This is a genomic window from Citrobacter sp. LUTT5, from assembly GCF_009905315.1.
GTDB classification, from domain to species: Bacteria; Pseudomonadota; Gammaproteobacteria; order Enterobacterales; family Enterobacteriaceae; genus Citrobacter; species Citrobacter freundii.
The window spans coordinates 976494-1207179 of record NZ_CP047606.1 but is presented as its reverse complement, the minus strand read 5'-3'; the positions used below and the strand labels follow the sequence as shown (position 1 = coordinate 1207179).

Below are 230686 nucleotides of genomic sequence, written 5' to 3'. Positions count from 1 at the left end.
TTATATAGAAAAATATTTCCTAACTCTAGTACGAATTCACATTCATCCACAATTATTAATCAACAATTCCTACAGGAATTATTAGCACTATGGGACGAAATTAACTTAAATATCTCAAATCATAACATGGAATATCAAAACTACAGTAAGAGTAAATTTAATTATAAATTTGAAACACTAGCAGAGAAAATCAACAAAATAGAATTATCTCTTATTCCAATATGTGAAAAACTATCTATTTCTGGTTATCACCACTCAAAGTTCGCAATTTACAATTACGGTGAAAGTAAGGAAAATGAATATTCATATATTATTTTGAAAAGTTCATTTTTTGATCATAATGATATGTGTAAAACAATAGAACATATTGAAGAAATAAACTTACAATTTTTAGAAATAATAAATCCGACTAATATAATAAAAAATAACCTTCCTATAAATAAACTGTTGAATGAGCAAGAATGGTTAAGTTTTAAGAACTCCGATACACTTGATTCATGTAGAGTAGATATCGATGTCTCATATACAACGCCAATATTTCAACCGTAATTAATGGCGACAAATTGGCGGCAGAGCATTAAAAACGCGTAAAACGGAGAAACACAAAATAATACTAACATTCTGTTTTTAAAGGCAACCTACTGTTTTTCTTATAGTAAAAATGGTATGTAGGAATTTCGGACGCGGGTTCAACTCCCGCCAGCTCCACCAAAATTCTCCATCGGTGATTACCAGAGTCATCCGATGAAGTCCTAAGAGCCCGCACGGCGCAAGCCCTGCGGGCTTTTTTGTGCCTTCAATTTGTCCCGCGAAGTCTGATGCCAACTAATTAAATCCGAACCTTTTAGGCACCTTGTTAGGCACCTCATAAAGCTATATTGTTTTTGAGGTGCCTAAAACTATGGAAACCCGGCAATGGCAAGACAAACCAAACCTCTATCCGTTAAGGAAATCGAATCTGCTAAACCCAAAGAAGCGGACTACGTTCTCTATGATGGCGATGGCCTTGAGCTACTCATCAAATCCAGCGGAAGTAAAATCTGGCAGTTTCGCTACATTCGCCCTGTCACCAAAAAACGTGCGAAGAAGAGCATAGGCCCCTACCCGTCAGTTACGCTTGCCGATGCAAGAAACTATCGCGCAGAGTCTCGTTCTCTTCTGGCGAAACAAATCGATCCTCAGGAGCATCAGCAAGAACAACTGCGCAGTTCGCTTGAAGCCAAAACAAATACTTTCCAGCTCGTAGCTGAACGATGGTGGAATGTGAAGAAAGCCAGCGTGACAGAGGACTATGCCGACAATATCTGGCGCTCGCTTGAGAGAGATGTTTTTCCTGCGATTGGCGACGTCAGCGTTACAGATATTAAAGCTCATACCCTGGTTCAGGCCGTGCAACCAGTCCAGGCCAGAGGAGCACTGGAAACTGTTCGTCGCCTGTGCCAGCGCATTAATGAGGTCATGATCTATGCCCAAAATACAGGTCTGATTGATGCGGTGCCCAGTATCAACATTGGCAAAGCCTTTGAGAAGCCGCAGAAGAAGAACATGCCCAGCATTCGACCAGATCAGCTACCACAACTGATGCAGACAATGCGAACAGCCAGCATTAGCCTTTCCACACGCTGCCTGTTCATGTGGCAACTTCTTACTATCACCCGCCCTGCCGAAGCGGCTGAAGCTCGCTGGGAAGAGGTAGACATAGAAGCGCGAGAGTGGAAGATTCCTGCAGCACGCATGAAAATGAACCGCGACCATACTGTTCCATTGTCAGATGAAGCAATTGCGATATTGGAAATGATGAAGCCGTTAAGCGGCAACCGGGAATTTATCTTCCCTAGCCGTATCAGGCCCAACCAGCCAATGAATAGCCAGACGGTTAACGCTTCGCTAAAACGCGCAGGTTTTGGTGGGGTGCTTGTTTCACACGGACTGCGATCTATTGCTAGTACGGCCCTTAATGAGCAGGATTTTCCACCTGATGTTATTGAGGCAGCGCTGGCCCATGTGGATAAGAATGAGGTACGACGGGCATACAATCGGAGCGACTATCTTGAGCAGCGCCGTCCGATGATGCAATGGTGGGCTGACTTTGTTATCTCAGCAGATCGTGGAACTATTATTGGAGACGGTATTCGAGGCATAAGGCTTGTCGGTTAACATTTATATAAGCGCCTCAAAGAGGCGTTTATATCTTTCATTCAAATCTGTAACTCCGGTTAATAGATGATTATTTTTTATGCCTATATTCGCATCAAAAGCTTGCTTAACACTTTCAACATCTCGTAACCAACGTTTTATGATAGCTCCAGCCAAAATGCAAATAGCCCTGTTTTGCCTGGATACATACCCCCTCACCTGAAGTGAGCTGCAACTTCTTCAAATCAATCTATTTTTAAAACGAGACTGTAAGCTAACTCAATTTTTTTCGTAACATGAATAACTTTACTACTAACACCCACATGTATAAGGCCAAAGTCAGCGAAAGAAGTGATACAAAGCAATAGGCAGTTTTTACAGCATTATACCTTTTAATCGCTCCGCCCCCCAATTCATAGAGTGTATTTAGAGACTCTCCAATTAAATTAATTGTATCAGGTAAAAATATCGCAGCTATTATGAGAGCCATTAATGCAACGGGAAGTGCTTTTGATAACAAAACACCAGAAACCGTAGCACGTGCAGCAACGTTATCCTCTTTATACCGCTTTGGGATTATGTCGAGAGCTTTCGTAATCTCAGAATACCAAAGACTAAAAAGAATAGCAGCAATTGCCATGAGTAAACTTGAAGCGGAAAGTAGATCACTCATTATATTTATGGATTCGCTGGAATTTGAAACTTTGCACAAAGCTGATTGTAAGATGAAGGTGGTATTTCAAATGTCGATACACTACCCTTTTTCTTTATTACTGCTGAAAGACTGCCATCAATGTCAGCTAAAACTTTATTCAATTCATTCACAACATTTTGGCTATTTATGACAACGGTATAATCCTGGGTATTGTTCTGACGTGCAGCTCGCCCGAGAGTTGCTTTAAGAGTATTGTCAATATGTGGACGTAATTGATATTGAAATTTCGAAATTACAGATTTAATCAGTGAACGACTTTCAGTCAAAGTCGTTTGGAACAGACTACTGACTGTCCGTTCATCTGGAATTTCGCCGTTAAATGTGTGTTCAATCAATAATAGTAATCTATACTCGAGCATGTCACTTCCACGTTTGAAGACTTTTTGCCCTCTAAACATAGTAAGATATTCTTTGAGTGATGCTGTTGCGCAAGTGTTTAGCTGATTATTTAGATCTGCAATGTTGCATCCAAGTATAGCTGCGATCTCTGCTTCTTCAGCAGTTGTAAAATTAAGAGTGACTGTAATTTGCAAAATTACCTTCCTGTCCAAGTTTGCCATTTTCGTTAAAAATTAAATTTAAATATTTCATATGGTTAGACAAAAATCTGTGTTCGTCATCTCAAAATTGAAATAAGTTTTCTTAATCCCAAGGGGGGATTTTCAGTACATAGGACATCCAACCTACTATATTTGGTGGGCAGTTTCCCCTGTTCACGCATTACATCTGCGATCATTACTTTGATTAAACTGGCACAGTCTTAATGAGATATGACTATCTCAATCTTACTAAGGGGTTAAGAGTATAGATGGCGCTCGATGATAACGATCTCATTCTGAGTGGCGCGTTTGCTTTAATATTCGAACTCGAAGACCACATAACTGCTTTACAAGTCATCTGGCATTTTCAGCCGACTTTGCCAAGTTAGCCTAGCCATCCAGAAGAGTGATGAAAAGATCATGAAGGGCGCTATCGTCAAACGTGTCTTGCTCAGACTCTTTCAACGACGAATAGCCAGGAGCGCACTCGCAACTACTTTGTTCTTCAATCTCACTAATGCGTTCCTCAATCGCTGAGATAGCACGATTCAACACGTCTTCAGAAACATCAAAACGTGTTGCTAATTTTTTGAGAGTATCTATTCGGTCTGACAGAGAAAACTCACTATTATCCTCGCAAATGCGGCTGGTGTTTTCCTCGAAGTCTTCAAGAACAGCTGCCTGCAAGGCGTAGATAACGCTGTCGGGTAGCCCCTCAGTTGCATCTACTGCGTCAACAAACGTGGGGAGCATGTCACTTGGACTCCACCGTATCGCCTCAGTAAGTTCTTTTTCAAGTAGTTCTAATAATTCAGTTTCGTAAATAAATGGTCTCCCAGAGCCACGTTCACCTCTCCTGGAAAAGAAATCGATCAGAGTCTCTCCATCCGACCATGCGCTGAAACCCTGCGGTGGATTACGGGCGATCGCCATAAGACTATCGGCAAATTTCCGTTCGTTCGTAAGTTGCCACCAATCCATAAGTATTCGAAGCCGTCTCGAGTTTGCGGCATCATTATATTCGAGTATTCGGGCATCATCGATTTTCGGACGCCAATGTGGACGAGTTTCGAACATATCTAATATGCTAACACAGGCTTTGGCTATCCTCACTCGATCAGTCTCGCGTAGCCCACGTGGATGTACGAAGTTCCACAACCGTGATATCCAGTCAATAGATGCTGTTGCGGGAATAAGGCGAATCAGGAGGTCTGTGTCCAATAAATAGGCTGACAGATAGTCCTTAAGGGAAGGGTTAATATAAGTGACTATTGGACCGTTGATATTGGTGATATTGATAAAGCTACCTTCCAGAATACAAAGGGCTTCTTCGAAATCCTTAGGCCCGCATGCTAGGCCATAGGCTACACTCATCTCGTTATGCAATTTATCAAATGACGATCGAAGGGTAGAGAGAGAAACCCCATATTCCGTAAGGAAAAACCTTGCTATCAGTAGATGCCTGCACCGATGATCAATATGTATACGGAATGCTTTATCCCAAATCTGACTTGGATTATTCAGTGCACTGATAAAGGTTGTAGGATAGGAAACCGGCTCAATATTACAGATGCGCAGTGCATCAGTCATCGCCTCGATTACGCGTGGATTATAATTCTTGTGATCTACGATTTCCGCAAGTTGATTACTCTCCAACAACGCCCTTATATACAATCGAGGCGTATCCGAAACTAGCAAATGATTGTAGAGAATCCGAGCTTTTATCCTGCGGGTATAGACACCAACATCGAGAACATATTTTGTAACATCGAGCAACTCATCACCAAGATGCTCTGAGACTCTCCTAGCTTCCTCAAAAATATAACCTCTAGTTGTTAGTATAAAACGGGCATTTGGCGAACGACGCACACGATTCATGAATCGCGCCAGATAAGAATCTTTATGCGCCAATGTTTGATGATCTAGGGCAACTTTTCCTAGAAAATCGTCAAAAAGAAATATCTGTTTTTTGCTGTCGCTTATAGCTGAAAAACCGTCCTCTAAACTATGGATCGGAACTAGCTCCCACTGCTCGCTCAAAAAAGTATAACAAAGCATTTCAGCCAACGTCGTTTTTCCGATACCCGGTGGTCCAGAGATGATAAGAAGTCGATGTTTATCTAATTTAGTAAATGCCTCATCAAAGCTGGGATTTGAGACGTAAACACGAACCTTATGCTCGATCTCTTCCTGCGTAACTGCCCTAAAAGCATACGCCGCCGCGCGTACGACCTGGTCCAAAATACCAGTGCCCGATAACCACACTTTGATATGCGACCTGAGGATATCTGGATATTTCCGAAGAAGGCCATTTATATCTTCTGGCCCCCAAATATCAGCCTCAGACCTCAAACTCGGCCCTATGAGCGGAACAAGTTTGCCCTTTCCAGCCGGAGTGAGCTTAGAGGAAGTCGCTAGAATATAGCGAGTGGGAGCTAACTTATCGATCGACAAGCGCTCACGTCTCATTGTGGCCATCAGTTTACTGAATGGCGAACCCTCATAATGCTTCGCTTGTAGAATGATGCGACTGTCAGCGTGTGCATGGCGGCCGTCAATACCATTATCAGGTCCAGCACAGAATGCCTCGAAGCGAAGCCCCTCTTCTTTTCCAATAAGGTCCCTAACAAGATCCTCAAAGTCTGCGGATGAAAGATTTCTGAAGTCGTAACTCATATAGAGACTCCGTTCGCAATATTTGGGTTATTAGCACTCGAAGCTATCTGATAGACATGAATGTGCTTGTGTAGTGGTCAACTAAAACTGGCCACGGCTTTAGAGTTTTTCCAGTATCGGTTTTCCGATTCGTTTGGGGGCAACCCACCGTTATAGTCATGCGGCCTTAGCGAGCTGTAATACCCGACGATATAGTCTGTGATCGCATGAGCAGCATCGCTAAAGTTTATATAACCTGTCACTGGCACCCACTCGTTTTTCAGACTACGGAAGAAGCGTTCCATCGGGCTGTTGTCCCAACAGTTTCCACATCGGCTCATACTCTGCCTGATCTGGCAACGCCACAGTAACTGCCGGAACTGCCTGCTTGTATAGTGGCTACCCTGGTCACTGTGGAACATCACTCCGGCTGGTTTACCGCGAGCTTCCCACGCCATTTCCAGCGCTCTGATGGTCAGCTTGCTATCCGGCGAGAATGACATTGCCCAGTCCACTGGTTTCCTTGCGAACAGATCGAGAACAACTGCAAGGTAAGCCCAACGCTTGCCTGTCCAGATGTACGTCACATCGCCGCACCACACCTGGTTAGGTTCTGTCACTGCGAACTGTCGCTCAAGGCGATTCGGGATAGCGATGTGTTCATGACCAACACGTTTATACCGGTGGGTAGGCTGCTGACAACTCACCAGCCCCAGTTCTTTCATGAGCCTGCCAGCAAGCCAGCGTCCCATTCTGAAGCCTCTCAGGGTTGCCATAATGGCGATACTTCTTGCGCCAGCAGAGCCATGGCTGATGTTATGCAGCTCCCGAACCTGGCTGCGTAACACAGCTCGCCAGCCGTCTGGCTTTTCGGCGCTTTTCTCCCAGTATTTGTAGCTACTGCGATGAACCCCGAACACGTGGCAGAGTGTGACCACAGGATACTGCGCTCTGAGTTTCCCGATTAACGAGAATTGTTCAGGGAGTCTAACATCAAGAGCGCGGTAGCCTTTTTTAATATGTCGTTTTCCATTTCAATGCGTTGTAGCTTTTTCTTCAGCTCACGTATTTCAATCTGTTCCGGGGTTATAGGGGAGGCTTTAGGTATTTTGCCCTGTCGTTCATCCCGCAACTGCTTTACCCATCGCGTCATGGTAGAAAGACCCACATCCATAGCACTGGCCGCAGCTGCAACGGTGTAGTTCTGATCAAGGACCAGTTGAGCGGATTCACGTTTAAACTCTGCGCTGAAATTTCTTTTTTTCATTGAGGCACCTGTAATGTTCTGAGGTGAGCATATCACCTCTGTTCAGGTGGCCAAATTCAGTAAACCACTACAGGTCAAATCTGATGACCATCAGGAAGCTAACGGAACGCGTATCGAGATGAATGGTAACGGTAATATTCAAACCCGTCTTGGAGCCAGAGCCTATCTGAAAAGCTTTAATAAAATGGATGAGGACAAAGGCCGCGAATTCCAGCCATTTATTGAAGCTAACTGGCTCCATAATACACGCAGTTTTAGCACAAAAATGGACGACGTTAGCGTCAGCCAGGAAGGTGCACGCAATCTGGGAGAGATTAAACTGGGTGTTGAAGGCAAGATTACGCCAGATTTAAATCTGTGGGGTAATGTGGGCGTCCAGATGGGAGACAACGGTTACAACAACAGCGCGGCAACGTTAGGACTGAAATATCATTTCTAATCAGCCCGCAACAAAAGATAGCCGGGGTGTTTTCGACAGCACCCTGGCTACTGCCATAATCCCAAATATATCGACGCTTGCATTATTCTCATAGCAAGGCGAGCTATGAGAATAATGAGCACTTAAATAGTACCAACCGTCATCCCATCCCTCCCATTTTACTGATCAAAAGGAGGGGAAAAAACGACTCGCTTTTAACAAAGCCATTCATAACCTTACTTATCAACTGGATACTCGCGATTAATCCACGCATGTTCATCTTCCCAGGTAAACATCCATTTGCGAACCGGCCCCGCCATCACGTTAAGGTAGTAGCTGTCATATCCTGCCAGGGTTGCCACCGGGTGATACCCTTTTGGCACCATCACCACATCGCGGTTATAGACTGCCATACACTCGTCAAGCGATCGGTCGTCGGTGTATACCCGTTGCAGACAGAATCCCTGCGGCGGGTTGAGGCGATGGTAGTAAGTCTCTTCCAGATAGGTCTCCTGCGGCGGATTGTCGGTATCATGCTTGTGACTTGGCCAGGAACTGGTACAGCCTTCGTTGGTCCACACTTCCACCACCAGCAGGCTATCAGCAGGTTTATCTTCCGGTAAAATGTTATGCACATAACGCTGGTTGTGACCTTTGCCGCGCGCTTCCCCGTCGATATCCTTAGGTGCAATCAGCCGTGTTGGGTGTGTGCCTTTCCCCGGCGCAGCGCAGACCGCCAGCTCCAGTCTGGTCACCGCCTGAACCTGTATGGTTTCACCAGCGGTGACATAGACCGCCCACGGTTTGATCCGTTCGAACGGGCTCATCCGCTCGCCGATATCAGTAAAGGTTGCACCCGGCGTGGTGACGGTCGCGCGTCCGGCGACCAATACCAGACAACGTTCTTCGCTGACGGCGGGCAGCGTAAGCTGCTGCCCCTCTTCCAGTTCATACGCTTTAAAGCCAACATATTCCCAACCGGCGCTTTCCGGCGTCACTGACTGCGTACGCCCCTGCGCGTCCGGCTGCTGCCAACGTGATAATAAACGTGACATATCACCTCCTCAGATAAGACCAGCGTCACGCGCCAGACGGCTAAGGTTGTTATAGCCCAGACGCGCATACGTCAGCGGATGCGCGATGGCCGGATCTTGCTCCGCCTCCACGACTAACCACCCCTGATACTGGTTCGCCTTCAGCAAGGCCATGATCGGCGGATAGTCAACGCAGCCATCGCCCGGCACGGTAAAGACCCCACTCAGTACCGCATCGAGAAAGCTGGTTTTGCGATTTTTGACATCCGCCAGCACGTCGGCACGCACGTCTTTACAGTGAACATGGTTGATACGCGATGCCCAGCGCTGCGCCACCGCCAGCGGATCGGCTCCGGCGAAGGTCAAGTGTCCCGTGTCGAGCAGCAATCCAACTTCATCACCGGTATTCGTCATCAGATTACCCACATCTTCAGCAGATTCAATCACCGTTCCCATGTGGTGGTGATAGGCAATCTGTACCCCCTGCTGTTGGGTGTAGCGCGCAAACTCGGTAAGCTTTTCACCGTATTCTTGCCAGCGCTCTTGCGGGAAGCGCGGACGCAGATGTACCGGCGTCTGCTGCTCGCCGTGAATGCAGCCACTGACTTCGGCAAAGACCAGCACCTTGGCCCCCAACTCGCGCAGTAACGTCAGATGTGACTGCACGGCGGCAATCTCCTCCTCCACGCTGCGTTCCAGCAGACGTCCAGAGTACCAGCCGGAAACCAGTTGCAGGTCGTGACGCTGCAAAATGGGGCCGAGCAGACGCGCCTCGCGCGGGAATTTATTACCCAGTTCGAAACCAGCAAATCCGGCCTCTTTACCCTCGCTCAGACAAGTATCAAGCGACGTCTCAGCGCCCAGTGAAGGAAGATCATCATTCGTCCATGTCAGTGGATTAATACCTAATTGTACCGTCATTATCTTCTCCTGAATTATGCTTGTCCGCGCTCGCGCCACCAGGCGATAAGCTGCAGGTAGTTATCTTTAATGCGCGCCACCAGTTGCGCATCGTCAATATCGTGTTTCAACCACGCGCGGGAAGCGTCGCCAAACAGCGTGCGTCCCACGGCAAATCCTTTCACCACCGCATGACCCGCAGCCGCTTTGAAATCAGCGCGCAGTTGCTCTGCCGGTGCGTCCAGACCAAGGATCACCACGCCACGGCAGTGCGGATCGCGCCGTTCGATAATGTCACTCAACGCCGTCCAGCCAGCAGAAGTCAGCGGTGGGAGTTTCCACCAGTCGGGGTAAATCCCTAAGTTGTAGAAGCGGGAAATAGCGCGCAAATACAGTTCATCACTGCGCGGCATACTGGCCGGCAAAATCACCTCCAGCAGCAGCTCATGACCAGACTGGCAACAGGCGCGGTACACCTCGGCGATTTTCTGTTCTTGCTCCAGACGCAACGCGTGGGCATCTTCCGGATGGAAAAAAACCAGACACTTCACCACATGTTCCTGCGGCCAACTGATGAGCTGCGAGCCAATATTGCCGTGTTCCATCTCCAGCGGGCGAGATCCCGGCAGTTCGATAGGGCGACCTATCCACCAGCCCTCTCCGGTTATCGAATTCAGTGCATCCTGACCAAACGTACCGTCGCAAAGCAGCCCGGCCTTGCCCTCCAGCCCGGCGCTGTTGGCCGCTTCACGGCTGGCCTGCAAAATAAGCTGTTTCAATGCCGGAATACGCTTCAAAGACGCGCCGCACTGTAGCGCCATCTCTTCAAGCTGACTGCGGTGATCGAAAGCCATCACACACAGTTCCGACCATGTGCGACGGCGAGTCGTCACGCGATGCAAATGGTTGAGATGCGGATCGAGATCCGGACGCGGAACCTCCGCAGCGCGAGAAAGATAATCATCAAGCTCAACTTTGCTCGGCATCGCCGGCGCACAGCCGTGACGCGATACCACCAGCGCACCACAGGCATTAGCATAGCGGCACGCCTGCTCCCAGCCCTCATCGTTGAGGTAGCCGCGCAGCAGGCCGGACATAAACGCATCCCCCGCCCCCAACACGTTCAGCACCTCCACGCGTACGCCGGTCACCGTCAGACCATCGTCCAGCCGGGCCGGGATCGCGTCGGTATACACCGAGCTACCGAGCGCACCGCGCTTGCAGACCAGCGTCGCGTTACTCACGCCGCGAACCTGCGACAGCGCCTGCAGCGTATCGGTACTGCCGCCCGCGATATGAAACTCCTCCTCGGTGCCGACAATCACATCAAAAAGATGCAACACCTCCTGCAATTGACGGGTGACCTGATCGGCGGCGATAAAACGCGTTTCGCCGTCGCCTAAGGATGTAAGCCCCCACAACACCGGGCGATAGTCGATATCCAGCGCCGTACGCACGCCGTGACGCCGGGCGTAAGCCAGCGCCGTCAACACCGCTTCGCGGGTTTGCGGATGAGAAAGATGCGTCCCGGTGATGGCCAGACAACGGGCAGACGCGATGAACTGTTCATCAACATCGCTGGCGGTAATCGCCATATCCGCGCAGTTATCACGGTAAAAAATCAGAGGAAAGGTGTCCCGGTCTTTAATGCCGAGTAGCACCAGCGCTGTCAGGCGGTCTTTATCGGTAATCAGATGGCTGGTATCGCAGCCTACCTGATTTAATTCTTCACGCAGGAAACGCCCCATATGTTCGTCACCAACCCGCGCCAGCATTGATGAACGCAGTCCCTGCCGCGCCGTTCCGTAGGCCACGTTGCCGGACGATCCGCCAAGATATTTGGCAAAGCTCGACACATCTTCCAGGCGTGCGCCAATCTGCTGACTGTAGAGGTCAACCGCCACGCGGCCCATGCATATCACATCAAACTGCTTTTCCACGTTGATACCTCTTCAGACAATATCGTTCACATTCAGCCAGCGGCCTTCCAGGTGCGAGAGTGCGATAGCGTCAAGCACACGCGACACCTTCCAGCCCTCTTCGAAGTCCGGCCACATCGGCGCATCGGCGGCAATGCCGTCCACCAGGTCGCGCACTTCCACAGTTTTCTGGTCGTTAAAACCGATACCATGCCCGGCTCCCATGCAAAACGCGCCGTAGTCCGGATGCGAAGGACCAACCAGTAAAGTGCGAAACCCCTGGCGGTTGACCGGATCGTCATGCAAATAGAGCTTCAGCTCAGCCATGCGCTCCTGGGTAAAACTGATGGTTCCTTTGGTCCCGGTAATCACATACGACAACCCCATCTTGCGGCCACAGGCGACGCGGGAGGTTTCAATCACCCCTTGCGCACCGCCTGCAAAGCGCACCATCGCGTGGGCCTGATCTTCGTTCTCTACCGTCACCATTTGCGAGGAACCGACTTGCGCCGGACGCTGTGGCACCACGATCTTCAAGTCGCCGCAGACCTGATGAATATCGCCAACCAGGTACTGCGCCATATTGACGATATGCGCCGCCAGATCGCCAAGTGCCCCCAGACCCGCCGTTTCTTTAAAACAGTGCCAGTGGATCGGCGCAAGCAGATCGGCCATGTAGTCTTCGTTGTGGGTGCCGTAGAAATGGATCACCTCGCCAATTTCGCCGCGCTCAATGATCTCTTTCGCCAGCTGCGCCGTTGGGTTCTTCATATAGTTGAACCCCACCAGGGTTTTCACTCCTGCCCGCTGTGCGGCCTCAACCATTTCACGCGCGTCGTGGGCGTTCAGCGCCAACGGTTTTTCCGAGTACACATGCTTGCCATGGCGAATCGCTTCCAGCGCCATCTCTTTATGCAGATGGTTGGGAGAGCAAATATCCACGACATCAATGGCCGGGTCGGCCACCAGCGCCCGCCAGTCTCCGGTTGAGCGATTGAAGCCAAACGCCTGCGCCCGCTCTGCCGCCAGTTCCGGCGTGACTTCCGCCACCATCTCGCGCACCAGTTTGCCGCGCAGGTTAAACACCGTCGGGGCCTGGGCATAGGCGATAGCATGCGCCTTGCCGATATACCCGGTGCCAATCAATCCAATACGAACTTCTTTCATCATGATCCTCACAGTGCGCCGCGACGGCTCTTGGCGTAGGTATCGAACGCCACCGCCAGAACGATAATTAAGCCGGTAATAATTTGTTGGTAGTAAGCCGAGACGTTCATCAGCACCAGACCGTTAATCAGGATGCCCATGATGATCGAGCCGATAATGGTGCCGCCGATGCGTCCGTAGCCCCCCATCAGCGACGTGCCGCCAATGACCACCGAAGCGATGACGCGCAGCTCAAAGGAGATCCCGGCGACCGCTTCCGCACTACCTAAACGCGCACTGAGGATGAAGCCCGCCAGCCCCGCCAGACAGCCAATCAGCACGTAGACGCTCACCAGCACGCGCTTCACATTGACCCCTGCCAGACGCGCCGCCTCTGGGTTGCCGCCGATGGCGTATACGAAGCGCCCCCAGCGGGTTTTATGCAGTGCCAGGTAACCGCCAATAGCGACCAGAGCAAAGATCCAGATTGGAATCGAAATGCCGAGCAGTTCGCCGCGTCCCCACCAGCGGTATCCCGCGTCGAAACCGGCAATCGGCGCGCCGTCGTTGATCACCAGCGTCAGGCCGCGCCAGATGGTCATCCCGCCGAGGGTGACGATAAACGGCGGCAGACGCAGGCGGGTCACGCCGAGGCCATGCAGAAAACCAATCGCGGTGCCCATCGCCATACAGATACCAAGACCAATCAGCCAGCTCATGCCGCCCCAGGCGTTCGGATCGACTGTGGTGAAGTTGTCGCCCTTGATCACATACGCGGCGGTCATAGCGCAGACCGCCAGGATAGAGCCCACCGACAGATCGATGCCGGCAGTCAGAATGACAAACGTCATCCCCACCGCCATGATCCCGTAGATGGAGACTTCGGTCAGAATGTTGAAAATGTTGCGTTCAGAAAGAAAATTGCTGTTCTGCAACTGAAAGAAAATCAGCAGCAGGATCATAAAAATCAGCACCCCAAAGCGCTCAAAAAAGGCAATGGGATCAAGACGTCCACCGCGTTTGGCTGGAACCTGCGTTTTAGAAATAATCTGCGTCATGAGTCACTCCGTTATGCCGCATTCAGGGCGTTATGGTTGATGGCCATCATCGTCATTAGCCGCTCTTCGTTGGCGTCATCGCCGTGGATCTCGCCAGTCACCCGACCTTCACTCAACGTGATGATCCGATCGGAAACCGCCATGACTTCCGGCAGATCGGAGGAGATCACAATCACCGCCACGCCCTTTTTCGCCATATCAAACAGCACCTGATGGACTTCTGATTTGGTGCCAACATCGATGCCGCGCGTCGGTTCATCCACAATCAACACCCGAGGGTTAAGCGCCATGCAGCGCGCGAGGATCACTTTTTGCTGGTTTCCGCCGGAGAGCTTGCGCACCTCCTGCGCACTGTTGACCATTTTGATCTGCAGCGCCTGGCGGTAAGACTCAATCAGGGCATCTTCTTTGCGGGTATTCACAAACCAGCGCCAGTGCAGCAGTGACGACAGGCTGGAGAGCGACAGGTTGTCGCGGATCGACAGTCCCAACACTGCACCCTCTTTTTTACGATCTTCCGGTACCAGCGCCAGCCCCTGATCCAGCGCAAACAGCGGATCGCGCGGCTGATACGGCACGCCATCAAGTTCAAAGCTGCCGGAGGTAAAACCGTCGGCGCCAAACAGGCAGCGGGCCACTTCGGTGCGCCCGGCACCCACCAGTCCGGCAATACCTAATACTTCGCCAGCATGCACGTGGAAGCTAATGTCGTGCAGCGCGATGCCATGCGGATCCAGCGGCGGTTTTTCGCGGCTAAGCCCCTTCACCGCCAGACGCACAGGTTTATCTTCATGGTGAGTTTCGCTGGCCGGGCGGCGATTAAAGGCCACATCGCGCCCCACCATCAGACGGATCAGCTGTTCTACGGTGGTCTGTGCAACCGCACCATTACCGGTGAATCGCCCATCCTGGAAAACGGTGAACTGGTCGCAGAGCTGAAAAACTTCATGCAGGCGATGGGTGACGTAGATAATGCTCACACCACGCCCTTTAAGTTCCCGCACCACCCGGTGCAGACTTTCTACTTCGCTATCGCTCAACGCGGCGGAAGGTTCGTCCATGATGATCAGCTTCGCGTTCAACGTCAGCGCCCGCGCAATTTCCACCATTTGCTGCTGCGCCACGCTCAGTCGGGCCACGGCTGTGGTTGGCGCAACGTTCAGTTGCAGGTAATCCAGAATGACCTGCGCCTCCTGATTTACCGCCTTTTCGTCCACAATCAGATTGCGTTTACGCGGTTCGCGTCCGAGGAACATATTCTCGGCGACGGTCATATTGGGCAGCAGATTAAATTCCTGATAAATCGTGATAATGCCCTTGTTCTGCCGCTCAACCGGAGAGTCTTCTATCGGCAATGTTTCGCCGTTGAACCAAATATCCCCGCGTGTTTGCGGCTGTGCGCCCGCCAGCGCTTTCAGCAGGGTCGATTTTCCGGCACCGTTCTCACCTAACAGCGCATGAATCTCGCCTGCTCCGACAGTCAGTTGTGCGCTGCTCAGCGCCCAAACACCGGAAAAGCTTTTCGCCAGGTCGGTCACTTTCAGTAAGGGTTGCGACATCGGTCTGCTCCTCCTCATAGAGAGCCGCCACTTGCGCGGCGGCTGCGGACATATCAGTTACCGGCCTCACTAATACGCTCGGCCTGCTGCAGGTTCTCTTTGGTGATAAGCGTTGGCGGGTAGTCAGCCCCGGTGATCGCAGTCTTCTCACGGACGTTATTCACCAACTGGCTCATGGCCGTTTTCACCGCAAAGCCAGGACGTTGATCCGCCGTCACTGCCAGCCAACCGTCGCGCACACGCGCCAGTGCTTCCGGCACGGCATCGAAGCCCGTGACCAGAACTTCACCCGGCTTCAGTCCTTGTCCCTGTAACGCTTCAATCGCGCCCAGCGCCATATCGTCGTTAGCGGAGAGGATCACCTGCGGGCGTTTCGGCAGCGAAGGCAGCACGCTTTCAACAATGCGCATCCCTTCAGAACGCATCCAGTTACCCGTCTGGTCGGCAACGATCTTGTACTTTTCACCGCCCGCCTTCAGGCTGTCGCGAATACCTTTAGTACGTTCAATGTTGGAGGAGGAGCCTGGCTGGCCGGTCAGCAGAATAATGTCTGCCCCGTCTGGGAATTTGGTTTTGACAAAGTCGCCAATCGCCTGGCCGCCTTTGTAGTTGTTCGCGCCGAAGTGCGGCACTTTTTTCTGGCTGTCAACGGAGCGGTCGAGCGTGACCACGGGCAGTTTCGCATCCTGAATTTCATCTACCGCGCTGGATACCGCGTTGACATCGTTCGGCGAAACAATAAAGCCCTGTGCGCCACGAGTTATGGCGTTTTCCAGGTCAGCGACCTGTTTTGGCGAGCTACCCTGCCCGTCCAGGACCTGTAAATTCACGCCCATCTCTTTTGCGGCTTTCACCGCCGTGCGCTGCATGTGAACTTCAAATGGCATCGCCAGGTTTGGCGTACTGAAAACAATTTGCTCATTTTCAGCAATGGCTGCCCCGGATGTCATGGCGATGAGGACAGCTAAGATCAATTTTTTCATTATTATGTCTCTCTGTGTAGGGTAGGTTGTGGTGACAATCAGAGGAGAACTTCACGCTGGCTATGCAGTGACTCCAGCGCTTTATCCGCCAGATACAGCGCACGCTCGCCATCGTCCCCGCTGCAATCAGGGACCGCTTCGCCGCGCAGTACCGCAACAAAGTGTTCCCATTCCGCGGCATAGGCCGATTTATAACGCTGCAGGAAGAAGTGTTCAGGTAACGCGCTGGTGCAGCCCTGTTTGCCGTAATGCTGCACCTGGTTTTCGAGAATATTGCCCGCGCACAGCAGCCCTTCAGAGCCGTGCAGCTCAAGGCGCTGATCGTATCCGTAAGAAGAACGGCGGCTGTTGACGATGGTCGCCATCGCGCCGGAGGCATATTTCAGTACGATGAACGCGGTGTCGATATCGCCCGCTTCGCCAATCGCCGGATCCACCAGATTGCTGCCCTGGGCATACACCGAAACCGGCTCTTCGCCCATGATAAAGCGCGCCATATCAAAATCGTGGATGGTCATATCGCGGAACATACCGCCGGATACACGCACATATTCCGCAGGCGGCGGCGACGGATCGCGGGAGATGATCAGCAGCGATTCCGGCTTACCGATACGCCCGGCCAGTGCGTCAGTTTTCACTCGGCGAAATTGCGGATCGAAGCGGCGGTTGAAACCGATAAACAACGGTACGTCGTACTCTTTGACCACTTTCAGACAGTCGCGTACACGGGCCAGATCCAGGTGGACCGGCTTTTCACAGAAGATGGCTTTGCCGTGGCGTGCGGCCATTTCAATCAGATCCGCGTGGGTATCGGTCGCGGAGGCAATCAGCACGGCGTGAACGTTAGGGTCCGTCATCGCCTCATCCAGGCTTTGCAAACGAGCCTGGTACTGTGTGGCAAGACGAGTGGCAAATTCCTGATTCGGGTCGACGACCGACCAGAGGGTAGTAGCACTGTGACTGGCAATGTTAGCTGCATGTACCTGGCCAATTCGGCCAGCGCCCAGTAAAGCAATGTTAAACATAACGGCTCCCGGTGTTGGTGAATGCGATGAACTAACGACCCTTTAAATAAAACATTTATTTCATTTTTATAAATAGTGAAAATTATATTTTTGGGTGCAAGTTAACACTTTTGAGATGATCGAGATAAAATTTGTTATCAATATCACAACATAAAGACAGGAAAGATGAAGGAATTGGCCCCCTTCCGTTCAGGAAGGAGGTGATGGATGAAGAGAAAGGAAAAATGAAATGAAAATTTCGTTGTCGCAGGTTGCCGGATGACGACGCTAACGCCTTATCCGGCCAGGAGATAGAATCCGCTGTAGGCCGGATAAGCGCAGCACCATCCGGCATTAATCGCTTTTAGTACTGGCGTGCGTTTTTCACCTGCTCAAACGTCTGCTCAGCCGCTTTTCGCACCGACGGAGAGTCTGCCACCTGCGCATCGCCAGTGCGCCACCAGGAGGCATAGTCGTGGGTCATGGTTTTCGGCAGAACTTTGATATCCAGCAGCACAGGCCCTGAATGCACACGGGAGGCTTCCAGCGCCGCCAGCAGACTTTGCTCGTCATGTACGCGCCATGCCCGACAGCCGTAGCTTTCCGCGTTTTTGGCAAAATCGACCTTCACCAACGGTCCATCTAACCGTCCGGTTTGCGGGTTGCGGTGGCGGTTTTCCGTACCGAAACTCCCCATCCCATGCCCCATCTGCAGGTTGTTAATGCACCCGAAGCTGGCGTTATCAAACAACAGGATAGTGACTTTTATCCCCTCCTGAACGGCGGTTTGTAGCTCGGAATGCAGCATCATGTATGAGCCATCCCCCACCATGGCATAAACCGGCTGCTGTGGCTTCGCCAGCCTGGCCCCAATAGCAGCCGCAATTTCATAGCCCATACAGGAGTAGCCGTATTCCAGGTGATAGCTGTCCGGGGTTTTGACCTGCCAGATACGCTGTAAATCGCCTGGCAGCGATCCAGCGGCCCCCACGACGATAGCGTTATCTTCAATGTGCTGATTGATAAGTCCCAGCACCTTCGTCTGGGTCAACCGGGTGTTTAGCGTGTCGCCATATTCCGCCAACTGAGCGTCAAGATGCCCTGCCACTTCGGGTTCGTCGTCGGGACGCCAGTCGCGATCCCATAAACGTTGGCACTCATTGCGCCAGGCCGCCTGCGCCTGCGTGACCTCCTTCCCCCAATCGCTGCGGTAGTCTTTCAGCGTTTCAGTTAACGCCGTAAGCCCGGTACGGGCGTCGGCGATAAGCGCGGTGGCATCAAGCTTCAGCGCGTCAAACTCCGCCACATTCAGCAGCAGGAACTCAACCTCCGGATGAGAAAACAGCGCTTTCGAACCGGTGGTAAAGTCGGTGAGGCGCGTACCGATGCCGATCACCAGATCGGCTTGCGGTGCGAGCTGATTCGCTGCCATCCCTCCAGTTACTCCAATGCCTCCGAGGTTAAGTGGGTGGTCACTAACCAGTGCGCCTTTTCCGGCCTGAGTTTCGGCAAACGGCAGTTGCAGCGTTTCAACAAACGTACGAAACGCCTCATACGCGCCGGAATATCGTACCCCGCCGCCACATACCACCAGCGGACGGCGTTTGCGGGCAATCAGCGCCCGCGCCATCGCCAGACGCTGTGGGTCGGGCGGTCGACGTTCAATCAGATGAACGCGGCGCGCAAAGGAACTCTGTGGATAGTCCCAGGCTTCTCCCTGTACATCCTGTGGCAGGCAGATGGTCACGGCACCAGTATCTGCGGGGTCAGTAAGCGTTCGCATCGCGTTTAGCATCGCGCTCATTAACTGCTCCGGGCGGTTAATCCGGTCCCAGTAACGCGAGACCGGGCGGAAGCAGTCGTTGGTGCTGATGCCAAGGTCATGGTATTGCTCAATTTGCTGCAATACCGGGTCCGGCTGACGGCTGGCGTATACATCCCCGGGCAACAGCAACAGCGGAATACGGTTCGCCGTTGCGGTCGCCGCGGCAGTCACCATATTCGCCGCTCCCGGCCCAACCGATGACGTCACGGCAAAAATACGCTGGCGCCGATGCTGTTTGGCGAATCCGGTCGCCATGTGCGCAATTCCCTGCTCATTACATCCCTGCATCACCTGCAAATGACCGGGATCCTGCTCCAGCGCCTGGCCAATGCCAAGCACATTACCGTGACCAAAGATGGTGGCGACACCCTCGACAAAGGGCGTTTCCACGCCATCGACACAGATATATTGTTGATTAAGGAATTTGACCAGCGCCTGAGCCATGGTCATACGTTCGGTTTGCATAACCCCTCCTGTCAGCCCAGCGTTGGCATGGAGAACGCTGCCCCTGTGTCCTGCAGCATCTCCGGCCAGCGTGCGGTGACGGTTTTCATCCGGGTATAGAAGCGCACGCCATCATTGCCGTGAACATTGAGCGCACCAAAAATGGACCGCTTCCAGCCGCCAAAACTGTGGAACGCCATCGGCACCGGAATAGGCACGTTAACGCCCACCATGCCCGCCTGCACCTCTTCGCAGAAACGACGCGCACAGCCGCCATCACGTGTGAAAATTGCCGTGCCGTTACCATATTCATGACGATTAATCAGTTCCACCGCGCTGCTGTAATCTGCTACGCGCACCACAGAAAGCACCGGTCCAAAAATCTCTTCTTTATAAATGGTCATCTCCGGCGTGACGTTATCAAACAGGGTCGGCCCAACAAAATAGCCCTGCTCATGACCTTTGACGCTAAAATGCCGACCATCCACACGCAGGCTGGCCCCCTGCGATTCCCCACTGTCGATATACCCGAGCACTTTATTCCGATGCACCGAGGAGATAAGCGGTCCCATTTCGTTTTCCGGTGTCTGATCAAGCCCCGGCCCGACACGCAGCGCCGCAATCTGTTTTTCCAGTCTCGAGCACAGCTCATCTGCCGTTTTATCACCCACCGCCAGCACGACAGAAAGCGCCATGCAGCGTTCACCCGCCGCGCCGTAAGCGGCACCCATAATGGCGTTGGTCGCCATATCCATGTCGGCATCCGGCATTAAAATGCAGTGATTTTTAGCACCACCTAACGCCTGGCAACGCTTACCGTGGGCTGACGCTGTCTGATAAATGTATTCCGCAATCGGCGTAGAGCCGACAAAGCTCACGGCTTGCACGCGCGGGTCAGTCAGCAGCACGTCGACGGACTCTTTATCTCCCTGTACGACGTTGAACACGCCGTCCGGCAGGCCCGCCTCTTGCAGCAGTTTCGCCAGAGCCAGGGCGAGAGAAGGATCTTTTTCCGAGGGTTTCAGCACAAAGGTATTCCCGGTTGCCAGCGCGATGGGGAACATCCACATCGGTACCATTGCCGGAAAGTTAAACGGCGTGATCCCGACGCAAACCCCGAGAGGTTGCATCAGCGAATGGCTATCGACGCCGGTGCCTACGTTGGCTGAGTGTTCGCCCTTTTGCAGATGTGGGATGCCGCAGGCAAACTCCACCACTTCCAGGCCGCGGGTCAGCTCACCAACTGCGTCAGAGAACACCTTGCCATGCTCTTCGCTGATGATGCGAGCCAGCCTCTCCATGTTTTCTTCCAACAGCGCCTTAAAGCGGAACATCACTCGCGCACGTTTTAACGGAGAATGGCGCGCCCACCCGGGGAATGCGTCGTGCGCTGCCGCAATGGCCTGCTCGGTTTCCTGTATCGTACTCATCACCACCTGGCGGATCTGCTCGCCGGTGGCCGGGTTGAAGATTGCCTGAACGCGCTGGCCTGAACCGGTGACACATTCGCCGTGGATAAAATTCGCTACTGTCTCCATCCTTAACCTCTCGCTGTTGATACGTGACTGTTACCTGAACACTGTTATCTGTGTACTATATATGAAACAAACATTCCATTTTAAGTTGAAATAAAATAAATAATGATTAATGTGATCAAGGATGGGTTTTTATGTTAACAAGCGGAATCGCATGATTAGCGTGCACTGGCAGAACGTTTCAGCGAACGGCAAACCTGAAGCTTTTGTTTCGTTTTTACAGCCAGATGAATGAGTGACATTTCAAAGACGCGGTTTTGCGTTTAGAATCATAAAACTATGTACCAGGAGGTAAAATGACAACAGCAACCAGCCTGAACGAGCTGCAGCAGCAAATCCGCGATCGCTACGATAGCCTGAGTAAGAGGCTGCAGCAGGTGTCCCGCTATGTGCTGGATAATACCAATAGCGTGGCCTTTGATACGGTTGCCGTCATTGCTGAACGTGCCGGAGTGCCACCCTCAACGCTGATCCGCTTCGCCAATGCCTTTGACTTCACCGGCTTCAACGAAATGAAACAGCTGTTTCGTATGAACCTGGTGGAGGAAACCGCCAGCTACAGCGACCGCGCGCGCATGTTCCGTGAGATGGAAAGCGAAGCCGTGCCGGAAACCCCGCTCGATATCCTGCAGGAGTTCGCCCGTTCGAATACTCAAGCGCTCCAGCAGCTGGCAGCCCGTGCCGAACCTGAAATGCTGGAACGCGCCGTACAATTGCTGGCAGAAGCCGACACCATTTACATCGCCGGTCTACGTCGTTCGTTTAGCGTCGCCGCCTATCTCACCTACGCCCTGAGCCATCTTGAGTGTCGCCCTATTTTGCTCGACGGAATGGGCGGAATGCTGCGCGAGCAGATTAACCGCATTAAAGCGCGCGATATCGTGGTGTCGATAAGCTTCTCGCCTTATGCGGAAGAAACGGTGATGGTCAGCGAAACTGCAGCCAATGCCGGCGCGCGCCAGATCGTGATTACCGACAGCCAGATAAGCCCGCTGGCAACGTTCAGCGATCTCTGCTTTGTGGTGAAAGAGGCGCAGGTCGACGCGTTTCGCTCCCAGTCAGCGACGCTGTGCCTGGTACAGTCACTGGTCGTGGCGCTGGCTTACCGGCTAGGTGACGGGAGTAATGAACGCGGTCATTCTGTCGGTTGATGAGCGACGCGAAAATTGATGATCCGCTTTATTACATTCCCGCCAGCGTGACGTGAAATCGTGATGTCTGCAGTTACTTTTATGGTCGTTGAAAATATCACCATCATTCAGCGACCGGATAAAATACAATCCGTTATTACCATGAGCTACAATTATATTAATTTTAGATAATCAACAATGCGTGTGCTGACAATAATACGCAAAGGTTTACTATAGCCCTGTCTTTTTTAAGCAGGAAAGTAAAATGAAAAATACAAAAGGGTTGATGATTATTGCCCTTGCTTTCACCCTGGCATCATGTGCCGCCATTCCTGAGAATATCAAAGGTAATAATCAACCCGATATCCAAAAAAACTTTATCTCCGTGCATAACCAGCCTGGTTTATATACCGGTCAGCAGGCCCGCTTTGGCGGTAAAGTCATCAATGTGATTAACACCAAAAAAGATACGTTGCTGGAAATCGCCGTTTTGCCACTGAACGACTCTGCTAAGCCACAAATTGACGCGAGCTATCAGGGACGTATTCTTGCCCAGCAGAAAGGTTTCCTCGATCCGGTAAACTACAGAAACCATTTCGTGACTATTTTGGGAACAATTCAAGGAGATGAGTCAGGTTTCATCAACAAAGTCCCGTACAACTTTGTTAAAGTTGATTTACAAGGTATCCAGGTTTGGCATTTAACTGAGTCTGTCAACACCACTTATAATATGTGGGATTATGGTTACGGTGCGTTCTGGCCAGAGCCGATGTGGGGAGCGCCTTACTACGCTAATACAGTAACTCAGGTAACTCCGGAGCTAGTGAAATAATCCCAGAGGTAAGATGGCGCGACTATATTCCGGAGTCAGGTGTTGGCAAACAACCCTTCTCATTACCCCGCGTTTATCTTATTGCGCCATCCTGCTTCAGGAGATCCTTCGCTTAACATGCATTCTTCCTGTTACATATAATTTTTAACCGCTAATTCTTTAGCGAAGAAATGGGCTTTACCCTTCTCATGCCTGACCATCTTTTGTTATTTACCGACAACTCCCCCACCCTGCATGCAATAAAAGAACATTTGTGTTTACACATTATTCAGGGATTACTATGAACAGAAAATGCTTACTGTTGATACCATTATTCTTTAGTAGCGTCATCATCACCGCCTGCGATAATAAACCTGCAGTAAAAACCACCATGGAGCCCGAGGTCGGCGTTGTTACCTTAGCCCCCTCCTCAGTAAATATTAAAAGTGAACTTCCGGGTCGCGCGCTTGCGTTCGAGATCGCCGAAATCCGCCCTCAGGTTGGTGGGATCATCATAAAACGCAACTTTGTTGAAGGTGATAAAGTCAGCAAAGGAGAATCACTGTATCAAATTGATCCAGCCCCACTGCAGGCACGACTGGACTCAGCCAAAGGCGCGTTGGCAAAGGCACAGGCTACCGCCAATAATGTTCGTCTGACACTAAATCGGCAGTCAGCATTAATAAAATCTAATTACGTCAGCCGCCAGGACTATGACACCACGCGTTCACAGCTTAATGAAGCGCAAGCCAATGTTGCCGTCGCTAAAGCGGATCTTGAACAAGCCACTATCAATCTTCGATATGCCAATGTTACCTCGCCCATTGATGGCATTAGCGGCAAATCTTCCGTGACCGTGGGTGCCCTGGTTACTGCCAATCAGGAAAACTCGCTGGTCACCGTTCAGAGATTAGATCCGATCTATGTTGATTTAACGCAGTCAGTACAGGACTTCTTACGCCTGAAAGAAGAGAAAGCTAACGGCAAAATTGCCCAGCAACAAGGCAAAATTCCGGTTGAGCTGATGCTGGAAAACGGCAAACCCTATCGCCATACCGGTACGCTTGAGTTTTCCGATCCCGCTGTTGATGAGACCACCGGTTCGGTAACCCTGCGCGCCGTATTTCCCAATCCTGAAGGTGAAATTTTACCCGGCATGTATGTCACTGCGTTGCTGGACGAAGGCAGTCAACAAAACGTGTTGATGGTCCCCCAGCAAGGAATTACGCACAACGAACAAGGAAAAGCCACCGCGCTGATCCTTGACCAGGAAAACGTAGTGCAACTGCGTGAAATAAACGCAGTGAAGGCCGTTGGTAATCAATGGTTAGTGACCGCGGGATTACGCCCCGGCGATCGGGTCATTGTGTCCGGATTACAAAGAATTCGTCCGGGAAGCAAAGCCCGGGTCCTCCCTTCAAAACTGAACACACCTGACACGGTAGCTGAACAGTAATATTTCAGGTATTAAGGACACTTTCTTTATGGCCAACTTTTTTATTGAGCGCCCGGTTTTCGCCTGGGTGCTCGCTATTATCATGATGTTTACGGGCGGTATCGCGATAATGAACCTGCCAGTCGCCCAATATCCACAAATTGCGCCCCCAACCATTACCATCAGCGCGGCCTACCCCGGGGCAGATGCAAAGACCGTTGAAGACTCCGTCACCCAGGTGATTGAACAGAATATGAATGGTCTTGATGGCCTGATGTATATGTCATCCACCAGTGATGCGGCAGGTAATGCCTCGATTATCCTGACCTTCAAAACGGGTACGTCACCCGATATTGCGCAGGTTCAGGTACAGAATAAACTGCAGCTGGCGATGCCTTCCTTGCCACAGGAAGTACAACAGCAAGGGATCAGCGTTGATAAATCCAGCAGCAATATCTTAATGGTCGCCGGTTTTATCTCTGATAATAACAGCCTGAGCCAATATGATATTGCCGACTATGTGGCCTCGAACATTAAAGATCCGCTAAGCCGCACTGCCGGGGTGGGGAGCGTGCAGTTATTCGGTTCGCAATACGCCATGCGCATCTGGTTGGATCCGCAAAAGCTCGACAAGTATAACCTCACTCCCGAGGACGTCATTACCCAGCTCAAAGTACAGAATAATCAGATATCTGGCGGGCAACTGGGGGGCATGCCTCAGTCAGCCGATCAGCAATTAAATGCGTCGATAATTGTCCAGACGCGTCTGCAAACAACCGATGAATTTGGCAAGATCTTCCTTAAAGTTCAGCAAGATGGTTCTCAGGTTCTGCTGCGCGATGTCGCACGCATTGAGCTGGGTGCGGAAAATTATGCCACGGTTGCACGTTACAACGGCAAACCCGCCGCCGGGATTGCGATTAAACTTGCCGCAGGCGCCAATGCCCTTGAAACGTCCCAGGCTGTTAAACAAGAGCTGAACAGATTATCAGCCTGGTTTCCGGCCAGCATGAAAACCGTTTATCCCTATGACACCACGCCGTTTATCGAAATTTCGATTCAGGGTGTTTTTCATACTTTGATCGAGGCAATCATTCTGGTATTCCTCGTCATGTACCTGTTTTTGCAAAGTTTTCGTGCGACGCTTATCCCCACTATCGCCGTTCCGGTGGTTATCCTCGGCACCTTTGCCATTCTCGACGTCGCCGGTTTTTCGATTAATACGCTCACGATGTTTGGCATGGTGCTGGCGATAGGGTTGTTAGTCGATGATGCTATCGTGGTGGTTGAGAACGTAGAACGTATTATTGCTGAAGAGCACTTGTCTCCAAAAGCGGCAACACATAAAGCAATGGGCCAGCTCCAGAGGGCGCTGGTTGGTATTGCCGTGGTGTTATCCGCCGTATTTATGCCGATGGCATTTATGAGCGGCGCGACAGGAGAAATTTTCCGTCAGTTTTCCATCACCTTGATCTCCTCCATGCTGCTGTCGGTGTTTGTGGCGATGAGCCTGACGCCAGCACTCTGCGCCATGCTGTTAAAAGCACATGATGACGAGCAGGCAAATACGCATTTTCTGTTTACCCAATTCAATCATTTCATGGAGAAATGCACTCAGCACTACACGGACAGCACCCGAAAACTGTTACGTTGCACGGGCCGTTACATGGTCGTTTACTTAGTCATTGGCGCGGGCATGATGGTGCTGTTTTTACGTACACCGACCTCCTTTTTGCCTGAAGAAGACCAGGGGGTATTCATGACCACGGCGCAATTGCCCTCAGGTTCAACGATGGTGAACACCAGCAAAGTGCTCGGGGAAATAACGGACTACTACCTGACGAAAGAACAGAAAAACGTTGCTTCTGTTTTCACCGTCGGCGGATTTGGTTTCAGCGGTCAGGGACAAAATAATGGCCTAGCGTTTATCAGCCTGAAGCCGTGGTCAGAACGCGTTGGCGAAGAAAACTCGGTTACCGCCATTATTCGACGGGCAATGATGGCCTTAAGTACCATCAATAATGCCGTCGTTTATCCGTTCAATTTACCCGCGGTCGCGGAATTGGGCACCGCATCAGGGTTTGATATGGAGTTGCTGGATAACGGTAATCTTGGGCATGAAAAAATGATGCAGGCCCGAAACGAGCTTTTGGCTCTGGCCAATCAGTCCTCAGGTGAGGTCGACGGGGTGCGCCCAAACGGCCTAGAAGATACGCCGATGTTCCGCATTCACGTCGACGCCAAAAAGGCTGAAGCTATGGGCGTTGCGTTATCGGATATTAATCAGACCATCTCCACCGCGTTCGGTAGTCGCTACGTCAATGATTTCCTGAACCAGGGGCGCGTAAAAAAAGTGTATGTCCAGGCCGATACGCCGTTCCGTATGTTGCCTGATAATATTAATCACTGGTATGTACGTAATGCCTCTGGCGCGATGACCCCGCTTTCCGCCTACTCATCAACCGAGTGGACCTACGGCTCTCCACGCCTTGAACGCTACAATGGTCAGCCAGCAATGGAAATTCTGGGTCAGCCGGTAGAAGGGAAAAGCAGCGGTGATGCGATGAAATTTATGGCATCGCTGATTAATAAACTGCCCGCAGGCGTCGGTTATGCCTGGACCGGTCTGTCTTATCAGGAGGCGCTATCCACAAACCAGGCACCAATGCTGTACGGCATTTCGCTGATCGTCGTATTTCTGGCGCTGGCGGCGCTGTATGAAAGCTGGTCGATCCCGTTCTCGGTGATGCTGGTTGTGCCAATCGGGGTGGTCGGCGCGTTGCTGGCCACCGATCTGCGCGGCCTGAGCAATGATGTTTATTTCCAGGTCGGCCTACTCACCACGATGGGGCTATCGGCTAAAAATGCTATTTTGATCGTCGAGTTTGCCGTCGAGATTATGCAGAAAGAAGGGAAAACGCCGCTTGAAGCCGCGGTGGAAGCCGCGCAAATGCGCTTACGTCCTATTCTGATGACCTCACTGGCCTTCATCCTGGGGGTAATTCCACTAGCAATAAGCAACGGCGCGGGCTCTGGCGCGCAAAATGCCGTCGGTACGGGGGTTATCGGTGGGATGCTGGCCGCGACGGTACTGGCGATCTATTTTGTTCCAGTATTCTTTGTACTCGTTGAAAATACGTTAGCGCGATTTAAAGCCCGACGTTGATCCCCTACCCTATCCCTGGGTTTAGATTATTAAATCCAGGGATGGGACTTCATTTGTCAGGTCTACAGTTATTAGCGGGCACGGCTATCCAGCGAGTTTCTCGTGGATAGCAGGGTAAGCATTACGCGGACTTTTCTTGTAGGGGAACAACTGGGGCAGGTACAGAGGTTGTCAATTCTAACTAAAGCCAGGCTATCAAAACGGTTAATCAATAGTGCAGACCGGAACCTTTCAGATTTACAGCCAGTTCACCCAGTTTTGTATTCGGATGCTGATGACACATTTTAACCATTTTCGGTACAGCTTCCGTTTCCACCTCATGCAGGGGAACATAATCATCGCCTTTAAAGTCCGAATTTTTATTAACAATCACAAAGGCAATTGCCGTCTTGTATTGCTGACTCATATCAACGAATTCTTTACAGGTCATATCTTGTGGCGCAGCTTCCGTTGCCTGAGTAGCAAAAGCACGGGTCATTGGCGCCATAACAGAGGTCACAAGAATAGCTGCAGAAACCATCATTTTAATATTCACTATGCGCTCCAGAGGTAGCATTAATTTTTATCGGCGAGCTTATCAGTTTTTACCAGCGTCGCATTTCTACGCAGACTGATAAAAGCTAAAGAACTAAAGATCATCTCGACACCAATAAAAATTGAGGTAAATACATACGATCTGTCGGGATCCATATTCAGCCAGACGCCGGCAATAAGCAGGTCAAAAATACCAATAAAAATGTTCCATCCATAACCTGGGCTGTGGAACAGTTTGACCCCAGATGCGATACGAAAAATACCACCCAGAATAAACAGGCAGCAAAATACCATTGCCAATGAATTCATGCCTATCACAGGATTCACCAGGAAACAGTAACCCAGCAGTAACCACGCGATAGCAAAAAAGGCATAGGTAAATTTGGCTTTCAATTGCTTTTTACTTGAGCTAAACAGGCTATAAATAGAATAAAAACCACATACCAGGAACATAAAGCCAGTTGCATAGCTTAAATAAACACCTGCAGCAATCGGATAAATCAAGCAGCAGATGCCACAAATCAACATCAACACCGCCATAATCGTCGCATGCTTTTTATAATGAACGAGTGTTTTTTCATTAAACGCTCTCAGGCTACGCTGATTAAAAACAAACATACATCCTCCGTTATACATAAACGCAATGTAACCTGTTGACACAAGAATTATTACTCACTCAACATATGTTACTTACAATGGAATGATAAGACTTCCGCTAAGGAAGCGTATATAAGAACAAGAGAATGTCGCTATGCGTATATTCCTACACATGTCAGACATCTGACACTTGTAAGATTAAACGGTCATTATTCTATCGTGGTTCTGATTTCGCTCTTTAACATTATTTAATATGCTTATTGCGTTTGGTGACATATACCAAATTTATTCAGGAGAAAGTAATGAAAAAGATTATTCTTGCGGGTGTGCTTGCAACCATGATGGGTTCAGCACCAGTGATGGCTGCTACTGCTACCACAACTACTCCGGCGCAAGCTACTACCGCAAATGTACAAAAAGAAGCTGCCGATATTATGCAGGTCGCAGTGCAAGGCGCAAATGCGATGCGTGATATTCAGCTTGCTCGTTTGGCCCTGTTTCATGGACAGCCTGACAGCGCTAAAAAATTAACCGATGACGCCGCTTCCCTGCTGGCAGGCGACAGCAAAGATTGGGCGAAATTTGTAAAAACTGCGCCTAAAGCCAAGATGATTGACGATCAGTACGTGGTTATTAACGCTACGATCGCGCTGTCAGAAGACTATATTGCCACTCCAGCCAAAGAATCCGCTATCAAAACAGCGAATGGCAAAATGGCCAAAGGCGACTGGAAAGGTGCAGTGGATACCCTGCAACTGGCTGGTATCAGCGTGCTTCAGACCCAATACCTGATGCCCCTAAATCAGACTCGTAAAGCCGTTGCCAGCGCGCAAAAACTGCTGTCTTCCGGTAAATATTATGAAGCAAACCTTGTGCTTAAAGGTGCTGAAGAAGGTATTGTGATCGATAGTGAGATGATCGGCGCAGGCCAGTAATACTCAGCACTACGGAGTGTTGAACCAGGACTTTCTCTCCTGATCGGGCAGCTACGGCCACCCGATCAGGGGGATTAATGGCTAATCAGACTGTCTATCTCAATCTCAATTTCCCGCATAACAGCAATAATCTTCTGCAATGCCTCCTGGCGTACTGCCAGAGGAAGATCGTCATGCCGTCTGGATTCGAAAGGTTCGCACAGGTTTTGTAGCGCAGTGATGCCCAGAATTTGCGCCGAGCCATGCAACCGGTGAAGAGCGCGCAAAAACAGCTGAGGTTCATCTTGCAGAACAGCTTTCTCAGCCGCTTGTATATCATTCAGCGTTGCCTCGCGAAATGTCTCGAGAATCTCGTTCATTAGTGCGCGATCGCCGCCGGTATTCTCCGTCAACACATTGAATTTCAAATGCCGGATTGAACAAGGAGACGAATAACCGGTTTCGATTTTACTCAACTCATGTGTCAGTGTCTGAATCGACACAGGCTTGAACAGGCACAAATTCATACCATTTTGCAGGCATCGATCGCGTGACTGTGGAAGTGCGCTGGCCGTCAGTCCCCATATTTGTAAATTCGGCTGTTGACGACGTAGCGAAGCCGCGAGATCAAACCCGTCTTTTTTCGGCATATTTACATCGGTAATCAGCAGATCGTACGATTTTTTCGCCAGTTTGGCTTCTGCCTCCTCCCCATCACACGCTTCATCCACGTTGTAGCCAATGGCATTCAACTGTCGCTTGAGCAGCAGGCGATTGGTTGGGTTATCGTCTGCAATCAAAATAGACAGACACGGAAGCGGTAACAGAGTACCAGGCGCATCGCCATCCGGTACAATCGACTGTCGAGCCGTTTCAACCGGCAGCGTTATGGTAAACGTGGTTCCTTGCAACGGGACGCTCATCAACTCCAGCGTCCCGCCCATCAACGTCACCAGTTCTTTACAGATAAATAACCCCAGACCGGAACCGGTTTGTTGACGCCCGCAACGCCCCTGAGCGTAACGATGAAACAGCCCCGCCTGCTCCTCTTCACTAATCCCGCAACCGGTGTCGCTAATGGCAATGGTCAGGGTACCGTGATTCTCCCCGTCAGGCGTCAAACGGGCCGTCACATGAATACTGCCCTGCTCGGTAAACTTCAACGCATTACCTACCAGGTTGGTGAGAATTTGCCGCAAAGCCTGCTGATCGACAAATACCCGTTCGTTTGCCGGCAACTGGCTAACGCAAGCCAGCGTAATTCCTTTCTGTCTGGCTAAAGCATCGAAAGAGTGGCACTGCAATTCAATGAGCTGCGAGAGATCCGTCCATTGAGGAACAACCTGGTATTTACCAGACTCAATCTTATCCAGATCCAGAATCTTACCGATCAGCCCAAGCAATGACTGGGCTGTCGCCCCGGTAAGGGCAATCGCCTCTTTTCGCTGTGCCGGGCTGAGTTCTGAACTCGACAGTAATTCCACAAAGCCAACAATCGAACTTACCGGGGTACGTAATTCATGGCTCATACTCGCCAGAAAGCGACTTTTGGCCTTGGTTGCTTCAATCGCTTTATTCTTTTCGTTTTCCAGTTCTTGAGATAATGCCTCTTTGAGATGAAGCTGCTCTTCCAGTAGCCGCTGAGATAGTTTCCTTTTCTTTACCTCACGGGAGAGTGAGATCCCCCAGATCAGGCTAATCGCTATCAGCAGCAGCGCGAATATCCCCAGTTGATAGAACTGTTTGCTATATCGACTCCATAAATCAACCTGCGTATTGGAAATTTTCGACCACTTCTCCGTCATCTGCAAAATCTCACGTGGCGGTATGGCCTGTAGCGCTTTATCCATAACAGACTTCAACATAGGCTCGTGAGAAGAAATCGCAAAACTTACAGAGGCACCAGGCATATCTGGAAGCCTAAAAAAGTGCATATTTTTCTGATAGTAATGATCGACCATAAACCTTGCTGACAATTCGGTAGCAATTGCCGCATCAGCGCTGCCCTCCTTGACCATGACCATCGCAACACTGCCAGTATCAGCATTAACCCAGGTGGCCTGCGGATAGCGTTGCTTCAGCTCGCTTTCCAGTACATGCCCGGCAGGTAGCGCAATACGAATCGGCTTCTCCAGTAGCGAGTCGGCGGTTTCCTCACGGGAAGTGATCATCACAAATGCCACATTCATCAGAGGATCGCTAAAGGTCGAATTGTACGGGTTTTGATGAGTGAGCGTGATAGTGGGATACATATCCCACTGTTCGCCGCTTATTTGCTTTGTCTGCTCACTTTTAGAGTTAGCTAAAATGGGTTCAAAATCGAGCCCCGTTTGCAGATGAATAATATTCAGTAAATCGCCAAGAATACCGCGTAATTCACCGCTGCGATCGACCAGCGTATAGGGCGGGTAATCTGGGTTGATTAAAATGCGGATGACATGCTTTTTCTTCAACCACGCTTTTTCCTGAGCGGTGAAAGGTATAGGTGCATTCAGATAGGCCAGGTTGCCGCGGTTCAGCCAGTTCTGCATGACTTGCATATGAATTTCATTACTGATTGACGTAATGAAACCATCAAGAATATTTCTTAATACCGGCTGATCTTCGTTAACGACAAAATAATTATATTGTTCTTGCTTATCAAAGTAGTGCGTAATAACCAGTGATTGTGAGAAGTATCGAGAGATGCAATGGCTGCTGGTGATATTGTTACCAATATAATATTGGTTATCACCATTCACTACCGAGGCCATGGCCTGATACTCGTCGTCATAAAATGAGACTTTAGCCTCAGGAAAGGCCCCCTGGATAACATCGAGAAAAGGGCAATCCCGCACACACGCGACGCTAACCTGATGGTTCGTGGTCAGCGGCAGCATAGTGTTTTTTAGCGATGTTACAAGCGTCGGCCACGTCGTCAGCAATACCGAAGTACGCAACAAATTTCCGCCAACATCCTGGCGTCGGGACAGTTGAGTAATCAGTGTATCAACATCGTTACTGGCGAGCGCGGCCAGCGCCTCTTGCTCATTATCATACTGCTTTATAATGATTTTTAGATTGAGGTTCTTTTGCATTAACGCGAGGTAATCTGCGTTGACTCCCCGATAATATTCGCCGCTATTTTGATAAACAATGGGGGAGACTTCAGGTAACCAGGTACCAACAACCAAGGTTTTTTTATGCGCTAACCAGTTTGTTTCTTCCCTGTTCAAGCTGATATTTTGTACTGAAGTATTATAGTTACTTTTTAGCTCAACTTGCCGAGCTGAGCTTACACCCGTAGACAACCCGATGGTAAATATGACCATCAAAAAAATAAACAAGCGTTCCAGCATTACTCTATCCTATTTTATTTCTCTGCGCATAATCATAAATTTCCATTAATGATGAACAATCTAATTTTTCCATCAACCGGCTTTTATAGGTACTCACTGTTTTATTACTGATATTCATTTTGCTGGCAATTGAGCTGTAATCCATGCCATTAAGGATATAACGCAATACTCTCATTTCCTGATTCGACAACGTATCAAGCTTATCCTGCTCGCTGACGGATGAACCAGTAAAATGCTCAAGGGAAAAGGGAAAATAGCTATAGCCATTTTTTGCTGCTTCGATTGCGGCAAGAATATTATTCATACCTTCTTTTTTACTCACAAATCCGTTGGCACCGTATTCGGCGCTACGTTTGCCGTAAAAAAATTCATTTTTGGCTGAAATGATAATGATTACACCAGCATAGTGCCGCTTTCTCAGCTGCTCCAGCACTTCGATGCCACTGATACCGGGAATATCTACATCGATAATCAATAGCTCCGGCTTAGTTTTTTCAACGGTTTGAACCACTTGATCTCCGCTGTCGAGTTCGGTGGTCACAGCGATACCATTAGTATCGAGTAAGTTGCGGATGGCAATGCGTGCCAATGGGTGATCGTCAACGATTATCGCGTTCATTGCGTATAAGAATCCCGATAAATAAAGAGAGGCGATGGCTGTAGAGCAGGCGAGCCTTCAACATTATAGTTTCTGAAAATAAGGCTTTATCAGGTAAATCCTAACATAATCACGCGTATATTTTATTCATTTTTTATAAAAATGCAGAACAAAGTATAAACGCAACACTGTAATTTACAAATTTTAAACCTTGAGCCTATCTAAATATCAAACCATTAACACAACATAAAAGGAATATTCCTACACGCGTAGGACAAATCTCTCATTTATTATGATTTATTCTTAATGATTTGGGACATATAACCGGCATATTGTTCATCAGAACTGCAAGGGGGGATATGCGAATAGCTATCTAAAAATAAATTTCATACCAGGTCAAATATGGAGAACAAGAGTACAAACCTGCTGAATTTAGAGAGAAACTCCCCGCAGCTCTGGAGCAGCAGTGCCACAGGGAGGCAGCGATTAATCAGGCTTTACTGGGCAATGCCTCTACTGCATGCGAGCTTTTCACAGTCAGTGTAACGACGGCAGAACACAACAGTGCGGCGATCATAAAGATAAAGGCGCTGTTATAGCTTCCGCCGCTGCTTTGGATCAACCAGCCGATGATGGGCGCTGATACAACCCCTGCCATCTGGCCGCCAAAGTTAACAATACCGGATGCCCGCCCCATGATGTTGCTGGGAATGGTATCCATCAGAATACCCCAGAACGTTGCCATAGCGAAGAACATGAACAAGGCTGAAATACACTGATAAACCACCGCCATATCTGCACTGCTCACGCTGAAGGTCAGATACAGGAAACCCGCGGCAATAACAGAGGTTACGACATACAGCGTTTTACGCTGGGGTTTGAATTTATCTGAGCAATAACCGCCTAATAATGTTCCACCGGCCCCGAACAGGAAGGGAATGGCCGCCATGACACCGGTCTTTGCCAGAGAAAACTCTCGTACGGTAATCAGGTAGCTTGGCAGCCAGGTTGAAAAACCCCAGAAGGTGATATCAAACAAAAACCAGATACTAGCCATTTGCCAGAGCACCGGCATTTTGAGTACGTCTTTAAACGCGATAGCACTGGTGTTTTGCAGGCTCCCTTGGTCGTCAGCAGCCAGCTCCGCCAGGTCTTGTTGCGTAATGGCAGGGTGATCTTTCGGGTTGTCACGCGTAAATAAGTAGATACCTGCGGCGATAAACAGACCGGGAATACCCAGCACGATAAAAACCATGTGCCAGCCAAATGCCCCGATGATGCTTGCCGCCACGACTACCGCCAGCGCTGGGCCTAAGGTGTTTACCGTTGACTGAATCGCCGTGGCGCGGCCACGTTCTTTCGACGGGAAATAGGTTGATATCATCTTCCATGAGGCCGACGGGAAACATCCCTCACCGATACCAAAGAAGAAACGTACTGCTAACATCAGCGGCAGCGTTAGCACAGCGCCGGTTAAGCTGGTGAACACAGACCACCATGCAATACCAATGGCCATGATTTTTCGCGAGCCAAACTTATCCGCCAGTAATCCTCCGGGAATTTGAAACGCGGCATAACCAATAAAAAAGGCGCTAATAATTAAACCTTGTTGAGTCGTATCAAGATTTAAATCTTTGCCAATATAAGGGAGTGAAACGCTCATCACCATTCTGTCGAGAAAAGAGAGCAGCCACGCCAGCCAGATCAGTGTCAGGACGGTATATCTTGCTTTCCAGGTCTTGGGTTTACCTGAAGGTAAAGACGTTTGTAGGTTCATTGTGATGTCCTTAGGGTGTAGTGATCTACCGCGGCCATAAATAGTCGCGATAGATCCATGCGTGTTTAGCGTTATTTATTAATATTGTTTTCTAATAACCGTACCGCTACAGGCATAACTTTCCGTGCCATTGATTAAGGCAATGCGCCCATTAACCATGACAATTTCAATCCCTTCCGGGTACTGATTGGGTTCAACAAAAGTGCCTTTATCCGCAATGGTGTTCGGATCGAACATCACGATATCCGCTGCATAACCGACCTTCAGCAGTCCGCGATCCTGCAAACCCAATACTTCAGCAGGTTTCCCCGTCATCTTGCGGATTGCCGCTTCCCAGCTCAAACATCCCTCTTCACGGACATATTTACCGAGCACGCGAGGGAATGCGCCAAACACGCGCGGGTGCGGTTTGCCAGCCCCCATCAAGCCATCGGTACAGACGTTTTGTTCAGGTCGACAGAGAAACTTAATCACGTGCTCTTCGGTACCGTAGAAGTCGACCATCCCCACGGCGTTTTCCTCTTCAAAGAGCAGATCGAAGGTGGCGTTGTACGGATCTTTTCCACGCAGCTCGCCCAACTGGACGAGGTTCAAACCGACAGCATCCTGATTTTTTGCCGTTTTCACGCTGGTGACAAAAATCTGGTCCAAACCGGCAAAATCGATAAAGTTATCCCAGCCAGGAATACCCTGCTGAATATCGTCAATCATTTTGGCACGCAGTTCGGGCGAGGCGAGACGCTCAAGTAATTTGTCCGTACCGCCGGAGTGAACCCAGGGCGGCAGGATCACGCCGAGCATCGTGCTGCCCGCCACATACGGATACTGGTCGAAAGAGATACGAATCCCCTCTTTCTGCGCCTGTTCCAGCATGCCCAGCATTTGGTCGATCAGCCCCCAGTTTTTCTTGCCGCAAACCTTCATATGCGAAATATGCAGCCAGACGCCGGTGGCTGTGGCTATATCAATCAGTTCCTGGGTTGAGTTGATAATATCGTCAGCTTCACTGCGCTGATGCACCACAAAAATCCCGTCATATTTCGCCGTGACCTTACACAGTTCAATCATTTCGGCAGTATCACCAAAGGCGCAAGGCATATAGATAAGACCAGTGGAAAGTCCAAATGCCCCGGCTTTTAACTCCCGCTCAAGGACCTCACACATCTTCGCTACGTCTTCACGGGTCGAAGGACGCCCATCCAGGCCCATCGCTTCCATGCGCACGTTGCCATGAGGAACTAAATACGCGAGGTTTGTCGCCGGATGACGCGATGCCAGCAGATTGAGATAACCGTCTGTATTTTTATATTTCCAGTCAATTTTGTCGGTGTCACCGTCCAGTCCGGCGATATTTTTACGCCAGGCTGGAATATATTCTTCTGGTAGCGGCGCTAAGGCGACGCCATCCTGGCCCAACAGTTCGGTGGTGATACCCTGACGAATTTTTGCCGACAGCGCGGGGTTAATAATGGCTGACAGGTCAGAGTGCGTATGGGTATCAATAAAGCCAGGGCAAATTATTTTTCCGGTTGCATCAATAACCTGCTCATTGACGCCAACCTCAATTTGGCCGATTGCGACAATACGTCCTTCATCAACCATCACATCGGCAATTCTGCCTTCACTGCCCGTCCCATCGATTACATTTCCGTTTTTGAAAATGGTTTTCATCGTTATTCTCCATGGCGGTGCTGCTGAGCTACACCGCCTGTAAGGTAAGAGGTGGTTATCTTTATTTTTATTGGCGATAGAGTGTCTGGATAATGCTGTAATAGCCGCTGGCCGAGCCGGTTAATTGCTCGATCTCGATATACTCATCAATGGTGTGTGCCAGGTTTTCTCGTGAAGGACCAAAGCCGATGGTTTTGATCCCCGCTTCGCCCGCATAGTGGCTGCCGTTGGTACAAAATGAGTACTGCGTAATGGTTGGATTAAAGCCAGCCTCGCGAACGCCCGCCAACGCTGCCTGCACGAATTCGTCGGACTCGTCGAACACCCAGCCTGGGAAAAAACGCTCTCCCTCAATCGTGGCGCCGGTATAGCAAGACTCCTGACCCACCGCGTAGGACACTCGGGCCTTAAACTGCGGATCCTGAGCAATAAGTTCCGCAAGCGCATTTTCCAGCGGAGCAATCACGCTTTCTTTGGTTTCACCCACCAGCAAACGGCGATCGTAGGTTGCGCGACAGTAATCCGGTACCACCGAGGCCCCCGGGTACGGCGAAGATTTAATGTCGGTCAGTTCCAGAATGCCTGGCCCCAGAACCGGATGCGTTGGCGGCGTGATAGTGCGAATTTTGTCGATCAATTGCGCCATTTTGTACACTGCGTTAATCCCCGCCTGCGGGTTAGCGGAGTGCGCGGGTTTACCAAATGTTTCGACCACAATTTCAGCGCGGCCACGCTGACCAATTTTCAGGTTTAACTCGGAAGCTTCACCGATGATCACGTAGTCTGGCTTATAGCGCTCGCTGACCAGGCGAGCGGCAATACCTTCAAAACACTCTTCATGCACGATGCACGCAACGTAGATTTTCCCGGCAAAATTTCGCTGATTGTCCTGACCGAAAAAGCCCACGGCGGAGATCATCGCCGCCACGGCACCTTTCATGTCAGTTGTGCCGCGACCATAAATTTTGCCATCTTCAATATCGCCGCCGTATGGGTTGCGGGACCACTTCTCTTCGTTCACCGGCACGGTATCGATATGACCATCGAGAACCAACGTTTTCCCTGGCTGGTTGCCGACAATACCGCCAACAATGTTGCCGTACTTATCAACGTGGATGTCATCGAATTGGTAATGCTGCATCATTGTTTTTATGGCATTAACCACTTCCCCTTCCTGACCGGAATAACTTTTTTGTTGGATCAGCGCCTGACAGTTTTTAATGACTTCTTCAATGCGGTTTGCAGATAACATGGGTTTCTCCGTTATATCTCTTAATCAGGGAATTATTTGTTGATGCCCGGGTACTGTCCGCCCCAGACAATATCCAGATATTGTTGCGGGTCGGTATCCCCTTCGGTGCTGACTAACAGCACACGAGAGTGCGCATCCAGCCCCAGTTGCTCACGCGTTTGCGCCAGTTCAGGTGAGGTCATCAACAGCGCCAGCAGACCGGTAGTAACCGCACCTGACTCACCCGAAATAATCTGTGGATCGCCTGCCAGCGGGTTGCCCAACATGCGCATGCCTAACGCTGCAACTTCATCAGGGCAGGAAGCAAATGCGTTGGCATAGTCGCGCAGCAGTTTCCAGCCGATACTGTTCGCCTCACCGCAGGCGAGACCGGCCATCACGGTTTGTAAATCACCGCCCACCGCAATGGCATCCCCCTCTTTCGAACGGGCTGAGCGGTAGAGGCAATCGGCAATTAACGCTTCGGCGACGATTACTTTCGGGCGATTCTCCCCCCAGGCTGCCGTCACCATTCCCTGAACCATGCCGGCAAACGAGCCGACGCCTGCCTGCACAAAAATGTGAGTCGGCGCAACCTGATGCAGCTGATCTATCGCCTCGAGCATCAGCGTGCCGTAGCCCTGCATAATCCACTGCGGGATCTTTTCGTATCCTTCCCAGGCGGTATCCTGCACGACAATCCAGCCATACTTTTCGGCCTGCTCCGCGGTCATACGAACCGCATCGTCATAGTTCATATCGACGATCTCAGCGGTAGCGCCTTCGTTACGGATAGAGGCCAGACGTTGCTGCGAAGAGCCCTTTGGCATATAAACCACGGCGTTTTGCTTCAGTTGGCGCGCCATCCATGCCACGCCGCGACCGTGGTTGCCATCAGTGGTGGTAGCAAACGTGACAGTTTGCAGATCGTGATGAACCTCTTCGCTGGTCATCACGTCAAACGGCAGTTCACTGATATCCTTACCAACCAATTCAGCGATATGGCACGCCATCGCATAGGAGCCACCCAGCGCTTTGAAGGCTTTCAGGCCAAAACGCTGAGATTCATCTTTGAGGTAGATATTTTTTACGCCCAGTTTTTGTGCAAGCGCCGGTAGCGTATACAGCGGCGTCGGCGCGTAGCCCGGAATAGACCGATGAAAATTCAACGCTTTTACCAGTTCCTGGCGGCTAAACGGTGCCAGCGGCGCGTTCGGATGTTCGGTAAACGGTGTCTGGTTGATAAAAAATGATAAGTTTTCCTGCATCATAAAACCTCATTGTCCTGGTATTTCATTCCCTGTAATCGGTGCAATACAGAGATATTTCCGTTATCGGTATTGGCAATAGAGCAAAATACTTACCAGCTTTTTATGAATTGAGTAAATTCTTATAAATATTTTAATAAAGGCTTTAATTTCAATAAATTAAATGAAATTTGAAATTGACAACCGAAAATATCAATGCCTCAGTTTATCGCCTCGTTTTGATAAATTCTCATCATTGATAAATAGTGTGATCGCGGAAGATAAAATAAGAAAAACATTCAAAAACAGCGTGGTAGATTGATTTTTCGCAAATCATTTTTGCATTGTTTCGCCTATTTATCATTTTCCTTGAGAAATGTGACACACCGCCGGAGAAGTACCATGATTTCAGTACTCAGCAATATTCAGGATGATATATGCAATTACGCCGATGCTATTTCTGGCATAACGGGCACGGACGTTGAAATCATTGATGAATCTTTAATGCGCATCGCGGGTACCGGGAAATACCGGCATATGCTCAATGAGAACGTGGCCAAAAATGGCTACATTTATCATCACGTATTGCAGGTGCGAGAAACGGTACTGATCAAAAACCCCGGCGAGCATCCGCTGTGTCAGTTATGTGAAAAACACCACTACTGTTCTGAAATGCTGGATTTGAACGCACCTATTTTTCTCAATAATCGCGTGATTGGCGTGATCGGGATTATTTGCTCAACCCAGGCACAGCGTGACACGTTACTGAGCCAGATTGATAAATTTGTCACCTTTATTGAGCAAATCGCCGTAATGATCTCCAGTAAGGTCTTTGAATGCCTGGAACGTTTACGCGCACAGGAAACGCTTGGCGCATTTCGGCGTCTGATCGATGCCATGGACCGCGGCGTGGTAGCGATTGATGGCAAGGGTCTTATCTGGCATGCCAATCATTCAGCCGATCGCATCCTCAACCGTGAGGTTCAGGGATTACCTCTGACCATTGAAACAACCGGGGACAGCCTGTATGGCGATGAAGAAGCGTGGCTGACGCTTGAAGGTCAGAAACATCATGTACTGTGCAAACAAATTTCGCTCTCCTCACAGGATAACGATCGCTTAACCATGGTTATCTTTCGTGATGCACACGACTACCTGAGTAACCTTACTCCATCCCCTTATGAGTCCGACATACAGGTACGACTAATTGGTCACTCTCCCTCAATGGAACAGCTCAGAAGTACCATAGGTAAAATCGCCAACAGTTACGCCAGCGTGCTCATCACCGGGGAAAGTGGCTCGGGGAAAGAGGTCGTGGCATTTGCCATTCACCAGAGCAGTCCCCGTAAAGCCGCGCCTTTCGTAACAATCAACTGCGCGGCTATCCCAGAACAACTGCTGGAAAGCGAACTGTTTGGTTATGTTCGCGGCGCATTCAGCGGGGCCGATCCTAAAGGGCGAATGGGGAAATTTGAACTGGCCAACGGCGGCAGCCTGTTTCTGGATGAGATTGGCGATATGCCACTACACCTGCAGGCCAAGCTGCTCAGAGTATTGCAGGAAAAGGCGATCACCCGCGTTGGCTCTAATAACACCATCAATATTGATGTGCGCATTATTGCCGCAACTAACAAAAACATTAACGCGATGGTGGAAAATAATCAGTTTCGTGAAGATCTTTTCTATCGCCTGAACGTGGTCCCTCTGGTACTTCCTTCCCTGCGTGAACGCCGGGCTGATATTGCGGTCCTCGCACAGTATTTTGCCGATGAGTTTTCGGTCAGTTACCAGCGACCACCGCAAAAGCTGCCTGATGACGTTATTAATCGCCTTTATGCCTGGCACTGGCCGGGCAACATTCGTGAATTACGCAACGTGATCGAATACATTTTTGTGATGCGCGGAGAAGCCGCTGGGATCAACGCCAGCCATCTTCCCCCTTACCTGCTTACCGCCGCTGACGGTAGAAAAACGACGATGACCACGCAACCCCGACAGCTTGCCAGCAAAGGAAAACAGGCGGAAAGGGAGGCTATCGAAAACGTCATCCAGCGATTCGGCTCAAGCGTTGAGGGAAAAAAGCAAGCCGCGACAGAACTGGGGATCAGCATTGCCACGCTCTATAGAAAAATAAAACTGTACGGACTGTAAGCTTTCCTTATTAACTGAGAAGACCGCACAACGCGGGCTTCTCATCGGTAGAACAGAGCACATTAAGCCCGAAAATACTTAATCAAACACACCATTAATTACCGCGGTGACAATCGCCGTACTCAGTGCAATCAACACCAGATTGTCGCCCACAACCTGCCATTCATAACCTGGATAATACGGCAATTGGTTCAGCATAGAGGATGGAACACTTTTCTTAGCGATCCCCGGAGGAAGCGGCTTTCCTCGCGCCAGATTTTTGGCGATACCCGGAGGCAGTGACTTATAGCCCGTCAAACCATATCTGACGGCATACTGTCTGGCCACGTTATAGCTGATGTCACTATCAACATGGTCCGGCTTACCATAATTTTTACGTTGTTCTGCCTGCGAATTGCCTTTCTGGCTATTGCCCTTATTCCCGCTATTACCATGATTGCTACTATTTCCATGGTTGCCACTATTACCATGGTTGCCACTATTACCATTGCCGTTGCCATTACCGGGGTTGGCCAATACTGGGGTGGCGCACATCGTCATCGCGGCAACGGCGACTAAAGCTGTTGCTAAAGCACGAAGTCTGGACATGATGATTCCTTAAAATGTGGATACATATAAAAATGTACGGTATCGCGTGAATACTGGCTATCGCTACAACTCCGATTTATTGGCAAAAAAGGGAAAGCACATAGCACACATCACGCTATTCGCCTCACCGCGGTGGAGAAAAGTTAGCCAAAGATGTTGCAGAACTGCTATAAAGTCTTTCTCTTCTGTCGGCTGGTGTTAAACTGGAAAGTGTGATCTTCATCATAACCTGCTTAAACAGAGAAAAGAGACACTGCTATGCAACATATCATTGAGGGCTTCCTCAACTTCCAAAAAGAGATTTTCCCTCAACGTAAGGAACTCTTTCGCAGCCTGGCATCCAGCCAAAATCCTAAAGCGCTTTTCATCTCCTGTTCCGATAGCCGCCTGGTGCCAGAACTCGTTACTCAGCAAGACCCCGGACAGCTTTTCGTTATCCGCAACGCCGGTAATATCGTCCCCTCTTTCGGCCCGGAACCGGGTGGCGTATCCGCGACTATTGAATACGCGGTTGTGGCACTTGGCGTGACGGATATCGTCATCTGCGGACACTCCAACTGCGGCGCGATGAAAGCCATCGCCGATAGCCAGCCTCTGGATCCGATGCCTGCTGTGGCTCACTGGCTGCACTATGCCGATGCCGCGAAAGCCGTGGTCGAGAAAAAAACCTGGGCTAACCCAATCGATAAAGTTAACGCCATGGTGGAAGAGAACGTTATCGCGCAGCTCAACAACATTAAAACGCATCCTTGTGTCGCGGTTGGACTGAGAAATAATGCTCTTCGTCTGCACGGCTGGGTATATGACATCGAAAGCGGTGAAATCCGTACCCTGGATAAAAACAGCAAAACCTACGTTTCCCTTGCTGAAAACCCGCAGGTGCATTTCGAGTAATTCCTCCACTGGAGCAAGGATGCTCTGGATAATTTTTACCTACTTTGGTGCTATGGACAAAAAACATCCTTGTCACTAACATTAAAATAACCGCAGGTGTTACCACGCGGTTTTCGCACATTCATACAACATTGCGACATTGCGACAAGTCTCATGAGCTGCCCCGCAAGTAGCTGTTCATACATGGTGCAAGCGATAAAAAGGAGCAGGTACGAATGCAAGCGAAAATAAAAAGAATAATAAACATGTTATTCTATCATGAGTCGTGGGATATCATGATTATTAAGGATCATGGTACACACTTATTTCCTGATAACACGCTGGAAATATTGAATAAATCTGCTGCGCAGCAGTTAAAAAAGAAATATACGTTTCAGGCCGATCCTTTTCTTATTGAAAAAGACGACAAACTGTATGTTTTTTATGAAGCTTTTAGCTTCCGCAACTCGAAAGGCACGCTCCGCTGCCGCATTCTTGATCGTGAACTAACTGAAATTGATGATGTGAAACTTGAAGGATTTGACGACCTGAGGTGTCATTTGTCATTTCCTTTTCTGATTAATATCAACAATCAACTCTTCATGATCCCGGAATCATCAGAAAGAAAAGAAGTGCTCCTGTTCCAGTCGGTAGAGTTTCCTGCGCGCTGGAAGAAAATTAAAGTTCTACTCTCTGACACCGAAGTCACAGATAACATTTTTCTTTCAATAAATGAGACTTGCTATCTTTTGTCGACCACCATGGATAATAAAATAATTATTCATTCCGCAGAGCATCTTCACGGTCAGTGGCAGCGGATCACCCCTACATTAAAGGTGAGTAATCATCATCATCGAGGAGCTGGTACCCCTTATCTTGTCGATAATAAAATGTACTTCCTCACCCAGGAATGCACGCCCGAAACTTATGGAAAATCTATCTATATCAAAGAACTAGTTACACTTAACGATATTAACTTTGATGAGAATCTGATCGAACAAATCAATTCATCGATCAACCACAGTGACGGTGTTCATACGCTGAATTTCTCAAATAATTACATTGCTTATGATACAAAAATCAATAAGTTCAGTCTGTTGGCTATCTTAAAAAAACTATCATATAAATTTATGGTAAAATACAGAAACATCTACCTTTCCCGGCAACACAACTGATTCACTGGATTCTCAGGTGACATTGGTAGAAAATTGTTCGGGTTTCTAGCATTTTTCTGGAGTCTGTATGGCAATTCTTGTCACAGGTGGTGCAGGTTATATTGGTTCACATACTGTTTTATCACTACTGGAAAGAGACGATGATGTCGTTGTCATCGATAATCTGGCAAATGCGAGTCGGATATCGCTGGACAGGGTCGCGGACCTTACCGGAAAGGAACCCATTGTCTATATCGCCGATGTTCTCGACAGACAGGCCTTAAAAAACATTTTTACCAACCATCACATCACCGATGTCATTCATTTTGCAGGGCTCAAATCGGTTTCAGAGTCGATAAAAGAGCCCCTCGCCTACTATGAAAACAACGTCACAGGAACGCTGGTTTTACTGGATGAGATGCTGGCCGCAGGCGTTAACCGATTCATTTTTAGCTCATCAGCTACGGTATACGGTAATCCGGAAAGCGTGCCGTTGAGCGAGCAATCACGCACGGGCGGTACCACCAATCCCTACGGCACCTCTAAATTAATGGTCGAACAGATTCTGGCCGATTTCTCACGTGCGCAACCTGATTTCCGCATTACCTGCCTGCGCTATTTCAACCCGGTCGGCGCTCATCCATCGGGTCGCATTGGTGAAGATCCTAACGGTATCCCAAACAACCTGGTGCCATACATCTCCCAGGTCGCAATTGGTAAGCTTAAAACCGTATCGGTGTATGGTAATGACTATCCAACCCCTGACGGAACCGGCGTGCGTGATTATATCCACGTCATGGATCTGGCGACTGGTCATTTAGCCGCGCTTGATTGCCAGAACAAAGGCGCTGCCTACAAGGTGATTAATCTCGGTACCGGGGTCGGTTATTCCGTGATTGATCTGATTAAGGCGTTTGAGAAAGCGGCCCAGACCAAAATTCATTATCAGTTTGTCGCCAGAAGACCAGGAGACATTGCCGAATGTTGGTCTGACCCATCGCTGGCATATAAGGAGTTAGGCTGGAAGGCCATCTACAGCCTTGATGAAATGATGCGTGACACCTGGAACTGGCAAAAAAACAACCCGAATGGGTATCAAATTTAATGTTCACAGCAGCGAGCCTGACCGTCAGGCTCGCTGCTGCGTCTGACTATTGTACTGTTATTGTTGATACCCGGTACCAGCCGCTGCTCTGCTTCCCTTCATTGGCAAAGTTAATTCTCGCCGCACCCGACTTATCCAACATCGCAACCTCAATCGCGTACTGCCCTTTTGCCAGTCGGCCTGGCATAGATAACGCATAACTGACCTGATACTTTCCGGGGAGCCAGCGGCGAATATCCTCCGCGGAATTCCCCTGTGCCACCACCTTATTAGCATTGTCCACAACACGGAATGCCAACATATAAGGCAGATAAATCGGAGCGATACCCTCATTGTACCAGGTACTGTTCAATGTCAGCGTTTGTCCGCTGTCCCACACGGACTCATGGCTCAGGGACGCCAGGCGAAATCGATAGCCTAATTTGGTCAGCGCATCGTCGACAATCGGTCGATAGTCGCTGGGTATCGCTCTCGATTTCAGGTTAATGGTACTGGCGTGCTGTTTGACCGCCCAGTCAAAAATACCCTGCACTTCGGCACGCGTATAATGAAAAGTATTCTTCCAGTCTTGCATATATGAACAGATTTCCAGACTGACCGGCGCACGTTTCCAGGCGTCGTTGAACCCTGAATAACTCTGCTGCGCAGCCAGCAATCGCTGCGGGTAATCATCAGTCATATGGTTCCAGGAGTCCGAAAATACGCGCAGGTCCCCCCAACAGTCCGCACGCCATCCTGCCCCACGCTCCACCGCATTCGCCAGACTTTGTCCGCCGCTTATCAGCATGGTTTTTGGCGTCACCGGAAAAGCAGAAAAGTGCATCGCGACGTAGCGATCCAGTTGCGCCGTGGTGTATCGCTCCAGTAATGGCTTCAGGTTCGGGAAGTTGCTGTTATGCCATTCTCCCCATGATCCCACCATGCCAATATCAACAAACGCGAGATTCTCATTACCATCGTAGCGCTTACCAAATGCGTTCAACAGACGCTGGCTGTATTGAATGAACAGAGGATCGTCTAAATCCGGGGCAAATGTCTTTTTATCCGCCGTCCAGGTACCTTTCACGCCTTTTTTAATCAGCCAGTCAGGAATTTGCGAGCCGCTTTCCGGCTCTGCCAGTACCATAAATCGTAGCCCGACATTCATCGCTGGACGATGTGCCGCCGCGTATTTGAAGGCATCATCCACCAACGCAAAATTGTACTGGCCTTCGACTGGCTCCAGGTCCCGCCAGTAAAAACGGTCGTATTCAAATCCGGTATTGGGATAGTCCGCCAGCCCCAGCGTTTCACCGTATCCCTGATGAAAACTTGCCACGCCAATCCCCGGATTGGTCAGCGGGCCAGTTAATGCTTTGGGGGTTACGGTCGTTAATGCGGAGATGACCGTTAACGGAAAGGACATTAACAACAGCGCAGAAACCCATTTACACTTCATCGCAGTAATGCCTCCACAGGTTTGTTAACGCTAGTGGTTTTTCAGACTTAACCACCAATCCCAGATACCTACGTGAAAATTTTGGAACACATCAATACCTAACGCGGATTTGATCATATACAGCGTCAACAATACGCAGCAGGTGACGAACAGCACGGCAATCAGCAGCAAAAAAGTGAGCAACATTCTCGACAGGGTCGATTCCTGGCGGTGCTGGCGGCGTAAATCTCTGCCAAACAAAAAAACCAGATAATAACGCTTACTGAAAAAGGGAAAGCTTCTGCGAATATCGATCTGATGCCGCGAAGCCAGCGTCGAGGCCAGGATCGCATTTTCCACCCCTTCTTTTTGTTCAGGGGTCAACCCCTGCGCAATCGTCTCATCAAGATGAGTATAAAATCGTTCGATGACGGGGGGACGATTTTGAGGACTGGTCAAAATTAACCTATATCTTTATCAATTGAGTGATAGACGTTAACCGTCTTTTTGGCGATTTCATGCCAATTGTAGTTTTGCAAATATACACGATAGTCCACGCTATTTGCTGTTACCCCTTGGCCTAATTTTTCGGCCAGACCGGTTACATCTCCCACCTTAAAATAGGTCTCGGCAGGCAGTTGAACTTCAAGGTTAGCAGGAATATCACTGACGACGGCCGGAAGAGAAAATGACATTGCCTCCAGCAGCGCAATGGGCAATCCTTCATGGTATGAAGGCATCACAAATAGCCTGGCCTGCGAAAACACCGCCTGCAGCTCATCACCACGTAAGAAACCGGTCATCACGACACCAGGCGTGTCGGCGGCAAGCTTTTTGAGGCGAATGCTGTATTCGGTTGGATGATCCGCATCACCAATTAACACTAACGGCATGGTCAAACCACTGTGTTGATAGGCGGCAATGGCATCATGCATCCCTTTTTCTTCCACAAACCGCCCAACCACAACGAGATAATTTTTCGGCTGCAGCCCAAAGCGGGAGAGTGTATTGTCGATGGTGAGCTCTGATAACAACCGCGGCTCATTTACGCCATTGTGAATTAAATGCGCATCATAGCGACCATGTTTTTTCTGGATCAGTTGATTAATAACTTCAGAAATCACAATCACCTCGTTGGCATATCTCACCGCCCAACGTTCGCCCAGCAGCAATATTTTTTTTGCAACGAAACCCCATTTCTGACGATCGTAATCAGGTCCGTGGTGGGTGAAAACCACCTTCTTACCCATCACGCGTAAGAGTGGGATCACAAGGCCAGGGCCGATAGCATGGACATGCACAATATCCGAATGGTCGATACGTGTCCTAAACGCCGCTAAAACGGAATGGACAATAGCTTCCAGCGAGCGCTTTTTGGGTGCCCACAGCGCGTAGGTTTCGACTTTTTTATAGACCGATCGTTTGTAATTTACATATGGCGAGCGAGCAATCACGCAAATATCCGCGTCGAACTGCTGCTTAATGGCAGGATAAAGATTCTGACAGTGTGTCTCCACACCGCCCAATACATCGGGAATACCACGCGTTCCAAAAACCGTTATTTTTTTACTCATACTATGGCCTGCTCAGCAGTTCTTTATACAGCGCCTGTAAGGTATCCATATGTTTACTGAGCGCATATTTTTCACTCAACCGCGCACGGCCATGTAAGCCCATATTCCGCGCCTTCTCTTGCGAGTCAGTCAGGGCGTCCATCGCATTTGCCAACTCCTGCGCATTGCCTGGTTCGAATAAAATCCCTTCGATACCGTCACGAATTTGTTCCGGGATGCCGCCAATGCGCGACCCAATAACCGGCTTGCCTAAAGACATCGCTTCCAATATCGCCATAGAACAGTTTTCATAGCATTCAGAAGGAAGGATCACCGCTCGCGCATGCTTAATAAGCTTGTCGAGGGCTTCTCCTTGTTGCACATAACCTAAAAATTCAACATCAGGGTATTTGGCGGCTAATTCATCATGCAACGGACCGTGCCCCACAACTTTCAGCGGCGCGCTGTTCTGCATTTTTTTATGCGCTTCCAACAACGTTGCCACGCCCTTTTCACGGCTCAGACGGCCAAAGTACAGCATATAGCCCTCATCGCTTACTTCGGCCAGGGGACGACTGTCATCAACGCCATTGACGATGACATCAATGCGCGAATTTGGCAGCGTACGCAGCAGGATACCTCGTAAAAAAACACTCGGTGAAATAATCACATCCAGCGCCTGATAGTTTTGTGCAATATACTGCCAGGTTGCCTCCAGGGAGAGCAGTAAGCTTTTTGAGGCTGAACCTTCCTGGCAACGATACCTGAAGGCATTGAAAACCGTCCCGGTAATACAGGAATCGCACACTTTGCCGTCGCGCAGCATGGAATACGAGGGGCACACAATCTTATAGTCATGCGCAGTCAGCACCGTTTTGCAGCCAAAATTACGCGCAACTTTAATCAACGCCGGTGTTAACTGATGGTAGATGTTGTGAAAGTGGACAATATCCGGACGCTCTTTTTCTAATAGCGCCAGCATTTTTTTGCAGGCCTGCGAATTATGAATAAAGTTAACCGCCGTTTTGATACCGCCCAGCAGATTGCTCTCTTTGTGGTAGTCCACATTGCTGACGAAATAATCCGCATAGTCCGAGGGGAGATTATTATCATGATGCATAGAGAAATCAATAACCTGCACTCCGGCCTGTTTCAGCATATCGCGCTCTTGAAAATAAACCGTTTCCGCGCCGCCTTTAATGAAAAAAAACTTGTTAACTAATAATACTTTCATGGCGCCTGCCCCGGTTATTCATGAATGATTTTACTGTTGGGTGGAGTCAACGGATCGCGTACTGGTTTAGTCAACCCTTTAACCAGCCCGGCAGAAAGCACGGCCAGGTTCATTACGCTTTGCAGGCCGTTTAATAACGATCGATTCTGTACGGTTTTCAGGACAATAAATGCAAGTAAGGGCAGAAATGCAATGTCGAAAAGTTCAAGATTGAAGGTCACCGCCGCAATGAACAAGCCAATCAAGTAAACAGAAAAAATCGCCTCGTTCCTGACCATTTTTAACGCTTTGCCGAAATAAGGTTTTCCCCAGGCACAACGTAAAAGCTCGCCAGGGGCCTGATAGTATCCGCTTTTCCAACGGTGCTTGAGCATCTGAAAGGTCGGCATGGTATGCGAAGTATGAATAAAATAAGGAATATCCAGACGCCGCAGTTTATAGCCCGTTTCGATTAAACGCAGACCCAGCTCAGCCTCTTCATACGCGTGCAAATTACGATTAGTCAGATAACCAACTTTCTCAATCGCAGAGCGACGATATAATCCACCACCGCCTAAATGGTCGCTATCCCCGAGCGGATAGATTTTATTAATGCGTTGCTTACGAGACTTAAATTCATAGTTAACGGCATCATCCATTTCAACGGTTCCCGCAACGCCTGCATATTCTGGTTCAGCCTGCAAAAAGGCGACTGCCTGATCCACAAATCCTTCTTCCAGCTCCATGTCGCCGTCCATCAACAACAGATATTCCCCTTCACTATACAGATAACCTAACTGGTGCCCGACGCCACAGCAGCGATCGCCAGGGTCAGTTAAGGACACTACGGTCACCCCTTTATCGATCGCAAGCTGTTGGGTGTTATCCGTTGAGAGACTATCTGCCACAATAATTTTATGTGGATAGTCAATAAGCTGCTTACGGATGCTGTCAATCGTCTTCTCAATACATTCAGATTCATTGAGTGTTTTAATACTCACTGAAATAAACGGTTTATTGTCCATACAATTACCCTACGCAGCGAAGGACGGTTCGACGAATCACTAAACTTGCACCTAGTGATAAATAGAACAGGAATTGTAACATCGGTGTAATCATCAGTATCTGGCTGTAAGGTAAGCTAATTAAGCAACTGATAGCAAAAGCATTAAACGCCGGTGCAAAACTCAGCAACTGGAGATCCTGCTGGTCCAGTTGTTCAAGTCTCAGTAATGGCTTTGGCTGACAAACTTTCAGGATATAAATGAATAAGCTAACAAAGAGTAATGTACCAATCGCCCCCACTTCCCACAGCAGCATACTCAGGGAAGTCGAGTCGAGAATTAAGTTGTAGATAATATTCAAAAATCCCGGCGACACCGTACTACCACTGTTAGTGGCGTTGAGTCCGTAGCCAAATAACGTTCCTGAAAGCCCCCACAGATCGTTATTTTTCAACCAGAACAGGAACGTCGTAAAGCGTCCTAATTCACCGGTAGACATAATGTAGTTTGGATCAAAGATATAGCTTAAGGAGTCGATAAAAATACTTAACGAGCTTTTCGATGGATCGCCACCGAACGCCGTAGAATAATAGTACGCGAGGATCACAATCGACAGGCTAATGAGCAACAGCATTCCCGCCACAATAACCAATAACGTCTTCAGATTAACCTTACTAACGTCTTTGACGTAGCTCGGTGAGAGCCACACCCACGCCAGGAATATTGGCGATAGCAGGATGACAAACTTCACTTCACCAATTATGCATAACCCGATACCGAGAACAATATGCAGCGCCATGGATTTGAACGTGGTGAGCCCATGCTTATATTCGGAGACTTTTAACAACATAATTAACAGGCAAAACAGCCCCATTGCGGCAGTATTCCCGCCCCCCATGGGGTCACCGCCAAACGTGCCAACCACGGAGTCCCATTTCTCATCTTCGCCGCGCACCGCGACGCGCTGGGGAACGACCAGTAAAACCTGATAAATCATTACCGGGATCTGCGCGTAAAAAACCCAGTACAGATAGCGTGTTACACGATAAATCTGCGACTCCCGGCAAAACCCTAGCAGCAAACAGATCATCACCAGCGACAATGCAATTTCGTTTTTAAATGCCACAATCGCGACGGTGATCCCGCCCTGAATCAACGTCGATGTCCCAGCCAGTACCAGGAACGAGAAATACAACGCCAGAACAATCGTCTCCTGCGCATCCAGTTGCAGCGAGCCATCACGCGTCTGCATCACCAATAATCCCACCATCAATAAGGTGAGGAAAAAAGGTATCCACAGCACTGACTGCATACCGGTAAAGTATTGCACCAAGCCACACAGGATCAGCGTGACAAAAGTATAAACCTGTAAATAGTATCCGGTATTCAGTGTCATATTATCACCGGCTTGTCTTTCAGGAGATTGGCTCGCTTATTCATTTTCAGATAAATGAAGGCGTAGCGAATAAATGTCAGTGAAGAAAACAAGATGACCGACGTTGCATAATCTTTATAAAAATAGGGCGTCACGACAAAAGCGAATAGTACAATCGCCAGCTGTTCCAGTTGGATACGCAGAAAATAGCGATGAGAACCAAAAATAAGTTCTACCACCGTCAGAGGGCTTATCGCCAGCGCAGGGAATAAATAGGGCAACATGTAGCGCGACGTCTCAATGGAGTTAATCCAGTCTTCGCTAAAACCGAGGCGCATCACAATCGGATAGAAAATAAAAACCCCAAGGGTACAGATAACCCCTAGTACCAGCAATAGCATACGTACCTTGGTATATTCCTGATAGTTAAAGGTATTATTTCTGAAGTCGATAGACCACTTGGAGAAAATAGTATTGCGTACCGCGTTGCCGATGATCACCACCGGTGCCAGGCAAAAGCGGCTAACCACGGAAAAATAACCCGCCGTCAGCGCCGAGAACCAAAAGTTAATCAGCATAATCGGCAAATTGCTGCTGGCCATCGCCAGCACTTCCGCACTGCCCACTTTGGTAATGTGATGAATATTCTGTTTGAAAAAATGCCAATTACTGGCGGGTCGCAGATGTCTGGCTGCCACCGAACGAATATCAAACGAATGCAAAATACAGCTTATGGTCAGCGCCATCGTCGCGCAGGCCCACGACCAATAAAACAGCTGTACATAATGCGTAATCAGAACCGAAAGTAATACCACCACTGAAACAGAAATACGCTGGAAAATCAGAAAACGAAAGTTGGCCGTGCGTAGCGACAGGTTTTCCGAGATCAAAACCCACGCCGTTGCCAACGTCAGCAAATAGAGAAACAGGATGTTCTGGTGAAACAGCCACGCGGTGAGCACGGCGTAAGGTAAGGCAATGATCGTGCTTTGGATCAGGCAAAACACAACATTCTGTACCAGTTCGTCATCCTGCTGTTTAGGAATTAACAGCTGTGATGCAAAGGTACACACCTGAGCGCCCACCACGGCGATACTGTAGTTGAGTGCATAAAGCCCCACCTCAGCCATATCGTACTTGTGTGAAATCAACCAAATAGACAGTGCACCAATCAACTGCGAGATGACTGATGAACCGGCTATTGTGGAAGCGCTCTTCAGTAGACTCATACGCGGCCTGGCGTGGTCATCAGTTGATCGGTACTGAAGTTCAGTGAACGCAGACCTTCTTGCGTCTCAAGATCTTTTTCTTCAACCGCATTGAGTACCGCGCCAATTACCACGCCGTTATTCTCTTCCAGCTTATCCAGCGCGTTGGCGATTTGCCCGGCGGACCCCGTCCCGGCTTTCACGATGAAAATCACCCCATCAACGGCGCGTTTAATCAGTTGAACATCCTGACTCTGATTCACAGCAGCGACATCAATAATAATGCGCTGATAGTGCGATTTCAGTTCGCGCATTAAGGGCTCAACGTGCCCCGACGACAGCATCAGTAAAGAAGAGATGGTTGTCTTGCCGTGCGGAATAAAATCGAGATGATCACTGAGCGTAATCCGCGCCTTTTCAAGCTGAATCTCCCCGCGCAACAGTTCTGCCAAACCTGCGGATGTTGCCGACGCCAGTTCAGAAGAGAGCCCATCAGTGTTAAAGAAATCCGCATCAATAAGCAGTGTTTTCTGGTCGAAACTAAAAGAGTTAGCTAACAGATTCGCCAACAAAGAACGCCCATCGCCGTGCTCCGTCGACGCCACCGCAAGCGTCTGTAAAGGTCGATTATCCAGCATAATCCGGGTACGGATACCGTGCACAATATCGGCATTCAGCGGGTTCTTCATGATCATGTCCCGCACCTGCGCGCGCCCTGAGGTTCCGCTAAAACGACGGATTTCACCCAGCGGAGCAACATTGAGCCGTTTTTTCATGCGACTGAGAGTACCGATTGAGTTATCCATTGCCGCTTTAACAATGAAATACATGATACTGAACACCACCACCAGCATGACCACCATCAGCAACAGCAAAGATTTATTCGGTTTCGCCGGTTTTAAGGCGGGTACCGCAGGGTCGTATAACACCGCATCAGCATTCACGCCGGACAGAGACAGCTCTTGAGTACGTTGATAAAGCGATTTATACAGGTCTTCCATTTTATCTAACGACAGCTTTTGACTGTTCCAGGCATCCCGTTTTGACGCCATTTTCTGGAAGATCTCTTTCTGCTCAGTCACCTGCTGTTGATAGTTTTTTTCGTCCGCCAGCGCCGCCAGATATTGCTGGCGTAAACCGACTTTCAGCTCACCCAACACTCGTCCAGTCTGGTTTTGGATCGACTGAACATCGGCCTCTGCTTTTAAAATGGCGGGATTTTTTGGCCCGTAGACTTTACGCTGTTCGGACAACGTTCGTTGCGCCTGAATCAACGCAATGCGCAAATCCTGGATCTGAGCATGATTAGAGACCGAAGGCAGCGAGATAACGCTCTCAATGGACTTACCTCCCCCGTTCACCTCGTTATAGACGGATTCAGCGGCAACCCGACGCTGAGTTGCATCGGCCAGGCGATTGGTTACGATACTTAACTGCTCGGTTTCAAAACCATCGATTCCACGGAAGGTCAGCAGCCCGGCATTTTTCAGATAGTTGTCCATCTCGTCTTTTTGCTTAGCTATCGATTTCTGAATCTCTTCCATTTTTTCAAAATTCAGTTCGCGAGCTTTCTCCACCTTCAGACGCTTCTGCTCCACCGTGTAGTTGATGAAAGCCTGCGCGACGCCATTCGCAATGTCAGCCGCAACCTGTGGGGACGTTGATTCATAGGTAATAGACGCCAGGTTCGTCGTACGAATACCAATGACATTCAGATTTTTCGCCAGCGTTTTCAGCGCTTGTTCCATTCTCAGTTGCCGACTTTCATTGCTATCAGCCCCCCGAGCACCGGCTTTTTCCCCGGTAAACTCCGGGTTTTCATCCAGCTTCATATCACGTATGGCTTTCTCCAGCACAATACGTGAATGCATCAACGCATATTGTGTTTCGTAGTAACCACTACGCGTTGAATCGAAACCATCAACCTGTGGAAACGGAGAAACGTTATCAGCTTGCGCCTTAATCAGCACCGTCGCCGTTGAAACATACTTTGAGGACATCATGCTGATTAATGGATACGCGACGACCCCGGCAACGATACCGGCCAGTGCGATTTTCCAGGCGTTCTTTTTCAACTCTTTGGCAAAGCGGGAGAATTCGACACTGCTTTCTCGTTTTTTGCCGTTTTCCACTATAGATAGTTTCATCGTTAGAAGAACCCCATGCCAATAATCACGACATCCCCTGGATGAACAGAGTGCGTTAAATCGACATTCTCAAGCAGCTGATTGCTACCCGACAGACGAATGTTGATATCTTGACGGTCCGCACGGTCTGTAAACCCACCCGCCTGCGCAATAGATTTCTCGACGGTAAGCCCTGGCTCATAGGCGAAGCCATTTGGACTTTTCACCTCGCCTGAAACATAGTATTTGCGGAACTCGGCAATGCTCACCGTCACCATCGGAGTGGTAAAATAATCTCCAGTCAGGCGTTGAGTTAATTCTTTTGTCACTTGATCAACGGTTTTATCTTGTAATTTAAGAGCACCAACAAACGGGAAATTAATTTCCCCACTCTTATCCAAAATAAACCGCATCGTCATATCGGGTTGACCATGAACAGCGATATTGACCGTATCCCCCGCCCCAAGTCGGTAATCCTGCTGAACAGTAGCAGGATCGTCCATTAATCGCGGGCTGGACGTTGTGCATCCGACCAACAGGATACTGAAAAGCAAAACCGCGCACAGTTCTATTATTTTCATTTTAGATCTGAACCTTAGCTTTAAGCATAATCATAGAATTATCATAACCCAACGTTCTAATAACTTCCTGATTGTCGTTGGGACCGATATAAAACGAGTCAGTATCCCTATTCGAATTTAATGTATCTATCTGATATTTAATCTCAAAATTAACCGACGGCGTATAGTCATAGCTCATGGTTACGCTAAACACACCATCTTTATCATGTCGATCCTTGTTCTGTTTTTTATAGTCTTCCGAAGTGAATGAGTAGTCCAATAAAGTAGAAAAACGAGTGCCTAACCAGAAATGCTGGTAAGAAAGGCCATACTGGGTCACTAAAATATATCCCCCAACTTCCGATGGGTCTTTAATGCTTTGCGCAGAGTGGGCCGTGAAAACTGATTGTTGTAATGGCTTCCACTCCGCTTTTATGTCCCAGTTTAGACCATTAAAATCATGCGAGTTTGCGTTGTTTTCAAATGTTTTATACAGCCATGAAATATTCATGTCGACATTGGTTTTCCCCGTCAACTGCGACTTCAGGCCATACAGCAAATAGTACTCATTAGTGTCTTTTTCTGAGTTGTTATCATAGCGACGCTGGTTAGTAATAAAACTATAGCGAAAGCGCGTTCTGGATGTGTACTGGTCAAAAATTTCTGCCACCAAGCTATTTTCGTGCCATTCCTGTTCCTGAATATAATTGTAGAAGTCTTCACTGCTGTCCCGTACATCAGACGTGTTGCCGAAAGTGAGTTTTTTATACAACAACGCCAGTTCCGCTTTCCCACGCCCATCAGGTGCGCCGTAACTGTAACGCAATTCACTGTTGATAAAATTCGTCGTCAGTGGAGATGTAATCCCATACTGCTCGAATTGGCCCGGGAGAAAACCCTCGGTAATACCGCGACCACGGGATTCATGCCCAAGCGTATCCTCCAGATTGAGGGTTAGACCATGCTTGAGCCCGTACCGCCAGGCACCGTTAAAACGGAAAAAATGATCGTTATAGTTATCAGCGGAATCACTGGAGTAGTTACGATAATCTCCGGAATACATCAGTAAATACTTATCCTGACCGCGCTCTCCGATCATACTCAGTACAGGCGCTGCGCTCTGAAACGAGGAACCAATAGCATCGCTGCTATGTGGCTGATAAGAAACGTTATCATTATAACCATAATCCACAGCGACCTTGCCCTGGAAGTCGATTCCCGCAAAGCCAATGTGTGATTTCGGGGTTAAATCAGCCCATGCGGGCTGCGATATCACAATTCCGGTAATCACTATCAATTTAGTATGCATTCTTACCGACAAATCCTTTGAAAATAGTTTTAATGATGATTTTTATATCCAGCCATAACGACCAGTTTTGAATGTACTCAATATCGTACTGAACCCGTTTTTCCATCTTATAAAGCGCATCGATTTCCCCGCGGAAACCGTTGATCTGTGCAAGCCCAGTGATCCCAGGCTTCACTTTATGGCGGATCATGTAATTTTCGACCTGTTTGCGGTACTGCTCATTATGCGTTACCGCATGAGGTCTGGGACCGACAATCGACATACTTCCCTGCAAAACGTTAATAAATTGCGGAAGTTCATCCAGCGAAGTGCGGCGTAAAAAGCTCCCGAATTTGGTTACCCGCGGATCGTTTTTCGTGGCCTGAATAACCGTATCGGAATTCTCCATGACGCGCATAGAACGAAACTTCCAGACCTTAATTTTTTGCCCGCTAAGACCATAGCGGTCCTGTTTGAAAAACACCGGCCCGCGGGACGTGAGTTTAATACCAATGGCAATAGCCAGCATCAGCGAGGAAATCATCACCATAATGATGCTGCCAAGAACCAGATCTTCCGCCCGCTTAATAAACGACCCCGCCCCTTCAAACGGTGAACTGAAGATACCGATAGTTTGCAGGTTGTGGATGGAGCGTAACTTGGACATGTTGTTACTATAGGTATAAAAGTCAGGGACAATATAGGTATCTACGGTGGTGTCAGACATCATCGCTAAAAAATGACGAATTCGGTGTAAAGCAACCATCGGTAAAGCGATGTAGATTTCGTCTATATTTCCCTGCCTGGCTTCCTCAACTAAATTGCTCACCGAGCCGCGAAAGGGACTTTTTATTTTCTCCACCACATCGCCGCAACGGGATGGACTGCGCTCATCATAAAATGCCAGGTCTAATTTGATATTGGCATATTCAGTGGTCAATGCGTTTTCCGCCGCCAGACCGTTCTCAGTAAGCCCAATCACAGCAACGCGAATATTTTTCCTGGCGGTGTATTTGAAAAGAAAAAAGCGGATATAGTATAGAAAAGGTAATGGAATGAAGTACCAGTAAATAATGGCTGAATAAAACGGTGAAGGCAGTCTGTCTAAGTAGCCGAGTGATTCAGGCTCAGCCACCGTCATACTGACCAGTTCGTTAAAAAAAATCGCCAGCAGCGTACAAAAAACCAAGCGTTTTTGATTACGCAAACCGATCGTCTTAATCTTTTGCTGGTACATTTTAATGTATTCAGCAAACAGTAAGAAAAAGATCGAGAAGAGAAGACTCAAAATCGCAATGGTGTTAAAGGGCACCAAACCCAGCAGATGGGCGCTAAAAATTAACACCACATTGATAACAATGAAATCGACCAGTTTTAAAAAGACCGGATATCCTTGGCTGCTAATCTTTAGCGATTTTTTAAGCATATCTCAGCCCATTATTTATTGATCTTTAATTGTTTTTTTCTCATTTCATGTTGCTAATTATATCACAAGCTTAAAAAACACAAGGGTAGATTGTCAGCAAATGTAAAAAGAAAGATGGCAAGTTGTGACAAGCACCTCACAAGATATCAGCATCAATATGATTTTATTGACTATTAAAATCAAGCTCGATTTATTTTCCACATTAGAAAATATAATTACCTGCAACAAAAATCGCATTGACAGATAACAGTTCATGAACTAATAGCAAGTGCAATTGTATGATGAATACCCGGGTCACTTACTGGGGTAGGCTCATCGGGAGCCTCTCACTTGCCGCCTTCCCACAACGAGAAATCCGTAGCATATATAAGCGTATATAATATCCTTTAGAAAAATAACACGGAAATATATTAACAAGAAAATGATTAGCAAGCTTACTATAAGCGTAATGCTTACTGATTGGATCTTAGAATTATCGTCATTCTGATGTACAAAAATGAAGAACAATCAAATTCAGCACAAAAAATTTAGTTTAAATAATTGTAGCAACTCCGATGACTGGAGATGACCAACATGACTTTACAGGTATAAAAAACACACTGTAACTGATCAACCCCAAAATGAATATCACATCTCGCTAATATCAACATTCTGCGAATTTATACATCTAACAACAGCAATTTCAACACAGATCAACCCGCTCATTCAAAACACCAAAAAAGAATAAATGACAACATTGATATTTTGTTAAATGTACCACAACTATAATCCCATACGTTATTTATAATCATGTATACACCGTGTTAAAAAACCTGAAAAGATTACTGAAACACCCTTTCATCACACATAAAAAATTATGTTTACTTATTTTTCGCAAATAAATAATATCCGCAGTGGATTACTTGTTGAGCAATTTACAAACGTTAATCGTTTCTTTCAAATGAAGTCCTGCATCATTTTTTGACATTGATGTACTCCGGCTGAATCTGCGCCTCTGACAAGTACTCTTCTGGGTAAATAATAAATTTAACGGAGTTATGATGAAGAAAATTACACTCACCTGCACCGCGCTGGTTGCTTTGTTTGCGGCTAATGTTGGCGCGGCAGGAAGTACTAATTACGCCACCACCGCGGGAGCAGGTTCTAAAGCCACCGCGACGGTCCATTTTACCGGTGAAATTGTTGCCAGCACCTGCGTGGTGAACACCGCCAATCCAACAAACACAAACGTCGTATTACCGCAAGTCACCAACCAGTTATTTGGCGGCGCGGGCTCTACCACCGGCGATACTCAGTTTACGTTGCAATTTACCGGCTGTAGTGGCGCAACGGGAGCACACAGCTATGTGGTGGTCTTTACCGGTAAAAATCCTGGCAGTAATACCACATTGTTGGAAGCAACTCGTACAACAGGAGCAGCCACCGATGTCGGCATTGAAGTGGACAATAAAGGTAACTCAGGTAAAGCCCTCGATTTCTCCGCTAGTCAGAATGAAGTGTCATTGACACCGAACCAAAACGGCGATGCACATATTGATTTGGTCGCCAAATATCAGCAAATAGGCGCAACGCTGCCTGCGGCAGGCACAATTACTGCGGATATGAATTACACCGTCATTTATAAATAACGGACGTTGATTGCTATGGATGGCACTGTTCCCTGAATCTGGAAAGTGCACCTGATGAATAAAGTCTTCTTTTATTTGTTGCTGTGCGTGGTTAGCACCGCACACAGCGCGATTAATTTGGGTCAAACACGCGTTATTTATAATGAGAACGATAAAGCAGCGATGTTTGACGTCAACAATAATACAGACAAGCCATATATGGTACAGACATGGCTGGATAAGGGTAATCCGGATGAGACGCCGGCCAATCTGCCAATGATAATTACCCCGCCGATCCTGAAACTCGACGGCCATAAATCCGCCGTGTTGCGGGCGATTTACCAGGGCAACGGGTTTCCCCAGGATGTTGAATCGGTATTGTGGATTAACGTGCAGGAAATCCCCACCATTGAAAACGAGGAAAATACCTTACAACTGGCGCAACGAATTCGCATCAAACTCTTTTATCGCCCTGCGGGGTTGAATATGACGCTACCTGAAGCGGTTGAGAAATTACAGTGGCAATGTCACGGAAATACTCTGCGTGCCGTTAATCCGACACCGTTACATATTTCTCTGACGCAATTGCATATTAACGGCCAAAACGTTGATGCCGATATGGTTAATCCTCATGGCGAACGCACGTTTACGCTGTCGCAGCAAAAAGTTAGCCACATCGACTTTAACTGGGTAGATGATTACGGCGGTACTAACGCGGTCAATAACGTCCCGATATCGTGTTATTAAGCCAGGGGTTGCAATGATGATAAAAAATAAGCAACCGCAACGGTTTAAGGAAAGGGTCTTTACGCTGTCAACGTTGGTCCTGTGTATGCCTGCTTACGCCAGCGGTGCGCCACAGTTTAATACCCGCTTTGTGCATGGTGCGCAAAATATCACCTCCGTGGTGCAAATCGCCCGTAATGATGGGCTTAGCGAAGGGACGTTTGAATACGATATTTATATTGATCATAGCTTCGTTGAGACGCGCAATGTTGCCTTCAAAAGACGTCAGCCAGAAGGCAAGCCACAACCCTGCCTAAGCGCTGACGATCTGCGCAGATACGGGATTAAAATCCCGGATGACCGCAGCGATACCTGCATTGAGCTCACAGCGCTGATAGCAAACAGCCGCCTGACGGCAGATGCAAACTACCAGCGTATTGATATTTCAGTGCCGGAAGCTTTTCTGCTCTCGACCGCACACGATGCAGTCCCGGAGTCTGCCTATGACGATGGGGTTAATGCCGCTTTTGTCGGCTACAACGTCAATACTACCCGCCTGGCCGAACAGGGTCAGGATCATGACTCCGTTTTTGCCAGTTTTGCCAACGGCATCAACCTGGCGGGATGGCATTTCCGTAACCAGTCCACGTTCAGCTACGCCAGCGGTTCAGGCCGCCAGTGGCAGGCGGTTTCTACGTGGGTGGAGCGCAATATTGTTGCGCTACGTAGCCGCTTGCGCATCGGGCAAACCTACACGGATGACAATGTGTTCGACAGCATCCAGTTTACCGGGGCGCAGCTCACCAGCGATGAAAATATGTTGCCTGATAGCCAACGCGATTTTGCCCCGGTCGTTCGCGGCGTCGCCAACAGCAATGCCACAATCGAAATCCGGCAAAATGGCTACCTGATCTACAGTAAAAACGTCGCGCCGGGCGCGTTTGACATCGACGATATTAACCCCAGCAACCAGAGTGGCGATCTGGATGTTAGCGTTATTGAAGCCGATGGCAGCCGTCGCAATTTCAGCGTGCCTTATTCGGCGGTACCGAACATGCTGCGCGCAGATAACAGCCGTTTTCAGTTTACGGCCGGGGAATACCGTGACGGTTACAGTGGCGGCTGGCGGCCCCGTTTTGTCCAGGGAACGTTGAGCTATGGCCTCAGTTCTGGAACCACGCTGTACGGCGGTTTACTGGCGGCGGAAAGTTACAACGCGATTGCCACCGGGGTCGCTCAGGATCTGCATCAGTTTGGCGCGATCTCCTTTGATATCACCACCGCCCGAGCACAGCTTGCCAGCGGAGAAGCGTCCACGGGGCAAAGTTACCGTTTCCTGTATTCTAAATCGCTGAACCAGTACGGCACGGATTTTCGTCTGGTTGGCTACCGCTACAATACATCCGGCTATTACAGCTTTAGCGACACCATTAACGAGCATAACAGCTGGTCCTCGGGTTATTACGACATCGCCTATGACGACCCCAATCAGCAGTTGCGTTACCCTGGCGAGCAGCACAACAAAAAGCATTACTACACCAGTAACTACAATAATCGCCGCCAACGTTTTGAGGTTTCTGTTAATCAGCGTTTGTGGGATAACGCCTCGCTTTACGTCAGCGCCAGCCAGCAAAACTACTGGCACAACGGGAGTCACGACCGCACGATACAACTGGGTTACAACGATACGCTGGGGAAAATTAACTGGAGCGTATACGTGCAGGACACCCGCAACCAGTACGACTACCAGGACCGCAGTATCAACCTGACGTTATCCATCCCATTTGATTTCATGGACAGCCACGGCTTTGTCTCTGCCAACGTGATGCATAGCCAGCAGAATGGCGACAGCTACTCCACCAGCTACAGCAACACCGCATTTGACGATCGTCTGAGCTGGGGCGTTCAAGGCAGTACCACCGATCGACAGGATTCCGCTGCCGGCGTTAACGCCGCCTGGCAAGGCGACAAGATGAACGTTCAGGGAGGCTATAGCGCCGGGCGCAACTACCAGAATATGAATATGGGCATCAGCGGCGGGGCGATGCTGCACGCAGGCGGCGTTACGCTTATGCACTCTCCGGGTGACACCATGGTGTTGGTCGAGGCTCAAAATGCCGACGGCGTCCATATCCAGCAACAAAACGGCGTGGCGATAGACGGTAACGGCTATGCGGTCCTGACTGCGGCAGATGCCTGGCATTACAACGTGGTGAGTCTGAATACCGCCGATATTGGCGCCGGTCTGGATATTCCCCAGGCACAGAAAAAAATTGTCCCGACAGAGAAAGCCATCGGCAAAGTCGTGTTTGAAACTTTCAGCGGGCGCAACTATCTGGTGAATGCAGTCATACCCGGCAACATAGCCCCGCCGGTTGGTGCGATCGTTCGGGATGCCAAAGGCCGCAATCACGGCCTGGTCGGTTTGCATGGCGCTCTGTATGCCAGCGGCGTGGAAGATAATTCGCGCCTGGAAGTGCGCTGGGGCTCACATACCAATGAACACTGCTTTATTCAAATGCCGGATAACCATCACCAGCCGGTGAAGAAAATCGGATATACACAAATTACTGCCCAGTGCGTCGGTTCGTAAGGTGCAATCAATGAATCCGTTAAAAATAGTTAAACTCGTGGTGCTGTTTTGTTTGCCGATCTTCAGTAGTACAAGCTATGCGGTTACCTGTACAGCAAACAGCGTCTCTGTACACGTTGATCCGATTAAAATTAGCCACAGCACCGCCGCCGGAGACACCGTCTGGGTGTCCAATTCACAAACCGTTAGCGTCACCTGCAGCGACACGGACCATATGCCCCAGGGCGAAGCAGCCAGAATCTACATCGATCCCGACCATGAGTTTGCGCATTTTTTGCAGGGAACCAATATGAAACTGGTGGTGAGCATCGATGGTCGTTCTTACGATCAGAGCGCGCAGGCCGTCACCACGCAATATCAGGCAACTCTCCCCCGAACAGGTTCAAACGGCTACTGCAATAGTAACAGCCACAGAAATACCAGTGCCTGCCTGGCACTTCCGCAAACTTTCTCTTTCACCTTTAACCTCAGTCTGGTCGCCACCGGAAAGCTCCCGGATCCTTTGCCCGCGCTGGCGGGTCGCACCATCAACAAAGTTTTCGTCGTCGACGGTATTGGCAGCATTAACTCTTGCAGTACGCATTGTTCCGCCAGCAATCCGGCAAAAAACTTTGGCCCCGCGCTGACCGGCCTGAATAACATCAGTTATATCAACTGCGAACCGATCGTCTTGATCGCCTCTGATAAGGGAACGGATACCGTCGAGTTTGGCAGGATCAGCATTACCGAAGCCAAAGCGGGCAAGGATAACAGCCACAGCAAACAGTTTGCCGTTATCGCTGCAGAAACTGCCGGGAAGCATGAATGTCGCGGCATCAATTACGCGATAACCTTTACCGGCACCACGCACAACAGCGGCACGGTTTTTACCGGTCAGGGTACGCCGGATATCGGCGTTACGCTTCAGGATGCTGCACGGCCCAGCGCCGGGGATATTATCAGCGGCAACCGCATCGATTTTACCAGCGGCGCGTTTAACAACCAGAGCGACAGTCGGCGCAAAGAGTTCATGGCGACCCTGTTCTGGCTGAAGAATCCTCCTCAACCAGGCGCATTTAGTATCCCGGTCAATGCGACAGTGACCTTTAAATAACGGGCGCAGGACGACACCGATCGTCCTGCCCTTCTCGCTCCAGACATAAAAACCGCATCCGTACGCTTAACCCGCCTAATGCTTCACTCCGGGATAGCTGTGGGTGCGTACGATGCAGGCGAGCAATGTCGTTGACCAGCGCCAGACCGATTCCTGCCCCAGGAATATTGCCGACGTTATCCAGACGATGAAACGGGAGCAGCGCCTGATGCACCATTTGTTCATCAATGCCTGGCCCGCTATCTTCAACCACCAGCACCACAGCCTCTCCTTCTCGCCGCAGTCGGGCAGTCACCACGCCTAACGGCGGCGTGTATTTCAGTGCGTTATCCAGCAGATTCCCGCACAGTTCCCCGAGCAAGACTTCGTCGCCCTCGACCCACACCGCGTCCTGATCCCCTTCATAGCCCAGATCGATCCCTTTACTACGCGCTTGCGCCAGTCGGGTAAAACAGCTGGTTTGCACCACCTCATACAGATTAACCGGCGAGAAATGCCTTTCCCCTTGCTCTTTGCGCTTCACCGCAGACAACTGCAACAGCCTTTCAGTCAGTTGAATGGTGTTATCCAGCGTGGTACTCATGGCTTGCAGACTCTCGTACCACTGCTGCGGCTGCTGACTGGCGAGAGCCACCGCCGCCTGAGTTTTCAGCACTGCCAACGGCGTTTTAAGCTGATGGGAAGCATCCGCGCTGAAGCGCTCCTGGCGAGAAATCAGGCCGCGAAGTCGGTCCAGATAGCGGTTAAACGCCACAATCAGTAGACGGGTTTCCGACCACGGCAGCAGCTCCGGCAGCGGCGTCAGTAGCCCCGGCTCACGACGCACCATCAGCGATGACAGCTGGCGCATCGGGCGTAGCACCCGGCGCAGCAGCCAGCCAACCAGCACCAGAGTCAGTAGTACCAGCAGCCCTTGCGAGACCCACGAGGAAAACAACAGCTGTCGCGCCAGATAACGCCGCGATTGCAGCGTTTCGGCAACATAAATCTCCGCCATGCCAACAATGCCACCTTCGTTGACAGGCTGCAGCAGACGCGCCACACGGATTGCCTCACCGCGATATTCAGTGTGATAAAACCATGCCAGCGCCGGATAAAGCCGCGTGCGCGAGGTAGCAGGCGGCATCGCCGGTAAATCGTCATAACCAGAGATAACCTTCCCCGCCGGATCAACCACTTTGTAATACAGTCGGTCGTTCATATTCAATTCAAAGCTGTCCAGCACCACCCATGGCACATTCACTTCTAACTGTTTATTGCCCACCACCAGCCGCTCGGAGACGGTCCTGGCGGATGAAAGCAGCGTGCGGTCATACGCCTGGGTCGCCGCCTGTAGCGCACTGACATAGCTGTTAAATGCTGACAGGCCCCACAGCAACATTAGCGGCAGGCCCAAAAACATCAGCAGTTGCAGGTATAACGATTGGGGTTTAACCCACTTCATCGCTACGCTCCAGCACATAACCCAGACCACGTAATGTGGCGATGCGCACATCGCTTCCCTGTAGCTTTTTGCGCAAACGATGGATATACAGCTCAATGCTTTCAGGACTGACCTCATCACTCAGGCTGAAGACCTGCTCAAACAACTGCTGGCGTGAAACTGGTCGCAACCGACGGTACATCAGCACCGTCAACAGCGCCTGTTCTCGCGGCGTGAGCGCCAACGGCTGCCCCTGCAACAGAAAATAGCCTTCATCGTGAAACGCCAGCTCCCCCAGTTGCTGGATGCCTTGCACCTGTCCCGCACTGCGACGCAGCAAGGCTCGCAACCGAGCATCCAACTCCTCTATTTCAAACGGTTTTGCCAGATAGTCATCGGCTCCGACGTTCAACCCTTTCACCCGATCGGCCACCGCGCTACGCGCCGTCAGCAGCAGGACAGGAAGCGTCTGCCCGCGTTTGCGCAGCCGCTTAACGACTTCCAGACCATCCAGCCCCGGCATATTGATATCCAGCACCGCCAACGCGTATGTTTCGCCATGTAAAAGATGGTCGGCCGCCAGGCCATCAAAAACGCAGTCAACGGCAAAACCGTTTTGCACCAGCGCTTTCTCCAGCCAGTGAGCTAACTCACGGTTATCTTCCGCTAATAAGAGACGCATATCACATCCTGTAAAGTTTCTGCCGCATTGAAAGGGAATTGAAAGGTTAATGTTTTAACAATCACGCAACCGAACTGCTACACATCGGCTCACATAATCACAAAAATCTTCTTCCGTACCCGAAAATCCGGTTTTCCGGCGTGAGGATAAACAATGAAAAAACAGTTACTTCGTACCCTTACTGCAAGCATTTTACTGATGAGTACCTCTGTACTGGCCGAACAAGCGCCATCGCGCACTGAATGTATCGCCCCTGCTAAACCCGGCGGTGGTTTCGATCTCACCTGTAAGTTGATTCAGGTGAGCATGATGGAAACCGGTGCTATCGAAAAACCGATGCGCGTAACTTATATGCCTGGCGGCGTTGGTGCCGTGGCCTATAACGCGATCGTCGCTCAACGCCCGGCTGAAGCGGGAACCGTGGTGGCCTTCTCCGGCGGCTCCCTGCTGAACCTGTCACAGGGCAAGTTTGGTCGCTACGGTGTGGATGATGTCCGCTGGCTGGCAAGTGTCGGCACCGACTACGGCATGATTGCCGTACGTCAGGATGCGCCATGGAAGACGCTGAAAGATCTGCTTACGGCAATGGAGAAAGACCCTAACAGCGTGGTCATTGGCGCAGGTGCTTCTATCGGTAGCCAGGACTGGATGAAGTCGGCGCTGCTGGCGCAAAAAGCCAATGTCGATCCGCACAAGATGCGCTATGTGGCTTTTGAGGGCGGTGGCGAACCGGTTACCGCATTGATGGGAAATCACGTACAAGTGGTTTCCGGCGATCTCAGTGAGATGGTGCCCTACCTCAGCGGCGACAAAATCCGCGTGCTCGCGGTATTCTCCGATCAACGCCTACCGGGCCAGTTAGCCAACGTGCCAACCGCCAAAGAGCAGGGTTATGACCTCGTGTGGCCTATCATTCGTGGCTTCTACGTTGGGCCAAAAGTCAGCGACGCCGAGTATCAGTGGTGGGTTGATGCCTTTAACAAACTCCAGCAGACCGATGAGTTTAAAAAACAACGCGATCTGCGCGGTCTGTTTGAGTTCAACATGAGCGGCAAACAGCTCGACGACTACGTGAAAAAACAGGTTACGGATTATCGTGAGCAGGCGAAAGCCTTCGGTCTGGCGAAGTAAACGCAGAGGCAAAGATGATGAGCGATCGTATTTTTGCAGGTATCTGGCTGTTGCTCTGCATAGCCGGGCTGTTCGTGGCCTGGCAAATCAGCAGCGAATACAGCTATGAACCCGTAGGGCCGCGTCCCTTCCCGCTGGGCATTATCAGTCTGATGTTGGTATGCGCCGTGGCGCTGCTGTTGCGCCATCCGGATACCATCAGTTGGCCCCGTCGCCACGTGCTGCAAAAGCTGCTGACGATGGTAATTGTTCTGTTGATGTACGCCTGGGGTTTTGAGTGGCTCGGTTTTCCCATCGCCACCGCCATTCTCACCGTGGTGATTGGCATGCTGTTCGGCGCAACCATCCCGGCTGCGGGTATTTCCGGCGCAGTGCTCGGCATTCTGCTGTGGTATGCCTTTGACCGACTGCTTGACGTCACCTTACCACTCGGCGCCTGGCTGGGTTAACGGAGAAACGATGGATACCTGGATTTATCTTTCTCAGGGTTTCGCGGTGGCAATGACGCCGGAAAACCTGGTCATCGCCTTGATAGGCTGTTTTGTAGGCACCATTGTGGGTTTGCTGCCTGGCCTTGGGCCAATCAACGGCGTGGCGATCCTGCTGCCGCTGGCCTTTGCTTTGCATCTGCCCGCAGAATCCGCGCTGATCCTGCTGGCTACGGTTTACATTGGCTGTGAATATGGCGGGCGCATCTCCTCCATCCTGCTGAATGTTCCCGGCGATGCGGCGGCGATTATGACCGCGCTGGATGGTTACCCGATGGCGCAGCAAGGACGCGGCGGCGTGGCGCTCTCTATCTCGGCGGTCAGCTCTTTCTTTGGTTCGCTTATCGCCATTGGCGGCATCATTCTGTTCGCCCCAGCGTTAGCCCAATGGTCGCTGGCCTTCGGTCCGGCAGAATACTTTGCCTTAATGGTTTTCGCCATTGCCTGTCTCGGCAGCATGATGGCGCAAAATCCGCTGAAATCATTTCTGGCAGCGCTTATCGGTCTCGGACTTGCGACCGTCGGCGTAGACGCCAACACCGGGGTTTATCGCTTTACTTTTGACAGTGTCCATCTCTCCGACGGTGTGCAGTTTATCGTAGTGGTGATTGGGCTGTTCTCTGTCTCTGAAATACTGTTAATGCTGGAACATACCAGCAGTGGCCAGACGCTGGTGCGTAAAACGGGCCGCATGTTGTTCAACGCCAAAGAAGGCGCACAGTGCGTAGGGGCCACCCTGCGTTCATCAGTGATTGGCTTTTTCGTCGGCGTTCTGCCTGGCGCTGGCGCCACCATTGCCAGTGCCATCACCTACATGACCGAGAAAAAGCTCAGCGGCAACAGCGACAGCTTTGGCAAGGGGGATATTCGTGGCGTAGCAGCACCAGAAGCCGCCAACAACGCCTCGGCCTGCGGCTCTTTCATCCCAATGCTGACGCTCGGCGTGCCGGGCTCCGGTACCACGGCGGTGATGATGGGCGCGCTGACGCTGTACAACATCACCCCGGGGCCGGCGATGTTCACTGAACAGCCGGATATCGTCTGGGGGCTGATTGCAGCGCTGCTGATCGCTAACGTAATGCTGCTGGTGATGAACATTCCACTGATCGGTCTGTTTACCCGCATGCTGACCATTCCGCTGTGGTTTTTGGTACCCGCTATTGCGGCAGTCTCCGCGGTAGGTGTGTACGCTGTCCACAGCACTACCTTCGATTTGGTGTTGATGGTCGCCCTCGGCGTGCTGGGCTACATTTTGCGTAAAATGCACTTCCCAATGTCGCCATTGATTCTGGGCTTCGTTCTCGGGGAAATGCTGGAGCAGAACCTGCGCCGGGCGTTGTCTATCAGTAACGGGAGTATGGATATTCTGTGGGCCAGCGGCGTGGCGAAAGTGCTGCTGGTGATGGCGGTACTGGTTATCGTGGTCCCGCCGGTGCTGCGCATGATCCGTAAACGCAACAGTAAACCGCAGGTAGATGCAGGTTAGTCAATATTGCCGGCCAACTACGCGATGGCGTTGTTGGCCGGCTAACATACTGCTGGTTATGGCTGTACGCACGGACACGTTAGCTCGTGGGGACCGCAGTAATACATCACTTTATTTCTGCCTGCATTTTTTGCGGCGTAAAGTGCAGCATCAGCATAGGAAACGACTTTATCACCCGATTCATCTTTCGGAGAACTAAAATAAACCCCGATGCTTATTGTCATCTGTTCTTTAATACCAAATACATTTGGCGGTAACGTGAGTTTTTCTACATTTTGTCGAATCCGCTCAGCCACCACCATAGCCTCCTGTTTATCATTGCATTTCAATAAAATACCAAACTCCTCTCCCCCCACCCGAGCAAATACATCGGAGTCACGAATCGATTTATTAATGATATAAACGATGGAGACGATCACCTTATCTCCCTCCTGATGTCCATAAGTGTCGTTAATCCTCTTAAATTTATCAATATCAAGCATCAACACACAAACATTTCCACGTAGCATGGCAGAGTTAAGTGTTTTATAGAACAGCTTACGATTATAAATTTTGGTTAGTGCATCTCTCATAGAGGATTCCGTTTCTCTTTTTAGTAGCAGGAAAGTATTAAACATTAAAATTGAGATTACGCATAATGCGCTTATTATTTCAAGTCCGCGACTGACGTACCAGATATACATACTGTACTCATCAAGAGTGATAAGTAATAAATTGGTTAATATCGCCGAGCAGCACATCAGAGCGATACTGACCCACAACGCATTGTTCAATCGGGTTTTCAACGTAAGGTAGACTAAAGCTATGGCCCAACCTGCAATTAACGAATAAATGTATCTTAATTCCCAATGCAACGTCACCAGATCGTCTTTTAAACAGGTGATATCTATCACGACATCGGGATTATAACTTGATAAATTATGAGCAAGAATACCTATTGCGACCACAACGATGACCGTTATCATCTCCAGTATCGGCTTCTTTTGTTTATCCTCAATGACAATCGTATCGTTTCTATACGCTTTAATGCCGATACACAGCGTAATGATAAAACTCAATTGCCGAAAGTAGTAAAAGATAGCAATGTCATTGCTTCTCTGTTCGATTGAAACACTATCATTAATCAGCGCCTGCACAATATAGATCGTTTCAATAAAATAGATATCACAGCTAATAAATGCTATACCCAGAATAAAGATATAGGATAACTCTTTTCGACATAGATATTGAAACAGCATAAACAAAAACATTATTGTATAGAGAAACAACAGTCCCACAATGACGATTAAGTATGTTGTTTGCGGGACGTTTTTTACACTTATTTTAAATTGCGAAAGACATAACCCCACGCCCAAATACAAGACGATCAATATAACATAAAAACCAATAATCCACCCATTACTAAATCTATACGTTTTTTTGTTCATACTTATCCAGGTGATGAATATTTCTGGCATTTTTATATTATTTATCTTTCCTTTGCAAATAAAGTTTATTAGTCATAATACAACTGTATGTTTTCTAAGAAAATTAAATTACTCATCAGCCAGATGTATAAAATTTATTATTGACATAATAATACACTATTTTGTGTCGATATTGTTACCACACACAAAAAAAATTATAATTTTCATAATAGCAAGTAATCCTCCTAAAAAAATTAACGTAGGTGCCTTAGGGATTTTTAAAAAGTTATACTCGTATGGCTTACACATCCAGTTACCAGAAGTACTTATGCTTTCATCACACAAAAGAGTTAATTTGCACCAGTCGGTTGTCTGGCAATGCATTGCACATTTCTTATGTTAGATCGATGCACATTTTAGTCCACATGGTAATTATTAGATCTTTATTCAAATTATATTATTTTTAATAAATTTAACATTTAATAAACATCAATTTTCTATTATATTGATTAAACCTTTATCATTATTTAATAAATACCGAGGAGCATTATCGCCAAATTCATCAAAACACATAATGTTATAATTAACAAAAAAACATCTTCACAATTGATTTTATTGGATTTTTTGTAACTCCTGAATTAAATCAACCCGCAAAAATGCCAAATATAAAACTGTGAGCTATTTACTAAATCAATGTTAAAGCTATTATTAAAGAAGAGTTCATCAATGAACCATTCAAGCCAATAGTTATCATTTTGCGCCATGAGGAAGAAATGAACATTAAGGATGGCTTTGCAGAACATTACTCTTCTATTCCAGCGCCAGGGACCCTAACACCAGGAATGGTAGATAAAACCCATTTCCATTTGCTTATTGATATATCCAGTATATATAGTGAAAAGATTATATACGCACTCGAACTTCATTTAGTTAATGGATTAAAACGAAATGAAGCTTGTCTTATCAGCGGCATCTCACAGAGTTGTCTGTCAATTAAACTCAGGCAATTGCAACGCATTAGTCGCTCCGTCGTACAGATGTACCCTTGGTATTGTGCAAATATTAATTAACTTACCTAATTCATATAAAATGAGTAATAATATTAAGATCGTGTGCGTATCGGCTAATAGCTATCTGAAGTTAGCCATCCAGAACCTGGTGGATTTCACATGGATAAATGAATCAGACCTTTCGCCTGCGTTTTGCTATCCATCAGCAAGCATCGGCATCATGTTGCTAGTAACCACGGGTAGTACCCTTAAACAACGTATCAAAATGCTCGATATGACGCGTAAGATTTCCAACAACTACGGCTGGAAAGGCATTGTGTTATATGATCAAAAAAATGCGAATGAAAGACGTTTTGTCGATATGACCGGACTGAGGGCCTATGACATCAGAACGCCGATTGCGGATTTAAAAGATTCCATTGAAAGAAGTACTTATCTTCGCTCCCGTCATCCTCACTGTGCTAACGGCATATTGGGGCTTACAAAATATCAATGGGAAGCATTATGGCTCTCATTTATAGGTGTTGAGATAAAAGAGATTGCAGAAAAGACTGGACGTACACCACCAACATTGTATGCGCACAGGAAAGCAGGTCTAAACTATTTAAAATTGAATCATCTTCATGAATTCAAAAATGTCATAGCTAGCTTTTAATGTAGACACTTGAGAAAATCATTCTACTCCATTTTAAGTTCCTCTCCTCTATACGTTAATGAATATTTTAACGCCCCTTATCGATGCAAATCATCAGGGGCGTAATTACGTTAAGTGGAGCAGTTTACTTAATATTAAACTGACAATTTATACATTTATTTTCTTCTTGACGGTTATGGTAGCTTAACATCACCAATAACAAAGAAAAAATAAGTCCTACAAGCGCTGACAATAAAAGAACCATAGTAGTATTGTATCGAGCCACCACTACCGGCTCTGATATAATAACAATATCGCCCTTATCCAAATAACGTTTCGTTGCCACTGTGATTAAATAGACACGCGATAGGGTCTCTGTTGATTTATTATCAGCGTGCCGCGCATTTAACTCCTGCAATACGTTGTCGACATCATCTGCATACCATGCATTGAGTGCGGCGTTAAGAGAGAGCAGTGAGTTCTCAATTTCATTTGCTTCATTCCTGGAAACCAAGGCTTTCAGATTCAGGGTATTACTTTTTTTATTTTCATTGACACTAAAGCGACTATCAACTCTGGACACCAATAATGTTTTGAATATTTCATTACGGCATTCAACATCATCGTTGCATGAAGTGTAAAAAAATGGTGAGTAAACTTTCGGTGTAATATCAAGTGTTAACGTCACCTTATCGTTATTGATGTAACAAAACACGCCACCTATTACAATACAGAAAAACACGATAAATGATATTAGTAGATATTTATTAAAGGCATACCTTATAAAATCTAATAAATCAATTTCTTCATTAGAGCTCATTTTTTCACCCAACATTTACAAAGTGACAATCCAGGAAAGCAAGCATGCGATAAAAACTGTGCTTACAGCCAGAGCACTAATGAATATCTTTGCTGATAAAGTATACTTCATTTAATCATCCATCTATCCCAGCAATATTTAACTTTGTATTATGATAGTAAAATAAGACCAAGTGTAAACATGGAAAAAAAGTGGCTATTTTTTTTGTTATTCAGCCTAACAAATATACAGTAAATTGTTAATAAAACAGTTAAAAAATTGTGATATAAAAATGCACGTATCGTTATTACAAATAAAAGTTATATAAATTTAATAAAATATATCGCTAAACAAAGAATAATCCATAACTCAAGTTAAAATGTAACAATATATTTCATCAACCAAAGGAAAATAATCACCACCGCAAAATTTCATAAAAACACTTGAAAACCTACTCTATACATCGCCGTCCAGGATCGATAAACGCTTAATCATTCGCTCATGCTTCACAATAATGAACTCGTTATATATATCATTTTTTATATAAATTTATATAAAATTAGATTATTGATTTTTACGGATTTTAGATTAAATTAGAGTTATTACAAATTATTAAATTTTATATTTTTCTATGGCAAAAAATGAACTTTTGAAACCAAAGCCATGGATCCTTTTATGTCACAGCGCCATCCTTCTCAGTCACACTGCCGTCCACGTAGCTATCGTTCTTTGTCAAATGGAAGCCTCAGCCAAGAACATTTCAATGTTTTAATTAAAATCGCTCGCATCAACAGCAGGAATAATATTGCAGCACTAAAAGATTTCCTGGTCGTCGGGAAGAAACGCAAAGATGCCTGCAACGCGAATAAAACTTCATTAAGTTACTTCTCAGTTAAACTGCGTCAGTTACAGAGTATTAGCGACGATATTATTACCATCTACCCTTTCTACGCCGAGTATTCACAGTCGTATTCGGTCTCTGCCAATAGCGCAACTGAGCAATCAAAGCAGTCGCCATAAATCTGAAGAAGAAAAAGACTAATTGGCCACGTGGAACACGTGGCACCACTCAAAAAATTCATTAATATCCAAAAAGTTAGATAGACAAAAACTCTGCTGGTATGACGCCTTCCCGCCTCACCCCGTGATATCCACACCGTTTACAATGTTAAATAATTGTTGCCTTTGATCACAAATAACAAACAAAGAAGCTCATTCTGTGCGCGTTTTTCAAAAATGTAGATATTTTTAATTTATGGCTACGAAACGAGCTGCGCCATATCTCCCTGACAATCTACTGAGAGGAACGATTTGATGAACGCACTGACTGCCGTAAAACCGAACGCTGAAGATCCAGCCCAGCACTACAGCGGTTTCACGCTGAAACCATCAGCCCAGTCCCCACGCCTGCTGGAGCTGACTTTTTCCGCTGAAACCACTGAGCAATTTCTGCAGGCCGTCGCGCAGTGGCCGGTGCAGGCGCTGGAATACAAATCCTTCTTGCGCTTCAAAGTGGGCAAGATCCTCGACGACCTGTGCGGCAATCAGTTGCAGCCTCTGCTGCTGAAAACGTTGCTCGATCGTGCCGAAGGCGCACTGCTGATCAATGCCGTCGGCGTGGATGATGTGGCGCAGGCAGAAGAGATGGTCAAGCTGGCGACGGCGGTAGCGCATCTAATCGGACGCTCGAATTTTGATGCGATGAGCGGTCAATATTACGCACGTTTTGTGGTGAAAAACGTCGATAACTCAGACAGCTATCTGCGCCAGCCTCACCGAGTAATGGAATTGCACAACGACGGAACCTATCTCGAAGAAATCACCGATTACGTGCTGATGATGAAGATTGACGAGCAGAACATGACCGGCGGTAACTCGCTGCTGCTGCACCTCGACGACTGGGAACATCTGGATCAGTACTTCACCCATCCGCTGGCGCGTCGCCCTATGCGCTTTGCCGCGCCGCCAAGCAAAAACGTGAGCCAGGAAGTGTTCCATCCGGTATTTGACGTTGACCAGCAGGGTCGTCCGGTGATGCGCTACATCGACCAGTTCGTCCAGCCAAAAGACTATGAAGAAGGCGTCTGGCTGAGTGACCTGTCCGACGCGCTGGAAACCAGCAAAAGTATTATTTCCGTACCGGTTTCAGTGGGTAAATTCCTGCTGATCAACAACCTGTTCTGGCTGCACGGTCGCGATCGTTTCACCTCGCATCCTGACCTGCGCCGCGAACTGATGCGCCAACGTGGTTATTTCGCTTACGCGACAAACCACTACCAGACTCATCAGTAAGCGCGAAGGAAAAAAGCGGATGTATGATTTTGTGATTATTGGCGGCGGCATTATCGGTATGTCGACCGCCATGCAGCTGATTGATGTCTATCCGGACGCCAGAATTGCGCTGTTGGAAAAAGAGTCCGGCCCGGCCTGTCACCAGACGGGCCACAACAGCGGCGTCATTCATGCCGGGGTCTATTACACTCCCGGCAGCCTGAAGGCGCAGTTTTGCCTGGCCGGAAATCGCGCCACAAAAGCCTTTTGCGACCAAAACGGCATCCGCTACGACGTCTGCGGAAAAATGCTGGTTGCCACCTCCCCTCTGGAAATGGAGCGCATGCGCGCGCTATGGGATCGCACCGCCGCTAACGGTTTGGAGCGCGACTGGCTGAATGCGCAGGAGCTTCGAGAGCGTGAACCGAATATCACCGGTCTGGGTGGCATTTTTGTTCCGTCGAGCGGGATCGTCAGCTACCGTGAAGTCACCGCCGCGATGGCGAATATTTTCCAGGCCAAAGGCGGTGAGATTATTTACAACGCCGAGGTCAGCGCGCTGAAAGAGCACGCTACGGGCGTGATTGTCCATACCCGTCAGGGCCAGGAATATGAAGGCGCGACGCTGATTAGTTGTTCTGGCCTGATGGCGGACCGACTGGTGAAAATGCTCGGCGTTGAACCTGGCTTTATCATCTGTCCGTTCCGTGGCGAATATTTCCGCCTGGCGCCAGAACATAATCAGATAGTTAACCATCTGATCTACCCCATCCCCGACCCGGCAATGCCGTTTCTCGGTGTTCATCTGACCCGGATGATTGACGGCAGCGTCACGGTCGGCCCCAACGCGGTGCTGGCATTTAAACGTGAAGGCTACCGTAAGCGTGACTTCTCGCTCAGCGATACGCTGGAGATCCTCGGCTCTTCTGGTATTCGCCGCGTGCTGCAAAACAACCTGCGCTCAGGGCTTGGCGAAATGAAGAATTCGCTGTGCAAAAGCGGTTATCTGCGTCTGGTACAAAAGTACTGTCCGAGCCTGACGCTTAAGGATCTGCAACCATGGCCTGCAGGGGTGCGGGCACAGGCGGTATCACCTGATGGCAAGCTTATCGACGATTTTCTGTTTGTCATCACGCCACGCTCAATTCACACCTGTAACGCGCCTTCTCCGGCGGCAACATCGGCAATCCCTATCGGTGCACATATTGTCAGCAAAGTTCATGCGCTGCTGGAGAACCAGAGTAATCCCGGACGCACGCTGCGTGCGGCACGTAGCGTGGAGACATTACACGCCGCATTTACCCGTTAAACCGATTAAGACAGGAAGCAATCATGCAACTTAACGATCCAACCTTATTTCGCCAGCAGGCATTGATCGACGGCAACTGGCGTGACGCCAACAGCGGCGAGACCATCGCGGTGACCAATCCCGCCAACGGTCAGAAATTGGGTAGCGTACCTAAAATGGGGGCAGATGAAACCCGCGAAGCGATTAACGCCGCAAACCGCGCTCTGCCGGCCTGGCGTGCGCTGACTGCCAAAGAGCGGGCCAACATTCTGCGCCACTGGTTCAACCTGATGATTGAGCATCAGGACGATCTCGCCCGCCTGATGACCCTGGAACAGGGTAAACCGCTGGCGGAGGCCAAAGGCGAAATCACCTATGCCGCCTCATTTATTGAGTGGTTTGCCGAAGAGGGTAAACGCATCTATGGCGATACGATCCCTGGCCATCAGGCCGATAAGCGTCTGATCGTCATCAAGCAGCCGATCGGCGTTACCGCCGCGATTACGCCGTGGAACTTTCCCTCAGCGATGATCACCCGTAAAGCCGGTCCCGCGCTGGCGGCAGGCTGTACGATGGTGCTTAAACCCGCCAGCCAGACCCCCTACTCCGCACTGGCACTGGCAGAACTGGCTAATCGCGCCGGGATCCCGGCTGGCGTTTTCAGCGTGGTGACCGGTTCTGCGAGCGCGGTCGGTAACGAGCTGACCGGCAACCCGCTGGTGCGCAAACTGTCATTTACCGGCTCAACCGAAATTGGCCGTCAGTTAATGCAGCAGTGCGCCAAAGACATCAAAAAGGTATCGCTGGAACTGGGCGGCAATGCGCCGTTTATCGTCTTTGACGATGCCGATCTTGATAAAGCCGTGGAAGGTGCGCTGGCCTCGAAATTCCGTAACGCCGGGCAAACCTGCGTCTGCGCCAACCGCCTGTACGTGCAGGACGGTGTGTATGAGCGTTTTGCCGAAAAACTTCAGCAGGCTGTGAGCAAACTGCATCTCGGCGATGGTCTGCAACCTGACGTCACTACCGGACCGCTGATCGACGATAAAGCGGTTGCCAAAGTGCAGGAACACATCGCCGATGCGCTGGATAAAGGCGCGCGCATTATCGCGGGCGGTAAACCTCATGCGCTCGGCGGTAACTTCTTCCAGCCCACCATTCTGGTAGATGTGCCTGACAACGCGAAGGTCGCCAAAGAAGAGACGTTCGGACCATTGGCTCCGCTGTTTCGTTTTAAAGACGAAGCCGACGTCATCGCTCAGGCCAACGACACCGAGTTTGGTCTGGCAGCCTATTTCTACGCCCGTGATTTGAGCCGCGTCTTCCGCGTTGGCGAAGCGCTGGAATACGGCATTGTCGGGATTAACACCGGCATTATCTCCAACGAAGTCGCCCCGTTTGGGGGAATCAAAGCCTCCGGTCTTGGCCGTGAAGGATCAAAATACGGCATCGAAGACTACTTAGAAATCAAATATATGTGCATCGGCCTTTAATAAAATAAATACTGGAGAACACCTGATGAGCACCAACAAAGAACTTATGCAACGTCGCAGCAACGCCGTTCCCCGTGGCGTAGGCCAGATCCACCCTATTTTTGCCGAGCGTGCAGAAAACTGTCGGGTCTGGGACGTTGAAGGCCGTGAATTCCTTGACTTTGCTGGCGGTATTGCAGTGTTGAACACCGGCCACCTGCACCCGCAGATCGTCTCTGCGGTAGAAGCGCAGTTGAAAAAGCTGTCCCATACCTGTTTCCAGGTACTGGCCTATGAGCCATACCTGGAGCTGTGCGAAATCATGAATAAGAAAGTGCCGGGTGATTTCGCCAAGAAAACCCTGCTGGTGACCACCGGTTCTGAAGCGGTAGAAAATGCGGTGAAAATCGCCCGCGCCGCCACCAAACGCACCGGCACAATCGCCTTCAGCGGTGCTTACCACGGCCGTACCCACTACACCTTGTCACTGACCGGGAAAGTGAACCCATACTCTGCCGGAATGGGGCTGATGCCGGGCCACGTGTATCGCGCGCTTTATCCTTGCCCGCTGCACGGCATCAGTGACGACGATGCTATCGCCAGCATTCACCGCATTTTCAAAAACGATGCCGCGCCAGAAGACGTCGCCGCCATCGTAATTGAACCCGTCCAGGGCGAAGGTGGTTTTTACGCCGCTTCCCCTGCTTTTATGCAACGTCTGCGCGCTATTTGTGACGAACACGGGATCATGCTGATTGCTGATGAAGTACAGAGCGGTGCGGGCCGCACCGGTACGCTGTTTGCAATGGAGCAGATGGGCGTTGCGCCCGATCTCACCACCTTCGCTAAATCCATCGCCGGAGGCTTCCCGCTGGCAGGCGTGACCGGACGCGCCGACGTCATGGACGCTATTCCACCAGGCGGTCTGGGCGGTACCTATGCAGGTAACCCAATTGCCTGTGCCGCTGCGCTGGCGGTACTAAACATTTTCGAGCAGGAAAATCTGCTGCAAAAAGCCAACGAGCTGGGGCAAACCCTGCGTGAAGGCCTGTTGGCTATCGCGGAAACCCACCGCGAGATTGGCGACGTACGCGGGCTGGGCGCGATGATTGCTATCGAACTGTTCGAAGACGGCGATCGCACGAAGCCCGATGCCAAACTGACAGCTGAAATCGTCGCTCGTGCCCGCGATAAAGGGCTAATCCTGCTCTCCTGCGGACCTTACTACAACGTGCTGCGCATTCTTGTCCCGCTGACTATTGAAGATGCGCAAATCCGCCAGGGGCTGGACATTATCGCCCAGTGTTTTGCCGAGGCAAAGCAGGGTTAAACCCGTATCAAAACGGGGAGTTTTAAGCCGGATAAGGCGGAGCCGCCATCCGGCAAACAGGGTCAATAACAATAATACGCGTGCCCCGGCGCGGGAATGCCGGGGTGCTCTCCCAAGTGAAATACTTTCGAGAGGTTTAAAGATGGGGCAAGTGTCACAATCACATGATTTAGGGGGCGGGCTGAAATCACGCCACGTCACCATGCTGTCTATTGCCGGGGTAATCGGCGCAAGTCTGTTTGTCGGTTCAAGCGTGGCGATTGCAGAAGCCGGTCCCGCAGTATTATTAGCCTATCTGTTCGCCGGATTGCTGGTGGTGATGATTATGCGCATGTTGGCCGAAATGGCCGTCGCCACACCGGATACCGGTTCTTTTTCCACTTACGCCGATAAGGCCATTGGCCCGTGGGCGGGTTACACCATCGGCTGGTTGTACTGGTGGTTCTGGGTGTTGGTTATCCCGCTGGAGGCGAATATCGCCGCCATCATTCTTCACTCCTGGGTGCCTGGCATTCCTATCTGGCTGTTTTCTCTGGTTATCACGCTGGCATTAACCGGCAGTAATTTACTGAGCGTCAAAAATTACGGTGAGTTCGAGTTCTGGCTGGCGCTGTGCAAAGTGATTGCCATTCTGGCGTTTATAACCCTCGGCGCAGCGGCGATTAGCGGTTTCTACCCTTATGCCGATGTCAGCGGGGTTTCGCGCCTGTGGGATCAGGGCGGCTTTATGCCCAACGGTTTTGGCGCCGTGATCAGCGCAATGTTAATCACTATGTTCTCCTTTATGGGCGCAGAGATAGTTACCATCGCCGCCGCCGAATCCGATACCCCGGATAAACATATCGTTCGCGCCACCAACTCGGTTATCTGGCGTATCTCCATCTTCTATCTGTGCTCTATTTTTGTGGTGGTGGCGCTGATCCCGTGGAACATGCCGGGACTGAAAGAAGTCGGTTCTTACCGCTCGGTACTGGAGCTACTGCATATCCCGCACGCGAAACTGATCATGGATTGCGTCATTTTGCTGTCGGTGACTAGCTGTCTCAACTCCGCGCTGTATACGTCCTCGCGTATGCTCTACTCCCTGAGCCGACGTGGCGATGCCCCCGCTTTTATGGGTAAAACGAACCGCAGTAAAACGCCTTATGTGGCGGTGTTGCTGTCTACCGGTGCCGCATTCCTCACCGTCATCGTCAACTATTACGCCCCGGCCAAGGTGTTTAAATTCCTGATCGACAGTTCCGGTGCCATCGCACTGCTGGTCTATCTGGTCATTGCCGTTTCTCAACTGCGGATGCGTAAAATCCTGCTAGCGCGAGGCGGCGAAATTAAACTGAAAATGTGGCTCTATCCGTGGCTTACCTGGCTGGTCATCGCATTTATTATCTTTGTGCTGGTGGTCATGCTGTTTCGCCCGGCACAACAGCTGGAAGTTATCTCTACCGGATTGTTAGCCATAGGAATTATTTGCACCGTGCCCATTATGTCACGCTGGAAAAAACTGCTATCGTGGCAAAAAGCACCATTGCAAAATACGCATTAAACCTGTTCCCGGCGCAGGCCGGGAAATCCTTTCAGGAGTATGACCATGACCGCCATTCCCCAACCGACGGCCATTGATGGATACCGCTGGCTGAAGAACGACATCATCCGCGGTGTGTATCAGCCTGATGAAAAACTGCGTATGAGCCTGCTGACCTCACGCTATGAGCTTGGCGTGGGACCGCTACGCGAAGCGCTTTCGCAGTTAGTTGCCGAGCGGTTGGTGACGGTAGTAAATCAGAAAGGGTATCGTGTTGCCCCGATGTCAGAGCAGGAGTTGCTCGATATTTTCGATGCCCGCGCCAATATGGAAGCCATGCTGGTCGCGCTGGCCATTGAACGCGGCGACGATGCCTGGGAAGCTGAAATTCTGGCGCGCGCGCATATGCTTAGTAAGCTTGAAGCCATTGATGCCAGCGAACAGATGCTCGACGAGTGGGATCAGCGCCATCAGGCGTTTCACTCGGCGATTGTCGCTGGCTGTGGTTCACAATATCTGCTGCAAATGCGCGAACGACTGTTCGATTTGGCGGCGCGCTACCGGTTTATCTGGCTGCGAAAAACGGTGCTGTCGGTGGAGATGCTGGAAGACAAACACGATCAGCACCAAACGTTGACCGAAGCAATTCTTGCACGCGATGCCGCGCGCGCCAGCGAATTAATGCGCCAGCACCTGCTGACGCCGATTCCGATTATTCAACAGGCGATGTCCGGTAAATTGCTGACGGAATAAGCCTGAATAATATTACTGCTCCGGAATACGTAACACCTGCCCAGGATAGATTTTATCCGGACTTTTCAGCATTGGTTTATTCGCTTCAAATATCTGGTTATACAGGTTGGCATTACCGTAAACCTGTTTAGCAATAGCGCTCAGGGTATCCCCTGATTTCACGGTATAAAACTGGCTTTCGCTCGCGGGCGCAGAGGTTTTAACCTGATCATCTACGCTGGCAATACCGGAGATATTACCAATCGCGATCAGAATTTTTTCTTTCGCCTCCTGACTTAATCCATCACCAGAAACAGTGGCTTTGCCTTCGTTAATTTGCACGTCCACTTTATCCGCATCAGGGATGCCAGTTTTGTTCAGGTGTTCCTGCACTTTTTTTGCCAGATCGGCTGTGTCATGGTTTCCAGTGACCGCATCCCACAGTTTTTCACCCGCATCTTTTACAAAATTGAAGAGTCCCATATCCACCTCGGTAATTAACAATTAACACCCAAAAGTGTAGCAGAGGAGAAAGGGGGCCAAAGAAAACGGCGCCAAAGCGCCGTAGTTGAAAGGAATTAATTACGCGTCTGTATCCAGAAGGCATGGATCAAACCAGGGATGTAGCCCAGCAGCGTCAGAACGATATTGAGGATAAATGCCCAGCCGAGCCCCTTCCCCAGCAGCACGCCAAGCGGGGGCAGAATAATAGTAAAAACGATTCTCCAGAAACCCATACACACTCCCTACAAGCAAAAAATTAATCATTGTTTAAAAAGAGATTTTATCTCTAAGAGTAGCCATTCTCCCCAACTCTGCCAGCATTCCGCGGCTGTTTTACCCTCCTTTACGCTCTTTACGCTGGCGTACGTTGGTTGTTTATTTTAGAATATGCTTAATTTAGATCATGCTTAAATACATATGACTGAACTTGAACAACTCCAGGCCAGCGCAGAACAAGCTGCCGCCCTGCTAAAAGCGATGAGTAACCCGAAACGGTTGCTGATTTTGTGCATGCTCTGCGGTTCACCCGGTACCAGCGCAGGCGAGTTAGCCCGTGTTACCGGCCTTAGCCCTTCCGCCACTTCCCAGCATCTGGCGCGTATGCGTGAAGAAGGTCTGATAGAAAGCCAGCGCGATGCCCAGCGCATCCTCTACTCCATTAAAAATGCGGCTGTGAATTCGCTGATCGCCACATTAAAAACACTGTATTGCCCATAAGGAGCCATCATGACTATTGGGACGATTTCCCCGCGCAAGGCGCAGACACTGATCGCGCAAGGTGCAAAACTGATTGATATCCGCGACGCTGACGAGTATCTGCACGAGCATATTCCTGAGGCTCATCTGGCACCGTTGCCCGCGCTTGAACAGGGATCGCTGCCTGCGAATTTACGCGCCGAGCAGGTGATTTTTCACTGCCAGTCAGGCAAACGTACACAAAATGCGGCAACAAAACTGAGCGCCATTGCTGCGCCCGCGCAGGTCTGGCTGCTGGAAGGTGGAATTGACGGCTGGAAAGCCGCAGGGTTGCCGGTGGCGAAAGACAGTTCACAACCGTTACCGCTGATGCGTCAGGTGCAGATAGCCGCGGGTAGCCTTGCCTTACTCGGTGTTATTCTGGGTTACGCCGTCAGCAGTGCTTTCTTCCTGCTGAGCGGTTTTGTCGGGGCCGGGCTGATTCTCGCTGGCGTGACCGGCTTTTGCGGCATGGCGCGTCTGCTGGACAAAATGCCCTGGAACCGACGTACTCATTAAGCGGTAATCATTGAAACAGCACTGTACCCGCCGGTTGACGTGATCTATGGTGAGTTCTGCGATAAATGATAAATAAAGGAGCGCAACAATATGTTTAAACCTGGCGATCTGGTTCAACCGCGTATGGGCGGTCCAAAACTGAAGGTTGTTGAAGTCAATGACGATCAAATTGTGGCGGTACAAGCCAGTAATGAAAACGGTGATAAATTCACGCTGAAAGCAGCTGATGTCACGCGATATACCGAAGAGGGTGATTTCGGCGTTTGCTGAAAATAAGCGGTGAGGATCTCCTCACCGCCTTCGTAATTAGATCAAAAAGTCATCAAGAGATTTACCAGTAGCCAGCGCCTGGGCAATTGGCTTCGGTGTGCGACCTTGCCCGGTCCATGTTTTCGTTTCACCATTGAGATCGATAAAACGATATTTCGCCGGGCGCGGTTGGCGTTTTTTAACTGAACGTGTCGTAGCCGGTGTTATGCTCAGCAGCTCCTCCGGGCTAATCCCGTCTGCCTGCATCTGCGCCAGCAAGGCATTAATTTTTGCCTGCTGTTCTGCGCGTTGGCGCTGTAGCTGTTCTTCTTCATCGCGCCGTTCTTTGGTCACTACCCTGAATTTTTCAAGCATATCTTCCAGTACATCAACGGAAAATTCACGAGCCATTGCACGCAGCGAGCGGATATTATTTAAGTTTTTTAACATTGAACTCATATTAACAAAACCTCTTTAACGTAAAACATAAAAACGGTATTACGCTAAATATTGTATGCAACTGATTATTATATTTCCAGTCTAATTTATTCACAGGTCATTAAACAAATAGCCAACTCTGATATTTATAGCATCCATTCTGCTATCGCGCAGACAATATATTCTATTACCCTGATTGCAGCTTTGAATATACCTGCAAGGTATCTCAGTGCGTCACTTAAGAAACAGGCAACAGCATCGCGTGGAACCAACGAGTATACATATTGCACATCAGTCAACATTCAGAAAAGGAGCGCAAAAAATTCAGAAAAACAAGCAAAAATAACTCTTTGATCTAAAAGAATTTTAATTAACACAGCAACGAAAACACCAAAACGAACAAAAAACAAACCATTGCAGAGCATTTTATCGACAAAAAGACAATAAATAAAAATTTTAAGCTAGTTGCTAGTTATTATCCAGGCAGATATCCTATTAAAACGCGAAAGCGGCAAGACAAATCACTAGCAGTTAAAGTATTCAAAACCTTTTTCCCCCTTTTTACAAGGAGCATTAACATGTTCTCTCCGCAGTCACGCTTGCGTCATGCAGTAGCAGACACGTTCGCGATGGTTGTTTATTGTTCTGTCGTGAACATGTTGATCGAAATATTCCTTTCTGGAATGAGCTTCGAACAGTCGCTGTATTCCAGATTAGTCGCTATCCCTGTCAACATACTGATCGCGTGGCCATACGGCATGTACCGTGATTTGTTCATGCGCGCGGCGCGTAAAGCCACGCAGGCAGGATGGGCAAAAAATCTGGCGGATGTGCTGGCTTATGTCACCTTCCAGTCGCCGGTGTATGTGATTATTCTGCTGACGGTTGGCGCGGACTGGCACCAGATTACGGCTGCAGTAAGTTCGAACATCGTGGTATCAATGCTGATGGGCGCTGTCTATGGCTACTTTCTTGATTATTGCCGCCGCTTGTTTAAGGTCAGCAGCTATCATCAGGCTAAAGCCTGACACGCTTCTTTGCGACTGGCACTGCCAGTCGCGTTATTAGTTAGAATTAACGTCGCCAAACAACCCGCTCAGATAACGCTCAAGCGCAATACGCGAGCTAAAGCCATGCGGAATACCATAATGCTCATGAGTATCTCCGGCTAAATACAGCGGGAATTGCTGATAATGATCGCAGGTTTTAATATCCGTCGCCGGTTCTGCCAGCGAAGAGCTGCGCTCTTTTAGCGTGGGATGGATAATTAATGCGGTACGTCCCATGCGTGCTTCACGGTTAACGTACACATAATTTTCGCCACGACGATAGCCGTACGTTTTTTGCGTCACTACATCAACGGTAAAGCCCACTTTTTCAAGTACGCGCGCCACCTCATCAGGTCGTAAATACATATTATTTTCCTCGTTATCTTTTACTGCGGGCTTACCTTACCTGATTCAGCATTAGCAACGCTTTCAGAAAAGTCCATAAACGAGTGGCGACGGTGGGACGCATATCGTAAGAACCTTATATACCCTAAATAATTCGAGTTGCAGGAAGGCGGCAAGGGAGCGAATCCCCAGGAGCTTACTAAAGTAAGTGACTGGGGTGAACGAACGCAGCCAACGCACATGCAACTTGAAGTATGACGGGTATAGATTTATGTCAGCGCCATCCGCAGTTGGTACGCCGCCTGTTGCGCCATTTCCGCCGAGCTGATATTGGTAAATGACAGCAATATTCCCCCCTTTCCTTCTGACGTTATTCGCCAGCGGCTTAACGCCTGAACAGCTAACCCGGCCTGATTCGCTTTGCGCACCAGCGCAACATCATCTCCGTCCACACTCATCACCAGTTGAATCCCACCTTCCTGAGGAATGACGCTAAATCCTTGTTCGGTCAGGGCGTTTTCCATCCATTGTCGTCGTTCGGCATAATGTTGTCGCATACGTTTTAAGTGTCGCCAGAAGTGGCCGCCTCGCATAAAATCCGCCAGCGTTTGCTGCCATAGAACCGGGACGCTACAGGCCGTTAGCGCCGCTTGTTGGCGAAAGTGTTCAACCTGGGTCAGGGGCACCACCAGCCATGCCGTACGCAAAGCCGGGAACATCGATTTGCTGAACGTTCCGGCATAAATCACCCGCTGGGGCGCATCCAGACTTTTTAGCGGCGGCAACGGCTTACCGTGGTAACGAAATTCACTGTCATAGTCATCTTCGATTACCCACGCCTGCGCACGAGTCGCCCACTCCAGCAACTGGTGGCGACGGTCTAAAGACAGTGCTACCCCCAGTGGGCTTTGATGTGCGGGAGTGAGCAGTACAAAACGTGCCTGCGGGTAGTCGCGGATCCCGGCGCTGACATCCAGACCATCGGCATCCACCGCTACCGGCTTCAACTCAATGCGTTCTTGAGCCACCACAGGCCGAATCAGCGGAAAGCCGGGATCTTCGACCCACATTCCCTCTCCGGGATGCGCCAGAGCGCGCAGGATTAACGTCATTGATGCCGCATAGCCTGAAGTGATAAAAATCTGCTCTGGCTGGCATTCAATGCTGCGTGAGACCCGCAGGTAATCCACAATCGCCTGACGTAACGCCCGCTCGCCACACACATCGCCCACCGCCAGATCAAAACGCGTTTGGGTGCGCAAACGCCGTCCCATCACCCGCGCCCAGACTTCGCGCGGAAAAAGATCGAGTGCGGGTAATCCCATCTGAAAAGTTTGCGGTCTGGGATTTTCTCCGGCAAAGATGGCAGGAGATGCAGACGCCCTTTCTGGTTGCAGTTGCTCACTGACAAACGTTCCTGCCTGTCCACGCCGCGCGAGCCAGCCCTGCGCCACCAGCTCTGCATAGGCATTTTCCACCGTCGAGCGTGATACTCCCAGCTCCTGGGCCCAGGTCCGACTGGAGGGCAATCTGGTACCGGGCTTGAGTTCACCTTTCTCAATTGCGTTTTTTAACTGACGGGCGATTTGCTGATAGCGCGGCATTTATGGTCTGCTTTTTTTGCAAAAATATGGCTCTCTGTAGCAGTCCATTATAGTGCTACATTGCGGGTCATCCAAACGAGGAGAAATACCATGACCATGTTACGCCAGCCCTATTATGAACTCAGCCCTGAAATCTATAACGCTCTGGTTCAGGCAAGCAAAGCGCTGGAAAACTGCGCGCTGGAACCTACGCTGACGGAACTGATTTACCTGCGGGTCTCGCAAATCAACGGCTGCGCCTTTTGTCTGGAAATGCACAGTAAAGCACTGCGCAAATCCGGAGTTGCGCAGGCCAAACTGGATGCGCTGGCAGGCTGGCGGGTGAGTCACCACTTCAGCGAGCAGGAACGTGCGGCGCTGGCGTGGGCCGAATCGGTCACTCAAATTGCCACTAGTCACGCCGAAGATGACGTTTATCTGCCGCTGCTCGACCATTTCAGCGCGAAAGAGATTAGCGACCTGACATTTGCCATTAGCCTGATGAACTGCTTTAACCGCCTGGCGGTGGGGATGCGCATGTGATTCTGCGCTGCCGGATGGCGGCATAAACGCCTTATCCGGCCTGGGAAGTGCTTTCCTGTAGGCCGGATTAGACGCGACGCGCCGCCATCCGGTAACCTGCGATGGAACATATCACTTCCCCAGCCACGCCCATCACCCAGCCCATCACCAATCTAAAATTCCCATATCTTGTATGGTTGAATATTTTTAAAACTACATCTAGTATCTTTCCTATCAGGACACACACAACCCGACGCCCTCTATCGCGCCGATCTTTTATTTTTAAATGGAAATACGAATCATGCGTATTATTATTTACACTCGCAATAACTGTGTTCAGTGCCATGCCACCAAACGGGCAATGGAAAGTCGTGGTTTTGACTTTGAGATGGTAAACGTCGATTTACAGCCCGATTTGGCTGATAACCTGCGCGATCAAGGGTTTCGCCAGTTACCGGTCGTAGTCGCGGGTGAAACCAGTTGGTCAGGGTTTCGCCCGGACATGATCAACCGTCTGCATCCGGAACACCGTGTGGCCAGCGCATGAGTCAGCTCGTCTACTTCTCCAGCAGCTCCGAAAATACGCACCGCTTTATGCAGCGTCTGGGGCTGCCTGCCATCCGCATTCCGCTTAACGAACGCGAGCCGATCCGGGTAGACGAACCTTACATATTAATCGTGCCGTCCTACGGCGGCGGCGGCACTGCTGGCGCGGTCCCAAGACAGGTGATCCGCTTTTTAAACGATACGCACAACCGGGCGTTAATCCGTGGAGTGATCGCCTCCGGCAATCGTAATTTCGGTGACGCCTACGGTCGCGCGGGTGATGTCATCTCACAAAAATGCGGCGTGCCGTGGCTCTATCGCTTTGAGCTGATGGGCACCCAAAGCGATATCGACAACGTTCGAAAAGGAGTGAGCGAATTTTGGCAACGACAACCGCAGAACGTGTAATGCAGCCAACGCTGGATTATCACGCCCTGAACGCCATGCTGAATCTGTATGATAAAGCCGGGCACATTCAGTTCGATAAAGACCATCAGGCGGTGGAGGCTTTCTTTGCCGCACACGTCCGCCCCAACTCGGTGGCGTTTGCCAGCCAGCAGGAGCGCCTGGAAACGTTGGTGGATGAAGGCTATTACGATGCCAGCGTGTTAGCCCGCTACGATCGCGCGTTCGTGCTGAAGCTATTCACCTACGCCCACGCCAGCGGATTCCGTTTCCAGACGTTCCTCGGCGCATGGAAGTTCTACACCAGCTATACGTTGAAAACGTTCGACGGTAAGCGCTATCTCGAAGACTTTGAGGATCGGGTAACGATGGTGGCACTCACGCTGGCGCAGGGCGATGAAGCACTCGCGATGCAACTGACCGATGAAATGCTCTCCGGGCGCTTTCAACCCGCCACACCAACCTTTTTAAACTGCGGTAAACAGCAACGCGGTGAGCTGGTCTCCTGCTTCCTGTTGCGTATTGAAGACAACATGGAGTCTATTGGTCGGGCGGTCAACTCCGCACTTCAGCTCTCCAAACGCGGCGGCGGCGTGGCATTTTTGCTCTCCAACCTGCGCGAGGCAGGTGCGCCCATTAAACGCATTGAGAACCAGTCCTCTGGGGTGATCCCGGTAATGAAAATGCTGGAAGATGCGTTTTCTTATGCGAATCAACTCGGGGCACGTCAGGGCGCAGGCGCGGTGTATCTGCACGCACACCATCCGGATATTTTACGTTTTCTCGATACTAAGCGCGAAAACGCCGACGAGAAAATCCGTATCAAAACGCTCTCGCTTGGCGTGGTGATCCCGGATGTTACCTTTCGACTGGCGAAAGAAAATGCCCGGATGGCGCTGTTCTCACCTTATGACGTGGAACGGATTTACGGCAAACCGTTCGGTGATATCGCCGTGAGTGAGCGGTATGACGAATTGGTGGCCGACGAACGCGTGCGCAAAAAATACATTAACGCCCGCGAATTCTTCCAGCGGCTGGCCGAGATCCAGTTTGAGTCTGGTTATCCCTACATCATGTTTGAAGATACGGTGAATCGCGCCAATCCGATTGCCGGTCGGATCAATATGAGCAACCTGTGCTCGGAGATTTTGCAGGTTAACAGTGCCTCCACCTACGATGAAAATCTCAATTACGCGCAGATCGGGCACGATATCTCCTGCAATCTCGGCTCCTTGAACATTGCCCATACCATGGATTCACCCGATTTTGGTCGTACCGTGGAAACGGCGGTTCGCGGCTTAACCGCCGTTTCGGACATGAGCCACATCCGCAGCGTGCCTTCGATCGACGCCGGGAACAGCGCGTCGCACGCGATTGGTCTTGGGCAGATGAATCTGCACGGGTATCTGGCGCGGGAAGGGATCGCCTACGGCTCGCCGGAAGGGCTGGATTTCACCAATCTCTATTTCTACACCATCACATGGCATGCGCTGAATACGTCAATGAAGATCGCTCGCGAGCGGGGTCAAACCTTTGCCGGATTCAAACAGTCACGCTACGCCAGCGGCGAGTATTTTAACCAGTATCTGCAGGGCGACTGGCAGCCAAAAACTGACAAGGTCCGCACACTGTTTGCCGCCAGCGGCATTACGCTGCCGACGCGCGAGATGTGGGCGCAACTGCGTGAAGATGTGATGCGCTACGGTATTTATAACCAGAATTTACAGGCGGTTCCGCCCACCGGTTCTATCTCCTACATCAACCATGCCACGTCAAGCATTCACCCGATCGTGTCGAAAGTGGAGATTCGCAAAGAGGGCAAAACCGGGCGCGTTTACTACCCTGCCCCGTTTATGACCAATGAGAATCTGGCATTGTATCAGGATGCCTACGAGATCGGTCCACAAAAAATCATTGATACTTACGCTGAAGCAACGCGGCATGTCGACCAAGGGCTTTCACTGACGCTCTTTTTCCCCGATACCGCCACCACGCGCGATATCAACAAAGCGCAGATTTACGCCTGGCGTAAGGGCATCAAATCCCTGTACTACATCCGACTACGCCAGCTGGCGCTGGAAGGCACCGAAATCGAAGGCTGCGTGTCATGCGCGCTGTAAGGAGGAGAAAATGACATTATCCCGCGTGAGCGCCATCAACTGGAACAAGATTGAGGATGATAAAGATCTTGAGGTATGGAACCGTCTGACCAGTAACTTCTGGCTCCCGGAAAAGGTCCCGCTCTCCAATGACATTCCGGCCTGGCAAACGTTGAACGCAGCCGAACAGCAGCTAACAATCCGCGTTTTTACCGGGCTGACGCTGCTCGACACCATTCAGAATGTTGCCGGAGCACCAGCGTTAATGACTGATTCGTTAACGCCGCATGAAGAGGCGGTGCTGTCGAATATCAGCTTTATGGAGGCGGTGCACGCCCGTTCCTATAGCTCTATTTTCTCCACCCTTTGCCAGACCAAAGATGTGGATGCAGCTTACGCCTGGAGTGAAGAAAATACCCCACTCCAGCGCAAGGCGCAGATCGTTTTGGCGCATTACGCCAGCGACGAACCGTTGAAGAAAAAAATAGCCAGCGTGTTTCTGGAATCCTTCCTGTTCTATTCTGGCTTCTGGTTACCGATGTATTTCTCCAGTCGAGGTAAACTGACCAATACCGCCGATCTCATTCGTCTGATCATTCGTGATGAAGCGGTTCATGGGTATTACATTGGTTATAAATATCAAAAAGGTCTGGAGCATATTTCCGAATCAGCACGCGAAGAGTTAAAGCATTTTGCCTTTGACCTGTTGATGGAATTGTATGATAACGAAGCGCGTTATACGGAAGAATTGTATGCAGAGACCGGCTGGGTGGATGACGTCAAAGCCTTCCTTTGTTACAACGCCAATAAGGCATTAATGAATTTGGGATATGAGGCGCTATTTCCGCCTGAAATGGCGGAGGTTAACCCGGCAATCCTTGCCGCGCTGTCGCCCAACGCTGACGAAAACCACGATTTTTTCTCGGGTTCCGGTTCATCCTATGTGATGGGAAAAGCGGTCGAAACCGAAGATGACGACTGGAATTTCTAGCACTCATTTTCACGGGAAATACCGTACATTTTTCGCGGAAATATTTTAACAGGATCACACTTTTGTCGTGCAAATATAATTGTGTGATCTACACTCAATATCAGACGCATTATTCGCCTGCATTCCAGCAATTCAGGCGACTTTTCATTGCCATTTACAAAAAATATTAAGCCGCTCACATTCGCGCTCAGCCCTTATATCACGGGAAGTCCCGCCACCTGGCCTTTGGCAATATTCATGCCACAACCAAATTCAGGGTTGTCTCAGATTCTCAGTATGTTAGGGTAGAAAAAGGTCACTATTTCCATCAGGTAATATATCGATATAAACAAATAACAGGAATCATTCTATTGCATGGCAATTAAATTAGAAGTTAAAAATCTCTATAAGATATTTGGAGAGCATCCGCAGAGAGCCTTCAAATATATTGAAAAAGGACTTTCAAAAGAGCAGATTCTGGATAAAACGGGGCTATCGCTTGGCGTTAAGAACGCCAGTCTGGCCATTGAAGAAGGCGAGATATTTGTCATCATGGGATTATCCGGTTCGGGTAAATCCACAATGGTACGCCTTCTCAATCGCCTGATTGAACCCACCCGCGGGCAGGTATTGATTGACGGCGTAGACATCGCCCGGATATCCGATGCTGAGCTTCGCGAGGTGCGCAGAAAAAAGATTGCGATGGTGTTCCAGTCCTTTGCCCTGATGCCGCACATGACGGTGCTGGACAATACGGCATTCGGCATGGAATTAGCCGGTGTTGGTGCGGATGAACGTCGTGAAAAAGCGTTAGATGCGCTACGTCAGGTTGGTCTGGAGAATTATGCTCATGGATACCCGGATGAACTTTCCGGGGGTATGCGCCAGCGTGTAGGCCTCGCCCGCGCATTAGCCATTAACCCTGATATCTTATTAATGGATGAGGCCTTCTCAGCCCTCGATCCATTAATTCGTACTGAGATGCAGGATGAACTGGTAAAACTACAGGCGAAGCATCAGCGCACCGTGGTCTTTATATCGCATGATCTCGACGAAGCTATGCGTATTGGCGACAGAATTGCCATTATGCAAAACGGTGAAGTGGTCCAGGTCGGCACGCCGGATGAAATCCTGAATAATCCAGCCAATGATTATGTACGCACCTTCTTCCGTGGCGTTGATATTAGCCAGGTCTTCAGTGCGAAAGATATTTCACGCCGTAGCCCCGAAGGTTTAATTCGTAAAACGCCCGGGGTGGGTCCACGTTCGGCGCTGCAATTATTGCAGGACAAAGATCGCGAATATGGTTACGTGATCGAACGCGGCAATAAATTCGTTGGCGTTGTTTCAATCGACTCCTTAAAAACAGCGTTAAGTCAGGCGCAAGGTATTGAAGCGGCATTGATCGATGAGCCGTTAGCCGTAGATGCACAAACTCCTCTCAGCGAGTTGCTTTCTCATGTCGGCCAGGCCCCGTGCGCGGTGCCGGTTGTTGATGAGGAACAGCAGTATGTGGGCGTCATTTCAAAACGCATGCTGTTACAGGCTTTAGATCGTGAGGGGGTAAACAATGGCTGATCAAACTAATCCGTGGGATACCACACCAGCGGCCGACAGCGCCGCACAAACTGCCGATGCCTGGAGCACGCCATCCGGTGCGCCCACTGACGGCGGTGGCGCGGACTGGCTGACCAGCGCCCCCGCGCCGGCACCAGAGCATTTCAATATTATGGATCCGTTCCATAAAACGCTGATCCCACTGGACAGCTGGGTCACAGAGGGGATCGACTGGGTCGTTACCCATTTCCGTCCGGTCTTCCAGGGCATTCGTGTCCCGGTGGATTACATTCTCAACGGTTTTCAACAGCTGCTGTTAGGTATGCCAGCCCCGGTGGCGATTATCCTGTTCGCGCTGATTGCCTGGCAGATTTCCGGTGTTGGGATGGGCGTTGCTACGCTGATTTCCTTGATTGCCATCGGTGCCATCGGCGCGTGGTCGCAGGCCATGATAACCCTGGCGCTGGTGTTGACCGCGTTGCTGTTCTGCGTGGTGATCGGTCTGCCGATGGGGATCTGGTTGGCGCGCAGTCCACGGGCAGCAAAAATTGTTCGCCCGCTGCTGGACGCCATGCAAACCACACCCGCGTTTGTCTATCTGGTGCCGATTGTCATGTTGTTCGGTATTGGTAACGTCCCGGGCGTAGTAGTGACGATTATCTTCGCCCTGCCGCCAATCGTACGTCTGACTATTCTGGGGATTAACCAGGTGCCAGCCGATCTGATTGAAGCCTCGCGTTCGTTTGGTGCCAGCCCGCGTCAGATGCTGTTTAAAGTGCAGCTCCCGCTGGCAATGCCCACCATTATGGCTGGGGTTAACCAGACGCTGATGCTGGCGCTCTCAATGGTCGTCATCGCGTCGATGATTGCCGTGGGCGGGCTGGGTCAGATGGTTCTGCGCGGAATTGGTCGTCTGGATATGGGGCTTGCCACCGTCGGCGGAGTTGGGATTGTGATCCTCGCCATCATTCTGGATCGCCTGACACAGGCCGTTGGTCGCGATTCGCGTAGCCGTGGCAACCGTCGCTGGTACACCACTGGTCCCGTTGGGCTTATCACTCGCCCTTTCACGAAGTAATTCACCCGTTGCCCGGTGGCGCATGCATACCGGGCCAACACGTCCCTCCAATAATTAAGGAACAACGATGCGACAGAAAATTATTATTGCCACAGCGTTTGCCACCCTTGTCTCCACCAGCACTTTCGCTGCCGACCTGCCGGGCAAAGGCATCACCGTACAGCCAATCCAGAGCACTATCTCTGAAGAATCCTTCCAGACGCAGTTAGTCGCCCGTGCGCTGGAGAAACTGGGTTACACCGTTAACAAAACCAGCGAAGTTGACTACAACGTCGGCTATACCTCCATTGCCTCTGGCGATGCAACTTTTACCGCCGTGAACTGGCAGCCGCTGCATGATGATATGTACGCCGCGGCGGGCGGAGACAAAAAGTTTTATCGCGAGGGGGTATTCGTTACGGGTGCCGCACAGGGTTATCTGATCGACAAAAAAACCGCTGAGCAGTACAAAATCACCAATATCGCCCAGTTAAAAGATCCGAAGATCGCCAAAATCTTTGACACCAACGGTGACGGAAAAGCCGATATGATGGGCTGTTCACCGGGCTGGGGTTGTGAAGCAGTAATCAACCACCAGAACAAAGCTTTCGATTTGGAAAAAACCGTCGAAGTCAGCCACGGTAACTATGCAGCGATGATGGCTGACACCATTACCCGCTTCAAAGAAGGTAAACCCATTCTTTACTACACCTGGACACCGTACTGGGTCAGCGACGTAATGAAGCCGGGTAAAGATGTGGTCTGGCTGCAGGTGCCGTTCTCTTCCCTGCCAGGCGAGCAGAAAGATATTGATACCAAGCTGCCAAACGGCGCCAACTACGGCTTCCCGGTGAACACGATGCATATTGTCGCCAATAAAGCCTGGGCAGAGAAAAACCCGGCTGCGGCGAAACTGTTTGCCATCATGAAGCTGCCGCTGGCGGATATCAACGCGCAGAACGCAATGATGCACGACGGGAAAGCGTCTGAAGCCGACGTGCAGGGTCACGTTGACGGCTGGATCAAAGCCCACCAGCAGCAGTTTGACGGCTGGGTGAACGAAGCGCTGGCCGCGCAGAAATAACCCACTCACAGGCCTGATGAGCGTATTGCCATCAGGCCAGTAACCGCATAAATGCCGGATGGTGGCGCGATGCGCCTTATCCGGCCTATCCACCCTCCTCCAATCGCACAATCCATCACTCAACAAATCAGCAACATTTAATCACTTCCGTTATGATTGTTTTCTGCAATCCATTATTCAGTTGAAAACCATGACGAAAACAACTCAGGGACTTAGCCCTTCGCTAATCCTGTTAATGTCTATCGCCACCGGCCTCGCCGTCGCCAGTAACTATTATGCGCAGCCGCTGCTCGACACCATCGCACGCAACTTTTCGCTCTCTGCCAGTACCGCAGGGTTTATCGTCACCGCGGCCCAGCTCGGCTACGCCGCCGGCCTGCTGTTCTTAGTGCCGCTCGGCGATATGTTTGAACGCCGGATGCTGATTGTCTCCATGACGCTGTTAGCGGCTGGTGGCATGCTGATCACCGCCAGCAGCCAGTCGCTGGGTATGCTGATCCTTGGTACTGCCCTGACCGGGCTGTTCTCGGTCGTGGCACAGATTTTGGTTCCGCTGGCGGCAACACTTGCCACACCGGACAAGCGCGGTAAGGTCGTCGGCACGATTATGAGCGGCCTTTTGCTAGGTATTCTACTGGCGCGAACCGTGGCGGGATTACTGGCGAATCTTGGCGGCTGGCGCACTGTATTTTGGGTCGCATCAGTATTAATGGCGCTGATGGCGGTTGCACTGTGGCGCGGCCTGCCGAAGATGAAATCCGATACCCATCTCAACTATCCGCAGCTGTTAGGCTCCGTATTCAGCCTGTTTATTAACGATAAATTGCTGCGTACCCGCGCGATGCTGGGCTGCCTGACTTTTGCCAATTTCAGTATTCTGTGGACCTCGATGGCATTTTTGCTCGCCGCGCCGCCGTTTAACTATTCGGAAGGAATGATTGGTCTGTTCGGTCTGGCGGGTGCCGCAGGGGCGTTAGGCGCACGTCCGGCGGGCGGTTTTGCCGATAAAGGTAAATCCCACCTGACCACAACCATGGGGCTGCTGTTACTACTGCTCTCCTGGCTTGCTATTTGGTTTGGGCATGCTTCAGTCCCCATGCTGATTATCGGTATTCTGGTGTTGGACCTCACCGTTCAGGGAGTGCACATCACCAACCAGACGGTTATCTATCGCATTCATCCTGACGCGCGTAATCGCCTGACCGCCGGATACATGACCAGCTATTTTATTGGCGGAGCGGCAGGTTCGCTGATTTCAGCCTCTGCCTGGCAGCATGCCGGGTGGGCTGGCGTTTGTCTGGCAGGTACGACCGTTGCCATACTCAACCTGTTGGTCTGGTGGCGAGGTTTTCACCGTCAGGAAGCCGTAAATTAAGCGTATAACGCATGTTTACCGCTGATTGGGCTCCACAGGGTGTTAAGGAGCCCATCAGTCTGCTAAGGTTATAACTCATTGAACCAAGTTATATTAATTTCGGTAATGAAACCTATAACCCTATGGAAAGCCCTGTACCCCAGTCTGAATCCAGTTCGGCAACGTTAACGGAAGGATTCAAAGACAGCCTGCCAATAGTTATCAGCTATATTCCGGTCGCTTTTGCATTTGGTCTCAATGCCACTCGCCTTGGCTTTACGCCGGTTGAAAGCGTCTTTTTCTCCTGCATTATCTATGCGGGAGCCAGCCAGTTTGTCATTACCACCATGCTCGCCGCAGGCAGTTCGCTGTGGGTCGCCGCGCTGACCGTCATGGCCATGGATGTCCGTCATGTTTTGTACGGCCCTTCCCTGCGTAGTCGGATCGCCCAGCGACTGAGTAAACCCAAAAGCGCGCTGTGGGCTTTTGGCCTTACCGATGAAGTCTTTGCCGCTGCAACGGCGAAACTGGTACGGGATAACCGGCGCTGGAGTGAAAACTGGATGATCGGCATTGCGCTATGCTCCTGGGCCTCCTGGGTGTTTGGTACGGTGCTCGGCGCGTTTTCCGGCAGTGGTTTACTCATAGATTACCCGGCGGTTGAAGCGGCACTGGGCTTCATGCTCCCGGCGCTGTTTATGAGCTTCCTGCTCGCGTCATTCCAACGAAAACAGGCGCTTTGCGTGACTGCGGCCCTGGCCGGGGCGCTGGCTGGCGTCATGCTGTTTTCCATCCCTGCCGCTATCCTTGCAGGTATTGTCTGTGGATGCCTGACGGCGCTCATCCAGTCATTTTGGCAAGGAGGTCCTGATGAGCTATGAAGTTCTGCTACTTGGCCTGTTGGTCGGCTGCGTAAATTACTGTTTTCGCTATTTGCCGCTCCGTCTTGGGGTCGGCAATGTTCGCCCGACGAAGCGCGGCGCGACGGGCATATTACTCGACACTATTGGCATTACATCAATTTGCGCCCTGCTGGTGGTGTCTACCGCGCCAGAAGTGATGCACGACGCTCGTCGGTTCGTGCCTACTCTGGTGGGGTTTGTCATACTGGGTGCAAGCTTCTATAAGACCCGCAGCATCATCATTCCAACGTTACTGAGTGCTCTGGGCTATGGATTAGCCTGGAAAATGCTGGTTGTCTTATAGATAAAAACAATCATTTTAAATTAATAATACATTTACTTTATTTGTCACTGTCGTTACTATATCGGCTGAAATTAATGAGGTTATACCCAAATGGATAGTTCGTTTACGCCCATTGAACAAATGCTAAAATTTCGCGCCAGCCGCTACGAAGAGTTCCCTTATCAGGAAGTGCTTCTGACTCGTCTATGCATGCACATGCAGGGCAAGCTGCTGGAAAATCGCAATAAGATGCTGAAAGCTCAAGGGATTAACGAGACGTTGTTTATGGCGTTGATTACGCTGGAGTCTCAGGAAAACCACAGTATTCAGCCTTCTGAACTGAGTTGTGCGCTTGGCTCGTCACGTACTAACGCTACCCGCATCGCGGATGAGTTAGAAAAACGTGGCTGGATCGAACGTCGCGAAAGCGATAACGATCGCCGCTGTCTGCATCTGCAATTGACCGAGAAAGGCCATGCATTTTTGCAAGAGGTGTTACCGCCTCAGCATAATTGCCTGCACCAGCTCTGGTCGTCTCTTAGCACCACCGAAAAAGATCAGCTTGAGCAAATTACCCGTAAACTTCTGACCCGTCTTGATCAGATGGAGCAGGATGGCGCGGTGTTAGAAGCGCTGCGCTAAGGCGTCGACTCGCTCAGAAATCCAGATTTATAAATGAAAAAACCGACAGGCCAGCACGCATACTGCTGGCCTGTCTGATAAACAGGTCGGCTCAGCCGATGTGAATAAAAAGAAGATCGTGGAGAAAAACATGAGCGCAAATGCGGAGACTCAAACCCCGCAGCAACCGGTCAAGAAGAATGGCAAACGTAAAAGTCTGCTTCTCCTTCTGACCTTGCTCTTTATTATCATTGCCGTGGCATATGGGATTTATTGGTTTTTAGTACTGCGTCATTACGAAGATACAGATGATGCGTACGTGGCAGGGAACCAGGTTCAAATCATGGCGCAGGTATCAGGCAGCGTGACGAAAGTCTGGGCTGATAACACTGACTTTGTAAAACAAGGCGATGTGCTGGTCACCCTCGACCAGACAGATGCCAAACAGGCATTTGAAAAAGCCAAAACTGCGCTGGCCTCCAGCGTGCGTCAGACGCACCAGTTGATGATCAACAGCAAGCAGTTACAGGCCAACATTGAAGTGCAGAAAACAGCTCTGACGCAGGCACAAAGCGATTTTAATCGCCGTGTCCCGCTGGGCAATGCCAACCTGATTGGCCGCGAAGAGCTGCAACATGCGCGTGATGCCGTCGCCAGCGCTCAGGCTCAGCTTGATGTCGCAATCCAACAATATAATGCTAACCAGGCAATGATTCTCGGCAGCAAGCTGGAAGATCAACCCGCCGTACAACAGGCCGCCACCGAAGTGCGCGATGCCTGGCTGGCGCTGGAACGTACCAGAATTGTCAGCCCAATGACCGGTTATGTATCCCGTCGCGCCGTACAGCCTGGTGCGCAGATTAGCCCAACCACGCCGTTAATGGCGGTTGTTCCGGCCACCAACCTGTGGGTGGATGCCAACTTCAAAGAAACACAGCTCGCCCACATTCGTATTGGCCAACCCGCGACGGTTGTCAGCGATATTTATGGCGATGACGTGAAATATACCGGTAAAGTTGTCGGCCTCGATATGGGAACGGGCAGCGCCTTCTCCTTGCTGCCAGCACAAAACGCGACCGGTAACTGGATCAAAGTCGTCCAGCGTCTGCCGGTGCGTATCGAACTGGATGCGCAGCAACTGGCACAGCATCCTCTGCGGATCGGTTTGTCTACGCTGGTTACAGTCGATACCTCCAATCGTGACGGACAAATTCTGGCAAGCCAGGTCCGCACCACGCCGGTATCAGAAAGTAATGCACGTGAAATCGACCTTGCTCCGGTCAATAAGATGATCGAAGAGATCGTGCGGGCCAACGCGGGCTAATTCAAAGGTGCGTGTGATGCAACAGCAAAAACCGCTGGAAGGCGCGCAGCTCGTCATAATGACGATCGCGCTGTCCCTGGCGACATTCATGCAGGTGCTGGACTCCACCATTGCTAACGTGGCGATCCCCACTATCGCCGGGAACCTCGGCTCTTCATTGAGCCAGGGAACCTGGGTGATCACCTCATTCGGGGTAGCGAACGCTATCTCTATTCCGATCACCGGCTGGCTGGCAAAACGCTTTGGCGAAGTAAGACTCTTTATGTGGTCAACTATCGCCTTCGTCATTGCGTCATGGGCATGCGGGATGTCCACCAGCCTGAACATGCTGATTTTCTTCCGCGTAATCCAGGGTATTGTCGCCGGTCCATTAATTCCGCTGTCACAGAGCCTGTTGCTGAATAACTATCCACCCGCCAAGCGCTCCATCGCCCTCGCGCTATGGTCGATGACGGTGATTGTTGCCCCGATATGTGGTCCTATTCTGGGGGGCTATATCAGCGACAACTATCACTGGGGCTGGATATTTTTTATCAACGTGCCAATCGGGGCTGCGGTGGTATTGATGACCCTGCAAACCCTGCGCGGCCGGGAAACCAAAACCGAGCAGCGGCGCATTGACGCCATTGGTCTGGCACTGCTGGTCATCGGTATCGGCAGTTTGCAGATTATGCTCGACCGCGGCAAAGAGCTGGACTGGTTCGCCTCGCAGGAGATTATCATCCTGACGGTGGTCGCAGTGGTTGCTATCAGCTTCCTGATCGTCTGGGAACTTACCGACGAGCACCCGATTGTCGATCTCTCGCTGTTTAAGTCGCGCAACTTTACCATCGGCTGCCTGTGTATTAGCCTGGCCTATATGCTCTACTTCGGCGCCATCGTCCTGCTGCCGCAGCTATTGCAGGAGGTTTACGGCTATACGGCAACCTGGGCTGGTCTGGCGTCCGCGCCGGTAGGGATTATTCCGGTGATCCTGTCGCCAATTATCGGCCGCTTTGCGCACAAGCTGGATATGCGTCGGCTGGTGACGTTCAGTTTTATTATGTACGCCGTCTGTTTCTACTGGCGCGCGTGGACGTTCGAGCCGGGTATGGACTTTGGCGCATCGGCCTGGCCGCAGTTTATTCAGGGGTTCGCAGTAGCCTGCTTCTTTATGCCGCTGACGACCATTACGCTGTCCGGTTTACCGCCTGAGCGTCTGGCGGCTGCATCGAGCTTGTCTAACTTTACGCGAACGCTGGCTGGCTCTATTGGTACATCGATTACAACAACGATGTGGACTAACCGTGAGTCGCTGCACCATGCTCAGCTAACGGAATCTGTTAACCCCTACAACCCAAATGCTCAGGCAATGTACGACAAGCTGCAGGATTTAGGGATGACGCACCAGCAGGCGTCAGGGTGGATAGCTCAGCAGATCACTAATCAGGGTCTGATTATTTCCGCCAACGAAATCTTCTGGATGTCGGCGGGTATCTTCCTGGTTTTGCTTGGTCTGGTGTGGTTCGCTAAACCACCCTTCGGCGCGGGCGGCGGCGGCGGCGGAGCGCACTAACTATCTGATAAAAGGGATCTGCGGATCCCTTTTTTATTGTGGCCAGCATCAGAAATAATATTTGAATCTCAGGCGTCCGCCGTAACGTGCATCTTCGCTGTTGTCGCCATTGTTCGGATCGGCCTCAACCCATGAGGCATAAGCACCGAGATAGATATTAAAGTTTCTCATATTCATTACGTTAGGGAATAAGTATGAGGCATGGATGGTGTGAATATCATAGCTGCCCGGATCGGTGATCCAGCAGTCTTCCTCGCAAACGGCCTCCAGGTTAGTGGCATTGAAAGCGTCAATGTTGTTATGCGCATAGATATAGCCCAGTTCGAATCGATGCCACAACGCGTTCACCCCAGCGGTAAAATCGGTCTCATCGGTCGCGTCCATATAAGCAGTATTCAGGTTAATCACCGCGCCGTCTTCCGCATCGGTTTTTTGTCCGTCCCAGGTCATGGTAAAACCATACCCCGTACGATCGGACTGATCGATCCACTTCCCGTTCTCATAATAGCCGTAGGCGTTGTTAACGACGTTACTTTCCATCGCCACTGCCGTCGAGAAACGCCCGTTTTGCCAGGCGATCACCGGGCGCACGTAAGCCACGTTTTTATCATTGGTTAAGTCCATCCCGTGGTACTGCTTCTCGGTATAGAGCGTACTGCCATTTTCCATCAATGTATTCACTTCAAAATACCAGTTATCGATGGTTTTACTTATCAGGAAATTACCGCCGCTGTCGCTACGTCCACGCCCCTCTTTCATCATATAAATATAGCCATAGCCATCACTGTAAAGATCATTCGCCGTATTACCTGAATATTCAATAAACGTATCCTGATTCAGCGGGAACATATCGTACGCTTCAAAACGTCCGACCTTAATTTGCCAGTCTTTTTCCTGGCCAAAAAAGAACACTGCATCATCGAGATTCATTTTTCCGGTCAGGTCTGCCAGCGGCTGAACTGAGAATCCGGCGAAATTACCGTTGTTCAGTCGTTGGTAGCCATCAAACCCTAATAGCAGACGCCCGTTGATATCCCAACGTTCATTCGTTCCCGGCGCCCAATCTTTATTTGCTGAAGTTCTGGTTGATGTCAGGCTACCAGAACGGCTTGCCGCATCCATATTAAACTCAACGTCGCCATAGAACTTGATATCGCTAAAACCGGATAGCGTTAACTTGGGTGGATTTTCCGTAGAGGCGGAGGGTTCAGCAGATTGTACTTGCACCGTCGGCGCTGCGGCTACCTGCTGCTGCCTCAGCGAGCGAATTTGCGATTCAGCATCTGCGGCTCGCTGTTCGGCATTAATCACGCGCTGCTCCAGTTCAGCAAGACGCTGTTCAATAGCGGTATTTGCTGCCCAAAGGTTATGCGAAAAGCAAGCGCCGACCACAAGCGCTAAATATTTCACCTTCATTTTTTATCCCTAAAGTTTAATGTATACCAGATAAGATTTGATAAAAACCCCATCCACCAGCGATGAAAAGAGTCTTTTTATTACCTGGATATCTGGCGTATTCCATTATGTTTTTCTATTAATTATTTATGTTTTTTGATTTATGTGATCGGTGTGAGCTGGCATCGTTAATTATCCATTATTTTCTGTTTACCAGATCACGTTTTGTTATTTAACAGGTCACCAATTAATTAGCTTAAATTATATTCCTGTCGTAAATATAATAGATATAGATTATATGAAGAAATAAAAAACCCCGGACATAAACCGGGGTTAATTTAAATACTGGAACAGCTAATCAATAAGACTAAATATGCAGTTCCTGCAATTTCTCTTTCGGCAGCGCCAGCTCTTCATTGCTGTTCACGCGTACATCACGCTCCAGAATATGACGCGCGATATCCTGTGCTTCGCTAAGAGAGTGCATCTGATACGTACCGCACTGGTAAACGTTCAGTTCCGGGATCTGGTTCTGATCCTGTACTTTCAGCACGTCCGCCATTGCCGCTTTCCACGCATCGGCAACACGCTGCTCGTCCGGCGTACCAATCAGGCTCATGTAGAAGCCGGTACGGCATCCCATCGGAGAGATATCAATAATCTCAACGCCATTACCGTTCAGATGGTTACGCATAAAACCTGCAAACAGGTGCTCCAGCGTATGGATACCTTTCTCAGGCATGACTTCTTTGTTCGGAATGCAGAAACGCAGATCAAACACGGTGATTGCGTCGCCATGCGGGGTGTTCATCGTTTTTGCAACCCGGACCGCGGGAGCTTCCATCCGGGTGTGATCGACAGTAAAACTATCTAACAACGGCATTTAGCCACCTCCGATAAATTTTTTAAAAATAATCTGAACTCTTTGTTCCGGGGCGAGTCTGAGTATATGAAAGACGCGCATTTGTTATCATCATCCCTGTTTTCAGAGATGAAATTTTGGCCACTCCCGAGTGGCCTTTTTCTTTTGTATCAAGCGTGCTTTTCCAGCCACACGCTAAACGGCTCAGTATCAGCCGCTTCAATCTCCTGCTGACGACGCTTCGAAGCCTCGGTTTCAGCAATAAATTCAGCTTCCTGCAATATTTCTAATGGCTCTTCACGCAGCAGATTTCGGTAAGCCTCACCCAGCGCTTTGCCCGTACCGCCAATGCCTTCATCAATCATAGACCGTAGGATCCGGGCAGAGAAAGTCAGTTCAGGATTGTCAAAACAGACAACCAGTTCATCACAGACCTTCTGATACTCCTCTCCCCCATCGATGCTGTCCAGCGTTTGTGCCACGCGTTTCAGATCGCGGAACAAATCTTTCCCAACCTTAGGCAGCGGGAACTGGGCTGTTTCACAGCCAATACCTAACGTCAGTCCAGGCTTACGCCCTTCGAGAATCACACGATTCCAGTTTTTACGTGTACACAGCAATTCATCACTGCTCATTTCCGGGGCATCGGCCAGCGCACACCAGACCATAAACAGATCGAGGAAGCGTACCTGCTGCTCGTCCACGCCGATCGGTGAGAACGGGTTGATATCCAGCGAGCGTACTTCGATGTACTCGATACCGCCACGCAGAAGCGCATCAGATGGTGTTTCACCACGACGAGTAACGCGTTTCGGGCGGATAGGCGCATACAGCTCATTTTCAATCTGCAGAACGTTGCTGTTGATTTGCAGACGCTTACCGTCTTTCTCCAGACCGATCGCCGCGTACTCCTCGGAAGGAGTCTTAATCGCACGCTTTAATCCTGCCACATACTCATGCAAATCGTTAAACGTAATTCCAAGATTGCTTTGCGACTTATTGGTATACCCCAAATCACTCAGACGCAGCGATGTCGCGTACGGCAGGTAATACATTCCACAATCGGTTTTTTCAAACGGCAGGGTTGTCGGTTTTCCTTGCAGGAAAGAGGAACAAATGGCCGGAGAGGCGCCAAACAGATACGGGATCACCCAACCAAAACGGTAGTAGTTGCGGATCAGACGGAAGTAGCCCGCGGAGATCTTCTCTTTAGCATCTTCGCCTTCGGTTACGCCGCACTTCGCCTGCCAGAAAGCCATTGGCAGCGAGAAGTTGTAGTGTACGCCCGAGATTGTCTGCATCAACGCACCGTAACGGTTTTTGAGGCCTTCACGGTACAGCGTCTTCAGGCGACCGGTGTTCGACGTGCCATACTGCGCCAGTTCGATATCCTGGCCTTCGGCAATATAGCAAGGCATGCTCAACGGCCACATACGCTCGTCGCCAAGGTTTCTGGCGGTATAACGATGCAGGTCGCGCATGAATGTGAGCATTTTCTCAATGTCATCGCCTGGCGGAGTGATAAATTCCAGCAGCGCCTCGGCAAAGTCAGTAGTTATCCATTTATGCGTTAGCGCTGAGCCTAACACCTCAGGATGGCCTGTCGTTGCTAATGACCCATCTGCATTAACACGCAGCGTTTCGCGCTCCAGACCACGTTGAATCCCCTTTAACGCCTGAGGATGGTTTTCCAGCCAGGCCAGCGCCTGTGATACGTCCGGGATCAAATTGACCTCCCGCCTGTCAAAATCGTTTTAATTAGCATAATGGTATTGGTTACCCTGAAGGCTATCTCACAACACAATTAGTGCCACCACATAATGCCTTGCGTCGTAACCGCTGCGACAACAACATAGCGCAGCGCCTTGCCAAGGCATAAGAAAAAGAGAACTGGACCCCACGAGATGCGCATCCACCCGGCTAACAGGCATAATAAATCACCTACAACCGGCATCCAGCTTAATAATAGTGTGACAGCGCCATAGCGCCGCAGCCAGCCAGTGGCTTTTTCTTGCCAGCGCGATGTTTTACGCAAAGGAAAGAAACGCCCAAGGATAACGTTAGTTAACCCTCCAAGGCTATTACCCATTGTTGCTGTTAAGACTAAGACCCAGGGATGACTTATCCCGGAGACCAGCAAAGCAACTAAAACAACTTCAGAATTGCCGGGTAATAGCGTGGCGCTGAGAAAACTACTGGCAAACAGTGACAGGAGCGACAGTCCATCACTCACAATAACCGGACATCCACGGCGTCCATTCCCGCAGCGTGCGCCGCCTGTATTCCAAAATCGGCATCTTCAAACACGACGCAACGAGCCGGAATAACCCCCATACGTTCGGCACAAAGCAAAAACGTATCAGGAGCAGGTTTGTGGCGTTGTACGTGATCGGCTGCGACGACAGCATCAAAATAGCGACGCAGTCCAAGGTGAGCGAGCAGCGCTTCTGCAATTGCGCTTTCACTCCCCGTTCCTACCGCCATAGGCCGGCGACCATACCAGGCTTTCACGACGTCAACCAACGGCAGAGGCTGGACGCTATCCAGCAACATGCTTTTCACCTTGTCAGTTTTCTCGCGCGCTAAGGCATGGGGGTCAAGATCGGCATGATTCAATTCAATTACCGACTGGGCAATACGCCACGTTGGGGAGCCGTTGAGGGCGACCATGGCTTGTTCATCAAACCGCAGCCCATATTGCCCCAATACCTCATGCCACGCCTTACGGTGCGTTGGCTCAGTATCCAGGATGGTGCCATCCATATCAAAAATCAAACCCGCATAACGTTCGTACATCGTCTTCTCACAAGCCGAATGACCAGACGTTATTTTATCGTAATTGATTGATTTTGTCGCTGACAGCGAATTGAAGGGTGTTCAGAGAGTATGTGGAAATAATTTAAAGGGGGAGATGGTGCATCCGGGAGGATGACTCACTAGCGTTCGCCCTGCGGGCCGTTGCTGGAGCAACGTTATCCTTCCTGGTGCTCGCGATTATCTCGCAGACCATGAAACAACAGTTTTGCTGCTATCTCGGAGAAGATGGTGCATCCGGGAGGATTCGAACCTCCGACCGCTCGGTTCGTAGCCGAGTACTCTATCCAGCTGAGCTACGGATGCATCGGGAATTGCTGTTTACTACTGATACTGCAAAGAAGATGGTGCATCCGGGAGGATTGCTCGGCTGCGCCTCGCCCTGCGGGCCGTTGCTGAAGCAACGTTATTCTCCCAGGTACTGGCGATTATCTCGCAGACCATGAAACAACAGTTTTGCTGCTATCTCGGAGAAGATGGTGCATCCGGGAGGATTCGAACCTCCGACCGCTCGGTTCGTAGCCGAGTACTCTATCCAGCTGAGCTACGGATGCATCGGGAATTGCTGATTACTACTGATACTGCAAAGAAGATGGTGCATCCGGGAGGATTACTCGGCTGCGCCTCGCCCTGCGGGCCGTTGCTGAAACAACGTTATCCTCCCTGGTGCTCGCGATTATCTCACAGACCATGAAACAACAGTTTTGCTGTTATCTCGGAGAATATGGTGCATCCGGGAGGATTCGAACCTCCGACCGCTCGGTTCGTAGCCGAGTACTCTATCCAGCTGAGCTACGGATGCATCAGGAAAACTTACTTACTGCAGATTTGATATCGCTGCTAAAGTGATATCGATTTCCGTAACAACGCTAATGCGTTATTGCAGAGAAGATGGTGCATCCGGGAGGATTCGAACCTCCGACCGCTCGGTTCGTAGCCGAGTACTCTATCCAGCTGAGCTACGGATGCAAATGGCGGTGAGGCGGGGATTCGAACCCCGGATGCAGCTTTTGACCGCATACTCCCTTAGCAGGGGAGCGCCTTCAGCCTCTCGGCCACCTCACCAACACGCCTCTTGCGAGTGCTTCGAAGAACTTGTTTCTGCTCATCGTCGCTGCGTGGCGCACATATTACTTTCTGGGACTTATAAGTCAAACAATTTTTCCAGAGCTTTTATCGTTTGCACATTTCACGCGCAATTAGTCTGCAAAAACGGCAAAAAGAGTGTTTTATCAACAGATAAATTGGCAATTTCCTGAAGCAGTGAACAAACGGAAACTTCCTCGGGAAAGGCATTACGCCCAGTAGAATCGAAAAAATGGGGAGGACGAAGAAGAGAAGAGAAGAGAAGAGAAGAAAAAGGGTGACTCAATCAGGTTGCGCCTCACCAGAAAGGTGAGACGCGAAAACCTTAGTAACTGGACTGCTGGGATTTTTCAGCCTGGATACGCTGGTAGATCTCTTCACGATGGACAGAAACTTCTTTCGGGGCGTTTACGCCAATGCGCACCTGGTTGCCCTTCACCCCTAAAACTGTCACGGTGACCTCATCGCCTATCATGAGGGTCTCACCAACTCGACGAGTCAGAATCAGCATTCTTTGCTCCTTGAAAGATTAAAAGAGTCGGGTCTCTCTGTATCCCGGCATTATCCATCATATAACGCCAAAAAGTAAGCGATGACAAACACCTAAGTGTAAGCAGTCACGGCATCACATTCTGTTAAACCTAAGTTTAGCCGATATACACAACTTCAACCTGACTTTATCATTGTCGATAGCGTTGATTCGCATGCCGTAACTTAGGGTTTCGGCATGCGCTGACGCTTATAGTTATTACAGTTTTGCGCTGACCCAGCCTTTCACACTGGCTAACGCTGCAGGCAGAGCCGCTGCATCCGTACCACCGGCTTGCGCCATGTCCGGACGACCGCCACCCTTACCGCCGACCTGCTGAGCGACCATTCCAACCAGTTCCCCTGCTTTCACGCGATCTGTCACGTCCTTAGACACACCCGCAATCAGAGAAACCTTACCTTCCACTACCGTTGCCAGAACGATAACGGTAGACCCCAGTTGATTTTTCAGATCATCAACCATGGTACGCAACATTTTCGGCTCAACGTCCGCGAGTTCACTGACCAGCAGCTTCACACCGTTGATATCAACCGCTTTGCTGGAAAGATTTGCACTCTCCTGCGCCGCAGCCTGTTCCTTCAATTGCTGCAATTCTTTTTCCAGTTGACGTGTACGCTCCAGCACGGAACGAACTTTGTCAGCGATATTCTGGCTATCGCCTTTCAGCAGCTGCGCAACATCGCTTAAGCGATCGCTCTCAGCATGCACGGTTTGGATAGCGCCTTCACCGGTTACCGCTTCGATACGACGAACGCCTGCCGCAGTACCTGACTCGGACACTATGCGGAACAGACCGATATCACCCGTACGGCTGGCGTGAGTACCGCCACACAGTTCGGTAGAGAAATCACCCATGCTCAGAACGCGCACATGGTCGTCATATTTCTCGCCAAACAGCGCCATTGCGCCTTTGGCTTTTGCCGCTTCGAGATCCATGATGTTCGTTTCAATCGGCAAGTTGCGACGGATTTGCGCATTCACCAGATCTTCAACAGCACGGATTTCAGCAGGCTTCATCGCTTCGGTATGAGAGAAGTCGAAGCGCAGCAGTTTATCGTTAACCAGCGAGCCTTTCTGTGCCACATGTGTGCCCAGAACCTGGCGCAGCGCCGCGTGCATCAGGTGCGTTGCGGAGTGGTTCAGGCGAATACGCGCACGACGCGCTTCATCCACATCAGCCTGTACTGCATCACCAATTTTCAGAGAACCCGCAGACAGCTTGCCAATGTGACCAATGGCCTGGCCATATTTCTGTGTGTCGCTAACGGCAAACGCAAAACCTGCGCCTTTCAGTTCACCATTATCGCCAACCTGACCACCAGATTCCGCATAGAACGGCGTCTGATCCAGTACGACAACAGCGTCCTGACCAGCGTTAATTGCGTCTACCGCTTTACCATCAACAAACAGCGCAGTGACTTTGCCGTTCAGTTCCAGCTGCTCGTAGCCTTTAAATTCAGAGGCGCCATCAACACGAATCATTGCATTGTAGTCTGCGCCAAAACCGCTGGCTTCACGCGCACGACGGCGCTGTTCTTCCATTGCAGCTTCAAAGCCAGCTTCATCAACCTTAATGTTACGCTCGCGGCAAACGTCTGCCGTCAGGTCAACAGGGAAACCGTAAGTGTCATACAGACGGAATGCGGTTTCGCCGTCCAGCGTATCGCCAGACAGTTTTGCCAGTTCTTCATCCAGCAGCGCCAGACCACGCTCCAGCGTACGCGCAAACTGCTCTTCTTCGGTTTTCAGAACCTGCTCAACCATAGCCTGCTGACGCTTCAGTTCTTCACCAGCAGAGCCCATGACGTCCACCAACGGACCAACCAGCTTGTAGAAGAAGGTATCCTTCGCGCCTAGCATGTTGCCATGACGTACCGCGCGGCGAATGATACGGCGCAGCACATAGCCACGGTTTTCATTCGACGGCACAACACCATCGGCAATCAGGAACGCACAGGAACGGATATGGTCGGCGATAACGCGCAGCGACTTGTTGCTCAGATCGGTCGCGCCGGTGACTTTCGCCACGGACTCAATCAGTGAACGGAACAGGTCGATTTCATAGTTGGAGTTAACGTGTTGCAGCACGGCCGCAATACGCTCCAGACCCATACCGGTATCCACGGACGGTTTCGGCAGCGGTTCCATGGTGCCGTCAGCCTGACGGTTGAACTGCATGAAGACGATGTTCCAAATCTCAATGTAGCGATCGCCATCTTCTTCTGCGCTTCCCGGAGGCCCACCCCAGATATGGTCGCCGTGGTCGTAGAAAATTTCGGTGCATGGACCACAAGGACCGGTATCACCCATCTGCCAGAAGTTGTCGGAAGCATAAGCCGCACCTTTGTTATCACCTATGCGGATGATACGTTCGCGCGGAATACCGACTTCTTTTTCCCAGATTTCATAGGCTTCATCGTCAGTTTCATAGACGGTGACCCACAGACGCTCTTTTGGCAGGGCAAACCAGTTTTCACCGGTCAGCAGTTCCCATGCATATTGAATAGCATCGTGTTTGAAGTAATCGCCGAAGCTGAAGTTGCCCAGCATTTCGAAGAAAGTGTGGTGACGTGCAGTGTAACCGACGTTTTCCAGGTCATTGTGCTTACCACCCGCACGTACACAACGCTGCGAGGTGGTTGCGCGGGAATAATTACGCTTGTCGAGGCCAAGGAAAACATCCTTGAACTGGTTCATCCCGGCGTTGGTAAACAACAAAGTAGGGTCATTGTTCGGTACCAGGGAGCTGCTGGCAACTACCTGGTGTCCTTTACTATGGAAAAAATCGAGAAACGCCTGACGGATCTCAGCGGTGCTCTTGCTCATAATTATCCTGAAGAAATCAAGCTAACGAAATGTCATTACCAGCATCGGCAAGCAAACTGCGCCTCTGGCAATCGAAAAGTGGGAATAAGATAAGTTTTCTTTACTGGGAAGTAAAATCCCGTATGCGGTCAATCGTCAAAATTTCGCCATATTGCCTGAATATCTTCCATCAGATAGCCGCGATAGAGCAAAAAACGCTGGACCTTTACCTTATCTGAAAAATCGACAGGTAAAGGTTCACCGTACTTCCGAATGGCCTGCTCACGCGCAAGCACTGCCCAGTCAATTTCGCACTCACGCATGGCCCGCTCGATAGCTTCACGCGTGATCCCTTTTTGGTTTAATTCCTGGCGCACCCGGGCAGGTCCATAACCTTTGCGGCTACGGCTGGCGATAAACTGCTGCACGAAGCGATCATCATCCAGATAACGACTTTCAATACACCAGGCGATGACCTTGTCGTAATCCTCCGGCGTGGCATCAATTTCTTCTGGTCCATTTTTCCCCATCACCGGAGCGGCCAGCTTGCGCCGCAGTTCCTGCTCGCTGTGATCGCGCATCGCCAGAATACGTACGGCGCGGTCAAGCAGTCGGGAATAAGCGGAACGGCGGGAAGTTGCTTCTGTCATAGTAAGCCTTCAGAAATGAAAAAGGGCTGCATGATATGCAGCCCTTTACTATATGCGATTCAAAACATGCGATTCAAAACAGATTATCAGAAATCTTCGTTCGTTTCTTTTACGTCTTCGCCGCTGTCATCAACGGAGAAATCAGGCGTTGAATCCTGGTTATTGAGCAGTAGCTCACGTAATTTCTTCTCAATTTCTTTCGCAGTTGCCGGGTTTTCTTTCAGCCAGTTGGTCGCATTCGCTTTACCCTGACCGATTTTCTCACCGTTGTAGCTGTACCATGCACCAGCTTTTTCAATCAGCTTCTCTTTCACGCCCAGGTCAACCAGTTCGCCGTAGAAGTTGATGCCTTCACCGTAAAGGATCTGGAATTCAGCCTGTTTGAACGGCGCTGCAATTTTATTTTTCACAACCTTAACGCGGGTTTCGCTGCCAACCACGTTGTCACCTTCTTTCACCGCACCAATACGACGGATATCCAGACGAACAGACGCATAGAATTTCAGGGCGTTACCACCGGTGGTCGTTTCCGGGTTACCGAACATAACGCCAATCTTCATACGGATCTGGTTGATGAAAATCAGCAGCGTGTTGGACTGCTTCAGGTTACCGGCCAGCTTACGCATCGCCTGGCTCATCATACGCGCCGCAAGGCCCATGTGAGAGTCGCCAATCTCGCCTTCGATTTCTGCCTTCGGCGTCAATGCGGCAACGGAGTCGACAACGATAACGTCAACCGCACCGGAGCGCGCCAGTGCATCACAAATTTCCAGCGCTTGTTCACCGGTATCCGGCTGAGAACACAGTAGGTTATCGATATCAACGCCAAGCTTACGGGCATAGACCGGGTCCAGTGCGTGTTCTGCATCGATAAATGCACAGGTTTTACCTTCACGCTGCGCAGCGGCAATAACCTGCAGGGTCAGCGTTGTTTTACCGGAGGATTCAGGCCCGTAGATTTCGACGATACGGCCCATTGGCAAACCGCCCGCGCCCAATGCGATATCCAAAGAAAGCGAACCGGTGGAGATAGTTTCCACATCCATGGAACGGTCTTCACCCAGGCGCATGATGGAGCCTTTACCGAATTGCTTTTCGATCTGACCCAGCGCTGCCGCCAACGCTTTCTGTTTGTTTTCGTCGATAGCCATTAATTACTCCTGTCATGCCGCTTTCGGGTTAAACCGCGAAACGTGATAGATAATGTTCTGTTGAGGCAATTATACTGTATGCTCATACAGTATCAAGTATTTTGTAGAAATTGTTGCCACAGGGTTTGTAACGCGTAGGCGGTTGCCTGTCGACGGACCGCATCGCGATCGCCGCTAAAGCATTCCCGGCGGGTAATCCCCTCGCCGCTCGCGCTGGCAAAGGCAAACCATACCGTTCCCACAGGTTTTTCTTCGCTACCGCCATCCGGCCCCGCAATACCGCTTATCGAAACAGCGAAATGCGCACGGGCGGCTTTTAACGCGCCTATCGCCATCTCTACCACCACAGGCTCACTCACCGCGCCATGCTGGGCCAGCGTCTCTTCGCGCACGCCAATCATCTGCGCTTTGGCTTCATTGCTGTAGGTCACAAACCCACGTTCAAACCAGGCGGAGCTTCCGGCAATATCCGTAATCGCTTTGGCTACCCAGCCGCCGGTGCAGGATTCCGCCGTCGTCACGGTTGCCCCGCGCGCTTTCAGCGCCAGGCCAACCTGCTCGCTTAACTGCATCAGTTCACTGTCGGTCATTTCAGCCTCTGTCAGTTAAAAAAATATGCCGGACAAGATAGCACTTTCATGACCAATGTGGGGATGGGGAGAACGTTTTACGAGGGGGATTCCAAAAATTGCTCCGTTGCACAAATAAGACCTGCCGGATGGCGATGCCAGAACATCTTATCCGGCCTACCAGAGATATCTTCCGGTAGGCCGGTGGAGCGATTACTGTACGCGCGCCAGCGCCACCGCCTGACCTAACTGCCAGACTGCCATCGCGTAATGCGTGCTGTGGTTATAGCGGGTAATCGTGTAGAAGTTCGGCAGTCCGTACCAGTACTGATAACCCGTGCCAATATCCAGGCGCAGCAGGCTGGCCTGCTGATGATTCCCCAACGACTGCTGCGGCGTCAGACCCGCGGCAGCAAGCTGAGAAATGCTGTACTGGGTTTTAAAGCCGTTCGCAAGCCCAGGTGCCTGACCATTTGCCGGAACCGCGACCGTATCGCCTTTCACCCAGCCGTGGCCCTTGAAGTAGTTCGCCACACTACCGATGGCATCAACCGGATCCCACAGGTTAATGTGTCCATCGCCATTGAAATCAACGGCATATTGTTTATAGGAAGACGGCATAAACTGGCCGTATCCCATTGCCCCCGCGAAAGAACCTTTCAAATCGAGCGGATCGTCGCTTTCATCTCGCGCCATCAGCAGGAAGGTTTCCAGTTCACCAGAGAAGTATTCCGCACGACGAGGATAGTTAAACGACAGCGTCGCCAGCGCATCCAGAATCCGCGTTTTACCCATCACGCGGCCCCAGCGAGTCTCTACACCAATAATACCGACAATAATTTCCGGCGGAACTCCGTAGACCTGCCACGCACGGTTCAACGCATCTTCATATTGATTCCAGAAAGCCACGCCGTTTTGCACGTTGTCAGGTGTGATGAACTGTTTGCGATAGCGCAGCCATGCGCCGTTAGGTCCGGCAGGCGGTTGAGTCGTCGGTGCCTGGCGGTCCATCAAACGCAATACCGAGTCCAGACGCTTGGCCTGCGACAGGATCTCCTGCAGCTGCTGGCGGTCAAAGCCGTGCTTGTTCACCATTTTCTCAATGAACTGTTGCGCGTTCGGATTATTGGCAAAATCGCCGCCCGTTTGCATGACGTTGTGCTGTGGCTCAAGCAGGAAGCCGCCGGATGGAGCACCCGTAGTCGTTTGAGTCTCTGAAGGTTTAGGTTTGCTGCTACAGGCAGCGAGCAGTACGAAAAGGGGGAGTAACGCTACATAACGACGCTTGAACATGAGACATCCATTAAACAAATTCAGCCTGGGAGAAGTATGGTAAAGCATCCTCCGCCATACAAGGAAGCGGTAGTCGCTCTTCTTCACAGAATTTACATCCCCTTTCATCTCTGACCATCACATTTGCGAGCTTTCACGCAAAAACTTTCAAATTAAAATATTTATCTTTTATTTTGAGATCAAAATAACACTTTTATATCTTTCAATCTGATTAAAATCAGCCACCGTTTGGCAAGATAACTAAAAATCCCTACAGGAGAGAATAATGATCGACACCATCACACTCGGTGCTGAGTGGTTTATCGGGCTGTTCCAGAAAGGCGGAGAAGTGTTTACCGGCATGGTGACCGGTATTCTGCCACTGCTGATCAGTCTGCTGGTCATCATGAATGCGCTGATTAACTTTATCGGTCAGCAGCGTATTGAACGTTTTGCCCAGCGTTGCGCCGGAAACCCGCTATCCCGCTATTTGCTACTGCCGTGCATCGGCACATTTGTATTTTGTAACCCAATGACGCTGAGTCTGGGTCGCTTTATGCCAGAAAAATACAAGCCCAGTTACTACGCCGCCGCGTCTTACAGTTGCCATTCCATGAACGGCTTATTCCCGCACATTAACCCCGGCGAACTGTTTGTCTATCTGGGGATCGCCAGCGGACTGACCACGCTGGGGCTTCCGCTTGGCCCACTGGCGGTGAGCTATTTGCTGGTCGGTCTGGTGACCAACTTCTTCCGTGGCTGGGTGACCGATTTCACCACCACTATCTTCGAGAAAAAAATGGGCATTCAACTTGAGCAGAAGGTACATCTGGCGGGAGCAACATCATGACACGTATTCGTATTGAAAAAGGCACCGGCGGCTGGGGTGGCCCGCTTGAACTGGATGCCGTTCCGGGCAAGAAAATTGTCTATATCACCGCAGGAACTCGCCCCGCGATCGTCGACAGGATAGCAAACCTGACCGGCTGGCAGGCCGTTGATGGCTTCAAAGAGGGCGAGCCGCCGGAGAGCGAAATTGGTGTGGCGATCATCGACTGCGGCGGCACGCTGCGCTGTGGGATCTACCCTAAACGCCGTATACCGACGGTGAATATTCACGCTACGGGTAAATCCGGCCCACTGGCTCAGTATATTGTCGAAGATATCTATGTCTCTGGCGTAAAAGAAGAAAACATTACCGTTGTCGGCGAAGCGTCCGCCACGCCAACGCCCGCAAGCAGCAGCATGGGACGCGATTACGACACCAGCAAGAAAATTACCGAGCAAAGTGATGGTCTGTTGGCAAAAGTCGGAATGGGCATGGGTTCAGCCGTTGCGGTTCTGTTCCAGGCCGGGCGCGACACTATTGATACCGTCCTGAAAACTATTTTGCCATTTATGGCGTTCGTCTCAGCACTGATCGGCATCATTATGGCTTCGGGTCTGGGAGACTGGATCGCCCATGGACTCGCACCACTGGCCAGCCATCCGCTGGGACTGGTCACGCTGGCACTGATCTGCTCTTTCCCACTGCTTTCGCCTTTCCTCGGCCCCGGTGCGGTCATCGCCCAGGTTATCGGAGTGCTGATCGGTGTACAGATTGGTTTGGGGAATATTCCCCCACATCTGGCGCTACCTGCCCTGTTCGCCATTAACGCCCAGGCCGCATGTGACTTTATTCCTGTCGGGTTGTCGCTGGCCGAAGCGCGTCAGGACACGGTCCGCGTCGGCGTGCCATCCGTTCTGGTGAGCCGCTTTCTGACCGGCGCGCCAACTGTTCTCATCGCCTGGTTTGTTTCCGGCTTTATTTACCAATAAGAGGCACTCAAAAATGACCGTGATTTATCAAACCACCATCACCCGTATCGGCCAGAGCGCCCCGGATGCATTGTGCGACCAGATGCTGATTACCTTTCGTGAAGGCGCGCCCGCGGATATCGAGGAGTTTTGCTTCATCCATTGCCACGGCGAGCTGAACGGTTCGTTGCAAGCTGGGATCCAGTTTGAACTAGGCCAGCATCACTACCCGGTCACCGCCGTTGGCAGCGTGGCGGAACAAAACTTACGTGAACTCGGGCATATCACTCTGCGCTTTGACGGACTGAGTGAAGCGGAATTCCCCGGTACCGTACACGTTGCAGGTCCCGTACCGGACGGTATCGCGCCGGGCTGTATTTTGAAGTTTGTTGCTTAAGATTGAAGGAGATAAAGATGAATCAGGTTGCCGTTGTCATTGGTGGAGGCCAGACCCTTGGGGCATTCCTTTGCCGTGGGCTTGCGACAGAAGGATACCGCGTCGCGGTGGTGGATATTCAAAGCGATAAAGCCGCCAACGTGGCGCAGGAAATTAACGCCGAGTTTGGCGAAGGCACCGCCTACGGTTTTGGCGCAGATGCCACCAGCGAACAGAGCGTGCTGGCGCTGTCGCGCGGAGTGGATGAAATATTCGGTCGCGTTGATCTGCTGGTTTACAGCGCGGGTATCGCTAAAGCCGCGTTTATCAGCGACTTTCAGCTTGGGGATTTCGACCGCTCGCTGCAGGTCAATCTGGTTGGCTACTTCCTCTGTGCACGTGAATTCTCACGCCTGATGATCCGCGATAGCGTGCAGGGACGCATTATCCAGATCAACTCCAAATCAGGGAAAGTGGGCAGCAAACACAATTCAGGCTACAGCGCGGCAAAATTTGGCGGCGTTGGCTTAACCCAGTCACTGGCGCTGGATCTGGCGGAATACGGGATCACCGTGCATTCACTGATGCTCGGCAATCTGTTGAAATCACCGATGTTCCAGTCGTTATTACCACAATATGCAACCAAACTTGGCCTTAAGCCAGATGAAGTTGAGCAGTACTACATTGATAAGGTTCCGCTTAAGCGCGGCTGCGATTATCAGGACGTGCTAAACATGCTGCTGTTTTACGCCAGTCCGAAAGCCTCTTACTGTACCGGGCAGTCCATCAACGTCACCGGCGGTCAGGTGATGTTTTAATGTTGAATTGCCGGATGGCGTCTGCGCTTATCCGGCAAAATCAAAGGAGTACAAAATGGTTTCCGCACTGATTACCGTCGCCGCTATCGCCTGGTGTCTACAACTGGCGCTTGGTGGCTGGCAAATATCCCGCTTTAACCGGGCGTTTGATAGGCTTTGCCAACAGGGTCGGGTTGGTGTTGGTCGCTCCGGTGGGCGTTTTAAACCGCGCGTGGTAGTCGCCATCGCGCTAAATGAGCAGCAGCGGGTGACCGACACGTTATTTATGAAAGGTCTTACGGTATTCGCCAGACCCGGCAAAATTGCCACGATAACCGGCAAACATCTTGATGATTTACAGCCTGATGTGATCTTTCCCCATGATCCGTTAGCGCAGAATGCACTATCATTGGCGCTTAAACTGAAACATGGGTAATTTCGTTGTGAATGCTAATAGCTTGCGAAATTATCATTTTGCAAATTTAAGTCAGGGTAATCACGCCTATGAAACCTCGTCAGCGTCAGGCTGCCATATTGGAGCACCTGCAAAAGCAGGGAAAATGCTCGGTTGAAGAACTGGCCCACTACTTTGACACGACTGGCACGACCATTCGCAAAGACCTGGTCATTCTGGAGAACGCCGGAACCGTCATTCGTACCTATGGCGGCGTGGTATTAAATAAAGACGAATCAGATCCGCCAATCGATCACAAAACGCTAATTAATACGCATAAAAAAGAGCAGATTGCCGAAGCTGCCGTCCGTTTTATACACGATGGCGACTCTATTATTCTGGATGCGGGTAGCACCGTACTGCAGATGGTGCCGATGCTCACACGCTTTAGCAACATCACCGTCATGACCAACAGTCTGCACATTGTTAACGCCCTTTCGGAGCTGGACAACGAGCAAACCATCCTGATGCCGGGCGGGACCTTTCGCAAAAAATCTGCGTCATTTCACGGTCAGCTGGCAGAAAACGCCTTTGAGCAGTTCAGCTTTGATAAACTCTTCATGGGCACCGACGGCATTGACCTCAATGCCGGCGTGACCACTTTTAATGAGGTGTTTAGCGTCAGTAAAGCGATGTGTAATGCCGCTCGCGAAGTGATTCTGATGGCTGACTCGTCAAAATTTGGGCGCAAAAGCCCTAATGTTGTATGCAGTCTGGAAAGCGTCGACAAGCTGATTACAGATGCGGGTATCGACCCTGCATTTCGTCAGGCGCTGGAAGCAAAAGGGATTGAAGTGATCATAACCGGAGAAACCAATGAGTGATGCACTACTGAATGCGGGCCGTCAGACGTTAATGCTGGAACTACAGGAAGCCAGCCGTTTGCCTGAGCGACTGGGCGATGATTTTGTCCGCGCCGCCAATACTATCATCCACTGTGAAGGCAAAGTCATTGTCTCCGGTATTGGTAAATCAGGTCATATTGGCAAAAAAATTGCGGCGACCCTCGCCAGTACCGGCACGCCTGCCTTTTTTGTGCATCCGGCGGAAGCGCTGCACGGTGACTTAGGGATGATCGAAAGCCGTGATGTCATGCTGTTTATCTCCTACTCCGGCGGTGCGAAAGAGCTGGATCTCATCATTCCGCGCCTGGAAGACAAATCCGTCGCCCTGCTGGCAATGACCGGAAAACCGACCTCACCGTTAGGCCTGGCCGCCAAAGCCGTGCTGGATATTTCCGTTGAGCGCGAAGCCTGTCCGATGCGCCTGGCACCGACGTCCAGTACCGTAAATACGTTGATGATGGGCGATGCGCTGGCAATCGCCGTAATGCAGGCGCGCGGCTTTAACGAGGAAGATTTTGCCCGCTCGCATCCGGCAGGTGCGCTGGGCGCTCGTCTGTTAAATAAAGTGCATCATCTGATGCGCCGTGACGATGCCATCCCGCAGGTGACACTTACCACCAGCGTCATGGACGCGATGCTGGAGCTAAGCCGCACGGGTCTTGGCCTGGTCGCGGTCTGCGACGACCAGTCACTGGTGAAAGGGGTCTTTACCGACGGCGACCTGCGCCGCTGGCTGGTTGGCGGCGGAGCGCTCACCACTCAGGTTAGCGAAGCAATGACCCAGAATGGCATTACGCTGCAGGCGCAGAGCCGCGCGATTGACGCCAAAGAGATCCTGATGAAGCGCAAAATCACTGCCGCCCCGGTGGTCGATGAAAACGGTAAACTCACCGGTGCTATCAACCTACAGGATTTCTATCAGGCCGGTATTATCTAATCCTTCAACCCCAGACGCTTCGCCAGCCGGTGCAGGTTGGCGACGTCTGTTTCCAGCGCCCGCGCACTTGCCGCCCAACTATGGTTATTTTGTGCCAGCGCCCGGCGGATCATCTCCCGCTGGAACGACTCTGTTGCTTCACGCAGGTTGTGATGCTGTGGGATCTCCGCAACAACTTCCGCCGCCGGTGTTACTGGCGCTTCATCCTGCAGGGCAAAATGCTGCGTCTCCAGCACCACTTCATCCCCTGCTCTGGTCGCCCTTGCCAGAACCACCGCGCGGTGAATGGCATGTTCCAGCTCGCGCACATTCCCGGGCCAGGCGTAGCTCAACAGATGACTACGCGCGCCAGGACTTAACACCACGCGGGAAAGTCCCAGCCGCAGCCGACACTGTTCGCAAAAATAACCCGCCAGCAAAACCACATCTTCACCGCGCTCACGCAGAGGCGGTACCGAAAGGGGAAAGACGCTCAGCCGGTGGAACAAATCCGCACGGAAATTCCCAGCCAACACCTCTTCGCGTAAATCACGGTTCGTCGCCGCCAGCACTCGCACATCCACGCGCAAGCTGCGATCGTCACCTACGCGCTGAATATCACCGTACTGCAATACGCGCAGCAGCTTAGCCTGTAGCGCCAGCGAGAGTTCGCCTATCTCGTCGAGAAATAGCGTCCCATTGTCGGCCATTTCAAACTTACCGCTACGATTGCTGATAGCCCCGGTAAACGCGCCTTTTACGTGACCAAACAGTTCACTTTCGGCAACGCTTTCCGGCAACGCCGCGCAGTTCAGATACACCAGTGGATTCACCGCGCGCGGTGAACCTTCATGGATAGCTTTAGCCACCAGCTCCTTCCCGGTCCCTGTTTCGCCGCTAATCAGCACGTTGAGATCGGACCCCGCCACAATCTCAATCTCTTTTTTCAACTGCATCATATTGGGCGACAGGCCAATCATCTGGGTTTCCGTCACCTGCTCGAAAGCCGTCGACGAACCTGGCAGCATATTCTGGCTTTCCAGCTGTTCAATCAGCAACGCATTGCTCAATGCGCCAGCCGCCAGCGCGGCAATCAGCCTAAGCTCCTCATCGCTGAAAACATCGAACTGATCGGGCTCCATGCCATCCAGGGTTAACGCACCAATCAAATTTTGACCGGCGAACAACGGCAGCCCAATACAGGCATGCACCTTCAGACTCTCCTGCCCCGGAATCAGACCATCATACGGGTCTGGCAAATCGCTGTCGGCAGGGAAACGAACCACGTCCCCGGCGCGGGCAATCGCCTCCAGACGCGGATGCCCTTCCAGAGTAAAGCGTCTGCCGAGAACATCCTGCGCCAGCCCATCGATCGCCAGCGGAATAAACTGTCGCGACTCGTAGCGCAGCAGTGCCGACGCGTCGCACTCCAGCACCTGACGCAAGGTGGTTATCAGTCGTTGAAAACGGTCCTGATGCCCAATACCGCTTTGTAATTCAATGGCGATGCCCGCCAGCACGTCTACGGAAAAGCTCATGGCTACCTCATTGTCATTTTGACAATTCATATTGTCATATTGACAATAAAACATATAGTCATTTTGACTACCACCTTATAGGTGGTAAAACAACTAATCCTTTAAAATCAAACAAATAAAAAGTTGGCACGCAACCTGCAATTAGCAAAACATCTTTTTTGAAAAACGCTGAATTAATTGAGGTTGTTATGTCTATTCTGGTTAAAAATAACATTCATTGGGTTGGCCAACGTGACTGGGAAGTGCGTGATTTCCACGGAACTGAATACAAAACGCTGCGCGGCAGCAGCTACAACAGCTATCTCATCCGTGAAGAAAAAAATGTTCTGATTGATACAGTAGACCACAAGTTTAGTCGTGAATTCGTGCAGAACCTGCGCAGTGAAATTGACCTCGCGGATATCGACTACATCATCATTAACCACGCTGAAGAAGACCATGCCGGGGCGCTGACCGAGCTGATGTCCTGCATCCCGGACACGCCGATTTACTGCACCGCCAACGCCATTGACTCTATCAACGGGCACCACCATCACCCGGAATGGAACTTTAACGTAGTGAAAACCGGTGATTCGCTGGACATTGGTAACGGCAAGCAGCTGATCTTCGTTGAAACGCCGATGCTGCACTGGCCGGACAGTATGATGACCTACATGACCGGCGATGCGGTGCTGTTCAGTAACGACGCCTTCGGTCAGCACTACTGCGACGAACGTCTGTTTAACGACGAAGTTGACCAGACTGAACTGTTCGAACAGTGCCAGCGTTACTACGCCAACATCCTGACGCCATTCAGCCGTCTGGTTACACCGAAAATTACTGAGATCCTCGGCTTCAACCTGCCGGTCGATATGATTGCCACTTCCCATGGCGTGGTATGGCGCGACAACCCGACACAAATCGTTGAGCTGTACCTGAAATGGGCGGCGGATTATCAGGAAGACCGCATCACTATTTTCTACGACACCATGTCCAACAACACCCGCATGATGGCGGACGCGATTGCCCAGGGCATCAACGAAGTCGACCCGAATGTAGCGGTAAAAATCTTTAACGTCGCCCGTAGCGACAAAAACGAAGTTTTGACCAACGTCTTCCGCTCTAAAGGCGTGCTGGTCGGGACTTCCACAATGAACAACGTGATGATGCCGAAAATTGCCGGTCTGGTGGAAGAGATGACTGGCCTGCGTTTTCGTAACAAGCGTGCCAGCGCCTTTGGTTCACACGGCTGGAGCGGCGGTGCAGTAGACCGTTTGTCCACGCGTTTGCAGGATGCAGGTTTCGAGATGTCACTGAGCCTGAAAGCGAAATGGCGTCCGGACCTGGATGCACTGGAACTGTGCCGCCAGCACGGCCGTGAAATCGCGCGTCAGTGGGCGCTGGCTCCATTGCCGGAAACAACCGTGAAAGCCGTCGCCCAGGAAGAAGCCTGTGCATGTGCCGCTGCGGCTGCCGCCGATCTTGGTCCAAGCATGCAGTGCAGCGTGTGCCAGTGGATTTACGATCCGGCGAAAGGCGAACCGTTGCAGGACGTTGCTCCGGGTACGCCATGGAGCGAAGTTCCGGACAACTTCCTGTGCCCGGAATGCTCACTAGGTAAAGACGTCTTCGACGTACTGGCAACGGAGGCAAAATGAGTCACGGCATTGTCATCATTGGTTCGGGCTTCGCCGCCCGCCAGTTAGTCAAAAATATCCGTAAGCAGGATGTGAATGTTCCGCTGACCTTGATTGCCGCGGACAGCATGGATGAGTACAACAAGCCCGATCTCAGCCATGTTATCAGTCAGTCGCAGCGTGCAGACGACCTCACCCGCCAGTCGGCGGGGGAGTTTGCCGAACAGTTTAATTTGCGCCTGTTCCCACATACCTGGGTAACCGACATCAACGCCGATGCCCACGTAGTGAAAAGTCAGGACAAGCAGTGGCAGTACGACAAGCTGGTGCTGGCGACGGGCGCTTCAGCCTTTGTACCGCCGGTTACCGGACGTGAGTTAATGCTCACGTTGAACAGCCAACAAGAGTATCGCGCTTGTGAAACGCAGCTGCGTGACGCCCAGCGGGTGCTGATTGTCGGCGGCGGCTTGATTGGTAGTGAACTGGCGATGGATTTTTGTCGTGCCGGTAAAGCGGTAACGCTTATCGACAACGCCGCCAGCATTCTGGCTTCGCTGATGCCGCCGGAAGTCAGCAGTCGCTTACAGCATCGTCTGACCGATATGGGCGTACACCTGCTGCTGAAATCACAGCTTCAGAGTCTGGAGAAAACCAGCACCGGTATTCGCGCCACGCTCGATCGTAGCCGCAACGTAGAAGTCGATGCGGTGATTGCCGCCACCGGCCTGCGCCCGGAAACCGCACTGGCGCGTCGCGCCGGATTGAACATCAATCGTGGCGTCTGCGTCGACAGCTACCTGCAAACCAGCCACCCGGACATTTATGCTCTCGGCGACTGTGCAGAGATTAACGGTCAGGTGCTCCCGTTCCTGCAGCCGATTCAGCTGAGCGCCATGTATCTGGCGAAAAACCTGCTCGGCGGCAATGCGCCATTGAAACTGCCAGCCATGCTGGTAAAAGTCAAAACGCCAGAACTGCCTTTACATTTGGCCGGGGAAACCCAGCGCCGCGATCTGAACTGGCACATCACCGCCGAAGCACAGGGAATGGTCGCCAGAGGGATGAACGATGAAGGCCAGCTGTGTGCGTTTGTCGTCAGTGAAGACCGCATGAAAGAGGCCTTTGCGCTGCTGAAAACGTTGCCCGTGTAAGTCTGTGATGCCGGATGGCGCCGCTTCGCGTCTTATCCGGCCTACGACTTTGCCCGGCAACGGTGCTACTGATTTATTAACCTCACGCACATGGATGTGCGTTGCCACTTGTCGGTATGCCCCGACATGTTTTTCTTGCCCCGCCAGTCCCGGGGCTTTTTTTATTTTTGCATCAACACCCGCGCCGCGGCAATCACGCCCTGCCCCAATGACAACCCGCCGTCGCCCGCCGGTAAACGCTGCGGGAACAGTAAGGTAAAATCACGCAGATAAATCGCCAGCCGGGATGACAGCAAGCGGTTATGCATCACGCCACCACTGAATACTAACGTTTTAATTCCGCGCGCTTCGGCCTGCTCACGCATCAGCGTGGCAAAACCACACGCCAGCGCGTCGTGAAACGCCCACGCTCTTTCTGCAGGGGCGGTCTGCCAGGCCAGCCATTGCTGCCAAAAAATTGCTAAGTCCAGTTGATTGCCATTAAGCGGCACCGTAACAGGGTGATCAACACCTGCACACTGCGATGCCAGCGCCTCCAGCGCACAGGCCGCCTCACCTTCATAACTCAACGATTCCGGCGCACAATGCAACGCGGCGGCAACCGCATCAAACAGTCGTCCGCACGACGATGCCAGCGGGGCATTGATTCCCCGCTCGATGGCGCGCGCCAGTACGTTCCAGTTTTGATGCTGTAGCCCCGATGTTTCTGGGTAACGCTGCCAGTCAGGAACAAAACGCAGGCACTGCGCGAGCAGATTGCGCCATGGCTGTTTTGCCGCTAAATCGCCGCCCGCCAGCGCTACCGCCGGTAAGCCGCCAAGGTGTTCGCATTCACGATAGTTGACCCGCAGACATTCGCCGCCCCACAGCTCGCCATTTTCCCCCATGCCGATACCGTCCAGCGTCAGAGCAATCACATCGCCGCCATCGAGCGGCCAGCCGTGCTCGGCAAGACATGCAGCGGCATGAGCATGGTGATGCAATACCGTTTCGGTTGGCAGATTCATTTCGCTGGCCCACTGGCTGGAAACATAGCCAGGGTGGGCATCATGCACAATACGCTGTGGCGTAAAATCATAAATATTCTGGATCAGGCGTAGCGCATCACGCCACTGCTGCTGAATGCCGTCATCGCTGAGATCGCCTAAATGCTGGCTGATAACCGCCTGTTCGCCACGCACCAGGCAGAAGGTATTTTTCAGATCCGCGCCTAAGCACAGCATCGGTGGCACGTCGCGAAATCCTGGCGGCAGCGCGACCGCATCCGGCACGTAACCCCGGGAACGACGCAGCATTTCCCCGCTATCACGCACCACGGAGTCATCCATCCGCTGCACAATTTCGCGGTTATGCAGCAGGAAACCATCAGCAATCGCACTTAAATCTTCCAGCGCCTGGGCGTTGGTAATGGCCGGAGGCCTGCCGCTGAGGTTGCCGGAGGTCATCACCAGTGGACAATTCATCTCTTGTAAGAGCAAATGCTGCAACGGATTCGCGGGCAGCATAACTCCAACCTCCGTTAACCCTGGCGCAATGCCCTCGCTCAATGCAGCGACATAACGTTTCTGCACCAGCACGATCGGCGCAGCAGGTGTAGTCAGCAAACGACGAGCAGGTTCGGGCAGTCCGTCATCACCTGGCAGCATTACCGCCAGCGGTTTCGCCGGACGGTGTTTACGCAGCCTGAGCAGCGCGACGGCGTCATCATTGCGCGCATCGCACACCAGATGAAACCCACCAATGCCTTTAACCGCCACAATACCGCCGGCTTTCAGTCGCGATACCGCCGCCTGCAGCGCCTCTTCTTTCTCCGCCCGCTCATCCGTGCTGAACCACTCAAGATGAGGGCCGCACGCCGGACAGGCAACGGGCTGGGCATGGAAGCGACGATCATACGGGTCACGATACTCTTTGTCGCATTGCGCACAGAGTGGGAACGACGCCATCACGGTGAACGGGCGGTCATAGGGCATGGCGCGGATAATCGTAAAGCGTGGACCACAGTGGGTGCAGTTGATAAAGGGGTATCGGTAGCGACGTTCGCCGGGGGTGTTCATTTCAACAAGGCATTCGGGACAGGTCGCGGCATCCGGAACGATTTGCGTATTCATCGTACCGCCAGTACTTTGACGAATCGAGAAATCAGCAGGCTGCTGCGTCCAGGCGAATGCTTCGCTCTCAACGCTGTCAATGCGCGCCAGCGGTGGGCAGTGTTGATGTAACTGCGCAATAAATACCGCCGGATCTTCCTGTAAGCGCACAACCACACCGTCACCGTCGTTACACACATCGCCATGCAGTTGTAACCGCTGCGCCAGTTGCCAGACGTAGGGGCGAAATCCGACGCCCTGTACTTTGCCGCGAATACGCAACTGTACGCCGGAGTGGTTGTTTATTGTCATTAGATTATTCCCGCAGTCATCAATCCCGGTTAGCCTGATGGCGCGATACTTATCAGGCCTACGGGGATGCGAACAGTAGGCCGGATAAGGCGAAGCCGCCATCCGGCATAAGTACTACCGTATTTTACGCGGATTTTCAGATATCAGAACAGCAAAGATGCGGTGGAATCCAGCGCCGCGCGACGGCGTTTTTCCGCGCTAAGTTGCTCAAGCTTATTGCGATCTACATAAATCAGCGCGTGAGTCGGGCACACTTCCATACAGGCAGGACCGGCCTCGCGATGGTGGCACAGGTCGCACTTATTGGCTTCAGCTTTTTCTGCACGGACGTTCAGACCCGCGCCGCTGTTACGCACAACCGGACGCACGACCACTTCCATTGCGCCGTAAGGACAAGCCACAACGCAAGTTTTACAGCCAATGCAGCGTTCCTGCATTACGTGAACAAAACCTTTATCACGGCTGATCGCACCGTTCGGGCAGACGTTAGCGCACGGCGCGTCTTCACACTGGCGGCACAGCGTCGCCGTGGAGACATTAACGCCTTTGATGACGTGAATGCGGGGTAAAAAAGTTTCAGGGGTCAGCGATGCGCAGTCCTGGTTATCCTGATGGGATACCACGCAGGCCACTTCACAGGTACGGCAACCAATGCATTTATTGGCGTCTGCAATGATGAAACGGTTCATCAATTTCTCCAGCAATGACAGAATATCTGCCGAAGCATTCACAAATCGTGCCAGAATTTAATTTGCTGTTATTAAAGGAATTTTATTTTGAAGAACGCAAGAAGGGCGTGTCATCGTCACTAGTGACGATGACAAATGACAGCCGTCAGCGCGAAGCGGGCGGCGCAACTGAGTCGCGCTGGATGAGTTCACCGGTGAAGGTCTTTGGCGGCCTAAACGCCCCGTCACCCAACATAAAGATCAGACGCCCAATCGTTTCCTGAATCATTTCTGTTACCGGAATTTTAACGCTGGAAAGCGCCGGAATAGTGTATGGCGCGAGGGCGATATCATCAAAGCCAATCACCGACACCTGTGCGGGAACGCTCACGCCTTGCTCGTGCAACTGCTTCATCGCGCCGATCGCCATATCGTCATTACTGGCCACCAGCGCGGTAAAATTGACATTGCGCGAAAGCAAAGTATCCACACCCGCTGCGCCGCAGGCTGGCGTCCATTTCCCTTTAACAATCAGATCATTATTTAGCGCGATACCATGATGTGCCAGCGCGTCTTTATAGCCTGAAAGTCGCTCCAAGCCTGTTGGAGAATCCATCGAGCCGGTAATAAAACCAATCTCTTTATGCCCAGCGGCAATGAGCTGAGTAACGGCGTTAAAGCTGGTCTGCTTTTGATCACACCATACGCTGTGGCTACTGTTTTTCCGCAGGCGTCGATTAAGCACCATAATCGGCTGGCTGTGGGCATCGATGATATCGTCTATCTCATCCACGCTGAGAAAACGCGGATAAATCATAATCGCGTCACAGCGCAGGTCGAGCAGGTACTGGATCGCCTGGCGCTCTTCCTCAGCGCTATGCTTACCGTCAGCCAACAACAACTGGCGTCCTTTATCTTCCGCCATCCGCGCGGTATGAAACAGCAGCTCGCTGAAATAGACGCCGTGATAAAGGGTATTTGTTACCACCAGGCCCAGCGTCTGCGTGGTTTTCGCCGCCAGACTGCGCGCCAGCAAGTTTGGGCGGTAACCACTCTCTTCAATGGCCTGAAACACGCGGTCTTTGGTCTCCTGGCTGACGTAGCCGTTCCCGGAAAGCACCCGGGAAACTGTCGCTTTCGACACCCCGGCACGCTTCGCCACCTCCAGCATCGTGGTCATATTACTCATCCCTATTCTCTCAATGTGACGCAGTGTACTGCACCGTTTCGCCGCTGTCCTTGCTGCTAAATCGCAGACGCTGACATCTGGTGATCGTAGTCACAATTACAAAAAATGATCAAAATTAAATCTTGCTCATTACTTATATTTTAAACATGATTTTGTGGAACCGGTTTCCTATCTGCGTTTCATAACCCAGAAAAGCGACCCAACGTAAACGGATAAAACATAACGTACCCTACTGATAAAACAGGATTAAATCCGATGTCCAAGAATTATGCAGCGCTGGCGCGCTCCGTTGTGACGGCTCTGGGAGGCGTCGACAACATCACAGCAGTGACCCACTGTATGACCCGTTTGCGTTTCGTTATCAAAGATGACTCGCAGGTCGACAGCGCGACGCTGAAGACGCTTTCTGGCGTACTTGGCGTGGTGCGTAGCGATAACCAGTGCCAGGTGATCATCGGCAACACCGTTTCGCAGGCGTATCGCGAAGTGGTCAGCCTGTTGCCTGCCAATATGCAGCCTGCTGAGCCGCAAACCAAACCCCGACTGACGCTGAAGCGGATTGGCGCGGGGATCCTCGACGCGCTGATCGGCACCATGTCGCCGTTGATCCCGGCAATTATCGGCGGATCAATGCTCAAACTGCTGGCAATGATCCTCGAAATGACCGGCGTGCTGGAGAAAGGATCGTCCACGCTCACCATTCTGACCGTTATCGGTGACGGCGCATTTTTCTTCCTGCCGCTGATGGTCGCCGCGTCGGCCGCTATCAAATTCAAAACCAACATGTCGCTGGCAATCGCCATCGCGGGCGTACTGGTGCATCCCAGCTTCATCGATCTGATGGCGAAGGCTGCGCAGGGTGAGCACGTTGAGTTTGCCCTAATCCCGGTGACAGCAGTGAAATACACCTACACGGTGATCCCGGCGCTGGTGATGACCTGGTGCCTGTCATACATCGAACGTTGGGTCGATCGCATCACTCCTGCGGTAACCAAAAACTTCCTTAAACCAATGCTAATCGTGCTGATCGCCGCGCCGCTCGCCATCGTCATCATTGGCCCGATCGGTATCTGGATCGGTAGCGCAATTTCAGCGCTGGTCTATACCATTCACGGCTATCTCGGCTGGCTGTCGGTGGCCATTATGGGCGCACTGTGGCCGCTGCTGGTAATGACCGGTATGCACCGTGTCTTTACGCCAACCATTATTCAGACCATTGCCGAAACCGGAAAAGAAGGCATGGTGATGCCGTCAGAAATCGGCGCCAACTTGTCGTTAGGTGGTTCATCGCTGGCAGTAGCATGGAAAACCAAAAACCCGGAACTGCGTCAGACGGCGTTAGCGGCAGCCGCCTCCGCCATCATGGCGGGGATTTCCGAACCTGCGCTGTATGGCGTAGCGATCCGCCTGAAACGACCACTGATTGCGAGTCTTATCAGCGGTTTTATCTGCGGTGCCGTTGCCGGAATGGCCGGACTTGCAAGCCACTCCATGGCAGCTCCTGGCCTGTTCACCAGCGTCCAGTTTTTCGATCCGGCCAATCCGATGACTATCGTTTGGGTATTTGGCGTGATGGCGCTGGCGGTAGTGCTTTCCTTTGTATTAACGCTGATTCTCGGCTTTGAAGATATCCCTGTCGAAGATGCAGCCGCGCAGGCAAGAAAAAACCAGGCCGCACAACCGGGCAATATCAATGGAGCCAGCATTTGACTGGTATGAACTGAGGTTAATTATGTCTGTTTTTCCGCAAGGATTTTTATGGGGCGGCGCACTGGCCGCCAACCAGTCTGAAGGGGCATACCGGGAAGGCGGCAAAGGACTGACTACCGTCGATATGATCCCCCACGGCACACATCGGATGCCCGTCAAGCTGGGTCAGGAAAAGCGCTTTGCGCTGCGGGATAACGAATTTTATCCTAGCCATCAGGCGATCGACTTTTATCATCGCTATAAAGAAGATATCGCGCTGATGGCAGAAATGGGTTTTACGGTATTTCGTACTTCCATTGCCTGGAGCCGTCTCTACCCTAACGGCGATGAGCTGACGCCGAATAAAGAGGGCATCGCGTTTTACCAGAGCGTGTTTGCCGAGTGTAAAAAATACGGTATTGAGCCATTAGTCACGCTGTGTCACTTCGATGTGCCAATGCATCTGGTCACCGAGTACGGCTCCTGGCGTAACCGCAAAATGGTTGAGTTCTTTACCCGCTACGCCCGTACCTGCTTCGAGGCCTTTGACGGTCTGGTGAAGTACTGGCTGACGTTCAACGAAATCAACATTATGCTGCACAGCCCCTTTTCAGGCGCCGGGCTGGTATTTGAAGAGGGTGAAAATCAGGATCAGGTGAAATATCAGTCCGCTCACCACGAACTGATAGCCAGTGCCCTGGCGACTAAAATAGCCCATGAAATTAATCCGCAAAACCAGGTCGGTTGTATGCTGGCTGGCGGTAATTTTTATCCTTATTCCTGTAAACCAGAAGATGTGTGGACCGCGCTGGAAAAAGACCGCGAAAACCTGTTCTTTATTGATGTGCAGGCGCGCGGGGCCTACCCGGCTTATTCTGCCCGCGTGTTTCGCGAAAAAGGCGTGGTCATAGAAAAAGCCCCAGAAGATGACGACATCCTGAAAAACACCGTTGATTTCGTCTCGTTCAGCTATTACGCATCGCGCTGCGCCTCGGCGAAAATGAACACCGGCAATACCAGCGCCGCCAACGTGGTGAAGTCGCTGCGTAATCCGTATATTGCGGCCAGCGAATGGGGCTGGGGCATCGATCCGCTTGGTCTGCGCATCACCATGAATATGATGTATGACCGCTACCAGAAACCGCTATTTCTGGTGGAAAACGGGCTGGGAGCGAAGGATGAAATCGATGCCAATGGTGAGATCAATGACGACTATCGCATTAGCTATTTACGCGAACATATTCGCGCCATGGCAGACGCGATTGAAGATGGCGTGCCCCTGATGGGTTACACCACCTGGGGCTGTATCGATCTGGTTTCTGCCTCAACCGGTGAGATGAGCAAACGCTACGGTTTTGTGTATGTGGACCGCGATGACGCGGGCAACGGCACGCTGGAGCGCACCCGTAAGAAATCATTCTGGTGGTACAAAAAAGTAATCGCCAGCAACGGCGCCGATCTGGCATAACAGATCTGCCGGAGGGGGTTACAGTCTTCCGGCAGAATTACATATTTTCATTTCATTTATTACATTCCAGATGTGGAATCGTCCTTCCAGTTTCAGGTTTGCCCTCATCCTTTTTTACTGGCATTTTATTCAGTAGTTTTTAATCCTGGCCGTTCACCACAAGGAAGCGTGCATGTTTGATAAAAAGGGTAAATCAGCAGAGGTAATCACCAAACCGGTACGTCGCTTGAAAGTCAGCTATGTCAGAAAACGCCATGAAGATCCAAAAACGGGTTACACGCGACGAATCAGTCGGCACGCCTCGCTCACGCTGAACGGCGACTGGCTGGAACAAGCTGGATTTCCGACCGGTACGGCAGTGAATGTATCAGTGATGCAGGGGAAATTAATTATTGAGCAGGCAATTGAATGACGAGGATACACTGGGAAAACAGGCCGGATGTCGTTCACATCCGGCACTGATACAGTTTACTCTTCTGGCGCTTCCAGCTCGGAGAATCCACCGTGTCCTTCCCAACCGGCTAATCGCTGATAGACGGTATCAACAGCATCTTTGATCGGCTGTGTCATCGGGTAGTAAAAACCGACGATGTCCGGTTGAATGCCGAGGAAAATCACCTCACCAACGTCGTCTTTCAGCTGATCGACCAGGTAATTCAGCGGCATGTTATGGGTGGTCATCATGAACATCTCGGCAATGTCATCGGGATCGATAATGCGGATTTCACCTGGGTTCAGCCCCATATCGGTAGCATCAACAATCAACAAACGTTGCGGACGCAGTTCACGGATGGCGACAATATCGTTCTCCGGCGCGCTACCGCCGTCGATGACAACCCAGTTGCCTTGAGGATTTGCAGCACACATTTCAGCCAGCAGCGGGCCCGCGCCGTCATCGCCCATCATGCTGTTACCCACACATAATAAAACGTCAGTCACGGTGTCTCCTCACCATCAGATAGATGGCGCTTTCCTGGTGTATGTCGTGCAGCATGCTAAGCATCAGCTTGCTCCACTCCTGCTGCTGCGGGGTCTGTACGGCACGCGCATCATCGAACGCGCGTGCCAGCATTTGCACATGGTTGAAATCGATAACGATCTCGCCGTATTTCGGCACGCCTTCCATTTTCCGGCGGGCTTCGCTTCCCTCAGCAAGGGTAGCAATCCATGCCAGATATTCGTCCCATGGACAAGTTAACGCCGCTTCCAGGCAATCGATGATCCCAAGGTGGTGACCAATCGCCAGGCTGTAATAGACAACCTGCTGCGCCTCAGCGGGCGTCGCATCGTTCTCATCAATAAACTTACGGCTCAGTTGACTGAACACCACCGTTTCACTCATCGGATACGCGCCTCTTCGACAACATGGTTAAGATGCGTGACGATCTCGGTCAGACGCGGATCGTTTTCCGCCTCCAGCCAGCGCGCCACCTGATGCTCGCCCTGCCCTAACTGCGTCATATAGTCATCAGCAATCTGGCGGCCATAGCGGTATCCCGCCAGACGGCGAGCCTCGCGATCCACCTTCACTCGCAGCGGCTGAACCATATCCGGATGCAGAATTTCGGCGGGCTGTTCGTCCAGTTCACCCGGCGCACGCGCGTGAATTTTTTGTTCCAGCAGACCCAACGCCATGGCAAAACCATACAGCGTGGCTGCAGGCGTTGGCGGGCAGCCAGGGATATACACATCCACCGGTACGATTTTGTCCGTGCCGCCCCAGACGCAGTATAAGTCGTGGAAAATACCGCCGCTGTTACCGCAAGCACCGTAAGAGATACAAATTTTCGGGTCTGGCGCAGACTGCCAGGCGCGTAGCGCCGGAGAGCGCATGGCACGGGTTACCGCGCCGGTAAACAGCAGGATATCCGCATGGCGCGGGGACGGTACCACTTTGATACCAAAACGTTCGGCGTCAAACAGCGGAGAAAGCGTGGCGAAGATTTCGATTTCGCAACCGTTGCAGCCGCCGCAGTCCACACGGTAAACGTACGCTGAACGCTTGATGCTTTTTAGCAGCGACGCTTTCATGCTGGCAATGGATTCATCCACCGTCATCGGTACCGGAATACCGTTGGCGTCACGTGGGCCTAATAAATTGCTCATCAGCTGGCCTCTTTCATATGGCGAGTCAGTTCAATACGGTCAGACGGCACCAGGCATTTCTGGCGCTTACAGTCCGGGCAGGTCTCAAAGCTTTCACGGTGGTTTTCCGCGCGACTATCACCGTTGTGCTTAAGTAGCGCAATGGCGTAATCAATCTCTTTTTGTACCGCAAACGGACGGTTACACACGCGGCAATTACACAGCGCAAAGCGGGACTGCTGCAGGAAATCCTCTTTCTTCCACACCGCCAGCTCATACTCCTGCGACAGCTTGATCGCCGCCGTCGGGCAAACTTCTTCGCAGCGGGCGCAGAAGATGCAGCGACCGAGGTTGAATTGCCACGCCAGTTCATTGGTGACCAGATCGGTTTCGACCGTCAGCGCGTTCGACGGGCACGCATTTACACAGGCCGCGCAGCCAATACACTGCTGCGGGTTATGTTCCGGTTTGCCACGGAAGTTTTTATCGACCGCGATCGGCTCCAGCGGATACGACGATGTCGGTGCCCCAGTTTTGATGACTTTTTTGATAAAGGTAAACATGGCGATTCCTTATTTCAGCGGCGAGTTTTTACGCTCGATGCTGTAGCGCTCAAGTTCTTTGTACGGCACGACTTTGCTCTTCTTCTTACGTACATCGACCACGGTCATACGGTCAGTACAGGAGTAGCAAGGATCGAGGCTACCGATAATCAGCGGCGCATCGGAAACGGTATTACCACGCAGCATGTAGCGCAGCGTCGGCCAGTTGGCGTAGGTCGCCGCACGGCAGCGCCAGCGATACAGTTTCTGGTTGTCGCCGGTCATGCTCCAGTGAATGTCATCTCCGCGCGGCGCTTCAGCAAAGCCCAGTGCGAAACGGTGAGGAATGTAGGTAAAGCCTTCCACCATCAGCGGGCCGCCCGGCAGGTTATCCAGACCAAAGTCGATCATATTCAGTGCGGTGTAGACTTCATTAATACGAACTTTCAGACGAGAAATAACGTCGCAGCCTTGCTCGCTATGAACTTCCATCGGCAGCAGACCATAGCCGACAAACGGGTGATCGGCGCGGGTGTCACGCGCGTGGCCGCTGGCGCGAACCATCGGGCCGACGTTACTGAAGTCACGGGCAATTTCCGGATCCAGACGACCAATACCAACGGTACGCTGTTCCATATTCGGCGTACTGAGCAGCATATCGACCAGTTCCTGCACGTCACGACGCATCTGCTGCGCCAGTTGACGGGTCTGGATCATATCTTCTTTCAGCAGATCACGACGGATACCGCCGATCAGGTTCAGACCGTAAGTTTTACGAGCCCCGGTGAGGATCTCCGCCATCTTCATCGACGTTTCACGCACGCGGAAGAACTGCATAAAGCCGGAGTCAAAACCGGTGAAGTGACAGGCCAGGCCGAGGTTCAGCAGGTGCGAGTGCAGACGCTCAACTTCCAGTAGAATGGCACGGATCATCTGCGCACGTTCCGGCACCACGATGCCCATCGCATTCTCAACGGAGGTGGTATAGGCGGTGCTATGCGCAAAGCCGCAGATACCACACACGCGATCTGACAGGAACGTCACTTCGTTGTAACCCATACGGGTTTCCGCCAGTTTCTCCATGCCGCGGTGGACATAGAACAGACGGTAGTCGGCATCAATAATGTTCTCGCCGTCCACGAACAGGCGGAAGTGACCGGGTTCATCGGAGGTGACGTGCAACGGGCCAATCGGCACCACGTTATTTTTCTTGTCGCCCAGTTCGTTGATGAACTCGTAGGTTTCAGCATCGGTAGTCGGCGCCGGGCGCTGACGATAATCCATGCTGTCTTTACGCAGCGGATAGAGTTCGTCCGGCCAGTCATCGGGCAGTACCAGACGACGCTCATCCGGCAAACCTACCGGGATCAAACCGTACATATCGCGCACTTCGCGCTCGCCCCAGACCGCAGCCGGAACGCGCGGCGTGACGGACGGGAACTCCAGCTTATTGGCATCGACTTCAACGCGGACGGTTATCCAGCATTTGGTGCCCTGCTCCATCGACATCACATAATAAACAGCGTAATGGCCGCACAGCTGGCGTTCGTCGTTACCAAACAACACGGACAACCAGCCGCCCTGTTTGTAGTACAGGAACTCCACCACTTCCGGCAGGTAGTTCACCTTGACGGTGATCGTCAGCTGATCTTTGGTCTGCCAGGCTTCATCCAGCACCACGCCCGGAAAGGCCTGATGCAGCGCAGCGAGATATTGTTGACCTAATTTTTCTTCAGACATGCTCAAACTCTCTTAAATCACGCCACCAGCAAGGAGACGAACGCTAAAAACGCAAACCCAAAACCGGCCCAGGTCACGCGTGAAGTGGCGCAAAAACGCAGACGCGCCATGCTGTTTTCGAACAGGGCGATGACCAGCACGCCGAGGACCAGCTTGACGACGGCAATCACCAGCGCCAGCAGCAGCCCACCCGCGGTGAAGGTTTCCATCTGTCCCCACGGCAGGAACACACCAACGAACATTTGCAGAACGACCAGTTGCTTGAGGCTAATGCCCCATTTCAGCACGGCAAAACCGCTGCCGCTGTATTCAGTCAATGGACCTTCCTGCAGCTCTTGCTCTGCTTCTGCCAGATCGAATGGCAGTTTGCCCATTTCGATAAAGGTGGCGAAAGCACAGGCGCACAGTGCCAGAATCAGCGGGATGCTGCGCGCAGCAGGCCAGTGGTAAATGGTATCGGCGATATTGCTGATATGGGTTGAACCCGCAACCTGTGCCGCTACCCACAGCCCCAGCAACAGGATAGGTTCAACCAGCACGCCGAGCATCGCTTCACGGCTGGCACCAATGGCGGTAAACGGGCTACCGGTATCCAGTCCCGCGATAGAGAAGAAAAAACGGGCAATGGCGAACAGGTAAATTAAGGTGATCAGATCGCCCAGTTGCGGCAGCGGTGAGCCAACGGTCACTACCGGTAGCGCAGTGGCGATAGTCAGCATCACGCCCACCATCACAAACGGCGTCAAGCGGAAGACCCAACTGGAATCCGCAGGCGCAATGCTCTGACGGCCCAGCAGTTTGATAATGTCGCGGTATTCCTGCAAAACGCCCGGACCGCGGCGATTGTGCAAACGCGCGCGCGCCACGCGGGTAACGCCGGACAGCAGCGGCGCAACGGCAAACAGCACCAGCGCCTGAATTAACGGATATAAAACACTCATTTTCAGGCTCCTCGTGAAACCACAATCACCACCAGCACCGCCAGCTCAATCAGCGCCAGGCGACGGAACAGCACCGGCGCAGCCGCATTCTGCCAGCCCGGAACCAGTGATACCGGATTCAACCACTTACGCAGTTTGAGTACCGGGGCAAAGGCTTCTTTCACCGGCATGGCAAAACCGTGCGCGGTAATGACCATTGACTGCTCGTGATCGTAACCACACACCCATGCCGCACCGCGTGAACGCGACGGCAGACGGTTGCCTTTGAAAATTGCCATGATGATGAACGGCAGCAGCGGACATGCGATCAGCAGCAGCGTGATCATTGGCTGAGAAACGGTGGTGTTCGCAGTTTCCAGCGGCAGCGGAACGGCAGAGGAGATCATCGGCAGCAGCCACGGCGCAGCCACGCCGCCGATCACGCAACAGATAGCCAGCGCAACAACGCTCACACCCATCAGGATTGGCGCGCAGCAGGCGTTTTCAGCTTCCTTCGTGCGCGGTGCACCAAGGAACGTTACGCCATAGACTTTCGCCATACACATCACCGCCAGCGCGCCGGTAATTGCCAGCCCAACCGCCAGCAACGGCCCTAACAGACGACCGACAAACGCCCCGCTGTTACCCAGCTTGAAGAAGGATTGATAGATAACCCACTCACCGGCAAAACCGTTCAGCGGCGGCAGCGCGGCCATCGCCATCAGGCCAACCAGCATCGCCAGAGAGATAACCGGCATGCGTTTGCCGATACCGCCCAGTTTTTCGATATCACGATGACCGGTACGGAACCAGATGCTGCCTGCGCCCAGGAACAGAACGCTTTTGAACAGGCTGTGGTTTACCAGGTGGTACAGACCGCCGGTCAAACCCAGCGCAATCAGCGCCGGTTGATTCAGGGAAATCCCGGTCACGCCAGCGCCCAGCCCCAGCAGAATAATGCCGATGTTTTCCAGCGTGTGGTACGCCAGCAGGCGCTGGATATTGTGTTCCATCAGCGCATACAGACCGCCAACAAATGCGGTGATCATGCCCAACACCAGCAGCGTAATTCCCCACCACAGCGGCGCATTACCGCCCAGCAGCGACAGGGAGAGAATACCCAGTAGACCGACCTTCATGACCACGGTAGAGAACAGTGCCGCAGCCGGTGCGCTGGCATTGGCGTGTGCCTGTGGCACCCAACCATGCAGAGGAATAATCCCGGCCAGCAGGCCAAAACCTGCCACGCCCAGCAGCCAGATATCAGACCCGAGCGGCAGCTCCTGGGTGCGCAGGTCTAGCAGACGCAGCTCCAGAGTGCCGTAACGTTGCCACACAAGGTAGCAGGCAACCGCCAGCAGCAGCGTACCAATACGCCCCAGCGCAAACCACAGTTTGCCTTCTTTATTGCATCCGGTGAGGAACACGGCACACAGCGCCATGATTTCCGCCATCACCACCAGCGTACCGAGGTTGCTGGCAACCACCGCACATACCGCCGCGGCCATCAGCAGATTCACCAGCAGGCCGTTAGCTTTCACCTGCGGATGACGATGCCAGTCAATGTTGTACAGGCTGACAAACAGGCCGCACAGTCCCAGCGTAATCAGCCAGATAGCATTCAGTGGAGTAATTTGCAGACTGTGCCCAATAAACGGCATCACGCCGCTCACCGCCAGCGCATTAGTCAGAACGGTAAAACCCGCGGCTGCCGTACACAAGCTGCCGACCGCACCGCCAACTCCAGCAATCCAGCCGCTCAGCGATTTATGAAATGAAAACAGAAATGCCAGAACCGCAGCCGCTGTAAACCAGGCCACGCCGCTGTTAATCAGTGAAATTGCGCTCATTTTGCATCCCCACTCTGAGCCTGCTGAAACAAGGTGAGATCGCCGAAATCGGTATTGAAAGTCAGCTCACGCTTACGTTTGCTGGCGCGGGCGATATCCATGTTGCTCACCAGGTGCAGAGCTTTGGTCGGACACATGCGCACGCAGGCCGGACCAAGCTCGTCAAAACTGCACAGATCGCATTTCACCGCGATGGCACGAACGCCAGGAACCCAGTCCAACAGCGAACTCACGCGAGCAGGCGCTGGCGGAGCCGGAGGCGCTTTTGGCGTATTGGCGTTTGCCGGGATATGCAGCGGACGGCTACCGGAAAACTCTATCGCGCCAAACGGACAAGCGATCCCGCACAGTTTGCAGCTTACGCACAGGCTTTCATTCAGCTGTACGGCGCCATCAACGCGGTTAATGGCATTAACCGGACACACGGTGGCGCAAGGCGCATCTTCACACTGGTGGCAAAGCTGCGGCGCGGATTCTTTTTCATTTAACATCACTTTCAGGCGCGGCATTGACTGCAGGCCATGCTGGCGATGTGTCTCTGAGCAGGCGGCTTCACAGGTGTGGCAGCCAATACAAAGAGTGGAGTCAGCAATTACAAAACGATTCACCAGGCATTCCTCAGGTGATAGTCATTTTTGACGAAAACATGTCTGCAAAATGTCATTTCGACATTTTTCGACATGCCCATTCCCTAAAACATCGTGACGCAGTATGTAAACCGCATCATGACAAAGTGGACAGCACCTGAGGCTTAAGCCGGGCTATGTCCCTCAACCAGTTGGCTTAAATTCACCGGCATATTGTTCTCAACCGCGGTGTACAGGCTGTCGTAGACGGTGGCGATTTTCTCAAGATAGTGCTCCAGCACCTGTTCGCGATCGCGGTTACTGAAACGCTCATCGACTTGACCGTCGATGGTCAACTGTGCCTGTGCAATCAGTTGCTTATCATCACCATCTTTTGTTTCGACGTAGTACTCGATGGTGTGGCTATTGAAGCCATCCGCCAGCGTGACGTAGATAGTGAAGTGTTCAAAAAGGACAAAGCAGAGATCTTTGTCCGGCGCACAGCTCATTGCATGATGCAAACGCGCTTTCGACAGGGTGATCCCCTGAACCAGCGAGTTGCAGTAAATACGCCACTGGTCCTGTAGGCGACGATGCCGTTCAGCGATGTAATCGGCTTTTTCGCTTATTTCCCAAATAGTCATGTCAGGTTACCCGTTTAGCAGAGATGAACAGCCTTAAGCACATTTCATGCCAAAATTAAATTACTTAATTTTCATATAGATAAAAAATAAAAGGCGGGTGACGACATGTCATTTCGTCATTGTCGTCATTGTCACGAATGAAAAAATTCAACCTGGCATGCTTATTGCTTTTGATACGGCAACTTCACAGGAGGCGGTATGCACGAAATAACCCTCTGCCAACGGGCACTGGAATTGATTGAACAACAGGCCACGCAACACGGTGCTCAGCGAGTAACTGGGGTCTGGCTCAAAATTGGCGCATTTTCTTGCGTAGAAACCAGCGCTCTCTCCTTTTGTTTTGATCTGGTATGCCGCGGGACCCTTGCAGAAGGTTGTAAACTCCACCTCGAAGAACAAGAAGCCGAATGTTGGTGCGAATCTTGTCAACAATACGTCACATTACTGACGCAACGCGTGCGCCGATGTCCGCAATGCAACAGCGATATGCTGAGAATTGTGGCCGATGACGGCTTACAGATTCGACGTATTGAAATAGATCAGACTCCAGCGCCGGATGGCGACGCTTAAGCGTCTTATCCAGCCTACAGAAAGAGCTCGTTTGTAGGCCGGATAAGGCAACGCAGTCATCCGGCAACAGATGTATCGCAAGTAAAAAGATCAGGAGTGAGCGATGTGTACGACATGTGGTTGCGCTGAAGGCAACCTATATATAGAGGGTGATGAGCATAATCCCCACTCGGCGTTTCGCAGCGCGCCATTTGCCCCAGCGGCTCGTCCAGCGCTGAATATTACCGGTGTGAAGACCTCAAATTTCACACCGAGCCAGACCGAAGAAGGCGATTTGCACTACGGTCACGGTGAGGCAGGAACCCACGCACCAGGTATGAGCCAACGCCGTATGCTGGAAGTGGAAATTGACGTACTGGACAAAAACAACCGCCTGGCCGAGCGCAACCGTGCCCGCTTTGCGGCCCGTCAGCATCTGGTGCTGAACCTTGTTTCAAGCCCTGGCTCCGGTAAAACCACGCTGCTGACCGAAACGCTGATGAAGCTGAAAGATAGCGTGCCGTGCGCCGTTATTGAAGGTGACCAGCAGACGGTGAACGATGCTGCCCGTATTCGCGCCACAGGCACGCCCGCCATTCAGGTCAACACCGGTAAAGGTTGCCACCTTGACGCACAAATGATTGCTGACGCCGCGCCGCGTTTGCCGCTTGACGATAACGGCATTCTGTTCATTGAGAACGTCGGCAACCTGGTCTGCCCGGCCAGCTTCGACCTCGGCGAGCGCCATAAAGTGGCCGTGCTTTCCGTCACCGAAGGTGAAGACAAACCGCTGAAATATCCACATATGTTTGCCGCCGCATCACTGATGCTGCTCAACAAAGTGGATCTGCTACCGTACCTCAATTTTGACGTTGAAAAATGCATCGCCAGCGCCCGGGAAGTGAACCCGGGAATTGAGATTATCCTGATTTCCGCCACCAGTGGTGAAGGCATGGATCAATGGCTCTCCTGGCTGGAGACGCAGCGATGTGCATAGGTGTTCCGGGTCAAATCCGCACCATTGATGGTAACCAGGCCAAAGTCGACGTTTGCGGTATTCAGCGCGACGTCGACCTGACGCTGGTCGGTAGCTGTGATGAGCATGGCCAACCGCGCCTCGGCCAGTGGGTACTGGTCCACGTCGGTTTTGCCATGAGCATCATTAATGAAGCTGAAGCGCGCGATACGCTCGACGCGCTGCAAAACATGTTTGACGTTGAGCCGGATGTCGGCGCGTTGCTGTACGGCGAGGAAAAATAAATGCGTTTTGTTGACGAATACCGCGCACCAGAGCAGGTGATGCAACTGATAGAGCACCTGTCTGAACGTGCCGCCCACCTCCCCTACACGGCTGAACGCCCACTGCGCATCATGGAAGTTTGTGGTGGTCATACCCACGCTATCTTCAAATTCGGCCTCGACCAGTTGCTACCGGAAAACGTGGAGTTTATTCATGGTCCGGGTTGCCCGGTTTGCGTTCTGCCGATGGGTAGAATCGACAGCTGTGTAGAAATCGCCAGTCATCCAGAAGTCATTTTCTGCACCTTTGGTGATGCGATGCGCGTCCCGGGTAAGCAAGGCTCCCTGCTGCAAGCCAAGGCGCGCGGTGCAGATATCCGCATCGTCTATTCACCGATGGATGCGCTGAAACTGGCACAGGAAAACCCAACGCGTAAGGTGGTGTTCTTTGGTCTGGGTTTTGAAACCACAATGCCAACGACCGCTATCACTCTGCAACAAGCAAAGCAGCGTGACGTGCAGAACTTTTACTTTTTCTGCCAGCACATCACGCTTATCCCTACGCTGCGCAGCCTGCTGGAACAGCCGGACAACGGTATTGACGCCTTTTTAGCACCAGGCCACGTCAGCATGGTGATTGGCACTGATGCCTATAATTTCATTGCTTCAGACTTCCATCGTCCGTTAGTGGTCGCCGGTTTTGAACCGCTCGATCTCCTGCAAGGCGTGGTGATGTTAATTGAGCAGAAAATTGCCGCGCACAGCCAGGTAGAAAACCAGTACCGCCGCGTGGTACCGGATGCCGGTAACGCGTTAGCACAACAGGCCATCGCCGAGGTGTTCTGCGTCAATGGCGACAGCGAATGGCGCGGTCTGGGCGTTATCGAATCCTCTGGCGTTCACCTGACGCCTGACTATCAGCGCTTTGATGCCGAAGCCCATTTCCAGCCAGCGCCGCAGCAGGTGTATGACGATCCGCGCGCGCGTTGTGGGGAAGTGCTGACGGGCAGATGTAAACCACATCAGTGCCCATTATTTGGCAAAACGTGTAACCCGGAGACCGCTTTTGGCGCCCTGATGGTCTCCTCTGAAGGCGCATGTGCCGCCTGGTATCAGTATCGTCAGCAGGAGTGTGAAGTATGAGCAGCGTACAACTCGCCCACGGTAGCGGCGGTCAGGCTATGCAGCAGTTGATCAACAGTCTGTTTATGGAGGCATTCGCGAATCCGTGGCTGGCGGAACAAGAAGATCAGGCACGTCTGGAACTGGCGCAACTGGTCGCTGAAGGCGATCGTCTGGCGTTTTCAACCGACAGCTATGTTATCGATCCGTTGTTCTTCCCGGGCGGTAATATCGGCAAGCTGGCTATCTGTGGTACGGCTAACGACGTGGCGGTCAGCGGCGCGATCCCGCGCTATCTCTCCTGCGGTTTTATCCTCGAAGAAGGTTTACCAATGGAGACGCTGAAAACCGTCGTTAACAGCATGGCGGCAACCGCGCGCGAAGCGGGTATCGCCATCGTCACCGGCGACACCAAGGTTGTACAGCGCGGCGCGGCGGACAAACTTTTTATCAACACCGCCGGAATGGGCGCGATCCCCGCCAACATTCACTGGGGCGCACAGACCCTGAGCGTGGGCGATGTGCTGCTGGTCAGCGGCACGCTGGGTGATCATGGTGCAACGATCCTTAACCTGCGCGAACAACTGGGTCTTGATGGCGAACTGGTCAGCGACTGCGCGGTATTGACGCCGCTTATCCAGACGCTACGTGATATTCCCGGCGTGAAGGCGCTGCGTGATGCAACCCGTGGCGGCGTGAATGCAGTAACGCACGAATTTGCCGCATCATGTGGGTTTGGCATTGAGCTGTCTGAAGCGGCCCTGCCCGTGAAGCCCGCGGTGCGTGGCGTTTGCGAACTGCTGGGACTGGATGCGCTCAACTTTGCTAACGAAGGTAAGCTGGTGATTGCCGTTGAGCGTCAGGCCGCTGAAACGGCGCTTGCCGCGCTGCGCGCGCATCCATTAGGACGCGATGCCGCAATGATTGGCGAAGTGGTAGAACGCAAAGGTGTGCGTCTGGCCGGACTTTACGGCGTGAAACGAACCCTCGATTTACCACACGCCGAACCTTTACCTCGTATATGCTAACTGCCCATTAGCAGCAACGTGTAGGCCGGATAAGCGAAATCGCTATCCGGCAATAATTTACGACTTATACCTATAATTCATTTACCGTTTTCGCACCGTTCTGCGGTGCTTTTCCTGGAAAAGCAATATGTCGTATACACCGATGAGTGACCTCGGACAGCAAGGCCTGTTCGATATTACTCGTACATTATTACAGCAGCCCGATCTCCCGTCTCTTAGCGAGGCGCTTTCGCAGCTGGTCAAGCGTTCAGCGCTGGCCGACTGTGCGGCTATTGTCTTATGGCAGGCACAAACGCAGCGTGCGCGTTATTTTGCGACGCGTGAAAATGGTAAACCCATCGATTATGAAGACGAAACGGTACTAGCTCATGGTCCGGTACGCCGTATTTTGTCTCGCCCCGATGCGCTGCACTGCAACTATCACGAGTTTACGGAAACCTGGCCACAGCTGGCCTCTGGCGGACTGTATTCTGAATTTGGCCACTACTGCCTGCTGCCGCTGGCGGCGGATGGGCGTATCTTTGGCGGTTGCGAGTTCATCCGTAATGAAGATCGTCCATGGAGTGAAAAAGAATATAACCGTCTACAGACCTTCACCCAAATAGTCGGCGTCGTTGCTGAACAAATTCAAAGCAGGGTCAGCAACAACGTCGATTACGATCTGTTGTGCCGTGAGCGTGATAACTTTCGCATCCTGGTCGCCATCACCAATGCGGTACTCTCCCGCCTGGACATTGACGAACTGGTCAGCGAAGTCGCCAAAGAGATCCATCACTACTTCGACATTGATGCCATCAGCATCGTGTTACGCAGCGATCGTAAAAACAAGCTCAGCATTTATTCCACCCACTATCTGGATGAACATCATCCAGCGCACGAACAAAGTGAAGTGGATGAAGCAGGTACGCTTTCCGAACGCGTGTTCAAAAGCAAAGAGATGCTGCTGATTAATCTGAGCGAACGCGATACGCTCGCTCCTTACGAACGGATGCTGTTCGAAACCTGGGGCAACCAGCTACAAACCCTGTGTCTGTTACCGCTGATGTCGGGCAATACGATGCTCGGCGTACTCAAGCTGGCACAGTGCGAAGAGAAAGTTTTCACTACCGCTAACCTCAAGCTATTGCGCCAAATTGCCGAGCGTGTGGCAATTGCCGTGGATAACGCGCTTGCGTATCAGGAGATTCACCGCCTGAAAGAACGTCTGGTAGATGAAAACCTGGCGCTGACTGAACAACTCAACAATGTAGAGAGTGAGTTCGGCGAAATCATTGGCCGCAGCGAAGCGATGTACAGCGTACTCAAGCAGGTCGAAATGGTGGCGCAAAGCGACAGCACCGTCCTGATTCTGGGTGAGACCGGAACGGGTAAAGAGCTGATCGCACGGGCCATTCACAACCTGAGCGGACGTAACGCCCGTCGGATGGTGAAGATGAACTGCGCGGCAATGCCTGCCGGATTACTGGAAAGCGATCTGTTTGGTCATGAGCGTGGCGCGTTTACCGGTGCCAGCACGCAGCGGATTGGTCGTTTCGAACTGGCCGATAAAAGCTCGCTGTTCCTCGACGAAGTGGGCGACATGCCACTGGAGCTACAGCCTAAGCTGCTGCGCGTTTTGCAGGAGCAGGAGTTTGAACGTCTGGGCAGCAATAAACTGATCCAGACCGACGTACGCTTGATCGCCGCCACTAACCGCGATCTGAAAAAGATGGTAGCCGATCGCGAGTTTCGTAACGATCTCTACTATCGACTGAACGTCTTCCCGATCCATCTGCCGCCGCTGCGTGAGCGCCCGGAAGATATTCCGCTGCTGGTAAAAGCCTTTACCTTTAAAATTGCTCGCCGGATGGGGCGCAATATCGACAGCATTCCCGCCGAGGCGCTGCGTACGCTGAGCAGCATGGAGTGGCCGGGCAACGTGCGCGAGCTGGAAAACGTGGTAGAACGTGCGGTTCTGCTTACCCGAGGCAACGTGCTGCAGCTGTCCCTGCCGGATATTGCCCCTTTGATGCCGTCTACGCCTCCGGTGGCAACCGAAGTCGCACAGGACGGCGAAGATGAATACCAGTTGATTATGCGCGTATTGAAAGAAACCAACGGCGTGGTTGCCGGTCCCAAAGGCGCGGCACAACGGCTGGGGCTGAAACGTACAACGTTACTCTCACGCATGAAACGCCTGGGCATTGATAAGGATGCGCTGGTTTAACGGTTCGCCCGATGGCGCTTTGCTTATCGGGTCTATCCACTGGTGCGTTTGTATTTGTAGGCCGGATAAGGCGCAGCCGCCATCCGGCATAGAATTGTTACATTACTTCTTGCGCTGATATTTCTCTGGCAATTCCGGGACAGGGCGTTTGTCATCAATCAGATGACGCACGGTCAGAATCGGATGACGCCAGAGCATTCTTGGCCCAGCCCAACGCATAATTTGCTTCATCTCTTCGCGTTTAGCAGGTTGATAGCAGTGCACCGGACACTGCTTGCAGGCCGGTTTTTCCTCGCCAAACACGCACTTATCCAGGCGCTTTTGCGCATAGACAAATAACGCATCGTAATGCCCCGGCTCGTCTGAAGCCTGCGGACACTGGCTTTCATACAGCGAGATCATTCTCTGGATCGTCATTTTTTCACGTGCAATACGTTTGCCGGACATAATGCCTCCACAATTAAGTTGCATAAATAATACACCTTAACCATAGAGGCAACCAATAGCCGTTAACAATTCCAGGAAGAATGACTAAATTGCCCGGCGTTTATAAGGACGGTAGTGCGGTAGCCAAAAGTTATCGTTGATGCTCTGCAGCAACACCTCGTCGCTTATCTTCTCTGCCACACCGGACTGCTGTGCCGCCTTACCGACCTCAAAAGCAATGCTGCGAGTCACGTCGCAGATTGTCCCAATCTCCGGCAACAGAGCGCCTTCCCCGTTACGAACCAGCGGAGAAGCATCGGCCAGTGCGCAGCTTGCCGCCATCAGCATAGCGTCTGTTATGCGCGTCGCACCACTGGCGATAGCCCCCAGACCGATAGCCGGGAAAACATACACGTTATTACATTGCGCAACCGGAATGGAGCGCCCATTAAATTCAACTGCATCACAGGGGCTGCCGGTCGCGATGATGGCCTGTCCCCTGGTCCAGCGAACAATATCTTCTGGCCGCGCTTCCATTCTCGAGGTGGGATTCGACAGCGGCATAACAATCGGGTGATCGCAGTATTGATACATCGTGCTAATCACCTCCTGCGAGAACAATCCGGCCTGGCCCGACACACCCAGCATCACCGTGGGTTTGACATTATGAATCACCTCCAGTAATGACGGCGCCTGCCCCTCATACTGCCAGTCAGATAAGGCCTCGGAAGGTTGTGCCAGCGGTTGCTGGAAATCCGCTAAAGCATGATTGGTGGTCATCACCAGACCGTCGCGATCCACCATAAAAATTGTCCGTCTGGCTTCAGACTGGCTCATCCCTTCACTGATGCGACAGGCAATGATATGCCGGGCTATGCCACATCCGGCTGCGCCCGCTCCCACAATCACGATCGGTTGCTTGCAGAAATCGCGGCCGCTGCCACGACATGCGGCAAGTAAGGTCGCCAGAGCTACCGACGCAGTGCCCTGAATGTCATCATTAAAGCAGCACAGATCATCGCGATAACGCTCCAGCAGAGGCACTGCGGTATGTTGAGCGAAGTCTTCAAACTGCAGCAAAATGTCAGGCCAGCGCCGTTTTACGGCCGCAATAAACATGCCAATAAATGCGAAGTAGTCTTCACCGGTGATACGCGGATGACGCCAGCCGATATAGCGCGGATCGTCCAGCAGTCGCGTATTGTTCGTCCCGACATCCAGTAGAATGGGGAGCGTATTAGCCGGATTTACCCCGCCACATACGGTATAGAGCGACAGTTTTCCGATAGGGATCCCCATACCGCCTACGCCCTGGTCACCCAGTCCCAGAATGCGTTCGCCATCTGTAACGACGATGACCTTGATATCGTGCCGTGGATTATCATGCAAAATATCGTCAATACGATCGCGATCGGGCCATGAAATAAAGACGCCACGCGCACGACGATATATCCAGGAGAATTTTTCGCAAGCGGCCCCGACTACCGGGGTATAAACGATGGGCAGCATCTCCGGCAGATGCTTTTTCAGCAGGTAATAAAATAACGTTTCGTTGGTATCCTGAATATTACGCAGATAAATATGTCGAGCGTTGTGGGATTCAGCCTCAAGATATTGTTGATACGCCCGCTCGGCTTGTTCATCAATATTCTCAATGGCGCAAGGCAGTAGTCCACTCAGATTAAAGTCATGTCTTTCTTGCTGCGTGAAGCTACTTCCCTTGTTCAATAACGGAGACTCAAGCAGTAACTTCCCCGTAAACGGGACGTATAAAACATCGTTTGTCACGTTGCCATCCATAAATTACAACCAGATAAAAAAATAAGAGCCTGCATTAACAGGCTCTCGGGATTCAAATCAGGACATAGTTGGCAACCAGCATCGCCGCGATACCGGCCAGCGCTGGAAGCAGCGTTCTTCTGACGATCATAAACGGTGAACATTCCCCTGCTTTGCTTACCGCAATAATGATGCCAGCCACAGGAGACATTGAGCGCCCCATTCCCGCCATCAACTGCATTGGCAGAATCATATTGACAGCGCTCTCACCAAATTTTGCCGCAATGGAGGGAGCCAGGCCGGAGAAAGAGAAAAAGGCGGCTACGCCAGAGCCTGTCAGGACGGCGGTGACGCCCACCAGCGCGGTCATCACCAGCGTCATACTGGTAAAACCCAGGCCTGCGTTTTGCACTGACTGCAACAGGTAGTCCACCGCGCCAATTTTCTGCAGCCCCTGGGCATAGATATCCGCACACACCAACAAGGAAACAATACTGGTAAACATGCTGCCCATGCCTTTGAAAAAGACCTGTAACCCTTTACAGCAGTTTTTGAAATCTCGGGTAGCCACCAGTTCGAAGAAAAACGCGACGACCGCGCCAAGGATCATTGCCGTGACCACGTCAATTTTGATGGATTTGATCACCAAAGGGCTAAAGACCAGCACCAGTGCTACAGGCAGGACCGGTAACAACGCGTAAATAGCGGGTGCCTTGCGGCCCTCTTCTTCTGCTTGCGCGACGCTTTGCTCGCCTGATATGAAGCCATCCTTTTTGTCGAAATACTTCGCGGTGAAGTAAATCACTACAGCAACGGCCAACATCACCACCACCGCCACCGGCATCTGGTAATGAGCGAAGTAGATAGCGCTTTCCATGCCAGCATGCTTGGCCGCCAGATTCGCAGTACCAACCGCAGGCCCTAGATCCATAAATGCGCACAGACCGATCATCGCGGCTGCAGAAGCTTTACTGACCCCAAGACGAACCAGTACCGGGAAGAATGTCACCAGCAGCAACATCGCCAGCCCCGCCGCACTTGAAATTGCCACGTGCAGAAGCTGTGCGCAGATGTACCCCAACGCGAGGATCAGGTAAGGCGCTTTAATCACCTGTAGCGGACGAATGCACATATTCACCATCGCATTCGACGCTTTGATGTGATCCATATAGCTGGCAAATCCACCCGCCGCCATGATGATAAGACCAATACCCGCAATTTGTGTGGTCAGCGATTCTTTGGCAAAGCTAAAGATGTCCAGCCAGGTTGACCCCGTGGATTTCGCTTTATCATAGAGAATGCTGTTTTCAGGATAAAACAATACGGTAATGGTCAATAATGCCAGTCCAGCGAGTAATAAAACAGTTTGCGGCTGATAGTTTTTTACAATTAACCATGCTGCAATAACTGTTATCACTATTGCTATAATAAACGCTGTCATAATAACAATTCCTATGCCATACAAATTTGGTAGGGTTACCCGTCATATCATCATTGCTTATGTAGGATAGTAAAAAAGCGCCTCCATATATAAGCAGTTATAATATGTACGTAAATTTATCGTATTACACACTCAAATATTGAGATTTAATTGTAATGGGTTGTGTGGTTATAAAATACGGGAAAGATATTTTCCCACCCCTTTTTGTGAGTAAGATCGCAACTTATATGAGTATGGTCATATCTTCCAGGAAGAGCTGGATGCGGGTTTCCAGGATATTCATTCAATGATTGACGTCGAAAGCGTATTACCCTATAACAACGTTGATATTCAACAGCAATCGGGTGTTATCCATGTATAATAAAAACACATTAAGTCTGGATGAGTATAACTTACTTACTCTTAATATGGGTGATCTAACTGAATCTGAGTGCCGACTTAATGAGTACATTAATAAACACTTCAATGAACTGCCTTACCATGGCATTGTTGATCTCTCGCAAAATGCGATGGTAAGCAAAGCAACTATTGGCCGATTTTTAAATAAAATGGGGTTTACGGGTTATGCTGCTTTCCGCAAGGCATTAGACATCACGCTGTCAAAAAATAAAATATCCGCACCGTTTGAGAAAAACATCAAACTGCGTAACAATCCTGGGATTACCACTGAAAGTATCGTTACCGATTTCACCTACAAAGTATCAGAATTATTTAATCAATTTAAAAATAATATCGATATTGAGAGCCTTAATGCATTTATCGATCTGGTGCTGAACAACAAACGTCATATTTATGTCGTCGGCCCTTCATCGTCTCATGCCATGGCAACGCATTTTTGTACACTGCTAAAGTACTTCCGCAGTAACATCTCCCTGTTACCGACGGACATCAGCGAACTCCCCAAATGTCTCGTCAACATTGAGGAAGGAGATGTCCTGATTGTTTTCTCTTACTATCGATTTAACCGGGTCGCCCTCAATATTGCAAGATGGTTCAGAAAAAAGAATGCCGCCGTAGTGTTGGTGACCAACTCAGAGGCGAACCCTTACGGTAAGTTCTGCGATCTGCAGTTTGTTCTCCCAAGCGACGTACATTCCATTTTTCAAAGCCGTATTCTTGGCTTCTTTTTTATCGAACTCATTCTACATCTGGCTTATGAGAAAGGAGATAGCGAGGGGAATTTTGCCCAACTGGAAGAATTATTCGTCTTTTTCGAAACATTTTCGGCATCGTCCCACAATACTTAGTGCCACCAACCGCCAGGAGAGCTATCCCTCCCGGCGACATGACGAATCAGGCAATATCTGCGGTTTTCACGCGATCGAACTCAGCGATAGTCTCAGCGATTAACGCGTCGTTAGCCCCGATATATGACAGCGGCTCGCAGGCGGCAGCAATTTCCGCCCCAGATAATGACGCGCGGATTTCCGGGCTAGCCTGTACGATCTCCATGAAGCTGTACTCGCCGGTTGCATGCTTCAGCAGATTTTTCACCAGGTTATAGGCGGACTCTCTGCCAATTTTGGCGGCAAGCTTCATCGTCAGCGACTCAGACATAATAAAGTGCTTTGAGCAGTCAAAATTAGCGCGCATCTTATCTTCATTAACAATGAGATGCGAAAGCAGATTCTTTGCGCGTGTCAGGCTGGTCGATAACGCATTAGAGGCCTCCGGGAGGATCGTCCAGTTTAATACCCGCATTGAGGCAGCTCGTACATCCTGTTGATCCAGCATTGCTGGCGCGCCGGAAGCATACATCCACCCCATTCTTGCCAACGTTTGCACCATATTACAGGCGCGTGGATTAACTTTGTGTGGCATGGTGCTGGATCCGCCACCGCCCTCTCCTTCGAGTACTTCTGCAATCGGCGTGCGTCCCATGGTTTCGACATCGTTGGCCAGACGACACAGCGTGCCGTGAACAAGAGCAAAAAACTGCACAACCTCAACAACCGCATCCTGGCTGGCATTATTAATCCCGCAGGGCACGTTCAGACCCAACGCTAACATCAGCCGCTGGCGCGTTTCCATTCCCTGCTTACCTACAGAAGCCAGATTCCCCACCGCACCGCCAAAAAGTCCGGTTACGGCACGCGGATACAGCTGCTGTAGTCGTGTCAGGTGGCGGTTTATCTCCGCCAGATAACTGCAAACATGAAGCCCCCACGTCGTTGCAGAGGCATCCACCGAATTGGTACGCGCAACCATTACCGTACGCGCGTGTCGTAACGCCATCGCTTTCATGGCTTCGCCAACATCAAGCAATTGCTCACGCAATAGCCGCAGCGTTTGCTGCAATCTCATCGCCATGCCTGAGTCGAGTAAATCCTGAGTGGTGCATCCCCAATGCAGAAACTGACTGACCAGCGGTGTTCCGCTGGCGGAGATCTGATCGATCAGCGGCTTTATCGCCATGCCGACCGTTTGTGTTTCCTGCGCCAAGGCTGGCCAGTCTATCTGTATTTCCCGACAGGTTTGTTCAATTTCAACGGCTGCTTGTTCAGGAATAATTCCCAACTCACTTTGCACTCGAGCGACCGCCGCCTCAAAACGCAACCAACAACGCAGCAGATTGTCGTCAGACCATATTTCCCGCATCTTATCCTGAGTGAACAATGATGAATAAAGGTCAGAATCAAATACCGTTGTTTGCTTCCCGTACATACAGCGCCTCTCCGGCTAGTGAATGCGTGATAATAGAAAATTTGATTAATCAATTTTGCGGGATTTGTCTGCCAAATTATAGGGGAAAATAGTATTCCCACCTCAATAGTAATCATGAGAATACAACATTCCCATTTTCAGCTTTTCTACCCAGTAGAAATGAGACGTACTTCACAGTAATTTTCATGATCATATATTGTAGAGCCGTAACATTTTAAAAGCCCCATAATTAAATATTAGAACCATTAATACAATAGTAAAAACAGAGATATTTATGCGTGAATAATCACATTTTATCACGAGAAAAAATGATTCCCATATCACTACCATTCCTTTTTCACGAACAATTATCCCGCTGTAAACTTTATTTATGGTCAGGAAATCAATGCTGGTTTGAGGGATGATATGAAGCTAAAGAATTATTCACTAATATTACTAATGGGTATGAGTTCCTCGGCGTTCGCCTTAAATGTGTATAATAAAGATGGAAATACGCTGGACATCTATGGCCGCGTTGAGGGTAAAATCGCGAGTGGTCAGAATTCATTTGCTGGCAGTGAAAGCCGAAGCGATTTGGGTGGACGTATAGGTATTTATCTCACGCGAGATTTGGATATTCTGCCAGAGACCAAAATCGTGGGGCGCCTGGAATGGCAGGTGCGTACCGAAAAAAATGATAACAATACCGGTGAAAGCGATATGGAGGCCCGATATTCATATGTCGGCCTGTCAAATAAAACATGGGGTGAACTGATCACCGGGAGAACCAAAAACCCGTTGTATCAGGTAATGAAAATGACCGATAAATACAAAAATTTCACCCCTAATATCTACAGCTATGGCATTACAACCATTGATGATTCGTACCAGTTCAACCGACAGGACGGCACCGTTCAGTGGAACGCTAAATTTGCCGGCAATGAGATTCAGCTGGCATGGGTCTCCGGTAACGGCAACAGTGATAACGAAGCTCTGGATTACGGCGCGATGGCCAGCTATCGCAAGTCTTTCAAATTTGGCGACTTTAGGATTACACCTGCGATAGCGGCCAGCCGTTATAAACGACAGGACGGCGTAGTGACCACCGATGGACGTAATCAAAACGATCAAATCATGGGAGGATTACAACTCAGTTATAAAGCCTATGAAGTCGCAGTAACCGCATTACGTACGTCTATCTCTCGCGATAACAAAAGCGATAATAATTACAAAGGGATGGATTCGCTCATTTCCTACAACTTTGGCACCGTCAAGGTTCTTACCGGATATAGCTTTTTAAATGAAGATGGTAAAGATATTGCTGAAAAAGAAGACTGGCGTGCTGAAGCGCAATTAACATTGGCTAAAGACACGTGGTTATCATTTACTTACGATAAAGAGTTCGCAAGTAAGAACAAAAAGACCAATGATGATGCGCTTATCGTTGGGCTCCGTTATGATTTCTAAGAGATAAAAAATGAAAAAAATAACATTACTTGCCGCAGCGACGACTTTCGCATTAAGTAGTATCTGTGTTCACGCGGATACGTTATTAGCGCCTTCCGCACATGCGAAAATGGATGGTGAGAATAAAATTGTCGCGCTTTATGGTAACTCTTTCACTTTCTATAACAATAATATTAATACCCGCCTGCGGGATTTGACGCAGTCCTTACTGCCTGATCACGCCAAAGGCTATAAATATCGGGGGATCACGATTTCCAGCGGTCATTTAGGCTGGCAAATTGAGAATATGCGCTATCAGAACACGCTACAGAAATGGGATGTCGTCGTCCTGCAGGGAAACTCAACAGAAACGATTTCAAAGAAAGAAAGTACCCGGCAAAACTTCGTGGACTCTGCAACCCAAATGGCCGAAATGGCGCATAAAGCCGGTGCAAAAGTCGTCTATTTCATGACCTGGCCGAAAAAAGACAAACCCGAAGATAGCCAAAAACTGGCAGATGCTTATCTCTCGATTGCGCAAAAAACAGGGGGATATGTGGCTCCGGTAGGCCTGGCTTTCGAGAAAGCACGTAAAACGCACCCAGAAATTAACCTGTATTATCAAGATGGTGTACACCCTTCGATTTCTGGAACGTATCTCGCCGCCTGTGTATTTTTCGCTACTCTGTATAACCAGTCTCCGGTCGGCGGTGCGCTTCCTATTGATACAGGCATGAGCCCTGGCGACGCCAAAGCCTTGCAGCAAGTGGCCTGGGAAACCGTCACTGAGTTCCAGAAGCCATAATCATCGGGTTAGTCTTCCCCCACACGCCGACAATCGTGTCGGCGTAAACGCATTATCCTCATCCATTCCTTAGCGCCCTACGCAAATAAGAATTATTTTCATTTATTTATGCCATGTGCTATATAACATAGCAAAGGCTATATTTGATGATAAATTAACCATTTTGTTGTGAGGGATACTATGCCGCATCTGCCCCATCTCAAGTCATTTCTCCTTGCCAGTGCGTTAACAGCGCTGACGCTGTCGCCCGCCTGGGCGAAAGAAAAATTTAAGGTAGTAACCACCTTTACGGTGATTGCCGATATGGCGAGCAATGTAGCAGGTGACGCGGCGGACGTTAGTTCTATCACCAAACCGGGGGCTGAAATTCACGAATATCAACCAACCCCAGGTGATATTAAACGAGCGCAAGGCGCACAGCTTATTCTCTCCAACGGTCTTAACCTCGAACTATGGTTTGCCCGCTTCTACCAAAATTTGTCCGGCGTACCAGAAGTGATGGTCTCAAACGGCGTCCAGCCAATGGGTATCAGCGAAGGGCCGTACAACGGCAAACCGAACCCGCATGCCTGGATGTCAGCGGAGAACGCACTCATCTACGTGGATAACATTCGCGATGCGCTGATGAAATACGATCCAGACAATGCCGCCACTTACCAGAAAAATGCGGAGAATTATAAAGCGAAAATCCAGCAGACCCTGGCGCCGCTGCATGCTGAACTGGTAAAACTCCCCGCCGATAAACGCTGGCTGGTCACCAGCGAAGGCGCATTCTCCTACCTGGCACGTGATAACGGCCTGAAAGAGCTGTATCTGTGGCCGATCAATGCCGATCAGCAAGGCACGCCCAAACAGGTACGCAAAGTGATCGACGCGATCAAAGAGCATCAAATCCCCACTGTATTTAGCGAAAGTACCGTTTCCGACAAGCCTGCACGTCAAGTCGCCCGCGAGTCTGGCGCACATTATGGCGGTGTGCTGTATGTCGATTCACTCAGTGCTGCCGACGGTCCGGTACCGACGTATCTGGATTTACTGCGCGTAACGACAGAAACCATCGTCAGCGGCATCAACGACGGGTTAAGGAGCCAAAAATGAGTCAATCTGCGATTACCGTGAATCAGGTTACGGTGACGTATCGCAACGGTCATACCGCATTGCGGGATGCCACTTTTCAGGTTCCGGGCGGCTCAATTGCCGCTCTGGTCGGCGTAAACGGGTCGGGAAAATCAACGCTTTTTAAAGCGCTGATGGGTTTTGTCCGCCTGGCGCAAGGGGAAATCTCAATTCTGCAACTGCCGGTAAATAAGGCGCTCAAACAGAATCTGATCGCCTATGTCCCTCAGTCAGAAGAGGTGGACTGGTCGTTTCCGGTACTGGTGGAAGATGTGGTGATGATGGGACGCTTTGGCCATATGGGCTGGCTGCGTCGACCAAAACAAATCGACCACGCCTGCGTGGATGCGGCACTGGCGCGGGTTGATATGCTGGACTATCGCCATCGTCAGATAGGTGAACTGTCCGGTGGGCAGAAAAAACGCGTCTTTCTGGCACGCGCCATTGCACAGGACGGACAGGTTATTTTACTGGATGAACCCTTCACCGGCGTGGATGTAAAAACCGAGGCCCGGATCATCGACCTGCTGCGTGAGCTGCGTGATGAGGGTCGAACCATGCTGGTCTCTACCCATAATCTGGGATCCGTCACCGAGTTTTGTGATTACACGGTGATGATTAAGGGCACGGTGCTGGCAAGTGGACCAACCGATACCACCTTTACCCCCGAGAATCTCGAGCTGGCATTCAGCGGCGTACTGCGTCACGTTGCGCTGAGCGGCGGCGAACAACACGTGATTACCGACGATGAACGCCCGTTTATTTCGCGACGTGCGGCAAGCGAGGGGGAATAATCATGAACTGGCTGACAGAGCCGTTTGGTTACCAGTATATGCTCAACGCCATGTGGGTCTCAGCGATGGTCGGCGGTCTGTGCGCGTTTCTCTCCTGCTATTTGATGCTCAAAGGCTGGTCGCTGATTGGCGATGCACTATCGCACTCTATTGTTCCGGGCGTGGCAGGCGCTTATATGTTAGGGCTTCCCTTCGCACTGGGCGCATTCCTTTCCGGCGGCCTGGCGGCGGGCAGTATGCTGTTTCTTAATCAGCGTTCGCGCCTGAAGGAAGATGCGATTATCGGACTGATTTTTTCGTCTTTTTTCGGTATCGGGCTGTTTATGGTGTCGCTCAATCCGATGTCAGTGAACATTCAGACCATTATTCTCGGCAACGTGCTGGCGATTGCACCGGAAGATATTCTGCAACTGGCCATCATCGGGGTTATCTCGCTGACTATCCTGTTTTTGAAGTGGAAAGATCTGATGGTGGTCTTTTTTGATGAAAACCACGCGCGCTCTATCGGTTTAAACCCGGGTCGGTTGAAGTTGTTGTTTTTTACGCTGCTTTCCGTTTCAACGGTAGCCGCCCTGCAAACCGTCGGTGCATTTCTGGTGATTTGCCTGGTGGTTACGCCCGGAGCGACGGCCTGGCTGCTGACCGATCGTTTTCCACGCCTGCTCACCATCGCCGTAGCTATCGGCAGCCTGACCAGCTTTTTCGGCGCCTGGCTGAGCTACTGGCTGGACGGCGCAACCGGCGGAATTATCGTCGTTCTGCAAACATTGCTGTTCCTGCTGGCATTTGTCTTCGCACCAAAACATGGTCTGCTGGCGAATCGCCGCCGCGCCCGTCAGGTCAATAAGGAGCTGATATGATCTTGACAACGCTGCTGGAACCCTTTCAGTTTAGCTTTATGGTCAATGCGCTGGTTATCTCCACCATTGTCGCCGTGCCCTGCGCGCTGCTGTCGGTATTTTTAGTTCTCAAAGGCTGGGCGCTGATGGGCGATGCCATGAGCCATGCGGTTTTTCCAGGGATCGTTCTGGCTTATATCGCAGGCATCCCGCTGGCAATTGGCGCATTTGTCGCTGGATTGTTCTGCGCGATAGCAACCGGATACCTCGACGATAACAGCCGCATTAAGCGCGACACCATCATGGGCATTGTTTTCTCCGGGATGTTCGGTGCGGGACTGGTGCTGTATGTTTCCATTCAGTCGGAAGTGCATCTCGATCATATTCTGTTCGGCGATATGCTCGGTATATCACTGACCGATATCATGCAAACAATGGCGATCGCTTTGGGGATCGCGCTTATCATTGGGCTTAAGTGGAAAGATCTGCTGCTGCATGCGTTCGATCCGCATCAGGCAAAGGCCAGTGGGCTTAACACTGCACTGTTACATTACGGCCTGCTGTGCATGATCGCCCTGACGATTGTCGCCACGCTAAAATCAGTCGGGATTATTTTGTCGATCTCCTTACTGATTGCGCCTGGCGCCATTGCGATTTTAATGACGCGGAAATTTTCCCACGCCTTGTGGCTGGCGGTGATTATGTCGGTCGTTACCTCGTTTATGGGCGTGTACCTGTCTTTTTTCATCGACAGTGCACCGGCCCCCACCATCGTCGTACTATTTTCACTGCTGTTTGTGATGACCTTTATTTATTCCACCCTGCGCGATCGCCGTTTAGAACGGCAACGCCTGCATGATGTATAAATAATGATTCATAATATGTCAGCTAATGATTTTGATATTAAATAGCCTCCGCAGGAGGCTAGATTGCTCTAACGTGAGCAAGGGTTTTGGCTTGCCAATATGGTATCCCTGTAACCACCCGATATTCATCTGCTCCAGGCACATCTGGATTTCAGCATTTTCAACAAATTCGGCGACAACCTGCATATCTTTCATTGCCGCAACCTGGCAGAAAGATTCGATGATATAGTGACTAATCTTACATTTTGTAATCCCACGAACGAAAGACCCATCGATCTTCAAAATATCTGCTTCAATGCTCATCAGACGTTCATAGCTTGCAAACCCAGCCCCAAAGTCATCTATCGCGATCCGGCATCCCAACTGACGTAGTGAGCGTAGCGCTTCTACCGTTTGCTCTTTATCTGACAGGGTATCAGCCTCGGTTATCTCAAAAATAATCCGTTGCGGTATCACCATATATTCCTGCAACAACTCCGCGATCTTTGCAACCAAACCTGAACAGCATAACGTCACTGGCGCCAGGTTAATGGAAAAACAACTCAGCGGATGGTAGCGCATGTATTTCAGGGTGTTCTCAATAACCCAAAGATCGATATCAGGCGCTAACCCCGTGTCGCGAGCGACCGACAAAAAGTGGTCAGGGGAAATAAATTCCCCGCTCTCATTGTGCATGCGGATCAATATCTCATGATAAGGCTCTTCACCACGAGTGCTGACGATAGGCTGGGCCAGCAGGACAAAGGTGTTGTGATCCAACGCGTGCAGCAGTGCAGCGCGAATATCCGTTGTATCGGCAGTAGGGTTGCCAAACCATCGGCTATGCTGAGACTCGAGACTTTCCGGCCTGCCGTTGATCATTGGCGATATAACTTTTGTTATTATTGGAAGAAATATCATATTCATATCAAATTAATAAATAAATACTAATTTATAGATAAAAATGGACATTTCGTGTAGAGTGCAGTAAACACTTCAGACGATATCAATGTTAACTTTAATAGATAAACAAAGAGAGTTTTCCTCGATTCATAATTATTTTTCCGTCATTTACTAACTCCTGCAGTACTTTATGGATAGCGCTGCGTGAGATATGATTTCGAGCGAGAATAAATGTATACACGGACGTTTTCTCACGGACCCCAGGATCCATCGCCCAGATATATTTTACGTGTTCAATAATCTGCTCACGTATAGTGCGGTGCGACTGCAACGCCTCACGCTGGAAATAACGTTGAAGATGATGCGTTAAGATATCAAACGCCTGCTTCCATAAGTTTTTGGCTGTAAACAGGAGATCGGCATTTTGTACGCTCATCGCCCACATTTCACAATCGGTATCACAACGTAAATAGTGGCCGGCCACTTCCGTACGCATTTGTGGCAGGCCGAGAATGGCAGGTGCAGAAATACTCACCGTGACTAAATCGTTTTCCACACGATAAACAGAGACAGTCCCTTTATCCAGAAACAAGATATGTCCATCGGTCTTCAAATCAATACGCTGACGTTTTTTACGTAACGACAGCCAGGCATTATCCGACTTCTTCATTTCATCGCCAACGAGCACTACAGCATTTTCAATTTCTTTCTGGAACATGGGACTCTCTACCGCAAATTATGGCTTTGTCAAAAAGATGGTTAAATTTACTCAGCACTAAAAATAAATGTCAGCTCGCAAACAAGCTGACATTTATTCCCATCTACATCTACCACCGGCATTCCCTGGTGCGTTGACGCGTTAAGGTTCATGCTGTTTTCGCGTGGTGGTGTCAGGCAGTATATGGCGCTGTCCATAAAGAATTAATGGCAATCATCTTTGTCGACATTTTTTCATCTTTCTGTTCTTTTTATAGTGGCAAAAAAGATACAATCAATTGATTTCAATGAATTTTATTTTCATTAAAAAGTTATCATTCTTGTTATATCATGATACTAAATTGCAACACTTCTCAGTTCTCGCTGTGGGATTAGGTCCATGCTGGTGGTCTTTATAGGCTCAGTGGTATCATGACTAACCAACCATCTGACGCATCATCAAGAGTAGAGACAATATGTCTGAGACTGGCAATGTCAGTTATCTGATTGAAAATAGAATAATATTTACGCCAGCCGCACAATGTCTGGCGCGGGTAGATCACCCCAATCAGCGGATAAAACTCAAACACTCAGCGTCGTTATGTCTTTTATTACTTATTCAACATCGCGGGCAAGTGGTTTCTCAAAACGAATTGCTGGAATTCGGTTGGGGTAAAAATCACCGCCAGGTAAGTTTCAACGCCTTTTATCAAAGTATTCTCTCGTTGCGTAAAAGCTTGCTGCAGCTGGAGCTTCAACAACCGCTGATCACAACGATTCCCCGCAAAGGGCTGATCATTCAGGAAGAGTTTGATATTCAGGTCATTGATACACCGGAGAATAACTCTGCTTCTGCTGAAGAATCCTTAGCGCCATTAGCGCCAGATGCCACCATTGAGGAACTTTTGGCTGACACGCCGCGTCAACCTTTGATAACGACAGCAGAAACGATAATGTTGGCACTTACCCTGATAATTTGTGTGCTTATATTATATCCGTGGCAAGCCAGCGATGATTATTTCTCCGGCTATATCGCCGCGAGTAAAACACCAACAGACTGTCAGTATTATTTCAATAGCGATGCCAGTAACTTTTCCCGGCATACCGCGTTTATCGACAAAAACCCAGGATTGTGTCAGAGCCATAAATTTATTTATATCACAACCTATCCTGAGTCTAAGAAACTGTCCGCGCTGGTGTGTCGCTCACCGATAAAAGCCAGGCAGGAAAACGCCTGTCAGCCGGTATATTACCCACGGTATGATAGCTAATGAATTTATATCCCCGAACCTCCCGCATCCAGACAGGTATTATCCTGCTGCTTTGTTTTGCTACGCTAATTCTTACTGTCATTTATCGGTACAGTAAGAACAATGGCGAGTTACAAGATCTTACCTGCCGCTCTGCCATCGAAATTGTACGCAATACAAGCTCGTTCCGAGGGATTATTGATATCAAAACCGGGGGCAGTAAAGGTATTGTTAATATTGATGGTATTATCAAAGATGCCGAAAATAATGAGCAGACCGTGCAACGCATGGTACTTTTTACACAATCCAGCTACGGCTCAAGCCCGGTTTGGATTTCACAGAAAATCCAAATTTCCAATCGCGAAACGGCTCCCGCCAGCCTTATTCAGGAACTCCTCCCCGACTTTTTCCTGACCAACACCAGCGTATCCAACGTCGATTTTTTTGCGCTGAACAGCGAGACATACCTGATTACCAAAGAGGGGATCCCCTATCTGTATTGCCAGAATTATGCTTTGCCGGAAAATGAATAATCAATAAGCGTTCTGGCGGCAAAACCTACGGATGAATCTCAGCCGTTGTCGGTGATAAGATAGACCATTCAGGCCGAGCCAACGCTCGTCGTTACTGCCCTTCAGGCGGCTTTCGAATGACAAATTTGTGGGTTTATGTGAGTTTCCAGGGGCTCACGTGAGACTGCCCAGGTACCCCAAAAGATTAAAAAAAGAGCAAAAGCGATATGAAAGAGTCACTTGATACGGACTTCACGAACCATACCCCAATGATGCAGCAGTATCTCAAGCTGAAAGCCCAGCATCCGGAGATACTGTTGTTTTACCGCATGGGCGACTTTTACGAACTGTTTTATGACGATGCGAAACGCGCGTCTCAGCTGCTTGATATCTCCCTGACCAAACGCGGCGCATCAGCAGGCGAGCCTATCCCGATGGCGGGTATTCCTCACCATGCGGTAGAAAACTACCTCGCAAAGCTGGTCAATCAGGGGGAATCTGTCGCTATTTGTGAGCAAATCGGCGATCCGGCAACCAGCAAAGGTCCGGTTGAGCGCAAAGTGGTGCGTATCGTCACGCCTGGCACCATCAGTGATGAAGCGCTGTTGCAAGAACGCCAGGACAACCTGCTGGCCGCTATCTGGCAAGACAGTAAAGGTTACGGCTATGCCACGCTGGATATCAGCTCCGGGCGTTTTCGCGTCAGCGAACCGGCCGACCGCGAGACCATGGCCGCAGAATTGCAGCGCACCAATCCCGCTGAACTGCTGTATGCCGAAGATTTCGCTGAAACCTCACTGATTGAGGGGCGTCGCGGATTACGTCGTCGCCCACTATGGGAATTTGAAATCGATACTGCTCGCCAGCAGCTAAACTTGCAGTTTGGCACGCGGGATCTGATTGGTTTTGGCGTGGAAAACGCCCCGCGCGGATTATGTGCTGCTGGCTGTCTGCTGCAATACGTAAAAGATACCCAGCGCACCTCACTGCCGCATATTCGTTCCATCACCATGGAACGTCAACAGGACAGCATCATTATGGATGCCGCCACGCGCCGCAATCTGGAAATTACCCAGAACCTGGCGGGCGGCGTTGAAAACACACTGGCTTCAGTACTCGACTGCACCGTGACGCCGATGGGCAGCCGTATGCTCAAGCGCTGGCTGCATATGCCGGTCCGTGACACCAAAGTCCTTACCGAGCGTCAACAGACTATCGGCGCGCTACAGGATTCCACCAGTGAATTGCAACCCGTGCTGCGTCAGGTCGGCGATCTGGAACGTATCCTGGCGCGTTTGGCCCTGCGTACTGCGCGTCCGCGCGATCTGGCCCGTATGCGTCATGCCTTCCAGCAATTACCGGAACTGCGCGCGCAACTGGAAAGTGTAGACAGTGCCCCCGTGCAGATGCTGCGCGAGAAAATGGGTGAGTTTGCAGAGCTGCGTGAACTGCTGGAACGCGCCGTTGTGGAAGCTCCGCCAGTGCTGGTTCGCGACGGTGGCGTCATCGCCCCGGGCTATAACGAAGAACTGGACGAATGGCGAGCGCTGGCTGATGGCGCAACTGACTATCTGGACAGACTGGAAATCCGTGAGCGCGAGCGCACCGGTCTGGATACGCTGAAGGTTGGGTTTAACGCCGTTCATGGCTACTACATTCAGATCAGTCGCGGGCAGAGCCATCTGGCGCCGATTAACTATGTGCGCCGCCAGACGCTGAAAAACGCAGAACGCTACATTATTCCGGAACTGAAAGAGTACGAAGACAAAGTTCTGACGTCAAAAGGTAAAGCACTGGCGCTGGAAAAACAGCTGTACGATGAGCTGTTCGACATGCTGTTGCCGCATCTGGCTGATTTGCAACAGAGCGCCAGCGCGCTGGCGGAGCTGGACGTACTGGTCAACCTTGCAGAACGCGCTTATACCCTGAATTACACCTGCCCGACCTTCACCGATAAACCCGGCATTCGTATTACTGAGGGACGTCATCCGGTGGTTGAACAGGTGCTAACCGAGCCGTTTATCGCCAACCCGCTTAACCTCTCGCCTCAGCGACGGATGCTGATCATCACCGGTCCGAATATGGGGGGTAAAAGTACCTATATGCGCCAGACCGCGTTGATTGCGCTGTTGGCCTACATCGGCAGCTACGTTCCGGCGCAGAAAGTGGAAATAGGCCCGATCGATCGGATCTTTACCCGCGTGGGCGCGGCGGATGATCTGGCATCCGGTCGTTCTACCTTTATGGTAGAAATGACCGAAACCGCCAACATTCTGCATAACGCCACCGAGAACAGCCTGGTACTGATGGATGAGATTGGACGCGGCACCTCCACCTACGACGGCCTGTCGCTGGCATGGGCGTGCGCGGAAAATCTGGCCAATAAAATCAAAGCATTAACGTTGTTTGCCACCCACTACTTCGAACTGACTCAGTTACCGGAAAAAATGGAGGGCGTCGCGAATGTGCATCTGGATGCGTTAGAGCACGGCGATACCATCGCCTTCATGCACAGCGTACAGGATGGTGCAGCGAGCAAGAGCTATGGTCTGGCAGTAGCAGCCCTGGCTGGCGTGCCGAAAGAGGTTATTAAACGCGCGCGGCAAAAACTGCGCGAACTGGAAAGCATTGCGCCAAACGTTGCTGCGACCCAAGTCGATGGAACACAGATGTCGCTGCTTTCAGTGCCTGAAGAAACCTCGCCCGCCGTTGAAGCGCTGGAAAACCTCGACCCGGATTCACTAACGCCTCGCCAGGCGCTGGAGTGGATCTACCGGTTGAAAAGTCTGGTGTAACGTTGTAATGCCCGATGGCGCTTTGCTTATCGGGCCTACGGCAACGCGAGAATGGGTGCAAGAGGACGAAACCGGACCATCAAAACGCGGGGTTTCCCCCGCGTTGTTGCTACTTCTTCGGTTCGTAAGCGAGAACAGCTTTAAACTCCATACCACGTTCTTTAATACTTAACTCGCACAACGAATCTCGTACCATTAACGTGAATCCCAGCACCGTGAAACACAGCACTACAATTGCCACAAGGGCATATTTTGTCAGCATGTCTTGCCTCCCTGCAAAGAAGAGACTAACATCCAAATGGTCTAGGTTTGTACGCTAGCCTCAGGTTGATAGAACTATCTCCTGGGGCTTTTGTCTTTCCGGGACCTTACAAATGCTCAAAGCCCAGAAAGCCTCAAGCACCCGCCGCTATTCTATTCCCGATGCCGCTGTAACAAATCAATTTATCAATACGTTACGAGTCTACTCGCAAAAAAGACCCGGAATCCCGGGCCTTCAGTATTAGCGCTTACCTTCCGCCAGCAGCGGTGGAATACTCGGCACCATCGGTGCGTCATCCATATCTTTTTGCGTCATACGAAACGCCTCCGGGTAGTGCTCGCGACTGGTACGACGTAGCGGTTCGGTATTACGCCAGGTGTACAGACAATGCTGGCACTGATATACCGTCCAGACACCTTTTACCGGCGAGTTTGCCATCACTTCAATATGTTCATCGGCACAACGTGGACAAATCATCTGCTACTCCTTATTTACGGTTGGCCAGCATGGCGGTCAGTTTTTCTGCCCAGGCTTTCGTTTCCGGTAAATCACATACCGGCTGGCTGTAGTGCCCACGGTTATCCGGCGCGACCGGCGTGGTAGCATCAATAATTAACTTGTCGGTAATCCCCGCCGGACTGGAACCCGGATCAAGCTCCAGCACCGACATATTCGGCAGTTGCACCAGATCGCCCGCCGGATTGACCTTCGAAGACAGCGCCCACATCACCTGCGGCAGGTTGAACGGGTCAACATCCTCATCAACCATAATCACCATTTTCACGTACCCCAGGCCATGCGGCGTCGTCATTGCGCGCAGCCCCACCGCGCGGGCAAAGCCGCCGTAGCGTTTTTTGGTGGAGATAATCGCCAGCAAACCGTGGGTGTACATGGCATTCACCGCCTGCACTTCCGGGAACTCGGCTTTCAGCTGTTGATACAGCGGTACGCAGGTTGCCGGCCCCATCAGGTAGTCAATCTCCGTCCACGGCATCCCCAGATATAGCGATTCAAAAATCGGTTTGGTGCGATAAGAGACTTTATCGATACGTACGACCGTCATATTACGTCCACCGGAATAGTGCCCGGTAAACTCGCCAAATGGCCCTTCGATTTCACGCTTACGGCTTTCAATGACCCCTTCGAGGATCACTTCCGAACCCCAAGGTACGTCAAAGCCGGTAAGCGGTGCGGTAGCGATCGGGTACGGGCTTTCACGCAGCGCTCCCGCCATTTCGTATTCCGACTGATCGTACTTCAGCGGCGTGGCCCCCATCAGGGTGATGATGGGATCGTTACCCAGCGTGATGGCAATCGGCAGATCTTCACCGCGCTCTTCAGCTTTATGCAGATGCAGCGCGATATCATGCATCGGCACCGGCTGCAGGCCAAGCTTGCGTTTGCCCTTCACTTCCATACGATAAATGCCGACGTTCTGTTTGCCGAAGTTGTCCGGATCCAGCGGATCGCGCGACACCACGCAGGCTTTATCAAGATAGAAACCGCCGTCACCATCGTTCAGACGAAACAGCGGCAGAATATCAAACAGGTTGATCTCCTCACCATCAACACAGTTTTCAGCCCACGCCGGGTTGGCACGACGCTCCGGCGTAACCGGAAATTTATCCCAACGGCGAATAAACTCATCAATTTGTTTTTTCACCGGCGTATTGGGCGGCAGGCCTAATGAAATGGCATGATTCTGCCATGAGCCGATGGTATTCATCGCCACGCGGGCATCGGTAAAACCACGAATATTGTCAAACCACAGCGCAGGCGCACCATCACCAATACGTCCGGTCGCGTTAGCCGCCGCAGCCAGATCCGGCTCAGCGTTGACTTCTTCACTGATTTTCAGCAATTGTCCCTGGTCGTCCAGCGCTTGTAAAAAGCTGCGCAAATCATCAAATGCCATTATTCATTCTCCTGTGAAAAATTCTGCGCCTGCCGTAAACCCTGCCAGCGACGGGCGTTTGGATGCTCCAGACCAAACTGATCGAGCACACGCGCAACGATATGCTGAGTGATGTCATCGACCGTTTGCGGGTGGTTGTAAAACGCGGGCATCGGCGGGACCATCGCCACGCCCATGCGGGAAAGTGCGAGCATGTTTTCCAGATGAATAGTGCTGAGCGGCATTTCACGCGGAACCAGAACCAGCTTGCGCCCTTCTTTAAGCACCACATCAGCAGCGCGCCCCACCAGTCCTTCCGCGTAGCCTGCTCGAATACCGGCCAGCGTTTTCATACTGCAGGGGATAATGATCATGCCGTCAGTACGAAACGATCCTGAGGATATGGTCGCCGACTGGTCCGCCGGGTTGTGGCAATAATCGGCCAACGCCGACACATCACGGACGCTGTACGGCGTCTCCAGTTCAATAGTGGTTTTGGCCCACTTTGACAGCACCAGATGGGTTTCTACCCCCGGCATTTCCCGCAGCGCCAGCAATAGCGACACACCAAGCGGTGCGCCGGTCGCCCCGGTCATTCCTACAATCAGTCTCATTTCGCCCTCAAATTTGTTCGTGTACGAACATTTTGATTAAAATACTCCCTCGATGCATTCCGGACAAGAGCACCTCGCACAGATTGCTAAAGCAGCAATGGTTAAACTATGACGCGTTACCCGTTAAGATAGAGACTGACAGATATTCCGGAGCTCTCATGCCGTTAAGAAACACAGCCTTTCACCTTTTACGTCAGCTTTTTCAGCAACATACGGCTCGCTGGCAACATGAATTACCGGATCTGACCAAACCGCAGTATGCGGTGATGCGCGCCATTGCCGAGCATCCCGGCATTGAGCAGGTCGCCCTGACCGAAGCCGCAGTCTGTACCAAGGCAACGCTTGCGGAAATGCTGAGCCGGATGGAAAAACGGGAGTTGGTCAGACGTGAACACGACCCGGCGGATAAGCGTCGGCGATTTGTTTATTTGACCGCGCAAGGAGAAGCATTACTGACCAGCGCAACCCCGTTAGGCGATAGCGTGGATGATGAGTTTCTGGGGCGATTATCTGATGAAGAACGTGAGCAGTTCACACGTCTGGTGCGTAAGATGATGAACTAATCTGCCGGATGGCGACATAAATGTCTTATCCGGCCTACAAAGTCCTGCTCCCCGTAGGCCTGATAAACGCAGTGCCATCAGGCAACAAACATAGAAAAAGGCCAGTCTCAATGAGACTGGCCTTTCTTGATAGAACTTGTGCTTACTCGCGGAACAGCGCTTCGATATTCAGTCCCTGAGTCTGCAGGATTTCACGCAGACGACGCAGACCTTCAACCTGAATCTGGCGAACACGTTCACGGGTGAGGCCAATTTCGCGGCCTACATCTTCCAGTGTCGCAGCTTCATACCCCAGCAGACCAAAGCGACGTGCCAGTACCTCACGCTGTTTGGCGTTCAGTTCGAACAGCCATTTGACGATGCTCTGTTTCATATCATCGTCTTGCGTGGTGTCTTCCGGGCCGTTTTCCTTTTCATCGGCCAGAATATCCAGCAACGCTTTTTCGGAATCGCCACCCAGCGGGGTGTCTACCGAGGTAATACGCTCGTTGAGTCGGAGCATACGGCTGACGTCATCAACCGGTTTGTCCAGTTGTTCAGCAATCTCTTCTGCGCTCGGTTCGTGGTCCAGTTTATGCGACAACTCACGCGCGGTACGCAGATAGACGTTCAGCTCTTTTACAATGTGAATTGGCAGTCGGATCGTACGGGTTTGGTTCATAATCGCCCGTTCGATCGTCTGGCGGATCCACCAGGTTGCGTATGTTGAGAAGCGGAACCCGCGTTCTGGGTCAAACTTCTCGACTGCACGGATCAGTCCCAGATTGCCCTCTTCAATCAGGTCCAGCAATGCCAGACCACGATTGCCATAACGACGAGCAATTTTCACCACCAGACGCAAGTTACTTTCAATCATGCGACGGCGGGATGCGACATCCCCACGCAGTGCGCGACGCGCAAAATAAACTTCTTCTTCGGCTGTTAACAGTGGTGAATAACCAATCTCACCAAGGTAAAGCTGAGTCGCGTCCAACACACGCTGTGTGGCCCCCTGCGATAACAGCTCTTCTTCAGCCAGGTCGTTATCACTGGGTTCCTCTTCACTCAAGGCTTTTTCATCAAAAGCCTCTACTCCGTTCTCATCAAATTCCGCATCTTCATTTAAATCATGAACTTTCAGCGTATTCTGACTCATAAAGGTGGCTCCTACCCGTGATCCCTAACGGAACTAGCACGTGAAAGCCTGGTTCCGCCGAATTATCGCTGCGGTAAATAACGCAGCGGGTTTACGGATTTCCCCTTGTAACGAATTTCAAAATGCAAGCGTGTTGAACTGGTTCCGGTACTACCCATGGTAGCTATTTTCTGCCCCGCCTTGATTTCTTGTTGTTCCCGGACCAGCATTGTATCGTTATGGGCGTAGGCACTCAGGTAATCATCGTTATGTTTGATGATAATAAGATTACCGTAACCACGCAGCGCGTTACCGGCATAGACGACGCGTCCATCTGCGGTCGCGACAATAGCCTGTCCCTTGCTGCCTGCAATGTCGATCCCTTTATTGCCACCTTCGGTAGCCGCAAAGTTTTCGATCACTTTGCCGTCGGTCGGCCAGCGCCAGGTAGAGATTGGCGAGCTGGTTGACGTTGAGCTTGCAGTTGATTCGGTTGCGCTAACTGCCGGAGCCGTTACAGGCGCTGTGACCACAGTCCCAGCAGGCTTGTTGTTCGGCAACATTTTATTAGCACTTTGTTCACCTGAATCCTCAGAATACGTAATTGTTGGTTTCGAAGCAACAGCAACGGTGGAATTTTGTGCAGGGTTGGTCACAACTCCTTGCTGTGCTGCATCCGCCTGGGTGATGGCATTTCCACCGGTAATCGGTGCGCCAGACGCATTGCCCACTTGCAGAGTTTGACCGACATTCAGGCCATACGGGGCCGGAACGTTATTGCGTTGTGCGAGATCACGGAAATCGTTCCCGGTAATCCAGGCAATATAGAAAAGGGTGTCGCCTTTCTTAACAGTATAGGTACTGCCGCCCGTATAGCTACCTTTCGGAATGTTCCCATACTTACGGTTGTACACAATACGACCGTTTTCCATCTGCACAGGTTGTTCCGCAACAGGCTGGATCTGTGTTGACTGTGTGGTCGGACGCTGCACCGGCTGGATCTGCGGCGTTTGCTGTACTGTCGACGTCGAGCCCATTTTTGGTGGAGGCGTAATCAGCATACCGGAATTGGTGTTCGTTGATGCACCGCCATCAACGGAACTGACCGGTGCAGGTGGATTCGAGGTATTTGAACAACCCGCCAGCCATAATGAAACCAGTGACAATGCCGCAATGCGGCGAACGGTAAATTTGTGGCTTCCCGCGCTCATTTATCCCCCAGGAAAATTTGGTTAAAACCAGTGACGTAATCACCGTGCAAGGCATCGGACTGGGCACTGGAAACGTGACCACGATACGCTTACTAATTCCAGAATATCCAGGAAAACTCCAGGTATTCAGAGCCTGTATCTACGCAAGCTCCCCTTTTACTAAGGGAACGAAGCGTACGGCCTCCACGGTATCGATAATAAATTCGCCTCCCCGACGACGCACCCGTTTCAGAAACTGGTGCTCGTCACCCACGGGTAAGACGAGAATGCCGCCTTCATCCAACTGCATCATCAATGCGGTTGGGATCTCAGGCGGCGCTGCCGTAACAATGATAGCGTCAAAAGGGGCTCGCGCTTGCCAGCCTTGCCATCCATCACCATGACGGGTAGAAACATTATGTAAATCAAGCTGTTTAAGTCGACGACGCGCCTGCCACTGCAAACCTTTAATGCGCTCAACAGAGCACACATGGTGCACCAGGTGCGCCAGAATCGCCGTTTGGTAGCCAGAGCCGGTACCAATTTCCAGCACCCGGGACTGTGGCGTTAACTCCAGCAGCTCGGTCATCCGTGCAACCATATAGGGCTGCGAAATCGTCTGCCCCTGACCAATCGGCAGGGCAATATTGTCCCAGGCCTTATGTTCAAACGCCTCATCAATGAATTTTTCACGCGGCACGGCGGCAAGTGCATCGAGAACAAGCTCATCTCTGATGCCCTGCGCACGTAATTGTTCAAGAAGAGTGTGTACGCGTCTGCTTACCATTGCGTGTCGGCTCCCACGCTGTCTAACCAGTCAGAAACAACTTCATGCGCGCCGTATGCGGTTAAATCGACATGCAGCGGCGTGATGGAAACATAGCCTTCATCGACGGCGGCAAAATCAGTATCCGGTCCGGCGTCGCACTTTTCGCCCGGTGGCCCGATCCAGTACAGCGTATTACCGCGCGGGTCCTGCTGTGGTATCACCTGATCTGCAGGATGGCGACTACCGCAGCGGGTGACGCGGATACCTTTAATCTGATCCAGCGGTAAATCCGGCACGTTGATATTCAAAATGCGCCCGGTGCGCAGCGGTTCACGACTCAGCGCCCGTAAGATACGGCAGGTTACTGCGGCAGCAGTATCGTAGTGTTTATGCCCATCAAGTGAGACAGCCAGCGCAGGGAAGCCCAGGTGACGACCTTCCATCGCCGCCGCAACGGTACCGGAATAGATAACATCATCGCCGAGATTAGGACCTGCGTTAATACCAGACACGACAATGTCCGGACGCGGACGCATTAATGCGTTAACGCCCAGATAGACGCAATCGGTAGGTGTACCCATTTGTACGGCGATATCACCGTTATCATAGGTGAACGTGCGAAGTGAGGATTCCAGCGTCAGCGAGTTGGACGCGCCACTGCGGTTACGATCCGGGGCAACCACCTGTACGTCAGCAAACTCACGCAGCGCTTTCGCCAGCGTTTGTATACCGGGTGCGTGAACCCCATCATCGTTACTCAGCAATATACGCATAATCACCCATTGTGTTAATAAGTTCCCTTACAACACTGGTGGCGAAGCTACCTGCCGGTAGCCAGAAACGTAACTCAACGGTTACGTCATCCCACCAGTTCCAGCTTAATTGTTGTGGATACAGCAACATAGCGCGACGCGATGCGTCGACTTTCTCGCGCAATAACAGAAACTGCAGCGCGGTTTCATCAGCAACAGCGGCTTCTTCAAACGCCAGCGCGTCGCGTTGAGTTCCCCACTCACCGCTGCCCGGCAATGCCGCTGTAATCATCAACTCTTTCTCATCGACGCGACGCTGTAATTCAGTTTGTTCTTCCTGTGTGGCGACAAACCAGCTTCCGCGCCCCGATAATTGTAGCGCATCGCCGTCAACAACTTGATTAAAGTCTGTTTTTTTCAGGCGTTCACTGACTATCTGATTAAACAACGCGCTACGGGCCGCCGACAACCAAAAACTGCGTTTATTGCGATCGCGCACCGGCGCATCGCTTTGCGCCCAGCGCAGCGCCCCTTGCAGGTTGCTGCCGCCGATACCAAAACGCTGAGCGCCAAAATAGTTCGGTACGCCGCGCTCGTTAATTGCCTGCAAACGCGCTTCAACATCATTTCGCTCGCTCACTTCACGCAACACCAGCGTAAATTCGTTGCCTTTCAGCGCCCCTAAACGCAGCTTACGCTTGTGGCGCGCGTACTCCAGCACTTTACAGCCTTCAAGCTCAAATTTGCTTAAATCAGGCATCGCATTGCCCGGCACACGCGCACACAGCCACTGTTCCGTGACCGCATGCTTGTCTTTCTGGCCAGCAAAGCTCACTTCGCGGGCATGAATTTTCAGGAATTTCGCCAGCGCGTCAGCCACAAAACGGGTGTTACAACCGTTTTTCAGGATACGCACCAAAATGTGCTCGCCTTCGCCATCGGGTTCGAAGCCTAAATCTTCGACGACGACAAAGTCTTCCGGATTCGCTTTCAGAACGCCATGGCCTTGTGGTTTGCCATGGAGATACGTCAGATCTTCAAACGCAGTCATTTCGTTGCCTTAATGAGTAACGCCACCGCTTCACAGGCAATCCCTTCCCCACGCCCGGTAAAACCGAGTTTTTCCGTGGTGGTCGCTTTCACGTTAACATCATCCATATGGCAGCCGAGGTCTTCGGCAATAAACACACGCATTTGTGGAATGTGCGGCAGCATCTTCGGCGCCTGAGCAATAATTGTCACATCCACATTACCAAGCGTATAGCCTTTGGCTTGAATACGCCGCCAGGCTTCACGCAATAATTCACGACTATCTGCACCTTTAAAGGCCGGGTCGGTGTCCGGGAATAGCTTACCGATATCCCCCAGCGCAGCCGCGCCCAGCAGAGCATCGGTTAACGCGTGCAACGCCACGTCACCATCAGAATGCGCCAGCAATCCTTTTTCATACGGGATGCGCACACCACCAATGATAATTGGGCCAACTCCTCCAAAAGCGTGTACGTCGAAACCGTGTCCAATTCGCATTATGCCTTCTCCTGATATACACAGCGTCCTCCAGGCAGCCTGAAGGATGATGTATCTAGATAGTTCGGGTCAGATAAAATTCCGCCAGCGCCAGATCTTCCGGGCGGGTGACTTTGATGTTGTCAGCACGTCCTTCGACCAGCTGCGGATGAAAGCCGCAATATTCCAGCGCCGAAGCTTCGTCTGTAATAGTTGCACCTTCGTTGAGTGCACGTGTCAGGCAATCGTGCAATAACTCGCGCGGGAAAAACTGCGGCGTCAACGCATGCCATAAATCGGTGCGATCGACCGTATGGGCGATGTCTGTTCGCCCCGGCTCCGCGCGTTTCATTGTGTCGCGTACCGGTGCGGCAAGGATCCCGCCGGTACGGCTGGACTCGCTGATTGCCAGCAAACGGGCCAAATCATCCTGGTGCAGGCACGGACGCGCGGCGTCATGCACCAGCACCCAACGGGCCTCCCCTGCGGCTTGCAAACCGGCAAGGACAGAATCGGCACGCTCGTTGCCGCCATCCACCACCGTAATTTGCGGGTGCGCAGCAAGTGGAAGTTGGGCAAAGCGACTGTCGCCTGGGCTGATAGCGATGACGACTCGCGTCACCCGGGGATGAGCCAGCAACGCATCAACCGAGTGTTCAAGAATGGTTTTATTGCCAATAGAGAGGTACTGCTTAGGACACTCTGTTTGCATTCGGCGGCCAAACCCGGCAGCCGGCACCACGGCGCAAACGTCCAATAAAGTGGCTGCCATGTTAAATCCCTGGACGGTTTATCGATTGTTTTGCCCTGCAGTCTGAGCGCGTTTAGACGCGTCAGGCACCAGACGATAAAAGGTTTCGCCCGGCTTAGTCATACTGAGTTCGTTGCGCGCACGCTCCTCAATAGCCTCTTGTCCGCCATTGAGATCGTCAATTTCGGCAAAGAGCTGATCGTTACGCGCTTTAAGTTTCGCGTTTGTAGCTTGCTGCGCAGCAACATCATCGTTGACGCGACTATAGTCATGTATGCCGTTCTTACCGAACCACAGCGAATACTGCAGCCAGACTAATAAAGCCAGCAACAGCAGCGTTAGTTTACCCATCCTGCCCCCTGAAAAACGGCATTAATATCCCATAACTTCCGCAGACAACTTTACATCAACGGTCGGGAATGCCGCGACAACGCGGGCAAATGTACCACATTTGCCCGTTGTTACGTATACCCCGTGTAAGGAGAACATAATCTCATTGTTGGTTACGGTTTGAATTATGACCAGAGAGTGAACAACGTCGGCGATTGTTAAAAAAAGGCGTTTGCCTAACCCAATAACCATAAAAATAGTGCGCCAAACATCGCCCCAACCACCAGCAGGGTACAGGTAATGCTCAGCAGCAACCTCCCCTTCAATAGCGAGTGCAAGGCAATACCCGCGACAATCGCCACGGGCAGCAATGCGAGGAAAAAGGGCCAGGTATAAATGAAGAAAAACAGTGTATTAGGGCCATACATCAGACACGGGAATCCCAGCGCCAGCAACCACGCGATAAAACCGACCACGGCCCCCGGTAGTGACCAGGTGGTTTCGTCGTCGGCGGCGAAGGTATCTGAATCTGTAATAGTAATGTTATGGCTGTTACGCATATCTAATCCTGTGACCGTGACTGACCGGGCATGTGAGCTCGGGTGTCTCAGGATCTGATAATATCTTCCTGCCTCAGCAGGTCTAATAATTGGGGTACCAAATTTGTTACCAATTGTTCACCATCAAGATGAATCTCTGGCGATTCAGGCGCTTCGTATACCGAATCAATTCCGGTGAAATTGCGTAACTCACCCGCCCGCGCTTTTTTATACAGCCCTTTTGGATCGCGTGCTTCACACGTTGCTAATGGCGTATCGACAAAAACTTCAATAAAACGCCCTTCGCCAACTCGCTCACGAACCATTTTGCGCTCAGCGCGATGCGGTGAGATAAAGGCGGTCAACACCACAAGCCCCGCATCCACCATCAGGTTAGCCACTTCACCAACCCGGCGAATATTCTCCTTACGATCAGCATCACTAAATCCAAGATCGCTGCACAAGCCGTGACGCACGTTATCGCCATCCAAGAGATAAGTACTCACCCCCAGCTTATGCAACGCTTCTTCAAGCGCCCCTGCTACCGTGGATTTACCGGAACCAGACAACCCGGTAAACCACAGTACAACACCACGATGACCGTGGCGTTGTTCCCGCTGTTGCGGTGTAACAGGATGGGCATGCCAGACGACGTTTTCGTCATGCAGCGCCATTATTTTCCTCCCAGCAGATCGCGCGCACCCCAGTGTGGGAAGTGGCGACGCACCAGTGCATTAAGCTCCAGCTCAAACGCGCTGAACTGAGAAGCGGTGGCGTGCTCCTGAACAAGTGGCTCACGCACCAGTCCCGCGCCAACGGTAACGTTGGTCAGGCGGTCAATAATTATCAGCCCGCCCGTCACCGGGTTCTGCTGATAGGTATCCAGCACCAGCGGCTCATCAAAGGTCAGATTAACCAGACCGATGCCGTTTAGCGGTAGCGCTTCAACGTCACGTTGGGTCAGGTTGTTTATATCGACCTGATATTGCACGCTATCAACGCGTGCGCGGGTCTTCTTGCCTGCGACTTTGATGTCGTAGCTTTGTCCAGGCGACAGCGGTTGTTCCGCCATCCAAACCACATCAATGGCAGCGCTTTGAACCGCCGGCAACGCCTCACCGGCATCAAGTAACAGGTCGCCCCGGCTGATATCGATCTCATCTTTCAGCACCAGGGTGATCGCTTCACCTGCATGCGCTTCCTGTAAATCGCCATCAAAGGTCACGATCCGCGCTACGCTGGACTCAACGCCGGACGGCAGCACTTTGACGCGCTGCCCGACCTTCACGCTACCGGAGGCCAGCGTTCCGGCATAACCACGAAAATCCAGATTCGGTCGGTTCACATACTGCACCGGGAAGCGCATCGGCTGAGTATCAATACTGCGCTGGATCTCAACGGTTTCCAGCACTTCCAGCAGCGTCGGACCGCTGTACCACGGCATACTGGCGCTTTGCGAAGCCACGTTATCGCCTTCCAGCGCAGAGAGCGGCACAAACCGGATATCCAGGTTGCCCGGAAGTTGTTCAGCAAAAGTAAGATAGTCTTCGCGAATGCGATTAAATGTCTCTTCGCTAAAGTCCACCAGATCCATTTTGTTGATCGCCACCACCAGGTGTTTGATCCCAAGCAGCGTGGAGATAAAGCTGTGACGACGAGTCTGATCCAGCACACCTTTACGCGCATCGATCAATAGGATCGCCAGGTCGCAGGTCGACGCACCGGTCGCCATGTTACGGGTGTACTGTTCATGCCCGGGAGTGTCCGCAATAATAAATTTGCGCTTCTCGGTAGAGAAATAACGGTAAGCCACGTCGATGGTGATGCCCTGCTCGCGCTCGGCCTGTAAGCCGTCAACCAATAACGCCAGATCCAGCTTTTCGCCCTGAGTGCCGTGACGTTTACTGTCATTGTGCAGCGATGAAAGCTGGTCTTCATAAATCTGACGCGTGTCGTGCAGCAGGCGACCAATCAGGGTGCTTTTCCCGTCATCCACGCTACCGCAGGTTAAAAAGCGCAGCAGACTTTTGTGTTGCTGGGCAACCATCCAGGCTTCAACGCCGCCTTCATTAGCAATTTGTTGTGCAAGTGTCGTATTCATGGCGGCTCCTTAGAAATACCCCTGACGTTTCTTCAGCTCCATGGAGCCCGCCTGGTCGCGGTCAATCACGCGGCCCTGACGTTCACTGGTGGTTGAGACCAGCATCTCTTCGATAATTTCTGGCAGCGTCTGCGCATTCGACTCCACCGCGCCTGTCAGTGGCCAGCAACCGAGCGTACGGAAACGTACCATGCGTTTTTTAATCACTTCCCCGGGTTGCAGATCGATTCTGTCGTCATCAATCATCATCAACATGCCATCGCGTTCAAGCACCGGACGCTCCGCCGCCAGATACAGTGGCACGATGTCGATATTTTCCAGCCAGATGTACTGCCAGATATCCTGTTCGGTCCAGTTGGAGAGCGGAAAGACGCGAATACTTTCGCCTTTGTTAATTTGTCCGTTGTAGTTGTGCCACAGCTCCGGGCGCTGATTTTTAGGATCCCAGCGATGAAAACGATCGCGGAAAGAGTAAATACGCTCTTTGGCACGTGATTTCTCTTCGTCACGACGAGCACCGCCAAACGCGGCATCAAAACCGTATTTATTGAGCGCCTGCTTCAGCCCTTCGGTTTTCATAATGTCGGTATGCTTGGCGCTGCCGTGGACGAACGGGTTGATGCCCATCGCCACCCCTTCCGGGTTTTTATGCACCAGCAGTTCGCAGCCGTAGGCTTTCGCCGTACGGTCACGAAACGCGTACATTTCGCTGAATTTCCAGCCGGTATCAACGTGCAGTAATGGGAACGGCAGCGTGCCTGGATAAAACGCTTTACGCGCCAGATGCAGCATTACGCTGGAATCTTTGCCGATGGAATACATCATCACCGGATTAGAAAACTCGGCGGCCACCTCACGAATGATATGGATGCTTTCCGCTTCCAGTTGCCGCAGGTGGGTAAGTCGTTTTTGATCCATAACCGTTCCTATGTAATGCCGTTATTTTGCTAACGATGCTCAGATAACCTGACTATAGGGAGGGCAAGAGGGCGAATGAAATTACGAATTGGAATGAGTAGTTCCTCAAAGGAATAACGATCCGGAAAAGCAAATATCAAAAAGTGCTTAAGCTACCGGATTTCGGGCATTTAGGAGCAAATGAAATTGTTTTACCTCGATCACAGTTTCATACTAGCGGCTGAAAATTTCTGCTTGGTATTTAAGGACTCATTATGTTTTCCGCAACGCGCCACCTTATTGCTGCCATGGCGCTCGGCGCGTGTTTTATCCTTCCTGCACAGGCAACATCCTCCAAACCTGGCGATATCGCAAATACCCAGGCTCGATATATCGCAACGTTTTTCCCGGGCCGCGTGACGGGATCTCCGGCTGAAATGTTATCCGCTGATTATATACGTCAGCAATTTCAGCAGATGGGCTACAGCAGTGATATTCGGACGTTTAATAGCCGTTATGTTTATACCGCCAAAAATAACCGTAAAAACTGGCATAACGTAACGGGAAGCACCGTTATTGCAGCACATGAAGGCAAAGCGCCGCAGCAGATTATTATTATGGCGCACCTCGACACCTACGCCGCACAAAGCGATGCCGATTCAGATGCCAATCTGGGTGGATTAACCCTGCAAGGGATCGACGACAACGCCGCAGGTGTTGGCGTGATGCTGGAACTGGCGGAAAAACTCAAAGACGTGCCGACGCAGTACGGCATCCGATTTATCGCCACCAGCGGCGAGGAAGAAGGCAAACTGGGCGCGGAGAACATCCTGAAGCGAATGAGCGCCGCCGAGAAGAAAAACACGCTGCTGGTTATCAACCTCGATAACCTGATTGTCGGTGATAAGCTCTATTTCAACAGCGGTAAGAAAACCCCGGAAGCGGTGCGAAAACTAACGCGCGACCGGGCACTGGCTATCGCGCATAGTCGCGGCATTGTAGCCAGCACCAATCCAGGCCTGAACAAAGACTATCCGAAGGGTACAGGATGTTGTAACGATGCGGAGGTCTTCGACGACGCGGGTATTGCTGTGCTCTCCGTTGAAGCGACCAACTGGAACCTAGGCAAGAAAGATGGCTACCAACAGCGCGCCAAAAGCGCCTCGTTCCCGTCTGGCAACAGCTGGCATGATGTGCGACTGGATAACCAGCAGCATATCGATAAAGCCTTACCGGGCCGGATAGAGCGCCGTAGCCGCGACGTAGTACGCATTATGCTGCCGCTGGTAAAAGAACTGGCGAAAGCAGGTAAATCCTGAAGAAGAAGCCCGGTAATAAGTAAACGTTACCGGGCTTTTAACAGTTAGCCTTCGTGCAGCCCGCACTCTCTTTTCAGCCCAAAAAACCGCGTCTCTTCTTCCGCCATTCCCGGCTCCCATTTGCGGGTGGTATGGGTATCGCCGACTGACAGATAGCCCTGATCCCACAGTGGATGGTACTTCAGACCATGCTTTTGCAGATACTGGTAAACCGTACGGTTGTCCCAGTCGATGATCGGCAGAACTTTAAACACACCACGCTGAATAGCCAGCACCGGTAAATGCGCACGACTGCCCGATTGCTCACGGCGCAGACCGGCAAACCAGGTCTGCGCTTTCAGCTCCTGCAATGCCCGGTTCATCGGCTCGACTTTGTTGATGTCATTGTATTTTTCAATGCCCTCAACGCCCTGCTCCCACAGTTTGCCATAGCGCGCTTCCTGCCAGGCCGCACTTTCCTTCGCCCGGTAGACTTGCAGATTAAGCTTGAGCTTGTCCGTTAACTCGTCAATAAACTGGTAGGTTTCCGGGAACAGATAACCGGTATCGGTGAGGATCACCGGGATATCCGGGCGAACCTGATTTACCAGGTGCAGGCTCACTGCCGCCTGAATACCAAAACTTGATGACAGTACATATTCGCCAGGCAGGTTTTCCAGCGCCCACGCCACGCGATCCTCGGCGCTCAATTTTTCCAGTTGGTCGTTGGTTTGCGCCAACGCCATAACGCGTTCAACTTTCGGCAGTTCGTTCAACGCGTTGAGATCGAGTTTGGACATAAGTTCCTCACTGTTTGCCTTGCCTGATGGCGCTGCGCTTATCAGGTCTGCCGATTCAGCAGACCCGATAAGTCAATTTCACATTATTCCCAGAAATCCCGGGCAGGATCGAGCACCGGGCGAATAATGCCCGCACGCACCGTAAAGTCACCGAAGCCTTCACCCGCTTCGCGCTCTTTCGCCCAGCGCCCAATCAGTTCATCCAGCGATGCCAGAATTTCCGGCTCGGTGATGTTCTCTTTAAACATCCGGGGAATGCGAGTTCCAATACGGTTGCCCCCTAAATGGAGGTTGTAACGTCCGGGCGCTTTCCCCACCAGACCAACTTCCGCCAGCATCGCGCGGCCGCAACCGTTCGGGCAGCCAGTCACACGCATCACAATATTTTCATCACTCAGGCTGTGCTTCGCCATCAGCGTGTCGATGTTGTCGATAAACGTTGGCAGGAAGCGCTCGGCCTCCGCCATCGCCAGCGGACAGGTTGGGAACGACACGCAGGCCATCGAGTTTTCACGCTGCGGAGTGACCGCATTCATTAAGCCACTCTTCTGCGCAATCTTCTCGATCTTCGCCTTTTCACTCTCAGGAACACCTGCAATGATCAGGTTCTGGTTCGCGGTAATACGGAACTCACCTTTGTGGATCTTCGCGATCTCAAGCAGACCGGTTTTCAACGGACGGCCCGGATAATCCAGGATACGACCGTTTTCAATAAACAGCGTCAGATGCCATTTATTGTCGATCCCTTTCACCCAGCCGATACGATCGCCGCGACCGGTGAACTCGTACGGGCGGATAGGCTCAAACTTGATCCCCGCGCGGCGCTCAACTTCAGCTTTAAAGGTCTCAACGCCTACGCGTTCCAGCGTGTATTTGGTTTTGGCGTTTTTACGATCGGTACGGTTACCCCAGTCACGCTGAGTCGTCACCACCGCTTCCGCCACAGCCAGTGTATGCTCAAGCGGCAGATAACCAAATTCGCTTGCCGTCCGGGCGTAAGTTTTCTTATTGCCATGCTCAATGGACAAACCGCCGCCCACCAGCAGGTTAAAGCCCACCAGCTTGCCGTTTTCCGCAATCGCCACGAAGTTCATGTCATTGGCATGCAGATCGATGTCGTTCTGCGGTGGGATCACCACCGTGGTTTTAAACTTACGCGGCAGATAGGTTTGACCGAGGATCGGCTCCTCGTCAGTGGTCGCAACTTTTTCCTGATCAAGCCAGATCTCTGCATAGGCGCGGGTGCGCGGCAGCAGATGTTCGGAGATCTTTTTCGCCCACTCGTAGGCTTCGGCGTGCAGCTCAGATTCATACGGGTTGGAGGTACACAGCACGTTACGGTTCATATCGTTGGCGGTCGCCAGTGCGTCCAGGCCGACGGAGTGCAGCATCTGGTGTACCGGCTTAACGTTCTTCTTCAGAATGCCGTGAAACTGGAAGGTCTGACGGTTGGTCAGACGAATGCTGCCGTAAATAGTGTTGTCATGGGCGAACTTGTCGATCGCCTGCCACTGTTTGGTGGTGATCACTCCACCCGGCAGACGACAGCGCAGCAGCATCGCGTGACGCGGCTCCAGCTTTTGCTCGGCACGTTCGGCGCGGATATCGCGGTCGTCCTGCTGGTACATACCGTGAAAACGGATCAGCAAGAAGTTGTCGCCTTTAAACCCGCCGGTCAGGCCGTCGTTTAAATCTTCGGCAATGGTACCGCGCAGATAGTTGCTTTCCAGCTTCATACGCTCAGCGTCGGACAGTTTGCCTTCGACCACCAATGGTCCTGGATGTTTTTCGCTCATTAGTAGACATCTCGCTGATAACGGCGCTCAATGCGCAGCTCACTTAAAAATTCATCCGCCGCTTCGATATCCATACCACCGAATTCGGCAATCACTTCCAACAACGCCTGCTCAACGTCTTTCGCCATACGATTGGCATCGCCGCAGACATAAATGTGGGCACCGTCGTTAATCCAGCGCCACAGTTCCGCGCCCTGTTGGCGCAGTTTATCTTGTACGTAGACTTTTTCTTTTTGATCGCGGGACCAGGCGAGATCGATACGGCTCAGTACGCCCTCTTTGACGTAACGCTGCCATTCCACCTGATACAAGAAATCTTCGGTAAAGTGCGGGTTACCGAAAAACAGCCAGTTTTTGCCTTCGGCTCCATCAGCCGCACGCTGCTGCATGAAAGCACGGAACGGTGCAATTCCCGTACCCGGGCCAATCATAATCACCGGCGTCTGCGGGTTTGACGGCAGGCGGAAATTGTCGTTGTGTTCAATGAACACGCGAACTTCACCTTCTTCTTCCACGCGGTCGGCGAGGAAACTGGAAGCACCACCAGCACGGGCGCGGCCTTCTATCTCATAACGCACCACGCCCACGGTGACGTGCACTTCGCTTTCCACTTCCGCCTGAGAAGAGGCAATGGAGTACAAACGCGGCGTCAACGGACGCAGAAGATCAACTAACGCCTGAGCATCCAGTTGCGCCGGGGAAAAGCGCACCATATCGACGATGGGCGTGGTGGCGGCATAATGCTGCAACTGTGCTTTGTCACCCACTAACGGCAGCAATGTTTCGCTGCGGGTTAAGGTGGCATAGTTCTCCACGATATTGCCGGTATTCACCGTCAGCTCGAAATGCCACTGCAACGCTTCAGCGAGCGACAAGGTTTTGCCTTCAACCGTCACCGGTTCATCACCTTTCAGCCACAGCAGTTCAACCAGTTCTTTAACCAGATCCGGGTCATTCTGATACCAGACGCCCAAGGCATCGCCCGGCTGATAACGAAGGCCGGAATCACCTAAATCAATTTCAATATGGCGTACGTCTTTTTCAGAGTCACGGCCGGTAATTTTCTGATTCACCGCAAGCGACGCCGTCAGCGGCGCTTCTTTGGTATAGGGGCTGGAGTGAATCTCGTTCACCGCGCCGCCCGCCACGGCCTGCACCGATGGCGCCGCCGGCGCGCGGGCTTTCAGTACCTCGACCAGACGCGCGCGCCATTCAGCGGCGGCGGCCTGGTATTCCACGTCGGCATCGACGCGGTCGAGCAGACGTTCACCGCCCAGCTCAGCCAGTTTCGCATCGAAGTCTTTTCCTGACTGACAGAAAAACTCATAGGAGGTATCGCCAAGGCCCAGCACCGCAAAGGCGGTATCGGTCAGCTTCGGCGCTTTTTTCGAGAACAGGAATTTATGCAACGCCACGGCTTCTTCCGCCGGTTCACCTTCCCCTTGCGTCGACGCCACCACGATCAGCAGTTTTTCATTGGCGATTTGTTTGAATTTATAGTCGCCAGCGTTGATCAGAGTGACGTTGAGCTTCGCGGCGATCAGATCATCGCGCAGGGCTTCCGCCACACGACGCGCATTACCGGTTTGCGAGGCGGAGATAAGCGTAATGCCTGGCATTTCAGCGACAGGCGCAAGCGCCGCTGCATTGCTACCAGGCTGCTGATTCAGCGCGCCCCAAAAATAGCCAGAAACCCACGCAAGCTGTGCGGGAGTGAAATCGGTCGTGGCTGCCTGAAGGCGTGCCAGTTGCTCCGGGTTTAGCGGTAGCAGAGCGGAAGGTGGGGCCTGTGTCGTCATGCGTTGTCATGTTCCAGTAAGCAAAGCGGATTTCAGCAATAAAACCCAAACTGAAGATAAGGTTAACGGCGGGGATAGTAACAATTAAAGAAGGGATAGAAATAACAAATAACCAAATGGACTAACCTGTTTTAGTTATAGTCATTAACGACAAAAACGATTTAATAACTATATGATATATAAATAGTTATCAAACATTAACAGCGTAAATATGACGTTCTGATGCTTAGCGCCCTTTTAACTAATGATAAAAATTGTGCTTTACGGTACCCTACGGCGGTTTTTCGCATTCTTGAGAGTAAATAATGTCCACCACCTTGTTTAAAGATTTCACCTTCGAAGCCGCTCACCGCCTGCCGCACGTACCGGAAGGGCATAAGTGTGGCCGCCTGCATGGTCACTCATTTATGGTGCGTCTTGAAATTACCGGTGAAGTCGATCCGCATACCGGTTGGATCATGGATTTTGCTGAGTTAAAAGCCGCGTTTAAGCCGACTTACGACAGACTCGATCACTACTATTTGAACGATATTCCTGGCTTAGAAAATCCAACCAGTGAAGTGCTGGCCAAATGGATTTGGGATCAGATTAAACCTGTGGTCCCTCTGCTAAGTGCTGTAATGGTGAAAGAAACCTGCACAGCAGGCTGCGTGTACCGCGGCGAGTGATTGTAGGCTTGCCGGATGGCAATGCGTCTTATCCGGCCTGCAACGAGCAACAAACTCTGGCCGGGTAAGCGAAACGCTCCCGGCACAGTTATCAGGCAATATTCAGATATTTATGGGTTTGCATCGACAGACGCCAGTTGCGCGCAATACAGGTATCAATACACAAACGCGTCGCATCTTCTTTCTGGCTGATTGGCTGTAAGGCGATGATTCGTGGTTTGTCGTCGCTCAACGTCGCCAGCAGTTCATCCAGCGCTTCAATATCGCGAACGCGACCAACCGGATGTTTGATTTCATTCGCGCGCTCCAGCGCCTGCGACAGCACATCATAACCGCCACGCATATTTACCTTCGGCGATACGGTCACCCAGGTATTCGGCGTACAGCGTACTTCGTGGGTACCACTGGTTTCAATCTGGCAGCTAAAGCCGTTCTTTTCCAGCAGGTCAGTCAGCGGCATCAGGTCATGAATGCAGGGCTCGCCGCCGGTGATCACCACGTGACGGGCGGTATACCCCTGACGCGAAATGACCGCCAGCAGATCCTCACTGCTCGCCGCCCCCCATTTGTCGCTTTCTTTGGTCTTGGCCAGGATGCTGTACAGGGAGACTTCCCGATCCTCAAGCTTATCCCAGGTGTGTTTGGTATCGCACCAGGCACAGCCAACCGGGCATCCCTGTAAACGAATAAAAATGGCGGGGACGCCGGTAAAGTAACCCTCACCTTGCAGGGTCTGGAACATCTCGTTAATCGGGTACTGCATAGCGCTCTCAATATGGGGATAAACGATAATTATCGCAGATCCCCGCCAAAGTATCATGCCCCATCGATGCTTTACGAGGCGATCGCCGCGACAAAGCGTGCCGTTATCTGCTGCGGACGCGTGATTGCGCCACCAACCACCACGGTATGGGCACCTAATTCCAGGCATCGTGCGGCACGTTCCGGAGTATCGACGTTTCCTTCTGCCACGACAGGTACGCTGACCGCCGCCAATACCTCACGTAAAAAACCGCAGTCGTTTTCCGCCAGCACATGCCCGGCAGTGTCAGCGGTGTAGCCGTAGAGCGTGGTGCCCACGCAGTCAAAACCCAGACGCTCAGCTGTCACCGCCTCGTCTATGGTGGCGATATCCGCCATCAGCAGCACAGACGGGTAGCGAGCGCGGATTTGCATAACTAATTCTTCCAGCGTTTGTCCACCTGGGCGCGGGCGCGCTGTCGCATCCAGAGCAATAATCTCCGGCTCAACGGTCATTAGCTCATCCACTTCCTGGAGCGTGGCCGTGATAAACACATCGCTACCCGGATAATCGCGCTTGATAATCCCAATCACCGGCAGGGAGACGCTCTCTTTGATCGCGCGAATGTCCACCACGCTGTTCGCACGAATACCTACAGCACCTCCCTGCGCTGCCGCCAGCGCCATACGCGACATAATAAACGGACTGTGCAGGGGCTCATTTTCCAGCGCCTGGCAGGAGACGATTAATTTACCTTTCAGGGAATCCAGTACAGTTTTCATTACGATAAGATCTCTTCGACTTCGTTTTTGATGATGGTGACATGCGGGCCATAAATCACCTGAACCCCGTTGCCGCGAATAATTACGCCACGCGCTCCGGTCGCTTTCAGCGCCGCTTCATCGACCTTGCTACTCTCTTTTACCGTCACGCGCAGACGTGTGGCGCAACAGTCCACCTCTTCCAGATTCTCTTTACCTCCCAGCCCGGCGATGACGGCTGCTGCGCGTTCGCTCTGAGGCATACCGGACTCCACCTGGGCAGCGTTCTCACGCCCCGGCGTCAGCCAGTTAAAGCGGTTAATCAAATAGCGGAAGGTGAAGTAGTAAAGAAAGAACCACGGAACCCCAACCAGAGGGACGTACATCCAGTTGGTTTTCGCTTCCCCCTGTAGCACGCCGAAGAGGAGGAAATCGATAAGCCCACCCGAAAAGGTTTGCCCGATGGTGATATGTAAAATATGCGCCATCATAAACGCCAGACCATCGAAGAAGGCGTGAATGATGTATAACACAGGTGCGACAAACAGGAAGGAGAACTCGATAGGCTCAGTGATCCCCGTCAGGAAAGAGGTCAGGGCCGCCGACAACAGCAGTCCGGCGACAAGCTTTCTGTTCTCTGGTTTTGCAGTATGGTACATCGCAAGACATGCGCCAAGCAGGCCAAACATCATGGTGATAAAGCGCCCGGACATAAAGCGCGAGGTGCCCGCATAGAACTGCTGCGTATTCGGATCGGCAAGTTGCGCGAAGAAAATACGCTGCGTGCCTTCAACCAACTGGCCGTTGACGATTTCACTCCCGCCAAGCGCTGTGGTCCAGAACGGTAAATAAAAGATATGGTGTAACCCCAGTGGGCCAAGCATACGCAGGATGAAGCCGTACAACAGCGTACCCAGATAACCGGTCGCATCCACCAGACCACCCAGTCCAAAAATGAGTTTCTGGAAATGCGGCCAAACCACCGTCATGACCGCACCCACTACAATCGCGGCAAGGGAGCTAATAATCGGCACAAAGCGCGAACCGCTGAAGAAACCAAGGAACTGAGGCAGCGAGACTTTATTGAAACGGCTATGCAGCGCGCAGGTGACAAGCCCAATCACCACCCCACCAAATACGCCTGTTTCCAGCGTCTGAATACCCAGCGTCATCCCCTGGCCTACGGCACCGGGATTCTCGTGCGCCAGCGTTCCGTTGAGTGTCAATAAAGCGTTGATGGTGGCGTTCATCACCAGAAATGCCAGCAATGCAGCAAGCCCGGCGGTGCCTTTGTCCGTTTTCGCCAGTCCTACTGCCACACCCACCGCAAAAAGCACCGACAGGTTGGCAAACACAATAGAACCTGCGCTGGTCATGATCGTGAAGATTGCCTGTAACCAGTCAACGTCCAAAAACGGATACGCCGTCAATGTGTTTGGATTCGACAGCGCGCCGCCAATCCCTAGCAACAGCCCCGCAGCGGGCAGTACCGCAATCGGCAGCATGAACGATTTGCCGAACCGCTGTGCCTTTTCAAACCATGCGCCCGATGAGGCGCCGCTAAACATTTGCATCATTTTTTCATCTCCCAGATTAATGATGAAAATTTTTACCATATTTATTTATTTAAATGAAAATTATCATCAAAAACCAGGAAGCCGATCATACTTTTTTAAAATGACTGGCATCTCTCCCCTGCTTTCCGCCACACTATCAGCAGAGAAACGCATTAAGGATTTTGCATGTCAGAAAATGAAAACCTGCTGCTGAGATTGCGCCAGGGCGTTGACGGATATAGCCGAACACAGCAGAAGCTGGGAGAGTTTGTGCTTAGTGATCCGGCAAAAGTTGTCTACCTGACGATTACCGAACTGGCGCGTGAAAGCGACACCAGCGAGGCGAGCGTCACACGTCTGTGCCGCACGCTTGGGTGTAAGGGTTATAACGAATTCAAAATGGCGCTGGCTCTCGATCTCCAGCAAGGACAGCCGGTAGAGCACAGCGGGGATGAAATTGACAATGTGGTCAATGAATCCGTGCAAGCGCTGCAGGACACAGCAAAGTTACTCGACAGGACATTACTGGAATCCGCCGCTCTGGCGCTACATCAGGCTCAGTCGGTACAGATTTATGGCGTAGCGGCCAGCGCTATTCTGGGGGAGTATTTACATTACAAACTCCTGCGCCTCGGCAAACCCGCGCAACTGTTCAGCGACATGCACCGCGCAGCCATGAATGCCACTACGCTTAGCAAAAATACGCTCGTGGTAGCGATCTCCAGTTCAGGCTCCACGCGCGATCTGCTGCATGTCGTGAAACTGGCGCGTAAGCAAGGCGTGCGCGTACTGGCGCTGAGTAATACGCCGCGCAGTCCGCTGGCTTCGCTGAGCGATATTCAACTGGTCGCAGCCAAACCAGAAGGTCCGTTGAGTGCTGGTGCGCTAAACGCCAAGGTGGGTGTGATGCTGTTGGTAGAACTTCTCACCACGTCGCTGATTGCGCTGGATGAAAAGTATAGCGATGTGAGCCAGCAAACCGCCAGCGCAACACTTCCTCTACTGCTTTAAAAGCATAAAAAAACCCGCCGCAGCGGGTTTTTACGTTAAGAGTTAAAGAACAGGATTACAAATAGAAATAGTGGGGATGCCGGCAAAGTCCCCCTCTTCTTGAAGAAGTCTGAAACATCTCGTGAATGGGTATTGTTAGCGTTCTCAGTATGAAGATAAGCAATAATTTTCCCAGATTCCGAAAACGGGTCGTACGCTGCGCTTGTTTAAGGTAAGACTCCCCTGTTCACCAGAAAGTATATCGAGTTTAGTTTTTCTACCGCTTACCCATTAGTTTGAGCTGTAACTTGATACTCCAAACCAGATTGATAAAGAAAGGGTTAAAGAAGACTGAAATCAAGACTAAGATGAGGCAACAAAGTATGCACATTATAAATAGCTCAAACCCTCCCATTGATGCAGGGAAAAGCATAGAGAAGAATAACGCGCCACCCCAGGCATAGTATTTCCAGGCGTAGAGAAAGAAAGCTCGGCTTACGCTGATGTTTTTCTTTCTCGCTAATTTAAGCAAGAAACGAACATTTTTTTCTTTCATTCCAGCATTCACGAGTATAGATTTTATATCATTATTCATAACAATCATCAGTTAAAGTCATTGCAATATATAAAACATCACTTGACTCCCCTTTAAAATAACACCAGATTAATCACTTAGATTCCTCGTAACTTGATATAAACTTTCCAAACCTTAAGGTAATTTTTATGAAGCCGACAAGTTAACTCAATAACAAAAAACAACAACCCGAATATTAAAAAGAGCACCAATAACTCAGTGTAATCTTCTTGTCCAATTGAAAATATAAAAAATGACATAACAAAAGCCATGATAATATCAACCTTAATGATACTTGCATCTGTTAATAAATAGGCTTTTTGTATATTCACTTTGTTTTCATTAGCAAAACGAATAAGTTTCTGTGCTTTATACTCACTCAAACCCGCAAGTTTAATACTTTCAGTTAAAGACTTATCATTCTGATCATATGCTTTGAAGATCATATCCTTATTCCCTCAATTCAGCCCAGTTAGTACTTTCTCCACCAAAAAGTTGATAAATAGTGAATCCACTAACTACATCACCGGTTAACTCACTAGCCACCCCGACTGCCCCCAAGGTTCTCCAACTGCGGATATAATCTTCCTGTATATAGCGGAATAATTTCCACGAATCTGTTCTCAAGGTCAGCGTTGAGGCTGAACCAAATGAAAGAACAAGATCTCCCGTTGAAAAAGCAATATCACCACCCTTATCATCACTCCCCAAAAGTTTAGCTACCTGGCGGTAGGCATACCTCAAAGGCATTCTTTTGGGGTCTTCATGATATAGTAAATAATAACCATTTTCCCAAACATTCTCACTTCCCTGCATCATTAAAGGGACCCCATAACTTTTACATGCAGCACCAAGGCTTGCTTTACATAAACCAAACCCACCGATAACTTGCATTGATCCACTAATGAATCCAACTCGCTTTAATGTTATTGTAAGCGTAGAGTGCCGTTCTCTTTCACGCTCAGCTATTGCATATAATTTAACACTCCCCATTCTTAAATTCATATGATGGTTAGTTAAAGACATATGATATTCACGTAATCTATCCATCGCTCTGCCAAAATCTAATTTCCCATAACGATATTCATCAAGAAAATATGATGTAACCCTACGTTCTTCTAACATATATTTTGAACGTATATCTAGATCATTAAGATATTGAAAACTGATATCATAGACAAGTCGGTCAATCTTTTCTTTTTCACGTTGCAAATTCATTAATCCATAACTACTCAAAATAACCTCCTGTTATTTCCCAAGCAATTTATATTGAATCTTAATGCTCCAAATTAAATTTATGACAAAGGGCGTAAAGAAGAGTGAAACAAGAGCTACAGCCATACAGAAGAAAACGTTCACTATAAAGAACTCTATCCCCTCAGAAAACGATGCAAAAATCACAGCCAATAGTAAAGCAGCACTCCAGGCGTAATATGTCCAGGCATAGAGAAAAAATGCCCGACTTAAGCTGATATTTTTCAGTTTTGCCAACTTTATTAGGATAGCAGCATCCTTTTTTTTCATGCCCGCTTTCGCCAGTATGTCTTCCAATTCGTTATTCATTCAATATTTCTATTATTGTTAATGATAAATATAAAAAATACATACAAAATAATCACATCATTAAATTACTCTTAGTAAAATAATAACAAAGTGAGAAAGATCAAATTGTTCATCAAAATTTTCAATTAAGAATAAATTACAGACATAAAAAAACCCGCCGCAGCGGGTTTTTACGTTAAGAGTTAAAGAACAGGATTACGCCTGACCTTTGATCTCTTTACGACCGTTGTACGGTGCTTGTTCACCCAGAGCTTCTTCGATACGAATCAGCTGGTTGTACTTAGCAACGCGGTCAGAACGGCTCATAGAACCAGTTTTGATCTGGCCTGCAGCGGTACCAACAGCCAGGTCAGCGATGGTAGCATCTTCAGTTTCGCCAGAACGGTGAGAGATGACAGCGGTGTAGCCAGCGTCTTTCGCCATTTTGATCGCAGCCAGAGTTTCGGTCAGAGAACCGATCTGGTTGAATTTGATCAGGATGGAGTTAACGATGCCTTTTTCGATGCCTTCTTTCAGGATCTTGGTGTTGGTTACGAACAGATCGTCACCAACCAGCTGGATTTTGTCGCCCAGTACTTTAGTCTGGTATGCGAAACCATCCCAGTCAGACTCGTCCAGACCATCTTCGATGGACACGATCGGGTACTGTTTGGTCAGTTCTTCCAGGAAGTGAGTGAATTCTTCGGAGGTGAATGCTTTGTTGCCTTCGCCAGCCAGAACGTATTTACCGTCTTTGTAGAATTCAGAAGCTGCACAGTCCATCGCCAGAGTGATGTCTTTGCCCAGCTCGTAGCCAGCTGCTTTAACCGCTTCAGCGATTACAGCCAGAGCTTCAGCGTTGGAACCCAGGTTCGGCGCGTAGCCACCTTCGTCACCAACTGCAGTGTTCATACCTTTAGCTTTCAGAACTTTAGCCAGGTTGTGGAACACTTCAGAACCCATACGAACGGCTTCTTTCAGAGTCTTAGCGCCAACCGGCTGAATCATGAATTCCTGGATGTCGACGTTGTTGTCAGCGTGCTCACCACCGTTGATGATGTTCATCATCGGAACCGGCATGGAGTATTTACCCGGAGTACCGTTCAGTTCAGCGATGTGTGCATACAGCGGCAGGCCTTTAGCAGCAGCTGCTGCTTTGGCGTTCGCCAGGGACACAGCCAGGATGGCGTTTGCACCGAAGTTGGATTTGTTTTCAGTACCGTCCAGATCGATCATGATCTTGTCGATGCCAGCCTGATCTTTAGCATCTTTACCCAGCAGAGCCTGAGCAATTGGGCCGTTAACAGCTGCAACAGCTTTCAGTACGCCTTTACCCATGAAACGGGATTTGTCGCCATCGCGCAGTTCCAGTGCTTCGCGGGAACCAGTAGAAGCACCTGACGGAGCTGCTGCCATACCAACGAAACCACCTTCCAGGTGTACTTCGGCTTCAACAGTCGGGTTACCACGGGAGTCGATGATTTCACGACCGATGATTTTAACGATTTTGGACATTAGATTTTCCTCAGTACAAGTTAAACTAAAACTCCAGACAAACAATGCACCCTGATGGGTGCATTGCCGTTCTAACTTATTTACTTCTTACTTCGCCTGACGCTTCTGATGTTCACTGGCGGCTTTCACAAAGCCGGCAAACAGCGGGTGCCCATCACGTGGCGTGGAAGTAAATTCCGGGTGGAACTGACAGGCCACGAACCACGGATGATTCGGTACCTCAATGATCTCGACCAACTGATCATCACCGGAACGGCCTGCAATACGCAGACCCGCAGCTTCAATCTGTTTCAACAGCATATTGTTGACTTCGTAACGGTGGCGGTGGCGTTCAACAATTGTCGGCGCGCCGTACAGTTGACGAACCAGGCTATCGTCGCTCAACTGACACTGCTGCGCACCAAGACGCATAGTGCCGCCCAGATCGCTCTTCTCGGTACGGACTTCGACGTTGCCGTCTTCATCGCGCCATTCGGTAATCAGAGCCACCACCGGGTACTTACAGTCTGGCACAAATTCCGTGGAGTTGGCGTTGTCCATACCCACTACGTTACGTGCAAACTCAATCAACGCAACCTGCATACCCAGGCAAATGCCCAGATAAGGAATATTGTTCTCACGCGCAAAGCGCGCCGTCGCGATTTTACCTTCAACACCACGGTAGCCGAAGCCGCCAGGGATCAGGATTGCATCAAGACCTTTCAGGATCTCAACGCCACGCGTTTCGACATCTTGTGAATCGATCAGCTTGATATTGACGGTGACACGATTCTTCAGACCGCCATGCTTCAGCGCTTCGATAACTGACTTATAGGCATCCGGCAGTTCAATGTACTTGCCGACCATACCGATAGTCACTTCGCCTGCCGGATTAGCTTCTTCGTAGATAACCTGTTCCCATTCTGACAGATTAGCTTCCGGACAGTTCAAGCTGAATCGTTTACAAATATAATCGTCAAGGCCCTGAGATTTCAACAGGCCCGGGATTTTATAGATGGAATCGACATCTTTCAGAGAAATCACCGCTTTTTCCGGAACGTTACAGAACAATGCAATTTTTGCACGTTCATTAGCCGGAACTGCGCGATCGGAGCGGCAAATCAGGATATCTGGCTGAATACCGATAGAAAGCAGCTCTTTTACAGAGTGCTGAGTCGGTTTAGTTTTGACTTCACCTGCCGCCGCCATGTACGGAACCAGCGTCAGATGCATAAACAGCGTGTGCTCGCGGCCAATTTCTACGGCCATCTGGCGAATCGCTTCAAGGAACGGCAGAGATTCGATATCCCCAACGGTTCCGCCGATTTCAACCAGAACAACATCATGACCTTCACCGCCTTCCAGAACACGCTCTTTAATGGCATTCGTGATGTGCGGGATAACCTGAACGGTCGCGCCCAGGTAGTCGCCACGGCGTTCTTTACGCAGAACGTCGGAGTAGATACGACCCGTAGTGAAGTTGTTGCGGCGGCTCATTTTGGTACGAATGAAGCGCTCATAGTGACCCAGGTCCAGGTCGGTTTCAGCGCCGTCTTCGGTAACGAACACTTCCCCGTGTTGGATTGGGCTCATAGTACCTGGATCGACGTTGATGTACGGATCCAGTTTCATCATGGTTACATTGAGGCCACGGGCTTCAAGAATGGCTGCCAGGGAGGCTGCGGCAATGCCTTTTCCCAGAGAGGATACGACCCCGCCGGTCACAAAAATATAGTTCGTTGTCATGCTGGACCTGAGAAGTTAGGGTGAAACGATGGAATTACCAAGACGGGAAAGTAGTATACCCGAACATGACGAGCGCCACAAACTTTCATTATTCCTCCTCTTCACCAGGCTCACATTAACATCGGGAGTGAGAAAATAGCCCCTTTGGGGTAAATGTTTTTGACGTAAATCAAGCGCTTGTTATTTAAAAAATCACACAAATCGCCCTTGACCGACGAAATCCCTTAGAGATCAATTTCCTGCCGTTTTACCTGTTGCCAGACTTCTTCCATAGTTTCCAGATCAACACCAGTCATTTCCAGACCGCGAGCTGCCACAATTCGCTCAACCTCACGAAAACGCCGCTCAAACTTCTCGTTCGCTTTCTGCAATGCGGTCTCTGCTTTAGTGCCTAAATGCCGGGCCATATTGACCGTGGCAAACAGCAGATCGCCCATTTCCTCCTCCAGTTTAGCCTGGTCGACAACAGCCTGCTTCGCCTCAAACATGACTTCGTCGATCTCTTCGTAAACCTTGTCGACAACCGGTCCTAATGTTTTCCAGTCGAAGCCAACATTTGAGCAGCGTTTCTGGATTTTTTGGGCGCGCATTAATGCCGGTAAACTACGGGGAATATCGTCGAGCGCGGAATGCTGCGCCTTCTCAGCACGTTCTTCGGTTTTGATTTGCTCCCAACGGGTAAGCACCTCGGTGCTGTTACTGGCAGAAACATCAGCAAAAACATGCGGGTGGCGGCGTTCAAGCTTATCGCTTATCGCAGCGCAAATATCATCAAAGTTGAAGCGCCCTTCTTCCTGAGCCATCTGGGCGTAAAACACCACCTGGAACAGCAGATCCCCCAACTCTCCACGCAGGTCGTCGAAGTCTTCTCGCGCAATCGCGTCCAGCACTTCATAAGTTTCTTCGAGGGTATAAGGAGCAATAGTGGCGAATGTCTGCTCTTTGTCCCACGGACAGCCGTTCTCTGGGTCGCGCAGGCGCTGCATAATACCGAGCAGTCGGTCGATTTGATTCATTGGAATATCCTGAAATTTCAATACAGTAGGCCGGATAAGGCGACATCCGGCAACATAGCAATGCCTGATGGCAACGCTAACGCGTCTTATCAGGCCTACAAGGTTATCCGGCCTACATAATGATTAATTACCGTGCAGACGACGTGCGTCGATCACATCCGGTACCTGGTTCAGCTTGCCGAGCACGCGCCCTAGCACCTGCAGGTTGTAGATTTCGATGGTCATATCAATGGTGGCAAGCTGTTGTTTGGTATCACTCCGGCTGGCAACGCCCAGCACGTTCACCTTCTCGTTGGCGAGAATCGTGGTGATATCACGTAACAAGCCACTGCGATCGTTGGCCTGGACGCGAACCACCAGCGAATACCCTGCAGAGTAACTTTCGCCCCAGACCGCATCAACAATACGTTCCGGCGCATGGGAACGCAGCTCAGTCAGCTGTTCACAATCCGCCCGGTGCACGGAAATACCGCGTCCCTGGGTAATAAACCCGACAATCTCATCGCCTGGAATCGGCTGGCAGCAGCGAGCGATGTGGTGCATCAGGTTACCTACCCCTTCCACCACGACACGACCGTCGTCTTTACGGCGACTTTGCGGTGCGTGCGTTTTCTGCTGAAGCTGTTTCAGCGCGGCGGCATCCTGTTCGGCAGCGCTTGGCTTATTAAACTGCGCCTGCAGGAAATTCACCATCTGGTTGAGGCGGATGTCTCCTCCGCCAATCGCCGCCAACAGTTCATCCAGCTCATTGAAACTGTAGCGCGGCAGCAGATGTTTTTCCGCTTCTTTCAGGCTGATGCCTAAATGCGCCAGTTCATCGTCGAGGATCTGGCGACCTGCAAGAATGTTCTTATCACGGTCCTGTTTACGGAACCAGGCGTGGATCTTCGAACGCCCACGACTGGTGGTTACGTAGCCAAGGTTAGGGTTCAACCAGTCGCGGCTTGGGTTTGGCTGTTTCTGGGTGATAATTTCAATTTGATCGCCCATCTGTAGTTGGTAGGTAAACGGTACGATGCGTCCACCAATTTTCGCGCCAATGCAACGATGCCCCACATCACTATGAATGTGGTAAGCAAAATCGAGCGGCGTGGAGCCTGCAGGCAGATCCACAACGTCGCCTTTCGGCGTAAAGACGTACACGCGGTCATCAAAGACCTGGCTACGAACTTCATCCAGCATTTCACCAGAATCTGCCATCTCTTCCTGCCAGGCGATCAGCTTACGCAGCCATGCAATACGATCTTCATGACCAGAGCGCGCGGCGCCTGAAGCAGTGCCCTCTTTGTACTTCCAGTGTGCCGCGACGCCCAGTTCGGCATCTTCGTGCATCTGTTTGGTACGGATCTGAATTTCAATAGTTTTCCCGCCCGGCCCCAGCACAACCGTATGGATTGACTGGTAGCCGTTGGGTTTCGGGTTCGCGACGTAGTCATCAAACTCATCCGGCAGATGGCGATAGTGAGTATGTACTATCCCGAGCGCGGCATAGCAGTCCTGTAAACGCTCTGCCACGATACGCACTGCGCGCACATCGAACAGTTCATCGAAGGCCAACTGCTTTTTCTGCATTTTGCGCCAGATGCTGTAGATATGCTTGGGACGCCCGTACACTTCAGCTTTGACGCCTTCCGTTTTCATCTCTGAGCGCAAATGACCAACGAACTCATCAATGTAATGCTCCCGGTCGATACGACGTTCATGCAGCAGCTTGGCAATGCGTTTGTATTCAGCCGGGTGCAGATAACGGAAGCAGTAATCTTCCAGCTCCCATTTTAATTGCCCAATTCCCAAACGGTTGGCCAGCGGTGCATAGATATTGGTGCACTCTTTTGCCGCCAGAACGCGTTCATCTTCCGGCGCGTCTTTCACTTCACGCAGATGGGCAATCCGCTCTGCCAGCTTGATGACCACACAGCGGAAGTCATCTACCATTGCCAGCAGCATGCGGCGGACGTTATCGACCTGCTCGGAAGAAACTGAATCGGTATGCGTGGCTTTAAGCTGGCGTATCGCCGCCATATCACGCACGCCGTGGATAAGATGAACAATGGATTTGCCCACGCTCTCGCGCAGGATGTCTTCACTTACCACGTTGGCATCAGCCAGTGGGAACAGCATTGCTGCACGCAGCGTATCGATATCCATGCTCAACATGGAGAGAATTTCTACCATCTCCACACCACGCCACAGCAGCAGATCCGCATCCGGATGCCCCTGTGTCTGCAGGAGGCAGTACGCCCAGGTTTCGGCTAAGCGTTCACACGACTGCTGGCTGGAGATCCCCAGACTCGCGATCCATTTCTTGGGATCAAACTCACCAGCTTTATTTAAATGTGCACTTCTTACCGCAACCATCGTCCTCTCCTTAAGGGGCATGGCCTGTCGAAGTCGACAAGCCGAACCCATTGTCTTTCACACAGCATTACAAGGCGAAATCCAATGGGTATTAAGTTCATTACAAACGCTCAAACAGGACCATTGATTCCAGGTGTCCAGTGTGCGGGAACATATCGAGCATCGCCAGCCGCCGGATGGCGTATCCCGCATTGAGCAAAGCATCGCTGTCACGAGCCAGCGTTGCCGGGTTACAGGATACATAAACAACGCGTATAGGTTCTAATTTTATAATATGTTGCATCACACCTGCAGCCCCCGCACGCGCAGGATCGAGCAAAACTTTGTCGAATCCGTTTTTCGCCCACGGCTGCCGGGTAACATCTTCCTCAAGGTTTTCATGAAAGAACGTCACATTGTGTAATCCGTTATTCAGCGCGTTCTCCCGACCTTTTTCCACCAACGCCGGAACACCTTCCACGCCAACCACGCTTGCTGCCCGAGTTGCCAGCGGCAGAGTAAAATTGCCCATTCCGCAGAACAGATCGAGTACGCGATCTTCAGGTTGAACATCGAGCCATTCCAACGCACGGGCCACCATTTGCTGGTTTACCCCTTCATTGACCTGAATAAAATCACGCGGGCTGAAGGTTAACCGTAGTCCATTTGAGTCATACCAGGGTGATTCTTCTGATATTGATTCCAGTATCTCGCTTTGCGGGGCCAGAAACAAAGACAGCCCCAGAGAATGCGAAAAGCATTCCAGTTTTTCTTTATCCGCTGCACTTAATGGCGCCGTGTGGCGCAAAATCATCAGGGTTCCGCTCCCTGCCTGCACCAGTTCAACATGTCCAAGGTGGCGTAACCCTTGAAGACTTTCCAGACACGCCCTGAGATGGGGCAATAACGCTTCAAGCTGGGGCACCAAAACAGGGCATTGTTTGACATCGATAATGTCGCTGGAGCCTGATTTACGAAACCCCATCTGCAATTTTTGTTCTTTTGGCCGATAGTTCAGGCTCAATCGGGCACGACGACGATAGCCCCACGGCGTATCAGCTATAACATCTGACACGTCACATTTCATTAAACGCGACAACGCCGCGCTTTTACTACGCTGCTGTAACGAGATGCTGGCATGCTGCTGCTGGCAACCGCCGCATACGCCAAAATGCGGGCAACGTGGCACTTCACGCTCAGGGCTGTTGTTCAAACGTCGTTTTACTTGCGCGCGGGCGAACTGTTTTTTATCTTCGGTAATCACCACCTCGGCGCTTTCCTGGGGTAGCAATTCCGGTATAAACAACGCTTTTCCGTTATGGCGAGCGACGCCCTGACCAAAAGGATCGAGGTCATTGACGGTAACGGTTATGATCTGACGCGTCGTCACGCGTCGTTTTGCAGAGTAGAATTGCGCCATCGACGAGATATTTCTCTATTTAACAGTGTGACCCTAATTGTCCCATAACGGAACTCCATGACCAACTACAGCCTGCGCGCACGCATGATGATTCTGATCCTGGCCCCGACCGTCCTGATAGGTTTGTTGCTCAGTATCTTTTTTGTTGTGCATCGCTATAACGACTTGCAGCGTCAACTGGAAGATGCTGGTGCCAGCATCATAGAACCACTCGCGGTCTCCAGCGAATATGGCATGAACCTGCAAAACAGGGAATCTATCGGCCAGCTTATCAGCGTGCTGCATCGTCGCCATTCCGATATCGTGCGGGCAATTTCTGTTTATGACGAAAATAACCGACTGTTCGTCACCTCTAATTTTCATCTCGATCCGTCTGAAATGCAGTTGGCGACAGGTTCACCGTTTCCCCGTAAGCTAAGCGTCACCCGGCACGGGGATATCATGATCCTGCGTACCCCGATTATATCGGAAAGCTATTCACCAGATGAATCCGCCGTAAGCGATGCGAAAAACACCAAAAATATGCTGGGGTATGTGGCGCTTGAGCTGGATCTTAAGTCCGTGCGATTGCAGCAGTACAAAGAGATCTTTATCTCCAGTGTAATGATGCTGTTTTGTATTGGTATTGCGTTAATTTTTGGCTGGCGTCTGATGCGAGACGTAACCGGCCCGATTCGCAATATGGTGAATACCGTTGACCGAATTCGTAGAGGACAGCTCGACAGCCGCGTGGAAGGTTTCATGCTGGGCGAGCTGGATATGCTCAAAAATGGTATCAACTCGATGGCGATGTCACTTGCGGCTTACCATGAGGAGATGCAGCACAACATCGATCAGGCCACCTCTGACCTGCGTGAAACGCTGGAGCAGATGGAAATCCAGAACGTCGAACTGGATCTGGCGAAGAAACGCGCCCAGGAAGCGGCGCGTATTAAGTCTGAGTTTCTGGCTAACATGTCGCACGAACTGCGAACACCGCTGAATGGCGTGATTGGCTTCACCCGTCTTACGCTAAAAACCGAGCTCAACACCACGCAGCGCGATCACCTGAATACCATTGAACGCTCGGCTAACAATCTGCTGGCTATCATCAATGATGTACTCGACTTCTCAAAACTTGAGGCGGGCAAGCTGATTCTGGAAAGCATTCCCTTCCCGCTGCGCAGCACGCTGGATGACGTCGTTACGCTGTTAGCGCATTCATCCCATGATAAAGGGCTTGAGCTGACGCTGAATATTAAGAATGACGTGCCGGACAACGTCATCGGCGATCCGCTGCGCTTACAGCAGGTAATCACTAATCTGGTTGGCAATGCCATCAAATTTACCGAAGGCGGCAATATCGACATTCTGGTCGAGAAGCGCGCCCTTAGTAACACGAAAGTGCAGATTGAAGTACAAATCCGCGATACCGGAATTGGTATTCCTGAGCGCGATCAGTCACGCTTGTTCCAGGCCTTCCGCCAGGCGGATGCCAGTATTTCCCGCCGCCACGGCGGTACCGGGCTGGGCCTGGTCATTACGCAAAAACTGGTCAACGAAATGGGCGGGGATATCTCCTTCCATAGTCAACCGAACCGGGGTTCCACGTTCTGGTTCCATATCAGCCTCGATCTTAACCCTAACGTTCTCGTTGACCGCTCAACCACGCTCTGCCTGGCCGGTAAACGACTGGCCTACGTCGAACCGAACGCCACTGCCGCACAGTGCACATTAGATATCTTGAGCGAAACGCCGTTGGAGGTGATTTACAGCCCTTCATTCTCCGGGCTGCCGAAGGATCACTACGATATTCTGCTGCTCGGCATTCCGGTTACTTTACGCGAACCGCTCACCATGCAGCATGAGCGGCTGGCAAACGCTGCGGCGATGACCGACTTTTTGTTACTGGCCCTGCCTTGCCATGCGCAGATTAACGCCGAGAAGTTAAAACAGGGCGGCGCGGCGGCATGTCTGTTGAAACCTCTCACCTCAACTCGCTTACTGCCTGCGCTGACAGAGTATTGTCAGGTGAATCACAGCACGGATCCGCTGCTGTTAGACGATAGCAAAATTGCGATGACCGTTATGGCGGTAGACGACAACCCGGCGAACCTAAAGCTGATTGGCGCACTGTTGGAAGATAAGGTGCAGCACGTCGTGCTCTGCGACAGTGGGCATCAAGCGGTGGATCGCGCCAGACAAATGCAATTTGATCTGATCCTGATGGATATTCAGATGCCAGACATGGACGGCATTCGCGCTTGTGAACTAATCCACCAGCTTCCTCATCAACAGCAGACACCGGTCATTGCGGTCACCGCACACGCCATGGCCGGGCAGAAAGAGAAGCTGCTCAGCGCCGGGATGAACGATTACCTGGCGAAGCCTATCGAAGAAGATAAGCTGCATAATCTGCTGTTACGCTACAAACCCGGCGCAAGCACAGCGCTTAGGGCGATCGCCGTTGAACCCGTTGAGCCGGTAGTCAATCCGAATACCACACTCGACTGGCAGTTAGCATTAAGACAAGCCGCAGGTAAAAACGATCTGGCGCGGGATATGCTGCAAATGCTGCTCGATTTTCTGCCCGAAGTACGTAACAAAATTGAAGAACAGCTGGTCGGTGAAAACCCTGAAGGGCTGGTGGATATGATCCACAAGCTGCACGGCAGCTGCGGTTATAGCGGCGTTCCCCGCATGAAAAACCTGTGTCAGCTTATTGAGCAGCAATTACGTAGCGGGACCAAGGAAGAAGAGCTGGAGCCTGAGTTTTTAGAGCTTCTGGATGAAATGGACAACGTTGCGCGCGAAGCGAAGAAGTTGTTGGGGTGATATTCGCAGGAAGGCGGCGTGACCGCCTTATCCAACCTACAACTCAGCGTAATTGCTGCCCGGCTTTAAGCGTTGCGGCCACGTTTCGCGCCGTCATTCGTACGTTGTCGCTCGCGTTCTTTAGCGCCTCATCCAGGGTACAGATGGTATAGATGACGCTGAAAACCGCATCCAGCCCATGCTCGTGGACCACACCGACATCCGCCGTCAGGCTACCGGCAATGCCGATAACCGGTTTGTTGTAACGCTTTGCGACCTTCGCCACGCCAACCGGAACCTTACCGTGAATGGTCTGACTATCAATGCGCCCTTCACCCGTGACCACTAAATCCGCATCCGCAACGCAGGCGTCAAGGTGCAACGCATCCGTTACTATCTCAATACCGCAGCGCAACTGTGCGCCGCAAAACGCATATAGCGCCGCCCCCATACCACCAGCGGCTCCACCGCCGGCCAGATCCAGCACGTTGACGTCCAGATCGCGGGCAATGAGTTGCGCATAGTGCGTGAGTGCCCGATCCAGGCGGGTAATCATCTCCGGCGTCGCCCCTTTTTGCGGGCCAAAAACCGCAGAAGCGCCCTCTTCACCGGTCAACGGATTAGTCACGTCGCAAGCCACTTCAATACGACACGCAGCAAGTCGCTGGTCTAACTGAGAAATATCAATCCGAGCGAGCGATTCGAGGCCAGCCCCGCCATGGGCAATATCGTTATTTTGCGCATCCAGCAATTTTGCTCCCAGCGCTTGCACCATCCCGGCACCGCCATCATTGGTGGCGCTTCCGCCAATTCCAATGATGATATGCTCAACGCCAGCGTCCAATGCATGACGGATTAACTCCCCGGTTCCCCAGGATGTCGTTTTCAGCGGATCGCGTAACCCCGTAGGAACCTGTTCCAGTCCGCTGGCGGCCGCCATTTCGATAAAGGCCGAGCGCTCATCACCGGATAAACCATAAAATGCCTGAATTGTGTTGCCCAAAGGGCCGGTAACATCAACATGTACAAGGTGACCTTGCGTTGCGGCAACCATCGCTTCGACCGTTCCTTCACCGCCATCTGCAACCGGAATCTTCACGTAATCCGCATCGGGCCAGATCTCACGAAACCCCTGCTCAATAGCCGTTGCCACTTCAAGCGCACTCAAACTTTCCTTATAGGAATCCGGTGCGATTACTATTTTCATAAAGCATCCTTACGCATGTTGACTGTGTTAAGCATATACCAGGATAAAAACCGCCCCTTAATGGGAGCGGTCCCAGTTCGCTTAGCGTACCATGCACGGACGCTTATTATCAAACGTCCAGTTCGGGATCAGATACTGCATTCCCATCGCATCATCACGCGCCCCCAATCCATGTTGCTGGTACAGCTCATGCGCTTTCATGACCTGATCCATATCCAGCTCCACGCCCAGACCCGGTTTTACCGGAACCTGCACCATGCCGCCTTTGATTTCAAATGGCTCTTTGGTCAGGCGTTGATTGCCTTCCTGCCAGATCCAGTGGGTATCAATCGCGGTAATTTTGCCCGGAGCCGCTGCCGCGACATGCGTAAACATCGCCAGCGAAATATCAAAGTGGTTGTTAGAGTGCGATCCCCAGGTCAACCCAAACTCATGGCACATTTGCGCCACGCGGACAGAACCCTGCATGGTCCAGAAGTGCGGGTCCGCCAGTGGGATATCCACGGACTGCAACGACAGCGTATGCCCCATCTGACGCCAGTCGGTGGCGATCATGTTGGTGGCGGTCGGCAGACCGGTAGCGCGGCGGAATTCCGCCATCACTTCACGACCAGAGAAGCCCTGCTCGGCGCCACACGGATCTTCCGCATAGGCCAGAGAACCCTTCAGATATTTGCCGATCTTAATCGCTTCGTTTAGCGACCACGCGCCGTTCGGATCCAGCGTGACGCGGGCCTGCGGGAAACGCTTCGCCAGCGCAACGATAGATTCCGCTTCCTCTTCCCCGGCCAGCACGCCGCCTTTCAGTTTAAAGTCGTTGAAACCATACTTCTCATACGCAGCTTCCGCCAGGCGCACTACCGCATCCGGGGTCATCGCCTCTTCATGACGCAGACGATACCAGTCGCACTTCTCATCCGGCTGACTCTGGTACGGCAGCGGCGTTGCCTTACGGTTACCCACGAAGAACAGGTAACCCAACATTTCAACTTCGCTACGCTGCTGTCCATCACCCAGCAGAGAGGCGACGTTTACGCCCAGATGCTGACCTAACAGATCCAACATGGCCGCTTCGATCCCAGTAACCACATGAATAGTGGTACGTAAATCAAAGGTCTGCAAACCGCGACCGCCCGCATCACGATCGGCAAAAGTATTGCGTACCGCATTCAGCACGTTTTTGTATTCACCTAACGTTTTGCCTACCACCAGCGGGATCGCATCTTCCAGCGTTTTGCGGATTTTTTCTCCGCCGGGAATTTCACCCACGCCGGTATGACCGGAGTTATCTTTAATAATCACAATATTGCGCGTGAAGAATGGAGCATGTGCGCCGCTCAGGTTCATCAGCATACTGTCATGACCCGCAACCGGAATAACCTGCATAGAGGTAACCAATGGGGTAGAAAATTGTGCGCTCATAATTAAGTCCTTATTCAAAATTAGTGGCGGCCGAAAACGGGACGTTTACGGTCAAAAGTCCATCCAGGAATCAGATACTGCATTGGGCCTGCGTCATTACGCGCGCCGCCGGGCAGTCTCTTGTAGGCTTCATGAGCCTTGTTAACCTGATCCCAGTCCAGCTCTACGCCCAGTCCAGGCGCGTCAGGAACAGCAATTTTCCCGTTCTTAATCTCCAGCGGATTTTTGGTCAGACGGCAATCGCCCTCCTGCCAGATCCAGTGGGTGTCGATAGCCGTCGGGTTGCCCGGCGCAGCGGCGCCAACGTGGGTGAACATCGCCAGCGAAATATCAAAATGATTGTTAGAGTGGCAGCCCCAGGTCAGTCCCCAGTCATCGCATAACTGTGCCACGCGTACCGCGCCGGAAAGGGTCCAGAAGTGCGGATCGGCCAGCGGAATATCTACTGAGTTCAGCATCACCGCATGGCCCATTTCACGCCAGTTGGTGGCTATCATGTTGGTTGCTACCGGTAGACCGGTTGCACGGCGGAACTCGGCCATCACTTCGCGGCCAGAAAAACCCTGTTCAGCGCCGCATGGATCTTCGGCGTAGGTCAGAACATCGTTCAGCCCTTTACACAGGGAGATGGCTTCATCCAGCAACCAGGCACCGTTGGGATCAACCGTAATACGCGCATCCGGGAAGCATTTTTTCAGCGCACGAACGGTGTCGATTTCCTGCTCGCCAGGCAGTACACCGCCTTTGAGTTTGAAATCTTTAAAGCCGTAGCGATCCTGCGAAGCCTGAGCCAGACGAACCACCGCCTCACTGTTCATCGCTTGCTGGTGACGCAGGTGATACCACTCATGGTTTCCCGGCGTGCTTTCCAGATACGGTAAATCGGTCTTTGTGCGATCGCCCACGTAGAACAGATAGCCGAGTACGGTGACCGCATCGCGCTGCTTGCCCGGCCCTAACAGTTCACAAACCGGCACGTTCAGCGCCTTACCCAGCAGGTCGAGCAGCGCCGCTTCCAGCGCCGCCACCGCGTTTACCCGTAGTTCAAAGGTCCAGGCACCTTTGCCAAAGGTGTCAAAATCAGCGGCCTGGTTGCCTTTATGCACCTGCTGTACCACCTTATTCAGGCGCGCAACTTCCTGACCCAATACCATCGGGATAGCGTCAACCAGCGTCTGATAAATCACTTCGCCGCCCGGCGCTTCACCGACGCCGGTATTGCCGGCGTTATCGGTAAGAACCACAATATTGCGGGTGAAATATGCATTGTGCGCACCGCCAATATTGAGCAGCATGCTGTCATGACCGGCCACCGGGATGACCTTCATATCGGTAATAACGGGACTCGATTGTGTTGTCATCATCATTGTCCTGCGACAGGTTTCAGTTCGATACGTTTAATATCGCCCACCAGTACCAGATAGCTCACCACCGCAATCAACGCATGCACCCCGACGTAAATCAACGCGCCGTTAAACGAGCCGGTGGTCCCTACGATGTAGCCGATAGCAATTGGCGTGACGATACCGGAGATATTGCCAAACATGTTGAACAAACCGCCGCTCAGACCGCTGATCTCTTTAGGTGCAGTATCAGCCATCACCGCCCATCCCAACGCACCGATACCTTTGCCGAAGAAGGCCAGCGCCATAAAGCCGATGATCATCCACTCCACGTTGACGTAGTTACAGAACACCATCACCATCGACAGCAGCATGCCGAGTACGATTGGTGTTTTACGGGCGATATTTAGCGAACCGGTACGGCGCATCAGCCAGTCGGAAATAATGCCGCCGAGCACGCCGCCGGCGAATCCGCAAATGGCCGGGACCGAAGCGACAAAACCAGCTTTCAAAATCGACATACCGCGAGCCTGCACCAGATAAACCGGGAACCAGGTGATAAAGAAGTAGGTCAGCGCGTTAATGCAGTATTGCCCGATGTAAATACCGATCATCATCCGTGAGCCCAGCAGCTGTTTGATTTGCCCCCACTTCACGCTGAACGGCACTTTAGCTTTGGCGGCCGCCTGATCCATATTGATCAGCGCCCCGCCTTCAGCAATGTACTCCAGCTCTTTTTGGTTTACGCCCGGGTGCTGGTTTGGTTCATGAATCACCTTCAGCCAGATAAAGCTGATAACAATCCCGAGGCCGCCCATAAAGAAGAACACATGCGACCAGCCCACTTCGTGGGTCAGCCACCCCATGATTGGCGCAAAAATAACGGTGGCAAAGTACTGCGCAGAGTTAAAGATTGCGACCGCTGTGCCCCTCTCCTGTGCCGGGAACCATGCCGCAACTATACGACTATTGCCGGGGAAGGAAGGTGCTTCAGCTAAACCGACAAGGAATCGCAACGTAAACAGCGCAACGATAATGCCGAAGCCGCTAAAGATATCGACGAAGCCTTGCAGCAGAGTAAACATGGACCAAATAAAGATGGACCAGAAATAAACACGTTTTGAACCGAAGCGGTCAAGCAACCAGCCGCCAGGGATCTGGCCGATAACATAGGCCCATGAGAAAGCGGAGAATACATAACCCATCCCTACCGCATCCAGACCAATGTCTTTGGCCATCTCCGAACCGGCAATGGATAAGGTGGCGCGATCGCCGTAGTTGAAGGATGTGACGATAAACAACATCACCACTATCCAGTAGCGAGCGTTAGTGCGTTTTTCAGCGCTGCTCGCCGCCTGACTTAATGAACTCATTGTTGCACTCCTGAATCTTGGCTTTCGCCAGTTCATTCTGTACAGCACCTGTAGGGTGATCAGAATGAGAGGTTAGTGTGTGGCAGTTTTGGTACAGCTCAGGGCCGTTTTATTCTGACTCGCTGCCTTTTCGGGAACTGACGGGAAAAGTATATGAAGGAGTGGCTCTTACCCTCACCGTGCATGAACACAACATTCGGGAGGCAGTAAGAAGTTGTTTGGGGCATAAGCCCAAAGCAGTGGAAGTTAGTTCACGTAATTGGGGTTTTATTGCCGGGTGGCGGCTTCGCCTGACCCGGCCTACGGTTCAAATGGGGGTTGTATGCCCGTACGGGCGAGAGATTATTTGAGCAAGGTTCCCCAGTTTTCTACCCAAGGGTTGGATTCGCTTTCCGGTTCAGGATGTTCGCTGGCGTCAATCAGCAACATTTCACCCACGCGCTGTGCGCTTTGCTCCTGCAACAGCGCATCAAACTGTTTGCCACCATTGCAGAAATTAACGTAGCTGCTGTCGCCCAGCGCAATGACTCCGTAATGCAGATTTGGCTGGAAACCGAGATTATCTTTGATCCCCTGAAACAGCGGCACAATGCTATCGGGCAGATCGCCCTGCCCGGTCGTTGAGGTCACCACCAGCACATATTTATCCTGATATACCTGCCAGTCGCTAAGCTCCGGATCTTCAAACACCGTGGCTTTATGACCCTGTGCCGTCAAAATGGCCTCGGCCTCTTCGGCAACCAGCAGCGCGTTTCCGTACATTGTGCCGACAAAAATTCCAATTTCCGCCATAACCGTAATCTCCTGGGACTTAAGAATCTATCTGCTCATCCTGACCTGACATCCCGCTGAACTCAACCCTTTCATTCTCAGGGAGAAGTCCACGCCAGCCAAATTGTGACAATGCCTGCATCCAGACGTCATCCAGCCCGGCGCGAATAACCAGCAGCTCACCGGTGAATGGATGCGTCAGCTCAAGCTGGCTGGCATGCAGCATTAATCGCTGACAACCGAAATGCTCTGCGGCGCTGCGATTTTGCCGTAAATCACCGTGCTTGCTGTCGCCAATTATCGGATGGCGTAAGTGGGCCAGATGGCGCCTGAGCTGGTGTTTCCGACCGGTTTTAGGATCCAGCTCCACCAGTCCATAACGGGTGGTCGGATAACGCCCGGTCGCTACCGGCATTTCTACCGTTGCCAGGCCGCGATAATGGGTGACGGCAGGCTGCGGGCCTTTATCATCGCGGGCAAACTTATCGGCAATCTTATCCAGCTCTTCGACCAACGGGTAATCCAGCACGGCATCATCCATCAGCCAGCCACGCACAATCGCATGATAGCGTTTCTGAATTTGATGATGTTCAAACTGCTGAGACAACAAACGCCCGGCTTCGCTGGACAGTCCCATCAGCAGCACACCGGAGGTTGGCCTGTCGAGTCGATGGGCGGTAAATACGTGCTGACCAATTTGGTCGCGCACCGTTTGCATCACCACCACTTTCTCATCCCGGTCGAGCCAACTGCGGTGAACCAACCAGCCCGAAGGTTTATTGACTGCAACCAGCCATTCGTCCTGATAAAGAATTTCCAGCATCAGGCGTTATCACTGGTAAACAGCGCATCCAGCTCCTGCAATGCCGCCAGGAGAATGTCGCGTTGCGGATGATCGGCTGCTAGCGCCATTTCGTAATACGGTGCAACGGCAAAAGCCTGCGGAAGCGGCTGCGCGTTATCGAGTAGCGTATGCATGCGGGGAATCAACACCCACTGCAGCCACTCAACCGGCTCCATGGTATCCATACAAAAAGGCTGCGTACTGGTAAACAGATGCTCTGCTGGCTCATCCATCCGCCAGTGATTATGTTCACGCAGTAGCGCTTCAAGTGCGTGTAACTGCTGGCGCACACGGTCATGAGTCGTCATGAAATAAACCTCAATGATGAAAAATCTGGCGCGAAGAATAGCACTAGTGGAGGGAAATAAAAAAAGGGAGCACTGTAAAAACAGTGCTCCCGGTTCGTTTCGCAGCATTCCAGCTACTTTTAGTGCTCCCTGCTCATCCGTGACAACTTTTCCTGTGGTCTTGCGACCTTGTTCATCCTGAACTTTTGCATCCTGCTCACATCACCCCGATGTGAAAACTTCATCCTGAAGTATCCTGGCCATCCTGACCCGCCGAACATCCTGACCGGCTCTCATTCTCCGTCCTGGAGGTGTCCTTTAACGCATCCAGCGTCTTCCTCTTTGCTTCGTCCTGAAGCCTGTCCTTGCAACACCGTCCTGGTGTGTCCAGGTGAAGAGCCATCATCCTGATGTTCTCTTCGTTGTGCGACTCCTTGTCGACAGATATAGAATCGCCTGTTTCGCTTTGTCTTACAAGATGCTTACAGGCTTACCCTTACGATTATTTTCGTATGAAAGTTGACAATAAAAGACTAACCAATTGAATAATAATAAATTATTATTTTATCAATTCATTAAGTCTTTACTTATCACCTGGCAATGTCCTACAGGGGATGTAAGAGATCTCTCACAAGATTCAGGGCAAACAGGATTACAGAACTGGCTTAAGTTGAGTGAGGAATTCCGCAAGTGAGGCCGCCAGCACCGTTCGTTTACGGGTTCCCAGCGTTTCTTTGCACACTTCACCGGACAGATTGCACACCGAAATGACGTCAAGCTCATTATCTTGTGTGGCAATAAAAAGCGTAGGCGAAAGCTTAAGTCGCTTTTGCGTAACCAAGTGACCAATCAGGTTTTCCTGAACGCGCCTGAAGTCATCTTCACTCCAGGTCTGCAGCAGCGTCAGCTTTTCATCCGCAAACTGCGCGTGCATATCCCCGGCAAACTGGGTGGTGTAAAAAGCGTGAGCGGCAGGTTGTATCACAATATCAAATGCCCGTTCAACCGCATTGAGGTTTTTTTCGCCGACAAAAGGTTGAGGCTGCCAAAATACCGCATCGTCTGTGGAAGAAATGATGCACGGAGAAGGTACGCCATACAGCTCTTCACTGAGTGGCCAACTGTTGTTTTTTTCATGCCATGCGTCGCAATAACGCGTCGTAAAGGCTACCAACGCCTGCGCTGTCAATTCGTCCACTGATTTCTCTCTTCACAAAAGCCAGGATACACTTGTCGCATAGTGTATCTGGTTTATGACGGTGAAACATGTCCTCTTATGAAAATCATCAGGCGCTTGACGGCCTGACTCTAGGTAAATCAACGGATTACCGAGACAATTACGATGCAAGTCTGTTGCAGGGCGTTCCGCGCAGCCTAAACCGCGATCCGCTGGATTTAAAGGCCGATACCCTGCCTTTTCACGGTGCAGATATCTGGACGCTGTATGAACTGTCGTGGCTGAATACCAACGGCTTACCCCAGGTCGCAGTCGGTCACGTGGAACTGGATTACACCAGCGTAAATCTGATTGAATCGAAAAGCTTTAAGCTTTACCTGAACAGTTTTAATCAGACGCGTTTTGATTCCTGGGATGCGGTACGTCAGACACTGGAAAACGATCTTCGCGCCTGCGCTCAGGGCGATGTCAGCGTGGCGCTGTACCGCCTTGACGAACTGGAAGGGCAGCCGATAGCCCACTTTAACGGCACCTGTATCGACAATCAGGATATCGTCATCGATAACTACCAGTTCAGCACTGCGTATCTGGAAAATGCCGTGAGCGGTGAAAAGGCAGTGGAAGAGACACTGGTCAGCCATCTACTGAAATCCAACTGTCTGATTACCCATCAGCCCGACTGGGGCTCCATACAAATTCAGTATCGCGGACGGAAAATCGACAGGGAGAAACTGCTGCGTTATCTGGTCTCCTTCCGCCACCATAATGAATTTCACGAGCAGTGTGTGGAACGCATTTTCAATGACATTCTGCGCTTCTGCCAGCCGGAGAAACTGAGCGTTTACGCACGCTACACGCGACGTGGTGGCCTGGACATTAACCCATGGCGCACCAACACCGATTTCACTCCGGCAACCGGTCGTCTGGTGCGTCAGTAATCTTTTTTCTCAATTTTGCGTGTCGGATTCCGCGCACAAGGTTGTGAAAGGTCATAAGCCAAGGCTATTGTAATCACAGGGAATGACGTGTTGCGTCCCATAAGGAGTTTACTTGATTACACATATTAGCCCGCTTGGCTCAATGGACATGTTGTCGCAGCTGGAAGTCGATATGCTTAAACGCACGGCCAGCAGCGACCTGTATCAACTGTTTCGTAACTGTTCGCTTGCCGTTCTGAACTCCGGCAGTTTGACCGACAACAGTAAAGAACTGCTGTCACGCTTTGAAAGTTTCGATATTAACGTACTGCGCCGCGAACGGGGCGTGAAGCTGGAACTGATCAACCCACCTGAAGATGCGTTTGTTGATGGACGCATTATTCGTGCGCTACAGGCTAACCTGTTTGCCGTGCTGCGCGACATTCTGTTCGTCAACGGCCAGATCCATAACGCCGGTCGTTTTCAGCATCTGGATCTCGAAAGCTCGGTGCATATTACCAACCTGGTATTCTCGATCCTGCGTAATGCCCGGGCGCTGCACGTTGGTGAAGCGCCGAACATGGTCGTCTGCTGGGGCGGTCACTCAATCAACGAAAATGAGTACCTGTACGCTCGTCGCGTCGGCACTCAGTTGGGCCTGCGCGAACTGAACATCTGTACCGGCTGCGGTCCAGGGGCGATGGAAGCGCCAATGAAAGGCGCTGCGGTAGGCCACGCCCAGCAGCGATACAAAGACAGCCGCTTTATTGGCATGACCGAACCGTCAATCATCGCCGCTGAACCGCCTAACCCGCTGGTAAACGAACTGATCATCATGCCGGACATTGAAAAACGTCTGGAAGCGTTCGTGCGTATCTCCCACGGTATTATCATCTTCCCGGGTGGCGTAGGGACAGCAGAAGAGCTGCTGTATCTGCTGGGGATCCTGATGAATCCGGCCAACAAAGATCAGGTTCTACCACTGATCCTGACCGGACCAAAAGAGAGTGCGGATTACTTCCGCGTGCTGGACGAATTTATCGTGCACACGCTGGGGGAAGATGCGCGTCGCCACTATCGCATTATCATTGACGATGCAGCGGAAGTGGCGCGTCTGATGAAAAAAGCGATGCCGCTGGTGAAAGAAAACCGTCGCGACACAGGTGATGCTTACAGCTTTAACTGGTCGATTCGTATCGCGCCCGATCTGCAGATGCCGTTCGAACCGTCCCATGAAAACATGGCCAACCTGAAGCTGTACCCGGATCAACCCGTTGAAGTACTGGCGGCCGATCTACGTCGCGCATTCTCCGGTATTGTGGCTGGTAACGTGAAGGAAGTCGGCATCCGCGCTATTGAAGAGTTTGGCCCGTACAAAATCCACGGTGACCGCGAAATGATGCGCCGCATGGACGATCTCCTGCAGGGCTTTGTTGCACAACATCGTATGAAGTTACCGGGCACTGCGTATATCCCTTGTTACGAGATCTGCGCCTAACCTTCTACACCCGCTAGCAGCACTATAGCGGTGACAGTTTTGTCCATACCAAAGCCGGGTTTGGCGCATTTGCCTCCCGGCTTTTTTTAGTGATACCAGTCACATAGCTCTGACAATCACATAAATACTAGTGATGATTCATTAAAAACAGCGTGTCACGCAAACGATTACCTTGAAAAACCAACCGTGATTTATCTTAGTAAATTATTATTAGTCGCCGAAATCATCTAAAAACAACAGTTTTTACAGCTGAACACGCCTATCTTCGCGCCTTCGCTTTCATGAGATATGTCGTTAATGTTAGCCTTCGCGCCCGTAAATTCGCTTTGACTATTTTTTAACAGATTAATGGCCCAAATTTATCCACATAAAAGGTGGATTATTGCATTTGGGATCCCGATCACTGATACATTCATTACTAAAATGTATCTTTCCGCCCGAAAATTATTACGGCGAAAAATTATATAAAAATCGCTCAACGAATTTCGATTTACAGCCGGGTACTTTCTCATTGGATTGACCTCAAACCCGGCTTTTTAAGCTTCCTCCAGGAGAAATAGATGGAAAACACTCAAACCAGCACTATCGTTACGGGCCAGACCCGCAGCGCATGGCGCAAGACAGACACCATGTGGATGCTGGGCCTTTACGGCACGGCGATTGGCGCGGGTGTATTGTTCCTGCCGATCAACGCAGGCGTAGGCGGTATGATCCCGCTGATCATCATGGCGATCCTTGCCTTCCCAATGACCTTCTTTGCACACCGCGGTCTGACTCGCTTTGTGCTGTCCGGTAAAAATCCGGGTGAAGACATCACCGAAGTTGTAGAAGAACACTTCGGCGTTGGCGCAGGTAAACTGATTACCCTGCTCTACTTCTTCGCTATCTACCCGATTCTGTTGGTTTACAGCGTAGCAATCACCAATACCGTTGAAAGCTTCCTGACCCATCAGCTGGCGATTACTCCTCCGCCGCGTGCAATCCTGTCTCTGATCCTGATTGTCGGCATGATGACCATCGTGCGCTTCGGTGAGCAGATGATCGTTAAGGCGATGAGCATCCTGGTATTCCCGTTCGTTGCGGCTCTGATGCTGCTGGCGCTGTATCTGATCCCTCAGTGGAGCGGTGCGATTCTGGAAACCATGTCTTTTGACTCTGCGGCAACCACCGGCAACGGCCTGCTGTTGACCCTGTGGCTGGCGATTCCGGTAATGGTGTTCTCCTTCAACCACTCCCCGATCATCTCCTCCTTCGCCGTGGCGAAGCGTGAAGAGTACGGTGATGAAGCTGAGAAGAAATGCTCCAAGATTCTGGCATTCGCTCACATCATGATGGTACTGACCGTTATGTTCTTCGTCTTCAGCTGTGTATTCAGCCTGACTCCGGCGGACCTGGCAGCAGCAAAAGAGCAGAACATCTCGATTCTGTCTTACCTGGCGAACCACTTTAACGCGCCGATTATTGCCTGGATGGCACCGATCATCGCGATTATCGCTATCACCAAATCCTTCCTCGGCCACTACCTGGGCGCACGTGAAGGCTTCAACGGGATGGTGATTAAGTCTCTGCGCGGCAAAGGCAAATCCATCGAAATCAACAAACTGAACAAAATCACTGCACTGTTCATGCTGGTAACCACCTGGATTGTGGCGACGCTGAACCCGAGCATCCTCGGTATGATTGAGACCCTGGGTGGCCCAATCATCGCGATGATTCTGTTCCTGATGCCGATGTATGCCATCCAGAAAGTTCCGGCAATGCGTAAGTACAGCGGCCATATCAGCAACGTCTTCGTTGTGATTATGGGCCTGATCGCTATCTCCGCTATTTTCTACTCTCTGTTCAGTTAATTCCCCTGCGCCGCTCTTCGGGGCGGCGCATCTCGATACACAATGGACGCCTCATGATTAGCGTATTCGATATTTTCAAAATCGGCATTGGCCCTTCCAGCTCCCACACTGTTGGCCCGATGAAAGCAGGCAAACAATTCACGGATGACCTGATTGCACGCGGAATTCTCACTGACGTAACCCGCGTAGTGGTTGATGTCTATGGCTCTTTATCTCTGACGGGAAAAGGTCACCATACCGACATCGCGATTATTATGGGCCTGGCGGGTAATCTGCCGGATACCGTAGACATTGATGCCATCCCTTCATTTATCCAGGATGTGAATACTCATGGGCGTTTGCTGCTGGCAGGCGGTCAACATGAGGTCGAGTTCCCGGTCGACAAGTGCATGAATTTCCATGCGGACAATCTGTCCCTGCACGAAAACGGAATGCGTATTACCGCACTGGCAGGCGAAAAAGCCATTTACAGCCAGACTTACTATTCCATTGGCGGTGGTTTCATCGTTGATGAAGAACATTTTGGTTTACCGAATAACTCTCCGGTAAACGTGCCGTATCCGTATAAATCCGCAGCTGATTTGCAACGTCATTGCCAGGAAACCGGCCTGTCACTTTCCGGTCTGATGATGCAAAACGAACTGGCGCTGCACAGCAAAGAAGAGCTGGAACAGCACTTTGCTAACGTCTGGGAAGTGATGCGTAGCGGGATTGAGCGCGGCATCACCACCGAAGGTGTATTGCCGGGCAAACTGCGCGTTCCGCGTCGTGCTGCTGCGCTGCGTCGCATGCTGGTCAGCAGCGACAAAACCACCACTGACCCGATGGCGGTTGTTGACTGGATCAACATGTTCGCGCTGGCCGTGAACGAAGAAAACGCAGCAGGTGGACGTGTAGTTACCGCGCCAACCAACGGTGCATGCGGGATTGTTCCTGCCGTACTGGCGTATTACGACAAGTTTATCCGTGAAGTGAACGCTAACTCGCTGGCACGCTACATGCTGGTCGCGAGCGCCATTGGTTCACTGTATAAGATGAACGCCTCTATCTCTGGTGCCGAAGTCGGCTGTCAGGGTGAAGTTGGCGTGGCCTGCTCCATGGCAGCGGCTGGTCTGGCTGAACTGCTGGGTGGTAGTCCAATGCAGGTGTGCATCGCGGCAGAAATCGGTATGGAACATAACCTGGGTCTGACCTGCGATCCGGTTGCCGGCCAGGTACAGGTACCGTGCATTGAGCGTAACGCGATCGCATCCGTGAAAGCGGTGAACGCCGCACGTATGGCGCTGCGCCGTACCAGTGAGCCACGCGTGTGCCTCGATAAAGTTATCGAGACCATGTACGAAACCGGTAAAGACATGAATGCCAAATACCGCGAAACATCTCGCGGCGGTTTGGCAATGAAAATTGTCACCTGCGATTAAGTCCCACCCCATTGCCGGATGGCGCAAGCTTATCCGGCCTACAGTGCCGTATTCATTTGTAGGCCGGATAAGCTTGCGCCATCCGACAAAATGTTGTATCAGATCTTCGCCTCCACTCGCCGTGAATGTTACCCTACAGACTGATTTGTTAGGGAGAACACCGTGGCCGTCCATCTGCTCATTGTCGATGCACTGAATCTTATCCGCCGAATTCACGCCGTACAGGGCTCACCCTGCGTGGAGACGTGCCAGCACGCGCTCGATCAGTTGATTGTGCACAGTCAGCCCACACACGCCGTGGCGGTATTTGATGACGAAGCGCGCAACAGCGGCTGGCGTCACCAACGCTTACCTGACTACAAAGCCGGTCGCCCGCCAATGCCTGACGATTTACACAAGGAAATGCCCGCCTTACGCGCCGCTTTTGAACAGCGCGGTGTCTGCTGCTGGGAATCCAGCGGGAATGAAGCCGATGATTTAGCCGCAACTCTGGCGGTTAAAGTTAGCCAGGCCGGACATCAGGCAACCATCGTCTCAACCGATAAAGGCTATTGTCAGCTACTCTCCCCAACGCTGCGTATTCGCGATTATTTCCAGAAACGCTGGCTGGATGCGCCGTTTATCGAGAAAGAGTTCGGCGTACTGCCGCAACAGTTGCCTGATTACTGGGGACTGGCAGGGATCAGCAGTTCTAAGATACCTGGGGTTGCCGGTATTGGTCCTAAAAGCGCCACACAATTGTTGACGCAGTTTCCAACGCTGGAAGCACTGTATGAACATCTGGATGACGTACCGGAGAAATGGCGCAAGAAACTCGAAGAACATCGGGAGATGGCGTTTTTGTGCCGCGATATCGCGCGGCTGCAAACGGACTTACATATCGACGGAAACCTACAGCAGCTACGGCTAGCACGGTAGTCTTATTTTCGGATGGCGCTGCGCTTATCCGGCCTACTTAACGTATAACCCTGTAGGCCAGATAAACGCCAGGTGATTACCAGGCAGTATGGTACAGCTCGACGATATCCCCAAGGCTCGCTTCACGCGGATTTCCCCCGGTACAAACATCGTCAAATGCGGCCTGCGCCAGCGCAGGAATATCCTCTTTACGGACGCCAACATCGCGTAAGTGCAGGGGGATCCCTACATCGCGGTTAAGGGCGAAGACAGCATCCACTGCCGCTTTACGTGCTTGCGCCAACGTCAGTCCTTCAACCTTAACCCCCATTACGCGGGCAATATCACGGAATTTTTCCCCAGTGAATTCGGCGTTATAGTGCATCACGTGCGGCAGCAAAATAGCATTCGCGACGCCGTGCGGCGTGTTGTAGAACGCGCCTAACGGGTGTGCCATGCCATGCACTAATCCCAGACCAACGTTGGAGAAGCCCATCCCGGCAACGTACTGGCCCAGCGCCATCGCTTCACCCGCCTGGCTGTCACCCGCAACCGAACCGCGCAATGACCCGGCAATAATTTCGATGGCTTTAATGTGCAGCGCATCGGTAAGCGCCCACGCTGCCCGGGTGATGTAACCTTCAATGGCATGAGTCAGTGCATCTACCCCAGTAGCCGCTTTTAATGCAGCAGGCATGCCGTCCATCATATCAGCATCGATGAACGCCACCTGCGGGATGTCATGTGGATCGACACAAACAAACTTACGCCGATTCTCTTCGTCAGTGATCACGTAGTTAATGGTCACTTCCGCCGCTGTTCCCGCGGTGGTTGGGATAGCCATAACCGGCACGCTCGGAAAGCGTGTCGGCGATAACCCTTCAAGGCTGCGTACATCCGCAAACTCCGGGTTATTATTGATTATGCCAATCGCTTTACAGGTATCCTGCGGGGAGCCTCCGCCGATTGCTATCAGATAGTCTGCGCCGCTTTGCTGAAAGACACTCAATCCTTCCTGCACTACCGCAATGGTTGGATTAGGAATAACGCCTGAATAGATTTCCCATGCCAGACCTGCAGCATCCATTCGGGATGTCACTTTCTCAACAACGCCGCACTGCACCAGATTTTTATCAGTCACAATCAACGCTTTGCGATAACCGCGACGAATAACTTCATCGGTTAATGCGCCAACAGCCCCCCGGCCAAACCATGCCGTTTCATTCAGAATCATTCTGTTCGCCATTGTATTTCTCCTTTTCGCTATGCGAAATTACTCTTCAATGCGTAATCCGTAAGATTTGAATTTCTCCAGCACAATAGCGATCTCCTCGTCATCCAGCACCGGCACCGGGTCAACAATCGCCAGCGTGCTCAGGTACAGACGGGCCAGAACTTCCACTTCATGCGCCAACCACAGTGCTTTTTCCAAATTCGCTTCGCAAGCAATCAACCCATGGTGCTGTAAAAGCGTTGCCTTACGGTTTTTCAGGGCGACGCTCACATGCTCTGACAGCTCTCGTGTACCAAACGTCGCATAAGGCGCACACGGAATAGAGTTCCCCCCCGCCGCTGCAATCATGTAGTGAATTGCCGGGATAGGGCGATTAAGAATTGAAACGGCCGTGCAGTGTACGGCATGGTTATGGACAACCGCATTGGCATCCGGACGCGTCTGGTATGCCGCCAGGTGAAAACGCCATTCACTGGAGGGTAATTGTCCTTTATCATATTTCCCGTCGTTATCTACATACACGATCATGTTTTCAGTAAGTCTTTCGTAAGGAATACCGCTGGGCGTGATCAGCATCCCGTTTTCATAACGCGCACTCACATTTCCCGCCGTCCCCTGATTCAATCCAAGGCTGGTCATTTCCAGACAGGTTTCAATGATTTCTCGCGACAAACGCATTCTTTCCATAATGATTCTCCGGGTACAGTTTCCCCTCGTCTTTATTGCGAAAAATGCAGCCGCAGAATAAGACGGGTCAGGTTTTAGGTACAGGCAGCCACTGAACGTATTTATTCAGATTCAGTTGGCCGATTTATTTATAGCGACATATTAAGGTTGTCTTACGCGCTTAATAAGTTTCATCTCAACTTTTACAGTTTCTTTAATTGGGTGATCATCAATAGCACTCATCATCATATCGAATGCTTTTTCCGCCCAGACATTTTCATCCTGTTGCATTGACCAGACATTATTGGCGAGGAATCCCAGCATTGGGTGTTCATCGAATGTCCCAATATTAATTTCCGGTGGAATTGTGCCCAAACGATTACGAATAGCGTTAATGGCCCCCTCCAGTACCGGTAATGATGAGGCGATAAACGCCTGCGGACAGCCCTGTTCGCCGATCAACTCATCCATCAGTCGATAACCACCTTCAGGTGTGTTGTCCGGACCTTCGCGCACCCAATCTCTATGTGAAATACCATTATTGTTCAATGCATTAAGATAACCTTGCAAACGATCACCAATGCTGGGTAATCCGGTATCCCCCACTAAAAACCAGATTGGCGACTTTCCAGCGTCAAACAGACTCTGCGTCAATTTCTCGCCGCCCAAGATGTTATGACTTTCTACCAGTGCGTTATCGGTATACTTAAAATCACGGTCAAGTAACACCATCGGTTTTCTGACCTGACGTAAATGGTGTTGCTGATTCTCTAACGTTGAGGGAACAATAAAAAGGCCATCGACATTACGGGCGATTAACGCTTTGGTCAGTTTATTTTCGTAATCAACATCGTCATAGGTACAGCTAATCGTTAACTGATAACCTGAACGACGACAGCGTTGCTCAAGTTTTTCTGCGAGTGTGGCAAAAAAGACGTTGGAAATATTGGGTACAATCAATCCCAAAGTATCCGTTTTATTTAATTTCAGGCTACGTGCTGAATGGTTAATGACGTAACCATAGCGCTCGACATATTCATTAATACGCGTTTGGGTTTTGACACTGATTCGATATTGCTCTGCTTTCCCGTTCAGCACCAGTCGTACGGTCGTAACCGATAAATTCAGATCGCTGGCTATCTGTTCTACTGTTTTAGCCATCTATATGCCCCAGTCCACATCCAAAAACGTCAATCTACAATCATAAAAGTATTTTAAACTTTTGTCTTACTGCATAAGTTGGTTAATCGCCTGCTGCTGATCCCACAGCATCAGATAAGCCTGGTATTTGCGATCATAGAAGTTCCGCCGCGCCGGGTTCGCCTTAATCACCTCGCCCGATCGAACCATCGCCCGGCATGCGGACGGTATAGTTGCCCACGCGCCGCATGCTACCGCGCCAGTGATAGCCGCACCTAACGTCACCGCATCCTCTTCCTGCATAAGATGAATATCGCATCCGGTAGCATCGGCATATTCTCTCATCCACAGTGGGTTATGCGTTGCGCCGCCGCACAGCGTCAGTCGGGAAATGGTGTGACCGTTTTCACGCATCACTTCCATAATATGCCGCGTACCGCAGGCGATCGCCTGTAATGTCGCGAGGTACAGACGAGCTACCTGCATCTCACCTCGTTCCAGCGTCAAACCACAGATGCTGCCTCGAGCATCGGGCCGTGCGCGCGGCGAACGATTACCGTGGTGATCGGCAAGCACATGCAGATAACGACCAGGCTCAGACTCCTGCTCCTCAAGTGCGGCAACCCATTCATTAACTAAAACAATGGGATGGCAGCCCCGGGCCTCAGCTTTGTGAAACAGCTCAGCACTGGCTCCTGATTCCTGAAGCGTCCAGTCGACTAACGCCCCAGCAGCACTCTGCCCCCCTTCCGTCAGCCAGTAGCCTGGCAGCATGGCTGACCAATAAGGCCCCCAAACACCTGGCGTATGAATTTCCTGCTCGCTGCACAGCATATGGCAATTTGACGTTCCGCTAATCAGCGCCAACGTCCCCTCAGGCTCAACCCCGGCAAGCGCAACTCCGCCAGCATGGGCATCAATCATACCGCTGGCGACGACCACTGCAGTCGTCAGCCCCAGCGCCTGGGCCGAATCGCTGCTAAGCGTTCCAACGCCAGCGCCTGGCGGAAGAATACGCGACGGGATTTTGCCCAACAAATCCGTTAATTCAACGGCGTCTAGCAGGGAGTGGCTAAAGCGTTGTTCATGTGCCAGATAGTTCCATTTACAGGTCAGCGTGCACAGTCCTGCAACATCATTAGCGGTAGCTTTAGAGACCAGAAAGTCCGCCAGATCGTAGAAGCGATGTGCGCTCTCCCAGGTGGCTGGAAAATGTTTTTTCAGCCATAGCACTTTGGGAAGCTCCATTTCGACGCTGACTTCACCGCCAACGTAGCGTAGAGACGGATCCTGCGTGGCGTTAATACGCTGCGTCTCCTGCGACGCACGATGATCCATCCACATGATGATGTTATGGTCTGGCGATTCACCAGGTGAAACCGCCAGGCCCCGCCCCTGTTCATCCAGTACCACCAATGAACAGGTGGCATCAAATCCCAATGAGCGAATATCCTCAATACAAACCCCGGATGACGACACCGCCTCCTTCACTGCCTGGCAAACCTGCTGCCAGATTTCTGCAGATGACTGCTCAACCCGCTCAGGACCGGGTCGAAACTGCGAGATGGGGCGTGTCGCAAAAGCCAGCCGTGTGCCACTGGCATCAAAGACACCAGCCCTGACGCTGGCGGAACCGACATCCACACCGAGGAAATATCCACTGCCCATAGTAACTCCCTGACGCTGGCTAATGATGGGGCGAGCACCTCGCCCCAACGGTCTTATTTTTTACCAAATGGGTGTAACAATTTGTCAATTTCCGGGGTATCAATGTTCTTCGCACTGACAAATTTCACCGGAATATCAATCTCTTTCGGTACAGACTGACCCGATACCGCTGCATTCAGCGTCTTGATACCCTGGTAGCCAATCTGATAAGCGTCCTGCACCACAAATCCCTGAATCACTCCGGACTTCAGGAAGGCAATAATTGCCTCTGTGCTATCAAAACCAATCACTTTCACTTTGCCTTTCAGGTTCTGACTATCAATAGCGTTTGCTACGCCCAGCGTTGAACCTTCATTCGTGCCATAAATCCCTGCAATATCAGGATTGGCCTGGATCATATCGATGGTTTTATCCATCGCCTTTTGCGGATCGCCATCACTGTACTGGACCGGTAGCACCTGAATATCCGGATATTTCTCCTTCATACGGGCAATAAACCCTTCCGAACGCTCAATCGCTGAGGAGGTCCCCGCTACGTGCGCAATAATGCCCACTTTTCCTTTGCTGCCCACTTCCGCTGCCAGCGCATCTGCGGCTTCTGCACCGGCTTTACGGTTATTCGTGGCGACAAAGCTCACCGGAATATCGGAATTCACGCCGGAGTCAAACGTCACAACTTTAATGCCGCGTGAATTTGCGGTCTCTACTAATGGCGCAAGCGCGTTGGCATCTAACGCTGCCAGTAATAATCCATTGGGTTTTTGCGCCATCGCGTTTTCAACCAACTGAATCTGCTCAGCAATTTGAGTTTCATCCGCCGGGCCAACATAGCTGGTTTTATCGCCCAACTCTTTTGCTGCCGCTTCCGTCCCCATTTTCACGGTTTGCCAGAATTCATGCTGGAAACCTTTACTGACCACCGGAAGGTTCATATCTTTAGCCAATACGCTGGATGTCATACAGGCCAACAGGGATAACGCATAGACAAAATTCCTGGTTCTCATTGTTTTACTCCGTTCTGAGTGAGTCACCCTAAACGTCAGGGTTATGATGCCCCGTGACTTCCGGGAGCGTAAATCAACGAATTTTTTTGCGTAATGTATCGAGATAAACCGCGGCAATGACCACCACGCCCATGGCAACCATTTGCCAGAACTGGGAAACGCCCATCAGGTTCAGACCATTCTTCAGCACGCTCATAATGAATGCGCCGATGATCGTGCCGCCGATGGTGCCAATTCCGCCCATCAGGCTCGTACCGCCAATAACAACCGCCGCGATGGCTTCCAGCTCATACCCCACGCCGACCGTTGGTTGTCCTGAATTCAAACGAGAAGCCAGAATCACCCCGGCAATCCCAGTCAGCAGACCACAAAAGGCGTAGACGAAAATTTTGACGCGCTGAACTTTAATACCGGAAAGATGTGCGGCTACCTCATTGCTACCCACGGCGTAAACATAGCGACCAATCACCGTTTTCTTCAGGATGTAGGCGGCAATTAACGCCACCACCACCAGGTAAAAAACGGGATAAGGCAGCACATCGAACAAACGTCCCTGGGCCAGCATTTTGAAGGTGGGGTAATCAGCGAAATAAATCGCACGACCATCGGTCATCACCATATTGATGCCTCTGACTGACATCATCAGGCCCAGCGTGGCGATAAAAGGCGGGATAGTCATTTTGGTAACCAGCAGGCCGTTGATATAGCCGCATAATCCCCCGGCCAGCACCCCCGCCAGAATACATACGGGCAGAGGCAATCCCAGCGTGGCGCTGATGCCTACCGCAACACCAGAAAAGGCCACTACCGAGCCAAGAGAAAGATCGATTCCTGAAGTGATAATGACAAAGGTAACGCCAATTGCCATGATGCCAATCACTGACGTTTGCAAGGCAATTGTCATGATGTTTTCAGTGTTAAAGAAAAATGGCGAACCAAAACTAAAAAATATTACTAAAATAATCAGACTCAAAAGCGGCGCAAGGCGCATTAAAAGTTCTTTGTTAATTTTTATTTTCTTATTATTGCTGTCTGAAGAGGTTACAGAGATAGTCATAAATTAGTCCTCTAACGTCGCGTATTGCATGATTTTTTCTTGTGTGGCGTCATCAGAAGCTAACTCCCCGGTAATACGTCCATTACGCATAACCAAAATGCGATCGCACATACCCAGCACTTCCGGTAATTCAGAGGAAATCATGATAATTGACTTCCCTTTTGCCACCAGTCGATTCATTAATTCATAAATTTCAAGTTTGGCCCCCACATCAATACCGCGAGTGGGTTCGTCAAAGATGAGAATATCGGTATCTTTACATACCCATCTGGCAATAATAATTTTCTGCTGATTACCGCCACTTAAATTCAGTGCAGCCTGCTCTAAATGTGGTGTTTTAATCCGTAGGGCTTTAACCTGTTCCTCGCTGGTTTTCTGACAACGTTTGCTGTCCACATTGCCATAGCGGTCAGAATATTCAGGATAATTGCCCAACATAATATTACGCTCAACGGACAGTCCTAATGCCAGCCCCTCTTTTTTTCTGTCCTCGGTTAAATAGCTGATACCCTGTTGGATAGCATCAGGAATATCTTTAATTACCGTCACTTTTCCGTTTAGCTTGAGGGTACCGCCATCAATGGGATCCGCGCCAAAAATCGCCCGCGCCAGCTCGGTACGCCCTGCGCCCATCAGACCGGCAAAGCCCAATATTTCGCCCTGATACAGGGTGAAATCAATGTTGTTCAGTACACCATTGCGAGTCAGACCGCTGACTTCCAACACCGGCTTACGTTGAGCCAAAGGTCCACGGCGAGGATAGATATTGCCGAGGTCCCGCCCAACCATCATGGCAATCAGGTCGCTAATTTTAACCGCATCATAATCTACAGTGGCAATAAACTGACCATCACGCATCACCGTAGCGCGATCGGCTATCAGCGCCAGTTCTTCCAGTCTGTGCGAGATATAAACAATGCCCGTTCCCTGTTCTTTCAGCAAACCGGTCACCTGAAATAAGCTGTCGATTTCCGTTTCCGTCAGTGCCGCCGTCGGTTCATCCATAATAAGGATCTTAGCATTCACCGATATCGCTTTAGCAATCTCAACCATTTGTTGTTGCGCGACGGTCAGATCGGCCACCAGCGTTTCTGGGGAGATATTCAGGTTTAATTTTTGCAAAATATCGATAGCAGCCTGTCGCTGTTGTTTTTCATCCAGACGCCAGCGGTTATTTTTGCAAAACTCCCTGCCAATAAAAATATTTTCTTCTACCGTGAGTTCAGGGAAAAGATTAAATTCCTGGTGAATAATCGTGATACCTGCGCTTTGTGCGCTCAACGGGTTCGCAAAAGAAACAGATTGCCCTTCAAAAATAATATCTCCTTCATCAGGCTGATAAACACCGGATAAAATCTTCATTAACGTAGACTTTCCTGCGCCATTCTCACCCAGCAGCGCATGAACCTCGCCTTTGCGTAAAGCAAAATCCACATTACTCAACGCTAATACGCCGGGAAAACGTTTCGTAATATGACTCATCTGTAAAAATGTTTCAGACATTGCTGCTTTCCTCAATATACAGAAACTGCAATCAGTGAATCAGGCGAAAAAACGTTGCCAGGAAGCCATCGTCACCGTTAATGCGAATGCTACTTATACGTTCATATGCGTTTTATCAATCATGCTAACTCGAGTTAGCGAAGTGCCTTTTAAAGCTATTTTAGCTACTCAAATTAGCCAAATCATTTGGTTTAAATCTGTGACGCTGAACAAACAATTTATTGCAAATACTTAATTTAAAAGAATTTATATAAAAATATGCGTTCTGGTTTATTTGACGCAGATCGAATTTTAACCACTTCTCGTGAAGCCTCTCACAGTTCCACAACAAAAAAGTTGTGCAAAAAACTCTCTAATACCTAAGCTAACTCGAGTTAGCAAAAATGAGTTATTCAGCCAACTGCGACGGTGGTGTTCAACATCCGCTTTTGCAGCACGGCATAAAGTGAGATGAGGAACCTCGAATGAAAAAAAATAGCTTACCGAAGATTGGCATTCGTCCGGTGATTGATGGGCGCCGTATGGGTGTTCGTGAATCGCTCGAAGAGCAAACCATGAATATGGCTAAAGCCACCGCTGCGCTGATCGCTGAGAAACTTCGTCACGCCTGCGGCGCGCAAATTGAATGTGTCATTGCCGATACCTGTATCGCCGGGATGGCGGAATCTGCCGCCTGCGAAGAAAAATTCAGCAGCCTGAATGTGGGCGTGACCATCACAGTGACCCCATGCTGGTGCTACGGTAGCGAAACCATCGACATGGATCCAATGCGTCCGAAAGCTATCTGGGGTTTCAACGGTACAGAACGTCCAGGGGCCGTTTATCTGGCTGCCGCGCTGGCTGCGCATAATCAAAAAGGACTTCCTGCCTTCTCTATTTACGGCCATGACGTACAGGACGCCGGCGACACCACGATCCCTGCCGATGTGGAAGAAAAATTGCTGCGCTTTGCCCGCGCGGGCTTAGCCGTCGCCGGTATGAAAGGCAAAACCTACCTGTCCGTAGGCGGCGTTTCAATGGGTATTGCCGGCTCTATTGTCGATCATAACTTCTTTGAATCCTGGCTGGGAATGAAAGTTCAACCCGTTGATATGACCGAACTGCGTCGTCGCATCGACCAAAAAATCTATGACGAAGCTGAGCTGGAAATGGCGCTGGCGTGGGCGGACAAAAACTTCCGCTACGGTGAGGATCAGAACGCGCAGCAATATAAGCGCAATGCAGAACAGAGCCGTGCGGTGCTGAAAGAGAGTCTGCTAATGGCCATGTGCATTCGCGACATGATGCAGGGTAACCAGAAGCTGGCCGACAAAGGTCGGGTAGAAGAGTCGCTGGGATACAACGCGATTGCCGCAGGCTTCCAGGGCCAGCGTCACTGGACCGATCAATATCCGAATGGTGATACCGCCGAAGCGCTGCTCAACAGCTCCTTTGACTGGAATGGCATACGCGAACCGTTCGTTGTCGCCACCGAAAACGACAGCCTGAACGGCGTGGCGATGCTGTTCGGCCATCAACTCACCGGCACGGCGCAGGTCTTTGCCGATGTGCGCACCTACTGGTCGCCAGAAGCGGTAGAGCGCGTCACAGGTAAACCGCTGACCGGCCTTGCTGAGCACGGCATTATTCACCTGATTAACTCCGGCTCGGCAGCACTGGACGGCTCCTGCAAACAGCGCGACGACGCAGGGAAACCGACCATGAAACCGCACTGGGAAATCTCGCAAAAAGAGGTCGATGATTGCCTGGCGGCAACCGAATGGTGTCCGGCTATTCACGAATACTTCCGCGGCGGCGGCTACTCCTCTCGCTTCCTGACCGAGGGCGGCGTGCCGTTCACCATGACTCGCATCAACATCATCAAGGGCCTGGGGCCGGTACTGCAAATCGCCGAAGGCTGGAGCGTGGAATTACCGGAAGATATGCATGACCAGCTCGATGCGCGCACTAACTCTACCTGGCCGACCACCTGGTTTGCCCCGCGCTTAACCGGTAAAGGCCCGTTCAGCGATGTCTATTCGGTTATGGCTAACTGGGGTGCAAACCACGGAGTGCTGACGATTGGTCACGTGGGCGCAGACTTTATCACTCTGGCCGCCATGCTGCGTATCCCGGTTTGCATGCACAACGTGGAAGACGAGAAAATTTACCGTCCTTCAGCCTGGGCAGCCCACGGAATGGATACGGAAGGCCAGGATTATCGCGCCTGCCAGAACTACGGTCCGCTGTATAAGCGTTAAACATCGAGCAATTGCCTGATGGTGGCGCTTACGCGTCTTATCAGGCCTACGAAGCGCACGGTTTTGTAGGCTGGATAAGGCGAAGCCGCCATCCGGCAATAGGTAATCTCCCAGGAGCAATTATGAAACAAGAGGTTATCCTGGTCCTCGACTGTGGCGCGACCAACGTGCGGGCCATAGCCGTTGACCGTCAGGGAAAAATTATCGCCCGCGCCTCTACGCCCAACGCCAGTGATATTGCCGCGGAGAACGGTATCTGGCATCAGTGGTCGCTGGAAGCCATTTTGCAACGCTTCGCCGACTGCTGTCAGCGGCTCTCCACGCAACTGGCCAATTGCCGTATCTGCGGGATCGCCGTCACCACCTTCGGCGTAGACGGTGCGCTGGTCGATCAACACGGCAGGCAGTTATATCCGGTAATCAGTTGGAAGTGCCCACGCACCGCAGCAGTAATGGAAAATATCCATCGCTACATGTCACCGCAGCAGTTGCAGGAAATCTCCGGCGTCGGCGCGTTTAGCTTTAACACGCTGTATAAACTGGTGTGGCTGAAAGAAAACCATCCACAATTACTGGAACAGGCGCACGCCTGGCTGTTTATCTCATCGCTTATCAACCACCGTTTAACCGGCGAGTTCACCACAGATATCACCATGGCGGGCACCAGCCAGATGCTGAACATCCAGCAGCGCGATTTCAGTGATGACATTTTGCAGGCGACCGGCATACCGCGCCGACTGTTTCCACGCTTGGTGGAAGCGGGCGAACAGATTGGGGTACTGCAAAACGAGGCCGCCAGCCAGCTCGGGCTACCAGTGGGTATTCCTGTGATATCTGCCGGGCACGACACGCAGTTTGCGCTCTTTGGCGCAGGAGCTCAGCCAGACGAACCGGTGCTCTCTTCCGGTACATGGGAAATTCTGATGGTACGCAGCGCACAGGTGGACACCTCTCTGCTCAGCCATAATGCGGGTTCCACCTGTGAATTAGACAGTCAGGTCGGGCTGTATAATCCCGGCATGCAGTGGCTGGCTTCCGGCGTGCTTGAATGGGTGCGTAAGCTGTTTTGGACTGCCGAATCGCCCTGGCAGACGCTGATTGACGAAGCCCGGTCCATTCCTGCTGGCGCAGAAGGCGTCAAGATGCACTGCGACCTGCTGACCTCTCAGAATGCGGGTTGGCAAGGGGTTACGCTCAATACCACCCGCGGGCATTTTTATCGCGCCGCACTGGAAGGGCTGACAGAACAGTTGCAGCAGAATTTACACACGCTGGAAAAAATCGGTCATTTCCAGGCCACTGAATTGTTATTGGTTGGCGGGGGAAGCCGTAACGCATTGTGGAACCAGATTAAAGCTAATGTTCTCGGGATCCCTGTCAAAGTGCTGGATGACGCCGAAACCACCGTCGCAGGCGCCGCGATGTTTGCCTGGTCAGGCATTAGGGAATTTCCCTCACCGGAACAGGCCCGTGCACAGGTGCGCTACCAGTACCGTTACTTCTATCCGCAAACCGAATCCGAACTGACAGGAGTCGAGTAACATGCTCAAAACAATATCCCCCTTAATTTCCCCCGACCTGTTGAAGGTGCTGGCTGAAATGGGTCACGGCGATGAGATTATCTTTTCCGATGCTCATTTTCCGGCTCATAGCATGGGACCGCAGGTGATTCGCGCCGACGGCCTGCTGGTCAGCGACCTGCTGCAGGCGATTATTCCGCTTTTTGAACTGGACAGCTACGCCCCACCGCTGGTGATGATGGCCGCTGTAGAAGGCGACGCTCTCGATCCTGACGTCGAGGCTCGCTATCGACAGGCGCTTTCATTGCAGGCCCCCTGTCCAGACATCACGCGTATTGACCGTTATGCCTTTTACGAACGAGCGCAAAAGGCGTTTGCGATCGTTATCACAGGAGAGCGGGCAAAGTACGGGAATATTCTTTTAAAAAAAGGGGTAACGCCGTAATCTCTGGTCAGAATGCCCGTCTGGTACGGGCATTTATCATCAGATGAGGATCTGAACATGAAAGCGGCGCGCCAGCAGGCAATCGTAGATCTGCTTACCCACCACAAAAGCCTGACAACTGAAGCCCTGTCTTTGCAGCTAAACGTTAGCAAAGAGACCATCCGCCGCGATCTCAGTGAATTACAAACCCAGGGCAAGGTGCTACGCAATCACGGGCGGGCCAAGGCTATTCATCGGGAAAATCAGGACAGTGGCGACCCGTTCCATATACGACTAAAAAGCCACTATGCCCATAAAGCAAATATTGCCCGCGAAGCGCTGGCATGGATCGAAGAAGGTATGGTGATAGCTTTAGACGCCAGCTCAACATGCTGGTACCTGGCGCGACAGCTACCGGACATCAACATTCACGTTTTTACCAACAGCCAGCCCATCTGCCAGGAATTGACTAAACGTGAACACATTCAGCTTATTAGCTCCGGCGGTCGCCTTGAGCGCAAATACGGTTGCTACGTTAATCCCTCGCTTATCTCGCAGCTAAAATCCCTCGATATTGACCTGTTTATTTTTTCCTGCGAAGGGATCGACAGCGACGGCGCGCTCTGGGACTCAAATGCAACCAACGCAGACTTCAAATCCATTCTGCTTAAGCGCGCATCGCAATCTTTATTGTTGATCGATAAAAGTAAATTTAATCGTTCGGGAGGGGCCAGAATTGGGCATCTGGATGATGTGACGCATATTGTTTCAGATACACAGCTGATTGAATCAATCCAGGCCGAATAGGGCGATTTCGCCGCCATCCGACCTGGATTGTAGCCTTATCGCTCGTCGCGACGACCGCCGACGGCCGCCCACAGACGACGTACGTGAACGGTTACTTCTTCACGGTCATGATACAGCTGACGCGCCTGAATTTGGGCATTTACGCCATGTTCATCAAGCTGGGCCTGAATGTAAGCCAGGTTCTGTGATACCTCTTCGTAGCGTTTTTTCATCGGCAGCTTGAGGTTGAATATTGTCTCACGACACCAGCCGTTGACCAGCCATTGTGCCATCAGCGCGGCAACCTTCGCTGGCTTCTCCACCATATCGCAGACCATCCACGAAATATTGTTGCGATTCGGACGGTATTTAAATCCGTCTTCACGCAGCCAGGTGACCTGTCCGGTATCCATCAGGCTTTGTGCCATTGGACCGTTATCCACCGAGTAAACCCACATGTTGCGTTTAACCAGCTGATAGGTCCATCCGCCCGGGCAGGCCCCTAAATCCACCGCATACATTCCGTTCGCCAGACGCTCATCCCATTCATCGGCAGGGATAAACACGTGCAGCGCTTCTTCCAGCTTCAGCGTTGAGCGGCTCGGCGCATCGGCCGGGAATTTCAGTCGCGGAATACCCATGTAGAACGGTGAGTTATTGTCAGGCCAGGAATAACCGGTATAACAACAGCCAGGGGCGATAAAGAAAACATGAACCACCGGACGTTTCGGCGTTTCATATTTTGCCAGTACGCCCGCTTCACGCAGCGCCGCGCGCAGCGGTACGGTAAATTTACGGCAGAACTTAACCAGCTCTTTGCTTTCATTGGTGTCGGCGACTTCGACACGCAGATCGCCACCCTTTTCCACCACGCCCTGCAGCATGCCAACGATCGGCGTAATGCGGTCTTCCGGCGGTAAATATTGCAGCAGTTCGCCCACCACAAACATTTGACGGGCAA

206 protein-coding genes, 5 tRNA genes and 1 pseudogene (2 of these 212 only partly in view) are annotated in these 230686 nt (G+C 51.1%); 88 read left to right on the top strand and 124 right to left on the bottom strand.

Going from position 1 to position 230686, the window contains the following annotated elements; translation table 11 throughout:
• Both GUC46_RS05685 and GUC46_RS05680 read left to right on the top strand, forming a co-directional pair.
• On the top strand, positions 1-549 hold the 3' portion of the coding sequence (locus tag GUC46_RS05685; protein WP_121540383.1) for a hypothetical protein. The gene continues 462 nt to the left of window position 1, outside the view; only the last 549 of its 1011 coding nucleotides appear in the window; its start codon lies beyond the left edge, outside the window; its stop codon occupies positions 547-549.
• A 366-nt stretch (positions 550-915) separates the two neighbouring features.
• On the top strand, positions 916-2157 hold the full coding sequence (locus GUC46_RS05680) for an integrase (protein WP_160179902.1): 1242 nt from the start codon (positions 916-918) through the stop codon (positions 2155-2157).
• Positions 2158-2410: 253 nt separating this feature from the next.
• On the opposite strand, the gene GUC46_RS05675 is transcribed toward GUC46_RS05680, so the two are convergent.
• From GUC46_RS05675 to GUC46_RS05660, 4 genes are all read right to left on the bottom strand, one after another.
• Positions 2411-2809 carry a hypothetical protein gene (locus tag GUC46_RS05675; RefSeq protein WP_160179900.1) on the bottom strand — a complete coding sequence of 133 codons (399 nt, stop codon included), beginning with the start codon at positions 2807-2809 and terminating at the stop codon, positions 2411-2413.
• Positions 2810-2814: 5 nt separating this feature from the next.
• Positions 2815-3384 carry a hypothetical protein gene (locus GUC46_RS05670; protein ID WP_160179898.1) on the bottom strand — a complete coding sequence of 190 codons (570 nt, stop codon included), beginning with the start codon at positions 3382-3384 and terminating at the stop codon, positions 2815-2817.
• A gap of 396 nt (positions 3385-3780) precedes the next feature.
• On the bottom strand, positions 3781-6066 hold the full coding sequence (locus tag GUC46_RS05665; protein ID WP_160179896.1) for a restriction endonuclease: 2286 nt from the start codon (positions 6064-6066) through the stop codon (positions 3781-3783).
• 77 nt (positions 6067-6143) lie between these two features.
• A protein-coding gene (locus GUC46_RS05660; protein WP_160179893.1) for an IS3 family transposase occupies positions 6144-7312 on the bottom strand; the annotation gives its coding sequence in 2 pieces (ribosomal slippage) (positions 6144-7063 and positions 7063-7312; 1170 coding nt in all).
• Positions 7313-7385: 73 nt separating this feature from the next.
• Here GUC46_RS05660 and GUC46_RS05655 point away from each other — a divergent pair.
• Positions 7386-7751 (top strand): annotated as a pseudogene (locus GUC46_RS05655) (autotransporter outer membrane beta-barrel domain-containing protein); the annotation flags it as partial.
• Positions 7752-7966: 215 nt separating this feature from the next.
• Here GUC46_RS05655 and iolB read toward each other — a convergent pair.
• From iolB to GUC46_RS05605, 10 genes are all read right to left on the bottom strand, one after another.
• Positions 7967-8785, bottom strand: coding sequence for a 5-deoxy-glucuronate isomerase (gene iolB, locus GUC46_RS05650; protein WP_032938049.1), 819 nt, complete (start codon positions 8783-8785; stop codon positions 7967-7969).
• A gap of 9 nt (positions 8786-8794) precedes the next feature.
• A complete protein-coding gene (gene iolE / locus GUC46_RS05645; RefSeq protein WP_003845952.1) occupies positions 8795-9685 on the bottom strand; it encodes a myo-inosose-2 dehydratase in 891 nt (296 codons plus the stop codon).
• A 14-nt stretch (positions 9686-9699) separates the two neighbouring features.
• A complete protein-coding gene (gene iolC, locus GUC46_RS05640) occupies positions 9700-11604 on the bottom strand; it encodes a 5-dehydro-2-deoxygluconokinase (RefSeq protein WP_160179891.1) in 1905 nt (634 codons plus the stop codon).
• Between the two features lie 12 nt (positions 11605-11616).
• The gene (locus tag GUC46_RS05635) at positions 11617-12750 is read right to left on the bottom strand and encodes a Gfo/Idh/MocA family protein (RefSeq protein ID WP_160180779.1); all 1134 of its coding nucleotides are present in this window, start codon (positions 12748-12750) and stop codon (positions 11617-11619) included.
• A gap of 8 nt (positions 12751-12758) precedes the next feature.
• Complete coding sequence (locus GUC46_RS05630) at positions 12759-13787, bottom strand: ABC transporter permease (protein ID WP_003839791.1); 1029 nt, start codon at positions 13785-13787, stop codon at positions 12759-12761.
• 11 nt (positions 13788-13798) lie between these two features.
• Positions 13799-15346 (bottom strand): sugar ABC transporter ATP-binding protein, encoded by a 1548-nt coding sequence (locus tag GUC46_RS05625; RefSeq protein ID WP_048998702.1) that lies wholly within the window; start codon positions 15344-15346, stop codon positions 13799-13801.
• A 53-nt stretch (positions 15347-15399) separates the two neighbouring features.
• Positions 15400-16329, bottom strand: coding sequence for a sugar ABC transporter substrate-binding protein (locus GUC46_RS05620; protein WP_003839787.1), 930 nt, complete (start codon positions 16327-16329; stop codon positions 15400-15402).
• Positions 16330-16367: 38 nt separating this feature from the next.
• A complete protein-coding gene (gene iolG, locus GUC46_RS05615; protein ID WP_003845960.1) occupies positions 16368-17354 on the bottom strand; it encodes an inositol 2-dehydrogenase in 987 nt (328 codons plus the stop codon).
• Positions 17355-17697: 343 nt separating this feature from the next.
• Positions 17698-19623 (bottom strand): 3D-(3,5/4)-trihydroxycyclohexane-1,2-dione acylhydrolase (decyclizing), encoded by a 1926-nt coding sequence (iolD, locus tag GUC46_RS05610; RefSeq protein WP_160179889.1) that lies wholly within the window; start codon positions 19621-19623, stop codon positions 17698-17700.
• An 11-nt stretch (positions 19624-19634) separates the two neighbouring features.
• Positions 19635-21140: a CoA-acylating methylmalonate-semialdehyde dehydrogenase gene (locus GUC46_RS05605; protein ID WP_061547963.1), complete on the bottom strand. Its 1506-nt coding sequence runs from the start codon at positions 21138-21140 to the stop codon at positions 19635-19637.
• Between the two features lie 293 nt (positions 21141-21433).
• Between GUC46_RS05605 and GUC46_RS05600 the strand changes: the two genes are divergently transcribed.
• The 4 genes from GUC46_RS05600 to GUC46_RS05585 all read left to right on the top strand — a co-directional run bounded on the left by GUC46_RS05600 (position 21434) and on the right by GUC46_RS05585 (position 27679).
• Positions 21434-22288 (top strand): MurR/RpiR family transcriptional regulator, encoded by an 855-nt coding sequence (locus GUC46_RS05600; protein WP_003839777.1) that lies wholly within the window; start codon positions 21434-21436, stop codon positions 22286-22288.
• Between the two features lie 244 nt (positions 22289-22532).
• On the top strand, positions 22533-23099 hold the full coding sequence (locus GUC46_RS05595; RefSeq protein ID WP_003839775.1) for a Slp family lipoprotein: 567 nt from the start codon (positions 22533-22535) through the stop codon (positions 23097-23099).
• 280 nt (positions 23100-23379) lie between these two features.
• Complete coding sequence (locus GUC46_RS05590; protein ID WP_057102113.1) at positions 23380-24534, top strand: efflux RND transporter periplasmic adaptor subunit; 1155 nt, start codon at positions 23380-23382, stop codon at positions 24532-24534.
• Between the two features lie 28 nt (positions 24535-24562).
• Positions 24563-27679, top strand: a complete 3117-nt coding sequence (locus GUC46_RS05585; RefSeq protein ID WP_160179886.1) for an efflux RND transporter permease subunit — start codon at positions 24563-24565, stop codon at positions 27677-27679.
• 208 nt (positions 27680-27887) lie between these two features.
• On the opposite strand, the gene GUC46_RS05580 is transcribed toward GUC46_RS05585, so the two are convergent.
• Complete coding sequence (locus GUC46_RS05580) at positions 27888-28235, bottom strand: HdeA/HdeB family chaperone (RefSeq protein WP_008321512.1); 348 nt, start codon at positions 28233-28235, stop codon at positions 27888-27890.
• Positions 28235-28831: a DUF308 domain-containing protein gene (locus GUC46_RS05575; RefSeq protein ID WP_044699615.1), complete on the bottom strand. Its 597-nt coding sequence runs from the start codon at positions 28829-28831 to the stop codon at positions 28235-28237. Before GUC46_RS05575 ends, GUC46_RS05580 begins: the two co-directional genes overlap by 1 nt.
• 281 nt (positions 28832-29112) lie before the next feature.
• Here GUC46_RS05575 and GUC46_RS05570 point away from each other — a divergent pair, with 281 nt between their 5' ends.
• Positions 29113-29745 (top strand): YfdX family protein, encoded by a 633-nt coding sequence (locus GUC46_RS05570; RefSeq protein ID WP_008321509.1) that lies wholly within the window; start codon positions 29113-29115, stop codon positions 29743-29745.
• A 74-nt stretch (positions 29746-29819) separates the two neighbouring features.
• Here the strand turns inward: GUC46_RS05570 and GUC46_RS05565 are convergent, their stop codons facing one another.
• From GUC46_RS05565 to dpaL, 6 genes are all read right to left on the bottom strand, one after another.
• Positions 29820-33062 carry an ATP-binding protein gene (locus GUC46_RS05565; protein ID WP_160179884.1) on the bottom strand — a complete coding sequence of 1081 codons (3243 nt, stop codon included), beginning with the start codon at positions 33060-33062 and terminating at the stop codon, positions 29820-29822.
• Positions 33063-33066: 4 nt separating this feature from the next.
• Entirely contained in the window at positions 33067-33681 is a 615-nt protein-coding gene (evgA, locus tag GUC46_RS05560; RefSeq protein ID WP_003839762.1) for an acid-sensing system DNA-binding response regulator EvgA, read from the bottom strand.
• A 469-nt stretch (positions 33682-34150) separates the two neighbouring features.
• A complete protein-coding gene (locus tag GUC46_RS05555; RefSeq protein WP_102191024.1) occupies positions 34151-35437 on the bottom strand; it encodes an MFS transporter in 1287 nt (428 codons plus the stop codon).
• A 78-nt stretch (positions 35438-35515) separates the two neighbouring features.
• Entirely contained in the window at positions 35516-37108 is a 1593-nt protein-coding gene (locus GUC46_RS05550) for an amidohydrolase family protein (RefSeq protein WP_032949864.1), read from the bottom strand.
• Positions 37109-37175: 67 nt separating this feature from the next.
• Positions 37176-38360, bottom strand: coding sequence for a YgeY family selenium metabolism-linked hydrolase (locus tag GUC46_RS05545; protein ID WP_003845983.1), 1185 nt, complete (start codon positions 38358-38360; stop codon positions 37176-37178).
• Between the two features lie 32 nt (positions 38361-38392).
• The gene (gene dpaL, locus GUC46_RS05540) at positions 38393-39607 is read right to left on the bottom strand and encodes a diaminopropionate ammonia-lyase (protein WP_048241563.1); all 1215 of its coding nucleotides are present in this window, start codon (positions 39605-39607) and stop codon (positions 38393-38395) included.
• 381 nt (positions 39608-39988) lie between these two features.
• Between dpaL and GUC46_RS05535 the strand changes: the two genes are divergently transcribed.
• Complete coding sequence (locus GUC46_RS05535) at positions 39989-41737, top strand: sigma-54-dependent Fis family transcriptional regulator (protein ID WP_044699624.1); 1749 nt, start codon at positions 39989-39991, stop codon at positions 41735-41737.
• A 78-nt stretch (positions 41738-41815) separates the two neighbouring features.
• Here GUC46_RS05535 and GUC46_RS05530 read toward each other — a convergent pair whose 3' ends face one another.
• On the bottom strand, positions 41816-42325 hold the full coding sequence (locus GUC46_RS05530; protein WP_003839750.1) for an anti-virulence regulator CigR family protein: 510 nt from the start codon (positions 42323-42325) through the stop codon (positions 41816-41818).
• A gap of 258 nt (positions 42326-42583) precedes the next feature.
• Between GUC46_RS05530 and GUC46_RS05525 the strand changes: the two genes are divergently transcribed.
• From GUC46_RS05525 to galE, 3 genes are all read left to right on the top strand, one after another.
• Complete coding sequence (locus GUC46_RS05525; RefSeq protein ID WP_003037157.1) at positions 42584-43219, top strand: carbonic anhydrase; 636 nt, start codon at positions 42584-42586, stop codon at positions 43217-43219.
• A gap of 215 nt (positions 43220-43434) precedes the next feature.
• Positions 43435-44373 carry a hypothetical protein gene (locus tag GUC46_RS05520; RefSeq protein WP_044713272.1) on the top strand — a complete coding sequence of 313 codons (939 nt, stop codon included), beginning with the start codon at positions 43435-43437 and terminating at the stop codon, positions 44371-44373.
• 67 nt (positions 44374-44440) lie between these two features.
• Complete coding sequence (gene galE, locus GUC46_RS05515; protein ID WP_130715444.1) at positions 44441-45457, top strand: UDP-glucose 4-epimerase GalE; 1017 nt, start codon at positions 44441-44443, stop codon at positions 45455-45457.
• A 46-nt stretch (positions 45458-45503) separates the two neighbouring features.
• On the opposite strand, the gene GUC46_RS05510 is transcribed toward galE, so the two are convergent.
• From GUC46_RS05510 to GUC46_RS05460, 11 genes are read right to left on the bottom strand one after another with little or no spacing between them, the layout of a single operon-like run.
• Positions 45504-46895: a DUF4832 domain-containing protein gene (locus tag GUC46_RS05510; protein ID WP_130715443.1), complete on the bottom strand. Its 1392-nt coding sequence runs from the start codon at positions 46893-46895 to the stop codon at positions 45504-45506.
• Positions 46896-46925: 30 nt separating this feature from the next.
• Complete coding sequence (locus GUC46_RS05505) at positions 46926-47333, bottom strand: hypothetical protein (RefSeq protein WP_032938074.1); 408 nt, start codon at positions 47331-47333, stop codon at positions 46926-46928.
• A 2-nt stretch (positions 47334-47335) separates the two neighbouring features.
• Positions 47336-48448: a glycosyltransferase family 4 protein gene (locus GUC46_RS05500; protein ID WP_032938077.1), complete on the bottom strand. Its 1113-nt coding sequence runs from the start codon at positions 48446-48448 to the stop codon at positions 47336-47338.
• A gap of 1 nt (position 48449) precedes the next feature.
• Complete coding sequence (locus GUC46_RS05495) at positions 48450-49661, bottom strand: glycosyltransferase family 4 protein (RefSeq protein WP_130715441.1); 1212 nt, start codon at positions 49659-49661, stop codon at positions 48450-48452.
• A 14-nt stretch (positions 49662-49675) separates the two neighbouring features.
• Positions 49676-50665, bottom strand: a complete 990-nt coding sequence (locus GUC46_RS05490; RefSeq protein ID WP_130715440.1) for a glycosyltransferase family 2 protein — start codon at positions 50663-50665, stop codon at positions 49676-49678.
• A gap of 4 nt (positions 50666-50669) precedes the next feature.
• Positions 50670-52040: a hypothetical protein gene (locus tag GUC46_RS05485; RefSeq protein ID WP_003845999.1), complete on the bottom strand. Its 1371-nt coding sequence runs from the start codon at positions 52038-52040 to the stop codon at positions 50670-50672.
• On the bottom strand, positions 52037-53248 hold the full coding sequence (locus GUC46_RS05480; RefSeq protein WP_130715439.1) for a lipopolysaccharide biosynthesis protein: 1212 nt from the start codon (positions 53246-53248) through the stop codon (positions 52037-52039). Before GUC46_RS05480 ends, GUC46_RS05485 begins: the two co-directional genes overlap by 4 nt.
• Positions 53245-55374 carry a tyrosine-protein kinase domain-containing protein gene (locus GUC46_RS05475; RefSeq protein ID WP_160179882.1) on the bottom strand — a complete coding sequence of 710 codons (2130 nt, stop codon included), beginning with the start codon at positions 55372-55374 and terminating at the stop codon, positions 53245-53247. The genes GUC46_RS05480 and GUC46_RS05475 overlap by 4 nt, the downstream gene beginning before the upstream one ends.
• A gap of 2 nt (positions 55375-55376) precedes the next feature.
• Positions 55377-55934 (bottom strand): polysaccharide biosynthesis/export family protein, encoded by a 558-nt coding sequence (locus tag GUC46_RS05470; RefSeq protein ID WP_003037180.1) that lies wholly within the window; start codon positions 55932-55934, stop codon positions 55377-55379.
• A gap of 1 nt (position 55935) precedes the next feature.
• Positions 55936-57222: an outer membrane beta-barrel protein gene (locus GUC46_RS05465; RefSeq protein WP_003839728.1), complete on the bottom strand. Its 1287-nt coding sequence runs from the start codon at positions 57220-57222 to the stop codon at positions 55936-55938.
• Positions 57212-58627, bottom strand: coding sequence for an undecaprenyl-phosphate glucose phosphotransferase (locus GUC46_RS05460; RefSeq protein WP_003839727.1), 1416 nt, complete (start codon positions 58625-58627; stop codon positions 57212-57214). The genes GUC46_RS05465 and GUC46_RS05460 overlap by 11 nt, the downstream gene beginning before the upstream one ends.
• A 1040-nt stretch (positions 58628-59667) precedes the next feature.
• Here GUC46_RS05460 and GUC46_RS05455 point away from each other — a divergent pair.
• Genes GUC46_RS05455 through GUC46_RS05440 form a run of 4 tightly spaced genes read left to right on the top strand, consistent with a single transcriptional unit; the run spans position 59668 to position 64646 of the window.
• Positions 59668-60255, top strand: a complete 588-nt coding sequence (locus GUC46_RS05455) for a fimbrial protein (RefSeq protein ID WP_003839725.1) — start codon at positions 59668-59670, stop codon at positions 60253-60255.
• Positions 60256-60309: 54 nt separating this feature from the next.
• Positions 60310-60981: a molecular chaperone gene (locus tag GUC46_RS05450; RefSeq protein ID WP_044713295.1), complete on the top strand. Its 672-nt coding sequence runs from the start codon at positions 60310-60312 to the stop codon at positions 60979-60981.
• A gap of 13 nt (positions 60982-60994) precedes the next feature.
• A complete protein-coding gene (locus tag GUC46_RS05445) occupies positions 60995-63553 on the top strand; it encodes a fimbria/pilus outer membrane usher protein (protein WP_058842601.1) in 2559 nt (852 codons plus the stop codon).
• 10 nt (positions 63554-63563) lie between these two features.
• Positions 63564-64646 carry a fimbrial protein gene (locus GUC46_RS05440; protein WP_121571988.1) on the top strand — a complete coding sequence of 361 codons (1083 nt, stop codon included), beginning with the start codon at positions 63564-63566 and terminating at the stop codon, positions 64644-64646.
• Here the strand turns inward: GUC46_RS05440 and GUC46_RS05435 are convergent.
• Complete coding sequence (locus tag GUC46_RS05435; RefSeq protein ID WP_160179879.1) at positions 64639-66090, bottom strand: sensor histidine kinase; 1452 nt, start codon at positions 66088-66090, stop codon at positions 64639-64641. The two genes, GUC46_RS05440 and GUC46_RS05435, sit on opposite strands and share 8 nt — an antisense overlap.
• Positions 66077-66751, bottom strand: coding sequence for a transcriptional regulator TctD (gene tctD, locus GUC46_RS05430; protein WP_016150859.1), 675 nt, complete (start codon positions 66749-66751; stop codon positions 66077-66079). Before tctD ends, GUC46_RS05435 begins: the two co-directional genes overlap by 14 nt.
• A 153-nt stretch (positions 66752-66904) precedes the next feature.
• Here tctD and GUC46_RS05425 point away from each other — a divergent pair, with 153 nt between their 5' ends.
• Genes GUC46_RS05425 through GUC46_RS05415 form a run of 3 tightly spaced genes read left to right on the top strand, consistent with a single transcriptional unit; the run spans position 66905 to position 69856 of the window.
• A complete protein-coding gene (locus tag GUC46_RS05425) occupies positions 66905-67882 on the top strand; it encodes a tripartite tricarboxylate transporter substrate binding protein (protein WP_003846007.1) in 978 nt (325 codons plus the stop codon).
• A 14-nt stretch (positions 67883-67896) separates the two neighbouring features.
• Positions 67897-68331 (top strand): tripartite tricarboxylate transporter TctB family protein, encoded by a 435-nt coding sequence (locus tag GUC46_RS05420; RefSeq protein WP_008321484.1) that lies wholly within the window; start codon positions 67897-67899, stop codon positions 68329-68331.
• Between the two features lie 10 nt (positions 68332-68341).
• Complete coding sequence (locus GUC46_RS05415) at positions 68342-69856, top strand: tripartite tricarboxylate transporter permease (RefSeq protein WP_044713304.1); 1515 nt, start codon at positions 68342-68344, stop codon at positions 69854-69856.
• A 56-nt stretch (positions 69857-69912) separates the two neighbouring features.
• On the opposite strand, the gene GUC46_RS05410 is transcribed toward GUC46_RS05415, so the two are convergent.
• Positions 69913-71283: a sensor domain-containing diguanylate cyclase gene (locus tag GUC46_RS05410; RefSeq protein WP_052755115.1), complete on the bottom strand. Its 1371-nt coding sequence runs from the start codon at positions 71281-71283 to the stop codon at positions 69913-69915.
• 752 nt (positions 71284-72035) lie between these two features.
• Between GUC46_RS05410 and GUC46_RS05405 the strand changes: the two genes are divergently transcribed.
• Complete coding sequence (locus GUC46_RS05405) at positions 72036-72332, top strand: PapB/FocB family fimbrial expression transcriptional regulator (protein WP_071891781.1); 297 nt, start codon at positions 72036-72038, stop codon at positions 72330-72332.
• A gap of 19 nt (positions 72333-72351) precedes the next feature.
• Positions 72352-72927 carry a hypothetical protein gene (locus GUC46_RS05400; RefSeq protein WP_071891779.1) on the top strand — a complete coding sequence of 192 codons (576 nt, stop codon included), beginning with the start codon at positions 72352-72354 and terminating at the stop codon, positions 72925-72927.
• A 124-nt stretch (positions 72928-73051) separates the two neighbouring features.
• Here the strand turns inward: GUC46_RS05400 and GUC46_RS05395 are convergent, their stop codons facing one another.
• Complete coding sequence (locus tag GUC46_RS05395; RefSeq protein WP_130715436.1) at positions 73052-73726, bottom strand: hypothetical protein; 675 nt, start codon at positions 73724-73726, stop codon at positions 73052-73054.
• Positions 73727-74380: 654 nt separating this feature from the next.
• On the opposite strand from GUC46_RS05395, the gene GUC46_RS05390 reads away from it, so the two are divergent.
• The 7 genes from GUC46_RS05390 (at position 74381) to csiR (ending at position 82341) form a co-directional block, all read left to right on the top strand.
• Complete coding sequence (locus GUC46_RS05390) at positions 74381-74725, top strand: PapB/FocB family fimbrial expression transcriptional regulator (RefSeq protein ID WP_160179877.1); 345 nt, start codon at positions 74381-74383, stop codon at positions 74723-74725.
• Between the two features lie 294 nt (positions 74726-75019).
• Positions 75020-75997 carry a glutarate dioxygenase GlaH gene (glaH, locus tag GUC46_RS05385; protein ID WP_003839704.1) on the top strand — a complete coding sequence of 326 codons (978 nt, stop codon included), beginning with the start codon at positions 75020-75022 and terminating at the stop codon, positions 75995-75997.
• A gap of 19 nt (positions 75998-76016) precedes the next feature.
• Positions 76017-77285 (top strand): L-2-hydroxyglutarate oxidase, encoded by a 1269-nt coding sequence (gene lhgO, locus GUC46_RS05380; protein WP_130715435.1) that lies wholly within the window; start codon positions 76017-76019, stop codon positions 77283-77285.
• Between the two features lie 23 nt (positions 77286-77308).
• The gene (gene gabD, locus GUC46_RS05375) at positions 77309-78757 is read left to right on the top strand and encodes an NADP-dependent succinate-semialdehyde dehydrogenase (protein WP_049002293.1); all 1449 of its coding nucleotides are present in this window, start codon (positions 77309-77311) and stop codon (positions 78755-78757) included.
• A 25-nt stretch (positions 78758-78782) separates the two neighbouring features.
• Positions 78783-80066 (top strand): 4-aminobutyrate--2-oxoglutarate transaminase, encoded by a 1284-nt coding sequence (gene gabT, locus GUC46_RS05370; protein WP_003839700.1) that lies wholly within the window; start codon positions 78783-78785, stop codon positions 80064-80066.
• Between the two features lie 142 nt (positions 80067-80208).
• The gene (gene gabP / locus GUC46_RS05365; protein ID WP_003839698.1) at positions 80209-81609 is read left to right on the top strand and encodes a GABA permease; all 1401 of its coding nucleotides are present in this window, start codon (positions 80209-80211) and stop codon (positions 81607-81609) included.
• A 45-nt stretch (positions 81610-81654) separates the two neighbouring features.
• Complete coding sequence (gene csiR / locus GUC46_RS05360; protein ID WP_003037236.1) at positions 81655-82341, top strand: DNA-binding transcriptional regulator CsiR; 687 nt, start codon at positions 81655-81657, stop codon at positions 82339-82341.
• Between the two features lie 12 nt (positions 82342-82353).
• Here the strand turns inward: csiR and lysM are convergent, their stop codons facing one another.
• Both lysM and GUC46_RS05350 read right to left on the bottom strand, forming a co-directional pair.
• The gene (gene lysM, locus GUC46_RS05355) at positions 82354-82803 is read right to left on the bottom strand and encodes a peptidoglycan-binding protein LysM (RefSeq protein WP_003037241.1); all 450 of its coding nucleotides are present in this window, start codon (positions 82801-82803) and stop codon (positions 82354-82356) included.
• Between the two features lie 95 nt (positions 82804-82898).
• The gene (locus GUC46_RS05350) at positions 82899-83057 is read right to left on the bottom strand and encodes a YqaE/Pmp3 family membrane protein (protein ID WP_032949882.1); all 159 of its coding nucleotides are present in this window, start codon (positions 83055-83057) and stop codon (positions 82899-82901) included.
• 184 nt (positions 83058-83241) lie between these two features.
• Here GUC46_RS05350 and GUC46_RS05345 point away from each other — a divergent pair, with 184 nt between their 5' ends.
• The 3 genes from GUC46_RS05345 (at position 83242) to GUC46_RS05335 (ending at position 84348) form a co-directional block, all read left to right on the top strand.
• A complete protein-coding gene (locus tag GUC46_RS05345; protein ID WP_003037247.1) occupies positions 83242-83541 on the top strand; it encodes a helix-turn-helix transcriptional regulator in 300 nt (99 codons plus the stop codon).
• A 9-nt stretch (positions 83542-83550) separates the two neighbouring features.
• On the top strand, positions 83551-84078 hold the full coding sequence (locus GUC46_RS05340) for a rhodanese family protein (protein WP_160179875.1): 528 nt from the start codon (positions 83551-83553) through the stop codon (positions 84076-84078).
• Positions 84079-84168: 90 nt separating this feature from the next.
• A complete protein-coding gene (locus tag GUC46_RS05335) occupies positions 84169-84348 on the top strand; it encodes a hypothetical protein (protein ID WP_003037253.1) in 180 nt (59 codons plus the stop codon).
• Between the two features lie 36 nt (positions 84349-84384).
• On the opposite strand, the gene stpA is transcribed toward GUC46_RS05335, so the two are convergent.
• On the bottom strand, positions 84385-84786 hold the full coding sequence (gene stpA / locus GUC46_RS05330) for a DNA-binding protein StpA (protein WP_003839690.1): 402 nt from the start codon (positions 84784-84786) through the stop codon (positions 84385-84387).
• 557 nt (positions 84787-85343) lie between these two features.
• On the opposite strand from stpA, the gene alaE reads away from it, so the two are divergent.
• A complete protein-coding gene (alaE, locus tag GUC46_RS05325; protein ID WP_003037259.1) occupies positions 85344-85793 on the top strand; it encodes an L-alanine exporter AlaE in 450 nt (149 codons plus the stop codon).
• A 36-nt stretch (positions 85794-85829) separates the two neighbouring features.
• On the opposite strand, the gene GUC46_RS05320 is transcribed toward alaE, so the two are convergent.
• Both GUC46_RS05320 and GUC46_RS05315 read right to left on the bottom strand, forming a co-directional pair.
• Positions 85830-86180: a DUF2002 family protein gene (locus GUC46_RS05320; protein WP_044699663.1), complete on the bottom strand. Its 351-nt coding sequence runs from the start codon at positions 86178-86180 to the stop codon at positions 85830-85832.
• Between the two features lie 248 nt (positions 86181-86428).
• On the bottom strand, positions 86429-87763 hold the full coding sequence (locus GUC46_RS05315; RefSeq protein ID WP_071698756.1) for a PLP-dependent aminotransferase family protein: 1335 nt from the start codon (positions 87761-87763) through the stop codon (positions 86429-86431).
• Between the two features lie 90 nt (positions 87764-87853).
• Here GUC46_RS05315 and GUC46_RS05310 point away from each other — a divergent pair, with 90 nt between their 5' ends.
• The 14 genes from GUC46_RS05310 (at position 87854) to emrB (ending at position 102021) form a co-directional block, all read left to right on the top strand.
• Positions 87854-88285: a carboxymuconolactone decarboxylase family protein gene (locus tag GUC46_RS05310; protein ID WP_003037267.1), complete on the top strand. Its 432-nt coding sequence runs from the start codon at positions 87854-87856 to the stop codon at positions 88283-88285.
• A 280-nt stretch (positions 88286-88565) separates the two neighbouring features.
• Positions 88566-88811, top strand: a complete 246-nt coding sequence (gene nrdH, locus GUC46_RS05305) for a glutaredoxin-like protein NrdH (protein WP_003037270.1) — start codon at positions 88566-88568, stop codon at positions 88809-88811.
• The gene (gene nrdI / locus GUC46_RS05300) at positions 88808-89218 is read left to right on the top strand and encodes a class Ib ribonucleoside-diphosphate reductase assembly flavoprotein NrdI (protein WP_003037273.1); all 411 of its coding nucleotides are present in this window, start codon (positions 88808-88810) and stop codon (positions 89216-89218) included. Before nrdH ends, nrdI begins: the two co-directional genes overlap by 4 nt.
• Positions 89191-91335 carry a class 1b ribonucleoside-diphosphate reductase subunit alpha gene (nrdE, locus tag GUC46_RS05295; RefSeq protein WP_160179873.1) on the top strand — a complete coding sequence of 715 codons (2145 nt, stop codon included), beginning with the start codon at positions 89191-89193 and terminating at the stop codon, positions 91333-91335. Before nrdI ends, nrdE begins: the two co-directional genes overlap by 28 nt.
• A 10-nt stretch (positions 91336-91345) precedes the next feature.
• A complete protein-coding gene (gene nrdF, locus GUC46_RS05290; RefSeq protein WP_016150870.1) occupies positions 91346-92305 on the top strand; it encodes a class 1b ribonucleoside-diphosphate reductase subunit beta in 960 nt (319 codons plus the stop codon).
• Between the two features lie 354 nt (positions 92306-92659).
• Entirely contained in the window at positions 92660-93862 is a 1203-nt protein-coding gene (proV, locus tag GUC46_RS05285; protein WP_003037282.1) for a glycine betaine/L-proline ABC transporter ATP-binding protein ProV, read from the top strand.
• The gene (gene proW, locus GUC46_RS05280) at positions 93855-94919 is read left to right on the top strand and encodes a glycine betaine/L-proline ABC transporter permease ProW (protein ID WP_003037285.1); all 1065 of its coding nucleotides are present in this window, start codon (positions 93855-93857) and stop codon (positions 94917-94919) included. Before proV ends, proW begins: the two co-directional genes overlap by 8 nt.
• 67 nt (positions 94920-94986) lie before the next feature.
• Entirely contained in the window at positions 94987-95982 is a 996-nt protein-coding gene (proX, locus tag GUC46_RS05275; protein WP_043017315.1) for a glycine betaine/L-proline ABC transporter substrate-binding protein ProX, read from the top strand.
• A gap of 190 nt (positions 95983-96172) precedes the next feature.
• Positions 96173-97357 carry an MFS transporter gene (locus GUC46_RS05270; RefSeq protein ID WP_044713351.1) on the top strand — a complete coding sequence of 395 codons (1185 nt, stop codon included), beginning with the start codon at positions 96173-96175 and terminating at the stop codon, positions 97355-97357.
• A gap of 122 nt (positions 97358-97479) precedes the next feature.
• A complete protein-coding gene (locus GUC46_RS05265) occupies positions 97480-98217 on the top strand; it encodes an AzlC family ABC transporter permease (protein ID WP_130715431.1) in 738 nt (245 codons plus the stop codon).
• Positions 98207-98542 carry an L-valine transporter subunit YgaH gene (ygaH, locus tag GUC46_RS05260; protein WP_003037297.1) on the top strand — a complete coding sequence of 112 codons (336 nt, stop codon included), beginning with the start codon at positions 98207-98209 and terminating at the stop codon, positions 98540-98542. Before GUC46_RS05265 ends, ygaH begins: the two co-directional genes overlap by 11 nt.
• 90 nt (positions 98543-98632) lie before the next feature.
• Positions 98633-99163 (top strand): multidrug efflux transporter EmrAB transcriptional repressor EmrR, encoded by a 531-nt coding sequence (emrR, locus tag GUC46_RS05255; protein WP_003037300.1) that lies wholly within the window; start codon positions 98633-98635, stop codon positions 99161-99163.
• A 130-nt stretch (positions 99164-99293) separates the two neighbouring features.
• Positions 99294-100466, top strand: coding sequence for a multidrug efflux MFS transporter periplasmic adaptor subunit EmrA (emrA, locus tag GUC46_RS05250; protein ID WP_016150872.1), 1173 nt, complete (start codon positions 99294-99296; stop codon positions 100464-100466).
• A 16-nt stretch (positions 100467-100482) separates the two neighbouring features.
• Positions 100483-102021: a multidrug efflux MFS transporter permease subunit EmrB gene (gene emrB / locus GUC46_RS05245; protein ID WP_003037306.1), complete on the top strand. Its 1539-nt coding sequence runs from the start codon at positions 100483-100485 to the stop codon at positions 102019-102021.
• A 48-nt stretch (positions 102022-102069) separates the two neighbouring features.
• Here the strand turns inward: emrB and GUC46_RS05240 are convergent, their stop codons facing one another.
• The 16 genes from GUC46_RS05240 to mltB all read right to left on the bottom strand — a co-directional run bounded on the left by GUC46_RS05240 (position 102070) and on the right by mltB (position 115196).
• On the bottom strand, positions 102070-103437 hold the full coding sequence (locus GUC46_RS05240) for a carbohydrate porin (protein ID WP_048232664.1): 1368 nt from the start codon (positions 103435-103437) through the stop codon (positions 102070-102072).
• A 346-nt stretch (positions 103438-103783) separates the two neighbouring features.
• Positions 103784-104299 carry an S-ribosylhomocysteine lyase gene (luxS, locus tag GUC46_RS05235; RefSeq protein ID WP_003037312.1) on the bottom strand — a complete coding sequence of 172 codons (516 nt, stop codon included), beginning with the start codon at positions 104297-104299 and terminating at the stop codon, positions 103784-103786.
• A 149-nt stretch (positions 104300-104448) separates the two neighbouring features.
• Complete coding sequence (gene gshA, locus GUC46_RS05230; RefSeq protein WP_003037314.1) at positions 104449-106005, bottom strand: glutamate--cysteine ligase; 1557 nt, start codon at positions 106003-106005, stop codon at positions 104449-104451.
• 77 nt (positions 106006-106082) lie between these two features.
• Positions 106083-106511 carry a YqaA family protein gene (locus GUC46_RS05225; protein ID WP_003839664.1) on the bottom strand — a complete coding sequence of 143 codons (429 nt, stop codon included), beginning with the start codon at positions 106509-106511 and terminating at the stop codon, positions 106083-106085.
• Positions 106508-107074, bottom strand: a complete 567-nt coding sequence (yqaB, locus tag GUC46_RS05220) for a fructose-1-phosphate/6-phosphogluconate phosphatase (protein WP_032949892.1) — start codon at positions 107072-107074, stop codon at positions 106508-106510. The genes GUC46_RS05225 and yqaB overlap by 4 nt, the downstream gene beginning before the upstream one ends.
• 247 nt (positions 107075-107321) lie before the next feature.
• A tRNA-Arg gene (locus tag GUC46_RS05215) sits at positions 107322-107398 on the bottom strand.
• A 171-nt stretch (positions 107399-107569) separates the two neighbouring features.
• Positions 107570-107646: transfer RNA gene (locus GUC46_RS05210), tRNA-Arg, on the bottom strand.
• Between the two features lie 171 nt (positions 107647-107817).
• Positions 107818-107894 (bottom strand) — tRNA-Arg (locus GUC46_RS05205).
• Positions 107895-107984: 90 nt separating this feature from the next.
• Positions 107985-108061, bottom strand: a tRNA-Arg gene (locus tag GUC46_RS05200).
• A gap of 3 nt (positions 108062-108064) precedes the next feature.
• A tRNA-Ser gene (locus GUC46_RS05195) sits at positions 108065-108157 on the bottom strand.
• 346 nt (positions 108158-108503) lie between these two features.
• Positions 108504-108689 (bottom strand): carbon storage regulator CsrA, encoded by a 186-nt coding sequence (csrA, locus tag GUC46_RS05190; protein ID WP_000906486.1) that lies wholly within the window; start codon positions 108687-108689, stop codon positions 108504-108506.
• A gap of 237 nt (positions 108690-108926) precedes the next feature.
• Positions 108927-111554, bottom strand: coding sequence for an alanine--tRNA ligase (gene alaS / locus GUC46_RS05185; protein ID WP_130715430.1), 2628 nt, complete (start codon positions 111552-111554; stop codon positions 108927-108929).
• A gap of 128 nt (positions 111555-111682) precedes the next feature.
• Entirely contained in the window at positions 111683-112183 is a 501-nt protein-coding gene (gene recX / locus GUC46_RS05180; RefSeq protein ID WP_003037326.1) for a recombination regulator RecX, read from the bottom strand.
• A gap of 86 nt (positions 112184-112269) precedes the next feature.
• A complete protein-coding gene (gene recA, locus GUC46_RS05175; protein WP_003037330.1) occupies positions 112270-113334 on the bottom strand; it encodes a recombinase RecA in 1065 nt (354 codons plus the stop codon).
• 92 nt (positions 113335-113426) lie between these two features.
• Positions 113427-113924, bottom strand: a complete 498-nt coding sequence (gene pncC / locus GUC46_RS05170; RefSeq protein ID WP_003037333.1) for a nicotinamide-nucleotide amidase — start codon at positions 113922-113924, stop codon at positions 113427-113429.
• Positions 113925-114116: 192 nt separating this feature from the next.
• The gene (gene mltB / locus GUC46_RS05165) at positions 114117-115196 is read right to left on the bottom strand and encodes a lytic murein transglycosylase B (protein WP_003037336.1); all 1080 of its coding nucleotides are present in this window, start codon (positions 115194-115196) and stop codon (positions 114117-114119) included.
• 265 nt (positions 115197-115461) lie between these two features.
• On the opposite strand from mltB, the gene srlA reads away from it, so the two are divergent.
• From srlA to gutQ, 7 genes are all read left to right on the top strand, one after another.
• Positions 115462-116025: a PTS glucitol/sorbitol transporter subunit IIC gene (srlA, locus tag GUC46_RS05160; RefSeq protein WP_003037339.1), complete on the top strand. Its 564-nt coding sequence runs from the start codon at positions 115462-115464 to the stop codon at positions 116023-116025.
• On the top strand, positions 116022-116993 hold the full coding sequence (locus GUC46_RS05155; RefSeq protein WP_048217212.1) for a PTS glucitol/sorbitol transporter subunit IIB: 972 nt from the start codon (positions 116022-116024) through the stop codon (positions 116991-116993). The genes srlA and GUC46_RS05155 overlap by 4 nt, the downstream gene beginning before the upstream one ends.
• A 13-nt stretch (positions 116994-117006) precedes the next feature.
• The gene (gene srlB / locus GUC46_RS05150) at positions 117007-117369 is read left to right on the top strand and encodes a PTS glucitol/sorbitol transporter subunit IIA (RefSeq protein ID WP_003846051.1); all 363 of its coding nucleotides are present in this window, start codon (positions 117007-117009) and stop codon (positions 117367-117369) included.
• Between the two features lie 17 nt (positions 117370-117386).
• Entirely contained in the window at positions 117387-118166 is a 780-nt protein-coding gene (srlD, locus tag GUC46_RS05145) for a sorbitol-6-phosphate dehydrogenase (protein ID WP_003846054.1), read from the top strand.
• Between the two features lie 55 nt (positions 118167-118221).
• Positions 118222-118581, top strand: a complete 360-nt coding sequence (gutM, locus tag GUC46_RS05140; RefSeq protein WP_003037348.1) for a transcriptional regulator GutM — start codon at positions 118222-118224, stop codon at positions 118579-118581.
• Between the two features lie 68 nt (positions 118582-118649).
• Complete coding sequence (locus GUC46_RS05135) at positions 118650-119423, top strand: DNA-binding transcriptional repressor (protein ID WP_003037350.1); 774 nt, start codon at positions 118650-118652, stop codon at positions 119421-119423.
• The gene (gene gutQ / locus GUC46_RS05130; protein ID WP_003037353.1) at positions 119416-120381 is read left to right on the top strand and encodes an arabinose-5-phosphate isomerase GutQ; all 966 of its coding nucleotides are present in this window, start codon (positions 119416-119418) and stop codon (positions 120379-120381) included. The genes GUC46_RS05135 and gutQ overlap by 8 nt, the downstream gene beginning before the upstream one ends.
• Here the strand turns inward: gutQ and norR are convergent.
• The gene (gene norR / locus GUC46_RS05125) at positions 120378-121898 is read right to left on the bottom strand and encodes a nitric oxide reductase transcriptional regulator NorR (RefSeq protein WP_048217211.1); all 1521 of its coding nucleotides are present in this window, start codon (positions 121896-121898) and stop codon (positions 120378-120380) included. The two genes, gutQ and norR, sit on opposite strands and share 4 nt — an antisense overlap.
• A gap of 188 nt (positions 121899-122086) precedes the next feature.
• Between norR and norV the strand changes: the two genes are divergently transcribed.
• Together norV and norW are read left to right on the top strand one after the other, a co-directional pair.
• Positions 122087-123535: an anaerobic nitric oxide reductase flavorubredoxin gene (norV, locus tag GUC46_RS05120; RefSeq protein WP_044699694.1), complete on the top strand. Its 1449-nt coding sequence runs from the start codon at positions 122087-122089 to the stop codon at positions 123533-123535.
• Positions 123532-124665: an NADH:flavorubredoxin reductase NorW gene (gene norW, locus GUC46_RS05115; protein ID WP_048217210.1), complete on the top strand. Its 1134-nt coding sequence runs from the start codon at positions 123532-123534 to the stop codon at positions 124663-124665. Before norV ends, norW begins: the two co-directional genes overlap by 4 nt.
• A gap of 161 nt (positions 124666-124826) precedes the next feature.
• On the opposite strand, the gene hypF is transcribed toward norW, so the two are convergent.
• From hypF to GUC46_RS05100, 3 genes are all read right to left on the bottom strand, one after another.
• Entirely contained in the window at positions 124827-127067 is a 2241-nt protein-coding gene (gene hypF, locus GUC46_RS05110) for a carbamoyltransferase HypF (protein ID WP_130715427.1), read from the bottom strand.
• Positions 127068-127210: 143 nt separating this feature from the next.
• Entirely contained in the window at positions 127211-127756 is a 546-nt protein-coding gene (hydN, locus tag GUC46_RS05105; protein WP_003037366.1) for an electron transport protein HydN, read from the bottom strand.
• A 145-nt stretch (positions 127757-127901) separates the two neighbouring features.
• Positions 127902-128915 (bottom strand): LacI family DNA-binding transcriptional regulator, encoded by a 1014-nt coding sequence (locus GUC46_RS05100; protein ID WP_044713496.1) that lies wholly within the window; start codon positions 128913-128915, stop codon positions 127902-127904.
• Between the two features lie 264 nt (positions 128916-129179).
• Between GUC46_RS05100 and ascF the strand changes: the two genes are divergently transcribed.
• The 3 genes from ascF (at position 129180) to GUC46_RS05085 (ending at position 132493) form a co-directional block, all read left to right on the top strand.
• Positions 129180-130634, top strand: a complete 1455-nt coding sequence (gene ascF, locus GUC46_RS05095; RefSeq protein ID WP_003037374.1) for a PTS cellobiose/arbutin/salicin transporter subunit IIBC — start codon at positions 129180-129182, stop codon at positions 130632-130634.
• Positions 130635-130656: 22 nt separating this feature from the next.
• Entirely contained in the window at positions 130657-132081 is a 1425-nt protein-coding gene (locus GUC46_RS05090) for a 6-phospho-beta-glucosidase (RefSeq protein ID WP_160179870.1), read from the top strand.
• A gap of 172 nt (positions 132082-132253) precedes the next feature.
• A complete protein-coding gene (locus GUC46_RS05085; protein WP_003037379.1) occupies positions 132254-132493 on the top strand; it encodes a SymE family type I addiction module toxin in 240 nt (79 codons plus the stop codon).
• 56 nt (positions 132494-132549) lie between these two features.
• On the opposite strand, the gene hycI is transcribed toward GUC46_RS05085, so the two are convergent.
• From hycI to hycA, 9 genes are all read right to left on the bottom strand, one after another.
• Positions 132550-133020: a hydrogenase maturation peptidase HycI gene (gene hycI, locus GUC46_RS05080; protein WP_003037382.1), complete on the bottom strand. Its 471-nt coding sequence runs from the start codon at positions 133018-133020 to the stop codon at positions 132550-132552.
• Positions 133013-133423 carry a formate hydrogenlyase maturation HycH family protein gene (locus tag GUC46_RS05075; RefSeq protein WP_003037385.1) on the bottom strand — a complete coding sequence of 137 codons (411 nt, stop codon included), beginning with the start codon at positions 133421-133423 and terminating at the stop codon, positions 133013-133015. The genes hycI and GUC46_RS05075 overlap by 8 nt, the downstream gene beginning before the upstream one ends.
• Positions 133420-134187: a formate hydrogenlyase subunit HycG gene (gene hycG, locus GUC46_RS05070; RefSeq protein ID WP_003037388.1), complete on the bottom strand. Its 768-nt coding sequence runs from the start codon at positions 134185-134187 to the stop codon at positions 133420-133422. The genes GUC46_RS05075 and hycG overlap by 4 nt, the downstream gene beginning before the upstream one ends.
• Positions 134187-134729, bottom strand: coding sequence for a formate hydrogenlyase subunit HycF (hycF, locus tag GUC46_RS05065; RefSeq protein WP_003846595.1), 543 nt, complete (start codon positions 134727-134729; stop codon positions 134187-134189). The genes hycG and hycF overlap by 1 nt, the downstream gene beginning before the upstream one ends.
• Positions 134730-134738: 9 nt before the next feature.
• Positions 134739-136448 carry a formate hydrogenlyase subunit HycE gene (gene hycE / locus GUC46_RS05060; RefSeq protein ID WP_003037393.1) on the bottom strand — a complete coding sequence of 570 codons (1710 nt, stop codon included), beginning with the start codon at positions 136446-136448 and terminating at the stop codon, positions 134739-134741.
• A 17-nt stretch (positions 136449-136465) separates the two neighbouring features.
• Positions 136466-137389, bottom strand: a complete 924-nt coding sequence (locus GUC46_RS05055; RefSeq protein WP_003825914.1) for a respiratory chain complex I subunit 1 family protein — start codon at positions 137387-137389, stop codon at positions 136466-136468.
• Between the two features lie 2 nt (positions 137390-137391).
• A complete protein-coding gene (gene hycC, locus GUC46_RS05050; protein WP_096878731.1) occupies positions 137392-139218 on the bottom strand; it encodes a formate hydrogenlyase subunit 3 in 1827 nt (608 codons plus the stop codon).
• Positions 139215-139826: a formate hydrogenlyase subunit HycB gene (hycB, locus tag GUC46_RS05045; RefSeq protein ID WP_003037401.1), complete on the bottom strand. Its 612-nt coding sequence runs from the start codon at positions 139824-139826 to the stop codon at positions 139215-139217. The genes hycC and hycB overlap by 4 nt, the downstream gene beginning before the upstream one ends.
• A 143-nt stretch (positions 139827-139969) precedes the next feature.
• Positions 139970-140428, bottom strand: a complete 459-nt coding sequence (gene hycA, locus GUC46_RS05040) for a formate hydrogenlyase regulator HycA (protein WP_003840271.1) — start codon at positions 140426-140428, stop codon at positions 139970-139972.
• 198 nt (positions 140429-140626) lie between these two features.
• On the opposite strand from hycA, the gene hypA reads away from it, so the two are divergent.
• From hypA to flhA, 6 genes are all read left to right on the top strand, one after another.
• Positions 140627-140998, top strand: coding sequence for a hydrogenase maturation nickel metallochaperone HypA (gene hypA / locus GUC46_RS05035; protein ID WP_003037406.1), 372 nt, complete (start codon positions 140627-140629; stop codon positions 140996-140998).
• 103 nt (positions 140999-141101) lie between these two features.
• The gene (gene hypB, locus GUC46_RS05030; protein WP_003037409.1) at positions 141102-141974 is read left to right on the top strand and encodes a hydrogenase nickel incorporation protein HypB; all 873 of its coding nucleotides are present in this window, start codon (positions 141102-141104) and stop codon (positions 141972-141974) included.
• Positions 141965-142237: a hydrogenase 3 maturation protein HypC gene (hypC, locus tag GUC46_RS05025; protein ID WP_003037411.1), complete on the top strand. Its 273-nt coding sequence runs from the start codon at positions 141965-141967 to the stop codon at positions 142235-142237. Before hypB ends, hypC begins: the two co-directional genes overlap by 10 nt.
• The gene (gene hypD / locus GUC46_RS05020) at positions 142238-143359 is read left to right on the top strand and encodes a hydrogenase formation protein HypD (protein ID WP_088903115.1); all 1122 of its coding nucleotides are present in this window, start codon (positions 142238-142240) and stop codon (positions 143357-143359) included. It abuts the gene before it with no gap.
• On the top strand, positions 143356-144366 hold the full coding sequence (gene hypE / locus GUC46_RS05015; protein ID WP_003037416.1) for a hydrogenase expression/formation protein HypE: 1011 nt from the start codon (positions 143356-143358) through the stop codon (positions 144364-144366). Before hypD ends, hypE begins: the two co-directional genes overlap by 4 nt.
• Positions 144367-144493: 127 nt before the next feature.
• The gene (gene flhA, locus GUC46_RS05010; RefSeq protein ID WP_003840276.1) at positions 144494-146572 is read left to right on the top strand and encodes a formate hydrogenlyase transcriptional activator FlhA; all 2079 of its coding nucleotides are present in this window, start codon (positions 144494-144496) and stop codon (positions 146570-146572) included.
• Positions 146573-146674: 102 nt separating this feature from the next.
• Here the strand turns inward: flhA and GUC46_RS05005 are convergent, their stop codons facing one another.
• From GUC46_RS05005 to dcuC, 3 genes are all read right to left on the bottom strand, one after another.
• The gene (locus GUC46_RS05005) at positions 146675-147019 is read right to left on the bottom strand and encodes a nitrous oxide-stimulated promoter family protein (protein ID WP_088903114.1); all 345 of its coding nucleotides are present in this window, start codon (positions 147017-147019) and stop codon (positions 146675-146677) included.
• An 84-nt stretch (positions 147020-147103) separates the two neighbouring features.
• Positions 147104-148798: an NAD-dependent malic enzyme gene (locus tag GUC46_RS05000; RefSeq protein WP_130715425.1), complete on the bottom strand. Its 1695-nt coding sequence runs from the start codon at positions 148796-148798 to the stop codon at positions 147104-147106.
• Between the two features lie 52 nt (positions 148799-148850).
• Positions 148851-150218 (bottom strand): C4-dicarboxylate transporter DcuC, encoded by a 1368-nt coding sequence (gene dcuC / locus GUC46_RS04995; RefSeq protein WP_003846583.1) that lies wholly within the window; start codon positions 150216-150218, stop codon positions 148851-148853.
• A 353-nt stretch (positions 150219-150571) separates the two neighbouring features.
• On the opposite strand from dcuC, the gene GUC46_RS04990 reads away from it, so the two are divergent.
• A complete protein-coding gene (locus tag GUC46_RS04990) occupies positions 150572-151465 on the top strand; it encodes a MurR/RpiR family transcriptional regulator (RefSeq protein ID WP_003840284.1) in 894 nt (297 codons plus the stop codon).
• Positions 151466-151511: 46 nt separating this feature from the next.
• On the opposite strand, the gene GUC46_RS04985 is transcribed toward GUC46_RS04990, so the two are convergent.
• The gene (locus GUC46_RS04985) at positions 151512-152882 is read right to left on the bottom strand and encodes an adenylosuccinate lyase family protein (RefSeq protein ID WP_088903112.1); all 1371 of its coding nucleotides are present in this window, start codon (positions 152880-152882) and stop codon (positions 151512-151514) included.
• 405 nt (positions 152883-153287) lie between these two features.
• Between GUC46_RS04985 and GUC46_RS04980 the strand changes: the two genes are divergently transcribed.
• The 6 genes from GUC46_RS04980 (at position 153288) to sitD (ending at position 158727) form a co-directional block, all read left to right on the top strand.
• Positions 153288-154328: a porin gene (locus tag GUC46_RS04980; protein ID WP_016150891.1), complete on the top strand. Its 1041-nt coding sequence runs from the start codon at positions 153288-153290 to the stop codon at positions 154326-154328.
• A gap of 10 nt (positions 154329-154338) precedes the next feature.
• Complete coding sequence (locus GUC46_RS04975; protein WP_160179868.1) at positions 154339-155112, top strand: DUF4886 domain-containing protein; 774 nt, start codon at positions 154339-154341, stop codon at positions 155110-155112.
• A 180-nt stretch (positions 155113-155292) separates the two neighbouring features.
• The gene (locus GUC46_RS04970) at positions 155293-156210 is read left to right on the top strand and encodes a metal ABC transporter substrate-binding protein (RefSeq protein WP_138827886.1); all 918 of its coding nucleotides are present in this window, start codon (positions 155293-155295) and stop codon (positions 156208-156210) included.
• The gene (gene sitB / locus GUC46_RS04965) at positions 156207-157022 is read left to right on the top strand and encodes an iron/manganese ABC transporter ATP-binding protein SitB (protein WP_139935741.1); all 816 of its coding nucleotides are present in this window, start codon (positions 156207-156209) and stop codon (positions 157020-157022) included. The genes GUC46_RS04970 and sitB overlap by 4 nt, the downstream gene beginning before the upstream one ends.
• Before the next feature lie 2 nt (positions 157023-157024).
• On the top strand, positions 157025-157882 hold the full coding sequence (sitC, locus tag GUC46_RS04960; RefSeq protein WP_003846570.1) for an iron/manganese ABC transporter permease subunit SitC: 858 nt from the start codon (positions 157025-157027) through the stop codon (positions 157880-157882).
• On the top strand, positions 157879-158727 hold the full coding sequence (sitD, locus tag GUC46_RS04955) for an iron/manganese ABC transporter permease subunit SitD (protein WP_003846568.1): 849 nt from the start codon (positions 157879-157881) through the stop codon (positions 158725-158727). The genes sitC and sitD overlap by 4 nt, the downstream gene beginning before the upstream one ends.
• A gap of 18 nt (positions 158728-158745) precedes the next feature.
• Here sitD and GUC46_RS04950 read toward each other — a convergent pair whose 3' ends face one another.
• Positions 158746-159633 (bottom strand): EAL domain-containing protein, encoded by an 888-nt coding sequence (locus GUC46_RS04950; RefSeq protein ID WP_226807683.1) that lies wholly within the window; start codon positions 159631-159633, stop codon positions 158746-158748.
• A 91-nt stretch (positions 159634-159724) separates the two neighbouring features.
• A complete protein-coding gene (locus GUC46_RS04945; protein ID WP_160179866.1) occupies positions 159725-160327 on the bottom strand; it encodes a helix-turn-helix domain-containing protein in 603 nt (200 codons plus the stop codon).
• Positions 160328-160781: 454 nt separating this feature from the next.
• Here GUC46_RS04945 and GUC46_RS04940 point away from each other — a divergent pair, with 454 nt between their 5' ends.
• The 3 genes from GUC46_RS04940 (at position 160782) to mutS (ending at position 164862) form a co-directional block, all read left to right on the top strand.
• The gene (locus GUC46_RS04940) at positions 160782-161576 is read left to right on the top strand and encodes a winged helix-turn-helix domain-containing protein (RefSeq protein ID WP_160179864.1); all 795 of its coding nucleotides are present in this window, start codon (positions 160782-160784) and stop codon (positions 161574-161576) included.
• Positions 161576-162088, top strand: a complete 513-nt coding sequence (locus tag GUC46_RS04935) for a hypothetical protein (RefSeq protein WP_003846560.1) — start codon at positions 161576-161578, stop codon at positions 162086-162088. The genes GUC46_RS04940 and GUC46_RS04935 overlap by 1 nt, the downstream gene beginning before the upstream one ends.
• A gap of 206 nt (positions 162089-162294) precedes the next feature.
• Positions 162295-164862 (top strand): DNA mismatch repair protein MutS, encoded by a 2568-nt coding sequence (mutS, locus tag GUC46_RS04930; RefSeq protein ID WP_054528732.1) that lies wholly within the window; start codon positions 162295-162297, stop codon positions 164860-164862.
• Positions 164863-164971: 109 nt separating this feature from the next.
• On the opposite strand, the gene GUC46_RS04925 is transcribed toward mutS, so the two are convergent.
• The 4 genes from GUC46_RS04925 to GUC46_RS04910 form a co-directional block, all read right to left on the bottom strand.
• A complete protein-coding gene (locus GUC46_RS04925; RefSeq protein WP_003846557.1) occupies positions 164972-165124 on the bottom strand; it encodes a Hok/Gef family protein in 153 nt (50 codons plus the stop codon).
• A gap of 240 nt (positions 165125-165364) precedes the next feature.
• The gene (locus GUC46_RS04920) at positions 165365-165601 is read right to left on the bottom strand and encodes a non-oxidative hydroxyarylic acid decarboxylases subunit D (protein WP_003840317.1); all 237 of its coding nucleotides are present in this window, start codon (positions 165599-165601) and stop codon (positions 165365-165367) included.
• Between the two features lie 10 nt (positions 165602-165611).
• Positions 165612-167039 (bottom strand): non-oxidative hydroxyarylic acid decarboxylases subunit C, encoded by a 1428-nt coding sequence (locus GUC46_RS04915; protein ID WP_003846554.1) that lies wholly within the window; start codon positions 167037-167039, stop codon positions 165612-165614.
• The gene (locus tag GUC46_RS04910) at positions 167039-167632 is read right to left on the bottom strand and encodes a non-oxidative hydroxyarylic acid decarboxylases subunit B (protein WP_003034196.1); all 594 of its coding nucleotides are present in this window, start codon (positions 167630-167632) and stop codon (positions 167039-167041) included. Before GUC46_RS04910 ends, GUC46_RS04915 begins: the two co-directional genes overlap by 1 nt.
• A gap of 158 nt (positions 167633-167790) precedes the next feature.
• On the opposite strand from GUC46_RS04910, the gene GUC46_RS04905 reads away from it, so the two are divergent.
• Positions 167791-168195 carry a MarR family winged helix-turn-helix transcriptional regulator gene (locus tag GUC46_RS04905; RefSeq protein ID WP_003840322.1) on the top strand — a complete coding sequence of 135 codons (405 nt, stop codon included), beginning with the start codon at positions 167791-167793 and terminating at the stop codon, positions 168193-168195.
• Positions 168196-168337: 142 nt separating this feature from the next.
• Here the strand turns inward: GUC46_RS04905 and rpoS are convergent, their stop codons facing one another.
• From rpoS to cysD, 12 genes are all read right to left on the bottom strand, one after another.
• The gene (gene rpoS, locus GUC46_RS04900; RefSeq protein ID WP_000081498.1) at positions 168338-169330 is read right to left on the bottom strand and encodes an RNA polymerase sigma factor RpoS; all 993 of its coding nucleotides are present in this window, start codon (positions 169328-169330) and stop codon (positions 168338-168340) included.
• Between the two features lie 62 nt (positions 169331-169392).
• A complete protein-coding gene (gene nlpD / locus GUC46_RS04895) occupies positions 169393-170475 on the bottom strand; it encodes a murein hydrolase activator NlpD (protein ID WP_223232897.1) in 1083 nt (360 codons plus the stop codon).
• A gap of 184 nt (positions 170476-170659) precedes the next feature.
• Positions 170660-171286, bottom strand: coding sequence for a protein-L-isoaspartate(D-aspartate) O-methyltransferase (locus tag GUC46_RS04890; RefSeq protein ID WP_003034172.1), 627 nt, complete (start codon positions 171284-171286; stop codon positions 170660-170662).
• Entirely contained in the window at positions 171280-172041 is a 762-nt protein-coding gene (gene surE / locus GUC46_RS04885; RefSeq protein ID WP_003825728.1) for a 5'/3'-nucleotidase SurE, read from the bottom strand. The genes GUC46_RS04890 and surE overlap by 7 nt, the downstream gene beginning before the upstream one ends.
• Positions 172022-173071, bottom strand: coding sequence for a tRNA pseudouridine(13) synthase TruD (gene truD, locus GUC46_RS04880; RefSeq protein WP_057102023.1), 1050 nt, complete (start codon positions 173069-173071; stop codon positions 172022-172024). Before truD ends, surE begins: the two co-directional genes overlap by 20 nt.
• Positions 173068-173547 carry a 2-C-methyl-D-erythritol 2,4-cyclodiphosphate synthase gene (gene ispF / locus GUC46_RS04875; RefSeq protein WP_003034167.1) on the bottom strand — a complete coding sequence of 160 codons (480 nt, stop codon included), beginning with the start codon at positions 173545-173547 and terminating at the stop codon, positions 173068-173070. The genes truD and ispF overlap by 4 nt, the downstream gene beginning before the upstream one ends.
• Before the next feature lie 55 nt (positions 173548-173602).
• The gene (gene ispD, locus GUC46_RS04870; protein WP_003840328.1) at positions 173603-174298 is read right to left on the bottom strand and encodes a 2-C-methyl-D-erythritol 4-phosphate cytidylyltransferase; all 696 of its coding nucleotides are present in this window, start codon (positions 174296-174298) and stop codon (positions 173603-173605) included.
• 18 nt (positions 174299-174316) lie between these two features.
• On the bottom strand, positions 174317-174628 hold the full coding sequence (gene ftsB / locus GUC46_RS04865) for a cell division protein FtsB (protein WP_003034163.1): 312 nt from the start codon (positions 174626-174628) through the stop codon (positions 174317-174319).
• A gap of 215 nt (positions 174629-174843) precedes the next feature.
• Positions 174844-175167 (bottom strand): DUF3561 family protein, encoded by a 324-nt coding sequence (locus GUC46_RS04860; RefSeq protein WP_054528734.1) that lies wholly within the window; start codon positions 175165-175167, stop codon positions 174844-174846.
• A 47-nt stretch (positions 175168-175214) separates the two neighbouring features.
• The gene (gene cysC, locus GUC46_RS04855; protein ID WP_003034157.1) at positions 175215-175820 is read right to left on the bottom strand and encodes an adenylyl-sulfate kinase; all 606 of its coding nucleotides are present in this window, start codon (positions 175818-175820) and stop codon (positions 175215-175217) included.
• Positions 175820-177247: a sulfate adenylyltransferase subunit CysN gene (gene cysN / locus GUC46_RS04850; RefSeq protein WP_049002595.1), complete on the bottom strand. Its 1428-nt coding sequence runs from the start codon at positions 177245-177247 to the stop codon at positions 175820-175822. Before cysN ends, cysC begins: the two co-directional genes overlap by 1 nt.
• A 9-nt stretch (positions 177248-177256) precedes the next feature.
• Entirely contained in the window at positions 177257-178165 is a 909-nt protein-coding gene (gene cysD, locus GUC46_RS04845) for a sulfate adenylyltransferase subunit CysD (RefSeq protein WP_130715420.1), read from the bottom strand.
• A gap of 254 nt (positions 178166-178419) precedes the next feature.
• Between cysD and GUC46_RS04840 the strand changes: the two genes are divergently transcribed.
• Positions 178420-179463 carry an aminopeptidase gene (locus GUC46_RS04840; RefSeq protein ID WP_003034151.1) on the top strand — a complete coding sequence of 348 codons (1044 nt, stop codon included), beginning with the start codon at positions 178420-178422 and terminating at the stop codon, positions 179461-179463.
• A gap of 44 nt (positions 179464-179507) precedes the next feature.
• Here the strand turns inward: GUC46_RS04840 and cysH are convergent, their stop codons facing one another.
• The 3 genes from cysH to cysJ form a co-directional block, all read right to left on the bottom strand.
• Complete coding sequence (gene cysH, locus GUC46_RS04835) at positions 179508-180242, bottom strand: phosphoadenosine phosphosulfate reductase (RefSeq protein WP_003846550.1); 735 nt, start codon at positions 180240-180242, stop codon at positions 179508-179510.
• Between the two features lie 83 nt (positions 180243-180325).
• Complete coding sequence (cysI, locus tag GUC46_RS04830) at positions 180326-182038, bottom strand: assimilatory sulfite reductase (NADPH) hemoprotein subunit (RefSeq protein ID WP_003034148.1); 1713 nt, start codon at positions 182036-182038, stop codon at positions 180326-180328.
• The gene (gene cysJ, locus GUC46_RS04825) at positions 182038-183837 is read right to left on the bottom strand and encodes an NADPH-dependent assimilatory sulfite reductase flavoprotein subunit (RefSeq protein WP_160179862.1); all 1800 of its coding nucleotides are present in this window, start codon (positions 183835-183837) and stop codon (positions 182038-182040) included. The genes cysI and cysJ overlap by 1 nt, the downstream gene beginning before the upstream one ends.
• 305 nt (positions 183838-184142) lie before the next feature.
• Here cysJ and queD point away from each other — a divergent pair, with 305 nt between their 5' ends.
• Positions 184143-184505: a 6-carboxytetrahydropterin synthase QueD gene (gene queD / locus GUC46_RS04820; protein WP_003034142.1), complete on the top strand. Its 363-nt coding sequence runs from the start codon at positions 184143-184145 to the stop codon at positions 184503-184505.
• A 91-nt stretch (positions 184506-184596) separates the two neighbouring features.
• On the opposite strand, the gene queE is transcribed toward queD, so the two are convergent.
• The 3 genes from queE to GUC46_RS04805 all read right to left on the bottom strand — a co-directional run bounded on the left by queE (position 184597) and on the right by GUC46_RS04805 (position 187585).
• Positions 184597-185268: a 7-carboxy-7-deazaguanine synthase QueE gene (gene queE, locus GUC46_RS04815; protein ID WP_003034139.1), complete on the bottom strand. Its 672-nt coding sequence runs from the start codon at positions 185266-185268 to the stop codon at positions 184597-184599.
• 71 nt (positions 185269-185339) lie between these two features.
• Complete coding sequence (locus tag GUC46_RS04810) at positions 185340-186029, bottom strand: N-acetylmannosamine-6-phosphate 2-epimerase (protein WP_003846548.1); 690 nt, start codon at positions 186027-186029, stop codon at positions 185340-185342.
• Entirely contained in the window at positions 186029-187585 is a 1557-nt protein-coding gene (locus GUC46_RS04805) for a maltose/glucose-specific PTS transporter subunit IIC (protein WP_061549758.1), read from the bottom strand. The genes GUC46_RS04810 and GUC46_RS04805 overlap by 1 nt, the downstream gene beginning before the upstream one ends.
• Positions 187586-187750: 165 nt before the next feature.
• On the opposite strand from GUC46_RS04805, the gene GUC46_RS04800 reads away from it, so the two are divergent.
• Complete coding sequence (locus GUC46_RS04800; RefSeq protein ID WP_003034131.1) at positions 187751-188575, top strand: MurR/RpiR family transcriptional regulator; 825 nt, start codon at positions 187751-187753, stop codon at positions 188573-188575.
• A gap of 651 nt (positions 188576-189226) precedes the next feature.
• Here the strand turns inward: GUC46_RS04800 and GUC46_RS04795 are convergent.
• The 8 genes from GUC46_RS04795 to rlmD form a co-directional block, all read right to left on the bottom strand.
• The gene (locus GUC46_RS04795) at positions 189227-189574 is read right to left on the bottom strand and encodes a hypothetical protein (RefSeq protein ID WP_016150908.1); all 348 of its coding nucleotides are present in this window, start codon (positions 189572-189574) and stop codon (positions 189227-189229) included.
• A 4-nt stretch (positions 189575-189578) separates the two neighbouring features.
• Positions 189579-190364, bottom strand: a complete 786-nt coding sequence (locus GUC46_RS04790) for a DUF4225 domain-containing protein (protein ID WP_049003080.1) — start codon at positions 190362-190364, stop codon at positions 189579-189581.
• Positions 190365-190376: 12 nt separating this feature from the next.
• The gene (locus GUC46_RS04785) at positions 190377-190691 is read right to left on the bottom strand and encodes a hypothetical protein (protein WP_044713406.1); all 315 of its coding nucleotides are present in this window, start codon (positions 190689-190691) and stop codon (positions 190377-190379) included.
• Positions 190692-190886: 195 nt separating this feature from the next.
• The gene (gene eno / locus GUC46_RS04780; protein ID WP_003034129.1) at positions 190887-192185 is read right to left on the bottom strand and encodes a phosphopyruvate hydratase; all 1299 of its coding nucleotides are present in this window, start codon (positions 192183-192185) and stop codon (positions 190887-190889) included.
• Between the two features lie 87 nt (positions 192186-192272).
• Entirely contained in the window at positions 192273-193910 is a 1638-nt protein-coding gene (gene pyrG / locus GUC46_RS04775) for a glutamine hydrolyzing CTP synthase (RefSeq protein WP_003034127.1), read from the bottom strand.
• A gap of 224 nt (positions 193911-194134) precedes the next feature.
• On the bottom strand, positions 194135-194926 hold the full coding sequence (mazG, locus tag GUC46_RS04770; RefSeq protein WP_003840346.1) for a nucleoside triphosphate pyrophosphohydrolase: 792 nt from the start codon (positions 194924-194926) through the stop codon (positions 194135-194137).
• Positions 194927-195049: 123 nt separating this feature from the next.
• Complete coding sequence (gene relA / locus GUC46_RS04765) at positions 195050-197284, bottom strand: GTP diphosphokinase (protein ID WP_160179860.1); 2235 nt, start codon at positions 197282-197284, stop codon at positions 195050-195052.
• A 100-nt stretch (positions 197285-197384) separates the two neighbouring features.
• Positions 197385-198683, bottom strand: a complete 1299-nt coding sequence (rlmD, locus tag GUC46_RS04760) for a 23S rRNA (uracil(1939)-C(5))-methyltransferase RlmD (protein ID WP_032938359.1) — start codon at positions 198681-198683, stop codon at positions 197385-197387.
• 57 nt (positions 198684-198740) lie between these two features.
• Here rlmD and barA point away from each other — a divergent pair, with 57 nt between their 5' ends.
• A complete protein-coding gene (barA, locus tag GUC46_RS04755) occupies positions 198741-201497 on the top strand; it encodes a two-component sensor histidine kinase BarA (protein ID WP_130715416.1) in 2757 nt (918 codons plus the stop codon).
• A gap of 43 nt (positions 201498-201540) precedes the next feature.
• Here barA and GUC46_RS04750 read toward each other — a convergent pair whose 3' ends face one another.
• The 8 genes from GUC46_RS04750 to syd all read right to left on the bottom strand — a co-directional run bounded on the left by GUC46_RS04750 (position 201541) and on the right by syd (position 209921).
• A complete protein-coding gene (locus tag GUC46_RS04750) occupies positions 201541-202683 on the bottom strand; it encodes a glycerate kinase (protein WP_130715415.1) in 1143 nt (380 codons plus the stop codon).
• 81 nt (positions 202684-202764) lie between these two features.
• Positions 202765-204105: a glucarate dehydratase gene (gene gudD / locus GUC46_RS04745; protein WP_088903103.1), complete on the bottom strand. Its 1341-nt coding sequence runs from the start codon at positions 204103-204105 to the stop codon at positions 202765-202767.
• 20 nt (positions 204106-204125) lie between these two features.
• Positions 204126-205466 (bottom strand): enolase C-terminal domain-like protein, encoded by a 1341-nt coding sequence (locus GUC46_RS04740; RefSeq protein WP_044699743.1) that lies wholly within the window; start codon positions 205464-205466, stop codon positions 204126-204128.
• A 2-nt stretch (positions 205467-205468) separates the two neighbouring features.
• Positions 205469-206821, bottom strand: coding sequence for a galactarate/glucarate/glycerate transporter GudP (gene gudP / locus GUC46_RS04735; RefSeq protein WP_003034105.1), 1353 nt, complete (start codon positions 206819-206821; stop codon positions 205469-205471).
• 342 nt (positions 206822-207163) lie between these two features.
• Entirely contained in the window at positions 207164-207613 is a 450-nt protein-coding gene (locus GUC46_RS04730) for a flavodoxin (RefSeq protein ID WP_003846536.1), read from the bottom strand.
• 19 nt (positions 207614-207632) lie between these two features.
• Complete coding sequence (gene truC, locus GUC46_RS04725) at positions 207633-208415, bottom strand: tRNA pseudouridine(65) synthase TruC (RefSeq protein ID WP_049015111.1); 783 nt, start codon at positions 208413-208415, stop codon at positions 207633-207635.
• Complete coding sequence (locus GUC46_RS04720; protein ID WP_003034091.1) at positions 208415-208744, bottom strand: YqcC family protein; 330 nt, start codon at positions 208742-208744, stop codon at positions 208415-208417. The genes truC and GUC46_RS04720 overlap by 1 nt, the downstream gene beginning before the upstream one ends.
• 631 nt (positions 208745-209375) lie before the next feature.
• Positions 209376-209921, bottom strand: coding sequence for a SecY-interacting protein (gene syd / locus GUC46_RS04715; protein WP_088903100.1), 546 nt, complete (start codon positions 209919-209921; stop codon positions 209376-209378).
• A 68-nt stretch (positions 209922-209989) separates the two neighbouring features.
• Here syd and queF point away from each other — a divergent pair, with 68 nt between their 5' ends.
• From queF to xni, 5 genes are all read left to right on the top strand, one after another.
• Positions 209990-210838 carry an NADPH-dependent 7-cyano-7-deazaguanine reductase QueF gene (gene queF, locus GUC46_RS04710; protein ID WP_003034084.1) on the top strand — a complete coding sequence of 283 codons (849 nt, stop codon included), beginning with the start codon at positions 209990-209992 and terminating at the stop codon, positions 210836-210838.
• A 112-nt stretch (positions 210839-210950) separates the two neighbouring features.
• Complete coding sequence (gene ppnN / locus GUC46_RS04705; RefSeq protein WP_130715414.1) at positions 210951-212315, top strand: nucleotide 5'-monophosphate nucleosidase PpnN; 1365 nt, start codon at positions 210951-210953, stop codon at positions 212313-212315.
• Positions 212316-212875: 560 nt separating this feature from the next.
• Positions 212876-214165, top strand: coding sequence for an HAAAP family serine/threonine permease (locus tag GUC46_RS04700; protein ID WP_003034073.1), 1290 nt, complete (start codon positions 212876-212878; stop codon positions 214163-214165).
• A 53-nt stretch (positions 214166-214218) separates the two neighbouring features.
• Positions 214219-215586: an L-serine ammonia-lyase gene (locus GUC46_RS04695; RefSeq protein ID WP_003840371.1), complete on the top strand. Its 1368-nt coding sequence runs from the start codon at positions 214219-214221 to the stop codon at positions 215584-215586.
• Positions 215587-215748: 162 nt separating this feature from the next.
• Complete coding sequence (xni, locus tag GUC46_RS04690) at positions 215749-216504, top strand: flap endonuclease Xni (RefSeq protein WP_003840372.1); 756 nt, start codon at positions 215749-215751, stop codon at positions 216502-216504.
• Positions 216505-216580: 76 nt separating this feature from the next.
• Here xni and fucO read toward each other — a convergent pair whose 3' ends face one another.
• The 7 genes from fucO to GUC46_RS04655 form a co-directional block, all read right to left on the bottom strand.
• Entirely contained in the window at positions 216581-217729 is a 1149-nt protein-coding gene (fucO, locus tag GUC46_RS04685) for a lactaldehyde reductase (protein WP_086550431.1), read from the bottom strand.
• A gap of 27 nt (positions 217730-217756) precedes the next feature.
• Positions 217757-218404, bottom strand: a complete 648-nt coding sequence (fucA, locus tag GUC46_RS04680) for an L-fuculose-phosphate aldolase (protein WP_003034062.1) — start codon at positions 218402-218404, stop codon at positions 217757-217759.
• Positions 218405-218545: 141 nt separating this feature from the next.
• Complete coding sequence (locus GUC46_RS04675) at positions 218546-219544, bottom strand: LacI family DNA-binding transcriptional regulator (RefSeq protein ID WP_003034060.1); 999 nt, start codon at positions 219542-219544, stop codon at positions 218546-218548.
• A gap of 66 nt (positions 219545-219610) precedes the next feature.
• Positions 219611-221191 (bottom strand): FGGY-family carbohydrate kinase, encoded by a 1581-nt coding sequence (locus GUC46_RS04670; protein WP_160179858.1) that lies wholly within the window; start codon positions 221189-221191, stop codon positions 219611-219613.
• Positions 221192-221244: 53 nt separating this feature from the next.
• Positions 221245-222195: an ABC transporter substrate-binding protein gene (locus tag GUC46_RS04665; protein ID WP_003034057.1), complete on the bottom strand. Its 951-nt coding sequence runs from the start codon at positions 222193-222195 to the stop codon at positions 221245-221247.
• A gap of 73 nt (positions 222196-222268) precedes the next feature.
• Complete coding sequence (locus tag GUC46_RS04660) at positions 222269-223252, bottom strand: ABC transporter permease (RefSeq protein ID WP_003034055.1); 984 nt, start codon at positions 223250-223252, stop codon at positions 222269-222271.
• A gap of 3 nt (positions 223253-223255) precedes the next feature.
• Entirely contained in the window at positions 223256-224755 is a 1500-nt protein-coding gene (locus GUC46_RS04655) for a sugar ABC transporter ATP-binding protein (RefSeq protein WP_130715411.1), read from the bottom strand.
• Between the two features lie 464 nt (positions 224756-225219).
• On the opposite strand from GUC46_RS04655, the gene fucI reads away from it, so the two are divergent.
• From fucI to fucR, 4 genes are all read left to right on the top strand, one after another.
• Positions 225220-226995: an L-fucose isomerase gene (gene fucI, locus GUC46_RS04650; protein WP_003034050.1), complete on the top strand. Its 1776-nt coding sequence runs from the start codon at positions 225220-225222 to the stop codon at positions 226993-226995.
• Between the two features lie 122 nt (positions 226996-227117).
• The gene (fucK, locus tag GUC46_RS04645) at positions 227118-228536 is read left to right on the top strand and encodes an L-fuculokinase (protein WP_160179856.1); all 1419 of its coding nucleotides are present in this window, start codon (positions 227118-227120) and stop codon (positions 228534-228536) included.
• Between the two features lies 1 nt (position 228537).
• On the top strand, positions 228538-228960 hold the full coding sequence (gene fucU, locus GUC46_RS04640) for an L-fucose mutarotase (RefSeq protein ID WP_003840383.1): 423 nt from the start codon (positions 228538-228540) through the stop codon (positions 228958-228960).
• 57 nt (positions 228961-229017) lie between these two features.
• Complete coding sequence (gene fucR, locus GUC46_RS04635; protein ID WP_046670351.1) at positions 229018-229746, top strand: L-fucose operon activator; 729 nt, start codon at positions 229018-229020, stop codon at positions 229744-229746.
• A gap of 35 nt (positions 229747-229781) precedes the next feature.
• On the opposite strand, the gene rlmM is transcribed toward fucR, so the two are convergent.
• Positions 229782-230686, bottom strand: partial view of a 23S rRNA (cytidine(2498)-2'-O)-methyltransferase RlmM gene (rlmM, locus tag GUC46_RS04630; protein ID WP_003034040.1) — the 3' portion only. 196 nt of this gene lie beyond the right edge of the window; 905 of the gene's 1101 nt are visible here — the last part of the coding sequence; its start codon lies off the right edge, out of view; its stop codon occupies positions 229782-229784.

Coding starts and splice junctions, on each gene's coding strand:
- GUC46_RS05680 (WP_160179902.1), top strand. CDS start 916: ATGGCAAGACAAACCAAACCTCTATCCGTTAAGGAAATCGAATCTGCT.
- GUC46_RS05675 (WP_160179900.1), bottom strand. CDS start 2,809: ATGAGTGATCTACTTTCCGCTTCAAGTTTACTCATGGCAATTGCTGCT.
- GUC46_RS05665 (WP_160179896.1), bottom strand. CDS start 6,066: ATGAGTTACGACTTCAGAAATCTTTCATCCGCAGACTTTGAGGATCTT.
- iolB (WP_032938049.1), bottom strand. CDS start 8,785: ATGTCACGTTTATTATCACGTTGGCAGCAGCCGGACGCGCAGGGGCGT.
- iolE (WP_003845952.1), bottom strand. CDS start 9,685: ATGACGGTACAATTAGGTATTAATCCACTGACATGGACGAATGATGAT.
- GUC46_RS05635 (WP_160180779.1), bottom strand. CDS start 12,750: ATGAAAGAAGTTCGTATTGGATTGATTGGCACCGGGTATATCGGCAAG.
- GUC46_RS05630 (WP_003839791.1), bottom strand. CDS start 13,787: ATGACGCAGATTATTTCTAAAACGCAGGTTCCAGCCAAACGCGGTGGA.
- GUC46_RS05625 (WP_048998702.1), bottom strand. CDS start 15,346: ATGTCGCAACCCTTACTGAAAGTGACCGACCTGGCGAAAAGCTTTTCC.
- GUC46_RS05620 (WP_003839787.1), bottom strand. CDS start 16,329: ATGAAAAAATTGATCTTAGCTGTCCTCATCGCCATGACATCCGGGGCA.
- iolG (WP_003845960.1), bottom strand. CDS start 17,354: ATGTTTAACATTGCTTTACTGGGCGCTGGCCGAATTGGCCAGGTACAT.
- iolD (WP_160179889.1), bottom strand. CDS start 19,623: ATGCAAACCGAACGTATGACCATGGCTCAGGCGCTGGTCAAATTCCTT.
- GUC46_RS05605 (WP_061547963.1), bottom strand. CDS start 21,140: ATGGAGACAGTAGCGAATTTTATCCACGGCGAATGTGTCACCGGTTCA.
- GUC46_RS05600 (WP_003839777.1), top strand. CDS start 21,434: ATGACAACAGCAACCAGCCTGAACGAGCTGCAGCAGCAAATCCGCGAT.
- GUC46_RS05595 (WP_003839775.1), top strand. CDS start 22,533: ATGAAAAATACAAAAGGGTTGATGATTATTGCCCTTGCTTTCACCCTG.
- GUC46_RS05590 (WP_057102113.1), top strand. CDS start 23,380: ATGAACAGAAAATGCTTACTGTTGATACCATTATTCTTTAGTAGCGTC.
- GUC46_RS05585 (WP_160179886.1), top strand. CDS start 24,563: ATGGCCAACTTTTTTATTGAGCGCCCGGTTTTCGCCTGGGTGCTCGCT.
- GUC46_RS05580 (WP_008321512.1), bottom strand. CDS start 28,235: ATGCTACCTCTGGAGCGCATAGTGAATATTAAAATGATGGTTTCTGCA.
- GUC46_RS05575 (WP_044699615.1), bottom strand. CDS start 28,831: ATGTTTGTTTTTAATCAGCGTAGCCTGAGAGCGTTTAATGAAAAAACA.
- GUC46_RS05570 (WP_008321509.1), top strand. CDS start 29,113: ATGAAAAAGATTATTCTTGCGGGTGTGCTTGCAACCATGATGGGTTCA.
- GUC46_RS05565 (WP_160179884.1), bottom strand. CDS start 33,062: ATGCTGGAACGCTTGTTTATTTTTTTGATGGTCATATTTACCATCGGG.
- evgA (WP_003839762.1), bottom strand. CDS start 33,681: ATGAACGCGATAATCGTTGACGATCACCCATTGGCACGCATTGCCATC.
- GUC46_RS05555 (WP_102191024.1), bottom strand. CDS start 35,437: ATGAACCTACAAACGTCTTTACCTTCAGGTAAACCCAAGACCTGGAAA.
- GUC46_RS05550 (WP_032949864.1), bottom strand. CDS start 37,108: ATGAAAACCATTTTCAAAAACGGAAATGTAATCGATGGGACGGGCAGT.
- GUC46_RS05545 (WP_003845983.1), bottom strand. CDS start 38,360: ATGTTATCTGCAAACCGCATTGAAGAAGTCATTAAAAACTGTCAGGCG.
- dpaL (WP_048241563.1), bottom strand. CDS start 39,607: ATGCAGGAAAACTTATCATTTTTTATCAACCAGACACCGTTTACCGAA.
- GUC46_RS05535 (WP_044699624.1), top strand. CDS start 39,989: ATGATTTCAGTACTCAGCAATATTCAGGATGATATATGCAATTACGCC.
- GUC46_RS05530 (WP_003839750.1), bottom strand. CDS start 42,325: ATGTCCAGACTTCGTGCTTTAGCAACAGCTTTAGTCGCCGTTGCCGCG.
- GUC46_RS05525 (WP_003037157.1), top strand. CDS start 42,584: ATGCAACATATCATTGAGGGCTTCCTCAACTTCCAAAAAGAGATTTTC.
- GUC46_RS05520 (WP_044713272.1), top strand. CDS start 43,435: ATGCAAGCGAAAATAAAAAGAATAATAAACATGTTATTCTATCATGAG.
- galE (WP_130715444.1), top strand. CDS start 44,441: ATGGCAATTCTTGTCACAGGTGGTGCAGGTTATATTGGTTCACATACT.
- GUC46_RS05510 (WP_130715443.1), bottom strand. CDS start 46,895: ATGAAGTGTAAATGGGTTTCTGCGCTGTTGTTAATGTCCTTTCCGTTA.
- GUC46_RS05500 (WP_032938077.1), bottom strand. CDS start 48,448: ATGAGTAAAAAAATAACGGTTTTTGGAACGCGTGGTATTCCCGATGTA.
- GUC46_RS05495 (WP_130715441.1), bottom strand. CDS start 49,661: ATGAAAGTATTATTAGTTAACAAGTTTTTTTTCATTAAAGGCGGCGCG.
- GUC46_RS05490 (WP_130715440.1), bottom strand. CDS start 50,665: ATGGACAATAAACCGTTTATTTCAGTGAGTATTAAAACACTCAATGAA.
- GUC46_RS05485 (WP_003845999.1), bottom strand. CDS start 52,040: ATGACACTGAATACCGGATACTATTTACAGGTTTATACTTTTGTCACG.
- GUC46_RS05480 (WP_130715439.1), bottom strand. CDS start 53,248: ATGAGTCTACTGAAGAGCGCTTCCACAATAGCCGGTTCATCAGTCATC.
- GUC46_RS05475 (WP_160179882.1), bottom strand. CDS start 55,374: ATGAAACTATCTATAGTGGAAAACGGCAAAAAACGAGAAAGCAGTGTC.
- GUC46_RS05470 (WP_003037180.1), bottom strand. CDS start 55,934: ATGAAAATAATAGAACTGTGCGCGGTTTTGCTTTTCAGTATCCTGTTG.
- GUC46_RS05465 (WP_003839728.1), bottom strand. CDS start 57,222: ATGCATACTAAATTGATAGTGATTACCGGAATTGTGATATCGCAGCCC.
- GUC46_RS05460 (WP_003839727.1), bottom strand. CDS start 58,627: ATGCTTAAAAAATCGCTAAAGATTAGCAGCCAAGGATATCCGGTCTTT.
- GUC46_RS05455 (WP_003839725.1), top strand. CDS start 59,668: ATGAAGAAAATTACACTCACCTGCACCGCGCTGGTTGCTTTGTTTGCG.
- GUC46_RS05450 (WP_044713295.1), top strand. CDS start 60,310: ATGAATAAAGTCTTCTTTTATTTGTTGCTGTGCGTGGTTAGCACCGCA.
- GUC46_RS05445 (WP_058842601.1), top strand. CDS start 60,995: ATGATGATAAAAAATAAGCAACCGCAACGGTTTAAGGAAAGGGTCTTT.
- GUC46_RS05440 (WP_121571988.1), top strand. CDS start 63,564: ATGAATCCGTTAAAAATAGTTAAACTCGTGGTGCTGTTTTGTTTGCCG.
- GUC46_RS05435 (WP_160179879.1), bottom strand. CDS start 66,090: ATGAAGTGGGTTAAACCCCAATCGTTATACCTGCAACTGCTGATGTTT.
- tctD (WP_016150859.1), bottom strand. CDS start 66,751: ATGCGTCTCTTATTAGCGGAAGATAACCGTGAGTTAGCTCACTGGCTG.
- GUC46_RS05425 (WP_003846007.1), top strand. CDS start 66,905: ATGAAAAAACAGTTACTTCGTACCCTTACTGCAAGCATTTTACTGATG.
- GUC46_RS05420 (WP_008321484.1), top strand. CDS start 67,897: ATGATGAGCGATCGTATTTTTGCAGGTATCTGGCTGTTGCTCTGCATA.
- GUC46_RS05415 (WP_044713304.1), top strand. CDS start 68,342: ATGGATACCTGGATTTATCTTTCTCAGGGTTTCGCGGTGGCAATGACG.
- GUC46_RS05410 (WP_052755115.1), bottom strand. CDS start 71,283: ATGAACAAAAAAACGTATAGATTTAGTAATGGGTGGATTATTGGTTTT.
- GUC46_RS05405 (WP_071891781.1), top strand. CDS start 72,036: ATGAACATTAAGGATGGCTTTGCAGAACATTACTCTTCTATTCCAGCG.
- GUC46_RS05400 (WP_071891779.1), top strand. CDS start 72,352: ATGAGTAATAATATTAAGATCGTGTGCGTATCGGCTAATAGCTATCTG.
- GUC46_RS05395 (WP_130715436.1), bottom strand. CDS start 73,726: ATGAGCTCTAATGAAGAAATTGATTTATTAGATTTTATAAGGTATGCC.
- GUC46_RS05390 (WP_160179877.1), top strand. CDS start 74,381: ATGTCACAGCGCCATCCTTCTCAGTCACACTGCCGTCCACGTAGCTAT.
- glaH (WP_003839704.1), top strand. CDS start 75,020: ATGAACGCACTGACTGCCGTAAAACCGAACGCTGAAGATCCAGCCCAG.
- lhgO (WP_130715435.1), top strand. CDS start 76,017: ATGTATGATTTTGTGATTATTGGCGGCGGCATTATCGGTATGTCGACC.
- gabD (WP_049002293.1), top strand. CDS start 77,309: ATGCAACTTAACGATCCAACCTTATTTCGCCAGCAGGCATTGATCGAC.
- gabT (WP_003839700.1), top strand. CDS start 78,783: ATGAGCACCAACAAAGAACTTATGCAACGTCGCAGCAACGCCGTTCCC.
- gabP (WP_003839698.1), top strand. CDS start 80,209: ATGGGGCAAGTGTCACAATCACATGATTTAGGGGGCGGGCTGAAATCA.
- csiR (WP_003037236.1), top strand. CDS start 81,655: ATGACCGCCATTCCCCAACCGACGGCCATTGATGGATACCGCTGGCTG.
- lysM (WP_003037241.1), bottom strand. CDS start 82,803: ATGGGACTCTTCAATTTTGTAAAAGATGCGGGTGAAAAACTGTGGGAT.
- GUC46_RS05350 (WP_032949882.1), bottom strand. CDS start 83,057: ATGGGTTTCTGGAGAATCGTTTTTACTATTATTCTGCCCCCGCTTGGC.
- GUC46_RS05345 (WP_003037247.1), top strand. CDS start 83,242: ATGACTGAACTTGAACAACTCCAGGCCAGCGCAGAACAAGCTGCCGCC.
- GUC46_RS05340 (WP_160179875.1), top strand. CDS start 83,551: ATGACTATTGGGACGATTTCCCCGCGCAAGGCGCAGACACTGATCGCG.
- GUC46_RS05335 (WP_003037253.1), top strand. CDS start 84,169: ATGTTTAAACCTGGCGATCTGGTTCAACCGCGTATGGGCGGTCCAAAA.
- stpA (WP_003839690.1), bottom strand. CDS start 84,786: ATGAGTTCAATGTTAAAAAACTTAAATAATATCCGCTCGCTGCGTGCA.
- alaE (WP_003037259.1), top strand. CDS start 85,344: ATGTTCTCTCCGCAGTCACGCTTGCGTCATGCAGTAGCAGACACGTTC.
- GUC46_RS05320 (WP_044699663.1), bottom strand. CDS start 86,180: ATGTATTTACGACCTGATGAGGTGGCGCGCGTACTTGAAAAAGTGGGC.
- GUC46_RS05315 (WP_071698756.1), bottom strand. CDS start 87,763: ATGCCGCGCTATCAGCAAATCGCCCGTCAGTTAAAAAACGCAATTGAG.
- GUC46_RS05310 (WP_003037267.1), top strand. CDS start 87,854: ATGACCATGTTACGCCAGCCCTATTATGAACTCAGCCCTGAAATCTAT.
- nrdH (WP_003037270.1), top strand. CDS start 88,566: ATGCGTATTATTATTTACACTCGCAATAACTGTGTTCAGTGCCATGCC.
- nrdI (WP_003037273.1), top strand. CDS start 88,808: ATGAGTCAGCTCGTCTACTTCTCCAGCAGCTCCGAAAATACGCACCGC.
- nrdF (WP_016150870.1), top strand. CDS start 91,346: ATGACATTATCCCGCGTGAGCGCCATCAACTGGAACAAGATTGAGGAT.
- proV (WP_003037282.1), top strand. CDS start 92,660: ATGGCAATTAAATTAGAAGTTAAAAATCTCTATAAGATATTTGGAGAG.
- proW (WP_003037285.1), top strand. CDS start 93,855: ATGGCTGATCAAACTAATCCGTGGGATACCACACCAGCGGCCGACAGC.
- proX (WP_043017315.1), top strand. CDS start 94,987: ATGCGACAGAAAATTATTATTGCCACAGCGTTTGCCACCCTTGTCTCC.
- GUC46_RS05270 (WP_044713351.1), top strand. CDS start 96,173: ATGACGAAAACAACTCAGGGACTTAGCCCTTCGCTAATCCTGTTAATG.
- GUC46_RS05265 (WP_130715431.1), top strand. CDS start 97,480: ATGGAAAGCCCTGTACCCCAGTCTGAATCCAGTTCGGCAACGTTAACG.
- ygaH (WP_003037297.1), top strand. CDS start 98,207: ATGAGCTATGAAGTTCTGCTACTTGGCCTGTTGGTCGGCTGCGTAAAT.
- emrR (WP_003037300.1), top strand. CDS start 98,633: ATGGATAGTTCGTTTACGCCCATTGAACAAATGCTAAAATTTCGCGCC.
- emrA (WP_016150872.1), top strand. CDS start 99,294: ATGAGCGCAAATGCGGAGACTCAAACCCCGCAGCAACCGGTCAAGAAG.
- emrB (WP_003037306.1), top strand. CDS start 100,483: ATGCAACAGCAAAAACCGCTGGAAGGCGCGCAGCTCGTCATAATGACG.
- GUC46_RS05240 (WP_048232664.1), bottom strand. CDS start 103,437: ATGAAGGTGAAATATTTAGCGCTTGTGGTCGGCGCTTGCTTTTCGCAT.
- luxS (WP_003037312.1), bottom strand. CDS start 104,299: ATGCCGTTGTTAGATAGTTTTACTGTCGATCACACCCGGATGGAAGCT.
- yqaB (WP_032949892.1), bottom strand. CDS start 107,074: ATGTACGAACGTTATGCGGGTTTGATTTTTGATATGGATGGCACCATC.
- csrA (WP_000906486.1), bottom strand. CDS start 108,689: ATGCTGATTCTGACTCGTCGAGTTGGTGAGACCCTCATGATAGGCGAT.
- alaS (WP_130715430.1), bottom strand. CDS start 111,554: ATGAGCAAGAGCACCGCTGAGATCCGTCAGGCGTTTCTCGATTTTTTC.
- recX (WP_003037326.1), bottom strand. CDS start 112,183: ATGACAGAAGCAACTTCCCGCCGTTCCGCTTATTCCCGACTGCTTGAC.
- recA (WP_003037330.1), bottom strand. CDS start 113,334: ATGGCTATCGACGAAAACAAACAGAAAGCGTTGGCGGCAGCGCTGGGT.
- pncC (WP_003037333.1), bottom strand. CDS start 113,924: ATGACCGACAGTGAACTGATGCAGTTAAGCGAGCAGGTTGGCCTGGCG.
- mltB (WP_003037336.1), bottom strand. CDS start 115,196: ATGTTCAAGCGTCGTTATGTAGCGTTACTCCCCCTTTTCGTACTGCTC.
- srlA (WP_003037339.1), top strand. CDS start 115,462: ATGATCGACACCATCACACTCGGTGCTGAGTGGTTTATCGGGCTGTTC.
- GUC46_RS05155 (WP_048217212.1), top strand. CDS start 116,022: ATGACACGTATTCGTATTGAAAAAGGCACCGGCGGCTGGGGTGGCCCG.
- srlB (WP_003846051.1), top strand. CDS start 117,007: ATGACCGTGATTTATCAAACCACCATCACCCGTATCGGCCAGAGCGCC.
- srlD (WP_003846054.1), top strand. CDS start 117,387: ATGAATCAGGTTGCCGTTGTCATTGGTGGAGGCCAGACCCTTGGGGCA.
- gutM (WP_003037348.1), top strand. CDS start 118,222: ATGGTTTCCGCACTGATTACCGTCGCCGCTATCGCCTGGTGTCTACAA.
- GUC46_RS05135 (WP_003037350.1), top strand. CDS start 118,650: ATGAAACCTCGTCAGCGTCAGGCTGCCATATTGGAGCACCTGCAAAAG.
- gutQ (WP_003037353.1), top strand. CDS start 119,416: ATGAGTGATGCACTACTGAATGCGGGCCGTCAGACGTTAATGCTGGAA.
- norR (WP_048217211.1), bottom strand. CDS start 121,898: ATGAGCTTTTCCGTAGACGTGCTGGCGGGCATCGCCATTGAATTACAA.
- norV (WP_044699694.1), top strand. CDS start 122,087: ATGTCTATTCTGGTTAAAAATAACATTCATTGGGTTGGCCAACGTGAC.
- norW (WP_048217210.1), top strand. CDS start 123,532: ATGAGTCACGGCATTGTCATCATTGGTTCGGGCTTCGCCGCCCGCCAG.
- hypF (WP_130715427.1), bottom strand. CDS start 127,067: ATGACAATAAACAACCACTCCGGCGTACAGTTGCGTATTCGCGGCAAA.
- hydN (WP_003037366.1), bottom strand. CDS start 127,756: ATGAACCGTTTCATCATTGCAGACGCCAATAAATGCATTGGTTGCCGT.
- GUC46_RS05100 (WP_044713496.1), bottom strand. CDS start 128,915: ATGACCACGATGCTGGAGGTGGCGAAGCGTGCCGGGGTGTCGAAAGCG.
- ascF (WP_003037374.1), top strand. CDS start 129,180: ATGTCCAAGAATTATGCAGCGCTGGCGCGCTCCGTTGTGACGGCTCTG.
- GUC46_RS05090 (WP_160179870.1), top strand. CDS start 130,657: ATGTCTGTTTTTCCGCAAGGATTTTTATGGGGCGGCGCACTGGCCGCC.
- GUC46_RS05085 (WP_003037379.1), top strand. CDS start 132,254: ATGTTTGATAAAAAGGGTAAATCAGCAGAGGTAATCACCAAACCGGTA.
- GUC46_RS05075 (WP_003037385.1), bottom strand. CDS start 133,423: ATGAGTGAAACGGTGGTGTTCAGTCAACTGAGCCGTAAGTTTATTGAT.
- hycG (WP_003037388.1), bottom strand. CDS start 134,187: ATGAGCAATTTATTAGGCCCACGTGACGCCAACGGTATTCCGGTACCG.
- hycF (WP_003846595.1), bottom strand. CDS start 134,729: ATGTTTACCTTTATCAAAAAAGTCATCAAAACTGGGGCACCGACATCG.
- hycE (WP_003037393.1), bottom strand. CDS start 136,448: ATGTCTGAAGAAAAATTAGGTCAACAATATCTCGCTGCGCTGCATCAG.
- GUC46_RS05055 (WP_003825914.1), bottom strand. CDS start 137,389: ATGAGTGTTTTATATCCGTTAATTCAGGCGCTGGTGCTGTTTGCCGTT.
- hycC (WP_096878731.1), bottom strand. CDS start 139,218: ATGAGCGCAATTTCACTGATTAACAGCGGCGTGGCCTGGTTTACAGCG.
- hycA (WP_003840271.1), bottom strand. CDS start 140,428: ATGACTATTTGGGAAATAAGCGAAAAAGCCGATTACATCGCTGAACGG.
- hypA (WP_003037406.1), top strand. CDS start 140,627: ATGCACGAAATAACCCTCTGCCAACGGGCACTGGAATTGATTGAACAA.
- hypB (WP_003037409.1), top strand. CDS start 141,102: ATGTGTACGACATGTGGTTGCGCTGAAGGCAACCTATATATAGAGGGT.
- hypC (WP_003037411.1), top strand. CDS start 141,965: ATGTGCATAGGTGTTCCGGGTCAAATCCGCACCATTGATGGTAACCAG.
- hypD (WP_088903115.1), top strand. CDS start 142,238: ATGCGTTTTGTTGACGAATACCGCGCACCAGAGCAGGTGATGCAACTG.
- hypE (WP_003037416.1), top strand. CDS start 143,356: ATGAGCAGCGTACAACTCGCCCACGGTAGCGGCGGTCAGGCTATGCAG.
- flhA (WP_003840276.1), top strand. CDS start 144,494: ATGTCGTATACACCGATGAGTGACCTCGGACAGCAAGGCCTGTTCGAT.
- GUC46_RS05005 (WP_088903114.1), bottom strand. CDS start 147,019: ATGTCCGGCAAACGTATTGCACGTGAAAAAATGACGATCCAGAGAATG.
- GUC46_RS05000 (WP_130715425.1), bottom strand. CDS start 148,798: ATGGATGGCAACGTGACAAACGATGTTTTATACGTCCCGTTTACGGGG.
- dcuC (WP_003846583.1), bottom strand. CDS start 150,218: ATGACAGCGTTTATTATAGCAATAGTGATAACAGTTATTGCAGCATGG.
- GUC46_RS04990 (WP_003840284.1), top strand. CDS start 150,572: ATGTATAATAAAAACACATTAAGTCTGGATGAGTATAACTTACTTACT.
- GUC46_RS04985 (WP_088903112.1), bottom strand. CDS start 152,882: ATGTACGGGAAGCAAACAACGGTATTTGATTCTGACCTTTATTCATCA.
- GUC46_RS04980 (WP_016150891.1), top strand. CDS start 153,288: ATGAAGCTAAAGAATTATTCACTAATATTACTAATGGGTATGAGTTCC.
- GUC46_RS04975 (WP_160179868.1), top strand. CDS start 154,339: ATGAAAAAAATAACATTACTTGCCGCAGCGACGACTTTCGCATTAAGT.
- GUC46_RS04970 (WP_138827886.1), top strand. CDS start 155,293: ATGCCGCATCTGCCCCATCTCAAGTCATTTCTCCTTGCCAGTGCGTTA.
- sitB (WP_139935741.1), top strand. CDS start 156,207: ATGAGTCAATCTGCGATTACCGTGAATCAGGTTACGGTGACGTATCGC.
- sitC (WP_003846570.1), top strand. CDS start 157,025: ATGAACTGGCTGACAGAGCCGTTTGGTTACCAGTATATGCTCAACGCC.
- sitD (WP_003846568.1), top strand. CDS start 157,879: ATGATCTTGACAACGCTGCTGGAACCCTTTCAGTTTAGCTTTATGGTC.
- GUC46_RS04950 (WP_226807683.1), bottom strand. CDS start 159,633: ATGAATATGATATTTCTTCCAATAATAACAAAAGTTATATCGCCAATG.
- GUC46_RS04945 (WP_160179866.1), bottom strand. CDS start 160,327: ATGTTCCAGAAAGAAATTGAAAATGCTGTAGTGCTCGTTGGCGATGAA.
- GUC46_RS04940 (WP_160179864.1), top strand. CDS start 160,782: ATGTCTGAGACTGGCAATGTCAGTTATCTGATTGAAAATAGAATAATA.
- GUC46_RS04935 (WP_003846560.1), top strand. CDS start 161,576: ATGAATTTATATCCCCGAACCTCCCGCATCCAGACAGGTATTATCCTG.
- mutS (WP_054528732.1), top strand. CDS start 162,295: ATGAAAGAGTCACTTGATACGGACTTCACGAACCATACCCCAATGATG.
- GUC46_RS04925 (WP_003846557.1), bottom strand. CDS start 165,124: ATGCTGACAAAATATGCCCTTGTGGCAATTGTAGTGCTGTGTTTCACG.
- GUC46_RS04920 (WP_003840317.1), bottom strand. CDS start 165,601: ATGATTTGTCCACGTTGTGCCGATGAACATATTGAAGTGATGGCAAAC.
- GUC46_RS04915 (WP_003846554.1), bottom strand. CDS start 167,039: ATGGCATTTGATGATTTGCGCAGCTTTTTACAAGCGCTGGACGACCAG.
- GUC46_RS04910 (WP_003034196.1), bottom strand. CDS start 167,632: ATGAGACTGATTGTAGGAATGACCGGGGCGACCGGCGCACCGCTTGGT.
- GUC46_RS04905 (WP_003840322.1), top strand. CDS start 167,791: ATGCCGTTAAGAAACACAGCCTTTCACCTTTTACGTCAGCTTTTTCAG.
- rpoS (WP_000081498.1), bottom strand. CDS start 169,330: ATGAGTCAGAATACGCTGAAAGTTCATGATTTAAATGAAGATGCGGAA.
- GUC46_RS04890 (WP_003034172.1), bottom strand. CDS start 171,286: ATGGTAAGCAGACGCGTACACACTCTTCTTGAACAATTACGTGCGCAG.
- surE (WP_003825728.1), bottom strand. CDS start 172,041: ATGCGTATATTGCTGAGTAACGATGATGGGGTTCACGCACCCGGTATA.
- truD (WP_057102023.1), bottom strand. CDS start 173,071: ATGACTGCGTTTGAAGATCTGACGTATCTCCATGGCAAACCACAAGGC.
- ispF (WP_003034167.1), bottom strand. CDS start 173,547: ATGCGAATTGGACACGGTTTCGACGTACACGCTTTTGGAGGAGTTGGC.
- ispD (WP_003840328.1), bottom strand. CDS start 174,298: ATGGCAGCCACTTTATTGGACGTTTGCGCCGTGGTGCCGGCTGCCGGG.
- ftsB (WP_003034163.1), bottom strand. CDS start 174,628: ATGGGTAAACTAACGCTGCTGTTGCTGGCTTTATTAGTCTGGCTGCAG.
- GUC46_RS04860 (WP_054528734.1), bottom strand. CDS start 175,167: ATGCGTAACAGCCATAACATTACTATTACAGATTCAGATACCTTCGCC.
- cysC (WP_003034157.1), bottom strand. CDS start 175,820: ATGGCGCTGCATGACGAAAACGTCGTCTGGCATGCCCATCCTGTTACA.
- cysN (WP_049002595.1), bottom strand. CDS start 177,247: ATGAATACGACACTTGCACAACAAATTGCTAATGAAGGCGGCGTTGAA.
- cysD (WP_130715420.1), bottom strand. CDS start 178,165: ATGGATCAAAAACGACTTACCCACCTGCGGCAACTGGAAGCGGAAAGC.
- GUC46_RS04840 (WP_003034151.1), top strand. CDS start 178,420: ATGTTTTCCGCAACGCGCCACCTTATTGCTGCCATGGCGCTCGGCGCG.
- cysH (WP_003846550.1), bottom strand. CDS start 180,242: ATGTCCAAACTCGATCTCAACGCGTTGAACGAACTGCCGAAAGTTGAA.
- cysI (WP_003034148.1), bottom strand. CDS start 182,038: ATGAGCGAAAAACATCCAGGACCATTGGTGGTCGAAGGCAAACTGTCC.
- cysJ (WP_160179862.1), bottom strand. CDS start 183,837: ATGACGACACAGGCCCCACCTTCCGCTCTGCTACCGCTAAACCCGGAG.
- queD (WP_003034142.1), top strand. CDS start 184,143: ATGTCCACCACCTTGTTTAAAGATTTCACCTTCGAAGCCGCTCACCGC.
- queE (WP_003034139.1), bottom strand. CDS start 185,268: ATGCAGTACCCGATTAACGAGATGTTCCAGACCCTGCAAGGTGAGGGT.
- GUC46_RS04810 (WP_003846548.1), bottom strand. CDS start 186,029: ATGAAAACTGTACTGGATTCCCTGAAAGGTAAATTAATCGTCTCCTGC.
- GUC46_RS04805 (WP_061549758.1), bottom strand. CDS start 187,585: ATGATGCAAATGTTTAGCGGCGCCTCATCGGGCGCATGGTTTGAAAAG.
- GUC46_RS04800 (WP_003034131.1), top strand. CDS start 187,751: ATGTCAGAAAATGAAAACCTGCTGCTGAGATTGCGCCAGGGCGTTGAC.
- GUC46_RS04795 (WP_016150908.1), bottom strand. CDS start 189,574: ATGATCTTCAAAGCATATGATCAGAATGATAAGTCTTTAACTGAAAGT.
- GUC46_RS04785 (WP_044713406.1), bottom strand. CDS start 190,691: ATGAATAACGAATTGGAAGACATACTGGCGAAAGCGGGCATGAAAAAA.
- eno (WP_003034129.1), bottom strand. CDS start 192,185: ATGTCCAAAATCGTTAAAATCATCGGTCGTGAAATCATCGACTCCCGT.
- pyrG (WP_003034127.1), bottom strand. CDS start 193,910: ATGACAACGAACTATATTTTTGTGACCGGCGGGGTCGTATCCTCTCTG.
- mazG (WP_003840346.1), bottom strand. CDS start 194,926: ATGAATCAAATCGACCGACTGCTCGGTATTATGCAGCGCCTGCGCGAC.
- relA (WP_160179860.1), bottom strand. CDS start 197,284: ATGGTTGCGGTAAGAAGTGCACATTTAAATAAAGCTGGTGAGTTTGAT.
- rlmD (WP_032938359.1), bottom strand. CDS start 198,683: ATGGCGCAATTCTACTCTGCAAAACGACGCGTGACGACGCGTCAGATC.
- barA (WP_130715416.1), top strand. CDS start 198,741: ATGACCAACTACAGCCTGCGCGCACGCATGATGATTCTGATCCTGGCC.
- GUC46_RS04750 (WP_130715415.1), bottom strand. CDS start 202,683: ATGAAAATAGTAATCGCACCGGATTCCTATAAGGAAAGTTTGAGTGCG.
- gudD (WP_088903103.1), bottom strand. CDS start 204,105: ATGAGCGCACAATTTTCTACCCCATTGGTTACCTCTATGCAGGTTATT.
- GUC46_RS04740 (WP_044699743.1), bottom strand. CDS start 205,466: ATGACAACACAATCGAGTCCCGTTATTACCGATATGAAGGTCATCCCG.
- gudP (WP_003034105.1), bottom strand. CDS start 206,821: ATGAGTTCATTAAGTCAGGCGGCGAGCAGCGCTGAAAAACGCACTAAC.
- GUC46_RS04730 (WP_003846536.1), bottom strand. CDS start 207,613: ATGGCGGAAATTGGAATTTTTGTCGGCACAATGTACGGAAACGCGCTG.
- truC (WP_049015111.1), bottom strand. CDS start 208,415: ATGCTGGAAATTCTTTATCAGGACGAATGGCTGGTTGCAGTCAATAAA.
- GUC46_RS04720 (WP_003034091.1), bottom strand. CDS start 208,744: ATGACGACTCATGACCGTGTGCGCCAGCAGTTACACGCACTTGAAGCG.
- queF (WP_003034084.1), top strand. CDS start 209,990: ATGTCCTCTTATGAAAATCATCAGGCGCTTGACGGCCTGACTCTAGGT.
- GUC46_RS04700 (WP_003034073.1), top strand. CDS start 212,876: ATGGAAAACACTCAAACCAGCACTATCGTTACGGGCCAGACCCGCAGC.
- GUC46_RS04695 (WP_003840371.1), top strand. CDS start 214,219: ATGATTAGCGTATTCGATATTTTCAAAATCGGCATTGGCCCTTCCAGC.
- fucO (WP_086550431.1), bottom strand. CDS start 217,729: ATGGCGAACAGAATGATTCTGAATGAAACGGCATGGTTTGGCCGGGGG.
- fucA (WP_003034062.1), bottom strand. CDS start 218,404: ATGGAAAGAATGCGTTTGTCGCGAGAAATCATTGAAACCTGTCTGGAA.
- GUC46_RS04675 (WP_003034060.1), bottom strand. CDS start 219,544: ATGGCTAAAACAGTAGAACAGATAGCCAGCGATCTGAATTTATCGGTT.
- GUC46_RS04670 (WP_160179858.1), bottom strand. CDS start 221,191: ATGGGCAGTGGATATTTCCTCGGTGTGGATGTCGGTTCCGCCAGCGTC.
- GUC46_RS04665 (WP_003034057.1), bottom strand. CDS start 222,195: ATGAGAACCAGGAATTTTGTCTATGCGTTATCCCTGTTGGCCTGTATG.
- GUC46_RS04660 (WP_003034055.1), bottom strand. CDS start 223,252: ATGACTATCTCTGTAACCTCTTCAGACAGCAATAATAAGAAAATAAAA.
- GUC46_RS04655 (WP_130715411.1), bottom strand. CDS start 224,755: ATGTCTGAAACATTTTTACAGATGAGTCATATTACGAAACGTTTTCCC.
- fucI (WP_003034050.1), top strand. CDS start 225,220: ATGAAAAAAAATAGCTTACCGAAGATTGGCATTCGTCCGGTGATTGAT.
- fucK (WP_160179856.1), top strand. CDS start 227,118: ATGAAACAAGAGGTTATCCTGGTCCTCGACTGTGGCGCGACCAACGTG.
- fucU (WP_003840383.1), top strand. CDS start 228,538: ATGCTCAAAACAATATCCCCCTTAATTTCCCCCGACCTGTTGAAGGTG.
- fucR (WP_046670351.1), top strand. CDS start 229,018: ATGAAAGCGGCGCGCCAGCAGGCAATCGTAGATCTGCTTACCCACCAC.